This window comes from Rhizobium sp. CC1099, from assembly GCF_029714385.1.
In the GTDB taxonomy this organism is placed as follows: Bacteria; Pseudomonadota; Alphaproteobacteria; order Rhizobiales; family Rhizobiaceae; genus Rhizobium.
The window spans coordinates 1-230,686 of the sequence record NZ_CP121643.1 but is presented as its reverse complement, the minus strand read 5'-3'; the positions used below and the strand labels follow the sequence as shown (position 1 = coordinate 230,686).

The window sequence follows — 230,686 nt, the reverse complement described above, 5'->3', positions numbered from 1 at the left end:
GCTTGCGAAAGCCAAGGCACGGCTCATCGCGTATAATTATAAGTTCTAGAGCTGACAGCTCCTACGGTCTCATCGGCTTTGCTCATCTTCGGATAGTGATGCCCCGATCCGGTGAACCGCGCTGGAAAGTCTTCGTTCCACCGCTATTCCAAGTCGGCGTTTGACTTCCGCTTTCTTCGCGATCCGAACTTTTTAAGCAAGTTGATGCGGACTTGATGATCGATTAGCTTGGGCGCGGTCGGTCGCGTATCGCCACTGCTCCATATCTTCCGTCCAACTGCGCCAAGCAAGTGGATCTCGTCTAGCTGGCTAACAGCAGCCACTGCATCAGGCTTGACTTATGCCTATGTTTGTGCGACGCACGAACATACTATTGAGCAGAAATGGTGGTGGCTGCTGTCGCCTATCGCTTTCAAACACGAGCGTTCCAGACTGACGGAGCTCCATGACCTATCTAATTGGCATTGATGGTGGCGGAACGAGTTGCCGGGCAGCCGTTGCAGACAGGGATGGCCGCATTCTCGGCCGGGCAAAATCTGGCGCTGCGAATATTCTTTCCGATCCTGACACTGCTCTTCAAAATATCATCGATGGGGCTCGTGCAGCGTTCGTCGAAGCCGGTCTCGATCCCGCCGGCATTACCAAGTGCTTTGCGGTTCTGGGCTTGGCCGGCCACAATGTGGGTGACGCGGTGCATTATGTCCGTCGATCGCTGCCGTTTGCCGAAGCTCACATCGAGTCTGACGGGCTCATCGCGCTTCAGGGCGCTTTGGGCGACAAGGATGGCGCTGTCGCGATCCTCGGTACGGGCACGATCTACATCGAACGCCAAGGGCAGAACGTGCGATATATAGGAGGCTGGGGCTTTACGATCGGAGACCTTGGCAGCGGCGCCCGAATTGGTCATGCGCTCCTGCAGGAAACCCTGTTGGTTCATGATGGCATTCACGCCCCCTCCCCCCTCACCAGTTCCGTTCTTGCGGAGTTTCACAACGACCCACGTGAAATCGTCGAATTCGCGCGTCTGGCAAAGCCTGGCGACTTCGGCCGCTTTGCGCCACGCGTGTTTGAACATGCCGAACGGGGCGACGTCATCGCAACGCTTCTCTTGGCGACTGCCGTCTGGTCGATAGATGAGGTGCTCGATCGTCTCGTCGCTCAAGGGACGCAGAAGGTCTGTCTCCTTGGTGGCCTGGCCCCGCTTTATCTACGCTGGATCGCGAAGCGGCACCAATCGCGGCTCACAGAACCCGAAGCCGATGCCCTCACAGGCGCAGTCGCACTCGCGCTTGCGCGCTACGGCGTCGATCGGAGCTCCGCGCATGAGCGCTAGACCGTCGGCAACGGTTCAAGATGCGGACATACATCTGCAGGGCGCCGGTCCGCTCTATCAAAAACTGCGCCGGTCCCTCGAAGAGGCGATCCTGTCGGGTAGACTCGGCAGCGGAGATGCATTGTCTCCTGAGCGCGATCTCGCCAACTCCGCGCGGGTCAGCCGGGTGACCGTTCGCAAAGCGATCGACGAACTCGTGCGCGATGGCCTGCTCGTGCGCCGCCGAGGCTCCGGGACCTTCGTCTCCCGTTCGATGGCCGGGTTGGCTCAACCGGCGTCGCCCGCACCCTCGCCGCCGACCGAGGACATGTTCTGGTTGGCTTCGAACTTGCGAACCGAATGGCTGGAGCGTCAGATCATCAGTCCATCATCGGATGAGATGATGGCGCTCGGCCTCTCCGCCGGCGCAAAGGTCGCTCGCCTGGCCCGGCTGCGCATATCCGGAGATTTGCCGTTTGCGATAGAACGCAGCTGCGTTCCACTTGAGTTCCTGCCGAACCCGCTCAGCGTCTCGGCCTCGATTTACGCCGCGCTGCAAGACAGAGATGCGCGGCCCGTGCGCGCGATTCAACGCCTGTTCGCAAGCGCCATTCGTGAGCCGGATGCCTTGGTGCTCCGCGTAGCTGATGGCGCCGCCGGTCTCCTGGTCAGGCGCGTAGGCTTTCTCCGTTCCGGCCGGCCAGTCGAATTTACCTACTCGCTCTGTCGGGGCGACACCGACGGTTTCGTCAACGAATTCACGATCCCAGAAACCTGAGCCCCTGGTCTCGGGTGGAGCCTTCCAAATGGAGATGACTGTGCAAACAAATATGCGCCGCGAGATAGATGAGATCCCTGAAGCGACTGCCCGGCTGCTTGAGCGATCGGAGAAAGCCTTTGCTGATGTCGGGGAAGCGTTCCGCACCAAGGATCCGGCCTTCGTCGTCACGATTGCCCGCGGCTCGTCGGACCATGCTGCTCTGTTTCTCAAATATGCCATCGAACTGACCGCAGGCGTACCGGTTGCCTCTCTTGGACCGTCGCTCGCGTCGATCTATGGCGCCAAGTTGAAACTTGGCCGCGGTGCAGCGATCGCGGTTTCGCAATCGGGCAAGAGCCCCGACATCGTCGCCATGGCTGAGGCGGCAACCCGGGCCGGCGCCACGTCGATTGCGCTGACAAACACGCTGCCTTCGCCGATCGCCGATGCCTGCAGCCATTCATTGGATATTTTCGCAGGCACCGAACATGCGGTGGCGGCAACAAAATCCTATGTGAACTCCATCGTCGCTGGCCTCGCGGTCCTCGGCCATTGGACGGGAGACGCTTCGCTGAAGCGCGCCGTGGCGGATCTTCCCAGGCACTTTGCCGACGCTGTGAGCCTCGATTGGCAGGAATTTGCCGCGGACGCTGGTGAAGCGAAATCTCTTTATGTGCTCGGCCGTGGGCCGGCTTTGGCGATCGCCAGTGAAGCGGCATTAAAGTTCAAGGAAACGACTGGCGTCCATGCGGAAGCGTTTTCTGCCGCGGAAGTGCTGCATGGACCCGTAGCGCTGGTCGGGGCGGATTTCCCGGTGCTTGCGCTGGCTTCGCACGACGCCGCCGAAGCATCGACGGTCGCTGTTGCCGATAGCCTGAAAGCCAAGGGTGCAATCGTACGTGTCACCTCGACCCGAGCAGAGAAGGCCAAGTCTCTGCCTTCCATTGAGACCGGTCACCCGCTCACAGATGCGCTGACACTCATCCTTCCCTTCTATGGCTTCGTGGAAGCCTTGTCACGCGCGCGAGGCCAAAACCCCGACGCACCCGCGCATCTCAAGAAGGTGACGGAGACCAAATGAGCGGAACAAGGACAATAGCGGGCGCACGGATCTTCGACGGTCTGGAGTGGCATGATGACGCCGCTCTCCTGATCGGAGAAGGCCGGGTCCTTTCCATCCTCGCGGATGCCGCTCTCATCGATGACGCTGAAACAGTGCACGCACCTGGCCAATTGCTGGTGCCGGGCTTTATCGACCTGCAGGTCAATGGCGGCGGCGGCGTCCTGTTCAATGAGCGGCCGACGCTCCAAGGCATTCAAGGTATCTGCTCGGCACATGCGCGGTTCGGCACCACGGCATTGCTGCCGACATTGATTACCGACACATCGAAGGGCATCGTCAACTTAACGGAATGTGGAATTCGATGTGCGATGAAGGTTCATGACAGACCGTGATCCACTCTATCGCCGACATCGCTTTCCCGCTAAAGTTATTGCCCACGCCGTGTGGCTCTATTTCCGTTTCCCTCTGAGCCTGCGAATGGTCGAGGACTTGCTGGCTGCCGGTGGGATCATTGTCTCGCACCAGACCGTCCGGCTGTGGGCGGAGAAATTCGGCCGCACCTTTGCCAACGAGATCCGTCGTCGATCATCCGGTCGGCTTGGGGACAAGTGGCATCTCGATGAAGCCGTTGTTTCAATCCGCGGCAAGAAGCATTGGCTGTGGCGCGCAGTTGATCAGGACGGTTTCGTCTTGGAGGTTCTCGTACAAAGCCGCCGAAATGCAAAGGCCGCCAAGCGCCTGATGCGCAAGCTCTTGAAGGGTCAGGGACGGTCGCCGCGTGCGATGATCACCGACAAGCTGCAGTCCTACGGCGCAGCAAAGCGAGAGATCATGCCGGGTGTAGAGCATCGCTCCCACAAAGGGTTGAATAATCGGGCGGAGAATTCTCACCAACCAGTCCGGCGGCGAGAGCGGATCATGAAGCGCTTCAAGTCACAGCGACATCTACAACGCTTCGTCTCCATCCATGATCCGATCCCAACCTATTTCAAATCCCGCGCCACGACATCTCCTCCGGCCACCATCGCGAACTGCGCAAGGCGGCGATGAGCCTGTGGGCGAAAATTGCCCGAGCATGAGAGATATCTGCGGATGGCGTCTTTCGCTGGCCTTTCATCCGTTAAGTTTACGATGCCGGCATGCCAGCGTTTCAGAAGGCAATCGTCTCTGTCCCCGGCAGGGTGCGTACCGCCAGGACCCCGTATGGTGCCAAACTGGTGATCCATGTCACTGCTGCCGAGACCGGAAGCGGTTGCCGGTCGGCCGGACAGCGCCTCGCCAAGACCAAATTATTATACCCGGTGGCCCGCACATGTAGACCCGAGGCCGTCGGTGGATCACGTCGCTTGGGAATGGCGTTCAGTTTCTTTGCGTCCTTCCACTCCGCCGCGATCACTATCTACAAGGTTGTCGTATTCGCCGAGTTGTTGATGGTGAAGAACAGATTTCACCAGCCCAAGCTGAGCCCCTCCGCATATTGCCGCCTCGACTGAGCGGACACTGATTTTACCCAGCGTTCGCCGTCGGATACCATATTGCAACCGGCCGATGTCCTAAGGCCTTGAAGCCGCTCCTACCGACGCCGAAGCCGATCTTAGAAATCACTCGTCCATCCCCTTTGGACGCGATCAGTTCCTTCTTTAGAGCGGCGTTCCTACGGTCATAACGGTGGGGTCGGCACCGAGAAGCCGTTTTGCGACCGACCGGACGTCCTCAACGGTTACGGCCTGGATCAGCTGCTTTCGGCGCTCGATATGGTCGATGCCGAGATCGTCCATCTGGATTTCGACCAGCGTGTTGGCGATCGCGCTGGAGGAGTTTAGATTTTTGATCGCATAACCGCCGATGACGTTTTTCTTCGCCGCTTCAAGCTCCTCCCGACTTACGCCTTGCTCTGCCATTTGCCGGACTTCGGCACGAATGATTGAAAGCGTCTCTGCAGCCCGATCCGGACGGGTCCCCGTATTGATCACGAGCATAGAGCTGTGGCCGCTGTTCACAAGGCGAGATCTGATCTTGTAAGTAAGCCCTCGCTTATCGCGCACCTCTTTCCAAAGCCTCGACGTGAACGCTCCTCCGCCGAAAATATGATTCATCAGATAGGCGGCGAAGAACTGCGGATCCTTGACGCCGATCCCGGAATAGGCCAGGTGCAGCCCAGTCTTGGGGAGGTCAGACGGAATATGTATTTCCTGCCCCAATTTAGGGGCGGTTTGTGACACGGGCACCAGCGACGGTGTGGCTGGCAACCCGGCGAATATCCGATCCAGATCACCCTTGAGGGCGTTGGCATCGATCGCGCCCGCCACGGCGATGGTTAGCTTGCCCCGTGCGAAAAGCCGCTTGTGCAGCGCCTTTAGATCGGTGGTCGTGACAGTGGCAAGAGTTTGCTCGGTCCCTTCGCCCGGCCGGGAATAAGGATGATCGCCATAGAGCGCCTTCCTCCATGCGCCCTGCGCGGCCGTCTCCGGATCTTTGGCTTCCGCGATGATGCCCGTGACGATCTGCCCGCGGACGCGGTCCAAAGGCGCTTGGTCGAAGCGCGGCTGCTCGACGGCCAGCCGGAGTAGATCGAACGCATCATCCTTCTGATCGGCGAGCACTCGCATGGAGCCGTAGACCGCATCGCGCCGAGCCCCGAACCGCATCTCAGCGCCAGCATCGTCGAGCCGCTCCTGGAAGGCTTCGCTGTCAAGGTCGCCGGCCCCTTCGTACAATAGCCAGGTCATAAGCCTGACCTCGCCTTCCTTACCGGAAGAATCCTGGGTGGTGCCGCCCTCGAACGCGAACCCAATGGTGATGATCGGCAGCGAATAATCTTCCACCAGCCAAGCCTTTATCCCCCCCGTTGTCTCGATTTTCTGTATCGCCGGGGCGGCTCGGCCCGACGCCGCAGCGTCTAGGTTGCGCGCGGCGAGCAGTGGCTTGGAGCTTTCGATCAGCATGCGGTTGAGCGTTGTCATTGGCATTTAGCTCCCGAGATGGCAGTTTCATGTGGCAGAAGGTATCCCGTCACGGAACGGTCAGGATTAAGGTACTTCCGGGCAACCGACTGTACCTCGGCCGGCGTCACCGCGCGGATCCTCAAGGGCCAGGCGTGTAAATCGTCTACGGTGCGGCCGGTCGCAAGCGCCCTCCCGTATATCTCGGCTAATCCTCGCTGGCGGTCGCCTGCGAATATCATCGAGCGCACTAAACGGTTCTTGGCCTTCTCCAGTTCGACATCGGTAACACCGGTGTCGATGATTTTCTGGACTTCAGCGTCGATTGCGTTTTCCACCTCCTCGATCGTCGCATCGCCCCGCGGTGCGCCATAAACACTGAAGCTCGATGGATCGAGCGATGTTCCGTTGAAATAGGCGCCACCCGAGGAGACTATCCCCTGTTTCACGATTAATTCCTGATAGATCCGGCTGCGCGTTCCTTTGCCCAGAATTTCCGACAGAAGATCGAGGGCTTCCGCCTCGCCCGCTTCGGAGCTCCCGTAGGAGGTCGTCACCCATGATTTTTCAAAGTCCGGCACGGTCACACGCGGGTCGGTAAGCACGACCGTTCGTTTGGTGTTCTGCTCCGGCTCCTGCGGCCTGACCCGCGGCGGCAGGTCCCGGCCGCGCGGTACGGCCCCATAGGTCTTCTCCGCCAGCTTGCGCACCGTTGTTGCATCCACGTCGCCCGCCACCACCAGTACGGCGTTGTTCGGAGCATAGTAGCGATCGTAGAACGCTTCGGCGTCCTCACGATTAAGCTGTTCAATCTCGTGCATCCAGCCGATCCTCGGAATGCGGTACGGATGGTTCTGATAGAGGGTCGCTTGCAGCGCCCAATAGCGACGAGCACTTGGGTTGTTCTCATAGCGCATGCGCCGCTCTTCGAGAACGACATCGCGCTCCGGTGCAATTACCGCGTCGGTTAGAACGAGATGCCTCATTCGGTCGGCTTCGAATTCCATCATTGTTCCGAGGGCTTCCGGCGTGACCGTCTGATGGTACGCGGTGCAGTCAAACCCCGTGAAGGCGTTTTGCTGGCCACCGATTTCCGCGACCCTGGCGTCAAACTCGCCGGCCGGGTGATTTCTCGTGCCCTTGAACATCAGATGCTCTAGAAAATGGGCGATGCCGGATTTCCCCGGAGGCGCATCGGCGCCGCCGGCTTTGTACCAGACCATCTGCTTGACGGTTGGCATCCGGTGGTCAGGTATGACGACCACCTCCATACCGTTATCTAGAAGAAAATTTGCGATCTCGGGGCTGCCTCGCCAGTCCTCGGCGGCCGTTGTTGCTTCCGGGGTCCTGAAAGCTTGCAGCGCCAACGCACTGATCTGCGAATCCATTCCTGTACCCATCATCTTCTCCCTAGGACGGGATCGTCAGGCCAAGTATTTCCTTTGGGCCGTCCTAATTTGCGCCGATACCCAGCCTGCCGATCTACAGGCATGCGGTGCAATAAGTGTGCCAGGACGAACCAGGCTCGTTTTGCAAGGGAAACGCCCTTCAGATTCAGCGGCGGGAGAATGCCGCTGCCTGTCCATCGCGTCCTACTTTGTCCTGAACCGGACAGTCGTAAATCGAACATTCCGAACAAGACCTTTGCGCCAGGTCGCGTGCTTCGACGACCTCGACGCCGGCACAGGCCAGCCCGGTTCCCGCCGAGGGTCCGAGTGTAATCTCAGCAACTCGCCGGATCGATCGCCGAGAACTCCTTTGGCTCGCATCTACCCGAAGTAGCGAGGCACTCTGTCAATGGTCAACTTTTCAGTTCAATCGAGTACGCGAGTCTTCAAGAATATGCATTGTTTCCGCCACGTGGGCGCGCTGCTCTTCCCCCCTGAATTCTACAAGGTCGCGGTCGCCAACAGCGGTTGCTACGACAACCGCACAAGATCTGGTGGAACGAGCAACGGATGGGCTGGCTGTCGGCATCGACTATTCGCAGCGCTCCGACACAGACAACGCCAACAGCTGCAGGGCAAGCTGATGCTCATCGTCGGCGAAGTGGACACCGGCGAACATGCGGCTCGGCCGCGAGGATCGTAGTACCGGCGGCTTTCCTGCCGCTGACCGCCGGCATCGACCTGTGGCATATCAAGTACACTGTGCTCGGGCTCGACCGGGTCGCAACGCACTGCCGCGTGAACCATCGGCATTCGACTGTGCACAAGTGCATAGCCGGTCCAGTTTCTCCGCTGCAATGCGAGAGGTTTCCCCGATTCGAGGCGCCCCCTTGCTCTTGCGACAATCTGTGATGGCGGCTCGCGCTCGGGTGCAACGCGGATCGCATTGTCACGCTGCAGATCGTGCGGGACTGGGTCCTGCGCTTCAACGCGCGCGGCCCGACGGACTTGTGAACTGGCAGGTGCCCCGCGGTCGGGCGAGGCTGAAGGACGCGCAGTGCCAGGCGCTGGCGAAGATCGTCGAGAGCGGGCCGATCCCTGCGAGCCCGGTGTCGTGCGCTGGCGGCGCAAAGATCTAGTGCAGTGGATCCTTTCAGGAATTCCGCATCTCGATCGATGAGACAACGGTCGGGTGTGAGTTGAAGGCGCTCGGCTTTGCCGAGCTGGCGGCCGCCCACGACACTACGCGAAGAACGAGCTCGCGGCGGCGTCTTTAGAAGACGTCCCTGCCGCTCTGGCAGAAATCGGAGCCAAGTTCCCGCAGGACGCGACCGAACTGTGGTGGGCCGACGGAGCGCATGGGCCAGAAGAACAGGACGTGGCGTTGGGCGCGTTGTGGAACCAGGCATCCGTGCCCGCCGCGGACCAGCGAACCATGTGGGCCCACAGCTTCGGCGCCATCTGTCCCAAGAGGCGCAAGGGCGCCGCCCTCGTGCTGCCCTGAAGCGATGCAGGAGCACCTCGCCGAAATCAGCCGGGGCGTCGATGTCGGCGCGCATGCAGTACTCATCCTCGATCAGGCAGGATGGCCGTCACGCCGAAACTCAAGGTGCCCGACAACATCCCCCTGATGTTCCTGCCTCCGCGCTCGCCGGACTGAACCCCGTAGAGAACGTCTGGCAGCTCATGCGCGACAACTGGCTCTCGAACCGAGTCTTCAAGGACGACGACGATTACCGTCGCCCATTGCTGCGCCGCATGGACCAAGCTCGTCAGGCGGTCGTGGAAGATCATGTCCATCGAACTCCGCCAATGGGTCATGATCACTCCCCGGGCAAGAGGAAGTAGTCAACCTGCCTCGCGATTAGTTGCTGAACTTGATGTTCCATCTCGACGGCGTGGCGGCTTCTTCGACTTGGGCGAACTCGCAATACGCAACGGTCCGCATCCGGGTTCCGACCGTGTTAGGAGCGTAATACTCCAGGCGAACTTTATGCAGTTGCGGCTTATCTTCGCCGGACTCTGCTAGATTGTTCAGCTTTGTACGCGCCTTTGAAGAGACAACCGTGGCATAGAGGTATTTGTAAAGGTCCTTCGCATCCAGTGCACGCGCACTGTGCTCATATCTGATGCGCTTGTAGTCGCTAGTGGATGGAATCTAACGCTTGGTGCCCGCGCTTGACGGCGGCGATGATTTTGTCGGGGTCGGCGGTCCAGGTGAAGGGCGTGGGCTGCTGGTTGTGTTCGGCGAGGAAGCGGTTGATGGCGGCCTGAAGGTCGACGACGGAGTGGAAGACGCCGCGTTTCAGGCGCCGCTTCGACAGCTTGGCGAAGAATCCCTCCACCGCGTTGAGCCACGAGCACGAGGTCGGCGTGAAGTGGAAGGTGAAGCGCTGATGGCGGTCGAGCCAGGCGCGCACCTTGGGATGCTTGTGGGCGGCATAATTGTCGAGGATGACGTGCACGGCCTTGTCGGCCGGCACCTGGGCGTTGATGGCGTTGAGAAAACGGATGAACTCCTGATGCCTGTGACGCTGCATGTTCCTGCCGATGACGGTGCCGTCGAGCACGTTGAGGGCGGCAAACAACGTGGTCGTGCCGTGCCGCTTGTAGTCATGGGTCATGGTGCCGAGCCGCCCCTTCTTCAGGGGCAGGCCGGGCTGGGTGCGGTCGAGCGCCTGGATCTGGCTCTTCTCGTCGACCGACAGCACGATGGCGTGGGCTGGCGGGTCAATGTAGAGGCCGACAACGTCTTTGAGCTTGGCGACGAACTGCGGGTCGTTGGAGAGCTTGAAGGCCCGCCAACGGTGGGGCTGAAGGCCGTGCGCCTTCCAGATGCGACGTACCGCGCTGGCGCTGATGCCCGCCGCGGCCGCCATCATGTCGGCAGTCCAGTGCGTCGTCTCGCCCGGCGGGTCGGCAAGCGTCAGCGCCACCACCCGCTCGCTGATCTCCGGCCCGAGCGGCGCAATGCGCGACGGCCGCGTCTTGTCGCGCAGCAGCCCGTCGCAGCCTTCCGCGGCAAAGCGCTCCTGCCAGCGCCACACGCAGGTCTTCGACTTGCCAGTCCGGCGCATGATTTCGACTGTGCCGACTCCGTCGGCGGACAAAAGCACGATCTGGGCGCGCCAGACATGCTTCTGCGGGGCGTTGCGATTCCTGATCAGCGCCGTCAGACGGGCGCGATCGCTCGGCGAAATGGTGAAGGAGATTCCTGTGCGCATGCCCCAGACTCGCCTGCGCATGCTAGAAAGGGAATCCCCATCTGGACTCTCATGTCAGGTGGAAACCGGTAGCTCTGGCAAGTCGTCTGGCACCCGATCCCAAGGAGCATGGCTGTGCCGAAAGAATGACCACGTCGGCTTGAACACTGAGGGATCGTCGAGCGTGCCCGCGTAGATGTTTACCAAGTCGGGAATGACCTCGGGCGTGCTAAAGAGAAGACTGCCACAGGTGGGGCAAAAGTGGCGGACTGTCATCTTCCCGCTCCCTCCCGGAGCCGCGTAGCTTCTTGTCTCGCCGCTAATCGTTAGGCATCGTCAACTTAACGCAAGAGGGAATATCCCTGTGGGAGTAGCTGTCGCGTTGCCGAATCCAAAAATAGCAAGACCATCGATCATATGCGGTCGTGCTTAAATGTCTGGTAGCGTTGTTTAGCGGGAAACCAACGCAACGGCCTCCCATACGCCGAACGCATCGTTCTTGAAGACCGCTGCCCTGCCCGAGGCCCACCTCATTCGCCGATATCTACTCGCCGCCCCAGCCACGCGCTGTTCAATCCTCCCGGAACGCATGCCGCATCTGATCGGTGAGCGGCTTCGTAAGGTAGGAGATGACGGTACGGTCGGCGATCTTGATGAAGACCTCGGCGGGCATGCCGGGGTAGAGCGAAAGGCCCTTGAGCTTGGCGAGGCTTTCTGGTTTGGGGTGGATGCGCAGCGGATAATAGGTCGCTCCGGTGCGCTCATCGGTTACGAGGTCGGGAGCGACCGTCACGACCTCCGCTTCGACTTCGGGCGTGGTGTGCTGGTTGAAGGCGCTGAAGCGGATCTCGACCGGCTGGCCGACGTGGATCTGGTCGATGTCACGGGTGGCCACCCGGGCTTCGACGGTCAGATCATCTGCCTCCGGTACGACGAGCATCAGCGTCTCGCCTGCTTTGACGACGCCGTTGATGGTGTGGACTGCAAGCTGGTAGACGCGCCCGGAAAGCGGCGCGGTGATGTCGAGACGGCGCAACTGATCGGTTGCGGCGGTACGGCGCTCCTCATATTCGGCGATCTTCGCCTCGACCTCCGTCAGGTCCTTGGAAATCTCCGTGCGCCGGTCTTCATCGAGCTGCAGGATTTGCAGGTCTATTTCGCTCGACTTGCCGCGGGCCTGGGCCCGCGCGGCGAAATGCTGTCCCCGCTCGCCTTCAAGCTCCGCGCGCTGGCGCTTCAGCGTCGTCAGCTGCTGGATCGGCACGAGCCCCCGGCCATAAAGTAAATCGACGCGGGTCAGCTCTTCCGCGATCAGCTTGAGCGCATCCTCGATCGCCTTCAACTGCACCCTCAGGCCTTCGATCTCATCCGCGAGCTGCGCCTTTCTCGATCCGAGCTGGCTTTTCATACCGGCGAGCCCCGCGTTGCGGCTTGCGAAAAGCTTCTGCTCGCCTTCGATCAACTTCGCCGCCGCGGGGCCGGAGATGAACTGGTCGAGATCCTCGTCGACCGAGAAGGAGGCCGCACCGATGCCCTCGGCTTGGAGCCGGGCCCGCCGGGCATAGAGCTGCGCCATGGTGCTTTCGAGGATGGCTAGGTTAGCGCGCACAGTGGTGCCATCGAGACGGACCAGAACCTGCCCGGCTTCGACACGATCGCCTTCCTTGACGAGGAGTTCGCCGACGATGCCGCCGGTCAGGTGCTGGATCTTCTTGACGTTGTCGTCGACGACGACGACGCCCCCGGCGACGACGGCGTTCGACAGCTCCGTGGTCGCCGCCCAGCCCCCGACGCCTACGACCAGCGCAAGCGCCAGCACGGAAACGCCGATCATGTGGCGTGAAAGCGAACGGCGCGAACTCGATGTCTGCTGCATGCGGCCGTTCATTGCTTCGTCTCCTGGCCTTCAACGATCTTCAGCGGCGCAGGCGTCTGCTGCTGGCGCAGCACCTTGCCAAGGACTTCTTCCTTTGGGCCGAAGGCCTGCATGCGGCCCTCCTGCATCGTCAGCACGAAGTCGACGCTCGCAAGCGCGCTCGGGCGATGAGCGACGACCACGACGATGCCGCCGCGCGTACGCACATTCATGATCGCTTCGCTCAGCGCCTGTTCGCCTTCCGCATCGAGGTTGGAGTTCGGCTCGTCTAGGACGACTAAGAAGGGATCGCCGTAAAGCGCCCGGGCAAGCGCCACGCGCTGGCGCTGGCCGGCGGAAAGTGCCATGCCGCCCTCGCCGATCTCGGTATCGTAGCCGCTCGGCAGACGCAGGATCAGATCATTGACTCGGGCAGCCTTGGCTGCGGCGACGATCGCCTCGGAGGTAGCGTCCGGGACAAAGCGAGCGATGTTCTGGGCAACGGTTCCGGCGAAAAGCTCGACGTCCTGAGGCAGGTAGCCGACATGCTTGCCGAGAGCATCGCTATCCCATTGGTGTAGTGCTGCGCCGTCGAGCCGGACGGAGCCGCGATAGGCGGGCCAGACGCCGATAATGGCGCGCGCCAGCGACGATTTCCCCGATGCGCTCGGGCCTATAACGCCAAGGGCGCTGCCCGCTCGCATGGTGAAGGTCACGTCAGTGACGGCGAGGCGCTGTGCCGCCGGCGGACCGCTTGCCAGGGCCTCGACACTGAGCCGCTCTTGCGGGCTCGGCAGTGCCAGCGGCGTTTCCGTCTCGGGCAGGGCTTCCAGCAGTTCCTTTAGGCGCTGCCAGCTCTGGCGCGCCGAGACGAGACCGCGCCAATTGCCGATCGCGAGTTCGACCGGAGCAAGCGCTCGCGCAGTTAGGATGGAGCCGGCGATGATGATGCCCGGCGACGCCTGTCCCTCCATCACCAGGACCGCACCAGCTGCGAGCACGCCCGATTGCAACGCCATACGGAACACCTTCGACATCGCGCCATATCCGTTGCCGATATCGGAGGTACGGCGGTTTTCGTCACGGTATTCGGCGTTGCGGCGCTCCCAACGCTCGGTCATGCGCCCCGACATGCCCATGGCCTGAACGACCTCTGCGTTGCGCTGCGACGCCTGCGCAAAGGCGTTGCGGTATCCCCCGGCCTCGGCCGCCTTCTTGGCGGGCACCTGGGTGCCACGATTAGTGAGATAGGTAAGAAGCGTCAGGATCATCCCGCCGACGACGGCAACCGTGCCGATGACCGGGTGAAACAGGAAGCAAATGCTGACATAGAAGGGGAGCCAGGGCAGGTCGAAGAGCGCGGACGGTCCGGTGCCTGAAAGGAATGACCGGACCTGATCGAAATCGCGCAGGCCCTGAAGGCCGTCCCCCTGCATCTTGAGCTTCAGCGGGGCCTTGACGAGCGCTCGATAGATGCGTCCGCTGAGGCTCTCGTCGAGCGCGCCGGCGATACGCACGAGCATGCGGCCGCGGATCAGCTCGAACACCCCCTGGAATCCATAGAGCAACAGTGCGAGGAGACAGAGGGCGATGAGCGAAGGAATGCTCCGGCTCGGCAGCACGCGATCATAAACCTCGAGCATGAAGAAGGAGCCGGTGAGATAGAGAATGTTGACGAGTGCGCTCGCAATGCCGACGCCGATGAAGGCCGTTCGGCAGTCGCGCAGGGCGGAGGCGGGATTGGCGCTACTGCTGCTCGATGTTGCTGCAAAGTCAGTCACTAACAATGTCTCCCCTCGGAACAGCCGGCTGCGCACGGCCTTACTGTATCCGCGACGGCTTGCTGCAAAGATAAAGTGGAAAGTACCGCCACGGTGGCAAGTGTAAGACGCATGCTTCATCTCCGGCTTTTAATTCCACGAGTAGGTTCTCGGCAGGGCTTCTCTTGATTCTTTTTGATTGCTTTCAGCACCACGCCCGATTTTCGTCAATCAATGGCCCGCGTGATGCAGCACGACCATCAATCCGTAAAATCGATTATTTGGATAGCACGCATCCACGGCATCAATATCACCGCAGTCCTCGTCAGAATCGCCGAGCCGGCCAGGCCGCGGCGGATCTCAGGAAGCTGAATTCAAGGGCTGCTTTTGAGCGATGAGCTCTTCATGACAAGTCGCGGCAAATGCAAAAATCAACGCTCGAGAACAAGGAGTGCAGCTATCCATCGGCAACGTGGATGCGACCCATCGAAACAATCAATTATGCCCGCCGTCCGAACAGAAATAGATAGGTGCCGCCCGGCGTCTTATAGCGCCGCATCAAAAGGAGTATTTGCGATGGAAAAATTTTTCCGAGGTAGCGAGAACGGCGATAGCCTCTTTGGCAGCATTTGGGAGGATGTGATCGATGGTCGTGGCGGCAACGACTGGATCCACTCTGGATCAGGCAATGACTTTGCCTTCGGCGGCGGACGATGATCATGTCTACGGCGGAGACGGCAACGACAAGCTCTCCGGCGACGACGGCCGTGATAACCTCCCCATTCTGGGTAAGGACAACGACTATCTCTCCGGTGGAAAAGGCGATGATGTTCTCTTCGTCGGTTGGGGGTGGGATCGGCTGTTAGGGGGCGAGGGGCGCGACACGTTCGTCTTCCAGTCCCACAATTCTCAGCTCCAGGAGTTCCCGCCGGGCCTCTCCACCATCCTCGATTTCAACGCGGCGGAGGATACGTTCGCTTTCGACGTCCCGGGACTTTCTAACGACAGCGCGTTAGCGAACTTCATCAATCACGCCAGCGTTCAGTCGGGCTATCCGGTGGACACATTCTACAGCGGCAAGGCCCCGGGTGCAAATGGTGAGCACGTCGTGGTAATCACCGACCGGAGTTTCGTCGATGGCTCTGACGCCGCACGCGCGATTTCAGGCGAAGCTGCCGGCGACATCATTGTCTACCACGACAATAAAACACACACTGCAAATCTGGCCTATGTCACCTCGGAAAACAGCGTGGACCCATTGGTTGAGTTGTCTGGTGTGCAGACTGTGGCTGACCTTGCCAACATGCATCTGACAGGGTCGAACTTCACATTCGTCTGATTGCATGATTTGCCGCGAAACTTTACCCGCTATCAGCTGCACGGTTTCGTGCCTGTCCGGGAGTTCGCTGCTCGCAGGGCATCGTAAACTTAACGGATAAAAGGCCAGCGAAAGACGCCATCCGCAGATATCTCTCATGCTCGGGCAATTTTCGCCCACAGGCTCATCGCCGCCTTGCGCAGTTCGCGATGGTGGCCGGAGGAGATGTCGTGGCGCGGGATTTGAAATAGGTTGGGATCGGATCATGGATGGAGACGAAGCGTTGTAGATGTCGCTGTGACTTGAAGCGCTTCATGATCCGCTCTCGCCGCCGGACTGGTTGGTGAGAATTCTCCGCCCGATTATTCAACCCTTTGTGGGAGCGATGCTCTACACCCGGCATGATCTCTCGCTTTGCTGCGCCGTAGGACTGCAGCTTGTCGGTGATCATCGCACGCGGCGACCGTCCCTGACCCTTCAAGAGCTTGCGCATCAGGCGCTTGGCGGCCTTTGCATTTCGGCGGCTTTGTACGAGAACCTCCAAGACGAAACCGTCCTGATCAACTGCGCGCCACAGCCAATGCTTCTTGCCGCGGATTGAAACAACGGCTTCATCGAGATGCCACTTGTCCCCAAGCCGACCGGATGATCGACGACGGATCTCGTTGGCAAAGGTGCGGCCGAATTTCTCCGCCCACAGCCGGACGGTCTGGTGCGAGACAATGATCCCACCGGCAGCCAGCAAGTCCTCGACCATTCGCAGGCTCAGAGGGAAACGGAAATAGAGCCACACGGCGTGGGCAATAACTTCAGCGGGAAAGCGATGTCGGCGATAGAGTGGATCACGGTCTGTCATGAACCTTCATCGCACATCGAATTCCACATTCCGTTAAGTTGACGATGCCGGCTTTCAACCGCGCAACATAAGCTGTCGGCCGGAAATATCCGAGTGGGGCCTGTGTCTAAAACGCCCTTGTCCCGGAAAAGCATTTCGCGGGAAAGCCTGGCACCGGAATGTTTTGGCTGAAAGGGTGCTACTGACGGGCCGCGATCGCTGCCGCGGCGCCGACCATGAAGCCGGCGGCGGTGCGGTTCAGCAACTTCAGCGCGCGCGGCGATTTCAGGAACCAGCGCGCCTTGGCGGCAAAGGCCAGATAGGGAACCAGCACGACGAACAGGACGACGACCGTCAGCGCGACGAGAATGCCGTAGTCCGCAAGCGTGATCGTCTTGAGGTCGACGATGGTCGGCGTGATGGCGAGGTAGAAGATCATCGTCTTCGGATTGCCGAGCGTGACGGTGAGGCCGGCAATAAAGCTCGAAACCAGTCCGCCCTTGCCCTTCTTGGCCTCGACGGTTTCGGGCGTGATGCCCGCGGTCCAGAAGCGCCAGCCGAGGAAAGCGAGATAGGCGACACCCAGCCATTTGATGGCCAGGAACACCATGCCGAAGGTCTGCGCGACAAAGGCGAGGCCGAGCACCACGGCGGTCAGATAGGTGAGGTCGCCCAGCATCAGGCCGAACGACATGGCCAGCGACGAGCGAAAACCGGAGCCGAGCGCCCGCGCGACAAGCGCGGTGATGCCAGGGCCGGGAATGGCGGCGGCGATGCCGAGAGCGGCACTGTAGGCGAGGAATCCGGTGAGGGTCATGGTTGCGGCCTTGCGCGACGTGCCAAAGACATGCGGATGTGGTTGCGCGTAGCCTCATAGTCGGGATCGCCGGCAAAATCGACCGCTTGATTGGCATGCTCCAACGCCGCATCAGGCTGGTTGGCGTTGAACAGCTCAATTGCGAGATTGTTGTGGGCCGGCGCATGACGGGGATTGATTTCGAGTGCCTTTTGATAATGAGCGATGCTTTGCTCAGGCTTCTCCAACTCGGAATAGGCAAGACCCAAGTTGCTTTGCAGGTCCGCATGTGACGGAACGAATTCAGCGGCCGCTAGGTACGATTCAATTGCGGCAGAAGGATTTCCGATTGAGAGAAGGATATTGCCTTTCTCTAGCAGAGCTCGCCATTCTTCGGGTTTGATTGACAGCGCGCGATCAAGATCGGATAGCGCGCCTTGATTATCACCGAGCCGTTTACGCAGACCTGCTCGGTTCAAATGCGCCTCATAGTAAGGCGGGCAGAGCTCGATCGCACGCGCATATGCATTTGACGAGTCGACTTCACGGCCCGGCACTTTGCCGAGGAGATTGCCAAGGTCGTTCTGGTATTCGCCGTAGTAGGGATCGCAGGCGATGGCCTCGCCAAGCTTTTGCTCCGCCAAAGAAAGGTCGTTTACAAGCTCGTATACCTGGCTGGTATTATAAATCAAAATCGACTGATGGAGTTTGAAGCGATTGTCGCCATATATCTCTAACATTCTCGCTTTGCCTTCCGAGCAAAGTGTGAGAGCTTCATCAAACTTGCCTTGCTTTGCCTTTATATAAGCATAGGCGTTCTCAGCAAAAACTTTGATGTAGTGATACTTGTCATAATCTTTGAAATTGCTCTCAATCGTATCGAGGTTTCGCAACGCGTATTCTTCCGCCAAGGGAAGGTTGACTGGCTGTTGATATCTAGCATAGGTCATTGACTGAGCGTAAAGGACCGTCGGCGTGTAGCGGCTTGATGGGAATTTTGCGTAGAAAAGATCGAGATACGGAACAGAGACGAGGCCGCATCCCAAGCTGTAAAGAACAAAGGCTGCATTGATGAAAACCGCGTTGACGGCATCGTTTCCCGTTCCGTAAACGCGCAGCTCGGGATCCGCAAACATTTCGCCGAAATAGCTGAACCAAGTATCATAGAGCCCAATGCTCTTTAGAATTTCACTTGGCTCCGCAATAAGTTCTAGGCGCTTGAATTTATCCCGAACAGATAAGCCGTGGAATGTCACCAGGGGTGCCTTCCCAGCAAGATATCTTTCAAATGCAGCCTGATGCTTTTTTGCATGCAGAACATCAGCATACTCGTGACTGAATGTCTCATAATTGCGTTGGGCGATCAAATCGGTCGGGCTGCAGTCCGCTTCCACATAAGATCGCAGCATCTCGCTGCGTTCTTCAGGGGTCAGGCTCGCGAGGTGCAAGTCGATAGCAGCATTGGAGCTCAAGTAGCCAACAACTGGAATGCCGCCTTCACTGCAGGTGATCAGAGCGCGAACGAGTAGCGGATTCCCGCGAGCTGCCTCAAAAATTGACCGCCGCTTCTGTCGGGCCATACTAGGGCTAAAGAGATTGACCAGTTCGTCGATCGAATAACAGCCGAAATTGACTTCACGGGCCTCTTCGAGGAACACTGCGTTAGAGTAGTCCACTAGAACAAATCGGAAATGCCGTTCGCTGTCGAATCGCCGCAAAACCTTTATTAGGTTGAGGGTCGTAGGTGACATTTCTGAAGCTCGATCAATGACTAGCACAACGCGGAGACCACTTCGACCAGCATATTCGAGCAGATACTCGGCGAGCCCGACGAGCAGCTTGTTCTGATATTCGTGATGATAAAACCGTGTTCGCTCTTCCTTGCTCGACGTGTTGGTGAGGTCTTTTGGAAAGGTAAAAGCCGCGCTTGAGAGAAGCGGAAACAGACGCTTGAGCGATTGCTGGTGCCTCTCGATCAGGTCCGGGCATTCTTTGGTCGTCCATTCCAAAGCCGCATCAATCACGTTTTGCAATCCCGCGAGATAGCCGCCACGTTGCCAATCTCCATCCACAAACTCGACATCAGACCCACAGTTTGCAAGGGCTGTCGCGATGGTGGCTTGAGGAGCCATGCCTTTGTCGGCCTTGAGCACGGTTATTGTTGAGGCGCCAACCGCCTCCGAAATCAACGCCAACGCATTCGACTGTACAAAATCGACCATATTGCTCCCCGTTTTCGATTGAGGGAGGGTGGCGCATTGCCACCCTCCCAGGTTCATTTAGACCGTGCCGGTGTACGGCGTGGTCGTACGGATAACCGTGTTGGTTTCTGCGATCTTCTTCTTCATGGTGCATTCCTTTCCGTATGAGGGTTTGGCGGATGCCGCTCCAGTCATGTTGCCGTACGCTGGCTTCCTGGTGTCAGCACCCTGCAAGGAGGAACAGCAACTTTCGTGCCGCATTTGTAAGGTGTTCGAAGAAACTCGGAAGTTCTATAGGGTTCCCAGTCGCCTATCGATAAAAGGCTCTCGCGCATGAGCCTCGACCCACAGGGCGCAGAGTTGTCGTGTGTGGGACAATTGTTAGGTTTGTCCTTCCGCTGAACTGTCATCCAGCGACGATTAGAGCCTTGGTCATTTCTACTGCTCCAGCAGGTAATGTCACGTTATCTGGCTCTGATCGCGCTGAGGCCTGTATGGCGGATGTCAGTTGCCCACGGTGACGACTTTCCACTCTGCCATGGCTTGCAGGCGGTGAAGATGGATCTGAATGGCGGAGCGTTTCGGACGGGGTGGGATGAAGAGATTTCGGACGGCGGAAAAGATCGACACGAAGCGCTGCAGACTTCCTGGTGATCGGGGTTCCGTTGCAAAGTTTTGTCTGGTCAGAGAATTTGCCAGAGTGGTGGCAATCATGCGGCAGCGAGGATTTCGAACTGCTCGGGGTCGGAACAAGAGCAGTTCGAAATCCTGCGCTAAGAACGAACGGACGATCCATTTTTATGTGGCATTCAATCGGGGATGATAGACCTGACCAATAGCAGCTTCAGCATTTGGTGGCGCTCCGTTTAGGAGCGGCAGTCGTCATCTATTGAATTTGACCATTTGCCGCCGTGAGCTGGCAAAGTATGGTCGAATCTCCCCATCTCCCGGTCACGGCGGCTCCCTAAGAGGAGTGTTCCATGACTAAATTCTCACTTGCTTCAATTCTCAGGCGACTCTCTGAAGGCCAAGACATATCCGCTGACCAAGCGGAATCGATGATGTGTTCCTTTATAAACGGGGACTTCTCGCCTGTTGAACTGGGCTGCATCATGATGGGGATGCGGCTGAAGGGAGAGACGGCCGAAGAGCTTGCGGGAATGGTGCGTGCTTACCGCGAAGCGTCGATACCCGTTGCAACACCGCCAGGCCTTGACGTTGTGGACGTCTGTGGCACCGGGGGTGATGGACCAAGCGCAGGCGTTTTCAACATATCGACCACCGCTATGTTCGTTGCGGCCGGCGCTGGTATTCCGATGACAAAGCACGGTACCAGCGCAGTTTCCAGTCAATCAGGCAGTTCGGACGTATTGGAGGCGCTTGGAGGGAGGAACCTCAGCGATCCGAGACAGGTCTCGGAATGCCTTGATGCTATAGGGCTTGCGTTTATACATGGTCCCTCCTTTAACCAGGGGATGAAGAACGTCATTCAGAGCCGGAAAGAGGCAGGGATCCGCTCTTTCTTCAATCTGCTTGGCCCCATGTCGAATCCCGCCAAGCCTCGACGTCAGGTTATTGGGATCTATGACCGCCGATACACCAATGTCGTCGCAGATACGTTAGGGCCGTCTCGGAGCGGTGCACGTCATGGCCGTATCCGCCCACAATGGCTTGGACGAGATATCCACGGAAGGTCCCACCCAGATCAGCGAATTCAAAAACGGGAAGGTCACCACAATGCAATTCGATCCGACCCCTTTCGGGTTTGGCAAAATTGATTGGGAAGAATTGCATGGAGAGGATCCGGCATTTAACGCCTCGAAGATGGTTCGAATCCTTAACGGCGAGATTTCAGGGTGCGCACGAGAAATTGTTGTTCTCAATGCCGCGGCGGCCATCATTGTCGGTGGGTTCGCCCCCTCTTTTGAAGAGGGGTTAGCCCTAGCTCGCAATAGCATTGATAGCGGCAAGGCTCTCGAGAAGCTGGATGACTATAGGCGATGGACCAGTCGCGCGGATCATGCCGCGGCGAACATCATGCGGCCCGCAGAAGATGGCCGGGAGTTCGCAGCGGTCTGAAGCCCTCCGGCATCTGTTGTTCGGCGTCCCAGGAATAGATGCCGGTGAGATTGATGTGTTCCCAGCTGAGCGGCGACACATGTTTAAGGATATCATCTGGGATGTTTCGGCCTCGCTGGCGCAAGTGGGCGACGGCGCGGCTGAGATAGACGGTATTCCAATGAACGATGGCGCTGACAACCAGATTGAGGCCGGAAGCTCGAAAGGCCTGGCTGTCATAGGATCTGTCGCGGATTTCGCCGCGCTCGTGGAAGAAGACAGCGCGTTTGAGCTTATGAGCTGCCTCGCCCTTGTTGAGACCGGCCTGGCAACGCCGGCGAAGTGCCGGGCTCGAATACCATTCGATCATGAACAGGGTGCGCTCGATGCGGCCGAGCTCGCGAAGCGCTTTGACGAGGTCGCTGGATTTCGAGGACGTGGAGCACCACTTGAGGATCGTCGATGGCGCAACGGTGCGCGTCATGATCGAGACGCCCAGCCGCAAGAGATCATCCCAGTGCTCCAAGATGAGATCGGTATTGATCGGCGCGCCGATGTGCTTGGCCAACACCGGATAGGTATCGGCCTTTTCGAATGTATGGAATTTCCGGTCCTTGAGATTGCGCAAGCGGGGCGAGAAGCGCCGGTTGACTATGGGGAAAAGCCCGAAGAGTTGATCGCTGGCGCCTCCGGTATCGGTGAAGAGTTCCTCGATATCGAGGATCGTGTCGTGATCAAACAGGCCATCGAGCACATAGACGGCCTCGCTTTCGGTCGGGCTGATCGGCAGGATGCTGAAGTACCCGTACTGATCGGAAAGGGCGCTGTAGAACTTCATGCCCGGCTCGCTGCCATAATGCGGATTGATATCACCGCGCCTGGCGGCGCGGTCGCTGGCGCGGAAAAATTGCCCGTCGGATGAGGCGGTGGTGCCGTCGCCCCAGATTTGTGAATGCGGATGACGCGTATGTGCATCGGTCACACAGGCCTGGGCGAGTCGGTAAGTTTCGGAGCGGGAATGGAAGCTCCGCATCCAGCCGATCTGGTGAGCGCTGATCCCTTTCGATGCGCCGGCCATACGTTTCGGCCCAAGATTGGTGCCGTCAGCCAGAACGCCGGCGAGCATGGCGGGGATATTTTGCGGCGCATCCCCCGTCCGCAGATGGGTGAATTGATCGGCAAACCAGGTCCACTCATGCACCTCCCGCAACAGGTCGGGAACATCAATCAGAGGATACATCTCGCTAATTTCGGCTTTCAGATCCTTTGCCGCCGCGGGAACGTCACTGACATACGGCGTCACGATCAAGGTTCCGGCTTCGAGCCTGACACCTTCGAGCTTTCCATAACGAGCACGCCGCGCCAGCTGCTTGAGATTGAAGTCCATCATCTCCCGAGCTTCGGCGAGCCAGGCCGCTCCGTCGCTCTGAACACCGAGGCCGAGCTTGTCTTCCTGGTTCAGGGCAATAAAGGCAGGCTGCGACACAAGATGTTCGTCGATTGGCCGGAATGAGTGGCTGCCTCAACCCAGACGTCTCGTGACCGGAGCCGGTCACGCAACAGGGCAAGTGTCGCGATCTCGTAGAGTGGCCGATCCGGCTTTCCGCCTTCGAAGATAAGCTCACGCTCCGATTTCGTCAGATGGGCGACCGGAACACGATTGGGAAACACGCGTCGCCCGTCCGCATAGGGCTCTGTTGCAAAAATCCCATTGATGTTTGAAAGAGCGCTGAAGATTTTCAGCGAGATTTTTGATGAGCGATTTCAAGTGGCGCCATTTTCAGGGTGACGTGATTTTGTGGGCAGTGCGGTGGTATTGCCGCTATGGCGTCAGCTACCGCGATCTTGAACAAATGATGGGCGAACGGGGCGTGATCGTCGATCATTCGACAATCTATCGCTGGGTCCAGAAATACGCGCCAGAGATTGAAAAGCGGCTGCGTTGGCACTGGCGACGGCCACAGTCAACAAGCTGGCGGGTCGATGAGACCTATGTGAAGGTTCGTGGACAATGGACGTACCTTTACCGGGCTGTCGACAAATTCGGCAACACGATTGATTTCTATCTGTCTCCGACGCGCAATGCCAAGGCGGCCAAACGCTTTCTCGGCAAAGCTCTGAACGGCTTGAAGGACTGGGAGAAGCCAACCGTCATCAACACCGACAAGGCTCCGACCTATGGCATCGCGATCGCCCAACTCAAGACCGACGGCAAATGTCCGGGAGACCTTGTGCACCGACAGGTCAAATATCTGAACAATGTCGTTGAGGCCGATCACGGCAAGCTGAAGCAGTTGATCAAACCTGTGAGAGGATTCAAGACGTTGAAAACCGCTATGCAACGATCAAAGGTTTCGAGGTTATGCGGGCTCTGCGCAAAGGACAGGCTGCAATTTTCAACCTGACAGGCGACGTGCGTGGAGAAGCACGCATAGTCGAACGCGCATTCAACATCGGACCGAGCGCATTGACGGAAGCGGCAGCATTACTCGCCCAGCATCTCGAAAACCGCCAGACTGCCAGATAATTGGCGCCCCAACCTTCGGCCATCATAACCAGAATGGAAATTTGCAACAGAGCCGTATTGCAGGCGTTGCGTCAAACAGGTTGATGCATCGCCTTCTCGACATCAGCCAACGTGTCTGTCAAGTCCTCTCTGTGCTTACGGTAGAGTGCATTTTTCGGATCTTCGAGCTTCTCGAGCGCGAGACGCAGGCAGTCTCGGGCCTGATCGAGATCGCCGTGGCCAAATAGAAATCGACCGACCGAGCGAAGTACCATGGGATGAACCCGGTCTATCTTATGGGCGCGGCGTAGAAATCGATCCGCGAATCCTGCTCGCCTCGATGACATAAGGATTTCAGCAGCAAGCACGTAACAATCAACACGGGCCGGATCGCGCCGGATAGCCTTCATGGCCGCACGAAGCGCATTGTTGGTGTCCCCAAGCCAAAACCGCGCTTGTGCTTCGTGTTCGAAGTCCTGGCATCGGGTAACACCGCCGGCCTGATTTTCGAGCGCGTCTTCGAGTTGACCTCGCGCTCGGTCGATGAATTCGCGCCCATCGATGGACTCGATTTCATTCAAGACCTTGTAGCCTCGGTCGAGAACACCTGTGACAGGATTGTCGATCGGTGGCAGATCACCCTCGATCAGGAAGGATCCGATAAGGGTTGCGGCATGCCATGTGAAACCGAAAATCGGATCCTCGGAAGGCTCGGGCCATAGTTCGCATCGGTACAGGCTAGTCACAAGCTGTGGCGAATGCCTGAAATAAAAAGCTTCAAAACCCTCGCGCTGCTTCACGTCCTCCATCGCGATCAGCTTTTCTTTCAGCGCAAGCGACGGATGTGCCCTCGGCCACGGCAGGCCGTCATCTTCGATTTCCTGGCCAAGGGTCAGACGCATTTTAATCGGATCGACGACGTGAAGGTAGCTTGCAACACGACTCTGATAAAAGAAGGCGGGCCTGATAAAGCCACCCTCCTGTGCTGCTGCGCGCGAGATGTGCCAATCCATGGGAAGGACCGTATCCCGAATAAGATCCGCATGGGCTCCTCTAATGTTGTGAATGCTTTCGAGGACCTCATCCCATGAAATCAGAGTCGGAAGGGTAGCGACAACGGCACCACGCCCCTGCTCCCGTTCATTCCAGAGATCCCGCTCCATAATACCGTTGGGTTGCTTGACGAAATCCTCGAAGTAAACGCCTTCACCTTGGCCCATGCGGAACCACAGATCCAAAGCTTTAATGCTAGTATGGCTCGGGCGTATATCTGGCGTGCGTCGGAATCGATATATGACACCCATCTCGTCCCGAACATCGTGGTGACGGTAGTGAGGCCATCTTCGCGTTGCGAAAAAGGCTGCAATCCGCGGATTATGGGTGACATCGATGCATTCAGACGTGAGCCCGTATTGTTGTGAGACGAGGTTTCCGAGCGCCACACCAAGTTTGGTGACGATGTAAAAATGCGCTTGCCGTCGCCATTTGAACCGTGGGGTTGCGTGGGCTGGATCGTCATCGAGAGAAAGATCCAGTTGAATTTGTCCCGGACTTGTCTGATCCGGAGCAGTGAGGTGCCGATACCCCGACGGCACGATATAGGTGTAGTCTTTCGTCTGGCCTCGATAGAGAACGCCTTCTCGGTGTTCCCTGCCTAGGAAATCGAGCAATACATTGATATCGGATGCAGGGTCTTTTCGGGAAAACATTCACCTACCTACTGCTTGACGACTAAAATCCTGAAGATGACAGAACCGCCTGATCGTTGATCGGTTTGAGCGACGGCGGTCAGAGCCCCAAATGGTGCACGCATCTGCGAGCACGACCCGCAACAAGACCAATTATGAGCAAACTGACAGCACCAACTCACGCGAGACTACCCAAAAAAGCCGTAAAGCGTCACCCTCATTCTGCAGCATACACTGCGACGTATAGGGACTATCAGCGTCGCTCGATCCGTTGACAAAATCGTTGCTAGACCTTACATGTTCAGCAGATTGGAGAAGCTGATTATGCGTAGTTCTTTGTGGCAAAGCTTCGAAACCGTATCCGAACTGGTCACAAGCGGCGATTTCACGAAAGTTGCCGAAAAGGTTGACTCGGCGATAAACGCCTCAATGGAAACCGTTGCCGACGTTCTGCCGACAGCTGCCGCGCCAATTCTGCGCGCTGGAGCGGCTGCGGCAACAGGCGCGCTGAACAAGCTGCGCAGCACGACATCCGCGAACCGCCTTTCGCCCGATTATGCGGCCGGCCGCCTGGCCGCCGCCGTCGATATTCTGGGTTATGCGGCCTATGCGACCGCCGACGATGAAGCGGTCAAAAAGGCAAGACAACAACCTTACGCTCGCATCTTGGACCTGCTTGCCGGGGAGCCGCTTCGAAACACCGACATCGTCGTCAAACTCCGCAGGGACAAGGCCTACGTCTCAAGGCTTCTAGACGAGCTTCGCGGCATGGAGATGGTGACCAGCCACAGGCATGGGCGCGACCTCTTCAACGCCTTGACGCCTGTTGGTCGTCTAGTTGTCGAGGAAGGCGTAGAAGCCAGGCAGCGCGCCCCTCTAGCCCAAAGCAAGGTTGTTGCACTTCGCGTCTTTGATCTTGGCAATCTACCGACGCCATCTGGAACAAAACAATCGCAACTGCCACGACTGAGTGCTGCAGGGTATCGATGAGCAGGTCGCAGGTTACGACGTTTTATTCCTACAAAGGTGGCAGCGGCCGGAGCATGACGCTTGCCAATGTGGCATGGGCGCTTGCCACCAATGACAACAAGGTTCTTGCAATCGACTGGGATCTTGAGGCGCCGGGCCTTCACCGATATTTTCATCCCTTCCTCAGCGATCCCGACCAGAGCTCAAGCAGCGGTTTGATCGACCGGATTTGGGACTATGTCCAGCAACTACCGACCGAGAGTGACCGTAAAAGCCGGTTCAAGCTCGCCGACTGCAGCGATATCGTCCAAAAGCTCGAAATGCCGTCCATCGGCGAAGGATGCCTGCACTTCATCGGATCCGGCCGGCAGGACGAGCAATATAGCGAGAAGGTCGGAGGCCTCGATTGGAACGGCTTTTACCAGCGGTTTGACGGAGAGGCATTCATCAATGCCCTGATGAAATGGGCGCGCGGCAAATACACCCACATACTGATCGACAGCCGAACCGGTGTCGCCGACACAGCTGGGATCTGCACAACTCAAATCCCAGATTCGCTGGTCCTCTGCCTCGTTTATAATCGTCAAAGCATCGAGGGGAGCGCCGCCGTTGCGCAATCCATCAAGGCCAGTCGCCGGCAATCCCAAAAATCAGCCTTGAAGATGTTTTTCGTGCCTTGCCGGGTCGAAGAGCGTTCTACCGTCGAAGCAGCACGCCGCCACACAGCCAAGAGGCTGCTGAGCGTGATCGACCAAGACCTTTCTCGGATCGCGCATCATCTGCGGCGAGCGGAGGTTCGAAACTATCCTTGGTGCGCTTTTGAGGAGAAACTGGCGGTTTTCGAAGAATTGCCCGACGAGCGAGGATCGCTCCTCGATGCCATGCATGACCTGGCGCACCGTATTACAGGCGAAGCAATAAAAATCAAGCCGATCGATCCCGAAATCCTTGGGTCGTTGTGGCGCCGCGCCGCTTTCGACGATCCACGGATTTTCGACCTGCAGGCTATCACGGAGCAGTCGGTCCCTGACGGATGGAAGCAGGTTCAGTTCTGGTTGGATAGCGCCCGGGAGACGGAGGGGGAGCGATCCGATTGGCTGATGGCACTTGCCGAGGCAGCTGTCGCCTATGCCTGTCGTCGAGACGGACGCCTGTCTCAGAAGACTGCTGCAACGTTTGCCGAAAGCGCCGTCCATTTGGCGCGAGAATCCTACCAAGCCGAACCCGGTTCTTATGGACCTCGACTTGCGCTTGTTCTGGAGGACCTCGCGGGCTTCTGGCAGAGAGCGGGGAAGCTTAAGGCGGCGCTCGATTACGTCCTGGAGGCGGAGCAGCTATGGCGGATGGCGGGTGATCCAATCAGCCGTTGGCGGCTCACGCGCGCGCTCGAACGGCGCGCCGATATTTTCGACAGATTGGGTGAAGCAGAGGCCACCATCCAGACATATCAGGAGATGACCGAGATCTTTCGATCGATTGGGCGGCGCACGCTCCCGATCGGTAACGAACTGGAGCCGGCGCGCGCGCAGCGGCTGCTGGCATCCAAGCTCATGGAGTTCGGCGACTGGCCGAGTGCGCAAGATGCAATTACGGCTGCCATACAGCTTCTCGCGCACACGTCGCCATCCGGTCGGGACCGGGACGTCGCTGAGATCGTCAACATCCTCACCACTCGGCTGAAGATTGCAGCTCAGACCGAGGAAGACACGTTCGACAAAATTGGCCATGCGGTCGTCGTCATGGCGAATCGTTATCTTCAATCTGAAAATGCCCGCGAGACTGTCGTCAGCGAGCTGTTTCTTGCACAAGCTTCGTTTCTGGCTCAACGCGGCGCGTTCGACGAGGCGCTTTCCCGGATTGACAGCCTTCCTGCCGAGATCTGCCAGCGGCCGCGTGTGCTGCTGGAGCGAACGGAGATCCTTAAAAACATGGGGCGGGAGGCGGAAGCTTCTAACTTGCTTCTCGAGTTGATCGATCAGGGTGACGTTCCGCTGACAACAGAAGTCGTCGAGCAATTGCGCCAACTTCTCAATGCGATTGGGCATGGCGAGCAGATCTATGATGTGCTCCTGTCGGCCTTCAGAAAGGCCGATGATCGCACAAGATCTCTCGTCCCGCTCCTGGAGCGATATTTTCAGAAGGCCACCAACGACTTCGAGCATAAGGTCGGTGCCGAGGATCTGTCGGCCTTCGTCGCCCTTTTACCTGCGCTTCAACAGAAGACGGACTGACGATCGTGCGGCCGGGCGCGCTTTTCGCAAAACTCTGGGCGCGTGTGGAACCGCACGAACGGGCCGTGACGCTTCGTCCCTGGAAGGGGTGGCGCTCGAAGGAATTTCAGGCTGTGCTTGCGCGCCTAGAAAGCTGCGACGACAGTGAAGTTCCGCTCGACATTATGGCTTACCTCGACGGAAACCCCCCGGTGTTCGATCACGAGGTAAACGACGTCGACGAGCGCGCCTTCGTCGTCATGTGCGCCGTTGATCGCGCGACGATGCGAATTCATCCGTCCGGTAAAACGCGGCACGGCGGGCGAAGCGCTCCGATATGCGAGATGCTTTCGATCATGCGCAGCGACCGAACCATGAACGGTTCCTACGCAGAGCTTCCGGGCAAGGGATTTGTTCTCCCGAAAGGTCTCCTGATGCTCGGCAAATCGCAAATGAGGGGAGAAGACGAAAGCGGCACCTCGCTTGCACACCAGTTCTCACATCTTAGCTTCGTACCGCATCCAGGCAGGCACTACTCGCTGAAACCGCTTGCGCTTCCACCGAGCCGTCTGTCCGTGGAGAAGGCCGCGCTCGATCGCGTCGGACTTGCGCCAATCGCCGTCGATCGGCACGATCTCGAATTCACCGCATCAGATCGGGGTCGTCGAGCATTCCTCGACACGGCGCCGAAAAGCACCGAACTCGGGCAGCGGATCAAATCTGAAGTCACGGCGCTCCTTGATAAGCATGCTGGTCTGATCGTTCTTCCTGAACTTGTCACAAGCGATGAGGCGGTGGAGGGCCTAAGCGCAAGCTTGCAAAGGGGGGCGCGAAGCCACCAAGCGATGATTCTGGTCGGAAGCGGCCCAACGAAGGAAATCGATGCTGGCATAGGGCGTCCGTTCAATGAGGCTGTGGTCATGAGTGCCACAGGAGACGTCCTGTTTCGCCAACGAAAGCTCAACTCCTTCAACATGCGATGGGAAAGGATGCAGGAATGCGACGTGCCTCGTGCCAAGGGGCACGAGAGTGATCGGCACATGGAGGACTGCGCGACTGGTCAGGAGCTTATCATTTGCGACATTCTCGGGCTCGGGCGGGTGATGGTGTTGATCTGCGAGGACCTGGAACAGCAGACGCCAGGAGGCGACGTCGCCTTGCACGCCCTTCCTGACTGGGTGCTGACACCGGTGCTCGACGTTGGCCTCGCATTTGGGCGCTGGGAACATCAGCGATCGATTGAAATTGGCCGAAAGAGCCAGTCAAGGTTTGTCGTCAGTTGTAGCGCAATCCTCGAAGTCCGACGTCGGGGCAAGGAGAAGCTGATCGATACGGATCCCAGGGCCGTGCGCACAGGGTTTTGCTTGGATGGCTCTGCCGGACTTCGCGTCCATCACGTCGAAACCGGAGGGCCTGGATCTGATGATCACATGGTGGTGGAATGGACACCCGAAACTTGGGAAGCGCACAGGGTCGTCCAGGCCGATCACTAGCAGAACGGCACTCGCTGATTCCTGGGGAACATCGCTCCCACGTTGCACGCAAAAACCGTGATGGTGCTACAGTTTCGCCATGCGCCCGATTCATATCTTCTACGCCTGGCAAAATGACCGCGATGGAAAAGTCTGCAACCATTTTATCAGGATTGCGCTGGAAGCGGCGGTCGAAACACTAAGGCAGGATCATGATGTCGAGATCCGTCTGGACTCAGACACCGCGGACGTTTCGGGTACCCCGCCTGTCAGCGAGACAATTCTTCGAAAGATCCGCGAATGCGAGATCTTTGTTGGGGATGTAACGTTCGTCGGTATGACAGCAAATGGAAAGCAGCTCCCGAATCCGAATGTGATGATCGAATTTGGTTTTGCACGTCATGAACACCGCCTTCGGGCCACCGGAGCAACTGCCATTCGATCTTGCCCATCTCCGTCATCCGACCTCCCATACTTTGGGAGAGACAGCGAACAATAGTGAACGCCGTGAACGTCGTTCCGCCTTTGCGGGTAAACTTGTACCGCATCTGAAAGCTATGGCGGAAAGAGTCCTGGAGGTCAGAAACAGTGAGCACTGCGACGTAGGTATATTCATCAATCGGCGCCACTTGGCGGCATGTGAGCGGCGTCCTCGAAAAATGACGGGACGCCTTCGCGATCGAGCCAGGCACAGCTAGCCGCCCACTCAACGAGCGGCTCAATCTTACGAAACACCGTTCTGACCGACTGGGTGATCATCGGATTGTCGCCGAGCGCAAGAAGTTGGCGGGGATCATCCTTATAGGCCACGCATATCTTGCCCAAAGCCCAAGCCACGCCTAGTTCGAACGCGGCACCTTCGTCGACTGTGCGTCCGTTCAAAACAATCAACAGAATATCGCAGTCCCGCAACGCTGTTACATCACAGTCGAACACATAGCGGGAGGCCACCTCGGGGTCATCCCCGCGCTCAATCGCTTCCGCAAGCAACGCCCCGTCTTCCTGCGGAAGATAGACGTCACAATGGACGGCCAAAGCATCGCGGATCGTTGCATTTAAATCTCGCTCGCCCGCTGTGAAAAGTGGAGCCGCCAGATAGATGCGGGGCCTTCTCAAGCCTTCAGTCCCTCTTTTGCGATCTGCGTCAAACGCGCGTGGAGGTCCACAGGCCGATAGACGCCGAGATGGACAATCTTGGCAACGGATTTAACGACGTAGTGGATTGAGCTGCCTGACGTGTCAACATCCTGTGTCTGTTCATAAATCCGACGGAGATTTTTCTGCAGGTCCTCGATCACGGCCGCTGTGCTCTCTTTATGCCGGCCGATCACGCGTGCCTCAAACTCCGACGCGGCTCCGTCGAGCATGATGACCTGTCCCGGGACCACCTGCCGGTGCGACTTCCCCGGGCTGAACGCACTCATCATCTTTTCCGCCTTTGCGGCAACCTCCCCAGGATTGGAGAACGAAAGGGGGTCCAGCGGCGGTCGATCGACAGCGATCACGCCGGACGTCTTCTCGATGAGCGCCATGTTCTTGTTCACAAACTGCCGTTGGATCCAGTCATCCACTTCCTCACGCTGAGGTCCGGTAAGATCGATCCAAGATTTTCCAAGAAGTTCGTTTCGAGCCTCGGTCCACTCTTCGAACGTTATCAGCGAACCGAGGTAGGAAAGGGTGGTCGTTTTGCCGGCGCCGATCGCTCCCGTCAGATAGTAGACATAGCGGAGCTCGACACCCTCTTCTTCCGCCGCGTGCCGGATATCCGCATCGCCGGCGGTGACGAGGCGGCCGAGGGATGCAATCTCACTGTCGTCAAGAAAAAGCGTGATGAGGTTATAAACATCGAAATTGGCCTCCTGCATGAGCTTTTCGGCCTCGAGGTTGCGTGGCTCGCCGGCTTTGCGCCAGGAGATGTAATAGTGGCATTGGCCGGGATTGATGCGCGCATTTTGACGAAGGAGATGCCGCAGTGTCTCGTCTTGCAGCGACAAGCCTAAGAATACACAGGTCGTCCGTGCGAGATGGTGGAGAAGCGAGGCATGATGGCCGGCCATGCTTTCGATTAGCTGGTCGGCAAAGCTGTCTTCGGAAAAGACCAGGTTTTCGCTGGGATACTCGAGCAGATTGCTTGGAAGATAGCCGTTAGGATGGTAGATGACGGCCGCATCACGTTTCGGCTGGAGAGCCGCATCCCAAACAGTCTCAAAGCCGCGGCCATAGGCGTTGCCGTTCGGGTTCTTGGCGAACTGCAGTAGCCTTTCGATCGTATCGTCGAAATTGTACGTCACCGTCATTGGCGATTCAGCAATAATGCCGATCAACGCTGACAGATATGGGTGTGTGGCATCGAGCTCTTTGGCTTCTCGTGGCGCATCGCGATAGAGCGCTGTCTGAACGATCCGTCGCCATTCGCCGTGGATTTTCCGGAGCGAACGGGCCGACTGCTGATAGCCGAGCTGGTCTAGTCGTTTAGTTCGAAAATGCTGAAGCAGCATCTGTGTCTTTGCCGTATCCGACAGACCGTTTGCGGCCGCCAGAAGGTGGTCGCCCTGGACGTCAGGCGAAGAGGCGATCCGGTCGACAAGCTCTCCCCAGGCAGGAAAGCCAATAGGCTGGCTGACACCGGCGCCGAGGATAAGGCCGAGGCCCTTGGAAGAATGTCTTTCGCGCATGTGAATGACAGCACGTGCGTATTGCCGAAGAAAGGCTCTATCTTCGTTCTTCATTTCGAACTCGAATCTACAGTTTGTGTTTGAGGGGTCGGCCGCGCATCGCTTACCCGATGATTCTCAAAGCCGAAGCGACCCGCCATTTCGCGGTAAAAGTTCCAGTCGGCCGAGGAGACCGGCTGTGAAGCGTCATTGAACACCTGCAGTGCGCCACGCGCCACTGGCGAGACTTCATTGTCGCCACTGCGTTTCAGGATCTCGTCGATACTACCGCCCTCGGCAAGCTCGCCAAGCAATGTCAAACCCTCGCCTTTCTTCGACCCAACGATCAAAGCAAGTTGGGCCATCAGGGCTCGATAACCGCCGCTTTCCAAGCGGACAAGGTTGCCGGCGTCGAGGCTGGCTTTAATGACGCGATAAATATTGAGAAACCGAAGCGTGCGTCGGGGTGTATTGCCGACCCACGGAGCGATGGACGACATGTATCTGCGCTCTGCATCGGAAAGGGTCAACGCTCGTGCGCCGGGAGGCTGTGGAAGCTCCCCTGCCCGGGAGGAAGGCTGACCAAACTCCTCACCGCTCTCCCGTTCCTTCTGCGGATCTCCGGCTTCTGGCAAATCGACGTGGTTTGGCGCATCCAAGGCCGTCCGGTCCGGAACCGTCTTGGGATCAGAGGCCGGCGGGGCCGAACTCTGCACAGCGGTCGAGAGCGGCCGCGGAACCGCCGATAGTGACGAAAGGAGGGCAATGCTTGCCTCCCGCGTCATTGGCCGCACCCAGTAGGGGATCTGGAAGATTTTCTCGAGATAATCGCTGGCGGATGCACTGGCATGCTTCGTCGAATGGTCTGCCAGCAGGCCGGCATAATGAGCCTCGAGAGAACGGCTGACCCAACGGGTATCGACAGCAACGACGACGACAAAGAGAGGAAACGATAGCAGCAAATGCACGGCTTGTAGAACTTGGACCACTTGCTCGGGCGGGCATCGGTCCAGGTCATCAATATAGAGAATAATGCGGTCGAAGCTTTGTGCTGGGTCTGGTTCTGAACGCAACAGAAGCGCCTCAAGACGCGCTTTCTCGTCGCCGGTCAGATAGTTTTCGCCAGCGTCAGCGATGAGCGCCTGGACGCGAAGTTTGTAATCCTCGAACTGTTTGTCGTCGTCTTTTCGCAGTCGTGCATCGACCTCCGCCATGAGGACAGAGAGCTGGGTGAAGTCTTTGCGAATATTGGCGATAAGGCCCAGATGCTTAGAGTAGCCATCTTTACCTGCGCGATCGCGAACAAACCGTAATAAACGGTCCCGCCCGCTATCGCTTTCGTATTCTTTGGCAGCTCGTGCCAACCGGTCACTTGAGGTCGCTAGGGCAGCTTTGGCTTCAGCAACCTCAGACGTCAAGCGCACCAAATCGCTTTCTGCCGCCGCAACTGCATCCGCCGGTGTCTTGAGCTGGGCGTCGATCGCCTCCTCCAACTTGTCACGATAGCTCTCCAGGACTACGAGGCCCGTCCGTACCCGATGCTGAAGAAATTTCACGACTACGGTCGTGGCGCTGAGCAGTCCGACCAGGGAAGCAACCCAGCGATTGACATATTCTGAGATCCCGCTGAAGCATGTCGCCAGCTGGTCATAACCGAAAGCGAACACCGCTGGCCCCGCAACGATAGCGCAGAACAACGCGGCGATGGACCAGCTCGATGAAAGACGATTTAACAAGCCTCGACCCAGCACCCTTGCTCTGGCGGCGTCGGTCTTTACCTCATCGAGCGTGGATTTCAGCGCCTCGGCGTTTTCAGCGAGTTCGGTCAAACCAAGCTGGTCGGCCGCTTTCTTGATTTTCTCGGGTCCGACTTCCTTCGCGAAATTCTCTTTGACAACGTTCCAGAGAGCCCGCGGCGTAATCCCGACCTGTTGCTTTTTCAGCCGCAGTTCGCGTTCGGCAGCAAGAAGCCTGTCTGCCGCCAGCTCTTGTTGCTGGCGTTGGTGAACAAGCCGCTCTGCGGCATCGAGGGACAATTCCCGAGCGGTGACGAGCTCATCGAGGAGAAAGTTGCCGCCATCAGCTGGTTGACGGGCCCGCGACCACCTATCGAGTTCGACGAAAATATTGTCGACGAGACTGGCCCACAGGTTGCTCTCGACGTAGTGCCAGGCATTAAACCGGATCTGCACAACGTTCTCATGAAATGCGCCTCCGTTTTGAGCCTCGGTGGCTTCTCTCCTTGAGATCTTATCGACATATTCCTGCATGAGCCGCATGAAAAACGATTTGCCTGATCCCCACTCTCCAAAGACGCCGAAGGCGAGGGGCGGACTGACCCCACGGGCCGTCGCGACTCTCGCAAAGGCTCGGGCCTCATCCGCGGCGCCAAGAACGTCGTTGAGGGTCGCTTTGTCGGGATTATCATTGCCGACTTCGGCGAAGAGAATGTCCGTTGATTGTGTCAACGGCGGCGGACTTCCGAAGCTGTCGAGATCGGCCGGCGACAGATTGAAAGCTTTGGCCCATCGATTCCATTGCGGGTCGTAGGGTCTCAGCGTTGCCACAAGGGCGGTACGAAGGAGGTCATGCGAAATGTTGCCGGTTAGAAAACGCTCTTCGATCTTCGTTCCGGATTGCAACAGCAGTGCAGTTAACAGCTCGTCGACGCCGAGGGCGCGGCTGTTATACCAGCCAGAGTTCCCGGCGGTCCGCAGGATTTCTAAAACGTTGCTAGTGGCTTTTATCGACTGGGGTGGCGGAGAGGACGTCGTCCGATAAGTTCTCTCGATCGCTCCCAACCCTCGAAAGCGCTCGTCATCAGAAAGTGCCACCAGCGCCGTTAAGAGATCGAATGGCCGTCGCTCAACGGGTCGTCGGCGACCGACCACAAGGCAAGAGAGGAACAGACGTGTACTGCTGACTTCTGCAGGCCCGTCAGGCTGCTGGTTCATTCTTGCCGCTTCAGCCAGGACGACACGAACGGTGTGTGTGACGTCGTTTATCTCGAGCTGTCTGAGTAGGTCATCAACAGCTGGATCAACCGGCCCAATGTCCGCCTCTCGCGTCGATTCTGCGAACAACTTCTTATCACTTTCAGGGAGTGAAAAGGTGGTCAGCCACTTCTCAAGGGTCTCGCCCGTATCTGGCTGGGTGAGCAGGCGGGCGATCAGGTTTCGTTTGAGATCATCCTCGACATTGGCAATATAGAACCCGAACAGCTCCGCTAGCTGCTTCGCCAGCAAACCCGAGCCGACCATTGCTGCAAAGAAATGCCGTGCCTCAAAGTCTGCGCGGCCATTCATGAACAGCGAGACTTCAGCCGCCCGGGAGATAAGAGCCTGGACGTCGCCCGAAAGTTCAACCTGGAAACCTTCTTCATAGCCGGGGAAAATCAAATCAGGGTCGGTCTTCGCCGCATCGATCGCGGTGCGGTAATCGCCTTCTGACAGTTGCCGAACAAACCAATCGTAAAACCATGTGGCGGTGTCGCCCCAACGAATAGAGTCTCGCTCGGTTTCTCCTGCCGCAAGAAGGCCAACAACCAGCGACTTGGCATCGAAGACGATCCGGCGGGCTCGTTCATCGATCGAAACATATCGGATGCCACGTTCAATTGTTCGATTAAGTGCTGGCGATCGGGGGCGCGAGAACCCAAAGAGTTGCGCGACATCGCTTGCTAAGTCACTCCATCTCGGTGCGATTGGCAAAGATCTTCTCCCCGAAGTCACTGCGAAAAAAGTGTGTAGGTCAATTTATCTGCCAGCACGCTTATCAGGAGAGAGTTACGCGATTCAACCACAGATTATCGAAATCGCCTTGATCCCGGGGTTCGTTTTACCCCGCAAAGCGTTCAGATGAGACGGGCAGCGACCGCTTCGCCGGCGTTGCATTGCCGCAGTAGCTACCGGCCCGCTGAAAGAAGCGAAGGAGCAAGGCTGACGTGGCCTCCTGGAGAGGAAAGTCGCGGATACCGTGAAGACATTGCTGAGATGGTTCAAAAATGGTTCGAAAATACACCTGATCTATCTGAAGCTAGGAAGAAGGTCGATGCGCGCCTGTCTAGTGCCTGGAATGAACTAGTTGTACAGCGGTTAATCGTAGCGACTCAGATAGAAGACGAGGCGTAATAATGCGCGTTAACTGCTGAGTGTTCGACAGTTTAGAGAGAGCCGCTTGAACGAAAGCAACTTCGAAGCAGGCGCCGTATCTGCGTTACTTTATTCTCCCACTCCAATGGACGTCCGGTAAGTATTTCGAAGGGGTGGCCATTGACTTGGTATATCACTTCGGCAATCAAATGCGGTAAGCTGATGTGATAGTAATTTTGCGAGTTTTCGCACAGATGCGGCGCCTGGCGATGCGCTTCAACGATCTGGGCAATCAACGCCTCGGTGGGAAGACCACTTGGAACGACACGTTCGGGCGCATGCGCCTGGACAACTGCGCCCGAACAGCGCCGGCAAGCATATTTCGGCCGTCGCGTCACCAGGACGCGCAATTGGGCAGGAACCCTGTCGAGGCGTTCGGAGGTATCTTCGTCGATCCTGGCCATCTGTCCGCAGCCGCAGGGGCACATCGTACTCTCGGGCTCGATGACCTGCTCCACGCGCGGCAGATGCGCTGGCAAATGGCCGCGACTGCGGCGCGGCCCGTTTGGCTCTTGGCGTTTGCCCTTAATGACGGCTTCGGCCCTTTCCTGGGTGGCATCGAGAATGCCTTGCGCGATCTCGATATCTTCAAGAGGTAGATTGAACTGCTCCGGGCTCAGCTTTTCCGATTTCGCGCCGAACTTGTCGCGCCGCAGATCGCTGACGATGGCTTCCAGTCGCCGCCGTGCTTCCTCTGACTGGGCCAACGCCACCTGATGCTCGACAAGAGCAGCCTGCGTCTGCGCTAAAAGCGCCTTCAAGGCAGCGTTTTCTTCGGACAGTGACGCTTGGCTCATGCGCAATTTTAATCATATTTTCGAATGGCTTACCACATCGAACACGGTGCTGATTCAATCCGCCGCACTTATCCGGCAAGCTGCGGACGTCGCTGTCGCTCGGACCGTACGAGCCGCCAATCGAGCCCCTCGAACAGGGCTGCAAACTGAACCGGCGACATCCGCATCACGCCGTCACGGACCTGTGGCCAGACGAATTTGGTCCCCTCCAACCGCTTGTGGATCAGCACCTTGAGAATAGAGGCGCGTTCTCCGGCCGTCTTCTTCGCCCAAAGCTTCTGGGCGACGACGGCTGCCCGGATGGCATCCTCCGTTTCCGCGGCCCCGAGGTCGGGGACCGCGCCGAGCGGCGCGCCGGTTGCCGGATTGCGCACCGTCGTCGCCGGGCGGCCTTCCGCTTCGATCCAGCGGCCGGCGATCGGGCATGCCTGACGGAACAGCGAGGGATCACTGAGTTTCATAGGACGACTTTCAACAGAAGACATGGGCCGCACCGGGATCGAAATCCAGATGTACCGTGTCTCCACGGCCAAGCCCGGTGATCGCCTCGTGACCGAAGGGCAGGCGAACCGCCAGCGCCTCGCCGGTCGCCGTTTTGGTCGAGACATGTATATTGTTGCCGAGAAACGTGATGTCGCTGACGGTTGCGGCGAGCCCCGCTCCCGCCGCCTGGGCGCGCGACAGCCGAATGCGCTCCGGCCGCAGCATCAGGGCTGCCCTCGTCCCGGAGGTTCCTTTTCCATGCACCGGAATATGGTTGAAGACGCTCCCGCCGCCAAGCGAAATGCTGGCCTGCCCGTCGGACGACGACAGCAGGTCGCAGGAAATGAAGTCGCTGTCGCCGATGAATTCGGCAACGAAGCGGGTCCGCGGATTGGCGTAAAGTTCCGGCCCCGTCCCAATCTGATCGATGACGCCCTTGGAAAAGACGGCGATGCGGTCGGAGAGCCGCAGCGCCTCCTCCTGGTCGTGCGTGACATAGAGGATCGTCACTTCGGTCTGCTGATGGATCCGGCGTATCTCATGCTGGATTTCCTCGCGCAGCTTCTTGTCGAGCGCCGACAGCGGCTCGTCCATCAGAAGCACCGGCGGATCATAGGCAAGGGCTCTGGCAAGGGCGACGCGCTGCTGCTGGCCGCCGGACATTTGTGCAGGCTTGCGATCCTCGAAGCCTTCGAGCCTGACGAGGCGCAGCATCTCCTTCACCTTGCTGTCGACCTCGGCTTTGGACTTGCGCCTGACCTTCAGCGGGAATGCGATGTTTTCGCCGACGGTCAGATGCGGAAACAGGGTGTAGCGCTGGAACACCATGCCGATGTTGCGCTTGTGCGACGGCGTGGCGAGCAGGGTCTTGCCCTCCAGCGTGATGTCGCCTTTCGTCGGAGTTTCAAAGCCGGCCAGAATGTAGAGGGTCGTGCTTTTCCCGGATCCGGATGGTCCGAGAAAGGTCAGGAACTCCCCGCGCCGAACGTCTAGATTGACGTCGTGGACGGCAACGACAGGGCCGTATTCCTTGCGTATTCCGCGGATCTGAAGGAATGGTTCTTTCATTGTTTCAGTACCTTACGCACGACGGCAACCAGCGCCATCAAGATGATCGTCAAAAGGATGAGAAGGGTCGACGCCGCAGCGACAACCGGCGTCAGGTCCTGCCGCAGCGTCGCCCATACCTTGACGGGCAGCGTCTGCAGGGTCGGGCTGGACATGAAGATCGCCACCACCACCTCGTCCCAGGATGTCAGGAACGAGAAGACGGCGCCCGAAAACAGCCCATGGCTGATCGCAGGCAGGGTGACCCTGATCTTTGCTTCCAGAGGCGAGGCTCCGCACAGAACCGCCGCATCCTCGATCGACTTGTCGAAGCCCTCCAGCGCACTTGAGATGGAGAGGATCGAGAAGGGCAGCGCGAGAACGAGGTGCGAAATGACGAAGCCCACCAGCGTGCCGCCGAGGCCGATCCTCAGAAAGAAGGCATAGAGGGCAACCGCAAGAACCACGACGGGAAGGATCATCGGCGTCAGAAACAGCGCCTTCAGCGCATCGCGGAACAGGAACGAACCGCGCACCAGCCCGAAGGATGTCACGAGCCCGAGCAGCACCGACAGGACAGTGACGATCACCGCGATCTTGAAGCTCGTCCAGGCCGATTCCAGCCAGCGCGGATCGGCAAAGAGCTCGCTGTACCATTGAACCGTCCAGCCCGGCGGCGGAAAGATCAGCCACTGCGAGGAGCCGAAGGAGAGCGCCGCGATAAAGACGATCGGCAGCAGCAGAAAGGCCGCGGTCAGAAGCGTTATCGTCAGCAGGATGTATTTCCACCAGCCGAGGCGGTCGAAATTGAGCAACATGTCAACGCCCTCCCGGGTTCTGGTTGCCGACGAAGCGCAGCTGGACGGCATAAAGCAACAGGGTCACCACGAGTAGAACCAGCGCCGCAGCACCTCCCATTCCCCAATTGACCAGCGACTGCACGAATTGCGCGATCAGCTCCGCGAGCATCATGTTGGCAGTGCCGCCGAGAAGCGACGGCGTGACGAAATAACCAAGGGACATGACGAAGACCATGAGGGCACCAGCCGCCATACCGGGCATGGCCAAGGGCAGCAGAACACGGGTCAGGCACTGCCACCGGTTGGCGCCGCAAAGGGCTGCCGCCTGCAGGGTCGACGGATCGATCTTCCTGATCACGCCGTAGAGCGGCAGGATGATGAAGGGCAGCATGATATAGGTCATGCCGATGGTGACTCCGGTCAGATTGTTGACCAATGCCAGGGGTTTTTCGATCAGCCCCATTCCGATCAGCATCTTGTTGATCAGCCCCGTCCGCTGCAAAAGCACCATCCAGGCATAGGTGCGCGCAAGCAGGTTGGTCCACATCGAGAGCAGCAGGATCGCAAAGATCACCGAGGTCAGCCGCCCGGGCATGATTGCCAGCGCCCAGGCAACGGGAAATCCGATCAGCAGCGAGATCACTGTGACGAGGCCTGAGACGATGAAGGTGTTGGCGAAAATCTTGAGATAGGTCGCGGACCCGATCAGCTGCGCATAGTTTCCAAAGCCCGGCACGGGTTCCAGCACGCTGCGCAGCAAGAGCACCGCCACCGGCGCGATGAAAAAGATCGTCACGAAGGCGAGAGCCGGAAGGACCCCGCTGAACCCTGTTGCCCTGCGCACCTTCGGCAGGGGCGCAATTGCGCCGGAGGCATCGCTATATGTCGACATGACAGTCCTTCTCACCCGTCAATTTCCGCCGACGCCGAGGTCCAACAAATGCGCACCGACGCTGGCAGAGGCACGGCGAACATTCGCCGTGCCCGTTCATCTCAAGTTTCAGGCTATTTTGCCTGCCAGGCGTACCACTTCTCGCCGATGGCATCGCGATTGTCCGCCCAGTAGTTCATGTCGGCATTCACCTGGCTGGCCGTCTGCTGATCCGGCAGCGTCTTGGCCGTCTCCGGATCCATCAGCTTGGCCGAGTCAAGGTTGATTGGCGCATATCCGGTGGCCTTTGCAAAGGCGGCCTGCGGTTCAGCCGAGGTCGCCATTGCAATGAACTTCATCGCCGCTTCCACGTTCGGCGAACCCTTCGGCACGACGAGCGAATCCGCAGCGGTGATGTTCTGTTCCCAAGAGGTCTCCGTCTTGATGCCACTTGCCGCAAGCGCCGTCATGCGGCCGTTCCAGACACTGCCGAAGGGCGCCTCGGCGGAGGCCAGCAGTTGCTGCGACTGGGCGCCGCCCGACCACCAGATGATATCCGACTTGATCGTATCGAGCTTCTTGAAGGCGCGGTCGAGATCGAGCGGATAAAGCTTGTCGGCAGGCACGCCGTCGGCAAGCAGCGCCGCTTCGATCACGCCGGGAGCCGACCACTTGTAGAATGTGCGCTTGCCGGGAAACTTCGTCGTATCGAACAAGTCCGCCCATGTCTTCGGGCAGGCGCTGACGGCATCGGCGTTGCAGCCGATGACGAAGGAATAATAGAAGCTGCCGACCGAATAATCGGTGACGAAGCGCGGATCGAGCTTGGATTTATCGATGACCGAGAAATCGAGTTTCTCGAGCTGGCCATTCTTGCCGGCCTGGGCGGCATAGTCGCCTTCGACGTCGACAACGTCCCAGGTGACCTGGCCAGCCTCGACCATCGCCTTGAGCTTGCCGTAGTCGGTCGGCCCGTCCTGTACGACCGTGATGCCGGTCTTCTCGGTGAACGGGCTGGCCCATGCCGCCTTCTGCGCGTCCTGGGTCGTTCCTCCCCAGCTCGAGAAGACCATGCTGTCAGCGTGTGCCGGTACGGACACAGCCACGAATGCGGCAACCGCCGCGAAAGCAAATGTTGTTTTCATGTTCCCTTATCCTTGTTCTGGTTTGTCCTACGGGTATGCCTTATGCCGTCAGCGCGCCTCGCTCCTGGGAGAAAAGTTAGCTGGCTTCATAATCTTGTTTTCCGCTACGTCGATGAGATCGCGGATCTTGGGCAGGAAGGCCTGCCACCGGGGATCGGCCAATAGCCTCTGGCGCCGCGCTTCCCGGTCGTCCAGGCTCGTAAAGGCCCAGATGTGGACGATCTCGTTGATCGTGCCGATCTCCGAGAAGAAGTAGCCGACCAGCGTGCCGAGATGACTCTTCTGGATCTCGATGCCCTCTTCCTCGACGACCTTGAGATATTGCGGGATCGTTCCGTTCTTGAGCCGATAGGTGCGGACCTCGTAAAACATCGCTCACCTCATCACGAAAGGATCGGGGATCGGATCGTCGGAGGTCCGGAGCCAGATCGTCTTGGTGCGGGTATAATCGAGCGCCGCGGCCATGCCGCCTTCCCTGCCGTGGCCCGACAGGCCGAAGCCGCCAAAGGGCGCGATCGGCGAGACGGCGCGGTAGGTGTTGACCCAGACGATGCCGGCGCGGATGCCCTTCATCAGCCGGTGCGCCCGGGTGAGGTTCTGGGTGAAGATGCCGGAAGCCAGGCCATAGCGGGTGTCGTTGGCAAGCCGCAGCGCCTCGGCTTCGGTCTCGAAGGACACGACGGAGAGGACCGGCCCGAAGAACTCCTCGATCAGAGACGGCGAAGCGACATCGTCGCAATCGAGGATCGTCGGCGGGAAATAATAGCCTTCGCCATCGATCTTGCGTCCTCCCGTGACGAGGCGGGCGCCGCTTTCGATCGACTTCGCGACGAGGGCGCCGATATTGTCCTGCTGGCGCTTGGTGGCAAGCGGCCCGACTTCGGTCGCCATATCAAGCGGGGCGCCGATCCGGATCGCTTCCGCCTTTTCCCGCAGCAAGGTGACGAATTTATCCTTGACGCTGCGTTCGACGATCAGCCGTGACCCGGCAACGCAGCTCTGCCCTGTCGCGGCGAAGATGCCCGCGACCTGGGCATTGGCCGCGCTCTCGAGATCTGCGTCGGCAAAGACGATGAATGGCGACTTGCCGCCAAGTTCAAGCGAGGTGGAGGCGAGGTTTTCGGCCGAGTTGCGAACGACGTGCCGGGCGGTTTCAGGGCCGCCGGTAAAAGCGACATGCGCGACCTTCGGGTGCCGGCCGAGGGCAGCGCCGCAGGAGGCGCCGAAACCCGTGATGATGTTGACGACGCCGGCGGGAAAGCCTGCCTCGTGCACGAGCCGTGCAAATTCGAGAAGTGGCGCCGGCCCGTCTTCCGAGGCCTTGACCACCATCGTGCAGCCGGCCGCGAGCGCCGGGCCGATCTTCACCGCGGACAGGAAGAGCTGGCTGTTCCACGGCACGACCATCGCAACGACGCCGATCGGCTCGCGGCGAAGCCAGACATCCATGTCGGGCTTGTCGATCGGCAGGTAGGCGCCTTCGATCTTGTCGGCGATGCCGGCATAGTAGCGATAGTATTCAGCGACATAAGCGATCTGCGCCGATGTCTCGCGGATGATCTTGCCGGTGTCGCGTGTCTCCAGTTCAGCGAGGATCTGCGCGTTGGCGGCAACCAGGTCGGCCAGCTTGTAAAGCAGCTTGCCGCGTTGGGTGGCCGTCAGTTTCGACCAGGGGCCTTCGTAAAGCGCCCTGTCGGCCGCGTTGACAGCCCGATCGACATCTCCTTCGCGCGCCTCGGGCATATCAGCCCAGACCGCGCCGGAGGCGGGATCGATGCTCGGATAGCTGGCCTCGCCATCTGAGAATTCGCCGTCGATGTAGTGCTGGAAACGCCGCATGGTCTTACTCCTGAAATGCTGGCATGACCTCGGTGATGAAGCGTTCGAGCGACGCCTTCTTGCGCTCGAAGCTCATGCCGGTGTCGATCCAGAAGGAATATTCGTCATAACCGAGCGCTTCATACGCCTTGAGCCGGGCGATGACGGTCTCAGCGTCGCCAACGACATTGTTGGTGCGCATGACCTCATCCGACAGCATCGCGTTTGCTCTGACCTGTTCGTCCGGGATCCGTTCGATCAGACCCTGGGTAACCGGCTTCTCATTCTTGAACCAGGCGAAGAAATAATTGTAGTAGACGCTGAGTTCATGGGCAGCCTGGGCGACATCGTCCTCTGACGAGCCGACATAGGTGTGACGCAGCAACATGATCTTGGGCCGCTCGATCTCGGGATTCTTCGCGCAGGCATCGTTGAAGCGCTCCATCAACGACTGAACCTCGTCGTCGCCCTGCCAGAGGGGCGTCACCTGAACGTTGCAGCCGTTGGCGACGGCAAATTCGTGCGAGTTCGGATCGCGCGCCGCAACCCATATGGGCGGGTTCGGCTGCTGCAGCGGCTTCGGCGCCGAGGTGGTCGAGGGAAACTTGAAGAACTCCCCGTCATGGGCGTAGTCGCCGGCCCATATGCCCTTGACCGCCGGAATAAGCTCGCGCATGCGCTGGCCGGCGCCCCAGGCATCGAGACCGGGCAGCAGACGTTCGTATTCGAAGGAATAGGCCCCGCGCGCAATACCGATATCGAGCCTTCCGTCGCAGATGATGTCGGCCATGGCGGCCTCGCCGGCTAGCTTGATCGGGTGCCAGAAGGGGGCGATCACCGTCCCCGTCCCAAGCCGGGCTCGCGATGTGTGCGGCGCGCCAGATCGGCAATGGTCACGAACGGGTTGGGCGCAATGGTGAAATCCATGCCATGGTGCTCGCCCGTCCAGATCGCATGCATGCCGCCCTTGTCGGCGATCTCGCAGAGCGCGACGAATTCCTCATAGAGGCTTTTATGGCTCTGGCTGGCGTCGAGCCGTTCCATATGGACGAAGAGGGAGAACTTCATGCTTTTGCGCCCTTGGCTGGAATGGGATGAACGGTGCCGCCGGTCTCGTCGCCGAAATAGACGCCGAAATTGCCGATCAAGCTTTCCATCGCAAAACGGTTGACGATATCGGCGGTCGAACTGGTCTTGAACTTTGCCGCAACCAAGGCGTCAGGTTTTACGAACCTGCCGCCGGCAGGCTCGCCCTCGCCGGCAACGGCGTGATAGACGATGTGCTGCTTGCCGTCGCTTTTGCCCTCATAGACCGAATAGAGAAAGCCGATGCTGACCCTCAGCCCGGTGAGCGACTCCAGGTATGTTTGCAACGCCTCGGTCGGGTTGCCATCATAGGCGTCGACGCTTGGCAGGCAGAGCACATCCTCGCCGAGCAGCAGTACCTCTCCGCGGCGCTCGACGACTGCGGCCAGTTCGATATTGCCTTCGCTTGCCGCGGAAACCGCCTTGCTTGCCAGCGTCGGCGTGAAATAACCGCCGCGCGCATAGCCGAGACCGTTGCGGCCGCTATTGTCGAAAGCTTCGATGCGTCCCATCAAAATGACGTGGTCGCCGGCCTCGATGACCTGTTCCATGGCGCATTCGAACCAGGCCGCCACATTCGAGAATATCGGGCAGCCTGCCGATCCCCTCGCCCACTCGACCGCCGAAAACCGGTCTTCGACCGGGCGCGCAAAAGTGTTCGACACGTCTTTCTGCGTTTCCGAAAGCACGTTGATGGCAAAATGCGGCGCTCCGGTCATGATGGCGAAATTGCGCGACGTCTTGGCAAGGCAGACGAGCAGCAGAGGTGGATTGAGCGAGACCGAGGTGAAGGAGTTCGCCGTGAAGCCGATCGGATTTCCATCCCCGTCGCAGGCGGTGACGACAGTCACGCCGGTGGGAAAAGCCCCGAATGCATCTCGCAGCGCTCTTGGGTCGACAGTCTGGATTGTCATCGTTCATCCTCCCCGAACGACAGCCACTCGGCGAGCAGCAAATTTACGATATCAGGCGCGGTCAGGTTCACCATGTGACGATGGCCTTCGACGATACGGACGTAGCCCCGCGGCGCAAGCTCCGCCATCTGGGTTGCCATCAGGGGTGTCGAATTCGGGTCATCGGACCCCGTCAGGAACAGGGCCGGACCGGCCACATCCTTCCAGCCATCGGCATAGGTCTCGTCTCCGCGTGCAAAGGCAGCGTAAGCGACGGCATAGCCCTGGGGATCAACGAGGTTCAGCCATTTTCGTGTCAATTCACGCGCAACGATGCTGTCCGCATCATCGCCGAACCAGCGGGCCAAAGGCCCTTCCTTGTCGACGCCCGCCACCGGAATGGCCGCAGCCCGCGCCAAGACGGCAGCCTTGGCTTCAGGGTCACGCCTGTAGACGCCATTGAGGTAGGCGACACGGCTGATACGCTTGCCAAAGGTCGCCGCCGCCCCTCCCGATACCAATGCGCCCATCGAGTGCCCGGCAACATTTGCCGTATCGATCGCCATCTCGTCGAGAAAGCGGCCGAACCAGGCAACGAATTCCTCGAGCCGACTGCCTGCCGGCAGCTTTGCGCTCTCACCGTGTCCCGGCATGTCGACGGCGATGACGCGATGGTCCGCAGACAGAAATGCGATCTGCGGAGCCCAGGCCTCGAGCCGCATGCCGACGCCGTGAATGAGAACCAGCGGCTCACCACTGCCGGCCTCGTGATAGGCCGTGCCGCTTGCCGTCTTCTTTCGGGGCAAGGCACCGGCGGCGTTCGTTGCTGCAGCGGTGCCTGTGGTCGATCCGGCTGTCAGCATCTCAAAGCGCTCCTTCAAACGCCCGCAGGATTGGCAACGTCTTGCCCCAGGTCCTTCAGATCCTGGTAGCGGTCGCCGATGCGGTGATGGGGGCGTCCGCCTATCGAAGCACCGAGGGCCACGACGATCTCGTCGGCGGCAGGCGCGTCGGGGATCGACGTCTGGATGGTCAGGTAGTGCGAACGACGGCCCTCATCGTTCTTGTCCATCAGCGGGATCATGATCGGCGCATTGGCAGGACCGCGTGTGTTGCAGAAGGCGAGATAGGACTTGGCGCCGACGGCCTGGCGATAAAAATTGCCGAAACGCAGCGTGTGGATGAGCGCCGATCCGTGTTCGATCTCGCCGTCCAGGCCGACGACTGCGGACTTTCCATATGCTTCGACTGCCTCGCCGGACCCGACCGCATCGATGATCATCTTGGTCAGCAGCTCGCCGAGCACCGGAGCGCCTGCATGGATTTCAGGCTTGAGGTCATCGACGAAGCCACGGCCCGCCCAGGGATTCTTCACGACCGCGAAGGCGGTAAACAGCTTCAGCGGAACCGCCGCGGCCTTGCCGCCCTCGATCAGCGTCGTTTCGATCTGCAGTCCCGTCTTGCGAATTTGAATGGCCATCCGAATACCTCACTTTCTATATTAGATATTATGGTATACCATGATATTGCGCTGTCAAGTTTGTTTCTGCAGAGACGCCGGCGGAGCCAACCAATTCAAAATACATATCTAAAAACAGCACTTTACAGGATCTTCCCGGTTGCCCAACTGCTGTGGATAGGGCGGATTTGAAACTCGGCGACGCGCGAACGATGTCGAGCCTCGAAGGCAATTTGGATCAGCTTGTTGTCAGGCGTTCGAGACGCCGCGTCGGCAGCCCGCAGGCGCTCGACAAATCCGAAAAGGCAGAATGATCCCAGTCCATATGATACCGCCTTAGATATGATAGATTATGGCATACCATCACATTGCGCAAAGTTGGGTGTCAAGTCTCAGTGCGGCTTCTTTCTGGATTCCATGGAGTCGTGATTGCGGCTGTAGAACAGCAGCGGCGGTCTGCAGCTGGTTTATTCGGCTGGCTTCTGGGCGGACAGCACCGCTTCGGCAATCGCACTCGCCGCCGCGACATGATCCATCGCTGCCTGCTGGGCTCCCTCGCCGTCACCGCGGCGGATGGCGTCGACGATCTGCGCCATCTGCGCCGGCCCCTCGATGCCGCGCCGCTCAGTCTTGATCGTCATCGAGCGCAAGTGATTTATGCGCACGGTAAGAAGATTGACGACGCCCCAGGCAACGTGCCGGTCGACCATGGTGAACAGCGTCTGGTAGAACGCCGTAGTGTGCGACAGCACCCCGGGCATATTGTTGTCGCGATAGCAGTCCCGGATCGATTGCAGCGAAGCTTCCAGCGCAGAGACTATATTTGGATTGCCGCGTTCGGCACACAGCCGCGCCGCCATACCTTCGAGTGCGCCGCGAATTTCGTAGATCTGCTTGGCCTCCGCCAGGTCGAGCTCGGCGACGATCGGCCCCTTGTTGGGGAGGTTGGCGACCAGCCCCTCGGATTCGAGATGTCGCAGGACCTCGCGGACAATCGTCCGACTGACGCCGAGCTGGGCGCACAGATCCCTTTCGACTAGTCGATCCCCTGGGCGGAAATAACCGTTCACGATTGCTTCCCGGACCTTGTCGAGTGCCAGCTCCCGCAATGTCTTTGCCGGGCGTTCCACTCTAATTTCCGCGCCCTTTAAAGCACCGCTCATGTTTCAAGCCCCCGGGTTGGACGTATCGGCGCCCGACCGAAGTCCACCTCGGGCACCGACCTCGTCAGAATCGTATTATGGCGTACCAAATACTGCATTGAAGTTCAACTACACTTGGCAAAGGTCGGAGAACGCATCAGCCCATGCGTTCAGAGGCATAGCCGCCGGGGCTTGCCGGGAAAACGATCGTCCGATTGCCATTGATGAAGGTGCGATAATGGATGTGTGCATGGATGGCACGGGCCAAGACCTGACTTTCAACATCGCGGCCGATCGAGACATAGTCTTCTGCCGACTGCGCATGCGTGATGCGCGCCGTGTCCTGCTCGATGATTGGACCTTCGTCGAGATCGGCGGTGACGTAATGCGCCGTCGCCCCGATCAGTTTCACACCGCGTTCGTAGGCCTGTTTGTAGGGGTTTGCGCCCTTGAAACTTGGGAGAAAGGAATGGTGGATATTGATGATTCGGCCGGACATGAGCTTGCAGAGTCCGTCGGACAGCACCTGCATGTAGCGGGCGAGCACGATTAGCTCGGTGCCAGTCTGCTTCACGATTGCGAGAAGCTGCGCTTCGGCTTCAGGTTTATTTTCCTTTGTCACCTTGATGTGATGGAAGGGAATGTCGTGATTGACGACGACCTTCTGGTAATCGAAATGGTTGGAGACGACGCCGACAATGTCGATCGGCAGCGCACCGATTTTCCAGCGATATAGAATATCATTCAGGCAGTGCCCGAAGCGCGAGACCATCAACAGCACCTTCATCTTCTGCTGGCCGTCATGCATTTCATAGGTCATGTCGAACTGCGCCGCGACCGTCTCGAACCCAGCCCCGATCTCTTCTAAGGACAGACCTTCTTCGGAGATGAAACTCACGCGCATGAAGAATTTGTCGGTCTCCAGATCGTCGAACTGCGAGCTGTCGACGATGTTACAACCTTTCCCGGCGAGATAGCCGGAGATGGCCGCAACGATGCCGCGGGTTGATTGACAGGACACGGTAAGAACGATGTTTTTCACGAGATCTTTCCTTGAGATAGACCTCATGAGGTAGCGATCACCTCATGAGAAAAGCGTAACCTGGCTCTCGGCCAGGCTTCAACTCAGATGTCGAGCGTGGTCTGATGCTCCCATTCGGTGAACTGGGAGCAATAGGTGTTCCACTCGCCGCGCTTCAACTTGAGATAGGCGGCGGAGAATTCGAGACCGAGCGCTTGCTGAAGCTCGGCGTCCTTTTCGTATTCGCGAAGGGCGTCGAGCAGGTTCAATGGCAGTTTCGGCGCATCGGTGATCGTGTGGCCTTCGCGATACATGTCGATATCGTGGTGCGGACCGGGATCGGCCTTGCTGCGGATGCCTGACAGGCCGGCGGCGATGATGATGGCCTGTAGAAGGTACGGATTGACGGCTCCATCCGGCAGACGGAGTTCGAAGCGACCTGGACCTGGTACGCGGACCATGTGGGTTCGGTTGTTACCTGTCCAGGTCACACTGTTAGGAGCCCACGTAGCCCCTGATATCGTCCGCGGTGCGTTGATGCGCTTGTAGGAATTCACCGTCGGATTGGTGACGGCGGCCAGTGCCGATGCATGCTTCATGATACCGCCGAGGAAGGTTTTACCCTGAGCGGAGAGCCCGAAGGCCATTTCCTTGTCCGCGAAGGCGTTGACCTTGCCATCGATGTCCCAGACGGAGATGTGGGCATGGCAACCGTTTCCGGTCAGGCCTTTGAAGGGCTTCGGCATGAAGGTGGCGCGAAGGCCGTGCTTTTCGGCGACCGACTTGACCATGAACTTGAAGAAGGAATGCTTGTCTGCCGTCTGAAGAGCGTCGTCATATTCCCAGTTCATCTCGAACTGGCCATTCGCGTCCTCGTGGTCGTTCTGATAGGGCTTCCAGCCAAGCTCGAGCATGTAGTCGCAAATCTCGGCGATGACATCATAGCGACGCATCACGGCCTGCTGATCGTAGCAAGGCTTCTCGGCTGTATCGAACTGGTCTGAAATCACCGAGCCGTCCGAAGAGATAAGAAAGAACTCGGGCTCCACGCCGGTTTTCACCCGGAGCCCTTCTTTCGCAGCTTCAGCGACCAGTCTTTTCAGCACCACACGCGGTGCCTGTTCGACAGGCTGATCGTCCATGACGCAGTCGGCAGCAACCCATGCGACGTCTTTCTTCCAGGGTAGTTGGATGACGGAGGAGGCGTCGGGCACCGCGAACAGGTCGGGATGGGCAGGCGTCAAATCGAGCCAGGTTGCAAAGCCCGCGAAGCCGGCGCCATCTTTCTGCATATCGGCGATGGCTTCTGCGGGGACCAGCTTGGCGCGTTGACCGCCGAACAGGTCAGTATAGCTGATCATGAAATATTTGATGCCTTTGTCTCTGGCAAAAGCAGCAAGGTCCAGTGTCATTCTCGTTCCCCTTTGGATTTCTTGGAGACACCTTGGTTATGGATGCGAGACGGCCGGGATGTTTGCCCGGCCGGTAGAAATCAGTAGCCTCCCTTGCCGGGATACCAGTTTGTGCCGGCGAGCGGGATCTGGGCCATAGCGGCGGCCTCCATCGTCAGGGCGCAAAGATCTTCCGGTTCCAGGTTGTGCAGGTGGTTCTTGCCACAGGCGCGCGCAATGGTCTGGGCTTCCAGCGTCATAACCTTCAGATAGTTGGCGAGACGGCGGCCGGCGGCGATTGGATCAAGCCGCTTCATCAGTTCCGGGTCCTGCGTCGTGATGCCAGCCGGATCTTTGCCTTCATGCCAGTCGTCATAAGCGCCGGCCGTTGTGCCGAGTTTCTGGTATTCGTCTTCCCAATGCGGATCGTTGTCGCCGATCGCCACGAGCGCCGCCGTGCCGATGGCGACGGCATCGGCACCCAGCGCCAAAACCTTGGCTACGTCGGCGCCCGAACGGATGCCGCCGGAGATGATCAGCTGCACCTTCCGATGCATGCCGAGATCCTGCAGCGCCTGAACCGCCGGACGAATGCAAGCGAGTGTCGGCATGCCGACATTCTCGATGAAGACGTCCTGTGTGGCCGCCGTGCCGCCCTGCATGCCGTCGAGCACGACGACGTCGGCGCCGGCCTTCACGGCAAGGGCTGTATCGTAATAGGGACGCGCGCCGCCGACCTTGACGTAGATCGGCTTTTCCCAATTGGTGATCTCGCGCAGCTCCATGATCTTGATTTCCAGATCATCGGGGCCGGTCCAATCCGGATGGCGGCAGGCTGAGCGCTGATCGATGCCCTTCGGCAGGTTGCGCATATTGGCGACGCGGTCGGAGATCTTCTGGCCGAGCAGCATGCCGCCACCGCCGGGCTTGGCGCCCTGCCCGACCACGACTTCGATCGCGTCGGCGCGGCGTAAATCCCTAGGATTCATGCCGTAGCGGGAGGGCAGGTATTGGTAGACCAGCGTCTGCGAATGGCCGCGCTCCTCATCGGTCATGCCGCCGTCGCCGGTCGTGGTCGAGGTGCCTGCGATCGTCGCACCGCGACCGAGCGCTTCCTTGGCGTTGCCGGAAAGCGCGCCAAAACTCATGCCGGCAATGGTGATCGGAGTCTTCAGCGTGATCGGCTTCTTGGCAAAGCGCGAGCCGAGCACCACCGTCGTGTCGCACTTCTCCCGATAGCCTTCGAGCGGATAGCGTGAAATCGAGGCGCCGAGGAACAGCAAATCGTCGAAATGCGGAACCTTGCGCTTGGTGCCGGCGCCGCGGATGTCGTAGATCCCGGTGGCGGCCGCACGACGGATTTCGGCGAGCGTATAGTCATCGAAGGTCGCGGACTTGCGTGGCGGGGTATAGGGGTTGTGATAGCTCATGGGTGTCCCTCGCCTCAATACGCGTCGGCGTTGTCGATGTTGAAATTGTAGAGCTTGCGAGCCGAGCCGTAGCGCTTGAACTCTTCGGGCCTGACGCCCGTGACCCCTGCGCGCTCGAGCAGCTCGGCAAGCTTCTCCAGATGCTCCGGCCGCATCTCTTTCTCGATGCAGTCGGAGCCGAGGCTCTTGACCTCGCCGCGGACGAAGAGCTTGGCTTCGTAGAGCGAATCCCCCAGCGCATCGCCGGCGTCGCCGAGCACGACGAGATGGCCGGACTGGCCCATGAAGGCCGACATGTGGCCAATGCTACCGTGAACGACGATATCGATGCCCTTCATCGAAATGCCGCAGCGCGATGCGGCATTGCCCCTGATGACGAGCAACCCGCCGCGGCCGGTGGCGCCGGCATACTGGCTGGCGTCGCCCTCGATGACGACGGTGCCGGACATCATGTTTTCGGCAACGCCCGGACCGGCCGAACCATGAACGGTGACGGCGCCGCCGTCGTTCATACCGGCGCAGTAATAGCCGACGGATCCCTTCACATCGACGGTGACCAGCGCATCGATACCGACGGCAACCGAATGGCTGCCGCGCGGATTGATCACTTCAAATGCAGTGTCGTTGGAGCCGCTTGGAATGGCGTGAAGTGCACTGTTGAGGGCGCGCAGTTCAGTTGTGGAGAGGTCGAATGTTGGCATTGTCTCAGGCAGCCTTCTCGTGATCCCAGAAATAGACGGTCGCCGGTTCCGGCTCCCAGACCCGGGCAGTCTCGATGCTCGGCAGATTGACCAGCGCGCGATATTCGGAGCCGAAGGCGACATACTGGTCGGTCTCCGCCATGACGGCGGGCTTGCAGGCAATCGGATCGCGCACCACGCCGAAACCGGATTTGGTGCCGACGACAAAGGTGAAAAAGCCGTCGAGATCATCGAGTGCGCCGGTCAGCGCCTCGCCGAGGTTTTTTCCCTTTGCCATTTCCGCCGTCAGGTAGGCGGCCGCGACCTCCGAGTCGTTCTGCGTCTCGAAGGTCATGCCCTCACGGACAAGTTCCCGACGCAGATTGTTGTGGTTGGATAGCGAACCGTTGTGCACCAGGCACTGATCTGCGCCGGTCGAGAAGGGGTGTGCGCCAAGCGTGGTTACGGCCGATTCCGTCGCCATGCGGGTGTGGCCGATGCCATGCGACCCCCCCATCGAGCGAACGTCAAAGCGGGCAACGACATCCTTCGGGAGACCGGTTTCCTTATAGATCTCGACACTGTCGCCGGAACCCATGATGCGGACGTTGGGGCGAATGGCGGCCAGAACCGCGCGAATCTCGGCGAGCTTAGCGGCGTCGACTTCTGCGACAGCGTGGGTGCTCTTGACGCTGACCGTCGCGGCAATGCCGACACGGCCGAGATCCGCGGCAAGACCGCCGAAATCCGTATCCGGCGCAGCCGACTGCAGAGTAACCTTGGCCTTGCCGTCGGCGGCGGCACCATAGATCGCGATACCCGCTGAGTCAGGACCGCGGTCGGTCATGATGATCAGCATATCCGACAGGAGCGCCCCCAACTGGGGCTCCAGGCTCTTGTCCTTCAGGAATAGTCCAACAATGCCACACATCTGTGCGTACCTCCATTCGTGTCTGAATGAAGGGCTATCATATGGAATTCCAGAGATCAACTATGGGGAATAAAATTTTCTTTTAAGGAAAAGTTGGTCGGAGCTGAGATGGCGTTGCGGGTATGAAATGATGGAGAGATAGCGGGCGCAACCAGTTGCTCAGGCCCATGCGGTGCATCGGCATCGAAGAACAGGCTGTCGCCCGGCTGCATCTGGAAAAGCTGGTCGCCATGGCGGTAAACAACCTCGCCCTCGAGCATATAGAGAAACTCCATTCCCTCGTGCTGGAAGGTCGGGAAGATGTCGGAATCGGCTGTCAGCGTAATGAGATAGGGTTCGACGATGACGCCGCTGGTATTGTTGTCGATATGGCCTAGCAGATTATATTGATGGCCGGCGCGCGTGCCGCGCCGCTCGAGCTCGATACCCTGACCCGCTTTGACGAAGACGGCGTTGCGCGGTTCCTCGTAGCGCCGGAAGAAAGCGGTTAGCGGCACGCCGAGCGCCCGCGACAGCGATTGCAGCGTCGTCAACGACGGCGAGATGTTGCCGTTCTCGATCTTCGACAGCATGCCTAGCGAAATGCCGGTGGCGGCCGCCAGGTCGGTGACCGTGATGCCGAGTTTCTTGCGGTAGGCGCGCACCTCGTGGCCGATCGCCATTTCGAGGTTGTTGACCCGCGGCTCGCGCACGGCATGCGGATCCTGCGACAATGCTGCGTCGACTTTCGCCGTCTTCTCTACCATTCTTCCCTGCCCAGCGATTGTATCGTGAGAGGAATAATCGCTTAATTCTGAGGAAACCTCAAACGAAAAGCACTTGGTGGCTTGCCGGTCATCGCCTTGAACGCGTTGGAGAAATGGCTGGCGCTGGAGAACCCTGTCGCGAAGGCGATCTCAGCAATGGAGAGCGGGCTCTGCTCGAGCAGCCGTTGCGCGTACTGTAACCGGATGCCCCGATAGGTCTCAAGAAAGCCTGATTTCATATGTTGGGAAAACAGGCGATCCAGATGACGCGGACTGATACCCGCCAGTTTCGCCAGGCTCGCGCGGTCAAGCGGCTGCTCGATGGACGCCTCCATCTTTTCGAGAACTGCAAGCAACGCTGGATGATACGTTCCGAAGCGTTCGGCGGCCGACGCGCGCTGCGGCGCCATCGGTTCGGCGATGTCGGTGTACAGATACCAGTCGCTGACCCGGCGGGCGAAATGCGAACCCATGCGCTCCGAGATCAACGCGTGCATCATGTCGAGCGGGGCAACACCGCCACCGCAGGTGATACGGTCGCCGTCGATGACATAGCGCGCCTGACGTGGGTTGAGATGCGGGAATGCTTCCCTGAGCGCGGCCGCATGCTCCCAGTGGATGGTGAAACTCCGGTTGTCCATCAACCCCGCGGCAGCAAGCACGAATGCGCCGCTGGAAATACCGCCGATCCGCACGCCCTGGCGCGCCAGCTTTCGCAGGGTCGCGTACAGTCCCGCGTGATCCGCCCAGTCGGTAGGGCTGCCACCCGCGCAGACGAACACCGTATGGCAGCCACTCCCGTCGGCAGCAAGATCCCCGCAATCGACGCTCAGACCGGACGAACTGCGCACTGCCCGCCCATCCGGCGACAATACCGCGACGTCGTAAAGCGTAAGGCCAGCAATAAGATTTGCGGCGCGCAGTGGCTCGGTCGCCGATGCAAAGGACATCAGCGCGAAATTTGGCATCAGCACGAATCCCATGCGTTGCATTCTCTTGAGGTCGTTGGACGTCATGTCCGAATCTTATAGTAGTTTGTCCCTTTGATGCAATCGCGCGATGCGCTCCAGGGATAGTCTCCTGCCCACATCATTCTCAAGAGATACGGCAGGCCATCATGCGCTACTCGGCACTCTCCCTCTTTCTGAACGCCTTTCGCGGCAACAGCGGCTGGACACCCGCTTGGCGGCAGCCGACGCCGAAGAAGAACTATGACATCGTCATCATCGGTGGCGGCGGCCACGGGCTGGCGACGGCCTATTATCTCGCCACGAAATTCGGGATCACCAATGTGGCGGTACTTGAGAAGGGCTATATCGGTTCTGGCAATGTTGGCCGCAACACAACGATTATCCGCTCCAACTATCTCCTGCAGGGTAACAATCCCTTCTACGAGCTGTCGATGAAACTATGGGAAGGGCTGGAGAAGGACTTCAACTTCAATGCCATGGTCTCCCAGCGAGGCGTGCTGAACCTGTATCATTCGGATGCTCAGCGCGACGCCTATACGCGGCGCGGCAATGCCATGCGTCTGCACGGTGTGGATGCCGAGCTGCTGGATCGAGCCGCTGTTCGCAAGATGCTGCCCTTCCTCGACTACGACAATGCCCGCTTCCCGATCCAGGGCGGTCTATTGCAGAAGCGGGGTGGCACCGTACGTCACGATGCGGTCGCCTGGGGCTATGCACGCGGTGCCGACATGCGCGGCATCGATATCATTCAAAATTGCGAGGTCACCGGCATCCGCCGCGAGAACGGCAAGGTCGTTGGGGTCGAGACAAGCCAGGGCTTCATCGGTTGCGGCAAGCTCGCCCTGGCGGCGGCCGGCAACTCCTCGCGCGTAGCCGAGATGGCGGGCATGAAGCTTCCCATTGAAAGCCACGTGCTGCAGGCCTTCGTCTCCGAGGGCTTGAAGCCGTTCATCGATGGCGTTGTTACGTTCGGAGCCGGCCATTTCTACGTGTCGCAGTCCGACAAGGGTGGCCTGGTCTTCGGCGGCGACATCGACGGTTACAATTCCTACGCCCAGCGCGGAAATCTGGCGACCGTCGAGCACGTTGCGGAAGCCGGCAAGGCGATGATTCCTGCCCTGTCTCGGCTGAGGGTCCTGCGCTCCTGGGGCGGCATCATGGACATGAGCATGGACGGTTCGCCGATCATCGACCGCACACATATCGACAACCTCTACCTGAATGCCGGCTGGTGCTACGGCGGCTTCAAGGCGACGCCGGCTTCCGGCTATTGCTTCGCCCATCTTCTTGCACGCGGAACGCCGCAGGAAACGGCGATCGCCTTCCGTCTCGATCGGTTCGAGCGCGGTTACATGATTGACGAAAAGGGCCAGGGCGCCCAGCCCAACCTTCACTGATCTTTGAATAAGGAATAGCCCGACATGGCCAGTCTCGTCCCCTGCCCGCATTGCGGCGCAAGACCCAAGGAAGAATTCACCATCAAGGGCGCCGTCCTTGCCCGCCCAGCGCCCGGCGCTGATGCGCAGAGCTGGGTGGACTATGTCTACCTGCGCGAAAACCCGCGCGGCCTCTACGAAGAGTACTGGCACCATACGTCCGGCTGCCGCCGCTGGCTGGTGATAACCCGCGACACTGGTACCCACGAGATCGAAGCAAGCCGCGACGCTTCTTTGGCCAAGGCAACGGATACTCGCCCATGACATCCTATCGCATTCAATCCGGCGGCCTTATCGACCGCGACAAGCCGCTTTCCTTTTCCTTTGACGGCAAGCGGATGCTCGGCTTTGCAGGTGACAGCCTAGCATCGGCCCTGCTGGCCAATGGCCGCCAGCTCGTCGGTCGCAGCTTCAAGTACCACCGCCCGCGTGGTTTCCTGACAGCAGGCGGAGCGGAGCCGAACGGCTTGATGACAATCGGCCACGGCGGCCGTACCGAGCCGAACACCCGCGCCACGATGCAGGAGCTGTATCAGGGTCTGCAGGCCAGGAGTCAAAGCCGCTGGCCGTCGCTCGAATTCGACATCGGCGCCGTCAACAGCCTGTTGTCGCCGTTCCTTGGCGCGGGCTTCTACTACAAGACCTTTATGTGGCCAGCGCCGCTTTGGGAAAAGCTCTACGAGCCGCTCATCCGCAAGGCCGCCGGCCTTGGCAAGGGCGGCTACGAGGCCGATCCCGACGCCTATGAAAAGTGCTGGGCACATTGTGATCTGCTCGTTATCGGAGCAGGTCCGGCCGGGCTCGCCGCCGCACTGACGGCCGGACGCTCCGGCGCGCGCGTCATTCTCGTGGACGAACATGCCATGGCCGGCGGATCGCTGCTGTCCGAGACCGCCATCATCGACGGCAAGACGGCATCCGTCTTTGCAAGCGGGATCGTCGAAGAGCTGAAATCGCTTGTGAATGTCGAGATCCTCACGCGCACGACCGCCTTCGGCTGGTACGACGGCAACGTCTTCGGCGCCGTCGAGCGGGTTCAAAAGCACTTTCCCACCGTTGAAGCGACAGTGCCCGTCGAGCGGCTGTGGCGCGTCGTCGCCAAGAGGGCAATTCTGGCCAGCGGCGCCGAGGAGCGGCCCCTGATATTTGGCGGCAACGACATTCCGGGTGTGATGATGGCAACCGCAATGCGCACCTATCTGAACCGCTATGGCGTTGCGCCCGGCAGAGATGTCGCGATCTTCACCACCAATGACAGTGGCTACGCACTGGCGCAGGATCTCGAAGCATGCGGCATCGTCCCTGTAGCCATCATCGATAGCCGACCGGATCGCGGTTTTGCCTATCGTGGCACGGCGCGGGTGATCGCAGGCGCGGTCGTCACCGATGCCCATGGCGGCAAGTCGCTTGCCAGGATCGACGTCTCCAGAGGTGGCCGGATGGAGAGCATCTCCGTGGATGCGCTGGCGATGGCCGGCGGCTTCAGCCCGATCATACACCTCGCCTGCCATCGCGGCGCCAAACCGGCCTGGTCCGACGAGCACGCGGCGTTCCGGGCACCCGACGACCTCAGGGGCCTCGACCTTGTCGGAAGTGCCCATTCGACGACAGGCATGGCCGCATGCGCGGCCGACGGCGCCCAGCGCGCAGCCGAACTGCTTGACCGGCTAGGCTTCAAGGCAACCGCCGTCGGCTTCGGGCCTGTAGAAGGAGACATTGGCGCGCCCGCGGCAAAGCCGCTGTGGAACATTCCTGGCGTCAAGGGCAAGGCCTTCGTCGATTATCAGAACGACGTCCATCGCAAGGACCTCGCACTGGCCGTGCACGAAGGATACGGCCATGTTGAACTCGCCAAACGTTACACAACCAACGGCATGGCGACAGACCAGGGAAAGCTGTCCAACGTCAATGCTATAGGCCTGCTGGCCGAAGCACGCGGCATTTCGCCTGCTGATGTCGGCACCACGACATTCCGGCCATTTTATACACCGGTTTCGTTCGGCGCTCTGACCGGCGCCTATCACGGCGCTCATTTTCAGCCCGTACGCAAATCGCCGCTTCACGAATGGGCACGGAAGAACGGCGCTCAGTTCGTCGAGACCGGACTTTGGTATCGCTCGTCTTGGTTCCCGCGCTCCGGCGAAAGCGGCTGGCGCGAGAGCGTGGACCGGGAAGTGCTGAACGTTCGCAAGAATGCCGGCCTTTGCGATGTATCGATGCTCGGCAAGATCGAGATCTGCGGTAAGGACGCGGCCGAATTCATCAACCGCGTCTATTGCAATGCCTTTTTGAAGCTGCCAGTCGGTAGGGCTCGCTATGGTCTGATGCTGCGCGAAGACGGCATGATCTACGATGACGGCACAACCAGCCGCCTGTTGGATGATCACTTCTTCATGACGACCACAACAGCCTATGCGGCAGGCGTGATGAACCACCTCGAATTCTGCTCGCAGGCGCTGTGGCCGGATCTTGACGTACGGCTAGCATCGGCGACTGATCAGTGGGCGCAGATGGCGATCGCAGGTCCCAAGGCGCGGTTGATCCTGCAGCAGATCGTCGATGAGGATATTTCGAACGAGGCGTTTCCATTTCTCGCTGCGATGGAAGTCTCGTTGTTCGGCGGCCAGCTCCACGGCCGGCTATTTCGGATCTCCTTCTCCGGCGAGCTCGCATTCGAGCTTGCGGTACCCGCTGGCTTCGGCGAGAGCGTCGCCGACGCGCTGATGGAAGAAGGTGCCGCGCACGGAATCCAGCCTTATGGTGTCGAGGCACTAAGCGTGTTGCGCATCGAGAAGGGACATGTCACCCACAATGAGATCAACGGCACTGTCGTGCCCGCCGATCTGGGATTCGCGAAGATGGTTTCGACCGCCAAGGCCGATTTCATCGGCAAGGCGATGGTTTGCCGTGAAGGCCTCTCCTCCGCCGAGCGCCTTCAGCTCGTCGGTGTCGTTCCGGTCGATCCGTCGGCCTCCTTCCGCACCGGCTCGCACATACTGGCGAAAGACGTCGCAGCGACGCTCGAAAACGATCAGGGCTATATCAGCTCGAGCGCCTTTTCTCCCCACATCGGCTCTACGATCGGCCTTGCTTTGGTCAAGCGCGGATCGGAGCGCCATGGCGAGGAAGTTATAATCTGGAATGGCCTACGCAACGAGTTCACCCCCGGCAAGCTTTGCTCACCGGTTTTCTTCGACCCAGAAAATGTGAGGCTCCATGTCTAAGTACCGCACCCAACTCCGTTCGGCACTCGCCGGTCAGCGACCGATAACCGGCGCAGGCATCACCGTCACCGCCGGGTCGGAAGGATATATTCTGCATGTGCTGGGCCCACAGGGCGGGCCGGATTTGGCCCGCGATCTTTTACCACTCTCTGGTGGCACGCCGGGCGCAGTCAGACACGTGGCGCCGGCACAATGGTTTGTCGTCGGCGAGGAGCCGCTTTCACATGACGCGCTGGTGGCGATCCAAGCAAATCTCGGAAGCATGGTAAAGATTGTCGACCAGAGCCATGGCCGCGTGCGTATCCGCGTCAGTGGCCCAATGGTCGAGCGCGTTCTGGCAAAGGGCACGGGCGTTGATCTGCACGAGAGTGTTTTCCCTCTCGGTCGCTCCACCACCTGCCTGATTGGTCACATCTCCAGCCACGTCACGCGGATCTCCGACGATGCGTTCGAACTGATTGTTCTGCGCGGTTTCGCAGAAAGCCTTTGGGACGACCTGGCACAGATGAGTGCCGAGTTCGCCTAACCGCTAGCTATTGGGAGGCACGCGTGACGACAGTGATTGATGGCAGGCAGGTCGCGGCTTCGGTAATTGAAACCGTCAAGGTGGCGACCGCGGCTTTGGAAAAACAAAGCGGTGTCAAAACCGGTCTTGCGGTTGTGATCGTAGGCGACGATCCTGCAAGTCACGCCTATGTCAATTCCAAGAGCAATATGGCCGAGGAATGCGGCTTCAAGTCGGTGCAGCATACGCTGCCTGCCGAGACGACGCAGGAAGAACTTGCTGCCATCGTCGCAACGCTCAACGGCGACCCGTCCATTCACGGCATTCTCGTACAACTGCCGCTGCCGAAGCCGCTGAACAGCGAGCCCATCATCCAGTCGATCCGGCCGGAAAAGGACGTCGATGGTCTGCATGTCGTCAACGCCGGCAAGCTTGCGTCCGGCGATCTCGAAACCGGCCTTGTGTCCTGCACGCCTGCAGGCGCGATGGTCTTCGTACGCCGCACGCACGGGGAGGACCTGTCGGGCATGAACGCCGTGGTCATCGGTCGTTCGAACCTCTTCGGCAAGCCGATGGCGCAGTTGCTCTTGAATGCGAACGCGACTGTTACGATCGCACATTCGCGCACCAAGGACCTGTCGGCCGTCTGCCGCAGGGCCGATATTCTTGTTGCCGCCGTCGGCCGCCCGGAGTTGGTCAAGGCGGATTGGGTCAAGCCCGGCGCAACGGTCATCGACGTCGGTATCAATCGCGTTGCAGCCCCGAAGAAGGGCCATGGAAAGACACGTCTCGTCGGTGATGTGGCATTTGCCGAGACCGCGAAGGTCGCTGCGGTCATCACGCCTGTTCCAGGTGGGGTTGGCCCAATGACCATCGCCATGCTGATGGCGAACACGATGATTGCCGCCCACAGAGCGTGCCGCCATGTGCCACCGCGCATTTGAGGACTGTGGCAATCAAAGCCTAATCGTTCTTGGTAGGATCAGCGGATGTACCATCGGTTGTCATCGGGGAGTATATCCGTTTGGCATGGCGGGAGATGAATTTGATATTGGGTAACGCAAGAAAAGCGATCTAGCATTGATCGGGCAACTGGCCACGGAATCTAATTACAGCGCCAGATCCAAGGGAGCTTGACAATGCGAATCCTTCTCGCAATTTTGGTCGCACTTTCTAGCATTCACCCTGCTTTCGCCGACACCAATACGCTCACCGGCACATGGAAGCTGAAACGTTGGGTGATGGAAGACGTGGACACAAAGGAACAAAAACCTTCTCCGTTCGGGGAGCGCCCTGCGGGCTACGTCTTCTTCTCATCATCGGATCGCATATTCGTTCTGATTACCGCTGAAGATCGCAAGCCGGCCGAAGGCGCCGACGGTCAGAGTGCCGCCTTCCGCAGCTTGTATACGTACTCCGGGAAATATCGGCTGGAGAACGATCGTTTCATTACGAAAGTTGACATTGCGGGTGATCAGAAGTTGGTGGGCTCCGAACAACAACGGACCTATCGCGTGAACGGAGACACCCTGATCATCGAAAGCGCTCCAGCCACGCAGGCCGGAAAGACAGTGCGCGGAATCTTGGAGTGGGAGAGAGAGCCTTAAGTCAAGAGCAGGCGGGCATGTTACCTCCGAGCGTTCCTCCCCAATCCCGGCTACACAGCCGGGATCTTTTTTGCCCCTGAACCTTTATGGGCCAAAAGTGCGGCCGCCAGGAATTGGTCACCCGGCGAACGCATCCCTATGCCGCGGATATCGACCTATATCACGCCGAGGCGTGATGACCGTCTGATATGGTCGGGAGCTTCGGCTCGGCCCGCCGGTTAGAGCGGAGACGAGCCTGCTGGTATTCGATAGCAAGCGCTTCCACTTGCTGCACCATATCGGATCGACGAGGACGTTGCCTGTGCCGTCGAGACGACAAGTTCGCCTTGGAAACTTTGTCAGTCCTCACGCCCCACATTCAGTCAACCCTCGTTTCTGTTGCCGCGTTGCTGATGACATTGGCCGAAGACATAAGGCTTTGCATGCTGTGTCTTCAGTCAGAAATCGCGATGGCAGAGCCGACCGGTCCAATCGGGGTCGGCGTGACGGGTTGCTGGTAATAGACAAGGCGTTCGCCCTACTTTGCTTCACGGCCCGGTCTACCCTCGGAATCCAAAGGCCCCTCCTCCGGGGACTCACGGTTCGTGCGATCGAGAAATGCTGCTGGCCGTCCGGTAACTCGAGCCACTTTCCCACTGCTTCCTGGTCAGACCGGTGCGAGACGAAATTTGGCCTGTCGGCCCGATCGATATGATTGGATAATCTGTTACGGATGACCCGGCAAAGGCTAGACCTGATTGTCCGGCACGTCGCCTTCCAGCCGGTTATACAAGATACCTCGCGCATCGACGCTGCTACTCCTGAAGTGTTGGGATGACTTTTGGTGGTCTTTGCAGCTCTGACGCGGCAGCGGTTGCTGCTGCATCAGCGGGACCGCCGGAAACATGAACCGTCGGCGTTGCAAACTGGATGCCTTTCTCCGCGAATGTCTTCTTGAGCATGGCGAGCGCCTTTCGGCGAACGCCGAACTGTTCGCCGGGTTTCGCCATGAATTTCAGCCGAATCTGCACGCCGTAGTCCGCCATCTGCTCAATCCCTTGCATTTTCAAGGGCTCGATGATGTTGGGCCCGAGTTCGGCATCCTCCAGAAGCTCAACGCCGATGCGCTTGATGGTCTTGCGGACCTCCTCAAGGTCGCTGTCATAGTTCAGCGTGAGCGTAATGATGTCGATGACCCAGTCGCGGCTGAGGTTTTGCACCGCGCCGAGTTCGCCGAAGGGAACGATGGTGACCGGACCGCGATGATGGCGCAAGCGGATCGATCGCAGTGAGAAACCTTCGACCGTTCCTTTATATTTTGCCGCCTGGATGTATTCGCCGATGCGAAAGGCATCGTCGAACAAATAAAAGACGCCGGAGATGATGTCCTTGACGAGTGTTTGGGCACCGAAGCCGACAGCTATGCCGACAACACCGGCGCCTGCCAGCAGCGGTCCGATCTGAATGCCAATGGCGTCCAGGATCATCAGGAAGCCGACAGCTCCGATCGCCAGGAACAGCACATTGCGAAGAATGGGAAGGAGGGTATTCAACCGCTGACGCCGGCGCGCGTCGGGTCCTTCCTGATGCCCCGCCTGCACGCTTCGCGACGCCATCGCCATCTGACTGTCGATCAGCGTGCTTGCGAGCTTCCAGATGACGTCGGTCACCAGCAGCACGATAACGATGCGGATTCCGGCGCGGATCAGACGCGTGGTCACTGTTTCGGCTGCGGCGAGGTCACTGAGATTGACATTCCACGCGCGGGCAATGAGGAGAGCGGCGACCACAATGAGGCCGTTCCGCAGCGTTTGCATGATGACAACAGACCATCCGACGATGGCCGGATCTTCGACCGCCTGCCCCTCCCCGGACTGAATAATGCGACCAATGATATCACGAGCCACCGAAACGGTAAGAGGCAGAAGCGTGACGATGATCACCGTCCAGAATGCCCCGTGGAGCCCGGACACCCATAACAGCCACGATAACAGGATGCTCGCGCTGAAGCCGACACAGACCAGCCGGCTCACCGGCGGCCCGTCAGAACGAAAGTGCCGCAGCCAAATCATGGTGATCAGCGCGATTGCAACGACACCTAGCCATGCCGCGATAAAGAGGTCGACCAGGATAGCCGAATCTCCGATCGTCTGGATCACTTCGATGGCGGCCCAGCCGAACGCAAGCATTGCGACGATTCCGAGGAGCCAGTAGTACCAGAACCAGGCAAGCGACGTGACAAGCGTCAGGAGCCGCATATGCGGTAGTCGGGCGCCTGGCGCGAGGAGGATCCGGCCGACAAGCACTGCAAGGCGCACCATGAGCGCGGCCGACAGCAGGATGAGCGCGACATCGCGAAACACGGCAGGCCATGGAAAAAGGATAAATGCGCCGACGCTTCCGATGAGGTAACCAGCCAACGCGAGTAGACCTATTGAAAGCCGGCACGCGTGGAGCTTGATCCGCTGCCGGACTGTGTCGGCAGGCGCGGTCAGCACAAAATGGAGGAGCCCTCGCCCCGACCACCGGGCAAGGCGCTGCGCAGCGAATCCACCTGCAACGAAGAGAGTGACCGCCAGGATCAGGCTGATAGGGTCGATATGATTTTCGCTTTGGAAGTCCCGGATCGTCGTTCGGATCTGCCCCGGAAGTGTTGGAACCGCGTCGACGAGCGAGAGCAGCCTCTGGCGCAAATTCTGTAATGAAGTCGCAATAGTCGGGGCTGCCTCTTGCGAGACCGCTACCGCAGGTGCCGGTTCCTGATTTCCGGGAACGATCCGATTGACCAATGCGCGTCCGGAATCGTCATTCGGCAGTTCGATGATAACTCGGATCGGTGGCGAGGAATTTGTCGATTCCGCTGCTTGTGAGGGGTTTACACTCACAAGCAGAAGCGTCGAAAATAGCACCGTCAGGAATGTGGACACGCTGCGGAGAGGATGATTGTCATTGATGCGCATGTAGCCGTGGCTCCCGAAGGCGTGATCGCTTTATGCTGGTTGGTAGAAACTTCGCACCTTGTGAAGCGTCGTACGATCAAGGTCAATCGACGAACCCGTCTGGCGGCGCGGCCTGACGTCGTTCCCTGCGCAAATCGGCCCTTCGTCGGCGTTTGCGCATTGTCTTCAATGCTGTCCTGATCTCCTGACTGAACAAGTTCCGGCTCGACCCAGGGCTTCTTCGCCGCCCGATGGCAGGATGCACGCGCCTTGGCGAAAACGATATCAAAGATGTCATTATCGCCACTCGCACTGTGGGTTCGATGACTTAGATTGAGGCTCTCTTCAACGCATCCTCAAGGAGCAAATGATGGTCTCTCTAAAGTACTCCGCAACCGCGATGTTGGTCGCCTTCAACATCAGCGCTGCACTCATTCAAGGGGCACCGGCGCATGCCGCCGAGTCTACTTCAACCGCTCAGGCGAACATCGGTTTGTGGGTCGTGCTAGATGCCAAAGCTGGAAAGGAAGAGGACGTCGCGCAATTCCTGCTCAGCGGCCGCGCTATCGTGCAGGACGAGCCGGCAACGATCGCTTGGTACGCGGTTCGTTTGAATAAGACCCAATTTGCAATCTTCGACACGTTCCCCAACGAGGCAGGTCGGTCGGCGCACTTGGCTGGCAAGGTCGCAGCGGCATTGATGGCCAAGGCCCCCGAATTGCTGGATCATGCGCCCACTATTTCTAAGATCGACATCATGGCGACGAAATAGCTCGCATCGGATCAACTGGTCGTTTGTGGCAGGCCAACTCCAACCATAGTTCGGCGTTGGCCTGACACGGACGACATTGAAATCGCTCGATCGGCTTTGGCGCTCGAGGTGAGCGTCAATGCGGCGATCCAACCTCCTAATCAGACGCGGCTCGACATTGACGCCCGTCTGAACACCATGTGCATTTTCGCTGGTATCCTCACTGGGGCTGTGCCTGAAGGACCGGAGTCCGTCGGAATTGACCTACGCTGGTGCGGCAGCCATCGGCGGAGAGCTGGCCGCCCGGGATCGTAGAATTCTCAGCCACGCACGACAAGAAACATTATGACGCCCTGCTTCCCGGTTCACGTCGTGTGCTGCTGTCGATGCACGCGGATGCCTGGGTCACGCAGACACGTGCTAGAGGTGCGCGTGGGTGCCAATGTTTGCCGGAGGCACCGGGCGACGAGGGATGGACGGGCTCGTCGCCCGGGATTCCTCCCCGCGCCGCGTCGGCTTCGGGAAGGGTCGAGATTCCTGGACTTCCGGTCGATCTCAGCGCAGGCGAGCCTTGAGTTCCTCGCTCGCCTGATGCATCGCGGCACGCGAGGCGGGCAAATCGGACAACGGGTTGATCGCTCCGAAATCGTGGATCATGCCGTTGTAGCGGGTAACGACCACGTCGACGCCGGCAGCGTCGAGCTTGCGGGCATAGGCTTCGGCTTCGTCGCGCAGGACGTCCATTTCCGCCGTCTGCATAAGTGTCGGGGGCAAGCCTTTCAACTGCTCAGGCGTCGCCTGGAGCGGCGAGGCGTAGACTTCCTGGCGCTGCTCAGCGTCGGGGGTATAGGCGCTCCAAAACCACTTCATCATGTCCTTGGTAAGGAAGTGACCGGTGGCGAACTCGTCGTAGGAGGCGTCCCCGAAGTTCGCGTTTGTAGCTGGCCAGAACAGCACCTGAGCACGCAGAGCCGGACCGCCCTTATCCTTGGCCATCAGCGCGACAACCGCCGCCATATTGCCGCCGACGCTGTTACCGACAACGGCTAGCCGCTTGCCATCGACGCTGATCTGTTCGCCATTCTCGGCGACCCACTTTGTGGCTGCATAAGCCTCGTTGATCGCCACCGGATAGCGCACCTCCGGCGACAGCGTGTAGTTGACGAATATTGCCGCTGCGCCGGAGTCTGCGACCAGGTCGCGCACGAACCGCTCGTTTGTGGGGAAGTCGCCGAGGATCCAGCCACCGCCGTGGAAGAACATGAAGCCCGGCAGCACGCCATTGGCGCCCGCCGGACGTACGATGGTGAGTTTCAGAGATTTGCCGTCGACGCTTATCGTTTTCTCGCTGATGTCGGCCGGCGCAAGCTTGGCGCCGGCCTGTGCAGCCGCCACAGCCGCCCGTGCATCGGCGGGGGAGAGAGACTCCAGGGGCGGAGCGCCAGCCTTGGCCATCGCTTCCAGGAAGGCCTGCGTATTGCGTTCGACGCCGGGGCTACCGGCGGCCAACGCCACGTTCGCTACAGCGGCGGCAACGGCGCTGGCGATGACGGTTTGGACGATTTTCATGATATGGCCTTTATAAGAATGATGCAAAAAGGATTTAAGCTAGAGCCGGTCGCCCGTTGGGGGATCGCGTTCGCTTTTGATTACCGGCGAACGGGTAGCATCGGAGCCAGGTTGCACGCGCTGGTCACCGACGGCGGCCAACCTAGGATCTTGTAAAACCGCAGGAAATGACCGTTCATGCCAACATCGATATCATTCGCGCCACGGGTGGCACTCTCGACACGGGCTGGGTCGTCGTTCTGGAAATTCTCGTCGAGTCTGCCAGCGGGAGTGATGTCAGCTTTTCATCTCCCACATGTTGAGAGTGCAACACGAGGCCAGTCGCTAGGCCCGTGTGCTCCAGTGCAGCGATTGTCGAGGGTAAGGCAAGTTACTGGATCCTGTCCGACACTTGGAAACACGATGGCCCGCCGCTTGCTTGACCTCGGGCGACAGAGGGGGTGCTGGCCGCAGCAGAGTCCAGCTGGAGGTCGACCAGTGCGTCATACGTTGAGACTCTCATGGCGCGGCGATTTCACGTCGTCGCTGATCGCTGAATCGTTGGTTTCGCGGTACGCGGCCGCTGGAAATTCCTCGGCCAGCTAAAGGCTATCGGTGAGCCCTTAGTGGGCCGGAGCGAAAAGACGCTGTCTTCTGCAGGTCGCCTAGTACGATGGGGAATATACCCTCTGCCGCATGGTGCTTTTATATAGCGCGCGGAAGTTTTTGATTATCAGGTGGATTTCAGTGCGCGGATCTCCGCCTCATCGTCGCCCCCTATCAGTGAGCAACAATGAGCCGAAAAATCCTCTCTTCTCACTGAACAAGTTCTGTCTCAGGGCGCTGGGGCCGGACATGATGGCGTTCGAACGTGAACAGCGGGTGCTTCAGATCGGAATAGGAGCGGCATCGCGCTTATCGGCGCCGCCCCCCAATCGGCTCGGGTTAGCCGAGGCCACTAGACGGTCCCGATCAGTTCAGCACGCTGTTTTGGGGTGAGCACAGGCTCGCTCGCTGCCTTTGTGTTGTCGATCATGGAAGCCGGATTCCCGGTGCCCGGAATTGCGCAGGTGATTGCTGGGTGACCGAGCACGAATTTGAGCGCGAGCTGCGCCCACGAAGTCGCATCGACCTCCGCTGCCCAGTCAGGAAGCGGCTTCGCCTTAAGGCGGCGCAACAGATCACCGCCTCCAAAGGGACGGTTACACAAGACCGCGACGCCCTTGTCCTCAGCCAGTGGGAGTAGTCTGTTCTCCGCTTCGCGTTCTTCTACTGAATAGTTGATCTGAAGGAAGTCGACCGGCGTTGTGTTCAGAACCCGCTCCACCTCGGCATAAGCCGAGCGGGTGTAATGGGTGATGCCGATATAGCGGATACGTTCGGCTTCTTTGAGACTGCGCAGGGTCTGCAGATGCGTTTGCCAGTCTTGAAGATTGTGAACCTGTATGAGGTCGATAACGTCACTGCGAAGCAGCCGGAACGACTGCTCGATCTGCCGGACGCCAGCCTCTCGCCCTGATGTCCACACCTTGGTCGCAAGAAAAGGCTGTGCAGCGCGGGGCTGGCGAGTGAGCAGCGCGCCGACGGCCTCTTCGGCGCGCCCGTACATAGGCGAGCTGTCGAGGAGCGTTCCGCCGGCCGAAAAAAGCGCATCGAGCACATTGGAGAGCCGTTCCTCGCTCAGCGCATTGAGCTTGACGTCGAAGCCACGATAGGTACCGAGCCCTATCACGGGCAGGGCTTCTTTCGTGGCGGGAATGATGCGTGTTAACATCGCTTATCCTCCACTCAGCTCATATACCAGCCACCGTTGACGCTGATCGTCTGACCGGTGATATAGCCATTCCCGGCCAGCAGCACGACCACCGACGACACCTCGTGGGTCTGGCCGAATCGCCCTACCGGGATGAGCGTAGGCTGGATCGCCGAATTGCTCTTGAGCATTTCCGTCTCGATCAGCGCCGGAGCAATGGCATTGGAGGTGATGCCCTCCTTGGCCAGCGCAGCCGCGTAGTAATGAGCAAGCCCGATCAGACCAGCCTTGCTGGCTGCATAATGCGGACCGATGACGCCGCCGAGCTGTGCGGCCACTGACGATATGGTGATGATCCTGCCCCACTTGCGTTCCCGCAGGCCGGGTACAGCGGCCTGAGTGACATGAAAGGCGGAAGTCAGATTGACTCGGATGGTCTCGTCCCAGTCGGCCGCTGTGATCTGGTCGATTGGCCGTGATGGGTTGATACCAGCATTGTTCACGAGGATGCCCAGCGGTCCCAACTGCGCCTCTGTCTCGCGAACGAGATCCACTGCGATCTGCGGGTCGGACACGTCGCCGCCTGCGGCGACTGCCCTGCCACCCTTCTGGCGGATCGTCTCGGCGACAGCCTCCGCGCCCGATCGATCGCTGTGGTAGCCCACCGCGACGCTGGCGCCGGCAGAGGACAGGGCGTACGCTATGTCACGGCCGATACCGCGCGAGGCGCCGGTGACAAGTGCGACTCTTCCGTTAAGACCGCTCATTTCATTCTCCATTCATGTGAGAGGATTGGTGTTCATTCTTCCAGTTCAGGATGAGCATGGTACCCGCCGCAGCTATAAGCGCTAGCGATGGGCCGCAGGCACTGGTCCAGCCGCCGAAGCTCCATGCCAGTACCCCAGCAAAGGAACCGGCTGCTCCCCCGCCGAAGGTGGCGGCCATGTAGAGCGTGTTGACGCGGGCGCGGATCTCATCGCCAAGACCCAAGATGTGCGTCTGGCTCGCGATCTGACCACTTTGCAGACCGAAGTCGAGACATCGGGTGCGCCACAAATCCTCAGGTGATAGAGTGACGATGTCACTCCGCCGATAAGCTGATTTCGACTTCACGACGATTTGCCGGATTAGCAGCATTCGGCAATTCCTGCGCGTCAACACTGTCACCGGTTCTGCCGGTTGGCGATCAGACCGTCGACGACTGCCGGATCGGCAAGCGTCGATGTGTCGCCGAGAGCGCCGAAATCGTCTTCGGCAATCTTGCGCAGGATGCGGCGCATGATCTTGCCGGAGCGGGTCTTCGGCAGGCCGGGGGCAAACTGGATCTTGTCAGGCGCAGCGATCGGGCCGATTTCAGCACGAACATGTTTCACCAGTTCTTGCCGAAGCGTATCCGATCCCTCGTGGCCGGCCATCAGCGTCACGTAGCAATAAATGCCCTGGCCCTTGATCGAATGCGGATAACCGACGACTGCGGCTTCCGAAACCAGGTTGTGAGAGACAAGCGCGGATTCCACTTCGGCCGTGCCGAGACGGTGGCCGGAGACGTTCAGCACATCGTCGACACGACCGGTGATCCAGTAGTAGCCGTCTTCATCGCGGCGGCAGCCGTCGCCGGTGAAATACTTGCCCTTGTAGGTGGAAAAGTATGTCTGGATGAAGCGCTCATGGTCGCCATACACCGTGCGCATCTGCCCGGGCCAGCTGTCGGTAATGCAGAGATTGCCGTCGGCAGTGCCTTCCAGCACCTTGCCTTCATTGTCGACGAGCTGCGGCTTCACACCGAAGAACGGGACGGTCGCTGAACCCGGCTTCAGGTCGATCGCACCAGGCAGCGGCGTGATCAGGATGCCGCCGGTCTCTGTCTGCCACCAGGTATCGACGATTGGGCAACGGCCATCACCGACGACATTGTAATACCACTCCCAAGCTTCCGGGTTAATCGGCTCGCCCACCGTCCCGAGCAGGCGCAAGGACGAGCGGGACGAGCGGGTGACAAAATGGTCGCCGGCACCCATCAACGAACGGATCGCTGTCGGAGCGGTATAAAAGATGTTGACCTTGTGCTTGTCGATGATCTCCCAGAAGCGGCCCTGGTCGGGAAAGTTCGGCACACCTTCGAACATCAGCGTCGTCGCGCAATTGGCAAGCGGACCGTAGACAATATAGGAATGGCCGGTCACCCAGCCGACGTCGGCAGTGCACCAGTAGATATCGCCATGGTGATAGTCGAAGACATATTCATGCGTCATCGACGCGTAGACGAGGTAACCGCCCGTCGTGTGCAGGACGCCCTTCGGCTTGCCGGTCGAGCCTGAGGTATAGAGAATGAACAGCGGGTCTTCCGCCTTCATCTTCACGGGCGGGCACTCGGCTTTGACCGTCGCCGCTTCCTGGTGGTACCAAAGGTCGCGGCCGGGAGCCCAACCGGTCTTGCCGCCGGTCCGGCGCACGACGAGAACCTTGCTGACCGTCACATGCTGGCGGGCCGCAATGTGGATCGCGATATCGGTATTGTCCTTCAGCGGCACCGGCTTGCCGCCGCGCACGCCCTCGTCGCAGGTGATGATGAACGTCGATTCACAGTCTACGATACGTCCGGCAAGCGCTTCCGGCGAGAAGCCACCGAAGACGACAGAATGCACGGCGCCGATACGGGCACAGGCGAGCATGGCATAGGCTGCTTCGGGTATCATCGGCATATAGATGGTGACGCGGTCACCCTTCTTGACGCCATGCTTCTTCAACACGTTCGCCATCCGGCAGACATGCTCGTAGAGCTCGTTATAGGTGACCTTATTATCGATATAGGGGTTGTCGCCTTCCCAGATGATCGCCACCTGGTCGCCATTCGTTTTCAGATGACGGTCGATGCAGTTGTAGGAGACGTTTGTCTGACCGTCCTCAAACCACTTGATCGAAACCTTGCCGGTAAAGGAAGTGTTCTTGACCTTGGTGTAGGGCTTGAACCAGTCGATCCGCTTGCCGTGCTTGCCCCAGAACTTGTCCGGGTTCTCGACGCTTTCCTCGTACCATTTCAGGTACTTTTCCTTATCGATAAGAGCACGCAAAACGGTTGATTTTGCTGGCGGATAGCGGACGATGTCAGACATTTGGCACCATTTTCATTGAGAACAAACCTGATCGGGTCGGCTAAGATGATTTCTAACGAAGACCGGCACCATCGAGCTGGATGGCAGGCATTCGCGATGAGCGGATGTTGCGCCAAATTGGCCCCGGTGTCCGGGTCGGGACGTGAGGTGAGCAGGCAGCGTGGCCGGCACATCAAGACGGCCGCCTGATCAGGCTGCAATCACCTTCGGCATAAGCTCTTCGAGGCTTCTGCGGGCATCGCCATAGAACATTCTGGTGTTTTCCCTGAAGAACAACGGGTTTTCGATCCCGGAATAGCCCGTTCCCTGCCCTCGCTTGGAGACGAAGACCTGCTTGGCCTTCCAGACTTCGAGCACCGGCATCCCTGCTATTGGAGAGTTCGGGTCTTCCTGCGCGGCTGGATTGACGATGTCATTCGAACCAATGACGATAACGACGTCGGTCGAGGCAAAGTCTTCGTTGATCTCATCCATTTCGAGCACAATGTCATAAGGCACCTTGGCTTCGGCGAGCAGGACGTTCATATGGCCCGGCAGGCGTCCGGCGACAGGATGGATGGCGAACCGGACTGTCTTGCCGGCGGCGCGCAGCCTGCGGGTCAGTTCCGACACGGCTTGCTGCGCCTGGGCCACGGCCATTCCATAGCCTGGCACGATAATGACGCTCTGCGCGTCGTTCAGAGCTGCGGCAACACCGGCGGAATCGATGGCGACCTGTTCGCCCGAGATCTCGAGTAGCGGTCCGGCCTTCGTACCAAATCCGCCGAGGATCACAGATATGAACGAGCGGTTCATCGCTTTGCACATGATATAGGAGAGGATCGCCCCCGAGGAACCGACGAGCGCACCAGTCACGATCAGGAGATCATTGCCGAGCGTGAAGCCGATGGCCGCAGCCGCCCAACCGGAATAGCTGTTGAGCATCGAAACGACGACCGGCATGTCGGCGCCGCCGATTCCCATGATCAGGTGGAAGCCGATGAAAAAGGCGAGCGCCGTCATGACGGCAAGGGGCCAGAGACCGCCGCTTTGATAATAGATGATGAGGAGTGCGACGGACAAAAGTGCTGCAGCAGCGTTCAGCCCGTGCCCGCCCGCGAGCTTCCTTGCCTTGCCATCCACCTTCCCGGCAAGCTTGCCGAATGCGACGACCGAGCCCGTGAAGGTCACGGCTCCGATGAAGACGCCAATGAAGATTTCGGCCTTCATGATCAGAAGCTCGACAGCGTCCTTCTGCGCCAGGATCGCGGCATAACCAGCAAGACCAGTACGGCTCGCTTCGTCAAGCGCAGCAACGCGCGCAGCCTCCAGATGTGTGTTAAAGCCGATAAAGACCGCTGCCAGCCCGACAAATGAGTGTAGCGCCGCGACAAGCTGCGGCATCTCCGTCATCTCGACGCGGCGTGCGAGAGCATAACCGATGACGGCGCCGCCCCCGATCATGAGGATAAAATTAAGCCAACTGCCGCCAGCCGTGCCGAAAATGGCGGCGACAAGGGCAAGGCCCATCCCTGCGATACCATACCAGACGGCGCGCTTGGCGCTCTCCTGGCCCGACAGCCCGCCAAGGGAGAGGATGAACAGAATTGCCGCGGCGACATTGGCTGCGGAAATGATACCCATTGTCAAAACGATTCCTCCTCCAGGTTCAGGACTTCTGGAACATTGCCAGCATGCGCCGCGTCACGAAGAAGCCGCCGATGATGTTGATCGTCGATATAAGGACGGCAATCGACGCAAGGATCGTGACCGGGATCGATGCGGAGCCGATCTGCAGCAGCGCGCCCAGGACGACAATGCCGGAGACGGCGTTGGTGACAGCCATGAGCGGAGTGTGAAGAGCGTGCGACACATTCCAGATCACCTGGAACCCGATAAAGCAGGACAGCGCGAAGACGATCAGATGGTTCATGAAGCTTGCCGGGGCGTACGCGCCGGCAACAAGCAGAAGTAAGGTTGCGAACGCGAGCAAGGCGACTTGACTGCGGGTCTGTGCTCGAAAGGCCGCCACTTCCCGCTGGCGTCGCTCTTCAGGGCTTGGCTCCTTTGGCTTCTGCTTGGGCTTTTGCACCGCAATCGCCTGCACCTTAGGCGGCGGCGGCGGGAAGGTCACGGCGCCTTCATATGCAACGGTTGCCCCGCGTATGACGTCGTCTTCCATGTTATGGACGAGACTACCGTCCCTTGCTGGCGTCAGATCCGCCAGCATGTGGCGAATGTTTGTGGCGTAAAGGGTGGAAGATTGTGTCGCCATGCGACTCGGAAAATCCGTATAGCCAATGACCACGACGCCATTGCTCGAGACAATCCGTGTGCCTTCGACCGTGAGCTCGCAATTTCCGCCCCGTTCGGCGGCAAGGTCGACGACCACCGAGCCAGGCTTCATCATCGCCACCATGTCGGCCAGCCAAAGCTTGGGCGCGTCGCGACCTGGGATCAGGGCGGTGGTGATGACGATGTCGATTTTGGGTGCGAGCGAGCGGAATGTATCGAGCTGCTTCTGACGAAACTCTGGCGAGGACGGCGTCGCATAGCCCCCGGTCGCCGCTCCATCCTGTTGCTGATCGCCAAAGTCGAGGAAGACGAACTCGGCGCCCATGCTTTCGATTTGTTCGGCGACTTCGGGGCGCACGTCGAACGCATAGGTGATGGCGCCCAAGGATGTCGCCGTGCCGATGGCGGCCAGGCCGGCGACGCCAGCGCCGATGACCAGCACCTTGGCCGGCGGCACCTTGCCGGCAGCCGTGACCTGGCCGGTGAAGAAGCGGCCGAAATTGCTGCCCGCCTCGATCACGGCGCGGTAGCCAGAGATGTTGGCCATCGAGGACAAAGCATCCATCTTCTGGGCGCGCGAGATGCGCGGCACCAAATCCATCGCTATGACGTTGACGCCCCTGTCGGTCGCCCGCGCAAGCAGCGCGTCATTCTGGCCTGGGTAGAAAAACGAGATCATCGTCTTTCCGGCATCGATACTGTCAATTTCGTTGGGCTCCGGCGGGCGCACCTTTGCGATGACGTCCGCTGACCGGAAGAGCTCCGTCGCGCTTTCGATGATCTCAACACCGGCACCGCGATAGGTGTCGTCAGTAAATCCCGCCAGAAGACCGGCGCCTGACTCGATCAAGCAGGTGTGGCCGAGCTTCTGCAAATGGGCCGCGCTATCGGGCGTCATAGCAACGCGCGCTTCACCGGCACATATTTCACGTGGAGTCCCGATCCTCATTGTCCCTCCTCTCCTCCTCGCCTGCTCACAGGCTCACAGGCGCGCAGTCATGGACGGCGGCGAGAGCCGCCGGCCAAAACTCAATGTTGGCGATGTCATGAGATTTGCCTTTGCGGTCCAAGGGACCAAAGCAAAGGCGTCTGAACGCTAGCCTGCTTCAGGCAATCATTCGGCCGCCGTTCCGTAGGCGACGTTGCGGCCGCCATAGCGCCTCACACGCACATTGGCTTGCTCCGCGTGACCAACGAACCCTTCCAGCATGCAAAGCCGCGAACAATATTGGCCGATCATCGTGGCCGCCTCATCCGTCAGCACCTTCTGGTAGGAATGGGTCTTGATGAATTTCCCCACCCAAAGACCGCCGGTATAGCGGCCGGCCTTCTTCGTCGGCAGCGTGTGGTTCGTGCCGATGACCTTGTCGCCATTGGCGACGTTGGTGCGGGGGCCAAGGAAAAGGGCGCCGTAAGAATGCATCTTGGCAAGAAACCAGTCATCCCGGTCGGTCATGACCTGAACATGCTCCGAGGCGATGTCATTGGCAACATCGAGCATCTCCTCATAGGTGTCACAAACGATGATCTCACCATAGTCCGCCCAGCTCTTTGACGCGGTATCGGCAGTGGGCAGGATTTTCAGGATGCGGTCGATTTCCGTCAGCGTCGCCCGCGCAAGTTTGTGCGAATTGGTGATCAGGACTGCTGGCGAATTATAGCCATGCTCGGCTTGTCCGAGCAAGTCAGTTGCGCAGATCTCGGCATCGACCGTTTCATCGGCAATGACCATCGTTTCCGTCGGGCCCGCAAAAAGGTCGATCCCCACGCGGCCGTACAACTGGCGCTTCGCCTCGGCAACGAAGGCATTGCCGGGGCCGACAAGCATATGGACCGGCTCAATGGTCTCGGTGCCGATTGCAAGTGCTCCGATCGCTTGGATGCCGCCCAGCACGTAGATTTCGTGGGCACCACCAAGATGCATCGCCGCGATGACGGCCGGGTTCGGTTCTCCCCTGAATGCCGGTGTTGCGGCAGCAATCCGCGGCACGCCGGCGACGGAGGCGGTCGCAACCGACATGTGAGCCGAAGCGACCATCGGGAATTTGCCCCCCGGAATGTAGCAGCCGACCGACTGAACGGGGATGTTCTTGTGCCCAAGAATGACGCCCGGCAAGGTCTCGACCTCGATATCGAGCATGGAGTCTCGTTGAGCCTGTGCGAAATTGCGAACCTGGGCCTGGGCGAATTTGATGTCTTCCATGTCACGAGCCGAAACCCGATTCATGAGCGCCTCGATCTCGCTCGCAGAGAGCTTGAAGGACGCCGGCGAATATTTGTCGAATTTTTCCGAAAGTTCGCGGACCGCGGCGTCGCCTCGCGCCTCGATGTCCTTCAGAATATTTTCAACGGTCGAGCGGACTTTCTGATCGTCTTCGGAGCGCTCGTTTTCGGGCTTTCCGCGCTTGATATAGGTAATAGCCATTGTCTTCTCCCTTTCTGAAAAGAGCATAAGCTGCTACATCTGCGTTGCAAGTTTTCATGCACGTAGTGAAAAATTTTCAGGACGACGCAGATGAAACCGACGGCAAAACAAGTTGCTCATGCAGCCGGCGTCTCCATCGCCGCCGTTTCCCGAGCCTTCACACCGGGAGCCCCGATCAATCCGGAAAAGAAAAAGAAGATCTTCGCGGTCGCCGAGGAGATCGGTTACATCAGCCCGGCCCGGCGGACCGCCAAGGCCGTGGCGGCAAGCACGATAACGCTGGTCGCGGGGGACCTTCACAACCCCTTTTACCCGCTCGTGCTCGATACGCTCGCAAGACACCTGCAAGAGAGCGAGCGCCAGTTGCTGGTTTATGCCCTGCCGACTGACTGCAACATCGACGCGGTCACAGACCAGGTGCTGGCGGCACGTCCATCGGGCATCATCGTCACTTCCGCATCTCTGACATCGAACATGGCACGTGCGTGCCGGCAAAATCAGATCAAGGCCGTTCTGCTCAACCGGATACAGCGCGACATGCGCATCAACGCGGTCTCCTGCGACAATTATCAGGGGGGTCGCGATATCGGTCGGCTGCTGCTCGATCGCGGTTACCAAAGGATCGGTTTGATCGGCGGCGTCGCCAATACGTCGACACATGCCGAGCGCGTCCGGGGCTTTCGTGATGTCCTTGCGGAGTCGGGAAGAACAATTCATGCGCAGGCGAGCGGCAACTACCAGTATGAGATCGGCAAGCAGGCAGCTGTCCAACTTCTTTCGGTGGTCCACCCGCCGGACGCGATCTTCTGCTGCAACGACATCATGGCATTGGCGGTCATCGATGCGGCAAAAGAGCGGGGACTGCGCATCCCGCAGGATCTCGCCGTCGCCGGTTTCGACGACATCCCGATGGCGAGCTGGAGTTCCTACCAACTGACGACGATCCGCCAACCGGTCGAGCGGATGGTGCAGGAGGCAGTCAGTCTGATCGACGATCCCAACATCAAGGCCTCCGATAATGGATTCACGCGCATGCTGTCGGGAACACTGGTCGTACGTTCAAGTGCTTGATTGGGCAACCGTTCGCGCGACGGCATCGACGCGTACCGGCGATGCGATGGACCGGTCGGGCGCGTAATCTGAGGCGTGAGTTATAGCGGTGATCAGGCAGGTCGCTATCCCACCGTGTCCCCGAACGTAACGTCTGGCACACATGTGATCTGGTGATCAACGAAAGAGCTGCCGTCGGATTTGGCGGCACCATCAAAGCAAAAACCGATCGGGTCGTTTTCGAGCTGATCGGTCAGTCGGCGATGGTCCCGGTCTCAACCCCGGATCATCCTCTTGCAATTTTACGGCGGCCGTTGCCCTTTGCCGACGTGCGTGCCGAAACCCGTTCGTGGTCTTCGACGCTTCAAGCTCGCGTCCAGATTTTCCTAGTCGTGAGAACATCCAATTTGTCTCCATGGAGAAACTCCCGTTCTCGTCCAATGAAAAGGCGGGCGGCCAGGACAACGTGGAGTAGAAGACTGGTTGCGTTCGAGGACCAAGGCGGGCGGAACGTCGGTTCTCATCCGTCGGCGCTCGCCATTGGCCGCATGCGATCTATTTGGCTATGCCAGATTGTCCACCGTCCTACGAAGGGTTTGCGATGGCAGTTCGCCGAAGCGCCTTCGATATTGGCCGGAGAACCGGCCGCCATGCGTAAAGCCCCATTTCTGCGCAATGCCTCTTACCGATTGATCAGATTCGCCAGATGAAAGCTCCTGGCGAACAGCATCGAGACGGAGATGCTCTAGGTAGGCCATAGGCGTCGTCATACGAAATTTTCGAAATCCACTTTGCAGAGTGCGGATACTGACACCGCACGCCTCGGCGATCTCGTTCAGCGTCACCCCCCGGGAAACGTTGGTATGCATATAGTGGATTGCACGCTTGACGTGCCATGGAATGGGAGATGTGGTCTTGCGGGAAAACTCGCGGGCGTAGTTGTGCCCAACCGCGTCGATGAGAAACTCGAGGCTAGCCTCCAGAAGATGCCCGAGCGCCACCGGTGTTTTATGCAGGGTCTCACCTGCAAGGCCGTGATGCATGGTCATTGCGAGTCGCGCCAAATCCAAACCCGGTCCCTGAGAAAGATCGATCTCATTGGCAAATTGCAGGCGGCCCCGCACTGAAATGTTCAACCGAACTTCGATCCGCCGCACCAGCTCTGCGTGAGGCACCCTGAAGCAAAGATGTGTTCGAGGGCCGGCAATGTGAAGCTCATAATTCTGTAGCCGATCGACAAAAACGCCGAGGTTTTCGATGGACGGTATCTTGCGGTCGGTGACCGCGACTATGGCGTTGCCCGTAAGCGGGATCAGAACCGTGGCCGTGTCGATCGACGCGGGAAAATGGATCGTGAAAGCTCCGTCATAGCTGCTCGCTATGATCGAGATCCCCCGCGTGCCGACCAAGTCGATCCGGTATTTTGTCGTCCCCCTGCTTTCCCTTCTCACCTCTCCATTGTGCAGGTGGGAAAGCGACGCCGAGAGCTCCTGCAGATCCGTTCCGGCGAACGACAGGTGGTCGACGCTGTTCCAGTTCACATCAGGCACTCCCGTCGCCTCTGGACAATGGTGATGTCTGCGTTTGCCATGAGCCGAAGCGTGGTTCCCGATCGTCCGTCATCGACGCGGCACGATCGGCGCTCTCTTGCCGCAGCCCACAGGATGAAGGCAGAAAGAGCAAGCAGGATGACGTTGAGCGGCAGCGCGGCGGCTTCGCCGCGGAAGAGATGCAAGACCATCGCGGCGATCTGCAGCACCGTCGGAAGTTGTCGTTAACGTCTTGCGTGCCTTCCTGAGTCATTTTTTGTCCGCCTTGTCCCGTGTGCCTTCGATATCCGGCCGAACCCGGTTCATACCCGTCCAGAGCTCGTGACAATCATAAACACAATATGCTGAGCCAAGCCGCGCGGCCTCGTGGCGCAACCATGACAACCACTTATGAAGATGGGCGGTCCAACAGGCCGAAGTCATGGCTCACCTCGCGCTGATCGGGAGACAATGCAGTCCGGTCATAGACAACACTCCTTCGTCAGGTTGCGCTCCTGTGGTGCTCCGAAAACTTGCGAACCGGCTGCGATGATTTCGGCGAGCACCGACACCGCCAGCGACTTTGGATCGCGCGACGAGGGGATTACACCGATCGGCCCGCGAACTCGGCTCGACTGTTCAAGGGAGACTCCAATCTCTTCCAGCCGCTGCAGCCTTGAGCGTTGGGTGGCGCGACTGCCCTGGGCACCGATATAGAAGGCAGGGGTCGACAGAAGATGCTTGAGGATTTCCGGCTCGTAATCGTGATCATGATAAAAGAGCACGGCCGCTGTGTGCGCATCGATCTGCAGTGCGAAAAGCTCTGAAAGGTTGGTGAGCTCGCGGCAATGGTTGCCGGACGCCGGCGTTGACGCAAGTGTTATGGCATCATGAGAGACCAGCAACTGTTCGTAACCAAGCCCCTCGACCCAAGCAGCAAACACCGATGCCTCTGGTCCAGCCCCGAACGTTAAGAATTGCAGCGGCGGCTCGAACCCAAGGGAGAAACCATGCGTATCGACCTTTGTTTCACAGACTGGCCCGAGCGTGAGTCGGCCGAATTTCGAAATCTGTAGGCTGACGGGCCGCCGGAGCCTCCTGACCTTGGAAAGTTTCCGCAGCACCTCGACATCCCGCAGCGGAAACAACATGACATCGATGCCACCGCCACAGGGTAGACGGATGTCGATGAAGGTGGATCCCTCGCCATAGCGAAGCACCCGCACATCACCGCCCGTGCGAATATCATTCGCATGCAGGATGAGGTCTGCTTCGACACAGCCCGACGTGATCGCCCCGGCAAAACTCCCGTCGGGAAGAATTGCCATGGCCGCTCCTGGCGAGCGATAGGCTGGACCGCGAGTTTCAGTCAGAACGGCAAGAACCACATCGCCGCTGATGGCATTGCTGGCAAATTCCCATGGATCGGCGAGCGCCGGATGCGCGCCTGACAGCAAAGGCGCGGCTTGCAACTCACATCGCATCGGCAATCCTCCCGAATACCTAGTCGCGAAAGCTCTCTCCAGCCGCCTTGCGTGATGCGCAAGGCACGGGGTGCTGGCCCGAAACCCTTTCGGCTCCACGGCCCGCCTCTCAAAGAACCTTATTTATCACTCGAACACTAAACGCCTTCTCTGTCAAGTATCAACATCCGCACCGAGCAAACTTCGCGTGTCCGAACAGACGGTTATGCTTGGCGATCCTGCATGCCGATGTGATTGCCGGCGGCGCTGCAGCATGCGGGCAGTCGCCCTTCCACGATCAATCCGCCGTCCACCCGCCATCGACGAGGAGAGCGCTTCCCGTGACAAGCGACGATGCATCCGATGCGAGGAAAAGCACCGCTCCGACCACGTCCTCGGGCGTACCGAGGCGGCCAAGCTTGATTTTCGAGACAATCGCGTTTCGGGCGGCGGCATCCTCCAGAAACGGCCTTGTCATTGGTGTTTCGATGAATGTGGGGGCAACCGTGTTGACTCGGATCCCAACAGGGCCAAGCTCGACGGCGAGCGCCTTCGTAAACCCCTCCAACGCCCACTTGGAGGCACAGTAGATGGTCCGATTGGCGGCGCCGACATGCCCCATTTGCGATGACATGTTGATGACCGAACCTTGAATGCCGAGGGCGGCCATACGGGTCGTGACGGCCTGAGCCGCAAAGACAGCGGCCCGCAGGTTCAATCCCATCACCGCGTCGAAGTCCTCCTCCGTAACGTCTGAGAGTGGCTTCGGCCTGTTCGTGCCGGCATTGTTGACGAAGATGTCGTAGGCCGGGATAGCGTCGACGGTCGCGCGAAAGCCGGCGATATCGCTGACATCTGCAACAAGCGCCTTAGCCTTGAAGCCATGATTTCGGATGGACTGGGCGCCCTCTTCCACCTCGCTTTCGGTCCTAGCGCAGAGGGTGACCTCTGCGCCGGCGCTCGCCAGTCCCTCAGCGATCGAGCGACCAAGCCCGCGTCCAGCGCCGGTGACGAGCGCCCGACGCCCGGACAGCGAAAGCCGTTCAAGGATGTTGAAACCGGACATGGTCTCGTTCACTTGATGGCTTGCGGATTAATTGGCGAGCCGGCCCCACCGGGCAAATGCAAGGGCGGCGCCAGGAAGAAGAACTCATAAACCTTGTCCTCGGCGCAATCCTCGGCAAGCTCCTTGAGGTAGAAGATCTCGCCCATCGCAATACCCATCGCCGGGATGACGACCCAGTGCCAGGGCTGGTTGGCTTCCTTGGTTTGATTTGGACGTACTTCGCATCCCCAAGTGTCGGTGCAGATGCCGGCAACATCCTTATCACGAAGCCAGAAGCAGGTATCAAAGCCCATGCCAGGCGCATCGCCCCCGGCGTACCCTTCCCAACTTCCCTTCGCCAGACAGCGCTCCTGATGGCCTGTGCGGACAATCACGAAATCGCCCTTGCGTATCTCCACGCCCTGCGAGGCCGCGCAGCCATCAAGGTCGGCAGGCGTGATCGGGTAACCGTCGTCCAGCGATGCGACACCTTTCCAGCGTGCGATGTCGAGAAGCACGCCACGCCCGACCATCTTGTCGCGATAGTGCTCGATGCCCAGCTTCTTGGCGCCTTTGACGTCGACAAGTTTTGCGTCGTAGCCGTTATACATTTTGTCATCGAGGAAGATGTGGCAGAGCGCATCCCATTGCGTCGAGGCCTGGCAAGGCATGTTGATCGCATCATCGGCGTAGCGCAGATAGGGTGCCGGCTCGTCTTGATTGCCGGCGGCCGCGTCCGTGCCCGTTGCCAGCATCGTGTGGATCGGGTTCCAGCGGCCTCCGAACAGGCCTGACTGGATCTGTTCCTTCAGCGACAGCCCAAGCGAAAAGGTTTTGCCCTTCCTGACCAGCGATGCTGCCGCAACGATGTCGGCAGGGTCGATGTTGTTCAGGGTGCCGATCTGGTCGTCGTCGCCCCAGCGTCCCCAGTTCGAAACCTTCTTGGCGGCGTCGTAAATCGCCTGACGGGTGAATGTCATGATGAATCCTCCTCCTAGGTTATCATTTGATAAATAAAACTCATCCGTCACAGTAGTCAAGAAGTCTTTTTCCGTGCTAGGAAAACCGCATCAGCCCAAACCTCGATTTTCGTAGGACAATGGTTCCAAAGCACGCCACCAAGAGACGCCGCCTTCCGCCCACCGAAAGGCGTGAGGAGATCCTCCAGAAGGCCATCAACCTCTTCTCGGAACATGGGTTCGAGAGCAGTACCCGCGAGATTGCCCGGCAGCTGGGCATCACGCAGCCCCTGCTCTATCGCTACTTTCCAAGCAAGGAAGACCTCATCCGCGAAGCCTATCGTTCTGTCTATCTGGAGCGTTGGGACGTGGAGTGGGATCGGCTGCTCTGCGACCGCGCCAAGCCCCTGGAGTTGCGACTGAAGACTTTCTACGGCAGTTACACACAAGCGATTTTCACCCGCGACTGGATGCGCATCTATCTCTTCTCAGGCCTGAAGGGCGCTGACATCAATCGTTGGTATATCGGCCTTCTGGAGGAGCGGATCCTCCAGCGTATCATCAAGGAATATCGGCATCTGGCGGGTCTTAGCGACGAGGGCCCGCCGGAGGCCGAAGAACTCGAATTGGCCTGGGCATTGCACAGCGGTATCTTCTATCTAGGCGTTCGCGAGCACATCTTCAGTCTACCACCGCCGAAAGACCGTCAAAGGATCATCGCAAACGTCGTGGACGTCTTCCATCACGGAATCCAGGCGTATTTTTCGAAACTTTCGGCGATGAAGCCGGCAAAGCTTGCGGCGCAATCCTAGACGCAAACCTCAGCATCGATCATTAGAAGGGCTCGCATGGCTGTGTTCCGCGGCCGGGCTAAGCCTTCCTGGCTTCGAAAATTCGGCCGAATTCGGAAAACGTTGAGCAGCTGTTGACAAAATAAATAATCGACCGATAATTATCGTGCCGGTACTGGCCATCCTCCCCCGTGCCGCCTCCCGGGCAAAGAAAGCATCCAGCCGGAGCCCGGGAGGTAGCAGGGACGTGGAATATGAGCTCCGACAGACTGAAGCATCCGTCTGCTTTCTTTGGAAATGGACAGAAAGTTCGGCGGAGAGCGCACAACGTCCGACGGTCGGGAGGAGCAAGCCGGCGTCCGGGGACGTGACTTTGGGGGCAAGCGCCGGCGAAAGCCGACGGAGGGAGGAAAGATGTTCACAATGCTGGAGGGTCAGCGGAGGCTGACCCGTAATCAAAAGAGCCTGATCGCGGCCGGGGCCTTCGGGCTCGTTCTGGAATTTCTCGACTATTTCTTGATCGGTTTTATTTTGACCTTCGTCTCGAAACCTTGGGGACTGACCTTTGGTCAATCCTCGGTCATTCTCCTGTCCTCCGGGGTGGGGGCGATGATCGGCGCTGCCTGGTTTGGTCGCATGGCTGACCGTTTTGGGCGCCGGAAGATCTTCATGACAACGATTACGGTCTTCAGTCTGAGCATGTTTGCCCTGATCTTCACGCCGGAAACACCCGCCGTCGGGTGGTTGTATCTCAGCTTTTTCCGCTTTCTCATCGGCTTTGGCGCCGGCGGACTATATTGCGTTGATCTGCCGCTCATCCAGGAGTTCGTGCCCTCGCGGAAACGCGGGCTTGTGACTGGTCTGGTCACCTGCGCGGTTCCGCTCGGTTTCCTCATCGGCTCTGCCATGGTTGCTTTTGTCGCGCCCGCTATCGGCTGGCGTGGACTGATGGCGGTGTGTGTTGGCTTGAGCCTCGGGGTGCTGTTCATGCGGCGGTGGGTGCCCGAATCGCCACGCTGGCTGATGCACAATGGGCGCGTGGCCGAAGCCAGGGCATCGATTGCCTGGGCGCTTGAAGTCCCCCCGGCGTCGTTGCCGATGACGGACGCGCCGCCAGCACAACCTGCTGGAAAGCTGAAGGACCTGCTTCAGCATCCGCGGGCTTTGCTCATGAGCTGGACCTCAAATATAGGCATGCAGACGGGCTATTACGGGCTAACGCTTTGGGCCCCGTCGCTCCTCGTTCTTATCCTTGGCGTGAGCCCGGCGCAGGCCGCTTTCTATATGATCTTCATCACCATGGCGGCGCTTGCCGGGCGCGTTTCATTTTCCTTGCTGTCCGAGGCGATCGGCAGGCGCGCGGCAGGGATACTGTGCACGGGCGGCGCTGCGGCGGTGCTGTTGCTGGCCGCCTTCTTGGCCGGATCACTGCAAGGCGCATTCCTGGGCCTGATCGCGCTGATGATGCTCGCGTTCTTCTTCGGTGAAGGAGGGTTCGCGATCGTTGGACCTTACTCGGCGGAGGTCTGGCCGACACACCTACGCGCCACAGGCATGGGAGCAGCCTACGGGTTCGGCGGTATCGGAAAGATCATTGGGCCAATGGGACTGGCGGTGATCGTCGGGGCATCGACTTCGGCTTCGCCAGCGTCCGGTCAGATCCCTTTTGAAAATGCCTTCATCTACTTCGCTGCGTGGTACGCACTGGCTTGCCTCGCCTATCTCTTGTGGGGCATTGAAACGCGCGGGCGCACCATGGAAGCGATCGACGCGAAAGCTTAACGCGAAGAATTGAGGCAATTTGACTCGACGGGTCGAACTGCCTCATCAAACAATTGCCGAGATGACAGCCTTTCCGCTACCATCAAAGGCGATAGGTTTACCGGCTTCGTATTTGTCCCTGTACCAAGCAGAGACTCTGCAAGACTTTGGAGCGCGCCTATGCTCGCATTCAGCGGCAGCCGGCCGGGGTCGAGGACGACACCTATGATCGACCCGTTCGGCCGGGCCGTCACCTATCTGCGCGTCTCCGTGACCGACCGCTGCGATTTCCGCTGCACCTATTGCATGGCCGAAAACATGACCTTCCTGCCGAAGAAGGATCTATTGACGCTGGAAGAGCTCGACCGGCTCTGTTCCGCCTTCATCGCCAAGGGCGTGCGCAAGATCAGGCTGACCGGCGGCGAGCCGCTGGTGCGCAAGAACATCATGTTCCTCATCCGCGAGCTCGGCCGGCAGCTCGGCACCAGTCTTGAGGAACTGACGCTGACGACCAACGGCTCGCAGCTCGCCCGCCATGCCGAAGAACTCTATGACTATGGCGTGCGCCGCATCAACGTCTCGCTCGACACGCTCGACCCGGACAAGTTTCGCAAGGTGACGCGCTGGGGCGAGCTCTCCAAGGTCATGGAGGGCATCGACGCCGCGCAGAAGGCGGGGTTGAAGATCAAGCTGAATGCGGTGGCGTTGAAAGGCTGCAACGAGGACGAGATCCCCGGCATGCTGCGTTTCGCTCACGGCCGCGGCATGGACCTGACCGTCATCGAAACCATGCCGATGGGCGAGATCGAGGAGGACCGTACCGACCAGTATCTGCCGCTCTCCGAGCTTCGCGCCGATCTCGAGCGTCAGTTCACGCTGACCGATATCGGCTACAAGACTGGCGGCCCGGCGCGCTATGTCGAGGTCGCCGAGACCGGCGGCCGCCTCGGCTTCATCACGCCGATGACCCATAATTTCTGTGAAAGCTGCAACCGCGTCCGCCTCACCTGCACCGGCACGCTCTACATGTGCCTTGGCCAGAACGACGCCGCAGACCTGCGCTCGGCCCTGCGATCTGCCGAAGACGACAGCCTGCTCCATGCTGCGATCGATGAAGCGATCAGCCGCAAGCCCAAGGGTCATGACTTCATTATCGACCGCACTCACAAGCGGCCGGCGGTGGCGCGGCATATGAGTGTCACCGGCGGCTGAAGGTAGGATAGGCTCGAATGTCCGACATCCCTCCGATCGATGGTGCGACTGGCGGGCCCCAGGCAGCAGGCCGAAGCTCTATTCCCCGCGTCGCCATCATCTTGCTTGCGGCCGGTCAGTCGGCCCGGATGGGTCCGACTGGTGCGCACAAATTGCTTGCGGAGTTCGACGGGATCCCGCTGGTGCGCCGCATGGCCACGGTTGCGCTCGGCTCGAATGCGGCGGCCGTCATCCTTGTGACCGGCCACCGGCGAAGAGAGATCGAGACTGCAGTTGAGGGCCTGAACCTGGAGGTGGTCGAAAATCCACATTATCTCACGGGGATGGCGAGCTCCTTGGTTGCAGGGTTTCACACCTCGAAGATCGGCAGATCGATGGCGCTTTGGTTATGCTTGCCGATATGCCAGGCTTGCTCAGTTCGCACCTTAATCAGCTGATCGCCACCTTCCAATCTTCCGGGCGAGATTGCATCGTGCGCGCGGCATGTCAGGGGCGGCCCGGAAATCCGGTTATTCTACCGACCTCACTCTATCCGAAGATCTTGCAGCTGCAAGGTGATGTCGGGGCACGCCAGATCATTGAAAGCGCGTCCTTGCCTGTTATTCAGGTAGAGATCGGCGAAGCTGCGCTCCTTGATCTCGACACGCCAGAGGCGGTGAAGGGTGCCGGCGGCATCATTAAATATTAAATGCTCAGGCACGCGTGCAAGCATCACGGCAGAGAACAAGTTCTGCGGTCCACGCTAGACCCACATCAAGGTGATGGGAGATGATTCAGACGGCCGGATGACGCCAATCGCGCCGAGCCCGCGGCTCGACGCGGGCTGGCGCTACGCCAGTTGACGCCTCTTCCAACTTGACGGCATGATGTGAGCAAAAATGAACAGGGCGGGAACAAGAGCATGAATCTGCGGCAAATCCGATATTTTCTTGAGATCGCCGAGCACGGCAATTTTACGCGTGCCTCTGAAGTTCTCAATATCGCTCAGCCCGCCCTCTCAAGACAGATCCGGCTTCTCGAGGAAGATCTGGGTGAAGCCCTTTTCATTCGATCCGGCCATGGCGTTGCGCTGACCGCTGCGGGCAAGGCTTTGCGTGAAAGAGCAACAGCGCTTGTCTACGAATTTGACAAGCTTCGTGATGTCGTTGCCGATCAATCAGAACCGCGAGGCCATCTCACGGTCGGGTTGCCGCCTGCCATCGCCCAGATGGTGAGCATTGAGCTGATCGACGCTTACTGCCGACAGTATACCGATGTTCACCTTCATATTCGCGAAGGGATCAGTTTGGATCTCATTGCCGGTATCCAGCAGAGCAAAATCGACTGCGCAATCGTCGTGTCCGACGAGAACCAGGGCATGCGCTCCGAATTTCTATTCAGGGAAACCCTTTTCCTCGTCGCCCCCGCATCTCAGAAATACGACCTGAACCAGGAGCTCACGCTGGATAGCGCTGCTGGCAAGCCGCTCATTTTGACCAACAGACTGAACAATTTTCGCGTGGCGATCGAAGATGCTTTTGGGCGTAGCCAGCTGCCGATGCGCGTCTTTGCTGATAGCAATTCCACAAGCATGATCGCAGCCCTCGTCGCCAAAGGCACCGCTTATAGCATCTTGCCCTATTGTGCGATTGACGCCGCCCTCAACCAAGGGCTTGTTTCAGCAAGCCCGATCCAGGGGCTCTATGTCGACTGGGCATTTGTGAGCCCTCCTCAGACGGAACTGACCATTCCTGCGAAGCTCTTTCATCAAATGCTGCTCGATCAGATCCGTCGAAAAATCGAAGGAAATAACTGGCTGGGCGCCGTGATGACAGCTACGCCTGGGCCGGCCAAGGCAGACCCTTAGCACGGCTCTCATCGATGGCGCGGTGCAACCGCCTGCGACGCGCAGGCAATTTTTCGTTGAAGCGGCGCATGGGGCTATCGGCTTTAACCCACGGACGCGATCTTGGCGGTGACTTGGGCTGTCGCAGTGCCACTAACATTGAACTGGCCAAGCAAACGAAACAGTGCGGTGGCTTCGGCCGCAAGATTGTGGGCGGCGGCAGCGGATTCCTCGACCATCGCCGCATTTTGCTGGGTGCCGCGGTCGACGACGTTGATTGCTTGGTTGATCTCGGCAATTCCGAGGGACTGCTCCTTGGCAGCTTCGACGATCGCCTCGACATTGTCGCTCACCTGCTGAACCTGCGATACGATTGCATGAAGCGCAGTGCCCGTTTCACCAACCAAGGCAACGCCAGTCTGGACGTGGACATTCGACACGGCAATCAGCTGATTGATCTGTTGCGCAGCCTTGGCAGAGCGCTGCGCAAGTTCGCGCACCTCCTGGGCAACGACTGCAAAGCCTTTCCCGGCATCACCTGCCCGCGCTGCTTCGACGCCAGCGTTTAGGGCCAGCAGATTGGTCTGAAAGGCGATCTCATCGATAACGCCGATGATGCCGGAAATTTCTGTTGAAGAGGCTTCAATTTTGCTCATTGCCTCAATGGCGCGACCAACAACCGTCCCGGAAATTTCGGCATTCTCCCGTGTCCGACGCACAAGACGCCCTGCCTCTTCAGCGCGTCGGCTTGCCTGCGCCACCGTTGTCGTGATCTCCTCCAATGCCGCAGCCGTCTCCTCGACGGAAGCTGCCTGCTGTTCTGTGCGCTTCGACAGTTCGTCCGATGCGCTGCGGATCTGCTCCGAGCCCGCGGTGATGGCGCTGGCATTGCGTGCGACCGCGTGCATCGCTTGAAGAAGCCTGCTCATGGCGGAGTTGAAATTAGCGCGCAGTACATCGTAGCGGTGTCCGAGATCCGAGCAGCGCACCGTCAGATCACCTTCAGAAAGTGCTGCTAGCGCTTGGCTCAATTGTTTCACGACATGTGCCTGTCCCTCAGCTTCCTCCTGCTGAATGCGGGAGCTCTCGGAACGTTCCTGTTCGATCAGCTTCTGCTGTTCGCCTTCACGCTTTTCCATCGCCAGACGATCGCGAACCTTGTCTTGAAGGATCTTCGTGGCTCTTGCCATCATTCCGATTTCGTTCGTCAGGCTGGTATGGGGAATAGCGATCATGACGTCGTCGTTCGAAACCGCCGACAGAGATGAATGGATGCGGGCGAGCGGTCGCGTAATGCTGCGCATGACCACAAGTGCTCCTATCAAGCTGACGATGAGGACAGCCGCCACGACCGCGAGTGCCTGACCGTAAACCTGGTTGACCTTCGCATCGATGTCATCGAGATAGGCGCCGGTCCCAAGGACCAGCTGCCATGGCTCAAAAGCCTTTGAGTATGAGACCTTCTTGAAGGTCACATCATCTGCGCCACCGGGTTTTGGCCAGAAATATTCGCTGAAACCACCGCCGGATCTGCCGGCAGCGATGATATTCTTGATCAGTGGCGTTCCGTTTTTGTCGGTCAGGCTTATGAAGTTCTTGCCAACCCCGACATTGCCCGGGTTGATGACGCGCACGCCGGAATAGTCATATCCGAAAATAACACCCTTCGGCTCGTAATGGATCTGGGAAATGAGCGCCGTCGCCTGCGCGATTGCATCGTCCCGGCTTATCTTCCCGGCAGTCTCGTCACCATGGAGTTTCGTCACGATTGAATAGGCGATATCGACCTGGGTCTTCAGCGCGTCCTTGCGTTCGCTGTAGATTGTTTTGGTTGCTGAATTGATGAGGAATACGGCAGCTATGGCGAAGAGGATGACAAGGCCCGTCGTCAACATGATCAATTTGGTAGAAATGCGGACATTTGACATAGAAACCTCTCCGGAGGGCAAGGAGCTGATCCAGTTGACACGCGTTTTTTGAAACGGACTTGGAGACGGAGACGGCTTTCAGCCATTAACCTCCCAGGTAGAGTTGGCTGATGAGCTCGCTGTCGCGAAGTTCAGCGGCAGTGTCCGCCGAAAAGGCTACCTCACCATGCACGAGAACATAGCCTCGATCGGCAATGCGCATAGCTTCCTGAAAATTCTGTTCGGCCATGATGACGGTTAGCCCGAACTGCTCTTTCAACTCACCGATCTTCGCGATCGCCTGTGACACCATGATCGGTGCCAGACCCACGGAAGGCTCGTCGACAAGGAGAATCCGCGGCGAGGACATGATCGCCCGGCCAAGCGCCAGCATCTGCTGCTGTCCGCCTGACATAGATCCGGAGAGCTGCCGGCGTCTTTCCTTCAGGATTGGGAAGGCGCCATAACAAAACTCCAGATTGGCGACGATCTTTTTTCTTGCGGCTTTCCGATAGGCGCCGAGGAGCAGATTTTCCTCCACGGTCAGCTGCGGAAATAGCCGCCGCCCCTCTGGAACGATGCTGATACCGTGTTCAACGATTTCATCGGTTTTGAGGTTGGTCAGGTCAATCGCCTGTCCGTCAAGCTCGAGGATGATCGAGCCATGCGTCGGACGGACGTCGCCGATCAGGCACTTCATCAATGTGCTCTTGCCATTCCCGTTGGTGCCGAGGAGGGCAACTGTCTCGCCGTCCCGCGCTTCGATTGACAGACCATGTAGAACTTGCACCGTGCCGTATCCGGCGTGCAAGTCGCGCACCACTATCTTAACTGCCAAGATATGCCCTCCGCACTTCTGGATTAGCCATGACATCCGCGGGCGCGCCGTCGCATATGATCCGGCCGGCGGTCAGGCAAACGATGCGCTGCGAAAACCGCATGACCGCTTGCAGAATATGCTCCACCATAATGATGGTAATGCCGGAAGCGTTGAGCTCCATCAGAATATCGAGGATTTCGTGGACTTCCTTGGTGGCAAGGCCGGCCATGGCCTCGTCGCAAATCAGTAATTTGGGACGAGCGGCGACTGCCCTCGCCAGCTCAAGTTTGCGCAACTCAACCTGCGACAATTGTCCCGCCGGCGCGTTCATGCGATCGGAGAGCCGGACGCGGCGTAGTAGATCGCTCGCTTCGGAACGAACCACACTCTCGTTCTTGGCGTCAACCAGACGGTGAACGATGTATTCGAGCGGCACCATCAGATTCTCGATGACAGTCATCGAGTGGAACGGCTTCGGGATCTGAAACGTCCGCGCCAAGCCGGCCTTAGCCCTGCGATAAGTCGCTAGCTTCGAAATGTCTGCGCCGTCAAATGCAATTGCTCCCCCTTCGATCGGCAAAACGCCGGAAATGCAGTTGATGAGGGTTGTCTTGCCAGAGCCGTTCGGGCCGATCAGACCGAGGCGCTCGCCCTTGGCAATGTCTAGATTGACATCGGTGAGCGCGGTAAAGCCACCGAACCGTTTCGTGACGTTGTCCACCTTCAAAAGGCTAGTCATGCGCTTTTGCTCCTTCGGCGAGGCGGATTGGTTTTGCGCCTGGTTGGACGCTCTTGCGGACAAGCTTTACCAAGCCCACCAGACCTTCAGGTGCCATGATCACAAAGACGACCATGAGCAGTCCAACAACGAGCAGGTGAAGCTCAGGGCTCGCCGAGGCCGCGAATTGCTGGCTGCCGGCGATCAGGATTGCGCCGAGCACGGGCCCCCACCAGCGCGACATCCCACCCACAACGGCCATCGAAAGCGCCATAACCGAATAGTTCAGGCTAAACGTCGAACTCGGTTCGACAAAGCTTGTATAGAGCGGGAACGGAGCACCAGCTGCCGCCATGAGCGCGCCCGATATCGCGCAGGCTATGAGCTTCAGCCGCAAGGTCGGAACTCCCGAGCACTCAGCCGCCGCTTCTGCGTCGCGCACGGCATGAAGGCCTCTGCCGAGCCAGGAACGCTCGATGTATCGAGCGACAATGACTGCAATAACCGTGAGGATCGTCATGACGAACAGCAACAGCCTGGTATAGGTCTCGAATCCAAACGGGACCTCTGGGCGGATGATCTGCATGCCCGTCGCGCCGCCGACGAAACGCCAGTTGAGGATGAAGGTCTCGATGACGATCGCGGCTGCGATCGTTGCGATCGAAAAGAAGATGCCTTTCAGGCGAAGCGTCAGTAAACCGGCCCCGATACCAAGGAGGGAGCCAACGACGGCCGCACCGACGATCTGTAAGAGGAGTGGCGCATCGAAGGCCTTCATCAGCACAAGAGCGGTGTAGGCGCCAAGACCGAAAAAGGCCCCTGTTCCAAAATTGACGTAACCTGCGTAGCCGCCGAGAATGTTCCAGGCCGTTGCGAGCACGACGTATTGAAGAATGACGTACCCGACATACAAGTAGTATTCGTTGAGCCCGAGCCTCGGCAATAGGAATGCCACGACCGGGAGCGCCAGCGCGAGTAACCAGAATGGGATCGAGTTGTTTTTCATCGTCCGAAAAGCCCCTGTGGCCGCAAGCCCAATACGAGCAAGAGAAGTCCGAAGGCCACCGCAGGCGCCCATGAGGCACCAAACGCGGTCAGTACGAGGGATTCCATCACTCCCAGCAAAATGCCGGCGATCAACGTCCCGTTCATACTTCCCAGGCCTGCAAGGACCACGACGCAGAAAGTTCTGCCAATATAGACCCTGTCGAGACTCGGCTCGACGGGGCTAACGATGATCAGGAGCGCACCGCCGACTGCTGTCGCCGCGGTGGCAAGGCCGAACGCCCATTGTTTGGTCAAAACCGGGTTCGCCCCAATCACCTTCAACGCCCACGGATCCTGAGCAACAGCACGTACCGCGCGCCCCCGGAATGTTTTGGACAGATAAAGATTAAGGCCAAGAACCAGGCCGACGGCCACCACAAGCGCGACGATCAAGCGCCAGGGTATTCTCATTTCCCCCAGCCTGAGGCTGCTGCCGATATAGGGTGCACTCACACTTTGCTGGTCGAGGCCGAAGATGAGCGAAAGCACAACCTGGACAATGAAGGCAATGCCGAAGAAAAAGGCGATCCCGCGTACCCCCGCATCGGTGCCGCGCTTCTCGAATGCCTCATAGTAGAACCGGTATACGGCGGCACCGAGGAAGAAAAACGGGATTAATATGAGGGCTCCGGCGACGAGCGGATCGATCCCGTAGGATCCGAGCAGGAACGTCATGTAAGCTGCCAACACAAGGAAGGAAGCGTGGGCGATGTGGGGCACGTCAAGCAGCCCGAATGCGATCGAGAGCCCGATGCTGACGGCTGCGTAAAAGCAGCCGACAAGAACACCGAAGACGAGCCCCTCAAACAAAAGATCGATCGAAACCATGGTCATTTCCTCCCTCGGAGCGCGCGGACGCTCAGTCCTGTGCCTCGCTGAGGGGCGAAATCAGATCGCCGGTCTTATATTTGTCAGGGTAGACGATGATTTGCTTGCCCTCCTGGCGAAACTGTTCGGCATCGCCGTCCTTGACGTCGCGGAATTGGATCATCACGACCCTGGGCTGCGCCCATTCACCGTCAGCGCCCCAACGGATCGGGCCAACAATTGTCTGGACCTCGTTGGCGCGCAGATATTTGGCAAGTTCAGCATTATCCAGGCTTCCGGTGGCCTTTACGGCCTGTTCGAGGATCTGCCCGGACGCATAGGAGAAAGGAGCAACATAGTAGCCCAGGGTCTCGACGTTGGCTGCCTTTGCCCTCACAGCATACCGATCCAGGAATTCCTTGACGCCAGGAAACGCCATGGTTTTTTCGGGAACATAGGTGTGATAATTGACGATCCCGTTGAGTTGGGAACCCAGGGCCTGCATGACAGAGGCATACTGAAGCCCTACCATTCCGCCGCCAAACACCTTTACGGAAGATCCGACGCCGATCTCGTTGACAGCACGGATGATTGCCGTGGAATCTGCGGGGTAAGAGGCGACGAAGACCATATCGGGAGAGGCCGCGCGAATGGCCCGGATCATTGCCGAGAAATCAACAGTCGTGGGTGGATAGGTCTGCTCATAGACCGTCTCAAAACCCGCCTCTCCGGCAAGGGTCTTGGCACCTGCCAGAATATTCTGGGAGAACTCTTGGTCTGCCGCCAGAAACGCCACCTTCTTGACCCCGATCTTTTCGCCGAGTTTGAAGAATCCGCCGACCCAGCTTTCCGCGTCACTCCAGGGAGAATTGTTGAACCACATGTCGTGGTGGACCTTGGAATTGATCTGGTAGCCGATCTGACCGATCAGAAGCCTGCTGCGTTCCTTGATCATCGGCATAACTGCAGCGGCGGGCACGGTGCCATAAGGCGCAATCAGAAGGTCGACCTGGTCGAGGTCGATCAGCTTGGAAAAGATGCCAGGGCTTTGTGCGGGGCTCCCTTGGTCGTCATAGCTGACAAGCTCAACCTTTCTGCCGAGAAGCCCTCCGCGCGAATTGACCTCCTCCACCCACATTTGAAGCGCAAGCTGCGATTGCCGACCGCCGGCGGCGAGCGGCCCGGACAAGGCCATGCTCGTGCCGATCTTGATGGGCTGGTCCTCGGACCAGGCAGGCTGCGCCAAGGTCAGGGCTCCCATCGTAAGCGCCATGACACGAAGCAATTCGCGTTTGGTAAAATCTGACATTTTTTCCTCCCTGAAGTGTCAGTCTCTATCTGCAGAAGCCAGGCGATCGAGCCCCTCTAGGACGCGCTCCGGCGTCATCGGCATATGCCTGAGACGAAGGCCGACCGCGTCGAAGATCGCATTTGCAATGGCTGGCGCCGTCGGTGACGTCGTCGCCTCCGAAAATCCCTTCGCTTTGTATGGACCATCGAATTGCGGGATCTCGACGATGTGGGTCGAAACATACTCGTTCGACGGCGCATCTTTGGCTGTTAGGAAGCGATAGGACGAGAAGTCGCCGTTGGTCACGCCTCCCTCGCTAATCTGCAGCTCCTCCGAGATCGCCTGACCCAATCCCATGGAAATGGCAGCATGCATCTGGCCCTCGCATGACATTGGATTGATAGCCTTCCCGAGATCGTTCGCGATGGCGATCTTCTCCAGCTTGACTTGCCCCGTCTCGATATTGACGGCCACCTCGACGGCCTGAGCGGCCCGGGTGCAGAAGGAGAAAATCTTTCGCATCCCGTCGTTGGCGGCATGCCCCGTCTCCGGATCGATCTTGCTTGAGGGAACCGTGAAGGTCGCCTTTCCCAGCAGCTCGCCGCCGGTTGGCAGGAAGGAGCCGGTAAAGAACACGGTGCGGAAGAGATCACGGACGCGCATGGTGCGCCCGGGATTGTCCTTCACGAACACCACCATATCGGCAAGATCCAGCTCTTCAGGCTTCGCCTGCATCATCTGGGATGCCATTGTCAGGATCTGGTTCTTGACGTCCTCACAAGCCATCAGGACGGCGTTTCCGGCCGCGAAAGTGAGGCGGCTCGACCCGGTCAGCTGGTCATAAGGGGTTACCCAGGTGTCGACTTCGGCCGTCCTTACCCGCTCAGGCCCGACCTTGAAGAACTCCGCGGTGATCTGGATGAGCGTCGTCGAGCTGCCCTGACCGATATTGCCGGCGCTGTGGCGAATTTCGACAGTCTCGTCATTATGGATCTTGACGATGGCAGAGGATGCAGACGGGGCCACGCTGTCCTTGTTTGCAAAGGCGATGCCCCTGCCGCGGCGCCACGGTCCGTCTTCCCGTTGCAAGGGGCCGTGACGCTCCAGGCCGGCCTTGATCTCGTCAAGCAGCTCGGCGCCCGCGACCGAATGCTGGATTTCGCCGGCTGCGTTGATCTCATTTTCCTTGAGAACATTCTTTCGGCGAATCTCGTAAGGATCCATTCCGATCGCATGCGCGAGCTCATCGATGTGAGACTCCAGTCCGAAATGGATTTGGGTGTTGCCAAAACCGCGATAGGCGACGCCTGGAGGATTGTTGGTATAGACAACATAGTTGTCGAGCTTGAAATGTGGGAAGCGATACGAGCCGAGTGGCCCATAGCTCGCCTGGCGGGTGACGAGGAAGCCGTGCTGAGCGTAGGCGCCGCCATTCACGAGCACGAACATCTTGCACGCCGTGATAACGCCATCTTTGCGCACGCCCGACTTGATCCGCATCTCGAAGGGATGCTGCACCCCTGCCCAGCAAAGTGATTCCTCGCGCGTATAGATGATCTTGATGTGCCTGTGGCCGGCGGCGCGTGAAAGCACCGCGCATAGGCCCTCAGCCTTCATCTCGATCTTCCCGCCGAAGCCGCCCCCGACATATTTCGGGATAATGACCCGGACACGCGAATGCGGGATGTCCAGCGCCTCGCTGATCTGGTTCAGCAGCGGATAGGCGGCCTGAGCGGACGACCAGGCCGTTACCTTGCCGTCGGCGTCCCACAGCGAGATCGAATTGTGCCGCTCCATGGTGGCGTGCGCCATCATGGCGTTGGAGTAGGTCTTTTCTAGAACGACGTCGGCCTCGGCGAAGCCTTGCGACACGTCACCGGTGCGGATCCTATAGTAACCGAATGCATTGGGGTGTTTCGGATCGTACTGCGCTGGCCCGATAGGAACGCGACGGTAATTGGCCTGGCCTTCGTGGATGACGACTTTCGGCTCGGCTTCGAAGGCTTCCCACGGGTCGAAGATCGCCGGCAAGTCCTCGTAGTCGATCTCGATCAGATCACAGGCTTGCTCAGCAATGGCTTCACTGTCGGCTGCGACCGCTGCCACAGGCTCGCCGATATAGCGCACTTTCCCACGGGCGAGCAAAGGTTCGTCATAGCAGCCGAAGCCGAACAAGGTCTGGGGGCAGTCCTTGTCGACGATGACGGCGTGAACGCCCGGCAATGCTTGCGCCCGGCTGATATCGACATTGATGATCTTGGCATGAGGGCGCGTACTGCGCTTGATTTTTGCCCAGAGCATCCGTGGAAATTCCAGGTCGATGGCGTATTTGCCGAGGCCGGTGACCTTTCCCGGACCTTCTTCACGGATGACGTTCTTGCCGATGACGTTGAATTCTTGATCTTGACTATTCATGTGCGTGGCTCCGCATTTCGCTTGCAGCTGCCAGAACGGCATCGACAATTTTCACGTAGCCGGTGCAGCGGCAAAGATTGCCCCTGAGTGCATCGCGCACTTCGGCTTCCGTCGGGTCTGGATTACTTTTCAAGAGTGCGTCGGCAGTGACGATCAGGCCTGGCGAACAGAACCCGCACTGGACAGCGCCAAGCTCCAGAAACTTCCGCTGGAGAGGATGAAGCGTTTCGCCATCGGCCATGCCTTCGATCGTCGTGATCGATTTGCCGTCCACCTGGACCGCCAGCGTCAGGCAGGATCTGACGAGTTCGCCATCGACATTGACGGTGCAGGAGCCGCAAACGCCCTCACCGCATCCTTCCTTGGTTCCCGTCAGGCCGACTTCCCATCTCAGCAGGTCGAGCAAGAGCGTGTTCGCCGGGACGTCTAGAGATTGGGTCCGCCCGTTGATCACAAGCGTTATGTTTTTGCGCATGATGGTTCCTCCTCCTAACGCCTACGCCACGCGGCTTGCTGCCGCCCGCAAGGCGTCGCGCACATAAACTCCGACAAGCCTGCGCCGGTACTCGCCGGATGCGTAGACGTCGCTGTCTGGCGAACAGTCCTCGGCCGCGATGGCCGCTGCTTGAAGGATCGCCACATCGTCGAGCTTGCATCCGATGAGCGCCTCCTCCGCTCGCGAAATACGGACAGGCGTTTCATCGGCTCCGGCGAGTGCAATGCTTGCACTGCTGCAGATGCCGTTCCTGGTTGAAACGATTGCTCCTGCCGCAACAAGCGGGGTTTCCATGGCAGCTCTTCCGGCGTGCGCCAGATAGGCCATCCCCGGCTTGTCATTGCGTCTGCGTATACGCACTTCACGAACGAGATCGGCGACGTCGAGAGAAGTCGACATATGGCCGACGAAGAACTCACCGATCGGAACGATGCGTTCGCCTTCAGGGCCGACGACGACAAGTTCAGCATCCAGAGCGAGCAAGGCCGCAGAGGGGTCGCTCGCGGTATGTCCGACGCAAATATTGCCGACGACCGTCGCGGTGTTGCGGACCGCGGTCGTTGCGATCCTGGCAATGGCCTCGGCCAGCAGAGGGAATTCCTTCTGGACGATGTCGCAACGCAAGACGTCGCTTTGGGTGGCGGTGGCGCCGATACGCAACGTATCGGCGTCGCCTTCGATGTAGCGCAGGCCGGGTATGGCCTTTACATCCACCAGAAGCTCTGGCGCCATGATGCGGAATTTCATGACGCGCAGTATCGACTGTCCGCCGGCGAGCAGTTTTGCCCCGTCCGGATTGGATGCCAGTGCCGCGCAAGCCTCTTCGATACTTTTGGGTGCGAAGTAGTCAAAAACCGGTAGCGCCACGTTCGTTTGCCTCCCTAAGCGATCTCTGCGATGCGCTCTTGCGGCGCATCCGCCTTGAGATAGCGATCATACCACTTGATCGATTCCGCGATCACCTTCTCGAACACGTCCGGATTGACGAATTGATAGACGTCGTAATGGTCGGCGTTCGGAATGGTGACGAGTTTCTTCGGCTCTTCGGCCTTCGCGAAGAGTGCGTAGCACTCGTCGATAGGCACGAGGCCGTCGCACTCGGTGTGCATGAAGAGGATAGGACGGGGAGCAATGGCGTGCGCGAAATCCTCCGGTTTCCAGCGCAGGGTCGCTTCGGCATTTTCCAGAGGATAGCCTTGCGTATAGGTTTCTGCCGCCTTTACCTTCTCCTGGATGACCTGCCGTGAGTGGGGGTCGCCAGGCATCAGTTCCGTAACGTCAACGCGGCGAGACTCTCCTGTCAGAACCCGCTGGCGGCGATCCTCGGCCAAGACGTCCTGAAACTTCAGCCACTCCCAGTGCTTGCGAAGGCTTTTCAGCCAGCGCTCACCGTTGCCAACGGGCACAACAGACACAACACAGCGTACGCGGTCGTCGGTTGCGGTCGCGACCACGACATTGCCCCCGCCGAACGACGTGCCGTAGAGTGCGATGCGGTCGGTATCCACTGAGGGCAAAGTGGAGACGAAGGTGATCGCGTTGCGAATATCCTCAACCTGCTCCGGCGGTATCAGACGCGCACGCACACCCTCGCTCTTGCCGAAGCCGCGATGGTCGAATGCGAATGCCACATAACCGTGCACGGCCAAGCGCTCAGGGACGGGGAGAAGATATACGTCCTTCATGCCGGTGTAGCCGTGGCAGCACACGACGGTGGGGCGTTTTTCTCCCGGCTTGAGATCGTCCGGCTCATAGAGCAGACCCTTGAGCTTCAAGCCTTCACTAAAGAACGTTAATTCCGTAACCTTGGGCATAGTTCTACCTTTCAATTCGTCGATTGAATGAGGGGTCGGTGAATCCGGGAATTTCTATTTCGCTTCAGCCGTGACGGCCCCATTTTGCAGATGCTTCACGAGTGTCTCGAAAAAGCGATCGGCAATTTTCTTGCTGGTGCTGGCGATCAAACGCTGTCCCAGCTGAGCGATCTTGCCGTTGACATTGGCTTCGGCCTCGTAGGACAAAAGCGTTCCGCCTTCGCCGTCTGGTGCAAGCTTCAGAGCTGCACCTCCCTTGGCGAACCCAGCGATACCGCCGTCACCTTCGCCGATGATCCGGTAGCCGTTCGGAGGATCCAGATCCTCCAAGCGGACTTTACCTCGAAAGCGCGTCTTCAAGGGACCAAGCTCCAGCCTGACCACAGCCGCAAATATACCGTCTGCACGAGCTTCCAGCTCCTCGCAGCCTGGAATACATTCGCGAAGCACGTCCGCGTCATTGAGCGCGGCGTAAACCTCAGCCTGACTCACTGGCAAAGAATAATTCCCCGATAGCAGAACCGCCATCATCAACCTCCCTGGATACTTCCGACCGACCTTTCCTTTTAGAAAGGCCGTGCCTCACCAAACCCGCCGAAGAAGCTCTGCTCCTCGACCGGAACCACAATAGAATTCGACAAATGCTGGCGCGAAGCGCCAACTCCGATCCATGAAGCGTACGCAGACCACCTAATCTTGCCGGTGTGGAAAACCGCTTGGACGATCGCAGTTCTGACAACGCAGTGATCGCGGCGCACTTGCTTTTAACTAGACGCCTCGCTCACAGGCGAAACCTCGCGGCTCAGCGCGAGACCGCTGCGTTGTCGATCGAAACCGGTACGTCATAGATCGAAAGCGTAGGTGGTGCGCCATACCGTTGCGTCAGCGACTCCCGCCACTGCTCGGTGTATAGCGCTTCCGCATCGGCCCGCGACGACCACACGTAGAAGGCTCCGCCTTGGCCGGCGCCATCAAACAAATAGTGCTTGCTAAGAAGACCGGGCATTCCGGTAAAGCGCGGGGCGGACAGTTCGTACGCTTCTTTTATCTGCTCCATCGTCGTTCCTACGGGAACGGGAAACAGTACCAAAGCTGCGATCAAGATCACCTCCTCCTAAAATCTCCCAAAGGCGGCTCCATTCCGCCTGTCAAGGAAACGTGCCCTTGAACAATTGTAACGGTAGTCCAGCGCCCTTTCCGGGTCCAATATCATTTTGCTACGAGCCGATACCCGACTTCTATCGCCCCAGGTTTTGCCTCGTGCAGACCGGGTCAGCGGCGGAAATTGCGGGCCACGATGAAGCGCAGGCGCGGGACCATGAGGATCAAGTGGCGGAATGGGGGACCGTCCGGCCATACCGCCAAGGCGGTATCGCCAATCGCCACATCGGCGATGGCTCATAAAGCCTTCCGATCATGAAACCCGTGATGGATCGATCTGAGAAGGCTTCTCAAATAGGCAGCGCGGAAGTGTTTATCTTCCGCGCTGTAGGAGAAGATCAAGGCTTCGCGACGCCCCAAACGCCGCCGACGCCGTCGCCGGTGACATCGCCTTGCTTGGCGTCCTTGATCCAATAATAGAGCGGCTTGCCGTCCTTTGCCCACTGCTTGGCGCCGTCTTTGCGCGTCACGATCGAGTAGGCACCCTCGGCCTTGGCATTGCCGGCGGCAATCACCGGTGGCCAGTTTTGGGCGCACTCATCGTAGCAATTCGAGGTGCCCGCTTCATCCTTTTTGAAGGTATAGAGCGTCCGGCCCTTTTCGCCGGAAAGGACCTCCCCTTTCTCTGTCTTGACAGTCTTGAAGGGAGTGGCTGCAAAGACAACACCGGTCATCGAGGCCAGAAGGATCGGTACGAGAATAACTTTCTTCATGATGATCTCCAAACTCTAATGATCGATTAGCGGCCGTAGGCGGCTGTGAAGGACGCCTTGCCCAGCAATTTATCGCCGAGGCCCTTGTTCAGCACGAAGCCATGCAGCGCCGCCGTACCCGTTTTTGGAACGCCGGCCGCTGCATCGATGTCATCGACGGCCAGTGCATAGAGCGAGAATTCGTACCGATGCGGCTTGTCGCCAGCCGGCGGGCACGGGCCGCCATAGTTGCCATTGTCGCCGGTTGCACCGGTGTCATGGTAGTCGTTGACGCCGCCATAGGCGCCTGCCGGCAGATTTGCCGGGGAATTGCCGGCGCCCTGGCCAAGCTGCGTGACGTTGGCCGGGATATTATAGACCGTCCAATGCCAGAAACCGCTGCCGGTAGGTGCATCCGGATCGTAAACTTGCAGGACGAACGACTTGGTGCCTGCCGGCGCGTTTTTCCATTGCAGGGCCGGTGAGATATTCCCGCCCTTGCAGCCAAAGCCGTTGAGGACGAATTTGTCGTCGATCTTGCCGCCAGGCGCAATGTCGGGGCTCGAAAGCTCGAACTTGTCTGACGAACCGGCAACGGCCGGCACCGAGGCAAGGCCGCTCGCGCCGACAAGGAGGGCGGCAAGCAGTGAGAATCCGGTAGATAGTTTCAAGGTCATGTGATTGCTTTCAAAATTTTGGCCGAGGCCAGTGCCTGTCCTCGACGCGATGTGTCAGTTTGCGGTCGTTTCGTTCTTCAGGCCCAACACCTGGATCAGCTCGATGGCGGGTGCCACAGCAAACAGATCCGGTGCCTTAGCCATCAGGGTTTGTGCGATCGGGCCGGACAGGTGGTCCTGCCGTGCCTTCTCGTCGTTAAACGCGTCGAATATGCCGAACGTCGTGTTCGACAGTCGCAGCGCGAACCAGATCGGGGTTGAGCCCTCGTCCTCAGCCATTTCGAGCGCGGATTTCAAAAATGCTTCGACATCAGCCTCTTTGCCGGGCTTGGCTTCGAGGCGGGCAAACAGGGCGTACTGGATCATGGGTTAACTCCTTCACTCGGTGTCGGACACCCGACAGGACGCACATTAAGTCCGGTATTTCCCAAACAGTATTGCCGCAAATGACTTTTTCGATATCATAAGCGCCATGAAGGTCATTGTACTTGCCCACAACAATGTGTTCGACACCGGCTTGGCGGCCGTGCTCGACACGCTTGCCACCGCCAACGAACTGGCCGAGCTGGATTCGTTTCCGGTGCCGCGGTTCGAATGCGTGGTGGCCGGTGTCAGGGACGCCGTACAGACGTCGCAGGGCCTGAGCGTGCCGGTGCAACCTGCGGCCACGGTTAAGAGAGCAGACTGGGTGATCGTTCCGGCGCTCGGCACCAAGATGCCGGAACCATTGCTTAAGGTATTGGATGGGCGCGAATCCCAGGATGCCGCTGACCAGCTGCAAGCCTGGCACGCCGATGGCGCGCGGATCGGTGCGGCGTGTATCGGGACCTTTCTACTGGCTGAGTCGGGTCTTTTGTCCGGTCACGAGGCGACGACGGCCTGGTGGTTGGGGCCGCTCTTTCGTCAACGCTACCCCGAAGTCCGGCTCGACGAACAACGCATGTTGGTTCCATCGGGCGACGTCGTCACCGCCGGCGCTGCGATGGGGCATCTGGAACTCGCCTTGTGGCTGGTGCGCCAAACAAGTCCGGCACTGGCCGATATGGTGGCACGCTACCTCCTCGTCGATACAAGGCCTTCGCAAGCCCCTTACATGATCCCGATGCACTTGGCCAACGCCGATCCGCTGGTCCAGCACTTCGAACGCTGGGCGCGAAACCGTTTGCACGAAGGTTTCTCTTTGGACGTGGCCGCGGATGCTCTGCATGTCAGCAAACGGACACTCCAGCGCCGCATGGAAGCCGTGCTTGGCAAATCGCCGCTGTCTTATTTTCAGGACCTGCGTGTGGAACGTGCCGTGCACCTCTTGCGGACCAGTCGCAAGGACATAGAGGCGATCGCTACGGAAATAGGCTACGCCGACGGGGTAACGCTGCGCACGCTGCTGCGCAGGCGGCTTGGACGCGGGGTGCGTGAGCTGCGAGCCGTTTACAACCCATGAACGAAAAGGATCAACGCTGCGGGTCCGGTGTCCCGACTCCGCTCGCTTTGTGATTGTGGAAGCTACCGTTGCCCATGTGCTGGTCTCCAACACCTGCTGCCATAGAAACTCCTGTCGCAGGACCGCTGAAGATCATGCGGTTGCAGGCACGACGCTCGTAATCACGAGTGCCGCCATACCTTGATCGCGGAGATCACGAGGATCAAGGCAAGACCTGGCAATAGCACGGCGCTCGGGACAATCCCCAGGAGCCGTCCGCCGATGAAGGCGCCAAGGATTGATCCGGCGGCCATGACGAGCAAAAATATCCGGTTATTTCTGATAACGGCAAAGCTCTGGTCACGACTGTAGCGGGTAAAGCCAACGATCATGGTCGGCAGGCTCACCGCCAGAGACAGACTTCCGGCAAGCTTGATGTCGGCCCCGAACAAGAGGATGAGGGTTGGTATCAGGAGTTCGCCACCAGCGACACCAAGCAAGGACGCGACAACGCCAATGACGAGGCCCGCGACCACGCCTGCCATAATCTGCGCAGTCCCAGTGACAAGGGCTGAACCTGTTGTGACGTCGTGACCGAACACCAGCACGGCCGCGATCATGAGCAGCAGAACCGCAATCAGCTTGTAGAGCGTCTCGAACTTCAGTCGGGTTGCCCACTCCGCGCCGAGCCAGGCACCAGCCAGGCTCCCGGCCAAAAGGTTGACGATGATCGCCCAGTGCGCCGCAATCTGGTCAAAGGGAACTGTAGCGGCGCGAAATGGCAGTGCGAAAGCGACGACGACCAGGCTCATGGCCTTGTTGAGGATCACGGCTTCCAACGCTGCGAAGCCGAACGAGCCGATCAGCAAAGGCAGACGGAACTCCGCGCCGCCAAGACCCATCAGCCCCCAAGGGTCCCTATGGCAGCTCCGCCGAAAAATGCTGCTGGCCGATTTCTGGAAAGGTTCTTCAAGGCGGGATCAGCCATGGCGTTATGTTCTCCACGATATTTCGTGCCATGACCTATGACCCGGAGGCTGAGCATCTACAAGGGCAGCATAAAGTGCTTGGGAAGCACCCTTATACGCACTCAGCAGATTGGGAGCACCCAGGCGGGACCAGTACATCGCCTACGAAAACGTAGCGTTCAGCCACAGATTATGGCGATTGCTACGGCCCGACTCACCTGGCCGGAAAGAAATCAGTCCTTCGCCACCTATGCGCAGATCCGGGTCGATTTGGGTTTTGCCGGCTGAGGATCGCTTTATTATAGGATTTGAGATGAGAGAGGGACGAACGAATCAACACCGCCTGTGACATCGACGACTCCCACTTTTGATTGAGGGCAACCGGGAAGCCGAGGAGCCGGCCGTCGATCCTCAAACAATCATACGGCGCGTCTTCAGCCGCCTTTGCTCAGGTTTTGCGCCGCCATAGCGTATCCTCCGGCTCCACCATCTATGAAATGCATGTGATCGCGGCTCATCGGCGAAGAGGCGATGCAGGTCATCAGCGCGGAATCCTGCTGGTGCAGCCCGTAGCGGCAGATGCCGGCCGCTGCCCCCACGGCCAACCGCTCCTCAATGCGACGCAGCCGGTCGAGGTCAATATCAATTGTCATCTTTAGCCCGTCATCGAACTTGCGATAATCGGAATTACTGGCGAGATCTCGCGTGCTTTGCTTGAAGTTGAAAGGCCCGAAATTGATCCCGAGCCGGAAGCATGCGAATAGGATCAGGCTCTGCACGGCGATGAAGGGCCAGATGAGCAAGCGTCGGCCTCTAGACGCGCTCGCGCGCGATTCGATCGTCACGCCCCGCATGGAAAGGCGCGGTTCGGGTCCCTCCTTCGGAACCGGGTGGCCTCCCCGGTCCTCCCCCTCGGCCAACGCCACGATATCGGCGATCAGTGCCTGGAATTCAGGACTGCTGACGCGTTTGCTCGGGACGGCGATGATCGACACAATCGCTCCATGGCGCGAGACGATTGGGCTCCAGCGGCACGACAGCCCGGTGAGATCCGGCCGTATGCCTGAAGGAGCCGCCTCGATCCGGTAGTGTCCCGCCTTCATTTCGGCTTCCGCCCAACTGGCGCCACCCCCAGAAAACATCGCATAGGAAACCACCTCGCTTGCCTTGAAACGAGCGAGGCGAATGTCATGTCCTTTCGCGCGAATATCGGCAACTGGAATGAGCGCGGCACGCAGCTCGAGCCCGAGCTCTTCTGCCACCCACGTCTTGACGGCGGCAAGCGCCTCCCTCGCCTTTGCAGACAATGTCCCCGGCACCGCCGCGAGCGCTCCATCGCCACCGAAGACGAAAGGCAGGTCCCGCTCGTCAAGCCCATTCATGAGCGCTGAGATGACGCTCGCGCCTGCCATGTTCACGCTCTTGTATTTCCCTTCCGCGATCGCGCTCGTCGAGCCGACGATGTCGGCAACGGCCAGCCACCAGCCATCCGGCAAGGGTCTGTAATTCGACTCGTCGGCGACGCCTTCAAACGCCTCGAAAGGAGGAAGGCTCTCATAGAAACGCTTGTTTTCTGTCTGCGCCATGAACGCAATGACCTTTCGCAATGGTCAACTTTTACCTGCGGCGAAAGGATTTGCCTGCCGGTGGTGAGATCACATTAAAGAAATTTAGTTTCAATTGGATTTGCGCCCCCGAACCTACGGATGGGGAAAGTGAAGGCGAAAGCGGATCACGCCGGGCGCCGGGAGATCAACAGTCGCCGATCCATCATGCAGTTTCATAATCGCCTGTACAATCGCTAGTCCAAGCCCGTGAGTTTCTGTCGATGTGCTGCGTGATCGATCGACCTTGTAGAAGCGGTCAAATAGACGACCGAGCTCATCGACAGAGATTTCTGGCCCCACATTTTCAACCTCGACAGACGAGCCTTGCTCGTCCCCATCGCCACGAAGGTAGATGGTTGAATCCTCTCTTCCATGCCGGACTGCATTGACGACCAGGTTGCCGACAGCGCGGCGCCACAGTCCGGGGTCGACCATAGCTTTTCCGCAAGCGTCGACCTGGAAAGCCAATCCTCGTTCCGTAGCCAGTCCTTCAAAATAGTCGGCGACTTTTTGCAGCTCCAGCTGCATATCAATCGTCTTACGCTCAATCGCTTGCGTGGCATGATCCGCTCTGGCAAGGAAGAGGATGTTCTCGCTCAATCGGTGCAACTGTTCGAGCTCTTCCAGATTGGATTCCAGAAGATATTGATATTCCTTCACCGAGCGAGGCTTCGCCAGAGTAACCTGGGTTTGCCCGATCAAAACACCGAGTGGCGTGCGAATTTCATGAGCCAGATCGGCGGAAAATTGCGATAGACGTTGATAACCGTCTGCCAAGCGATCAAGCATGGCGTTAAACGCAGCGGCAAGCGAGCGCAGCTCTATAGGTGCCGACTTCTCGTCGAGTCGAAGTTCGAGCTGCCCAGGATGAATCTCGGCCGCTTTCCTCGCCATGCCGCCAATAGGCCTCAACCCATGCGTTAAAAGACCATAACCGAGGAGAGTCGCGATGGCGACGCTGACAGCAATTGCCCAGACAGTTCGATCGCGATACGCGTCAAGCATCTCGCGTTCCGCCGTTGTGGGATGACCCGCCAGGACGAGCAGCGATTTCCCGTCTTCCAAGGCTCTGGTTGTAATCGATGCCCAGTAGACCACCGTTCCATCGGCTAACGTTGTCTCAGAGTGTCTGACCTGTTGATCTTCTTCCGAGACGTCATTTGGCAACCGCGGAAGTTCTACGTGATCGGGATTTACCTCTATTACCGTTTCCCCGGAGGATCTCCTAAAGACGAGGACATCCCGTTCAGCCCCAAGCATATTTGCGACCAGGAGTGGCCGCGCCTGCAGGTCATTCAGGGAGTACATTTTATTTGCGAGGCGGGCAAAATAGACGACCCGGGCCGCAAGAACGGTGCGCAGCCGGTCTTCCTGCGCCACCCGGACAGAACTGTAAAAGTAAACTCCAAGCGAAATTGTGAGGATCAAAATCACGGATGCATAGGACAGGGTCATCCGCAATATCAAAGAATTTTTGAACCAATTATTGATTATCATGGCCGTCGCAATTCAGGCCGTATCCAACGCTCCTCACAGTATAGATCAGCTTCTTGTCGAATGGCGCGTCGATCTTGGCACGCAAGCGCTTCACCGCCACGTCGACGACGTTCGTATCGCTGTCGAAATTCATGTCCCAGACCTCTGACGCGATCTGTGTGCGAGACAAGACTTCCCCCTGGCGTCTGATGAGCAAGTGCAGCAGCATGAATTCTTTGTTCGTCAGCGTGATTTCAGTGCCTGCACGCATGACTTTTCGGCGCAGAACATCAAGCCGGAGATCGGCCGCTTCGAATACGTCCGTCTCGCGAACCGTCCCTCGGCGCAAGATCGTCCTAATGCGCAGCTCCAGCTCGACAAACGAAAAAGGCTTAACAAGATAATCGTCCGCTCCAAGCCGTAGACCCTGGATGCGACTACTTACGTCGTCACGGGCCGACAGGAAAATAATCGGGAGATCTTGCTCGAGGCGGATGCGCCTGATTATTTCCCATCCATCGAGCCCAGGCAGCATGACGTCCAGAACGATCAAATCATACTGAGATTCCATCGCCATATGGAGACCGTCCAAGCCGGTTCTGGCGAGGTCGACGGAGTAGCCATTTTCTCTCAGTCCCTTCCGAAGGTAGTCTCCGGTCTTTTGATCATCTTCAACGATGAGGATCGCCATTCTCCGCACTCCACATGCATCAGAAAGTACCGGAAGGCTCGAACAATCCGATGACCTGCGCATGACAAAATTGTCATCCGCTGGTCATCCTGCGGAGCCGGGCTCTTCACTAAGCTCCTCCATATGCCCTCAATGAAGCTATGGAGCAACGAATACCATGTTCAGGCCTACGAAACTGACCGCATTATGCGCAGCTTTTACAGTCGCCATTGGCTACGCCACAGTGATCAAGGCCCAGGAGACAGCGCCCAGCCGCGTCCGTGGCACGTTAACTGAAGTGTCGCCCACTCAGCTGAAAATTCGGACTCGAGACGGCAAGGAACAGGACGTCGCGATCAATAAGGATACCAAGGTTGTCGTGGTTACGCTAAGTGATATCGGCGCCATCAAACCAGACAGTTATATTGGAACGGCAGCAGCGCCGCAGCCGGATGGTTCGCTCAAGGCTCTCGAAGTGCATGTGTTTCCCTCCTCTATGCGCGGTGTCGGCGAAGGCTCGACCCCCTGGGATCTAACACCGGGAAGCACGATGACGAATGGCGCGGTCGGGAGCATTGTGGAGACAGACGGACGCGTTCTTACCGTCAAATACGGTGATTCCGAGCGGAAAGTCTCAGTGCCGGCGGATGTTCCTGTCGTCAGCATGGAACCTGCAGACCAAACAGCTCTGTCGGTCGGTTCCAAAGCCCTTCTGCTGGCGGTCAAGGAAGCGGACGGTTCATCATCTGCCCGCTTCGTGATTGTCGGCAAGAACGGCCTCGCCCCTCCCATGTGAGAACACGCGATGCTACCGAACCGCGCGCCAGCCAAGTCTCATAGCCATCCGATTCTCGTTCGAGCAACTCACTGGTTGAACGTGATTGCCATGGTCCTGTTGGCCATGAGTGGGATGGGCATTTACAATGCGCATCCTATTCTTCCCTTCGCTTTCCCCGAGATCGTTACTCTCGGGGGATGGCTCGGCGCCCATACGGCCTGGCATTTTGCAGCGATGTGGTTGCTGATTGGAAATGGGCTTGTCTATATCCTTTATGGTATCGCCAGCGGATCATTGCGCCGTCGCTTGTTACCGATCCGCCCTCAAGACATTGCTCGTGAAATCAAATTGGCTTTAAAGTTTCGCCTCCAGCACGACACGGGATCATACAACGCCACCCAGAAGTTCCTTTACGTCACGGCGCTGCTCCTGGGCGCATTGATGGTTGCTTCCGGCTTGGCGATCTGGAAGCCCGTTCAGTTCTGGTGGCTCACAAAGGCCTTCGGAGGCTTCGATATTGCTCGCGTAGTTCATTTCGTCGGCATGGCTTCGATCATGGCCTTCGTGGCGCTGCACCTCGTCATGGTCCTCCTTGTGCCGAGTACGCTGCTATCGATGACGATTGGACATCGCTCAAGATCCGAAAGGCGCTGCAGCGATGAAGATCGGTCCTGATTCAAATGCTGATGGCAAGACGCCTCACGAGAGCAAAGGATCATCAAACATGATGAAACGCAAAGCCATAGATATAACCGGCCACCGCAGAGAACTCGAGAATTTGCAGCGGCGGCTCTTTATTCGTGGATCGCTGTCGCTCGGTGCGGTTTCGATGCTTTCTGGCTGCAATCTCCAAAGCGGAGATTCCATTGATAAAGTTCTGTGGGCTATGTCGCGGTGGAATGACCGAGTGCAGGCGTGGCTGTTTAGCCAGCAAAAGCTCGCGCCGACATACACTGAAGCTCAGATCACACGGCCCTTTCCTTTCAATGCCTTCTACCCTGACGACAGCGTTCCAGAAATCGACGGCTCCGATTACAGGCTTGAAGTCTCGGGCCTTGTCGACGACAAGCGTTCCTGGAGTCTCAGTGACTTGCGACGGCTTCCCCAGGTTTCGCAGATTACGCGACACATCTGCATCGAAGGCTGGAGCGCGGTGGGTCAATGGGGAGGCGTGCCACTTCGCACTTTCCTCAACATGATAGGCGCAGATATGAGGGCTCGTTACGTCGGCTTTAAGTGCGCGGATCGCTACTACACAAGTCTCGACATGGCGACTGCCCTCCATCCGCAGACCATCCTCGCGCTCGATTTCGGCAAGGACCCGCTTCCGGAAAAATATGGTTATCCTCTGAAGTTGAGAGTCCCGACCAAACTCGGGTTCAAGAATCCGAAGCATATTGGCGCGCTGTTCGTGACGAATGATTACCCAGGCGGATATTGGGAAGATCAGGGCTACAACTGGTTCAGCGGGCTATAGACACTAAACTGATGCGGTGAATGCCTGCTTAGCCGGCATGGGCGATGAATTCCCCGTTCGCGAGCAGGCGTAGAATTTTCTTGTCAATCGGGGCATCCACCCCACCGGTCAGAGCGCTAGCCGGAAGATTTCTCCCTCGACGCGGCGGCTGAGGCCCTGCGCGTCAGCGAACGGTACTCCCACGCCGTGTGGAAGCCCTTGGTCAAACTGCGCGTACGGTTCGCAATGCCTACGCCACGCTCGTGGCTACCGGATCGTGCACAGTGAGCCCGCCGGAGCGCCTTAAAGCCCAAGATGCCACGATCGGCGCTAAGATGGCGGTGACCAAAACTGCTGTCGCAGTCTGCGCTGTGGCCGACTCGACGAAGGGTAGGAAGCGGGGGTCGGCGGCGGCGACCGCCATGGGGACGGCCACAGCGTTGCCGGCAGTTGTACCTGCAGCGAAACCAATGCCGCTTTTCGGACCGCGGCGTAACAAGAACCGATAGCCAAGGTAAGTAAGTCCGCCGGTGAAAACGACAACGCCGACACCAAGGAACAGCCCCTGCAGTCCACCGGTCAGCACAGTACCCAGACTAATGCCAGTGCCTACTGCGAAGGACATGAAGGGGATGGTAATGCTCGGCACGCTATCGAGAACACGGGTCCACTCACGATCGACGGCGCCGACAATCAGGCCCAAGGCGAATGGGACAATCGCTGCGACCAGGGCAAGGAACGGGATCTGCCCGAGGCCGGAGGCTCCCAGAAAGATCATGGCAAGGAAAGGGCCATCATCGAAGGCGCTGGCGACATAGGCCCCTGTGTCCCGTTCGTCTCCGTACTCACCGGCGAAAGCCAACCACAAGGCTCCGTTGCTGTTGCCCATAATCGCGAGCAGGGCCAGGATCGATATCCCCCAGAAACCTTCGAGCCCAAATATAAGGCCCAGAATAACGGCAATCGCCGCAGGGATGAGGGTCTTGCAAAGTAGCACCACACCAGTGGTAGCGGCCGCTGCCTTGCCGCTGTGACTTCCAGTGATTTGCGCACCGGTTGCAAAGATCAGCAGCCCGATCAGAGCTAGAGCACCGTCTTTGAACAATGCTTGAGTAAAGCCGCCAATCCTCAGCGCCTCCGGCGCAAACGAGTTGATGAGAACGCCAAGTATGAGCGGGATTAACATCATACCCGCTGGGACCTTCTGCATCGTCTTGAAGAACGGAATTGACGATGAACCTTGCCTGAATTGAATTTTTTCCATGAGGCACACCCCTGTTGCGCGCCATACCTCCCAGGTATTGACGACGTTTTGTTAAACCTTGAATCTCAACTCAAATCTTGCGTCGAGTAGATGTGCCAGCACCTGAGCTTGTAGCCCCAAGCGGCCGCGCCCCACATCAACGCTCCTTAAAGAGCCGCTGCCCAACTCACCTTACCGCAGCGATCCGGGCTTAAGCCGGGAGCGCCCCGGTTGCGAGAAAGCCGCCATCTACCGGAATGACTGCACCGTTCACATAACTCGCGCCCTCGGACGCCAGAAAAGACACGGTCGCCGCAATCTCACTTGGCTTGCCATAACGTCGCGCCGGAATTGCTGCCGTGTATGTCGCTCTGAACTCCGCCGTATGCAGGACCTCCGTGAGTGGCGTGTCTACTGGACCGGGAGCCACGGCATTGCTGGTGATGCCGTAGGTCGCCAGTTCAGCAGCCATTTGCCTCGTGAGCCCGATGACCGCAGCCTTTGACACACCGTAGGCGGTCCGGCCATGGCCCACGGCGCGCTCGCCCGCGACAGACGCGATGTTGATGATCCTGCCCCAACCAGACTGGCGCATGAGCCGCGCGGCATGTTGACTGCACAGCATTGATCCCGTGACATTGATGTTGATCGTTGCAACCCAGTTGTCGTAGGGAAAGTCGATAAAGGGAAACGTCTTGGCGATCCCAGCATTGTTGACAAGCACATCGCAGCGACCGTGTTCTTTTTCAACCGTACTAAACGCCTCAGCGATAGAGTCGGGGTTTCCGACATCCATAGGCACGTAGGCCGCTTTCAAACCTGCAGCCTTGAGCTCGTCGGCAGCCTTCTCTGCCGCCTCCTTGTTTATATCGGCAACGATAACCGCGTAACCGTCTGAAGCGAGGTGATGCGCAATCGAAAAGCCGATCCCCATCGCAGACCCGGTCACAAGGGCAATTCTGGTTCTGTCTTCATGTGGCATGTTGTTTCCTCCCTAAGGCCAAATTTCCCTGCACATGCGCCGACGCACAGGCCGGCCTCCTCAAATTCACGCGCTCCTAGATCGTGTGACCATCCCTTGCCGCCACGAAGTAATCGACAGCCCCCACCTGCCCGCCCTTCATTGCGATCTCGATCCCGTTTCTGGATGGATCCGCGGAATGAGCGCGGCACAAAGGGCCTCCTGGCGCGAGCTTCGCAACACTGGTCAAGGCGTCGATCTTCAGCCTCAAAGCAGCATGGCTCGACGTATCTCCTCCCGACAGCACCACTCGAGTGAGGCCTGTCTCCGTGATCAGCCTGTCGAGTATGTGCCCCAGGCTGCTTCCGATGAGATCGTTAACGGCCTCGGCCGTCTTCCGGTCATCGTGGAATTTGTCCTTCAATTGCCGGACGGCCGGGTCGTCAGGACCCTTGGCGGTAAACACCACAGGATCTCGGCCTTCGGACAAGGCTGCTCTGGATTTAGTCACAGCCCGGTCAAGTTCGGCATCCCATGCATGCGGGTCAGACAACCGACTAAGGTCGAGCCGAATTGCCTCAAAGCCATGAGATGTTGCGTGGTCGATCTGAGCGGCAGTCATGGGCGAAACCGAACCAGACACCACGGCGATACGGTTCACTCGACGCACCTGTGGTGCAACCGGAGGATCCGCCAATAAACCCTCAGAGCGCCAGTACGCCGCCAAGGCTGCTTGGACGCCTTGGGAGCCGATAACAAATTTCTGCCCCTTCCCCATGGTCCAGATGGCTTGCCCTGCGGCACGCAACGTCTCCTCATCGAGCAGATCGATCGCGTAAATTTGCGACATGTCAGGGGACTGCCGGCGAATGATTTCTTCCGTGTCGTCCCTCTTCAGATGGAGGAAGTTGACATTCGTTATGGGCAAACTAGTCTGCAACGCCAGGTGCCGGGTCAGATCGGCTTCATGCATAGGTGTCGCCGGATGGTTGGCCATTGTGGGGTGCCGGTCCAACCGATAGTAGTCACCATTGGCCTGAGCGAAGAGGTGACCAAAGACCTGCATGCGCCCCATTCCAAGATCCCCTACCAACATGGGTATCGGACCGGGAAAACGCTCTGCGCCGATATCGGCGGCCTTTCCAATGGAGCCGGTCTGCGGCGAGGAATCGAAGGTCGAGCAGACCTTATATTGCACGACAGGCGCGCCCGTTTGGGCCAATCGCTCGAAGATGGCAGGTAAATGAGCGTCCATCCAGGACGGATTTTTGGAGCGCGCGATTCCCGCGATACCGATACACCTGTAATCGGGAAACTCCGCCAGACGTTCAACCGAAGGAACATCCAGAAAGAGGACTGTCTTGATGCCTTGCCAGGCGAAGGCTTCCATCGCGGCAGACGATCCCGTGAAATCATCGCCGTAAAAGGAAACCAATGGACCTGGTGGCAGCGAGGTAAGCGGACTGCTCATGCGCGCATTTCCATGGCGAGCCTCAATTCAGTGCTGCCTGTTGCGGCGGACGCGAGGCTTTCTCCGGCAATAGCGGCTTGATAGGCCTCCCGAAGAGCCTGGACACCTGCCGCAGGTCCTTTCGGATGCGCCATTATAGCGCCGCCGGCTGTGACGATCAGATCATCCGATTGCAAGCCTGCATATGTGCTATGGGCTTGGCGAACACTCTGCCCGCTCGAAAATACTGGCATGGCCAGGCAAGGTTTGTCGTTAGACATTGGCGTCAGGCATTCGCGCGCCGACCGAAGGACCGATTCATTATCCTCTGAAAACTTGTTGTCGATGCCATTGACGTGCATGTGATCCGCGCCGGCAAGCCGCCAAATCTTCTGCCACGCGACATAAGACCAGCCCAGCGATTGGTGGCGCGTCAGATAGCCCCAGCCGTTTCGATGCGCGTGGATCGGAAGCTTGCTGAACGACCTCAGATCCACAAAACCTGCCAAGCCGACCGAGTTCAGGCTAACCATCAGGCATGTCGCACCAGCCGACACAAGCCTGTCATGACGCCGTCGCATCTCATCCATATCGCCGGTCAGGTTGAATGCGTACATCGTCTTCTTGCCGGTACGGTCGGCAGCCTCATTGATAACGCGCATCACGTGATCGACGCGGTCGTCGAAAGGGCATACCGCGGAGTCACTTTGAAGTTCGTCATCCTTGATGAAGTCGATGCCGCCATTGACGAGTTCCTGCACCAGCGAAGCGGTTTGTTCGGCTGTCATACCGACGCTGGGCTTGATGATCGTCCCGATGATCGGTCCGGTTTGAACGCCACTGAGGTCTCGGGTTCCTGCGATCCCGAACGCTGGACCTTTATATTTCTGGAAGAACGGCGGCGGAAGCCGGATGTCGATGATCCGGAGGCCGCTTACGCAGGCCAGTTCGAAAAGATTTCCGGCGACCGTCGCCAGAAGATTGGGAAGGGATGTGCCGACAGTTGCGAGCGGCCAGGACAGCGTCATCTTCACCCGATGCAGCACCATTGTGCCGTCGGTCGGATAACGCCCTTCAAGAGAAGGTACGCCACTGTAGGTCGAGATGGTCTCCAGGCACTCCACCCTTGCGGCTGCCAAGACTTTAAGTTCGGGTGTTTCGCCTGGGACCGCGACAAAGGTACCGCTCGATTGTTCGCCGGCAATTATCTCCGCGGCTTTCTCGGGGGCTAGATATGTCTCTAGGATATAATCAGCCTCAAGGCGCACCGACTTGGTCACAATATTCCTCCTCGATCGAAAGTGTACCGGACCCTCCTCCGTACCCCTTGATCACTCGGGCCAAGATACACATGCAGCCCGTCGAAAACAGGCACAAAACAAGCACCATGATGTGAGTTTGAATGACATCAGGCCATAAACACGAGCCTTACGACGGCCCACCACCCGGAAGCGAAGATTCCACGCATAATCCTGGCAAAACGTCGAGCCTATGCTAACTCTTGAGCTCCATCTCAGCGCGTTAAACTAACATCAGGGCGGCTGACGATGGACCTGCTTATGCAGCACGCGAGGAGGCTGTCACATGTCCTATGCAAATCTTCCCTTACATGCTCTCAGGGCATTCGAAGCAACGATACGGTTGGGGAGCATGACAAAAGCCGCGCAGGAACTCGAAGTGAGCCACGGAGCCATAAGCCGTCATATTCGCGAACTGGAGCGCTTGTACGCGACGAAACTAGTCCGGCGCCTGTCGAAATCATCAGAGCCCACGCCGGCGGGGGCAGAGATGGCGCAGACTTTGAGTGAAGGATTTCGGTCTCTCAGCTTGGCGGTGGCACGTCTGTCTGTTGGCCCCCTGACCCTGTCATGCTCGGCCACGATCATGCAGTACTGGCTGATCCCCAAACTACCTGAATTTCGAACACTATACCCGAACGTACATTTCCGTCTCAACGTAAACTACGGAGAAGTAGATTTTGCCAGAGACGGTATCAGCGTAGCAATTCGAAATACAATGTACAGCCCTCCCGATGATGTCGTGATCCTCGATATGATTGGCGAGGAAATCGGGCCAGTTTGTAGCCCAGAGTATCTGTTGCGCAATCCGTTGGAATCACCTGAGAGTCTTAGATCCGCAAGGATTTTGGGGACCGCGACGCGGAAGGGAGCCTGGGAAGAGTGGCTTTCAGCCGTTCGAAGCGAAAGCTCAGAAATCGAGATCGATGAGGAGTACGAGCATTTTTATCTCATGCTTCAAGCTGCTGCCTTTGGCGCAGGCGTCGCCATTGCTCCGAAATATCTCGTCCAAAGGGAGGTTTCTACAGGACAACTTGTCGCTCCGTTTGGGTTCACCCTCGGGCCGCACAGATTGCAGTTATGGATTGCTCATCACCTAAGGCAAAATCCCGAGCTTAAAACGCTAGCCCGATGGATTGAAGCGAAAATGGTCGGCCCTGAAACGCCAAATGCGCACTAAAAAACCGGGCCGTTGGCAGAGAAGCACAGCAGCTTCCCTTAAGCTCTTGAAGTGATCAGGAGCGTCATGCATTCTGCTTGAACAGATCAGGTTCAGATCACGATACGACTGCTCCCACCCGACCTTCACATATCGCCGCCAACAGCTTCTCGAATTCCGGGCGGACCGGGCCACCTGCGGATCGTCCAAGGTCATCGTCCACGACCTCGACGGTCTCCCAACTTAACTGTCGAGCACGCTCGACTAAGCTGTACTGTCGACTTTGGCTTTCCAGGTTATTGGGAGCCTGGGATGCCGTTGGCCTCCGACGTAGATGAAGGCGCTAAGGCTAAGATGGTCGGCAGTGATATTACTCATAGTTCTCCTCCCTTGTATCATCGACGCACCGCTCCGGGGCAGCTTTGCCGCCGCTTCTGTCACCGGTAGTTGCACGAGTGTTAACTCTTTCCGACGCTGGGTGTCGCTCAGATCCAACGGCCGGACTGCGACGAATAGATCTAATTGTCCGACGGTGACAAAGCGGAGGATGCCTATGCGGCCCTGCTTGCTTGAATTGAACATCCTTGATAGTCGAATTGCGCGTTATGGTTCGCCGACGTGGATGTCGCCATGAAACGCGAAGGCGCCGTTGGCCCGCATCCTGCGAGGCAACGAGACGGGCGGCAAAAAATTCCCACTATCTGATGGATATAAGACCCGAGCTCGCTCGTGGGCGCAGCAAGGAGTGCAAGACAAAGATTAGATCGTTACGACGGTCAACAATCGACACATCCCCGGCCGAACGAATGCTATCGAAAGACATTTAATGCATCGACCCGCTCACCTTCATTTCACCTATCACATTGATGCTCACCTTACTCATTCGCATTAGCTATCACAGCGATCGTTCCTTCGTAATTTCCAGAAGAAAAGAATTCGGGGACACTCCCGCCTGAACCAAAGATGGATAAGGCGCCATGACATATTCTTGCTTCCTCGACCGACTGGCCGGCCTCGACACCAATACAGTCTCAGATGCGTTGGATTTCCTCGATCTCCCGGGTGCAACCGTAGGGCTCCGTCCCCTTTGGGCCTGCCCGAAGATCGTCGGGCGCGCAAGTACGATTCAACTTGGCCCAAAAACGAGCACCGCGCCAACCGTTCACCTCATATCCCCAGTGATCTCACGCATTGAAACGTCTGACCGCGTTCTCGTGATTGCGGGCGGTCAAGACGGCATCTCTTGCTGGGGTGATATTCTTGCGAACGCCGCCAAAACGCGGGGTCTGCGCGGTTCGATCATCGACGGCTTCAGCCGTGACATCGAAGGCAGCGAAGCAATCGATTATCCGGTTTACGGTCGAGGCGTCACAATGGTCAGCGCCCGTAACCGCTTGATCCAACTGCGTTCAGGCGAGCCTGTTAGAATGGCGGGGGTGCTCGTGCACGAGGACGACTACGTGATCGCCGATCGATGCGGCACGGTGTTCGTACCAGCAGCCCGCATCGAGGAGGTGCTCGATCTCGGCGAGCGCATAGCACTCAGACAGGACGGCATGGTAGCCGCCGTGCGCGCAGGCCGTTCCGTCGAACAGGTGATGCACGACAAGGAATTTGAAGCGATCAGACAGGAGCAGGCGAAATGACAGACGAAGATCGTGAACTGGTCAAGCTCTTCGAGGGGCTTGATACCCCTGGCGTCTCCGACGCCCTCGACAAGCTCGGCCTGGGTGGTCACTGCTTTGATGTGATGCCGCTCGCAAATTACAGCCAGGCGATCGTCGGACCGGCCTTTACGGTTAGGTATGTTCCCGCAGCCAATCCGGCTGGAACAGTCGGGGACTTCATCGACGATGTGGCGGAAGGCGACGTGGTTGTCATCGACAATGGCGGCCGCACCGACTGCACAGTCTGGGGCGACATCATGACCCAGTATGCCGGTGCCCGGCGCTTCGCTGCAACAGTCATTGACGGAGTTTGCCGCGACGTTTCGCGGGCGCTCAGCGACAATTACCCTCTCTTCACCCGCGGACGGTTCATGCGCACCGGCAAGGACCGGGTCGAGGTCGGTTCGATCAACGAAGTGGTCTCCATCGGCCAAGCCCGCGTCGTGCCGCGTGATATCGTTGTCGCCGATGCGAACGGTGTCGTTGTCGTGCCTCGCAACCGAGCCCGTGAAGTTGCTGAGATCGCTCGTCGGATCGAAAGCGTCGAGTCGAAAATTCGTGAAGCCATCGCAAACGGGCAAACGCTGAAGCAGTCGCGTGAGGCTTTGGGCTATCATCTCCTCCAGAGGAAGCAGTCATGACCGTCGGTTCTGCAATGACAGAGCTGCCCGCTGATGCGTCATCGCGGGCGCTCGCTTTAGGCACCTCGACACTTTTCGAAGCATCTGGTCTTCCCTGCTCCGTCGATCCAGCAATACGTCCCGTATGGAACGGTGCAGCAGTCGCCGCGCCAATCTATCCTTTGGCCTGCGCACCTGGGGACAATCTCGCCATTCATATCGCTATGGAGCGTGCTCCACGTGGGAGCGTTTTGGTGGTGGCCACGGGGAATTACATTGCGGGCTATTGGGGCGAGGTTCTGACGGTTGCGGCCGAAGCAGTCGGCATTGCGGGGCTTGTTATCGACGGGGGTGTGAGGGATGTGGCCGCACTCGCGGCTCGTCGGTTTCCCGTCTTCTCGCGCGGCATCTCCATGCGTGGCACCATCAAGGCGGGTGTTCCGTCAGTTGGCGCACCACTTCTGTTCGGCGGCGTCGCCGCAGCTGCGGGAGATTTCCTGGTCGCCGACGACGATGGCGTGCTCATACTTCCTAGGAAAGAAGTTGAGCGAACGCTTTCCTATGGCGAAGTTCGTGCAGCAAAAGAGCGCAGCATGATGGAAAAGCTCGCCGCAGGTGAGACGACCCTCGAGTTGATGGGGCTTGGGGCTTGGAGAGACAAAGCATGAGCCATGCTGCCATGCTCAATCGGCACCTTGCCGCGGCCAAACCGTCCGCGACCTATCGGATGATCGACCGGGTTGCAGCACGCCGCGAAACTGGCGCGAAGATTATTTCACTGAGCGCCGGCGAGCCAGACTTCGACACACCGGCTCATATTTGTGATGCCGCTGTATCGGCAATTCGCGCGGGTCATACGCGCTACACGCAAGTGGCGGGGCTCCGCGCTCTGCGCGAGGCGGTGGCGACCAAGTTCCGCAATGAGAACGGGCTAGACGTCTCCTGGCAAGACACGATTGTCTGCAGTGGCGGCAAGCAGGTTATTTTCAATGCGCTGGCAGCGACATTGAACGAAGGTGACGAGGTTATTGTCCCGGCCCCCTATTGGGTGAGCTATCCGGAAATCGTGTCGCTCTGCGGCGCCGTGCCAATTATCATATCCTGCGGCGAAGACACGGGATTCAAGCTCACACCAGCGGCACTAGAAGCAGCAATCACTTCGAAAACCCGTTGGCTCATCCTGAACTCACCATCCAATCCGACAGGCGCGGTCTACAGTCGCGACGAGCTGGCTTTGCTTGCTCACCCGCATGTGCTCATTCTTTCCGATGACATTTACGAGCATCTCATCTTCGACGGCTCAGAGTTTCATACCTTGGCGCAGGTCGAACCGAGGCTCGCGTCCCGAACGCTCACGATGAATGGTGTTTCAAAGGCGTATGCGATGACCGGGTGGCGCATCGGTTTCGGTACAGGCCCGCGCTGGTTGCTCGACGCCATGGAGAAGCTCCAGGGTCAGCAGACCTCCGGGGCTTGTTCGATAGCCCAACATGCAGCAATCGCTGCCCTGACTGGACCACAGTCGTTCATCGAAATGTCGCGCGGTGTTTTCCAGCAACGCCGCGACCTGGCCGTTCGAATGCTGAACGAGACACCCGGCATGCATTGCAATACTCCTGGTGGGGCTTTCTATGCCTTTGCTTCCTGTGCCGGCCTGATAGGACGAACAACACCAGCAGGCAAATTTCTCGAGACAGATGAGGATGTTGCAATCGCACTGCTGGAAGAATGCAACGTCGCGGTCGTGCATGGAAGCGCTTTTGGGCTCGGCCCGTATATCCGGTTCGCCTACGCACTGGATACGGACACACTTCAAGGTGCCTGCGGTGCGATCAGGCGTTTTGTGGACCGTTTGAAGAACTGAGGAGGAGGCGCGTATGCGACTCAAGCGCATGATGATCGTCGATGTGCCGATTATCCTCGACGACGGATCGATCGTCCACTACGAAGGGTATCGCGTACAGAATACCTTGTCGCGAGGGCCTGGAAAGGGTGGCCTCCGCTTTCATCCCTCCGTCACGCTCAACGAGGTCATGGCGCTTGCGTGCTGGATGACGATCAAGAACGCCGCTCTCAATCTGCCCTATGGCGGAGCCAAGGGTGGCATACGCCTCGACCCTCACCAGCACTGCAAGGGCGAGCTCCAGCGCATAACCCGCCGTTACACATCCGAGCTCGGCGGATTCATCGGCCCTGCTCGCGACATACCGGCGCCCGACGTCGGCACGAACGAACAGACGATGGCCTGGATGATGGACACCTATTCCATGAACGTCGGCGGCACTGCCACCGGCGTCGTCACTGGCAAGCCAGTAGCACTCGGCGGATCGCTGGGACGTCACGACGCTACAGGTCGCGGTGTCTTCATCTCAGCGCAGGAGGCTGGCCGTCGGCGCGGCGTCCCTATCAAGGGTGCGCGCGTCGCGGTTCAAGGCTTTGGCAATGTCGGGAGTGTAGCAGCCCGCCTTTTCGAGCAGGCAGGAGCAAGGGTGGTGGCTCTGCAAGACCACTCCGCGACCCTGGTGGACGAAGCCGGAATCAGCATAGCGGCGGCAAGCGAACACGTGGCCAATACTGGACAATTAGCAGGGTTTCTGCCAGGTGCTGAAGCCTCAACTGAGACCTTCTGGCTCGTGCCCAGCGAGTTTCTGGTGCCGGCGGCGCTGGAAGGCCAGCTTCTTCCGGAGCGGGCACGACTTGTCGAAACCAAGATCGTGGTGGAAGGCGCCAACGGACCGACAACACCAGCCGCCGATGATATTCTGAGCGAGCGGGGCATTCTCGTCGTGCCAGATGTTTTGGCCAATGCTGGCGGCGTGACCGTCTCCTATTTCGAATGGGTGCAAGACTTCTCGTCCTTTTTCTGGACTGAAGAAGAAATCAACGCGCGACTTGAGAAGATCATGGTCGGCGCCTTCGATTCTATCTCGTCTGTTGCCGAGGAGCGGAGGATTTCCTTGCGCACGGCCGCCTTCATAGTCGCGTGCGAACGTGTTCTCTCGGCTCGGGAACAGCGCGGCCTCTATCCTTAACACAGTGATTTCGCGCTGCTCAAGCGGCCGCTCATCGACGAATGAGAGAATTGAACGGATGACTCAGCTTTTTCGCAAGACAACGTTTGATCAAAGTCATGCCGGCGCTGATGTGACGGTTTCTGCCCTCCAGCGCGATGGAGACAGAATTCCCTTCTTGTTTCTCCACGGATTTGGATCGACTAAGGAGGACTACGCGGATTTCGTTCGCCAACCGGCCTTTGACGGACATCCCTTCCTCGCCTTCGACGCACCGGGTTGCGGCGAGACGGTCTGTTCCGACCTGTCGAAGATTTCCATGCCTTTCCTCGCAGAGACGGCGCTTCGCGTTGCTGACGCCGCCGGTTTTGATCAGTTCCATCTCGTCGGTCATTCGATGGGAGGCCTGACCGCCCTGGTGCTTGCTCATCAGAACGTAGACCGCATCGTGAGCTTCATTGACATTAAAGGCAATCTCGCCCCGGAGGATTGTTTTCTTTCAAGGCAGATCCTGGATTATCCCAACGCTGACGACGAGCGATTTTTCAACGATTTTGTAGAGCGAACTCACAGCTCGCCGACATTTTCGAGCGCCCTTTATGCTGCCAGCCTTCGCTCTAAGGTGCGCGTGAAGGTCGTGCGCCCGATCTTCGAATCCATGGTCGAATTTTCAGACAATTGGGATCTGCTTCCGAAGTTCCTCAATTTGCCCAGACCGAAGATGTTTATGTTTGGAGAGCAATATGCAACCCTCTCCTATCTGCCGGTTCTGCGGTCAAATGGAGTCCGGCTCGCGGAGATTCCTCACTGCGGTCATTTCCCAATGTATTCAAATCCCCCAGCCATGTGGCGTGAGATCGCCGACTTCATCGCGGCGGTGTAAGAGAACCTCACAATCAACCAACAGGCGCGGTAACGTCACATTTTACATTCATTTCAGGCGCTTTTCGCCCGCTTCTGGCCGCGAGACTTCAACTGTGAAACAACCACGTCGACCATGGGATGAAAGCGGTTCTTGTTCCATGCCAGCGCTGCGGTGACGACCATCACTCTTTCCTTGAGCGGGCGTACCACAACGTTGTCCGGAGCAAGTTTACGCATGGAGGATGGCACGAGCGCCAGCCCCTGGCCGCAACTCACATAGGCAATCTGCGACGCCACCGATCTCACCTCGTGTAGAACGCGAGGCGCGAAGCCGTGCGATCGGCAGACTGAAACCAACATATCGAAATAGACGGGACTCACCTGGCGAGAGGACATGACCAGGTGTTCCGATTCCAGCGATTTTAGGCGGACCCTCGGCAGAGTTGCCAAAGGATGCTCCTTCGGCACCGCAACGGCAAGGCGATCCTCCGTCAGCGGCATGGTGGCAATTCCGCTGCCTAGTTCGCCTTCGAGCCTCACGAAGGCGAGATCAAGCTCTCCGGCTTCCAGCCCAGGGATCGCCTCGACGCTATCGATCTCCCTCACGAAAACCGTGAGGTTCGGGTGGGTTGCTCGAAGCTCGTCGAGCAGAGGTGGGACTGTGTCAAGCATCGCCGACGTGATAGCTCCAACGTGCAGGACCCCACACTGACCGGCGGCAACCTCCCTGACAACGGTCTCAAGTTGCTCAACCTGATGTGCAAACCTTCGGACAGCGGGGAGTATCGCAGCACCAGCTGCGCTTAGCTTGGTGCCACGCCGCGAACGGTCGAACAGTTGCAGCTTAAGTGATTGCTCCAAAACCTTGATTTGCTCGGTGAGCGGTGGCTGGGACATACCGAGACGGCTGGCTGCGCGACCAAAGTGTTCTTCTTCGGCTACCGCGAGAAACATCCATAGTTGGCGAACAAGCCGGAAGTCCACGACGCTCAATTTAAGCCTCCCAAATCAACGACCTATTCCACATCTCATATCACAGGGCTACCAGTATAAAAATATGCAAATCAGGTCTGTTAGTTGATGCTTCCTATGCCAATTGAACCTGCCGTTCAAATCTGCGCACGCCTGGCCCTGTCCCGATAATTACAAAAGCTACTACTGATCCACGTATCGAATGGAGGCGAGCGGCCGGTTGACCGCTCGTCTCGATGCAGGGAGAGGAACTGAACCTTGCCGATTTCGAGGGTCCTGGTTGCCAACCGTTGCGAAATCGCCATGCGCGTATTCCGCGTCGCCAACGAACTTGGCATAAAAACGATCGCCATCTGCGCTGAGCCGCTTCAGGGCATTTCCTTGAGTCATGAATTGATTGCTTTCCTTGTGACTGGCCGGGCAAAGAGAGCCCAGCCATCTTTTTTATCGATGAGCAAAATTGCTTTTCCTGCGCCGCCACAAACGAGGACCGGCCGGTCGCGTTGAACATGTTACTGCAACTGGCAAGCCGTTGCCCCTTGCGACCGGCAACAACAGAGACGCCCCTACTCCCTCGCCACTCGACTTCACTGTCGGATGTCATTCAAACTTCAATGGCGGAGCGATTTCGCGGGCTGCGGGGGCACACTGTGCGAATACTCCTGTATTCCGCTTTTCCTATCACAGAGATAAGTCGGTAGAATTTTACATGTGATTGGCAATGAGCAAATGTGCAGAAAAATAACTACAAGGGAACAAAGAATGAGGCTCAAGAGACGCTTATTTTTCCGCTGCTCGGTGTGCAGGAGACTTGTCTAAGCCAGGTCACGCATGGCCGAGCCGACAGTGAACGCTGCAAGAGCGCGTTTCCATAACGTCAAACCCATCTCCAGTCGAAAACCGACAACTCCTATCCGCAGCGACTGCAAAACGCCGTCGGTGCGAATCCATTGCATTAGCCTGCTCAAACCTCACCCACAAACAGGGAGATACGCATGAAATCGATTATTTGCGCCGCCGGCCTAGCGTTGATGGCCAGCACGGCTTCGGCCGAAACCATCAAAGTCGGCCTCCTTTTAGGCTTGACCGGACCGCTTGAGTCGATCGCTCCTCTGCAGGCAAAATCGGCTGAACTAGCGATCGCAGAAATCAACAACTCCAAGGCCTTCTTCAAAGGCAACGTGCTTCAAGCCGTTCGCGGGGATTCTACCTGCACGGACGCCGCCGCTGCAACGGCTGCGGCGCCACGTCTGGTAACTTCGGAAAAAGTTGTCGCCATCGTTGGGGCCGACTGCTCGGGCGTGACGGACATGGCCTATTCGCGCCGGTGAGCTATGACGAGCCCCTCCGCTATACATTTCTCATCTGGGCCATGGTGATTCTTGGCGGCTCCGGTAACAATTGGGGGGCCGTGCTCGGCGCTCTCATCGTTATGCTGATCTGGGGGCAAACCGAAAATCTTGGCCCTGCGGTTTTTCAGCTACTCACTGCTCCACTCGCGGAAGGGCCGCTCAAAGCTCATCTCATCGACGCGGCCGTGCAAATGCGGCTTCCAATGGTCGGGTTGATGCTATTGCTCGTACTGCGCTTCAGTCCGCGTGGACTGCTTCCAGAGAAATGACGGTTGCGATCTTTTCCTTGTTCCGAGGGCTCCACGGGCATCCTTGCAATTCGAAAGAGGTAATGGTCAACTTTCGTATTGATGACCGCTACGACAATTGCCGACAGCTCTAAAATGCGGGCCAGCCAGTCGTCGTTGCTCGAGATGGGAAGCACAGCTTTGGACTTGCGCCAGCTGAAATATTTCGTGTTTGTTGCAGACCTGCAAAGTATCGCGCGGGCATCGACCCATCTAAATGTGGCTGCGCCGGCAATCAGCCGTTCCATTGGCGCCCTTGAAGAAGAAATGAAAACTCCGCTTTTCGAACGGGATGGGCGAGGCATGCGGCTCACTTCCGCAGGACTGCTGCTTCATCGCAGTGCCTCCCAAATTCTACGGGATGTGGAACTTGCCCGCCAAGGTGTCATGGCCGAGGGGAAACACCTAACGGGAGATGTCATCATCGGTGCCACGCCTTCCGTCGTCGCGCTTTCCGGCGCGCAGCTGATCAATGCATGCATGGAAGAACTTCCGCGGGTGAAGCCGCGTTTTCTGGAAGGTTACAGTGCCTATCTGCAGAATTGGGTGGTCACCGGGGCAGTTGACGTGGCGTTTGTCAACGGCCTTCAGCCAGACACACCCCGCCTGTCATGCGAGCGCATCGCCGTCGAGCGTCTTTTCGCGATCTCGGCGCCGGGAGCCTTTGAACAGCATTCTTCCGGCATAACATTGGAACATCTTCTGCAAAGCCGTTTGCTGCTTCCATCCGCCAATAATCCTATACGCGCGTTGATCGACAAGGCTGCCTCAGGGATTGGAGCGCGTGTAGAGGTCATGCTTGAGATTGACTCCGTGGGTCTGCTAAAGGATCTCGCCCACCAAGGCATCGCACCGGCCGTATTGCCTTATGGCGCGATCAAGCGCGAAGTGGAAAGTGGCTTCCTTTCTGCTTGCCCGATCACCGAACCTGAGGTGCGGAGCGACCTGAACCTTCTATATCTGACCGACCGGCCGCCTACACGTGTTGCCTTCGCGGTCATTGCTCTTTTCGTCGATATCCTCCGGCAGATCGTGGACGGCAATGTTCAGCATGGTTTCGTGGAAATCAGCCCGTCGAGGTTTTTAGGGCAGCGTGTGAAAAATCCCAAAGCTGAATTGCCTAAACGGTAATTTGCGGGGTGCTGAATTGCTCCTACCGTTTCCCTCAATTCAAACAAAAATGGGAACACGGATATGCGTATCGGTGCCGATATCGGCGGAACTTTTACTGATATTGTTTTAGTGGACGACCAGTCGGGGCTTTTCCGGCTGGGGAAAGTCCTGACCACGCCCAGTCAGCCTGACGACGGCGTCATCAACGGCATCCGGCAAGTGATGACACGGGATATCCGGGCGGATCACGTGTCCCACGTTGTTCACGGCACCACGCTATTTACCAATGCTCTGATCGAGCGGAAGGGCGCCCTTACTGCCCTGATAACCACGCGCGGCTTCCGCGATTCAATCGAGATCGCGCGTGAACATCGGTACGACATGTACGATCTGCGTCTCAAACGCCCCGCGCCGATCGCCAGGCGCCGCCACCGCTTCGAAATTGCCGAGCGCGTACTCGCCGACGGGACTGTGCGGCGCGTACCCAATGTGAAGGAGATCGAGGCGATTGCCGCCATTATTCAGGAACTTGGTATCGAGGCGGTCGCGGTCTGCTTGATCAATTCCTATCTGTATCCTGAGCATGAGCGCATGGTGGGGGAAATTCTCAACAAAACCCTACCGCATCTCGCCATTACGCTCTCAAGCGACATTTCCCCTGAAATTCGCGAATACGAGCGGACATCGACGGCTCTTTGCAACGTCTATGTCAAAAGTATCGCAGAGAGATACCTGACCCGGTTGGAAGCCCGTACCCGCGAGGCGCTCAGCAAGGAAGCCGGCCTTTACGTCATGCAGTCGAACGGCGGCCTTCTGACGGCAAATCAAGCCATAGAGGCGCCTATCCGCCTGGTGGAATCCGGCCCGGCAGCTGGGGCATTGGCCGCGGCACACTATGCGAAGTCGCTGGGTCTGAAGGACATTCTCTCTTTTGATATGGGCGGCACCACCGCCAAGGCCTGCCTGATCGTCGATGGCGAACCGCTACTTGCTCCCGAATTTGAAGTCGACCGGCAATATCAGTTCAAGAAGGGTAGCGGGCTGCCGGTGAAGGTTCCGGTCATCGAGATGATCGAGATCGGTACGGGCGGTGGTTCCGTCGCCGAAATCGATGCATTGCAACGTCTGAAGGTCGGACCGGAAAGCGCCAGCTCCGTGCCTGGTCCAGCATGCTACGGCCTCGGTGGCATTCGGCCGACCGTCACGGACGCCGATCTTCTTCTCGGCTACCTCAATCCGGATTTCTTCTTGGGTGGCGATATGCGACTGGATCGAGGCGCTGCGGAACGGGCGATTGATTCCGACGTAGGCAATGTGCTTGGGCTCGACACGGAAAGTGCTGCGTGGGGCATCCACCAGCTTGCCAACGAGGCTATGGCCTCAGCGGCCCGCATCCATGCCATCGAGCGGGGCCGTACCATCTCGCAATTTGCCATGTTCGCCTTTGGCGGAGCCGGACCTGTGCATGCCTATGGCGTGGCGCGCATCCTCAAGCTTTCCAAGATAATTTATCCGTTTGGCGCCGGCGTCATGTCGGCGGCCGGATTTCTCACTGCGCCGCTCGCCTTCGATTTTGTCCGCTCGAGCCCAGTACAACTGGAGAAGATCGACTGGGACAGTGTCAACCTCCTGATTGGACAAATGGAGCAGGAAGGACGCTCGCGGCTTTCCGATACGCTCAAGGCTGGCGACGTCTCCTATCGGCGTTGGGCCGACATGCGCTATCGCAAGCAGGGCTTTGATATCCGCGTGCCTATCCCGGACGGCAAGCTCGGTCCGGAAAGTTTGGCGCAGATCACCGCGGAATTCGAACGCGTGTATGAGGAGCTCTATGGTCATATTGTTCCCAATACGCCTGTCGACATCATTTCCTGGCGGGTGATTGCCGCTGGGCCGAAGCCCCGTTTCGATCTTCCCGAAACACCACGCGGTACGAAAACTGCGCTGAAGGGGTATCGCAAGATCTATGTGCCCGACATCGGCTACACCGAGGTGCCCGTCTATGACCGCTACAATCTGAGCGCCGGACAGAAATTTGATGGCCCGGCGGTAATCGAGGAACGCGAGTCGACTGTCATCGTCAACGGACCTGGCCGCATCGGCATAGACGACAATCGCAACCTCATCGTATCCCTGGAGAATGTCTGATGATTTCCGCTGCTCTTGATCCGATCACACTGGACATCATGTGGGGACGGCTGATCGCAACCGTCAATGAACAGGCGGCCGCACTGATGCGCTCCTCCTTCACATCCATCGTGCGCGACGCTGGCGATCTGTCGGCCTGCGTCTTCGATCGCCGCGGAAGAATGGTGGCACAAGCTGTTACTGGCTCCCCCGGCCACATTAATTCCATGGCTACCGGCATGGCGCATATCGTTAAGGAGTTTCCGGTGGACACTCTGGAACAGGGCGACGTCATCATCACCAACGATCCGTGGATCACGGTTTCGCAGTTGCATGATATCACAATCGCCACGCCAGTGTTCCATAAGGGCAAGGTCGTCGCGTTTTTCGCAAATTGCTGCCATGCACTCGACATCGGTGGCCGCGGCCTGTCGGCGGATGCGCGCTCCATTTTCGAAGAGGGGCTCTTTATCCCGATCATGAAGCTTCACAGGGCGGGCAAGCCAGTGGAGGCGCTATATAAGCTGATAGCTTCGAACGTGCGCACTCCCGATGAGGTGATCGGCGATATCCATGCTCAGATCATCGCCAATGAAGTGGGCGGCCGACAGCTGAAATCCTTTCTGCAGGAATTCGATCTGGACGATATCGAAGAAGTCTCGGATGCTATTATTGCCCGCACGGAAAAAGCCATGCGTGCTGCCATCAAGGCGCTCCCGAACGGCGCCCATTCTTTCGACATCACGCTCGACGGCTTTGGCACGCCGATCCATCTGAAGACCAAGGTGACGATTGCCGACGATGAGGTAATTGTCGATTACGAAGGCTCATCCGGTCAGGTGGACCTGGGCATCAACGTCGGCTTCAACTATACCGTCGCCTACACCACCTATGGGGTGAAATGCGCAATCGCACCGACCGTGCCTAACAATGCCGGCTCTTTCGAAACGATCAAGACGGTCGCGGTCAAAGGCTCCATCCTCAATGCGCAGCATCCGGCGCCGGTGGCGGGCCGCCACACCGTCGGCCATTTCCTGCCTTCGGCGATCATGGGTGCACTCTCAGGCATTATGCCCGACAAGGTTATGGCGCCGGGCGCGGATAGCCTTTGGAATACCCATGTCAGCGGGTTCGACGGACGAGACGACTCCTTCTTCTCCTATACGTGGTTTTCGACTGGCGGCACGGGCGCCTTGCAGGGTCAGGATGGTCTGTCGGCGACGTCCTATCCGAGCGGAGTCGCTGGAGTGCCGGCAGAGATTATAGAAGCGTTGACGCCTCTGGTGGTGCTGCAACGGGCTCTAAGGCCCGATTCCGGCGGGGCCGGGGAAAATCGTGGCGGTCTTGGCCAGACGATGGAAATCGAGGTACGCTCCAAACGCCCTTATCTCTTCTCCGGGCTTTACGAGCGGTGTGAATTTCCGGCGCCCGGACTGTACGGCGGTCGCGCAGGTGCGACAGGCAGCGTTTCTGCCTCTAATGGTGAAACCGTAAAGCCCAAGATCAGCCGAATGCTTCCGCCCGATACGATCGTCACGTTGGCCATTCCCGGCGGCGGAGGTTTCGGCGATCCGGCAAAGCGGCCGGAAGAAGTCATTCGCGAGGATCTTCTCGACGGTTACATCACGGTTGAAGGCGCCCGCCGTGACTACGGTTTCCTGCATGCCTGAGGCGTGATCGGCACGCACTGCGAAAGACCGACGCGCTCCGCGACTAGAAAGGAGCGCTTCGGCAAGTTTCCAATCCGCCAGAGGATAATTCTTATGCCGATCGAAACCCGCTATGTGCTTGTGGCATCCATGGACGTGGACCCGGAGTATGAAGAACTCTTCAACGCTGTCTATGATGAGCATGCCGAATATCTGTCTAGCGTGCCAGGCGTGCGCAGCATCACGCGTATGAAAGGCGAACCATTCAGTCTGATCATAGCCTCCGAAGTCAAGGAGCAGCCTGCTCCATCTCCGATATACACGGCCATCTACGAGATCAACAGCCCAGCCGTCCTCAATAGCGTGGAATGGGCAAAAGCCGTGGAGGAAGGACGTTGGGCTACGGAAGTCCGCCCTCATACGCGAAATCGGCAACATGCGGTCTACGAGGTCCGCAGGACCGTCGACGGTATCTGACCGAAATCACACCCGGCTGGATCGGTCAAGGACCGAGACTTCCGCAGCTCATCTCCGACAAGAAACAGACTAGGGGACATCAGAAAAATCTTCCGCGCATGACGTAAAATCCAACATAGAAAAGAGGGAACAATGACTGTCAGTGCAAAAGAATATGAGACAACTTCGTCTACAACGAATGCAGAGACTTCCCATATTGCAACAATGCGTCGCCTGGCATTGGCGAGCATGGTCGGCACCTCGCTTGAGTGGTATGAATTCGTTCTATACAACTCCATGGCGGCGCTTGTCTTCAACAAGCTTTTCTTCCCATCCTATGATCCATTGGTCGGAACAATTCTTGCCTTTTCCACCTATGCCGTCGGTTATATTTCGCGGCCGCTTGGAGGTGTCGTTTTCGGCCGCCTAGGAGACAAATTAGGACGGCGCGCCATTCTGGTTTACACGCTAAGCCTTATGGGCTTTTCAACGCTGCTGATGGGTCTTCTGCCGAGTTACGAGACGATAGGCGTCTGGGCGCCGCTATTGCTTGTGGCTTTGCGTGCGGTGCAGGGCATTGCTCTTGGCGGCGAATGGGCTGGCGCCGTATTGCTCTCCGTGGAACATGGCTCGCCTAGGAATCGCGGCCTCAACGCCTCCTGGACACAGATGGGGCCGTCCGTGGGCACTCTTCTGGCCGCGGGCGCGATCGCCATCATTACCAGTATTCTGACCGACACTGACTTTCTCTCCTGGGGCTGGCGTATTCCGTTTGTCGCAAGCGTGATCCTCGTCATCTTCGGCTTCTGGCTTCGCTGGTCGGTCGAAGAAACCCCTAAATTCCATGAGTTGCAGTCAGGACATGCAACGCCGAAGGCGCCGGTTTCTGAAGTCCTGAAGAACTACTGGCGCAATCTTTTTATTGCCGGCGGAGTACGGATTGGCTCTGACGTCGTCTACGGCATGCTGGCCGTCTTCACTCTGACCTACGTTACCCAGAAACTGGGCTTGGGCAGGCCACTAGCGCTGACTGCCATCCTTATCGGCTCGGCAGTTCACGCGTTCTGCGTTCCCGTCTTTGCCGCACTCTCGGACAGGATCGGCCGGCGGGTGGTTTACGGCTTCGGCGCTGTCGCATCACTCATCTGGTCTTTTGTCATGTTCGGCATGCTTGACACAAAGGCCACCTTCGCGATCATCGCCGCCGTGGTCATCGGGATGGTTTTCCAAGCGGCGATGTTCGGTCCGCAGGCTGCCTTTGTCACCGAGCAGTTTCCAACGCGGGTCCGCTACACCGGCTCATCCCTCGCCTATACCTTCGCAGGCGTTCTGGGCGGCGGTTTCGCACCCCTTATTTTCGTGACACTCCTCAAGGAATATCCAGGCAGCCATGCTATCCCGATTTACGTGACCATCGCTCTGACAATCACCTTGGTCGCGCTTTGGGTCGCGACGGAAAAAGCAGGTCGAGAAATCGATTAAGGCATTCGGCCGGAAAATTGGAGGGCCGAATGCGGATTCGGCCCTTGTGCTGTAATCACCAGCCAGATCCGAGGGGCTGGATGGCGCTCAGTTTGATCGAAGAGGTATTGGTCGCAATACGGATGTGGCCACGAAGTCTATCCGCAAACTCGCTCATGTTGGCTTCCATTTTCTCAACAAGCCGCTCGATGGATTGCGCGTACCGCAGGAGCTCGTTACCGGCCCGCGTGAGATCAACTCCGCGCTGGCGACGGTGGAGCAAAGGCGCACCGATGGACTGCTCGAGGTCTGATATGCGATTGCTGACGGCCGAAGCCGCAATGTTCTGAGTCTCGGCCGCTCGTGCAATGTTCTTATGCAACGCTGCAAGGAAGAGCTGCAACGAATACAGATCATATTTCATGAAGACATCTTACAATCTATGCCCCTTAGATCACCACGCGATCCTATGAACTCAAACATATTGCGATATCTCAACCAGGTTTGCCGTCCGGATCGCGCGCATATACCAATACGATTGACTCTGTGGCACCAGTCCGGGCGACCGGTCCCTCCTCGATACGTATTTTGAGAGAGGACAGGTGTTCGACCACGGCGTCTATAGGTGGGTCGGTTATGAGACAAAGGTCTGCGAGACAGACTTTGGAAATACCTTTCAGCGGTTTCTGCACAGAATGTGGGAGGACTTTTCGCGCTTATCCGTGCGGGAGTATCGCTTTATAGCGCGTAAAACGGATCGGTAGCCTTACCGGCAAGGACGACTGCGAGGGGTATTGGCTGACGCTGATGGCAGACATCAAAATCTGGTTCGGGTCGCCAACTCAAAGTAGCCGCTGCCACCAACCCACGTCGTGCCAGCGTCCAAACTTGCGGCCGACCTCCCGATAGATCCCGACCGAACGAAAACCCATCGTCTGATGCAGTCTAACGCTTGCCTCGTTGGGAAGTGCGATGCCGGCAAAAGCGGCATGGTAGCCCCGCGCCGCTGCAGCGGGCAGCAATTCGCTGTAGAGAAGCCGCCCGATACCTCGACGGTGCGCCCTGTCCGCCACGTAAACGGTCACGTCGACGGAAAAACGATAAGCTGAGCGGGTGCGGTGCTCGCAGGCATAGGCGTAACCGAGCACCTGTCCGTCTTCTTCGGCAACAAGGTAGGGATAGACTGGCGCGATAGTGGCGATTCGTCGTGCCATCTCCGAGATATCAGGCGGGATTTCCTCGAACGAGATAATGGTGTTGGCTACGACTGGCGCGTAGATGGCCTGGATCATCGCCGCATCGCTAACATCCACCTCTCGAACGATCATGGCTTCGCCGCCCCCGCGGCCATGACGGGATTTTTTCAACCTCAGGCCGTATTCGTCACATCGTGATCTTATCAGACAAGCGGGTGTTCGCCAAGGCGGCGAGTTCTTTCGAAAGCTCCGGTAAACGCCGTTCGATGTCTTCGCCATTCTGGTACCAGGACAGCAGCGTTCGAACGGCGAAGGTGTGGCGGAGATCGTGAATCCTGGGACCGTCACGCTCATCCGGATGCCTCAGTCCCCCTGGCGGGTCCAGAGAATAAAGGAGAAGTGTGGGTTGGCATGGATCAGGGCCTTGCCAAGGTCTCCGGCGAAGACGTATTTGCTGATCCGTCTAACCGGATGATCGTCACGCATTGAAGCATATCGCCGAAGCGCCAGCGTTGTACTCGGATGCAACGGAACGATGCGGGTCTTTCCGAACTTCGTCTCACGGATCGTCAGCATCCGACTTCCAGATCGGCGTCCTCACGAAGCAATCGTGCCGCCTCTGAGAAGCGGAGCCCGGTGGATGCCAGCAACCCGAAGAAGTAATGATATGTCGCCCCTCGGAAGCTTCCAGGATGCAGGTCGAGCATCGACTTCAGGAGATCGGCGATTTGCTCGTCTGAATAAATGAAAGGACGCGGTCTTCGTTGTGGTGCAAAGATGTGCGATGGCGGAATCTGGGTTTGAGGGTGGACCACCTGGAGGTGGCGGGCAAAAGCTCTGACCGTCGAAAGGCGCGACGACCACGTTGCGGGACCACATTGGTGGCTTGCCCATTCCACCGCAATCTTCGCGGTGACCCGCAGTTTGCCACGCGCAGTCGCGTATCTCACAAAGTTGCGCAGACGGCTCGATTGAGTTTGGAGCTTGAACCCGAGTGAGCGCCTTAACGTCAGATATTGTTCAAGGGCATCGGACATGTCCCTCATAGAACCGCTCCTGCCCATGGCCGTGAGAGGGAGCGCAGGCCCTCGATATCGAACTTCTCATATATTCTGGTGTATTAGGGTCGTTGTGGCGGAGGAGCTGGGCAAGCGCCCACGCCAGACCTGATCGCAATCGTGGCGAAGGTGTGCCTGAAAATATGCGCATGGTGAGACCGCGTGCCCGAAATCCTCGCGCGCTTCAGCGCCCTGCGTGCAATCAGGATGACGGGCGTGGCCGTCTCGAAAGGTGTGCGTGGGGTTTGCACCCTGTGAAAGATGGGCGCGTGACCCAGATGTTGGACGTCCATGCTAGTCCGATATTGCCGCTCCGACATCCTTTGGAAGCGGCATGGTTGCAACCCTGCCGCCTTTGCCGTTCACACGCAGAGCCCTGATCGCCAGTCGATGTGATCGCGGTAGCTGACGCCATACCGACAATACCAGCGGACTGCCCAAAGGATAATCTCACCCTGAAAATGCCGCCACTTGAAATCATGGGGACCAGCTCATCCGCGTTGAATCATGGCGGAGCGCTCAGGATCAAGGAATATTGGCCGCAGCAAACCTCTTGGGCGGTAAACGCCATTCTTGCAATCCTGGTCTCAAGTTATTGGAGAAGTTTTGCCAGGATCTGTTTCCGGTTCGACGTTCCCGTCTTTTCGGTTACGCCGATAGGTCGCGCGCTCAGCGAAAAACCGGGCTGTCTCTCCACAGCGTTCCAGCCGTGAACTCCGCATAGCCGAGATTATAGACGGCACGCATATAGTTGGTGTTGAATGGGTCGAGCATGGAATAGGGAACTTGCACGTCGATCGACGCGAGATGAAAATGCGCGCCCGTCAATTTCGAATAGTTGTAGAGTGCCGTCAGCGCGCTCTGTGTCTGCGATTTTACGAAGATGGAGTATGCCCTTGCGATCACGGACAGCGTTTTATCCGGCGTGACGGAAAATTCCGGCATGAGCGCATTGTTGACGATTACATAGAGGTCGACACTTCGGCGTTTGCTCGCCAGACGAGTGCTGCTTGTCAGCAAAAACTGTGGAAACGTCAGGATCTGAGACGCGGAGCCTCCATCTGAATGCATTTCCTCGAAATGGCGTCCTCCCGACTCGGCTTTAATCATGACCGCCGGATAGACGCCTGGTATGCTTGCGGAGGCCACCATGATATCCTGAAATAGTCTCAGTGTATCTGGCCGACCAGTGTTGGCTATGACGCCCATGTTCCATACGACGGCGCGCTGGGTGTCGAGGTTGGTTGTCAGGATAAGGAGGCGACGGCCTTTCCGGTGTTCCGCTGCAACCTGCTGCAAGATCGCCGGGGTAATAACGCGTTCGACCATTCGTCTCAATGGACCGGCTCTCAGCAGGCTCCGTCCAAACAATCCGCCGGCCCGTTTGCTTCGGACAAGGTCTTCGGCGATGCCGCTTGTGTAAAGATGGATCAGGGTCTCGTCATAAGCCGATCCCAGAAATGCCAAAGGCGCAATCAGGGCTCCGGTGCTGACGCCAGTGACGACATCGAATTTCGGGCGGGTATTTTCGGCGCTCCATGCGGAAAGGACACCGACGCTGAAGGCGCCGCCTGCGCCGCCGCCTGAGATCATCAGAGAATTGAATCTGCTCCGCTTGATCGCGGGCGCCCAGTCGACGGTATTTCGGGGAGCTTCGTCGAGGCGGACGTCGAGATAAGACCGTATTTCGCCATAGCCGGCGATCGAAGCTATTTCGGCCTCCTTCGCATCAAGAGCCCTGTCCAGCGTCTGCATGCATCCGGACAGGATGAAGGCGGTCGCAATCAGAGAGGTTAGTGCCCGCATCAGGCCGGCTCTTAAAGGCGCGGCCATTCCGACAGTCCATTACCGGGGCACCTCGCAAGGATTGGCAGGACGCGCAGGCGGCATGGGGCCGCCTGCGGGGGATATACGTCCCGCGGCCTCATTCCGGGGGAGGGAACTTGACCGAAGAGGTTGCTGAGAAAATCGCCAATCACTGCCGGTATCCGGCGCAAAACCATCTGACCAATTGCTCGCCGAGAAGGGATCATCGCTGACCTTGCCCTCGCTTCAAAAGCTCGGGCTTGAAGGCGATCGCTGCGTGATCGTTGGATGCATGCGGTTCTTCGACGGCGGTGTCCGAATTCGGGCCGGTGCGGTGCAGGAGGCGTTTGAGCGCCTCATGTAGGTCGTCGATGAAGGTGAAGATGACAGGGATGACGACGAGGCTGAGCAGCGTCGACAATATCACCCCGCCGATCACCACGATCGCCATCGGCTGCCGGAAACTGGAATCTCCCCCTGTCAGGCTGAGAGCGACCGGAAGCATGCCAGATGCCATGGCGATGGTGGTCATGACGATGGGCCGCGCGCGCTTATGGCAGGCATCCACGAGGGCGTCGAACCGGGACATGCCCTGACGGCGTGACATGATCGCGTATTCGACGAGAAGGATGGAGTTCTTCGTCACCACACCCATGAGCATGAGCAGCCCGATGACCGCCGCCATCGAGAAACTGGTTCCCGTCATCACCAGCGGCACCAGCGCGCCACCGAGCGAGAGCGGCAAAGCCATCAGGATGGTCAATGGCTGCAGGAAGTCATGAAAGAGCAGAACCAGAACCGCGTAGATGCAGAACACGCCGATCGCCATGGCAAGAGCGAAGCTCTGGAACAGTTCTGAGCTGCGCTGAAGTTCGCCCTGCTCGACGAGGGTGACGCCCGACGGCAGATGCTGGAGCGCCGGCAGAGCCTGTGCCTCGCGATTGACGTCGCCGAGGATGCGGCCGTTGAGTTCGACGGAAAGGGTGACATTGCGCATCCGGTCGATGCGGTCGATTTCGGAAGGGCTGCCGCCGATCTTCACATCGGCGATCGATCCGAGATCGACATTGCCGTTCGTGCCCGCCACCCGCATGCTCTTGATGTCGTCCAGATTGGTGCGCGTCTCGGGGCTGAAGCGGACGACGATCGGAATCTGGCGCTGCGGCAGGTTGAGCTTCGGCAGGTCGGCCGAATATTCTCCATTCGTCGCCACGCGCACGGCTTCGGCGATTGAGCTCGACGTCACGCCGAGCGCTGCTGCATGGGCAAAATCGGGCGTGATCTGGATTTCGGGCGCCTGCCTCGCCGCGGTCGACGTCACTGCTCCGATACCCTGCAGCGTGCGGAGCTGTTCCTCGAGCGCCGTGCTGGCGCTGTCGAGGACATTCGCATCGTCGCTCGCCAGCGTGATATCGAGTTTCGTGCCGTTGCCGCCGCTGCCGACCTCCACGCGTACACCGGGGAGGATGGAGAGCGCCTGGCGCATGTCGTTTTCGATTTCCGACTGCTTGCGATCGCGATCGCCGATGGGCGACAAGACGGCGACGATCGTGGCGGAGCCGACATCGCTCGTCGTGTTGCTGTCGGGGCCGCCGCCCGAGGATGCGGAGCCGACGGAGGAAAAGACACGCGTGACATCATTGAGTTTGCCAACGATATCGGCTGCCTTCCTCGCCGCGTCGTCGGTCTGCTCGATCGTGGCGCCTGGCTGCATGGTGAGCGTAATCTGGGTTCGCGCGTCGTCGGAAGCGGGCAGGAAGCCCGATTTCAGCAGGGGAATGGTGGAAAGCGAAAGGGCGACGACGATGGCGGTCACGGCGAACGTCGTTTTCCGGCGGTTCATGGCGGCTTTCACGACTGCCATATAGGCGCGCATGATACGGCCGTCCTTTTCCTCCTTAGGATGGGCCTTCATGAAATAGGCGGCCATCATCGGCGTCAGCAGGCGCGCGACGACCAGCGAGGCGAGGACGGCGACGGCGGTGGTGATCCCGAACTGGCGGAACAGAAGTCCCGGAATGCCGCTCATGAATGCGGTTGGAAGGAAGACTGCGACCAGCGTGAAGGTGGTTGCGATGACGGCAAGCCCGATCTCGTTGGCGGCTTCGAGGGCGGCATCGAGCGGCCGCTTTCCCATCTGCAGATGGCGGGCGATGTTCTCGATTTCGACGATGGCGTCGTCGACGAGGATGCCGACCACGAGCGACAGCGCAAGCAACGTGATGATATTCAGGCTGAAGCCGCAGAGGTACATGACGAGGAAGGTCGGTATGACAGACAAAGGCAGCGCCACGGCCGATAGGATCGTTGCCCGCCAGTCCCGAAGGAAGAGCCAGACGACGATGATCGCCAGGATCGCACCCTCGTACAGCATGTGCATCGAACCATTGTAATTCTCGATGATCGGTCCGATCGTGCTGTAGGCGTCTTCGATCTGCACGTTGGAATGCTTGGAGGCAAACTGCTTGATCGCTGTGTCCACGTCGTCAGCGACACCGCTGTCCGAAAACCCGTTCGAGCGCTTGATCTCGACCGCGACCACCGGTTTGCCGTCGAGATAGGCCATCGAGGATCGTTCGGCGAAACTGTCGGTCACGGATGCTACCTCGTCGAGGCGAACCTGCTGGCCGTTCGCCAGCGGAATCCTGAGCGCCTTCAGCGCCTCGACAGATGGCAGGGCGCCGAGCGTGCGCAAGGTCTGACGGGTGCCGCCGATTTCGCCAAGCCCGCCTGACGTATCCGCCTGCACGGCCTTCAGCTGCGATGACACGGTTGCCGCAGTGACACCAAGGGACACCATCGTCGCGGGGTCGAGATCCACATGAACCTCACGGTCGATCCCACCGATACGGTTGACTTGCCCGACCCCGGGCACCGATAGCAGCGCCTTGGTCAGATCATTGTCGACAAACCAGGAAAGTTCAGTCTCGTTGAGAGTGGTCGAGCGGATGGCATAGGTGACGAGCGCGGAGCTCTGTACCGTGACCTTGGTGACGCTTGGGCTTTCCATCTGCGCCGGCAGATCGCCTTTGACGCTGTCGACGGCGTTGCGGACTTCGTTCAGGGCCGTTTCGCTATCTTTCTCAAGCTCGAAGGAGACCTTGATCGAGACGGTACCATCCGTAATGGTCGTAGTGATGTGGTCGAGATAGCTGAGCGAGGCGAGACTATCCTCGATGGTGCGGGCGACCTCCGTCTCGAGCTGCGTCGGTGCTGCGCCGTCGAGCGTTGCGGTGACGCTGATCGTCGGAAGGTCCATATCGGGGAAGTTCTGGATCGGCAACTGCTTGAAGGCCAGGAGCCCGCCGACGGCAAGCATCACGAACAGCAATATCGCCGGTACGGGGTTGCGGATCGACCATGCTGAGAAGTTCATCAGTTTGTCTCCGCGATCTTTACGAGGTCGTTGTCCGACAGGAACGCGCCGCCGGAGCTCACTACTTTCGAGGAGCGGTCCAGTCCGGAGACGATTTCCACCTCGCCATCGTTGCGGCGACCGGTTTCCACACGGATCCTTTGCACGCGTTGGTCCCCGCCTGATGTGAAGACGTAGCTGATGCCGTCCCGGAACACGATCGCCGTTTCGGGAACGGTCAGCGCCGGGGAGGTCTGCAGTTCGATGTTGCCGGTCACGTAAAGCCCGGTGCGCGGGCGCATGTCGGCTGGAAGGGTGACATAGACGATCGCCCGGCTGGTATCGGTGCTGACCGTCGGTCCGACAAGCCTTACCTTGCCTTCCATGGCCTGGCCGTCCGGCCCGTTGATCTCGACGCTCAAGCCTTCGGAAATGCGCGGGAGGTAGCGGGCGGAAACCTCAGCCTGCCATTCGATCCGCTGCTGGCGCACCATGCGGAACAGCTCGGTGCCCGTAGAAACGACAGCGCCGAGATTGGCGGAACGCGAAGTTATGACGCCATCGTCGACCGCGGTGATGGTCGTCTGCGCAAGCTTGATCTTCTCGCTGTCGAGTGCAGCTTCTTCGGACGAAAGACTGGCCGTCGCCGTCTGCTCGTCGGCCAGATATTCGACGATCTTCTCGTCGGAAAGGGCACCCGAAGGGCGCAGTTGCCGCGCGCGGTCGGCATTGGCCTTGGCCTTGGAAAGATTGGCCTTGGCGGTCTCGATGGCCGCCTCCTGCTTGCGAAGATCGGCGAGCACACTTTCCTGGGAAAGCCGGACGAGCGTCTGTCCCTTCGTGACCACGGAGCCGACATCGACCAGGACATCGGTGATGCGCAGGCCGCTCGTTTCGGAGGCGATGATCGCTTCCTGCCATGGTTTAAGCCAACCGCTCGCGGGAACGGTTTCAGGCCAGTTCCGCTGCGCCGGCACCGTCAGAGAAACGGTGAGCGCTGTCGAAGCAGCCTGTTCCGCCGCTGCATTGCGCAGAGGTAAGACAAGCACTGCCGCAACAAGAGCGGTGGCAAGTACTCTGGATGATTTTCTCAATGATGTACTCCTAGCGGGAAAGGTGTCTGCGTCTTTCCCGATCCGCGCCGGCGCGAGAAGGATTGCGGCTCATGTCGTGGCAATCCGATCCCGGCGTGTGTCGATGTCATGGCCGGATAAGTAACGGTGCGAACGTTAAGTGCGGTCAAGTTAGTGTTAAGTTAGGTAAAACTCAGTCGCGTGGCTGTGTTTGTGCTGTATGGCTGACCGGGATTAATGACGGACAACGTGAATGAACAAGGTTCTCCTCATCGACGACGATGCCGAGCTGACGACGCTTCTGCAGGAATATCTGGTCGAGGAAGGATATGAAGTCGCAACGGATACGGACGGGCGCGCCGCCATTGCTGCGGCTGCCGGCAATACGGTCGATATCATCGTGCTCGACATCATGATGCCGCGGATGAACGGGATCGAGGTGCTGCAGCGGATCAGGAAGCTGAGCCAGGTCCCCGTGCTGATGCTGACCGCAAGAGGCGATGACGTGGACAGGATATCGGGCCTCAATCTCGGCGCCGACGATTACGTGCCGAAACCCTGCTCGCCGGGCGAACTGGCGGCGCGGCTGCGCGCCATCCTGCGCCGCGCGGGCCAGGCGGCGGCGGGTGTGTCGACCGAGACGATCAGGGCGGGGCAACTCGTGATCCATTCCGGTAATAGAAGCGCCGAATGGCGCGGCGAGACCTTGGAGCTGACCGGCACCGAATTCAGCCTGCTCGAAGTCCTCGCCCGCAGCGCCGGCCAGCTGGTGTCGAAGCAGGAGATTTCGAAGCGGGCCTTCGGCAAGCCGCTCACGCCGTTCGATCGCCGCATCGACGTCCACATCAGCAGCGTTCGCCAGAAGCTCGGGCTGCGGGAGGATGGGCAATCCTGGATACAGTCCGTTCGCGGCCAGGGCTATCAACTTCTTGTGGACTGACCATGCCCCGGCTTTTCTGGAAATTCTTCAGGATCATCTGGCTGACTCTGGCCGCAAGCCTTGCTGCCATTATCCTGATCGTCAAACTCCTTCAGGCGGTTCCCTTCGCAAGCGAGCTGGAACATGAGCGGCGGACGCTTGTGCTCAACCTGACTGCAAATATTTTGGCTGAGGACGGCGAAGCGGCAGCTGCGCGTTTCGTGACCACAAGCGAAAAGACGCAACCGCTTGGCCTGACCCTGTCGAATCCTGCCGAGGCCGATGCCTGCGCTGAGAAGAACACGGTCACCACCCGATCCGTGCTGAAGGATGGAGTCTGCTATCGGCTTTCCGTGTCGGCTCCGGCCGGTTCCACCTTCGACAGCCTTGGCCCATTCCTACCGTGGCTCACCATCCTGGTCGCCAGCACGATCGCGGCCGGCGCGCTGGCGCGATACCTCATTCGTCCTGTCGTGCATCTGCGCGACGGCCTGAGCGCGCTCGCCCATGGCCGTTTCGACTTTCGCATCGGCGATAAGATGGCCGGGCGAAAGGATGAAGTGACCGCCCTTGCCTACGATTTCGATGCGAGCGCCACCCGGCTTCAGGAGCTTCAGGATGCGCAGCAGAGGCTGTTCCATGACGTCTCCCATGAGCTGCGCTCGCCTTTGTCCCGGCTGCAGGCAGCCGTGGGCGTCCTTAGGCAGAGCCCGGCCAAACTCGGCTCCATGCTGGATCGTATGGACCGTGAGGTCGAACGGCTCGATACGCTGGTAGGCGAGGTCTTGACACTTGCCAGGCTGACAGCGGGATCCAGCCTGCCGCTGAAGACGCAGACCCTTGATGTCATCGAACTCCTCAACGAAATCTTGGGCGACGCGGCGTTCGAAGCCCAGGCGCGGGAGGTCTCGATCACGACGGGCGTCGACGGCATATTCCGTGCCGAGGTCGAAGGCGAGCTGATCTACAGGGCGCTCGAAAACGTCGTCCGCAATGCCGTCAAACATACGGCGGAGCATTCGCACATATCGGTGTCCTGCGAGGCGACGACCAAACGTCTCACGATCCGCGTGGCGGATCAGGGACCGGGTGTCGGGCGCGACGAACTCGAACGCATCTTCCAGCCCTTTTCCCGCGGGAAGGATGCCGTGCCGAGAGGCGGATACGGCCTGGGCCTCGCCATTACCCGGCAGGCTATCGAGCGCCACGGCGGGCGCGTGCACGCGTCATTGCCCGAGGCCGGCGGCCTGGCCATCACGCTGGAGCTTCCGAGAAGACCGACGTCCTATGGCGCGGGCGGCGATGAAAGCTGATCTCGATGACGGCGGGTTTTACCTAACTTTACAGTTTCTTAACCGCCATTAACGCTGGTGTCGCTAAGCCTGAACCCACGATCCCGGTTCAGAAGGCTCGCCCGTGAGTACGTCGCTTCGCACAAGACTATCATCCCTCCGCTACGCCGCATCCGCACTGACACTTCTTCTGGCAGGCTGCGTCAGCGGCCCGGATCACGTTCCCCCGCAAATGCCGCTTCCGGCCAAATTCGAAGAGGGGGGCAACAAGAGCAACGGCAATGTCGTGACGGCCGAGTGGTGGACGGCCTATCGTGACAAGCGGCTCGACGGTCTGGTGGCCCTTGGCCTCAGAGAGAACCTCGACGTGCTGCAGGCGCTCGAAAACATCAACGCGGCTTCGGCCAATGTCACCGTCGCCGGCGCCAGCGGCCTGCCGAGCCTGAGTGTCGGCGCATCGCATACGGTGTCCGGGGAGAAGGGGCGGCTGCGCACGAGCGTCGGCACCACCAACACATCAGGCGGCGAAGCCAGCCTTTCCTGGCTGCTCGACATTTTCGGCCAGTATCGTCGCTCCAGGGAAAGTGCAATCGCCTCGCTCGGGGCCGCCTATGCAACGGCCGACAATGCCAAGCTCACCTTCCTCAAGGACCTTGTCGAGAGCTATATCGACGCCCGCTACTACCAGGAGCGCATCGCGCTGTCGCAGGCGAGTTTGAAATCCCGCCAGCAGACGTATGAACTCACGCAGCTGCAGTTGAAAGCTGGTGCGGCCTCCCGCCTCGATGTCGTTCAGGCCGAGGGCCTGGTGCAGTCGACGAAGTCGGAAATTCCAGGCCTCCAGCAGAGCTTCACGGAATCGGCCCATCATATCGCCACGCTCATCGGGATGCCGGCGTCTTCGCTGATGGAGGAGCTGCAGAAGAGCGCCGGCCAGCCGGTCTTCCGCGGCGACATCCGCGCTGGCATCCCGGCCGACCTCATCCGCAACCGTCCCGATATCCGCAAGGCCGAACGCGAGCTGGCGGCGGCCGTTGCCGATATCGGCGCGGCCGAAGCCCAGCTCTATCCATCGATCACCTTGTCCGGTTCGATCTCGCCGAGCTGGGTCAAATCGTCGGGTGCCAGCGGCGGAAGTCTGACCAGCTGGTCGTTCGGGCCATCGCTCAACCTGCCGATCTTCGATGGTGGCACGTTGCGGGCAAATGTTGATATCGAAAAATCCGATGCCCGGACTCAATATCTCGCCTGGAAGGCGGCGGTGCTGAACGGCGTGGAAGAGGTGGAAAACGCGCTGACGGCCGTTCGTCGCGATACGCAGACGCTCAAACCATTGCGCAGGCAGGTAGGGACGGCGCAGGAGTCGCTGGCGCTTTCGACGGCGAGTTACAAGGATGGCGCCTCGTCCCTGCTCGACGTCCTGGATGCGCAACGCTCGGTCTCCGACGCCCAGGAAAGCCTCGCCGCCACCGTGCAGCAGGTCGCGAAGGACTATGTCGACCTCTACGTTGCCATCGGTGCGGGTTATCTCAGGCAAGGGTCGGCCGCCTCGTGGAAACCTGCCTCCATTAGCAGCGTCAGATTCTGAACGTGGCTGGCTGATCTCTTCCGTCTCGCGGCCTCCGGCGAACTCGACGATGTCGAGTTGAGCAGAATGAGACTCAGCGTTCGGCGCAACTGGTGCGGGCCGTGGTCGCAGCCCATAGTGTATATCCGGGCCTACATCGTGTCCTGCTAGACGAAGCTCCCATGTATCGGAACCCTAACAGCAAATTCGAAATTGAATATCTCTCCTATTACGGCCGTCGCCACCTACCGGAAACGCCATTCCAACCCGGCCGAACATGTCGCTGCCCGCGTGATGTCGGACGCGATTGACGGGTGATACATAATGCGACGTGGCATGGTCCCATTACAGACCCGGCAATACAACGAGCCCTGGTCCGCTTGATCACCCGTACCTCGGAGATGGGTAGTTATGACTCAGTTCCCGATAGCTACCCCATTGAGCGTTGAGCCAAAAAACTGTTCCCCCAGTCTTCGATACCATTACAGCAAATGGCTACTTTGGGACCCCAGGGCCGAAACGCTCGAAAGGCGGTCGTGAGGGCGCGAAACCGACGATTAGCGATCTAATCTTCTATTTCCGACTGGGCGCACTGCGAAAGTGAGCGATGCGCATTCCAGCGCTCATCAGCAATGCCTATGGGACGTCCTACAAACAATCCTTGTGTTGAAAACACGACTGTAATTGGGTCACTCAACCAAGCTGCCTCAATAAAGTTCTCAAACCCGGTTGTGAGGCATTTCTCGCGGCTGACTTGATGGGAAACCAGCGGCTCTTGCGAATGGCCTTTTCGGGATAGGTGTCGGCAAGCTCGGTGACCTGAAGCAGGTGCACCGTGACACGGTAGGTGTTCAGACTGCCTTCCTTTCTATACTCGAACGAGCCGAACACAGTTCGCTCTACCGAACCGGATACGCCGGCTTCCTCGAATGCCTCCCGAGCTGCGGCCGTATCTGAGGTCTCGCCAGGATCAACGTGACCCTTTGGCACACCCCATCGGCCGTTGCGCTTGCTTCCGACAAGAAGGACCTCGAGCCGCTCCTTCTTGTTGTGCCGCCAACAGATGGCGCCCGCCTGCTGAACGTCGAGAGCCGTGTCGCGCCGGTCAGTGGCTAGCGTGGTCATGCATATCCTTCCATGCGATAAAATATCCTTGTAGTGTAAACATCAACCATCCGAACGTCCGGTGCATTATCAAGCGAACGAGCAGGAGGGAATATTGGCTGAAGAGATCGAACTTAAGCTGGAACTCGCTCCCGGCGCTGTCGAGGACGCTCTTGGGTCCGGGCTGCTTGGCGAACCGACGAGCATCCTTCAGCAAACCTCGACATATTTCGATACGACAGATCGAAAACTATTCGACCGCGGCTTCACACTCCGCATCCGGAAGACCGGAAATAGTCTCGTCCAGACAGTAAAGGCCACCGGGGAAAGCGCGTCGCTGTTTGCCCGGTCGGAATGGGAGACACCGGTGGATCGGGGCCAGCCTGTCCTCGATCATTTCAGCCCGATTGAAAACGAGTTCGGTACGGACATCGTTCTCGTGCCGAAGTTCGACGTTGAGATCGAGCGTCGCATCTGGAATTTCGACGAACAGCATTCGAAGATCGAGGTTGCAGTCGATCAGGGCGAGGTGGTCTCCGGGGAGCGGCGAATGTCCGTCCGAGAGGTCGAACTCGAACTCAAAGACGGCGATCCCGCGCGCCTGTTCATCTTTGCCCGAAAACTTGACGCCACCGCGCCTTTCCGATTCGGCGTGCGGTCGAAGGCGGAACGCGGATTTGCACTGATCGACGCCGAGCGATTGGTTTACAAAGCCGAACGCCTTCACCTCGAAAAGAGTATGCGTGCCAGCACCTCCTTCCAAACGATTGCCGAATCGTGTTTCCGGCATTTCCGCCTCAACGAAGATATTCTGCTGCGACATCGCAACCCGGAGGCCCTCCACCAGGCTCGTGTCGCTATCCGGCGCCTTCGCTCCGCCTTCTCGATTTACAAGCCGATGCTGCCCGGGGACGAGCCACAGCGGCTGAAGGATGAGTTCCGATGGCTGGCGCAGGTGCTTGGTGAAGCCCGAAACGTCGATGTCCTGCTGCCGAAGGCTAACGATGCCGATATGCGCTCCCGCCTAGATGACGCAAGGGAAAAGGCTTACGACGACGCTATTGCAGCTCTCACGTCGAGCCGCGCGCGGGCTCTCATGCTCGACTTCAACGAGTGGCTCCGGTGCGGCGGATACTTATCGCTCGTTCAAACCGCCGAGATCCGAGAACAGCCGGCGGCAGACTTTGCCCGCTCGGCACTGCAGCGAATGCGCAAGAAGTTGAAGAAGCACGGGCAGGCGCTTGCGGAGATCGACGATGAGCATCGTCACGAGGCACGCAAGGATGCAAAGAAGTTTCGCTACGCAGCCGAATTCTTCGCCGCTTTGTTCGACGACAAGCGCGGTGAGCGTCGCCATGAAAAGTTTATCGCCTTGATGGAGAGTCTACAAGATGAGCTCGGTGCGCTGAACGATCTGGTGACCGGCCCCGACGTTCTGGAAAAGCTCGGTCTTTCCGATCATCCGGCTCGGGACAGCATGGTTTCGCACGCGGACAAGTCGAGTCTGATCGATGCCGCCCAGATCGCACTGGACGAGGTCATCGATGCAAAGCGGTTTTGGAAATGAACCCAGCTTCGTGAATCAAAGAAATCCTAGCGTTATTTCGGACAGGGAGGCTTCGGAACCCGTTGCCCACGCTATTATCGAACAGTGCTCGCGTGCAAGAGCTGCACATGATTGTCAGCGTCGTCGGAAATCCTGCGTCTGCACCTTTATCGCGTGAGGCATGGTTCAGACGAGCCGACGACGTGCAATAACTAATCACACTCGCGAGAATTGCGTAAGCATGGGAACCTTCGATCGTTCAAGGGAGGGGCGGCATCATGAGAATTCGCGAGCTACTGGTAGGGGCGCTGGCTGTCCTGCCATCTGCGGCATTGGCATCTCAATCGACCACAATTCCTGAAATCCAGGGTGCGGGCCATTCTTCGCCGCTTGACGGCAGAATGGTTCGCTTTGAGGGAGTCGTCACGCAACTGCGGGATGGTAGTTTCTACATACAGGACCCGGTCGGCGACGGCGACGACATGACCTCTGACGTAGTCGGTGGACTGACAATCGGCTTATTGGAAAACCTGGCGGAGTTCGTGGACGGTCAGTACCTGCATATCGGCAACATGTATTCGGTCGCACCGTTCTATGTCCTCAGCGATTGCGATACCTGCTGGCTGTAAGCCGTCGCCCGCATGGCAAGCCCCCAGCGCGAATAGAGGAAGAAGACAAAGAACAGCCCCATGACGGCAACCGACAGGACAAGGCTCAAAACATAGGCGGTTTCGACTTTCGGACCGGCAATCGAAACAAACTTGCGGAATTTCACATCGCCTGTCACCAACGCCCCGTGCAACTGGAAAACACTCTTTGCCAGATCCACCCCGATCATCGTATCCTTCATCTTGCCGTCTTCTCCGTCCTGTGGCCTACACCACATCATCTTGGCACATTGCGATGCCGTTAGGGGAGGACGGCAACCACCCCATCTTGTTCTGACCCCAGGATAGACCTCCAATAGGCCGGGGCAATGCACTTCTTTCGTGAGCAGTCCGTAACCGCATCGCTCGAATCCGGTCCTGAGATCATTGCTAAGCGTACAGAGAGTTTTTTTGGAACTTTTCGAAGCACCAGCGAACGTCACTTCGCACGGAAAAAGCAATTCGTTCATCGAGTGTGATTACGACGATTTACGAATACTCGCACGCCAACCACCTGCAAGACAAGAACGACCATGCTGGCTAGTTCGGGAGCGCAAAGGCGCGCCCATGGCACAGAACTCGTTGCAGCAAACCAATCGGCGCCTAAAACGAAGGGCCATACTTCAGGAGAGCGCCATTCATCATAGGTAGATACGAACGCTACAATTCCAGAGGCAATTGCAGGCGCAACCCAGGTCCACTTGCCTAACCGTGAGCCCGGCTCTGATGCTTGCCGCCGCGCGAGCGCCGATTGCGCTCGCAAACTGGCTGCGGAACACGCCATCGCCAGCACGAACAGAAATCCACCTGATGCGTCCACGAAACTCTCCCAAAGACCGCAGAACGCGATTGCAGTGTCGCCTACAATGCTTTCCCACGTTAACGGGTCTGAGCCAAAGCCGCCTGGCGACGCTATCGCGGTGGCCAGATGAGTGAGTAGGTAGCCAATCTGGTAGAGGTTGATGCGCGGAAGCGTACTTGCAAGGCAAAGAAAGACCGCTAGCCAGGTCGTCGTGCGCCAAGAGAGAGGCGCGCATTGTGAAAGCGCGGCGGACACGGTCATGCCGACGGTCGTGACGTGGGCCACGACGACGACAGCGGAGACAAGCATGTGATCAAACGCGCCTCCCGCAAGCAGGGGGGTGTATGGATTTAACGGAAGCAGAAATGGCAGTGCGAGCGACAGTGCGAAATAACGGAGTTTCGGCGTGGCTAACCTTGCAGTGTCGTTCAGGAGAGCAACCCGCTCCGAATTGGATACGTGCGTCAAATCGGGCGAAAGGATGGAGTGGCGAATTTCAGCGAGTGAGGAACTTTTGACGTCGGGATCTTGAGCAAGAGAACGCGCAAAACCGGCGAGCCCATTCGTCCAAATGCCTGCGACTGCATCAGCGCGAATTTCTATGAGTGCCGTAATTAGCGCCGCCTGTCGCCGAATGATTAGGTTTGCGAGGGAGGGGATCAGCAGTACGAGCGCGGCGAAGGCGACAACAGATACCTCACGCCAGGGCAGGGAATTCATTTGGGCGCCGCTGGACTCCACTGCAAACACGATTCCTGCCACGACCGCCGTTGTAACCACACCGGCCTTTGTTATGTTCAACACCAGACGCGCAGCCGCCACGATGCTTTCCATGGGTCGCAGACGTCGTCCGTCGCGAAAAGCCAAATGAGCCATCTCGTGTGCTAGAATCCCGATTGCCACGGCATCACGCCGCACTGCGCGCTCCCAAAGCGCGGAACTCACTTGGATTGCCCGAGAAGCACCACTCTCACTCGCGCTGGCCAAGACATTGAAGTTTGAAAACCACATTACGAGCGGTGGGTTTTGGCGCTTCTTGGGTAAGAGACGCCAAAGTTCTGCAACTATTTGGTTCAACGCCTCTCCTTGTCGACCACTCAGCGGGTGCAAACGACGTTCCCTTGAGAAATATTCTGAACTGCGACACATAAAGAACTGCGCGCCGCTAACACTCAGTGAAACGATGCCGCTCGCAACCAAGAGGGTCGACCACTTGCTCTCGGCCCAACTGCCAATCCATTGCAGGTTGGCCGAAAGCTCCCCCATCAAGTTGGCTACAATATACAGGCAGAGGGCAAGCAGCGTTGCTGGGACGAGGACGATGCCCGTCGGCAGAACGACCAGCCACAGCAGGACGGTTTGTGCTGCGATCTCGATTGAAGAGGCTTCGACAAGAGCGTTGGATGCGGCGTCCACCTCTGAACAACGCGCTGCATCAGTCCTTGGTAACTTCATTGGCCATTGCCGGCTGGTTCAGCGCTGCTATCAGTCCCTCCGTTTGTGATTGCGAAAGACCTTGCTTGGCCGCTTCTGCTTCGAGGATCGTCTCATACAATGCTCTGCTGTCGTCACCAGGCGTTGACCAATGTTGCTTTATGAACGCGCTCACCTCTTCTGCGGTCACGTCTGCCAATTTGCCCGCGGCCTTGTCCGTGAGTTTTTTCAAATAGGCTGCCCAGAGTTGTTTACCTGCTTCAATGAGAATTGGGATTACGACAGCACCGATGATTTCGGCGCCGAAATCTCCACCCCTACGATCAAAGCGGCGCATTGCATCTAGCTCGCTTTCAAGATCGCCACTGTGTTGAGCTTGTCGAGCAAGATCATCCAAGGAGAGAGCGTCTATCTCTCGATGGGCGCTTCGGAGCGTCGCCCCTGCGAGCCACATCGCGAATTTGTCGTCGTCTTTCATGCTTGTCCCTCCACTATTGCTACAGGAGTGCCTTCTGCTTCGTAATGCGAGGCCTCGGGTCGACTTCGGGTCCCAGTTGTCTTTCTGAGAATACTAATGTAACTTAATGTTGCGTAGATGGGGAGATACGACCATGAAACTTTTGGTATCAGTTTTCCTATTAGCGGCGGTGGCATCGGGGGTGTCGGCCACAGACTCAAGAGAGTGGGCTACCTCACCCAAGCTTGTCTTTATGATTGCACCTGATCGGATCCCACTGAATATGTCTCAGGTGCAGCGTGCCCAAGGGGATCCCTATTGCCCCGGTGGAACTACGAGTTGTGGCCAGTTTTGCGACACGGTTGCGGGCAGACATGAATGCAGTTCAAATGCTCTTTGTTGCTATCCAGGCAATGGTCAACCCGGAGACTGTGTGTTCGCTGACAAATGCCAATGATAAGCAGCGACACCCGCGCGAAAAAGGAACGCAAGGTTTTTTCTCGGCGCGATGAGACAAAAGCGGTGAATTGGTGAGGTAATGTCCCTCGTCAGTCATAGTACGACGGTTGCTCGCTCTCTTCTACCGAACGTAGCAGCACCTGGAAAAAAGTCTGTAGGGCAAAATTTAAGAACGGGTGAAATTTCAGGTTTGCAACGCTCCGACGGGGGACCCGGATCATGCGGCATGAACTGGACGCGCGCGAATACAAGCTCCTCGTGAACCCTAAACGGTTCCTGGAGGCACCTGCAGACACCGTCGCCGACATCTTCTGGCAAGAGCATCTGAAGCCGCTTATCGACGCGCGGCTCGGGTTGCGCAGTGGTGGGGAACCACGCCACGCGGGTCGGTTCGACATGCGAACCGAACGCATTGTCCGCTTTTGGGATACCCCGGACTGTGCTCTCACCCGGGCCGACCTTGCATTACGAGAGCGCCTGCCCGTTGAAGATGAAGCCCGAGCCGGCGCAAGGCCGAAAATCACGCTCAAGCTGCGGACGCCGGACCTCTTCGTCGTGGCCTCCACCGCCTTGCCGGGGAATGGACGAAAAGTCCAAACCACGTTCGAGGAGGACATAGCTCCCCTCGAGGTCGACGATCCGAAGCCAAACAGGCGATCGGTCGTCGTACCGGAGAAGCGATCGATCCGCAGCCGTTTCGCCCGCTCCACGACCCAGAAGGTGGAATGGACGACCTCCTCCCAGACGCTGGCCGATCTCAGTCTCATGTTTCCAACCGTTCTCGACATTGTCGCAAGCTCGGGTGCACGACCTGCCACGCAAACAGGATTGATCGGCGGTCCGACCGTTCGCGAGCTCGTCCTGGAGGGTCCGAGCGTCAAGCTCAGCGCTGAAATCGTCGGAGAGTTCGCGCTTACATTGTGGTTCTTCGGCTCGGACCATGTCCGCCCCACAGTTGCGGAAATATCCTTTAAGTGCACCACCGTCCGCGGCGACATGCCCGGCAGGGCGGCGCGACGCGCGCTCGACCTTTTCATCGGCATGCAAGGGCTCGGTGGCTGGGTGAACACCGAGCACTCCAGCAAGACTTCGCTGGCGTTGCCTAAGGGATGCGGAAGGCCCGTGGAATAGACAAGGGCTCGTGAGCCACGCCGCCGCCCCGGGGGCACGGCACCTGTCATCAGCTTATGAGTTCGCGTCGATAGAGTACCCGAACAGACTTTTTTGACGGAGGAGAACGGGCATGGATATCTATCAGCAGATCTGGGACGCCGACCAAAGCGGCAATGGCGTGAAAGCCATCCTGGCCGGGGCTGGCGACGCGCCGGAAACAGGTTATGTCAGAGTGGACAATACCGATAGCCTGGAAAGTCCCCCCGGCGATCTCAAGGTCCTTTCCGAAGTGCGGATTCCGGACAACAAGATGAAGACCTATCATCTGGTCCGGGCTCTGTTCGACAACTACGCGCTCGACGAGCGCGATGTCGAGGTCGAAACGCCGGAAGAGCGTGCCGAGGTGCACGAACTCCTAGAGGCCATCGTCGACACGGCGCCGATGCAGGTCGCGCGCGCCTATATCTCCGAGGAAACCGGCACGCCGATCTCGCGCGACCGCTGGTATGCGACGCTGACCGAGCAATGGTTCCGCCGCTTCTCCCAAAGCGGTGACCGCGACCTCTCCGGCTTCGAGCACGTCTTCGTTGGCGAGCAGGAGGGACCGAAGGTTCAGGGCTATCACTTCTGGTACAAGTATCACCTCGATGACGGCCTCGCCTTGCACATCGACCGCAACAGCTTCCCCGGTTTCCGGGACGATCGGATCGTCTACCTGCGTGGAGAATACAAGGATGGACAGGAGCACTTCCCGGAATCCGTGACGATCTCGTATCGTTGGAATGCACCCGACTACGACGCTGGCACGACCCGGCCGCTGACGAAACCGATCGGCGGCTTCTTCGTCGGCTGCAGCGTCGAAGGCTTGATGGCCATAGGAGCGGTGCGGGCCCATCGCGGCGCCCGTGCACCGAAGGAAGCGGTGATCAATGGCGCCCGCTATGACATGAAGCTCTTCCTCGATCAGAGCCAGCGGTTTGTCCGCACGTTCTATCCGGTCTATCTCGGGCCGGCCGGCGAACGGCCTTTCGGCGGCACGGGCGAAGGAATGCCAAGAGAGACGCCGCGGGTCGTCAGCGGCGCCGTCAAGATCGTCGCCGCACTGGTCAATCCGATGGGCCACGACGAGGGCAAGGAAACCGTGACGCTCGTCAATACCGGCATCGACACGATCTCGCTCGACGGCTGGTTCCTCGTCGACAAGATGAGCAACCGCTTCGGCATCAAGGAGGTGACCCTCGCGCCCGGCATGGCGACGACCATCCTGTTGCCGCGCAATTCCGTCCAACTGTCGAATAGGGGCGGCGAAATCCGGCTCGTCGACCGGGCGGGTTCGACGAACCATCTCGTTACCTACAGCAAGACACAGGCCGATCGGCAGGGTGAAACGATCATATTCTGAGCGGCCGCGTGCATTGATCCGGCAACCACAGCGTCTGTTGTACCCAGATATTCGAGGGGGATGCGATGAGTGACAATTGGCAGAACGTCGTACTGCGAAACCAGCATCCCAAATTGCGGATGTTCGCCAATTGTAACGCGGACGTCAGTTCCGCCAAATCTGAGGTACAGCCGGCGCTGCGGGTAGACAGCGTTGAACTCGCGGCCTCCACGCCGCCACTCGCGACGGCCATTGCACCTGACCCCACCCCGCCCAGCGGCACCGTCAAAAAACACGGGATCGACGTGCAGGCGCAACGGGAGGCCGTCGAGGTCAGCGTTTTAGTCCGCTCCACCGATTCACTGCCACCCGTGCCTGGCCAGCAGACACTGCGTGGCATGGCGACCCGCACGATGACGTTTGATGAAATCTACAATCTCGCCCGCGAGCCCAGCACGATCTTTATCGAACCGGCCGATGCCCTCAAGCTGCCCCGGCCGATCAAGGGCAGTGCCGGCAGCGCCGCTCCTGCTCGCCGCGTCCAGGGCGTCCCCCCGGACGAACTAGGGGATGGCAAGGGGATGCTGATCGGGATCATCGATGTCGAGGGCTTCGACTGGGCCCACCCGGATTTCCTCGTCCAAGGGAAATCGCGCTTTGTCAGTATTTGGGATCAGGGCGCCAAGGTTGGCCGCAATCGCAAGGGCCTGAAGCGCGGCCGGGTGATCTCCGCCGCGGACATGCAATCCGCACTGACCGACGCCGCCAAAATAGGCGTCTCGCCGCATGATCTCGAGCCGCAATCGCAGATGGTCGTGGGCTCGCACGGAACCCACGTCGCCTCCATCGCTGCCGGCAACAGCGGTCTCTGCAGCGCCGCCGAAATCGCGGCAGTGCTGATCGCGCTGCCAGAAGACGAGATCGACCGACGCACCTCGTTCTACGATTCGACTTCCCTGCTCGACGCCGTCTACTACCTGCTCGATCTCGCCGGTGAGCGCCCCATCTCAATCAACATCAGTCTCGGAACGAACGGCCACGCCCATGACGGCTCGAGCATCCTCGACCGCTGGATCGACGTCTTGCTGTCGGAGCCCGGCCGTTCGATCTGCATCGCCGCCGGCAATGCCGGGCAGGAACGACCCGAGGCTCCGGACGATCTCGGCTACATGATGGGTCGGATTCACGCGAGCGGCAAAATTGACGCCCAGGGCCTTGATCACATCCTCGAATGGCAGGTCGTCGGCGACAAGATCAAGGACGCATCGGAGAATGAGCTCGAAATCTGGTATGAGCCACAGGATCGCTTAGCCATCAGCATCCGGCCGCCCGATGGAGACTGGATCGGCCCCGTCTTGCCGGGACAGTTCATCGAGAACCACCAGTTGCCAGACAGGACGCTGATCAGCATCTATAACGAACTGCATCACCCGACCAACGGTGCCAACTACATCGCCGCCTACCTGACGCCGTTCTTCGGCAAGGACCTGATCATCGGTATCCCTGCCGGCGTCTGGCAGGTTCGGCTGCACGGTCTGGTTATCCGAGAAGGCACCTTCCATGCCTGGATCGAGCGCGACGATCCCGCCGATCTGGGTGACGGAAACTTTTTTTGGCCCTCGTTCTTCACCGACGCCTCGCATGTCGACAGCTCCTCCGTCAGCGCGCTGGCCTGCGGTCAGCGTATCGTCTCGGTCGCCAATCTCGATGAACTGAAGCGACGCGCCCACATCACCTCGAGCCAAGGCCCGACCCGCGATGGCCGGTTGAAGCCCGACATCACGGCTCCCGGCACTGAGATCGTCGCCGCCAACGGCTTCGGCGATCCAGACAATCCTTGGATCGAAATGACCGGCACGAGCATGGCCAGTCCCTTTGTCGCCGGTGTGATCGGCCTGATGTTCGCCGCCAATCCGACGCTCACAGCCGCCCAGGTCCTCGGCATCATCAAGGCCACTGCACAGCCCCTGCCGGGTGCCACCTATCAGTGGGTGCACGATTTGGGGTTTGGCGTGATTTCTCCGCGGGCCTGTGTCGACGAAGCCTCCCTCGCGCTCATCCGCACCGAGTTGAAGAAGCCCACTGCGCCAACTGCTGCAGCGCCAGTCGCCGCGGTTCCTGCGCCCCGCCATGGCGCTCCCCAAAAAGCCCTCACGACACGACGCCCCCCGAGGACCGCATCATGAAAATCACGCTCCTACCGTCCGAGAAGGGCGATTGCCTGTTGATCGAATCCGGCGCCATCAGCATCCTCGCCGATGGCGGGATGCCGGGATCCTACACCTCGGCGGTGCGCGGCTTCCTCGGCAAATGGGCGGAAGAAACCGGCAAGGACCTCGACCTCGTCTATGTCTCACATGTCGATCAGGATCATATCGCCGGCGTACTGCAGTTGCTCGAAGATACTGTGCAGTGGCGCGTCTTCGACCACAAGCAAACCAACGGCCAACCAGCCACCAAACCGCCCTTCAAAAGGCCTCCGAAGATCAAACGCATCTGGCACAATGCGTTTAAGGCCATGGTCGACGAATCCGAGGCAATCGGCAGCGTTCTCGCTGCCCGCGCCAACACGCTTTCCAGTTCGATCAACCCGTCGCTGCTTCGGCTCGCAGATGCCTTTCGAAGCGTCGCGAACTCCATCCCCGAGGCAATCAAAGTGTCCCGCCGCATCGCCGCCGACCAGCTGAACATTCCGCTCAACGGTGAGTTTGGCAATCTGCTCGCCATGGTCCGCGGCCAGGAGGTAATCAGCCTCAACCCCGCCAGCGACCTTGCCATCCGCGTCATCGGTCCATCCAAGAAGGATCTCGAAATCCTCCGCAAATACTGGAAGAACTGGCTGGCCAACTCCGAAAATGCCGGCAGCGTCGACAAACTCGAGGCCTGGCTCGAGGACAACGAGGGCCCCCTTCCGCCCGGCTTCGGCGTCTCCATTGATGACGAGCTGGGCAAAAGAAAGAGCGTCACAGAGCCCAATCTTGCCTCCCTCATGCTGTTGCTCGAGGAGCCCAAGGCCGGCGGTGGCGTCACGCGCGTCGTCCTGACCGGCGACGGCCATTCCGATGATGTCCTTGCCGGCCTCACCCATCATGGCCGCCTCGTCGATGGGTCCGGATTGCATGTCGATGTGCTGAAGCTCCAGCACCATGGCTCCGAACACAATCTCGACCGCTCCTTCGTTAAGCGCATCACCGCCGATAACTACCTGATCTGCGCCAATGGCGAGCACGAGAACCCTGACCTTCGTGTCCTCGAAGTGCTTCTCGACTCGCGCTTGGGCGCGGCCGAGCAACTCTCGCCAAACCCGCAAGCCGGCCATCCATTCACCATCTGGTTGAACTGCAGCACCGATTATCTGGAGAAACAACAGGCGGCTCACATCGCCAAGAAAGGCGCACCATCGGACAAGCTCGCCAAGTGCATCGCCCACTTTACAGTAGTCGAACAGAAGCTCGCAAAAGCCAAGCAGGCGAGCAACGGCCGGCTGAAGCTGAAATATCTGAGAGCCTCTCCTGTCGGGCTGGAGGTGTGAACGGACAACGCCACGAAGTAAACGCAAGTTAGCTGGCCGGAATCTGCGCCGGATCGCCCAAGCGATTCGATTGCACAACTTCCGTCTACAACCAGCGAGCAAATTTTGACCCGGGATCTGCGGGATAGTTCGGTAATCACTGCTACGGATAGCCTCCTGAAGGGATTCGAACAGGCGCACCGCCTAACTGAAGGCGGCAACTTCATCGAGGAACGTCACCCGTTCGGCAAGATCGATAGAGCGGCCCCTCGTAGACCTCGCCGTCGGAGTCGCGGAACGGATCGTAGGCGCGCATGTCGACTGGATCCATCGCACCAATCTCGCGCGGCTCGTCGATTTCCTTTGCTGCCGCCGCGATGGAGGGACCGATGATACGTTTGATCGTTCGCGGCATGCCCGTCCATTCGGGACTTGCCTGCTTCGGTTGGCTTCCAGCAGGCGGATTGATGGCACTGAAGGCAGCGGGAAAGGAAGCCGCACCCGTTCCGGCGAGCTGATCCATGTCGAGATGCCAGTCAGCATAAAGTTGATCCTTGTGCTGCGAGCGATCGAAGTCTTTCAAAAATGCGGGTGGAAGGACGTCTGCGTCATAAAGCCTCCCAAGGTGGGCTATGTTGATGCGTAATTCCGAACGGCAGAGTAACGCGTCGATGCTCAACCGCAAGTACCTATTTTGGACTGTTTCAATCAATTCCTCGGAGCAAGCCAATGGCTCGCCGGTCGACTGCTGGCGGCGACAAAACTCGGTTAGCCCAAGCGTCTTTACTCGTGAATTTTCCGCTATCCGCTGCCTTACCGAGGGTCACCAGTTCAGTCGGTCCACCGTGCCGGCCAGCCCGCCGAAGCGCGTGGGATCACTGCTTTTGGTTCAGTGCCTTGCCCGCGATATAACAAATTCGAATGTTAACCTTGGACGAAAATCGCCTCCTGGATGCGACCGTAGAAAAGGCCTGTCACAGATGCTGGAACTCGCCAAACACACCTTCACTGATCGACAGCAGGCATGTGACGATGACCAGCAGGCATGCAAGATAAAGGGTCATTAGCAGCAGGTAGGAAACGATGACCGCCTGTAACGTCCACAGTTGAGGCACGACAGCGTCGCATCCGAAGAATCTTATCATCGCGGTACTGCTGTCGTAGCCGCAGCCCAGGGCCTTTCTGAGACTTTCAGCTTCCGCCCAGAGCCCAATCACAGCCCTGTTGCCCGACAATCCTGGACCCGTGTCGATGACGGGTGCGGTCAGGCTCTGGCGCGCGACAACATAGGCGGGTATCAGGATGATCGATGTCGCAAACAGCCACAGTGCCAGGACGAACCAGCTGCGCTGACGCGCCCTTGTCCGGCGCTGGCGTGTCGCGGCAATAATGACGAGCGTCAACGCTAGAATAATGAAGGATGCGAGAGAGCCGTTCGTCAGTTCGCTGCCAGGACCATCGCATGCCAAGCCCGGGAGAGGCGGAGCCACAGCCAGTAGCACCGAGCCGAACAAGGCAAGAATGGATCCAACCAGTTGACCCGCCCTTAGAATTTTATGGGAATCCATTGGTGTCCCGCTCACTGTTGGCATCGATTGGGTGATTTTTGAGCTCGTTTGCCAAGATAGATCAAATCGAGAGGCTGGGCATCGTCATCGAAATGGTTGGGAGGCTGCCACATCGCAACCTCGCTGACGATGGTTCCAACCGGCTCTTCCGCCCAGATGCAATAGATGCCGTACATGGCCGAGAAGTTGACGGGCGAGGAAAGCCCCGCGCGCCGGAACTGTCGCGGATCGGTCTGGTATGGTTTCGAATAGAAGATCGTAATCCCTGACTGTGGACGCGTCATTGGCAGATCGGCCCACAGCCGCACCTCGATCTTCATCTCCATCCGCGTTCCGCCGGCAGGATTCGCGCTGCTCCCGAGCGTCTCGCCGAGGAAGCTTGCCTGGTATCGCCCATCTGCGGCGATGTCGGCGGCCGTTTCCACATCGTTGACGGACGCACTCCCCCCGAGGATACGAGAAACTATTTCGTTGAGCGTCGCGAATTGCTGCGAAAGCCCTTCGAGCGACTGGATCGAAAAGGGCATCTGCCTCGCATCGAGCGCATTCATCCAAGCCTGGGAAATAGGTTTCATCGCCGCGAGGCTCTCGGCCAGCGATGGAGGGCTGATATTTCCACCTAGGTCCTGCGTCCGTTTATCAAACAGGTCGAGGCCGTCCCTGAGCTGATTTTTCAGTTTGCGGTCGAGAAAGACAACCAGCTGATCGCCCCTCTCGATCCGCTCCTTGACATCGGCATTGCCGATATCGGCTGTCGGTACCAACAGGCTTGGTTTTTGCGCAAGTCCCACAAGGTCTTCGCTGCCATTGACCCGGAAGAGAAATTCAATGAGATCCCCATCTAGACGGAAATGCCTTTCAGCGACCGTCTGGCCGATTTCGAACAGAAAGCCCGCGGGCTCCCGTTTCGTGAGCGCGACGCTTGCCAGGCCAAGCTTTGCATCGACAGTCATCACCTGTCCGACATCGGAGTTATCCTTGTTTGCGGCGAGCAGTTCAAAGAGCAAGCCGTCTGGAACGTCCGCACCTTCGACCGTATGGAACGCCCCCGACTCTTGTGCTTTGGGGCCGTCCAAACCAAGTCCGCTTGCGAACAACGCAAACAGCAAGACCCATCCCGGCAGAAGCCAATGTCCGATGTTGCGGCTTATCATTTTTCTCCCATCCCTTCAGGTGACATCTCCACCCAAGCTGCGCCGTCGGCTGGCTGTACCAACGCAATTTCTCGCGCTCGGTCCTCAATCGACTTGCTGAGCCGATAAAATTGGGCGCGCTCTGCCTCCGAAGGATCCCGACTGCCGATTCCCGGCAGAACGAACTCGACATAATCCAAGAGGTCTTTCAGGTTTGCATGTGAAGGGTAGGTCCAAAGGCCCTTCGATATCAGCGCATTATCGACAATGGCCTGGGTCAGATAGGTCTTGCCGACTGCGGTTGCCCGCTTGCTCGGCTCTGAGGACACCAGCACAATCATCTGCTTGTCGTAGATCAGCTGTCCGAGGCGCGCCCCATTGAAAGGTCCGAGTTTTCTCCCTTCGGCGACAACAGCCGAAGCAGACGAACATGTATCGAGAACAAGAACAAGATGGCGAGCGTCGATTGCGGCAAACGACGTGGTCAGCTCCGTATCGGTGATGGCGCAATCGCACGGTTTATCCCGGGCGATGTTATACGCCGGATCGGTATCTTGCGGCATGATCTGAAAGACCTTCCCTTGCTCCACGCCGTGGGCCGCGACGTAGAGAACCACCGCATCGTCTGGGCCAACGGGCTTGAGGCTTTCGGCGATTTCGCGCGGCCACTCGTTGGTGTTCACGGGCCGGCCGGCCAAAAGAGCGAGAACGCCGAGAATGGTTTTCTTGTCAGCAGGAAGAACCGGCGGCCGTTGCTCTCCCGGGACGAGCCGCCCGGGCGAACGTGCCTCAATTGGCACTTTGACGAGTTGGTAGTGCATGCCTTCATGGTCGATCGCATTGCCGAGACCGTTCAGAAATGCTTCGGAACTGGCCACCGCATGGCTAAGGACCAGACCGTTATTGTCGTTCGCGTTGACGCCGACGGCGATGACATACATAGTCCGCGTGGCGATCTGTCCAGCCGGATGTGGAATGCTAAAGGCGAACGGTGCTGACGGCGCCGACCGACGCCCTGTTGCGTTGAACGCATAGGCGGTAAAGACGGTTTGCGAAATCGCCGGGTCTTTCGGCAGCATGACACTGTATGTCATCTCGACCGCGCCGTCCGGATCGACCTTTGCCTTGTCCGATTCGCTTATGTCACCGGCTGTTGCCGCGACGAGTTGGCCATCGCGGAACAGTTTCAGGTCGAAGGCGCCCGATTGCGCCACGGGATCCGCGACAAGCCCTGGTCTCGTTATGACGGTGACGTCTGCGCGTCCCGCGTCCAGTGGCTTTACCCCACTGATGGATACGGTCGGCGGCTCTTCGATCAATCGACCCTCATCGACATGTCCGGGCTTTTCTCCCCCAAACACGTCCCCAATCAGGCCCGGCGAGAAATAGGGTTCCATCAGTGCTTCGAACGAAATCGCGTGACGGACGTCTTCTGGATCGAGACGCCAGCGAAAATCCCCGAGAATGTCGAAATTGTTGGTATCGAAACGGCCGGTCGGATCGACCGCGATCCAGCTGCCGTCCGACGTCTCGAACAGGCTCAGTTTAGGCTCTAAGCTGACCGCATCGAATACATCGACACCGAGGCTCGCAACGAGCAGAAGTCTCTTGTCCGGGGTAAACGCTACGCGCCTCACATCCTCGTAGGATCCCCAGATGCGCCGAGGCGGGCCAAAGCCACTTCCCGCCCGCGGCACAGCGAAGAGCTTTCCGCTCTCCACACCAATGACAATGCTCCCATCCACGGGGGAGATTGCCAGCGTGCGGACATGTTGCGGCACGGGGTCGGCCCCCCATTCGTCGACGGGAATCACGAGCTCCGGCTTGCCGGAGCCTTTGAAATCGAAGCGCCAGACACCACCGCGTGTGGCATACAAAATGGATTTGCCGTCGGTGTCGAACACCGCGTCCTCGACATATTGATCCTCACTGAATTCGGCCATCGATGATGGCTGGCCGACCTGGAAAACCCGCACACCATATTCGTTGCACTGGATGAAAAGATCCGCGGTCGGATGCGGTACAAGACAGGTCGTGTGCCATTGAGAGTCCGGAACATATATGATCTCGGTCTCGAATGTGTCGGCGCGCAATTGATAGAGCGGCCCGTAAATCGTGGCGTAGAGCAGATGGTCGCCGTCCGGAAGGTAGGCGATGCTAGTCGTCGGGTAGAGCGCCTGCGTGACGGCGGAGAGCTTTGTCGGCCCATCCGGTGACCAGCGCGTCAACTGCTCTGCCGGGGGATCGGCGTCGCCTTGGAGCCGCTGAACGGTAACGATTGAACTATCCTTCGGGCTGACGGCAAACACGCGCCCGGCGATATTAACGTCTCGCCCTGAAGTAATGTCGAGCAATCGCGTGTTTGGAGGCGCAGGGTCGACATACATTCTTTTTGGACCACTCGCCGTGTTGGCAAGCGCCAGCGCTCTCCCTTCCCCGAGAAACGACAGTTTGGCGCGCCGCTCAAATTCGATCTTCGGGTTGATCCGCTTCGAAACCGTCGCCGACAGCTGCCCGCCAGGCCCCGGCGCTACGATCTCCCAGACAGCAAAGCTGCCATCCGCGCACGCGGCCAGGAGATGGGTGTCATCGAGAAAGGAGAGCGCCAGAGTGTCCTGCGCACCGAACCGGTCGTAGGCAGCGTGAAACCTCGTCCCTATGGAAGGGTCCGGCAGGTAGACGAGATCGATGTTGCAGCCCATGCCACCGTAGGCAAGCCAGGATCTGGTCTCGGATATCGCCAGGATGTTCCCGCTCAGTCCGTCGATCCCCGACAAAGCAATGTCGGCCTGGACCGCCCCGAGATTGGCATCGAAAATCGAAAGAACAAGCTTTCCCCTGCTTGGACCGGTCAGCTTCACCTGGAGGTTGTTTGCCTCGTCGAAGGTCGCGAGACCAAAGGCACCCATCGTGCTCTTGCCGGTTTCGGTGAGCTTCACCGTTTCCCAGTTGATGACCGCTGTATCCTCCACGTAGCCGAAGAGCTTCTGATCGTTGGAATAGAATCTGAGGTCTCGGGGTCGCCGGTCATAGCGGGGTGAACGCGCGAGAACCCTTCGGCTGCTGGCCTCGACGAGAGTGACCTGGAAACTGCCATTCCCGCTCGACAGGGAGAGCGCGATCAGTTCTCCATTGGAACTGATCGCCGCGTCCTCGATCCACTCGGGCTCGGTCACGAATTTCGACAGGACTGCTCCGGTCGCGCTTTGAAGCAATTCGGCGCGCCTTACTTCCTGTGCCGAGAAAATGAACGCGCCATCGCGGCTAACGGCGACGTGGTTAATCGCGGCCTCATGCTCCGGATAGCGTGCGACAGGCAGGCCCAGCGCCAGATCCCACATCATCACGAAGCCGTCAGCGCCACTTGTCACAAGCCAATGACGGTCGGCGCTGACGACCGCGTTGCGTACAGGACCCGAATGCCCGAACGGGATTACGAGACGTCCGAGGTCGGCGGCGCTCAAGACGTCCGGGACCACCAATACAAGCATGAGAATGAGGTATCTCGCTACTGCAAACATCACCCGCCCCCCCTCTGGAACGTCGGCAGTTCAATTGGTATTGATCTGCTTTGCGTTTGGTCGCCTTCAGCGTAATTCTACGGAATAATTTTTCCAACTTTACTTGTCTGACCGCACCCTCCAAGGTTCACCTGGAAAATAATCAGATCAGATCAAGTATTAGACTGCCATTTATACTACGCCTCACGCCGAAAATGCAACCACACAAGCGGCACGGGGCGATCCCGCGCATCGTGCCTCATGACCTGAACGGGCAGGCTCCGGCGTCAGGGGCACCCAGTGTTCGCGGACCATGTACTTCAATTGCGTTTCCGAACACTTTATCGTTAAAGAACTTCCTCGCTGCACACCAACACGCTTGCTGCCGTTTTGCAGTTAATCGTAAGACTCTTACCTCAATCGTTTCAATAAGATAGCGTGGCATTTAATTTGAGACTAGTCAGTTAATGTGAGATTTTCGTGTGGATTTTGGCACTTAGTTTGAGAATTACCGCGGGGAATAGCTGGCTATTGTCATTGCAGCAATAAGATCGGTTATAGTGGCATTGGCAGCCGCCAATCGCCTCGAGAATATTAAATGCCCCGACCCGCTTGTACCGCCGCATTCTCACGATTAACTGCCAAAGGACACGACCCCAAATTCGGTAACTGGGGCAAATTCGGTGGCCTAGCAACGTCGAGCCGACTGGACCACTCATGATCGGCGCGACGAGGCTGGGAGCAGCGGTTTATCGGTTGTGCGCGGTTCTGGCGAACTGCGAAACCGATAGGAATCACCGACGTAACAAACCTCGTGCTGGACCTGCGTTGTTCCGAGATGATGCCGCCCCTGAATGGGCTGTTTGTCGGGGTGTCCTGCTGGTGAGAAGTTCGTCCTTTCAGTTGCCTGAGAGGAAGGAATGCAATGCCAGCGGAGAGACTAAAGATGCGGCGTGTCCGCGAGATCTTAAGATACCGATTTGAGGAAGTCCTTGACCACAAGTCGATTGCTGTGCGCGTTGGTGCGGCGCCGTCGACGGTGCGTGAGCCGCAGCGCCGTGTCGAGATTTCCGGGCTTTCCTGGCCGTTGGGCGATAATGTCAGCGATGCGGTGCTGCAACGATGTAACCTTGCTCGACGAGATCAATCGCCAACCAGCTAAGGTTTCGCCACGAACCGCTGTAGCCGTGCGACAGGACAACAAGTGGCCGCCCCGTTGACGCACGTTTCGCATCCCGAATAGCCGGGACCCCAAAGAATGCCCGATTCTCACCGACGATGTCTGCCTTGGCCAAGGCTGAGAAACTCGCTGCCAAAGGCAAGCCTTTCGACCTAGAGGAACTGATCCGCATGGAGGCCGACCGCGGCACGACCAATGTGCGCAATCTCGATTTCCCGCACTGGACACGGTGGTTCGGCGTGGAGCATCGATGCCTTGTCCCTGTCACCAGCTTCGCCGAGCCCGATCCGGCGAGTAAACAGGAAGGTGGCAATGTGCCCAATGCCTGGTTTGCCTGCGATGACGCAAAATCGCTGATGTTTTTCGCCGGCATACATGTGCCGCAGTGGAAAAGCGTTCGAAAGGTCAGGGACGGCCTGACGACCGACGACCTCTATGGGTTTTTGACCACCGATCCCAACAGCCTGGTAAAGCCGATCCATGAGAAAGCCATGCCCGTCCTGTTGCTGACGAAGGAAGAAACGGACACGTGGATGCGAGCGCCCTGGGACGAGGCCAAGGATCTCGCCCGTCCGCTGCCAAATGACGCGTTGATCATTTCCTCACGCGAACCATACGGATCCACGATCGTGTCGAAATCCGGAGAGCCGGTGGAACAGGGCAGTCTGCTTTGACGCTCTGAACTCAGAGCTTGATTGTATTGGAAAACGAAAAAGCCTACCGCGGGAGGAGGTGCATCGCTTCGATGACTTCAAGATAATAGAGGCTTTTTTGCTGCGGTGCGTTCGGACCTACGCAGTCCGGCCGGACTTAGCACACCAACCTTCACTCCTGAACGTCGTTTGAGCTGGCTCCTCACAAATGGGTTTTGGCCCATAGGAGCGCGCTTAGTGCGGCGGCTTTCGCGCCATCACGCGTCGGATAGTTCTTCCTTCCAGTCTGATGCCTATCGTTCCGCGACGCGCGACAGAGATCCCAAAACCTTCGGCGCGTTCAAAGACGGTAAGATTGAAGCCTTCTGTATTGACGAAATGATTTCCGAGTAGCGAAACACGCCACTTCTTCCGCGTCCAGGATTTGCGCCGGCGGGCGATCAGACGCATTCCTGTCTCTCGCTGCTTTGGCCTGACGTAGTCGTCTTCCATATGCTCCGCGCATATGCAGCCTACAGCAAGTGTGTCCGGATAGTCCGGGTGCTCCATGTAGTGAACATAGCGAACATCAACGCTTTCGCACATTTCGCGTTCCTGCGACGGTGCCTCAAGATCATCGATACCTACGCAGGTCCACCCCTTATGTGGAATTCCTGTCGAAGACCACTTGCCCCGGCCGGTATGTACGACCTATCTGCCATTCTGGCTTTCACAAAATAAGCACGCCGGGTTTCATTGCTTCCGCAGCTGCCACAAGACCGAAATTTCCTAATTTCGCAAGGGTAGTCAGCTAGAACGTCATCGTTCTTGATATGATCATTATTTATCAGGCGCCGGCCGGTGGCAAGCGGCGCAACCGGATTCGCTCCAAAGGCGATCGATCACCCGCGCGTCTCCATCCCTTATTCCGAACTCGGAAAGCCAGTCAGTGCTGTAACCTCCCCCGAGCATCCCAATGCGCTTCTGCGACGCAGCAAAGATCCGATGAACCGACGTAGTGGGCGCATCAAGCAAGCAGTCGAGCGCCATATCGCTTGCCATGGCGTTCACGAACGAAAGCTCCACTGGGCCATATGGCTGAAAATGCGCGCCGCACGCTGGCTCTTCTCTATTTTGACCGAGACCGTCTGGCCAATTTACCACCTTGAAATCCGGGGTACCGGTGCGGCCAAGATGGCATTGCAGGCATCCGCCGTGTTCGGCTATTGCCACGGCATGACCTGCGCAAGCGTGCGCTTCAGTCCAGCAATAGAGGACTGGTTTTTTCCTTCCTTGCTCAAGATGCCAGTTGTTCAAAGCATGCTCCGCCGCCCAACTGCCCGTCGCCGAGATGATAAGATCAGCCTCGGTGAGCAATTCGGTGTCTATCTGCAAAAGGGCGTTCATGCCATATGACCGGCTTTCGACAAGAAGATGGGGGTAATCCATCTGCAAACGCTCAGCCAGCGCAACCGCCTTGTTCTTGCCGATCGCAGTCGCCCCCAGAGGGTGGCGGCCGACATTCGGCCAGCTCAACTCATCGAGATCGACGAGAATGAGATGGCCGACGCCGGCTTGCGCCAGCGAGCAGGCGACGGGCGCCCCGACCGAACCGCAACCGATGACGATGACGGTGGAGGAAAGAAGTCTCTCGGTTCGGGGGTCCTGCCCTCGTCCGTGTATCCAGGCCGCATCCGCGCGCTGCACTGACGATCTCACCACGGGTATCCTCCCGAAAAAGCGCTGACTGACTAATATCGGCGGTGCCTTGCCAGCGCGAAATCCTTTCGTCACTGGCTCAGCGACCGGTGATGGTCGGCTATGTGCGAACTTCGGATTCAATGCCCGGACGGCAATAAGGCCAGCGCCGCCACGGCCTTCGGCGCCAATGACGGTGACAATTTCTTCAGGTATCTGGCGGGCCGCATCCTCGATCGCGTCAACGGAATCCGGTCCTAATTCTGCCGCCAGCGAATAGAGGTCGGCTGCCGTGTCCGGATATTGTGCAGGAAGCGGTGGGGTTTCCATCCAGAGGAACGCGCCCTGCGTAGTATTGCCCGTTGCGCCTTCTCCATACCGCCGAGCAACCCATGTCAGGAGCGCCTTCTCGTTTTCGCCAACGACAGTGATGCCCTCACCTTTCCAAACGCAGACAGAGCGCGATGGCGCCTCCGGGCGGATCAGGCTGAACAGTCGGCTGCCATCGAAATGGGTCTTATAGGCCCAGTAGGTCAGAAACTCTTCCTTGAAATCCCGTTCAACGATAGCACCCTGCAACAGCTCCTCGATCAGACCGACCGACCGGATCAGGAGATTTTCGGCGACCGCCGTTGGATCGTCGGGATCGACCTCTGACATATTCGGTAGCAGGCAGAGGATTCCATCGCCTTCGACATGCGGCCAGGTCAGTGCTTCGGGATGATCTACCAACGCGGTCCGAACGGGTATCCTGGGAAAGGCTGCCGTCGCAACAACATCCATGCGCCGTGTATTGCCATCGCTAAACGTGATGCTCACTCTCCAGGCGGCGGTCCAATTCCTTTTGGGGTAGCAGGTCGAAATCGTGTGACCGTCCAATCGCTCTGGTGCCTGACCGAAAAGGTCCCGCAGCCGCGCCTCGAGCTGAAGCGCGGCCTGTCGCCATTCAAGCGATGGATTAAAGTCATGCATGGCGTCCGCCACCTGCGCTGCTAACCGCAGCGGCAGCAGTGGCCGCCTGACCGAGAAGAGCCGCTGATCCGATGATCGCGGGCGCATAAGCATTAGCCCTTTTCTCTTCCTCCAGCCGTTCACTGAAGAAGGTCGTCGAAAAGAACTTGTCCCAGCACTTCAAGGCCTTTTCACGAGTGCAGTCATTGTCGAACAGCGGCGCGAGCATATCGATCGCATCGGTCAGCTTGTCGCGGAAAAAGCGCGCGCGCGCGTCATCAGTCCCGTTGGTAATGTAGCTGTCCGGCGTTACCGGGTGGGCGATCTGCAGGTTCCAATCGAGCCTGTTTCGGATCGACACCATCGTGTCGTAGAGCGCCTCGTCTTCACGCGCGGAATATCGGTAGCGCTCGGTCAAAACCACGGTGATGCCGAAACCGCTCAAGATCGATGAACGCCAGCTGAACCGGCTGCGCGCGAATTTCTTCAGGTCGCGATTGATACGGCGCAGCTGACGGCCATCCGAAGAGCTCGAACGCTCATTTTCGTACCAGGCCGAAACGTCGCGTGCGTCGGACCGCTTCCAGCCGCTGCTCGCGGCCAACTCGTAGTGGTATACGTCTCCGAAGATAGTGGACGTCGTGACGCGACGATAGACGGGGGATCGACATGATAGCCCGCTTCGTAGAAGATGCGGACGCAGTTCGAACGAACCTCCGGGGCACGCTTGAATTTGCCATCGTCAACGGCATCACGCACCATCCAACGTGCTTGCAGAGACGTCATCTCAGCGCCCCGATCTCCGACAAGATCCTCCTTGGCGAAATAGACGCCGTCATCGATGTCGTAATCATTGTCCGGGTCACGGACCATCGTCTTCATCGCGTAACTGCCCTGCTTGACGAACTCCAGAGGACCGGGCTTTTCAGCCTTCTGCAGCCCATTGCGAAGCCGCGTCCGGTTGGCGTCACGCCGATTGCGCATCTTCTCCTGCTCGGTCTGCGGCAGGGTCACATCCTGATCGTGGTAGGCCCGGACATCTTTTGAACAGTCGAACATGCCTTATCCTTTCCGGCCATCATTCGTCGGCCATACAAAACCCGATACCGGCATAGCCGGCAGATCATTCATCAAACTCAAGATCATCACCCCTTCCGGGTTGTTGCGATCATCGCAGGCACTTTTCGTCAAATCCGCATCCGTGTGGGCCTGGTGAACAAGCCGATCCATCGCCTCGGGACGGGTATCGTCCAGAGCGAGATAAGGCATCATGCTCGCGGGCACCGCCTTGTTTGGAAACCTGACGCGCCGAATAGAGCGCCCGCAATCGCTCATCGCATTGGCGAGAAGGCGAGCCATATTGTCGAACGCAAACTCCTGAGCGGAAATGCTTAAGGGAGCGACGTCGGCACCAAGGGACCAGTCCAGCATAGACCGATGAGCCGATTCCTCGTCAAGATGGTCGCCCTCGGGACGTGGGCAGGTGCCGAGCGAGTAGATTTCGATCGGCTGATCGGGTCCGGCAATGGTCAGGGCATCGACGAGACCAACCATGATCGGGTTGTTGGCCCAAAGGCCGCCATCGGCGAAGACCTGCTTCGGCCCGCCGGCGCAGTTCGGATCATCGATTGCAGCCAGAGAACGATAGATCGGCGCGGCACTTGTCGCCATGCAGACGTCGACAAGAGGATAAAGGTCGTCGCGCACGCCGCTGCGGGGCGTCTTCTTGAAAACCCATGCCCGATGCGTGCTCATCAGAACCGCCGGAATGGACAGAGAAATATTGCGTACCTGGAAAACATCGAGCATCGTCTTGGCGCCAAGAACACCTGTCAGCGCCTCGCGCAGCGCTTGGTCACCCTGACGCACGTAACTACTTCCGCGTGCCGCACGAAAGAGCGCGCTGCGCTTACCGGTTATGCGATGGGGAAAAATTCTTGGCCCGTGATCGCGATACAGGTTCACGACCTCCTGCATCGGGCGTCCGACCGCAAGAGCGCATCCGACAATCGCGCCAGTGCTGGTACCGGTGATCAGATCGAAGCCTGCGCCGAGATCGAGTGCGGTCGTCCCGCGAACGCGCGCGAACTGATCGATAAGCCGCGCGAGAAACGCGGCGGTGTAGATCCCGCGCATTCCGCCGCCGTCGAGGCTCAGGACACGAAACGGGCGCTTGAGCGACGGAACGTCTTCCTTGTCGGGCGACGCGGTACCTGCAACTTCGTCTGAACTACCAGCCACCATCGGTTCTTTCACTTGCACTTGTCGCGTTCGACATGAGATAACTGTCTAACCATATATGATTTGGTTTACAACTCGTCAAGATTTACATGCCGGAGTAGACATGCCAGAAGAAAAGAACCCGTCGCAAATTTTTCAGGAACGGCTGAAAAGTGCCCGGATTCTAAGGGGTTACAATCAGGATGAACTCGCAAAAAAAGCGGGGATGCCAGCAAGCTCCATCGCTCATTTTGAAACGGGCACACGCAAACCGTCGTTCGACTCACTGCGCCGACTAGCAAACGCTCTCGAGATTACGACCGACTACCTGCTGGGGCGGTCCGAAGAGCCAGAGCTTGCAAAGGATGGCGACCCGCTGTTCCGCGACATGAGCAAGCTGACAGGAAATGACCGTGAAATTGCGAAAGACTTTCTGCAGATGCTCGCGCGGCGCGCGGCTGAGAAAAAGGGTTCGGGTGGATGAGCAAGGTATTCAGCCTCAAAATGGCAAGACAAGCTGCTGAGGCTCTCCTCAAGGAGGAGGAACTCCTGTCTCTTCCGGTCGATCCGTTTGCAATCGCCGCAAGCCGCGACATCATGGTCGAGGGTAAGCCGGAGAAGGTTGATGGCGTATCAGGGATGCTGCTCCGGCACGGAAACGATTTCGGCATTGTCTATGCGACCCATATCCGCAGCGAAGGCTTTCAACGTTTCAGCGTTGCCCACGAGCTTGGCCATTATTTTCTTCCGGGTCACGTGGATCAGGTTATTCAGAACGGCATTCACGTTTCTCGCGGCGGATTCGTCACGAATGATCCCTACGAGCTTGAAGCCGATCACTTCGCGGCCGGTTTGTTGATGCCGGAACAGCCGTTCCGCAGGGAGATTGACCGCCGGGAGCCAGGCCTGGGAGCTATCGAAGCCATCGCCGACCTCTGTATAGCCTCAAGGACGGCGGCGGCAATCCGGTATGCGGAAGTCGGCGATGCTGCCACGGCCGTGATCATGAGCACCGGCGGTGTCATTGATTATTGCTTCATGTCCGAGGCCATGAAATCGCTCCCAAAACTTGACTGGCTTCGCAAGGGTATCAAGTTGCCCCTGGGCACGGTAACTGCCACGCTCGCTGCTGATCCGACGCGCGTTGCCGCCGGCGAACGGGTCAAGGATGAGATCGATGTCCGGGAGTGGCTTGGAGGCCCCACACGCCAGACCGTCAAGGAAGAATCTCTTGGCCTTGGCGCCTACGGAAAAGTGCTGACTGTTCTCACGTCTACCAAGATTGGGCAGGAATTGGAGCCTGACGAAGAGGACGAGCAGCAGGAATTGATCGAAAGCTGGACGCCACGGTTCAAGCGCTGATGGTAGCCTTGGGTCAGAAGTTCGAGTTTAGCCGAGCTTACAAGCTGGGCTAAATCTTGAGCTGCCAATGACTACGTTCTGATGCCATCATCCTGTAGCCGGATCTAACGAAAAGCGCCGCGACCGCTTCCCCGGCATCAAGTAAGAGGCTTGCAGGCGGGTTGTCGACGGGAGTGTAGAGGACGTAGTGCTCATCTACCTGCTGGCGGCGGAGTGGAGTAATCGCATTGAATGTGGCGAGCGCCTCCGTTAACAGCGCCTCATCTGCACAATTGAATTCAACGAATACATCGCGATCGTCATCATAGACATAGAGGCTCGCGTCGTAGATGAACGAGCTGAGCGAGCGAGCGTTAGGGTCCGAGAATTTTGCTGCAAACAGCGTGTCGCTATAACGACCCGGATAGCTACCATGAGTGCTGAAGCCGAATTTCTCGGCCGCAAGATCTACGGCGGGTTCGATCGACAGCAGACTCATATATCCCATTTCTACAGGCTTATCTCGTGTCCCGAGACTCTCGGTTACAAGAGCAAGCGCAATGCCGGACTTGTCGAGCACCACACCACCGCTGAACCCGCCACGGGCTGTCGCGGAGGCGATGAAGTGCAGAACCTTGGAATGATGAACGCGCACGACAGCGTTTATCTGTCCCAGCGTCACGACCTGGCTTGGGAGAATCGTAAAGGGGATCGGAGGATAACCAATGATCAACACGTCAGATAGGATGAGATCATTTTCTTCGAGCGCGTAGTCCGTGTGCTGGCTGACCGTTATGGCCGGCAAAAGGGTTTGCCCGAGATCGACTCGGAAGACTGCGACATCGAGCTCATCCGGTCCATAGTAGGGTCCGTCGGTGATCTTAAACAACCGGGGCGGGGACGCTTTGCCGCCCGTATCGTCGCTTAGGTGTGCTGGCTTCGTCGTAGCAATTTCGTTGATGGTGACCCCGTCGATCACATGCCGAGCTGTAACGAAGATCCCGTCGCCGATATGGAACGCCGAACCAATCCCCTCATCACCATTAGCATCAACGATAGCGATAAAGGCAATCGCTCCCGCCGCCCGTACGTAGGTTTCCTGGTAAACGCTCTTTTCGGACTTCGTCATCAGCTCTACTCCGCAATCAATGTTCGCGCGCAAGATTCAGAGTTGTTATGAGGGGATGAAGGTAAACGGTCCAGCGAACAGGGATGAAATCACTTGCTGAGATGTAACCTATAGGCTACATATATCGCTGCTGGGAGATAAAAATGGCAGTCGAGATTCACTGGCAAGAGATAAACGGCAACTGGCAATCTGGCGTGGCTCTGGATCTTCATACGACCAGCAGCACGCCAGTTGGTTATAACGAAGCTGGTCACATGCAATTTGACACGGTGCGGCCCCCAATTGCAGACCTACTCTATCAATTGAAGTATAAGAACAACCAAGGTGCTGCGCAGGGTATTATCGAAGCCGCCGCAGCATTCGTCCAACCTCATCGCGCAAAATTTGACATTCTTATTCCTGCTCCTCCGTCGACTCCCCGTGCTATCCAGCCGGTGTACGTTCTGGCGGATGGGATTGGTGCAGCCGTCCAGATTCCCGTCATTAAGTGCGTTGTCACCACTCGACCGACGGCTCAGCTAAAAAATGAGAATGACCCGGCCAAGCGCAAGGAACTTGCATCTGGTCTTTATAGTGTTGATCCCCAGCATACAGCCGGGAAAAACATCCTTCTATTCGACGACGTTTTCTGATCTGGGACGACCTTAAACGAGATCACCAAGGTCCTGCTCGAACAAGGGCAGGCATCGAGCGTGCGCGTCCTGACAATAACCAAGACACGGAGCAACCAATGAACACCGTTTTCATCGGTGGCTCGCGACACATTTCGCGGCTGCCTGCTCAAGCGAAAGAGCGTCTAAACAACATTATCGAGAATGGGCATCACGTTGTTGTCGGTGACGCCAATGGTGCGGACAAAGCGGTCCAGAAGCACTTTTCAGACGCCGCGTATGAAAAGGTGACCGTATTCTGCTCCGGTGACAAAGCTCGCAATAATCTCGGTGATTGGCGAACGCAAAATATCACGCCGCCGAAGCACGTGAAGGGCTTCCAATTTTACGCGGCGAAAGACCGTGAGATGGCCCGAGAGGCCGATTTCGGATTCATGATCTGGGACGGCAAGAGCCCAGGCACGGTCTTGAATGTCCTGCGTCTAATCAAGGCGGGGAAAAAAGCCGTCCTTTTAAACGTACCTGAAAAATCACCGGTAACATTCAAAACCGGGGAACAATGGAGCGCATTTCTAGCTAAATGCAGTTCTGACCTGCGCGAGAATTTACGCGAACGCGCTACTTCTGACGAATGGGAAGTAGAGGAGTCAAGCGCGCAAGCCGATCTACTCGAAACGGCTCGAGACGTTGAGCCGGTCCAGAGCTCTACCACAGGCCTTCCACCGTCCGAGGATCTGGCTGCCAATATAAATGCTGCCTTGGCCTCTGGCGACCCTTCCTCATTTATCGACGCGTTGGGCCATCTTGCCCGTGCAAAAAAGGGAGGAATGACGCAGATCGCGAAAGAAACGGGGTTAGCGAGAGAGAGCCTCTACAGGGCGCTTGGAAAAGACGGTAATCCGGAACTCGTGACAATACTTAAGGTCATTTCCGCGCTCGGCCTCACGCTTGAAGCAAAGATGCAGACCAACCTGTAACCCCGAAGGATGCGTTGCGCATCGGAGCGGTCGTTTAAATATGCAACGTATTTGGGGTGACTTGAGCGTGGCGTTGTTGCGTGGATCACCCATATCCAGCGGCCTGAGGGTCCGTGGGTGCTCGTGCATTGCTGGAGCCATTTGCGTCGGCGCTTCGTCAAGCAGATGCGCAATACGAAATCGCCAATTGCCGAAACCGCCGTCCGCCAGATTGCAGCACTCTACGCTGTCGAAGCGACCGTCCGGGGCGCTCCGCCGGAGATCAGGCTTGCCACGCGCCGGCAACAGTCAGCGCCGATCATCGAAGCGCTCAAGCCCTGGTTCGAAAAGCAATTATCGATGATCTCTTCAGGCTCCCAGCTTGCCGTCGACATCCGCTATGCACTCAGCCACTGGGATGGCCTAACCAGCTTCCTTGACGACGGCCGTCTCGAGCTGGACACCAACCCAGTCGAAAACGCGATCAGACCTGTGGCTCTGACGAGAAAAAATGCGCTATTTGCGGGTCACGAAGTCGGCGCGGAAAACTGGGCTCTTCTGGCTTCCATCGTCGCCACCTGCAAGCTCAACGACGTTGACCCCGTCGCCTATATCGACGAAACCCTGACAGCCATCATCAACGGCCATCCCAAGAGCCGCATTGAAGAACTCATGCCCTGGCAATTCCGCAAGATATCAAGCCAAATTCTATAGGGTCGCGGCGAAGCGCTTACATCATGTCTAACGGCGAGTGAACCACACAAATTGAGGAGGACCCAATTTAAGCGCTAAGGGACAGCACCACTCAGACATTGCCTCAGTCGGCTCCTCGCGGTTGAGGTGTTGGATGTTCTCGGACGCTTCAGGCGTCCAAACTTGGCTGCCCGAGGTGCGGGTGTTTTTCCGGACTTTCCGAGCCCACGCGGTCAGATATAGTTGTAGGTGTGGCCATCTCCTCCAGACTGTGATCCTCTCTTACCATCATCACGCGTGAGGGCTCCGGAAGGCTGCCTGTCTGGCTTTCGAAAATGCATTTCAGTATGCGATCGGAATAATACCGGACCTTTCGCAGTTGCAGTGGTGGCTGACCCTTAATGAGGACGATCTGGCAATCGTTATCAAGAAGGCGCACCTGTTCGGGCCGCAGAAGGCGTGCTCCTTGAGCTGATACCTGAATATTCCGATCGAAAGCCCGCCCGCCGCCATAAGAAATGGAACGTGACTGAAAAGTATATTCACCGATAGCATCCGAAATATAAGTCGGGGTCTCGTCATCGGCCGTAGCCATGAAGACCTGCAGGCCGGTATTGCTAAGAAAGTTCTCCTTGCCGGCCTCCTCGTATGTTCCCGTTAGTGCCGAGAGACTCTGAATAATGAACATAAAGCGACCCTTGTATCCGGCAATGGTCGTAATCGCCGTCTCAATCGTCTCCAGCTTGCCCAAGTGCTTGAATTCATCGAGCAGGAATAGCACCTCATGCTTCTCTTCCTTGCAAGGCAGCGAGCGCTGTAGAACTGAGACGATCTGCTGAAAAAGCAGGCGCATCAGAGGCGCGAGCACGTCAAGATCGTTTGGGCTGACGCAGAGATAAACGCAAGTTCTGCGACGGCGCAGATCGTAGATTGAAAAATCTGATCGGCTTGTCGCTGCCTTGATTTGCGGATCCGCCCATAAGTTGAGCCCGCCGTCTCCTAGCACTGAAGTGTATGACGTTATGATTTTTGTGTCGTTGCTCGCCATGTCATCGAAGATCCGCTGAGCCTCTTTGTTCTGAGTCTCCTCGGCTAGCCGCGCGAAAAGCTTATATTTCTCACCCGGTTGAGCAAAGAGGTCGTAAACGGCACCGATTGTTGGCGTGCCGCGCTCGACGCAGGCAAGTAAGCCGGCAACAAAAAGATCTCGCGCGCCGCTGATGAAACCTTCAGCGCCCTTGCCCTTTGCCGTAATGAGATTGGCGGCCAGACGACGTGCCTCGGTGAACTGCCGATCCGGGGGGAGCGCTATGATATCTAAAACAGGATTATAGCAATGCGTCCGTCGCTCTGGGTCTAGCGGCGCAAATTTAAATACACCATCGCCCGAGCTTTTGCGTGCTCTCGAGGTAAGTTCGAAAAGCTCACCCTTGACGTCGAGAGCTATCACTGAGCCTTTGAACGTAAGTAGCGTTGGAATGACGATGCCCACGCCTTTGCCAGCGCGGGTTGGCGCAACAACGAGGCTGTGAGGCTGATCGCCGTTTGTCAAGTAATAGCCAGACCAAGAAGGGCCACACGTCTTACCAAATACCGGGCCTTTAATGCGACTGTACCGCTGCAGATAACCTGCGCGCCGCATCTCGTGGAAGCGAGCCCAGCGTGCCGTGCCGTGATGTTCGCGATCGTGTCGGGACACCGCCTGCTGAATTAGCAGGACAAGCCCGGACGTTGAGACAATGACAGCTAAGCCACGATAGAAGACAGGGCTTGTGTAACCAAGATAGAAGGGGGTCTCGTACCAAAAAGCGAGAATGTTGACTGTCATCATCGCTTCAGCGCTAAAACCATTATCGAATGTTGTGTACAAACTTGCCGCACAGAAACCTGCTGCCAGTGAGCACACGATGCTGATGGTTATTCTTGAGAGTGTCGTTTTGCCTGAAGTCATTGTTCCACCGTACCGGCCGAGCGGTTCCAAGGCATCGAGCCTTCTTCACGCAATGTCGCCATTCAGCCAGCCTCACCCACTCGTGCTGAAGCGAGAGACGCGGGTTGTGCCCGGCATGCGGGAAGCAAGGGCAAACGCTACGGGGCGGAGGAATTACGATCAACGGAAAAAAATAAATTATTGTTGCATGTCCAACCAACATGAAACACGTTTGTAACGTAGGGGGATAACGAGCTCATGATTCCGCTTCATCATGGCCGGGCAGAATTGCAGTCCATCGCCCGCACTGCAACTGCCTAGGGATGGCGGGGCTCGCTGCACAATGCTCTTCGAGTCGATGCGTTCCGATGCCCTCGCCAGTTGCCCGTTGGTTTCAGACGTGCACTCGGCGGCTTTCTCCGCGAAAGGCAAAAGCGACCTAGGCAAGTCTCCGACGTAACCGGCGGCAAGCCAGACCGTCCTTAAAACCCTCTTGTAGTCAACCTCGAAGCTACGGTTGCCTACATGTTGCCCCTTCACAGGATCTCACCGCGGCAGGGATAGGGAAAGGGGATATCAAGGAGGCGAGGCTTCGGTAAGCTCGTATGCTTGGATCTGAACCTCGGTAGAACTACATTTGTAACGCGATATCGGTTTGGTAGGCCACTGTTGGATGTTAGGTTGGAGCGGTAGAAACAACATCGGAGTGTAACCCATGAATCGCGATAGACAGCGGGCACGTACGGCTGGCAATTCATACAGAGATGGCGGCGGTGCCGAACGAAACACTCACTTTCCAAATGACCTCCCAAATGACCTCGTGGCCGAGGTGGCAAGCCGTCTACCCACCCACGACACTGCTGAAACGGCGAATAATCTCGCGAGCTTTGAACTCACGAGCCACTCCATGCGAGAGGCGGTTCAGACAAGCCCCGTTGGAACGTTTCACGAGCGGATCAACCGGCTCGGCAGCTCAGCAAGAGCGCTGCACGACAGGGCGCTAACCGATATCGCGCCGGACCAAGGCCTACCAGACCGGGTGTTCTCACGGGCCGTAGCTCCTGTAATCGCGCCAACGTTTAAGTTTCAAACTCCTGAGAGAAAAACAGCCGCCGTCAATCGCATTCTGAACATCGACGAGCAAAGAACTCAAGCCCTTACACTCGCCAAGATAGGAGATTACCTAGGTGATCTAGACAGCGCAAACAGAAATCGTCTTATTAATCGCGCGGTTGAGTTAGTCACACATCCGGAAGACCGTGTCACTCAGTACAATGCTGCCCGTGCCCTGTTGAAGGGATACCACCACTTGAACGCGGAGCAACAGGCGCAATTGCCGGTCACCGACCTGCAGAGTGTCAGTACGTATGCTGGTGACGAGCCGCTTGCGCCGTCTGCATCTCGACATGCGGCAGAGGCGTCGCTTCCAAATTTGGACAGGAGGATCGGGGAGGTTCAGGCTCAAGCTCATGGGCACGCAGGAGAGCAGGGACCCATTTCTTATAGCCAACTGAGAGAAATGCGTCCGACCGCGGAGAACCTCCACAGGGCGGACAATGACGCACGAGCTGAACTAGCATCTTCCTCCAGAAGCAGAGAGCGAAACTGGGGGCGTTGAGTTTCACTAGCGAGTCACTCTGCCAGTGTTACCGCTGTTTGTGAGTAAAGCTCGTTATTGCATGACAGCATTTCTGGCTGGAACAGAGCGAGAGCTACCCCCAAGTATTACCACAACAGCGGTGCAATTTCCCAGCACTGGGCGTCGAACATCCGCCCAGTGTCCAAGGCAATAAGGTGCTACCCGTGGGCTGTTGGCAACTCATCCGAGGTCCCAAGAAGTCGAAGAATTTCCGACAGTCCCACCCGAACATGTGGCCTTCGATCCAAAAACGCTGTGGCGGATCGTTGCGGTCATGCCGGAGGCCTAAGTGGCTTTCCTAACCAAGCAATGGGGGCTCACCCGCCAGATCGAAACCGAGCTGATGTTTGAGTCACGGCGTTCGGAGAGGCAGACAAACGCGGATGGTTGTCCGCGTTCTGGCCGCGAGAAACGGCTTAGTGCCAACCTTATCCTAGTCTTGGTGATTATGACTTGGTTGTTTGCAGTGCTGGGGACAACGCATGGGCAGGATGACCAGACCAATCAGGCGATCCTGAGTGAACTGGGGGCAATTCAGATCAATTCTGCACTACTGCACCGTGACCTCTTCCGCGCCCGTGCCGGCACGCGGTGGAATTACCAAGCTCTGCTCACAACGATACGCGCTCTGCGGCAGAGCCTGATCAACCTAGTGGTCAAAATCTGACGCTTGGTACCGGAGCCGTAGGCCCGCTCAGGGTGGGAAGCGGACATCAGAGGCGATTCGCATTGAGCTCCCCTAGTCCGCCACCGTCACGCCCGGCTTGCGGCGGCCAGCGCCGCCTTGATCTGCGGTCCGATCTTGTCCCCTACCCCATTACCGAGGGCCATGACGCCCTTGGCCGGCCGCGCGATCAGGTCGATGTCCAAGATCTCCCCATCGGCGTTGAAGCGGATGAGATGCGCGCCCTTCATCTGGATGTCGCCGACATGCGCGGCGAATTCGAGCATGGCGCTGTCGCCGCCCGCCATCTGGCGTTCATACCTGAAGTCCTCGAATACCCCCGCCGCGGTTCGGACCAGAAGGCACACCAGGTCATGTCCCGGATAGGGGTGCCACTCCACCGGCGAATGGTAGATCGCCTCGGCGGCAATGATCGTGTCCAGCTCGCCAAAGTCACCGCTTGCGACCATGGCGAGCCACCTCGCCAGAGTTGCCCGCGCCGCCGAACCGAGCGGTGTCGTCGTTTCAGTGGGCATGGCAGTTCATCCTTCCGCTGAGGACAAGATAGGGATTCCTCTTTCGCGCCCATAGGACGAACGGCACCGACGCATTCCGACACCGAGGACGAATTATTCCTCGGCGGACGCGCGGGGCTTCCGCGCACTGCCACGGCCGCTATCGCCGTGGCGCAGGCGGCCGCTGAACGTGGCGGCCGTGAGCAGTGTCCTTCTCAAGACGCGACCGCAACGCTCGAATGGCAGCTCAGGGTCGGAACAGGTAATCCGCATCGGGTACCAAGCGTCAGATTTTTACCACTAGAGACACTGTTCGAAAAGGCGCCTCTTGAGAACCCCAGTGACCTCTCGCACCTGCTAAGGGAGGTAGAGGCTTCGGTCGAAAGGACTAGCGCGGCCGTTGTGGCTATGGGCGCACAAAACCTGATCGTGCCGCGTTCTCTTACCAGCCTCGCCGAGTCGCTGAGTCTGCTTGCGAAATTGCCTCCGAAAACCGAAAATACTGGTACTGTGCGGCCCGTCGAGTTAGGCAACTCAATTCTACGGTTTTCGCCGAGGCCGAGTTCGACCCTGGCATCAGGGATCGATCGAGATCTCGACCGGTTTCAGGCGACTAAGGGCCAAGATGATGCCATCGAACATTCGGTTGCGCGCAATGGCCAGGTTATCCTGTCCTTGCTGCCGCAGATGAATGACGCTGCAAACAGGACCGCCTCATCCGACACCATCGACAAAGCTGCAAAACTCGAGCGCGAATATCTGAAAGGCTACAGCTTGGTCAATGTGAGCGAGCGGCGGATACGTGTTTTCCTCGGTTCAGTTTCTATATGCCTTTGCTGCTGGATAATCGTGTTAGCCTGTAGACTGCGCGGACAGACGGACAGATTGGCAAGGTGCTTGGAATTTCAAGCAGCGACCCGCGAGATTGGGGCTTGCTTTGAAGCTGTTTCAGCAACAAAGCCTTCGCTATCCGCCTCCACCCAAGCAGCACTGAGAGTTGTCCAGCGGTTTTTCAATGCTGATCAGTGCGCGCTGGCACTGGTCGACATGAGTTCGGGGCGTCTCGCCGAGTGTTTCGCTGCCAACACTCCTGCCCCCATCTGGAATGATGCTTGGCTTCTTGAAATCGCTTCTCTTGCCCAGGCGCAGGAGCGCAGATTGTTTCGCATCATACCCGCGCAAAAAGTTGGCTGCGTTGCTAAAGGGACTCCCGAGGTTTGTCAGTTGCTTGTCTTCAAGGTCTCGGATCAGCTCATCGCGGTTTGTTGCCTTTTCCTTCAGCGGGACTGTTTACGGATCTCTTCTAGTGAGATCCAACTTCTTGAGTGCGCGACTGGCCGTGTCTGCAGTTACCTCGATCTTCGACGTCGGCAGACGGAATGCAACCTCCTAGAGAGGAGATTGGAGCATGCGGAACGGCTGAAATCCGTCGGCACGCTCGCCGGTGGTATCGCGCATGAATTCAACAACATCTTAGGGGCGATACTCGGCTACGCCGAGATGGCCCAAAGTCTTCTGCGTCGCCCTTCAAGAACTCGGGGTTATATCGACCAAATCATCGCGGCAGGCGACAGAGCGGGGCTGATTATCGATCAGATCTTGGCGTTGAGCCGAAAACGAGAACGTATGATCAAGCCCTTCAATGTCTCCGAGGTCGTGATGGATCTAGCTCCGTTGCTGCGCGTAGCGCTCCGTGCAGATGTAGAGTTGAACTTCAAGATTGACGAAAAGGAAACGGTGATCGAAGGGAACCCACTCGAGATTCAGCAGATCCTGATGAATCTCTGCAAGAACGCCTCAGAGGCCTTCTCGAATGAAGGCCGCATTGATGTCAGCGTTTCTCGCACTGTTGTCTCTCAATCGAAGATACTTGCTTATGGCGACCTGCCACCCGGGGACTATGTCCTCCTTTCCGTTGGAGACACCGGCGAAGGCATTGCTGAAGCGATACTACCATATATTTTTGAGGCTTACTTTACCACGCGCGCTCGCATCGGCGGAACGGGGCTCGGTCTCGCCGCAGTGCACGGCCATGTGAGCGCGCTTGCAGGATACATTGATGTTAGCTCAACTATTGGGCGCGGTACCCGCTTCGACATCTATCTGCCACCTTCCCCCGAAGGAGCCAGTCAGTCCAGGTAGCTTTTTTTCGTCCCTGTAATATACACCACTCGGCCACGGAGAGATCATCGCCGTAGTGGAGACCAATACGGCGATGCTAGGGATGTATGAGGACAAAATTGCCGTCCTGGGTTATGAGCCCGTCGGCCTCAAGTCATTCAACGGTCTTTTCGACTGGATTAGGAGGGGGAAAACGCCCGATCTCATCGTGGCGGGCCTGCTTATCTGTTCCCGTGTCACAATATGCCGACGCCGTGCAGGCGTTTCTAAAGAGAATGCCCGTCATCCTCATCGGAGAAGCTAATCTTAACGAGTCAACTGCGCCGGTTGCCCAAGTCCCTATCGATTTGCTGCAAAGGCCAGTGTCATCCAGGACATCGCCGAGCGACAGCGCTCTGGATCGACGCTCGCCGCTTGCTGACGGTGCGGCACTGTGGGATGTAGATCACCTCGGCCGCCAAGCCAGCACCAGTGTGATTTTCGCACCGTGTTGCTCGTCATGAGCCTGCCCGCGCCTTACCGATTGCGGCAAATTATTGTCCCTAGGATGATCCGAAATGGCCGCCCGGAGCCCTCTGCTGATCTGCCCGTCGCCCGCATCCCGTCGTGCTTGCCACCCTCACCTTGTGCAGAATCATGCCAATGTCCGTCCTGAACCTCGCCGCCTCGGCGGATGGCACCTTATCATCTGCGATCCGAGTGAAGGAGCGAATGAGCGCAACACCTTCATCGCTGAACGCGAACTGCATGATGTCTGGATGGACCTTAGCTTTGCTAGTGCTGTCCCGCGTCGACGATTGGGGCGCAAGGATGTGGGGTCGAAAAGTGTGAGACCGGCACGTTCGACGCGTCCGCTATCTATTGGAGCCGACGCAGTTAATGCCCTCTCCGATCGCCTGTGCCTATCTGTGTGACCTGCAGCATGCGCGCTGCATGCGAATTCGATGCCCGACGTGAACCTTGGTTCGCCCTTCCGTGGTTCTCGCAGGACAAGGACTCTACATGCAATTCTTCGTGTAGTTTCCCCGACATTCGCCCCTCCCCTGCTTTTCCGGCGCTATCTGGCGCTTTGCACCAGTGAACTGCGCGACAACCTTGCACTCAGGGGGCGGCGCCGCTTGTCCGCGGACAGTCCATTAATCTCGCACTTGACGTGGAAAAGCGCTTCGATACGGCCTTGAGCTCGGCAGAAACGTCCTTTGCTTCAAATGAAACAAAAAGACGGATCCTGAAAATCCTAGAGTAACAGTCCCTTCCGATAATCGCGCGAGATGACGCCGATTCTTTCAGGCTGATTGAGTGCGATAGTGAGGTGATAGGGAATGTTGAACACAGCGTGGCCCGTTTCGATTGTCTTCTCGATCTCCATGTGTCTCTCAACCAAGGCGGCGCCACTCTCCCTGCGTGAGTTCAACAATCTCGCTCGCGAATGCGCGCCGTGGGTTGCTTCCTCGACGCTTGCAGCAATTGCCACCGTTGAAAGCAGTTTTGAACCGCTTGCGGCACATGACAATACCACCGGTGAAACCCTTCACTGGAAAGATGCAACTGAAGCAACGCAGAGCGTCGAGAAGCGCCTCAAAGCGCGACATTCGATCGACGTCGGGCTTATGCAGATCAATTCCGAGAATTTTCCTCCGCTGGGTCTCACGCCCGAAAAGGCGTTCCAGCCCTGTTTCTCACTTTCGGCTGCAGCGCACTTGCTTGAAAGCCGCTACGCCGGCGGCAAGACCGCCGCAGCAGAGCAACGGGCGCTTCGTCAGGCAATCTCCGCCTACAATACTGGAGATCTCACGCGCGGCTTTGCGAATGGGTACGTGCGGAAGGTTGAGCTCGCCGCCCGAAAGATGGTGCCGCCGCTGGTTCAGTTGCCGGAGACAGGCGGTGAAAAGGCAGTCCAGCAAGAAACATGGGACGTTTGGGGCTCGCATGAACGGCACCGTTCGGCAGGCGAATCATCAAGCCCTCCAATGCAGCAGAGGCCGAAGGACGGCGAATCCACGAACGACAATCAACTCATATTCGATTGAACGACAGAGGTGTTGTGATGATATTCCTTGAAAGATTCCGCGGGCAGTTGAAGCGCTTTTCGCTGCTGGACACGATGTTGCGCATGGCTGTTGCGTATGCGCCCGCCGTTGCCGGGGCAGCCGGGGGGAGCGTTTTCTCCTCCGGGCCGGCTGCGGCACAAGTGGCGGGAGGCGGCGACCCTGCGACAATGATCAACAACATATGCACGTTTATCTTGGGTCCGTTCGGACAGTCGCTCGCTGTTCTCGGCATCGTCGCTATCGGCATTTCATGGATGTTCGGTCGTGCTTCACTCGGTCTCGTCGCCGGCGTCGTTGGGGGTATCGTTATCATGTTCGGGGCCAGCTTCCTTGGCAAAACGCTCATTGGGGGCGGCTGATGAGTGTCCGTCTGGAAGAAAGCACCCTTTATTTGGCGGCGACACGACCGGCATTGTTTTTCGGTGTCCCGCTGACCCTGGCTGGATTGTTCATGATGTTAGGCGGCTTTCTGATCGTCATCGTCCAGAATCCTCTCTACGAAGTTATTCTTGTGCCACTCTGGTTCGGAGCGCGGATCGTCGTGGAGCGTGACTATAACGCCGCGAGCGTAGTCTTACTTTTTCTGCAGACTGCCGGCAGAAGCGTCGACGGCCAAGTCTGGGGCGGCGCGAGCGTCAGCCCAAATCCGATCAAAGTGCCCGATCGAGGAAGAGGGATGGTGTAATGCTCGGCACAAGTGGCAAGACCGAGAGGTCTGGGGAGATCTATTTACCCTATATTGGGCACCTCAGCGACGAGGTTGTACTTCTAGAGGACGGGTCGATCATGACCATGGCACATGTCAGAGGTTTGCCCTTTGAACTGGAAGACGTCGAAATCCGCAATGCACGGTGCCGCACGTTTAATACGCTGTTACGCAACATTGCCGATGACAATGTATCAATGTACGCCCATCTCGTGCGCCATAACGATGTGCCGTCGCCACCAGGGCGGCAGTTCCGCAGCGCTTTCGCCACCCAATTGAGCGAAGCTTTTGAGCAGCGTGTGCTCTCCGGAAATCTCTATCGCAACGATCACTTCCTAACATTGATCGTCTTCCCCCGCTCAACGCTTGGCAAAATAGGTAGCCGGTTCACCAGGTTCTACAAAAGAAAAGAAATCGACCTGGCAAGCCAGGTGCGAAGTCTGGAAGATCTTTGGCACGTGCTTGCTGGCGCTCTCGACGCATATGGTCTCCGCCGGCTCGGTATTCGGGAGAAGGACAACGTAGTTTTCTCGGAGATCGGGGAAGCACTCCGCATGATCATGACTTGCCGTTTCACACCGGTTCCTGTCGTCAGCGGCTCGCTCGGCGCTTCGATCTATACCGACCGGGTCATCTGTGGCAAGCGGGCACTAGAGATTCGGACGCCACAAGATAGTTACGTGGGTTCAATCTTTTCGTTTCGCGAGTATCCGGCAAAGACGCGGCCGGGCATGCTCAACACGCTGTTGTCCACAGACTTTCCGCTTGTCTTAAGCCAAAGTTTCTCCTTCCTAACCCGCGCACAGGCTCATGCCAATCTCAGCCTTAAGTCCAGTCAAATGATAAGTTCCGGTGACAAGGCTATCACCCAGATCGACAAACTCGCCGAGGCAGAGGACGCACTCGCAAGCAACGAGTTCGTGATGGGCTCGCATCACTTAAGCCTTTGCGTCTATGCAGATAATCTCGATAGCCTTGCCGACCGCGCTGCGCGTGCCCGCGCGCGATTGACGGATGCAGGGGCCGTCGCGGTCCAAGAGAGTATTGGCATGGAAGCCGGTTACTGGTCGCAACTCCCGGGCAACAACAAGTGGCGCACGCGTCCCGGGGCGGTCACATCGCGAAATTTTGCCGGTCTAGTCTCGTTTGAGAACTATCCGGGCGGCACTTTGTCCGGGCATTGGGGAAATGCAATTGCGCGCTTTCGCACCAACGGTGGGACGCCCTTCGATTATGTCCCTCATGAGAACGACGTTGGGATGACTGCAATATTCGGACCTATCGGGACAGGCAAGACGACGCTCATGACCTTCATCCTAGCGATGCTCGAGCAGAGCATGGCTTATCGCGATGGCGCGATCGTCTTTTTTGATAAGGACCGTGGCGGTGAGCTGTTGGTACGTGCAACGGGAGGGACATACCTCGCTCTACGCAGAGGAATGCCGAGCGGCTTGGCACCTCTGCGGGGCCTGGCCAATACGTCGGCGTCCCGGGATTTTCTGCGCGAATGGATCGTCGCGCTGATTGAGAGCGACGGACGCGGAGGCGTCTCGCCGGAGGAGAACCGCCGGTTGGAGCGCGGTATCGCTCGGCAGCTTTCGTATGAGCCGGGTATGCGTTCACTCGCAGGCCTGCGAGAGTTCTTGTTGCATGGCCCATCCGAGGGCGCAGGAGCGCGACTACAGCGCTGGTGCAGAGGAAATGCGCTCGGATGGGCGTTTGACGGCGAAGTGGACGAAGTAACGCTCGATAGATCGATTACCGGCTTCGATATGACGCAACTCCTGGAGTATGAGGAGGTCTGTGCCCCGGCCGCTGCGTATCTTCTGCACCGAGTGGGTGCTGTCGTGGATGGTCGGCGCTTTGTCATGAGCTGCGATGAGTTTCGATTCTATCTACTGAACCCGCAATTCTCCGCAGTCGTCGACAAGTTCTTGCTCACGGTTCGCAAGAACAACGGGATGCTCATTCTTGCAACACAGCAACCCGAGCACGTCCTGGAATCGCGACTTGGAGCCAGCCTCGTTGCACAATGCATGACGAAGATCATTTACCCCTCACCTACAGCGGACCGCACGGCTTATATCGACGGGCTGAAGTGTACCGAACGAGAATTTCATGCGATCCGCGAGGATATGGCCGTTGGCAGCCGCAAGTTTTTGCTTAAGCGCGAGAGCGGGAGCGTTATCTGCGAGTTCGATCTTCGGGAGATGCGCGAATTTGTCGCGGTACTCTCAGGGCGGGCCAATACCGTGCGATTCGCCGATCAGCTACGTGAGACGTATGGGGAGGATCCTGCTGCCTGGCTCGACAAATTCATAGCTCGTTACCATGAAGTACAAGACTGACGGAGGGAGTTCCCATGAAACTTGCACAACTCACCGCAACGGCGCTTGCCATTTGCCTTACTTTGCCGGGGCCAGCCCGGGCGCAGTTTGTCGTCAGCGATCCCGCAACGGTTGCAACGGCTGCAAGCACTGCAGAGAACGTTATCCAGACAATCGCAATGCTCGAACAGACAATCCAAATGGTGCAGATGTTCACGACGTCCTTCGGCGTCACCGGCCTGTTAAGCTCGCTCAACCAACCAAACCGCTATCCGACCACCAATCAGCTAGAAAAGCAGATGTTTGCCGCGGAGGCGCCGGCGTCCGCCACGGCACGCGCGATAGCATCGGATGCCCAAAACAAAGTGGTGTGGGGTAACGACGCGGAAGGAGCTCTCTTACGCGAGCAGATCGCAGGTTCGTCGAATGCTGCGGCGGCTGCAGCCGATAATCTAGACGCTATGGCTCAGCGCCTGAAGCAAAATGCCAACACGTTAGGTCAGCTTTCGCGTTCAAGGAACATTATGCAGGCAACCGTTACTAACGGCCTACTCCTCAAACAGATCCACGATGCAATTATCCAAAACACCCAGGCGACCAGCCTGTTGACGATGACCACCGCTCAGGCACGCCTTCAAGAAGCAGAGGAGGCAACGACACAGCGGCGGGAACGCCAGGCAACCGCGGCTATCTTCGGCGCAAAGCCATAACGATCCGTGAGTTCTGTCGCTCGGTGACCTCAATTAGTCTACCTTCGGTGGAGAGAAGCAAGTGCGTGGAGCGATGAATTTCGGGATCCCTGCGCCGTTTACGGCTATTCATACGATCTTTGATCAGGCCTTTGAGATCGGAATGAACACAGTGCTGGAAAGGATCCAGACTGCGGTCAGTGCGCCTCTTACTGCGTGTGTTACGCTTTGGATCATAGTTCAAGGCATTCTGGTGATGCGTGGTGAAATCGACACTCGTGGCGGCATTACGAGGGTCATCACGGTGTCACTTGTTGTCTCCCTTGTGATCGGGCAGGCGAACTATCATAACTATGTCGTGTCACTCTTTGAGGAAACGATCCCAGGCTTCGTTCACCAGGTCAGTGGCAGTCACATTCCCTTCATTGATATTCCCAAGCAGCTCGACATCATGTTCGCGCTAACCCAATTTTACTTTCAAAAAGTTGCATCCGAAATTGGACCAATGAATGGCCAGGACATTCTCGCCTTTCAAGGCGCACAGTGGGTTTTTTACGGTGCGCTTTGGGCTGTGTTCGCGATCTATGATGCCGCTGGAATTCTCACGAAGGTGCTCTTGGCGATCGGCCCACTGATTCTTGTAGGCTATCTCTTTGATCGCACACGAGAGATGGCTGTGAAATGGCTCACTCAACTCCTCACCTACGGGATACTTCTCCTCCTGCTGAACATCGTGACGTCTCTAGTCATCGCAACGGAAGTGAGCGTCCTCGCAATAATGCTCAGGGTGATTTCTGGCGCGGGTACGACCGCAGCCAAGATTATTGGGCTATACGAACTCGATATGTTTTTTCTCGCCGGTGACGCTCTGATCGTCGCGCTTCCGGTGATCGCCGGCAATATTGGAGGCGCCTATGTGGCAGGAGCATACCAACCCGGCAGCAGCCTGAATCGGCATCTCGCCAAGTTAACCCGTGGGTAGGATCTCACTTGGATCGTTCAATTTGGAAGGTTTGCATGAAGTATTGTCTGTTGTTCCTAATTCTTACTCTAGCGGCCTGCCAGACGACTGACAAGCCGGCGACCTGCAGCGGGCCGATTTTCCCGCTAAACGTTGGATACTGGCAATCGACTCCAACTGATCTTCAGGCTCCGGGGGAACTTAATGAAAGGCCCTGAATACGCTCTCCTGGTCGAGAAGAAGGCATTGGCTACCCATTATAAGAAAGTGGAAGCCTTTCAAACTGCACGTGCGAAATCTGCGCGGCGTCTCTCCAAGGTTCTAGTAGCGGTTGCGGCAGTCGCTGTTCTTGGAAATGTGGCACAGGCTTTCACTATCGCGACCATGGTTCCGTTGATCAAGCTTGTGCCTGTGTATCTTTGGGTACGCCCCGACGGTACCGTTGACAGCGAAGTGTCCGTCTCTCGGCTGCCCGCCACGCAAGAGCAAGCGGTTGTTAATGCCTCCCTCTGGCAATATGTCCGCCTGCGCGAGAGCTACACGGCGGACACAGCTCAATATGCCTATGATCTCGTATCGAGTTTCAGCGCCCCGGCCGTGCGGCAAGATTACCAAGACTTCTTCAACTACCCCAACCCTGAATCACCGCAAGTCGCAATCGGTAAGCGCGGTAGGCTAGAGGTCGAGCACATCGCCTCGAACGACATCACTCCGGGCGTGCAACAGATTCGCTACAAGCGCACGCTCGTTCTGGAGGGGCAAACGCCGGTGGCGAGTACTTGGACTGCAACGGTTCGCTACGAAAAGGTGACAAATCTACCCGGGCGATCGAGGCTGACTAATCCGGGCGGATTGCTTGTTACCTCCTATCAAACCTCAGAAGACACTATTTCGAACGTGGGGCGCACCCAGCCATGATGAAAAGAGCGTTTATCTCACTGGCCTGTTTGCTTTGCCTCACGGTGAACGCGCGTGCGGAGGACACTCCTACGGCCGGCAAATTAGATCCGCGCATGCGCTATCTGGCATACAACCCCGATCAGGTGGTGCGCCTGTCTACGGCTGTCGGAGCAACAATGGTTGTGACATTCGGGGCAGGCGAGACCGTCACAGCGGTCGCCGTTTCCAACAGCAACGACCTATCTGCCCTTCCGCGCGACAACTACCTCTTCTTCAAGGCAAGCAACGTCCTTCCGCCACAGCCAGTCATCGTGCTTACCGCAAGCGACGCAGGTATACGACGATATGTTTTCAGTATCTCCACCAGGGCCATGTCTCGGCTCGACAAAGAGCAGCCTGACCTCTACTACAGCGTGCAATTCGGCTACCCTGTCGATGAGGCTGCTGCGCGCCGTAAGCAAGCGGAACAGAGGTCCCTCGCCTACCGCCTTCGAGCGAAAGCGCAGTATCAACAGAGGGCTAAGCAATTATTCGATGAGCCGGCCGCAACCGCCAGCCCCAGCCCGAACAACTGGCATTATGTCGCCCAAGGGGACCGTTCTTTGATGCCTTTGGAGGTTTTCGACAACGGCATCACCACCGTATTCCGATTCCCGGGTAATGTACGCGTACCATCGATCTATAGGATCAATCCAGATGGCGAAGAAGCCACTGCTAATTATTCCGTCAAAGGAGACTACGTCGAGGCTTCCTCGGTTGCTCGTGGTTGGCGACTGAGGGACGGCGACACAGTGTTATGCATCTGGAATAGCGCCTTCGATCCCATTGGACGAAACCCGGGCACTGGCACGAGCAGACCCGATGTTTGGCGCGTTCTGAAGGAGCCAAAGCGATGAGCGACGTCAACCCCCAATCTGCTCACGATGTGGATGCGTCCGGATCCGTGGTCTCTGGCCCACATCGTCAGCATCTTTCGGGGTCGCAGAAGTTAATGGTTGCTGGCTTGATTCTGTCGTTATCACTGGGCCTTATCTGGCTCGGTGGACGTTCAAAGGCTAGCGACGGGGCTTCTCCGCCGCCGACAACAATTCTCACCGACACCGCGCCCTTTCGTCCCGCGCCCGTTGATGTAGCTCCTGAGCCTGAGGAAACACCGGAGCATGGGCAGGCGACAGCTCCCGCGCCAGCCATGAGCCAGCCGGAACGCGATGACCTGCGGCCTGAGAAAACACCGATCTTTGCCTATAGCAGCGGCGACCAAGGCATCAGCAAGCCCGAGCAACGGGCGAACTTTCGCCGCGAAAACGAAGACGAAGAGCAAGACACGTCCTCGCATTCGGGCGGAGGTTCGGTCGACAATGATCTTCAAACGAGGATGAAGCCGTCTGTACTGGAGGCAAGCCGGGCTACACTTTTGCCGAACCCCGACTTCATGATTACGCAAGGAACGACGATCCACTGCATTTTGCAAACAGCGATCGATACCAATCTGGCGGGTTATGTGAAATGCGTACTACCCGAGGACGTCCGGGGGGCAACGGGCAACGTTGTGCTCTTGGACCGAGGCACGACAGTGATTGGCGAAATCCAGCGTGGCCTACAACAAGGCGATGCGCGGGTCTTCGTGATCTGGAATCGCGCCGAGACGCCGAATCATGCCTTGGTGTCGCTCGCGTCACCAGGTGCCGACGAACTCGGCCGCTCAGGACTGCCTGGCACGGTCGATAATCACTTCTGGCAACGCTTCGGAGGGGCAATGCTCTTAAGCGTCGTCCAGGGTGCGTTCCAGGCAGCGAGTAGTTATGCTGGCAGCTCAGGTGAGGGCACTGGCATTAACAGCTTTCAGGGCAATAGCGCACAAATCGCCAACACCGCGCTAAGCGCAACGATCAACATTCCACCCACTCTGAAGAAAAATCAGGGGGATGCGGTATCCATATTTGTCGCACGGGATCTCGATTTTTCAGATGTATACGAGCTTCGGACGGCCATTGGGACAACGACAGGGCGAAATCGGCAATTCTCGCCGAAGTAGCTCAACGACAACGAAAAATTGGAGACCTGAATGCGAACGGAGGCAGATCCTCAATTGCGTTTCCTCCTCAAACCAGTTTTGAGTTGGCTTGAGGATCCAAGGACCGAAGAGGTCGCGATCAATAGACCCGAGGAAGCTTTCGTCCGCCAGGACGGTGCCTTCACGAAATATCCTTTACCTCTTACCTATGATGATCTCGAAGATATCGCGATCCTGGCGGGAGCGTCACGAAGGCAAGATGTTGGACCACGAAACCCACTCTGCGCCACCGAACTGCCAAATGGGGAGCGGCTGCAAATCTGTTTACCGCCCGCGGTGCCGTCGGGCACCGTCAGCCTGACAATTCGACGCCCAGGCGCCCGTGTTTCGGAGCTCGAAGAAGTCGCATCCCGGTATGATGCTTCGCGATGGAATCAGTGGCGCTCGCGCAAGCAGCGCCAAACTCAGCATGACGAAGAGATCCTTCACCATTACGACCGCGGTGATCTGGAAGGATTTCTGCGCGCATGCGTGACTACTCGACTCACGATGCTGCTCTGTGGGGCCACGGGTAGCGGAAAGACGACGATGAGTAAGACATTAATCAGCGCCATCCCGCCGCAGGAAAGGCTGATCACTATCGAAGACACGCTCGAGCTCGTAATTCCGCATGAGAACCATGTCCGGCTACTCTATTCAAAGGACGGCGCAGGTTTAGGCGGGGTGACCGCAGAACAGCTTTTACAAGCCAGCCTCCGCATGCGCCCGGATCGAATACTGCTCGGCGAAATGCGCGACGACGCCGCCTGGGCTTATCTCAGCGAAGTCGTTTCCGGCCATCCAGGATCGATCTCTACTGTACATGGGGCGGATCCGGTTCAAGGTTTCAAAAAGCTATTTTCGCTGGTCAAGAGCAGCTCGCAAGGAGCTGCTCTTGAAGACCGCACGCTGATCGATATGCTGGCGGCCGCGATCGATGTCATTGTGCCGTTCCGTACCTATGGTGACATCTATGAGGTGGGCGAGATTTGGCTCGCAGCCGACGCGCGCAGGCGCGGAGAGACAGTGGCTGATCTTCTCAAGCAGCATTAGGGCCATCATTCTTGGCGCTGTCTTCAGTGCCAAGGGCTGACACCAAAAGTCCTTTCATATCGCTTTTTGTGCCACCCATCCATTCGGTGAAGCTGTCCCATTCACCGAATGGATTGGTGTGCCGCAGCTTGTGCATGTACACGACTGACCAGCTGCTTCACCAGGCAGCTTGATCCCAATCTGAAAGGTGAGCCGTTGAAACATGTTCTTGTCATCGATGATGATGCCGCGATGCGGCGCCTCATTGTTGAGTACCTTACGATACATGCATTTAAGGTAACCGCAGTAACCGATAGTTGGCAGTTCAATCGCGTCCTCACGTGTGAGCCGGTCGACCTCGTCGTTGTCGATCTTAACCTAGGGCGCGAAGATGGACTCGAGATCGTCCGCAATCTGACAATAAAGTCTGATGTTCCGATAATTGCCATCAGCGGCGTTCGTCTCGAGGAGGCCGAAAAGGTTCTTGTACTGGAGCTTGGAGCAAATGACTTTATTGCAAAGCCCTTTGGAATGCGAGAATTCTTAGCGCGCATTCGGGTCGCGTTGCGCGACCGGCCGCCCAGCCAACGGACAAAAGATCGACGTTCATTTCATTTCGCCGGTTGGACGCTCGGTCTAAAGCAGCGCCGATTGATCTCTGAACAGAGCGGCGAGGTCAAGCTGACGTCCAGTGAGTTCAATCTTCTGCTGGCCTTGCTGGAAAACCCAAATGACATCTTATCCAGAGAACAGCTTCTGTTAGCGAGCCGAGTGCGTGGAGATGAGGTATATGATCGAAGTGTTGACGTGCTCATTTTGCGCTTGCGCCGCAAGCTGGAAGCAGATCCGGCTAATCCTTGTCTGATTAAAACATCCCGGGGTGCGGGTTATTTCTTCGACGCTGACGTGGAAATTAGCCATGGGGGTACATGGGCCGCCCGCTCAGTGGCTGTCTCTAGCAGTCGGCGAGGCGCTGCCAGCGCCGCCGATGCCGTTGCCGTTGCCGTTGCCGTTGCCGTTGGAGGGATCGCGCATCTCCCGAGGCAGCGCAAGAATGGATCGTCCCCCGAGACTAGCTGAGCGCGTACGGACGGTGAGCTGAGACCGCTCCGAGCGGTGCAGGGCGTCCGGTGACCCGATCGTTTCGGATCCCAGTTTGAGCATGAAGCATGGTGATTGTTGAGACGACGCTGCCGGGTGCATGGTTGTCTTCGCGGTCGACATGAGTCGCCGCATGATGGAGTAGACTGCGCCCCCTGTGGGGGACAGGGTCGCCTTGGTCAGCGCCACCGCGAGGCGGACCCCGATCGAAGGCCGCCCGCTTCTCGCCCGTGGCGGCCTTGACCAGCAAGAACTCGGGCTCGCCGTGACTGCTCCGGCGGTAGGCGAAGGTGTACTCGCTCGGCCGAAAAGTCACTTCGGGGAGATTGACCGAGAGCCGGCGATAGCGGTCGTTGGTCGTGAGCGCCCGCCCGAAGTCGGTCACCGCCAGCGGCGGCTCCGCAGGCGCCGGGGCGTTCGGCAGCGCCTGCGCGCCCGCCGCTCCCGCCTCAACGAACAGCGCGAGCGTTAAAGCTCCGATCTTCAACATGGCCATTTGCCTCCATTCAGTTTTGTCAATTGCCGCGTCCTGGATCTACGCTCCTCAAAAGCCGGTGTGCAGCAGGGTTCAAGCCTTGAGGAGCCTGCGGCTGCCTTGTTGCGCAACCGCCGCGCCCGGACCTGATGCCTTGACGAGTTTCCGGACATTTCAGGAACTGGCCAAATTGGACCGATTGCAAAGTTGGTATGGACTTTCCGCCCTCACCTTTACTCGTATGAACGGTAGCAAATTCCAGGCGCAGCAGTCTGGCCCCGCATTGTCATCGACGTGAACGCGCATCTGGATCGGCATGGGGATGATCAGTGGAGAACATTGGTATCACTTGACTCGGCGTAGATATCGGGTTCACGAGGTTTGTGGATTACCCGAAGCATTAATCGTGCCAAAGAAGAAACTCTTGTAAACACAACGCGGTCGGTCGAAACCGCTATGTCGCATGTCTAACATCGTCGGACATCGGATAAGGTGAACATTGAGACGCGGCTACCCGCGTCTCCAAAAACGGCCTCGGGGAGCGCCTGCGTATCGCTATCGCGAGAGCGCTCTATGGCGAGCCTGCCATTCTCGTTCTGAACGAGGCGAGCTCGGCACTCGAAGAGGTTCTTCCTCACTTTCTGTGATTCAGCGGCAGCATTCTCGACCTCATCAGTTTCTGGCCCAGCTCTGCCATACATGGCTCACTTCAGCGTCTTGAGACGGTTGATCTGCCCCTCTGCCTGTCCGTTGTTACAGGGTAGTTCGACTGAATTTTTGACCGCATCGATATCCCGGCGCAAAATGCGGGCGAAACGATGATTGCGGTGAGATCAGCGCCGAAGGCGGCGCTTTCGGCGATGACGGTGAAGACCGACTGCAAGGATGCACGGGCGATCGCGCAACTGCTCCGCATGGGGTGGTATCGCCGGTTCACGCCAAATCGTCGCCGGCCCAGGATACTCGGGCTCTCCTGGTTGGCCGCAAGCTTCTGCAATCCAAGCTGCTCGACGTCGAGCTCAGCCTGCGCGCCTATGGATTAAAGGTCGGCGAAGTCAGCCGAGGGCGTTTCGAGGCGCGCATCCGCGAACTGATTGCAGGGCATGCGATATTGTCGATGGTGATTGACGCGATGCTGACGCGGGCGACGCGCTTTTCCAGTCTAAAGCGCTGGGCGCTCGATGTGGCTAGGCGTCGCGGGATGAAGCGCGCAAAGGTTGCCCTTGCACGCAAACTGGGTTTCGTTCTTCACCGCATGTGAATGGATGCGACGGGCATTCGCTGGAGCGCAAACCCTATGGCGGCATGAAGAGAGCTACGTGGTTGACGTAGGCAAGTATAAGGCTTGCGTCTGATGAGGTCCCGTCGCGGGACGCAGGCTTGACAAGGTCGTGTGTAGTGCACTCAATGATCTCAGAGGCTTAGCATTGCGTGTAATTTGGTGAGTGTAACACGGAGAACGCAGAAGAAAACTGTCGCCCCGCGCATTCCCGATCTTGGTTATTTCAGACCGAGCCTCTTGCGCAGTTCGGCATTTTCCGCTCGCAACTTTTCCGCCAATAGCTTGCGGAGCCTCTGGTTTTCCTCTTCGAGCTGCACAAGATCTGCCAACTCATCGCCGACCGGTACGGGCTTGGTGCCCCTAGTGTCCTTTCGCACTCCTCTTGTTCCGCCCCCTCTCAGTCGCAGCTCTTGCGAAAGTCACGCGCGCGGGAAAAATTTTAATGCGAACCGATGCCGAGGCTGAATCGGCCTATTTCAAATCTTACTCAAGCCTAGCCGCGCCCGAACGTCAAATCCGCTTCGCGGTGCTGTACCGAGGTCAACCGCCGGCGGATACAATCGATGCTCTAGCACCCGACAGTTCCTCTCGGGATGGTCGAAATTTATTCGGTTGCGGGCAAACACCTAAAACGAGAGGGATCATGGTTTGCTCTCGCGAGTGAATGGCATTCAACCAAGATCTGGGCATGGACCATCCTCTCGCTTATCGCTGGTCTGCTCACATTAGCGGCTTTGACCACGGGCCTGTGGATGATGCTTTCTAGCCAGCCCGTTTTTTCCGATCTCATCTCGGGACCGACTGCACTCTTCGAAGCGCTTATCTTGGCGTTAGGGACAAATGCTCTCATACAGGACCTGCGAGCTTACGCCCAAGCCTATCATTTGATTGCGTCAAAACCGCCTTCCACGTGAGTGGGGCAGCGCTCAGGGTCCGATCTTGCTGCGGATATAATTCAAGAGCGCCTCCCCGGCCGCTTGAAGAGATGGCCAGGCTGTTGTCAGAAAGGCAAGGATGAGGGCACCCAGTATTGCCAGCTGGACAGCACGCCAGATGAAGGTCAGGTTGTCGATGACCGGCTTTTGTTCAGCGAGCTTCTGGTTCATGTTGGCCTCAAGCTCGCGCATCTTCACGGCGAGCGCCTGAAGAGAGAAAATTTCCTGGCTCATGCCGCGAACGAGGTCGTTGCTAATGTCGGTGTTGCCTTTGCCCTCGAAAACGTAGGGTATCTCAGAAGCGCGATCGAGCTCCGCGAACCAGATTTTAAAAAGATTGTCGCCTTCGCATATCTGGATGGGAGAAGGGCTCGCGTTATAAACCGAATAGACCAGCTTACCCTTGTAACCGGGATCGACATGAAATCCCGAAACGTTGATCAACCCTTCAAACTTAATCCTGGTCCGCATCGAAATGAACGCCATAGCGTTGGGCGGCACGCTGATCGAATCCTTGGAGACGAGGAAGGCGAATTGACCTGGTGGGATGGTAAATGCCTCCCCCTCTTTAAGCTTGAGCTTCTTGGCTTCCTTGACGACGGAGCCGTCCGCCGTGCGGAAGTAGGAATCGCCCATCCGAAGATTGTAGGCATTCACATCAATCTGCTTCTCGTCGAAATCAACGACAACCGAAGGGTTTGCTTTCAGTTTTTCCCCACTCCAGAAGCTCATCAATCAATCCGCAATGTAAAACTGCCGGATCGCCAGCTCTTTGCGGCGATGATTTATACCTTCCTCCAGATTGAAGTGCCGTTCGTTTGCCGAGGTGACTACCCAGGAAAGAACATCTTCGTTGGCGGTGCGGGCGATTGTCAGGAATTCCTCAAGGTGATCGATTTTCTCGCAGGCGTCAGCAAAGCGTCCGGCCGCGTCAGCAAAATTGCGCAACGGGTCGACCTGATCGTTAAAAGCTTTTATCTCCTTCGGCTGCAGGTGCTGGTGCAACACATTGGCAGCGCTGAGGCACACAAGCGCGGCATCGACCATGGTTCGCTCGAAAGTCTTTGTTTCGTCCGCACCGCGAGCGACACGGCCGACATATTTTGCAAAATGCAGGCCATAATGTTTCAACCGATCGGTTTTCGGCAAGCACCAAATGTCGGAGTGGTTCCGCTGGTCGTGGCGGAATTGCTCTTGCTGCAAGCGAAGCAGGTCCTCTGCGGATAGCGTTGTCACGAGCGTCTCAGTCCTTCGCTGTTGGTGGAAGATCTATAACCTTGCCTCGGGGGCCAGACAACAATAGTGCTTTCATCATTTGGGTCAGTATGCGATCTTCCACTGGAAATGTGTATTTGTTGCCGCAATGCAAGCCAAAAATGCCGCCCTCCCTCGTTCAGGCTGAGGACGCTGTTGCGAGCCGCCCGAAAAAATGGTGTCACATCGATGCTCACCTCTCCGTCAGGCGATTCGAGATGGATACCACGATAAAAAACACCAACGATTTCATCGAGAAATTGAGCAACCTGCGTTTTGAGGCCGTTTTCAATCCGTATCGGGACCGTTGCGGAGAATTCGACAATGCCGATGCGCCTGCCATCCGGCGCGCGAATTTGCGGCTTGTTATTGAAGCGGCCCAGACGAAAGGCGTTGCCTCGCTCTGGATAGCGCGCGACCTTGGGTATCGCGGAGGCCGCAGGACCGGCTTGGCGCTCACCGACGAATTGCATCTTGAAGCGCATAGCGAGCTCTATGGCTCGTTGCCTCTTGCCCGAGCCACCCACGGGCCGGCCCTGGCGGAACGGACCGCAACCGTCATCTGGGACGTTTTGAGCGTCGTCGGTCAGCCGATCTTTCTTTGGAACGTGTTTCCGCTCCATCCGCATGAGCAGGGCGACGCGATGTCGAACCGTTGTCATACCCGCGCCGAGCGGCATGCATGCCGCCCATTCCTTGCATGGTTGTTGCAGACGCTGCGGCCGCGCAGCGTGATTGCGATCGGGCGTGACGCGCAGTCCGCGCTCTCGGAACTCGACATTATCTCGCAACAGGTCCGGCATCCGAGTTACGGTGGCCAAACTGAATTCGTGTCTGGGATGTATCATCATTATGGTCTCTCGAGCCCGGTTCCAAGACAAGCAAGTCTTCCATTCTAGTCTGCTACCGGTTGCTGATCCGGTTCCAGAAGCGCAGCACACGCCTGATGGCATCGTAAACTTAACGGATGAAAGGCCAGCGAAAGACGCCATCCGCAGATATCTCTCATGCTCGGGCAATTTTCGCCCACAGGCTCATCGCCGCCTTGCGCAGTTCGCGATGGTGGCCGGAGGAGATGTCGTGGCGCGGGATTTGAAATAGGTTGGGATCGGATCATGGATGGAGACGAAGCGTTGTAGATGTCGCTGTGACTTGAAGCGCTTCATGATCCGCTCTCGCCGCCGGACTGGTTGGTGAGAATTCTCCGCCCGATTATTCAACCCTTTGTGGGAGCGATGCTCTACACCCGGCATGATCTCTCGCTTTGCTGCGCCGTAGGACTGCAGCTTGTCGGTGATCATCGCACGCGGCGACCGTCCCTGACCCTTCAAGAGCTTGCGCATCAGGCGCTTGGCGGCCTTTGCATTTCGGCGGCTTTGTACGAGAACCTCCAAGACGAAACCGTCCTGATCAACTGCGCGCCACAGCCAATGCTTCTTGCCGCGGATTGAAACAACGGCTTCATCGAGATGCCACTTGTCCCCAAGCCGACCGGATGATCGACGACGGATCTCGTTGGCAAAGGTGCGGCCGAATTTCTCCGCCCACAGCCGGACGGTCTGGTGCGAGACAATGATCCCACCGGCAGCCAGCAAGTCCTCGACCATTCGCAGGCTCAGAGGGAAACGGAAATAGAGCCACACGGCGTGGGCAATAACTTTAGCGGGAAAGCGATGTCGGCGATAGAGTGGATCACGGTCTGTCATGAACCTTCATCGCACATCGAATTCCACATTCCGTTAAGTTGACGATGCCTTTCCGAAAGTCCCCGTGCTTTTGTTCGCGCTTTCCTGCCACCGAAGCCACCCTAGGTCGAAAAGCTTGATTAGCGAAAGCGCGGACGGCGTTTATCGCTGAAGAACTCTAGAATCAGGCCAGCCGGGATGATCCATGCTGTGTGCCTCTTCGGATTCAGGTCTGGAGGACTTCTCCATCAACCGATCAGCTCTTGCAGCTGACACCGAACCTTCTTTGGCGCGCGCTTTGAACCTACCGTTCTTATTGCCGTCGAGTACACTGTCGAACTCGAACAACCAATACTGGTAGCCCAAAGAAACGTCAAGTACATAAGAGCGCGGTGGCTTCTGTTACCTCACGTTGCTTGAAATGAGTAGAACTTTAGACCGGTTGTTTCGCACCCTCGGAGCCATTAGTTCATCGAATACCTCGGGCGACGCGGGGAATGTCACTGCCACAGCCGCTCGTTCAAACCTCAAATTCCGTATCAGTCAAAACATATCGTTTTGTTGCGAAGTGACCCCCGCCCGAACGCCTACATCTATGACAGCAGTTCGATCTGGGCGATTTGCTTTGATCATCCAACTGTGAGAGCAGACACGTTATCGTCGGCCGACGCGCATGTGTAGAAGCTTTGTTCAGGATCAAATTACGACGTCATTGATATCGCTGATCCAACGGGTTTGCCGGGTCGATTCTAGCGTCCCCTGCGCATCGAAAGGCCGGACTGCGGAAAAATCGAGCCCAGTCTCGGCTTCAATGGCAGCAATCGTCGTCTGGATCCGACGCTTGCGCATCTGATCGACGGTGTAGGGCTTCAGTCCTGAAAACACCTTCGCCTCATACAGCGCCTGCACATACTGCGTCTGCCCAACAATGAACGCTGCGGCCGCGACCTTGGCCGGGGACTTCTGAAGCACGGCGATCTTCCAAAACGACAACGGGACTTTCCAAGGACCACCCTTTCGGTCTTTGCCGTAAAGGGGATCATTTTCCCGAAAGATCGGGCCTGTGAAAATGGTCAGCCGCTTGTCTGTGCTTTGGGCTTTGTCGAGCAGGTAATCTTCGAGATTGCCCCAGTCGATGTCATTGTAGGTTTGAACCTGTGGAGCCGCATTCGTGTAGTGGAACGTACCCTCTGCGCCCATCTGTGACTCGACCAGTGCCTGGTCCTTGTCGGCTGCGCTGCTCCAGCAGGGGTCGAGCAGCCGAACCTGGTGCCCGCGACTGAATTGCACAGGGTCTTTTCCCTTGTTCCTTTCGTAGAATTCTCCATCCGGCTGGTATTCTGCGGCGATCCGCGCATCGCGCCGCCACGTATCCTTGCGTGGGCCGGGATGAACCAGCTTGTTGCCGTCGATATTGACGGCGGTCAGCAGTGGAAACTTCCTGTCCGCTCGGATCACGGATGTGAAATGATGATACGCCAGCTCGTGCCCGGACCCATCCAGCAGTGGCGCAATCTGGTTTTGGGCCAGCCATGGTGCGTAGATGTCGGGGAGATCGATCCGCGCGCTGAGGAAGAGCGGATCATATCCGGTGACGCCGGCCCAACGCTTGAGCGCCAGCGGCCTCCGGTCCGCTTCAAGCAGAGTGTCTCCCTGGATGCCGCCTTGAGACAGCGACGGCAGCCCAAGCGAGTTATCGAGCCGGTCCAGCACAAGGCCTGCCTGTGGCTGTTCGAAGCGCTGTTGTTCGAGCAGGCCGAAGATCGCACTGATGCGGACGCCTTCATTGGCGATCCAGACTGGCTTTCCTTCGGGCCTCCCTGGTTTTTTCGGTTCGGGTACTGCCTTGTGATGCAGGGCCAGCACCTGCCATTGATCGTTGAGTACCGGAGCGCCGGAGGAGCCCGGCTCCGTATCTGTGGAGTAGTGGATGAAATGATCAAGATTGACGTCGGGCGCCGCATGCGGATCGAGGATAATGATCTGGCTTGCTCGAATGGCAATCTGCTTCGGCTCGCTGTTCGGATGTTGGATGATGGTCACCCACTCGCCATCGATCGCCTTACCGGAAAGCGGGATCAGCGGTAGCCGGCCATAACGGTCGATCGGTACGCCCTCATCCGACAAAGGCGTGACCGCGACGAAGGTGATGTCGAGTTCCGCGTTGGTGTAAAAAATCTCGTGCGGACGCAGATTAAACCTGACGCCCTCGCGCAACACGCCATCGATATCGTGCTCATAACCGAATTCGGCTTCGCACTGGCTGGCTTCGTCAGCGTTACCGAGGACATGGTGGTTGGTCAGCAATAGGCGTGGCCCGACGAGAAACCCCGTTCCATACCAGGCGCCGCCATCGCTCGGCACCTTGATCCGGCACACTGCCGCGGCCGCCCGCCGCCCGCGATCAAGGAAATTGATCGACATAAGGTCGCTTTGGCCGATGATCCGCTCGAAACCGTTCGGATCGCTACGCCGGGGTTCAAGAAAATTCTGGCGAGCGGAAAAACGACTATCGGCTTCAGCGCGGGTCCGCCTCAAGTCGCGCTCTTCAGCCGGGACATAATTGGATTCGGCGAGCGCAACCTTTTCCACCTCTATGGAAAGCGCCGCGGACTGAGTGGCAACGATGTCCTTCTCGCCATCTGACGCTTCCCGATCCTTTTCCATGCCATGGTCTTCAATCTTGAAAGCAGCAGTTTAGCTTTGGCGGTCATCTTCTGGGGGCGAAGAGATGGCGACACGCGGCCCCTTGTCGTGCAAATGATTGAAGCATATTTCACGCTGAACGCGAAAGCGCTTTTTTACTGTCGTGTCGTCCTGTAGGACGGCAATCTTCTTCGCTTGATTTGACAGCTTTATAAATTGTCGCACAAAACAAGTATTTCAGATGGTTTTAGCTTGTGAGTCCGCGAATAAAATGAAACAGATACTGCACGCCTGACGCGAAGATCGCTATCGGCCTCGAGGGGGACCAGCGGACCATGCGGCAGCAGGAGGTTTGCGGCGACCTCGTCGAGCCGGAGGGGCAGGTATGACACAATCGCTTGTAACAAGTGCGATCCCGTTCGGTGTCGAAAGGGCCGACCATGTCGATGCAAAACTCAAGAAATTCCGCCCTCAGCTGTTCGGCAAAGAAGGGCTCATCCGCAGCGCCCTTCGCGACCAGGGTGTGCATTTCATGTCGATCACCGTTGTTCGTGGCGATGTTGGAGAGCCGACGCATCTGGTTTTCGAAATGTCGGTCGACGGAGAGCCGCAACACGCCTTCGACACCGTCGGCACCAAGCTGGCAGCATTCGTCAGCGACATCCTATCGGTGGCCGCAATTCAATCGACAGGCTCGCTCAGCCAGCTTCTCGCATCGCACCATGTCCGCACCGGCCAGGACCTGTTCGATGTCCCAGGGCTCGACTTCTGCGGCACGCCCGGGATGACAGTGGCGCGGATCAAGCGCGAATATCAGCTCGCCCGCGAACTCCGCTCCCATTTCGACACTCACCCGGCCGCCGGCGCCCCGCTAGCCACCGTTGCGCGCGTACGGGATTTAGTCAAAGCCAATGCCGACCTGGCGCCGCTGCTGAGCCCCGAACCATTTCCCCGCCTTGCCGCCGAAGGGCCGTCCCGCCTTGATTTCGGCTTCGTACTGTCTCTTGTCTTCGGGGGACTGCTCAAGTTTTTCTGGCCGGTTCTTTGTTTGCTCGGGCTTTCGGTTATTGCCGCGACGATCGCGGCTGGGCTTTCACAAGGCTTCGCGGTCGGAGTGATCGCCTTCTTCCTCTCGACCATCATCGCCACGGTGGCCATACTGGCGGTCGTTGTGAGTGTTTACCTTGGCCTGCGCCGGCGCGAGGCCGCCAATACGCCGGTCGACACCTTGGTCAATCCGGATGTGATGGCTTCGCTGACCGAGGCCGAAAATCTCAAGGACACGCAGCAGAACCATCTTGCCGGCATTTCGATCATGCAGGCCGGGCTGTTGCGCGGCCTGACGCTCAGGATAGCCTTCTGGGTGATCGGGCAGATGGCAACGAGGCGCTTTCGGCCCGGATTTCTCGGCGATATCAGCACGATCCACTATGCCCGCTGGCTGCGACTGCCGAAGACCAACAAGCTCCTGTTTTTCTCGAACTACGGTGGTAGCTGGGAAAGCTATCTGGAGGATTTCATCACCAAGGCGTCAGGTGGCCTCACCGCCGCCTGGAGTAATACCATCGGTTTCCCACGCACCGAAAACCTGTTCTTCAAGGGAGCGACAGATGGCGACCGTTTCAAGCGCTGGGCGCGCCGCCAGCAGCAACCGACATGGTTCTGGTACAGCGCCTATCCGCACCTGACGACCGCGCGCATTCGCACCAACGCCGCAATCCGCCAGGGACTTGGCACGGTATCGACTGAAGATGAAGCCGCGGCGTGGCTCGGACTGTTCGGCTCAAAGGTAAGACCGGCCACGTTGATCGAGACCTTCGAGGTCCAGACGCTTCTTTACGGCGGCTTGAGCAAACACCCCTATGCGACATGCCTCGCGATTAGGTTATCCGACGACTCCAAGCAAGCATGTGCCTGGCTGAAATCGATCGAGGATCAGATCACCTTTGGAGATCAGCCACCCGCCGACAAGGTTTTGATCTGCGCGCTGACGGCAGGCGGCCTGGGACGGTTGGGCTTGCCCTCGGATGTCCAGGATGCCTTCCCGACCGCATTTCGTTTGGGCATGGGTTCGCCCGGTCGGGCCAATCTTCTTGCCGATACCGGCGACGACCAGGCTGCGCAATGGCTATGGGGCGGTCCGGAGAACGCGGTCGATGCCGCGCTGCTCATTTATGCAGACTCTGAACCTACTCTTGCCTCATACGTCGGGGAATTGATCTCAGGAATCGATGCCGCCGGCGCACGGGTCACGCATCGGGTCACACCGACGCCGCTGCCACAGCCAGGGCCGGGTGAAACGGCATCACAGACGGTCCGAGAGCCGTTTGGCTTCGCCGACGGAATTTCCCAACCGATCATCAAGGGAACCCGGCGGTGGATGCGCCAGTCGGACACCATCCATGCGGTCGAGCCGGGGGAGTTCTTGCTCGGCTATCCCGACACGCGTGGCTTCTTTCCACCGTCGCCGCAGGTGCCGGCTGCGATGGACCCCGGCAATCTTTTGCCGCTCGCCGAGCCTACGCACTCGCGTGGCGCACTCCAGCCTGATTTTGGCAGCAGCAGCACTGCCGCTGCGCGCGACCTCGGACGGAACGGCACGTTCCTGGTCATCCGTCAACTTGCGCAATATGTCGATGTCTTCAATGATTATGTGAGCGACGCGGCGAAACGCTACGCCGACCATCCGGCAGTGCCCGATCAACTCGACCCGGAGCTTTTGCCGGAATGGATCGGCGCCAAGATGATTGGTCGTTGGAAGGATGGCTCCTCGCTGGTGCGCTATCCGCATGGTCCGGGGACCAGAAAGCAGAATGGGGGGCAATTTCGGCCCGACAACGATTTCCTCCCTGGCGCCGAGGATCCGCTCGGCGAGCGCTGTCCCCTCGGCGCGCATATTCGCCGCTCCAATCCTCGCGATAGTCTGGCCCCGGCCTCAAAGGATGAACTGTCAATCGTCAATCGTCATCGCATCCTGCGTGTGGGGCGAGGCTTTGACGCAGTTGGCGCCAATGATCCTGAGGAACAAAAACCCGGCCTTCTCTTCATGTGCCTCAATGCCGACATCGAACGCCAATTCGAATTCGTTCAGCAGACCTGGGCCACGGCTTGGCAGTTTCACGGATTGGAAAACGAGGTCGACCCCATCACTGGCCGTGGGGGCGGCATGGGACGGCTGACGATACCGTCACCGCGCGGCCCGCTGAACCTAACCGGAATAAAGGATTTCGTGCGGATGCGCGGGGGAGCTTACCTGTTCATGCCGAGCAGGAGCGCGGTCCGGTTTCTCGCTCGACTTGGCAGCAATTAGCGTCCGCTCAAACGCTCGAAAGCAGGTGGAGCTTGCCGCGGCAGAAAGGTGGACAGCAGGCGTCATGGATGACATGCGCTTCGCTGATAGAAATAGGCGCGCACCGCGGGACTATACATGAACCCGGAGGGGAAAATGCTGACACGTTCGATATGCATGATGCTGATCTCGATGGTCTTAGCGATGCCGGCAGTAGCGGCGGAATTGACGCTCGGCAATTGGAACATTCAAACACTGGTCTACCCAGGCGACCCCATGACCGTCTTTCCCGATGACCATATCCGCTCCAGCCAAGACTATGCCGACCTTAAACACTGGCGTGATGCGGTATCCGCAAACGTGATGTTTCTTCAAGAGGTAACCAGCCCGGCTGCGCTGGACGCAGTCTTTCCGGTGGCCGAGGGCTGGGAGCATTGCATCAGCGGCCAGTTCGCGGAGGCCGAGGGACAAACCATCGCTCCAGTTTGTACCAAGAGCGGCACGACCGCCGTCAAACCGAAGACCGCGACGCGCGTACAATATCCGGCAGTGGCCTTGCGGCCGAACTCAGAGCTGAAGATTATCTCCGCAGCAGACTACAAGCCACTCGATGTCACCTTTGACGACAACGGAACGATCCGCCGGATCCGATGGGGCCTGGACGTCACGATCCAGTCGCCGGGCGGGTCGGCACTGCGGGTCCTCGATGTTCATCTCAAGAGCGGCTGCTTCGACGACTTCATAAGTTTCAGGCTGTGGAACACCGATCCGGCAACCGGACAGCCAGCCAGCCGGGCATGTGATACTATCGGACAGCAGATGTATCCGCTTCGCAAATGGATCGAGGCGCGCGAAGCCGCGGGCGAAGCGTGGATGATTGTCGGGGACTTCAACCGTCGCCTCGACGCGCAGCCCGGCGCGATCCCTGACGAAGTCTGGATTGCACTGAGCGGCTACAGCGCCGACAAGACCGGTCATGACCGGGACCCGCGTTCCGACATTCAACTCTACCGGCAGCCTTATGAAAACATGTCGACATGCTGGCGCGAGTTTCGGCAGCCGAACCCGTCCGGTATCGCTAACCCCGACGCCTATAACATTCTCCCCATCGAGTTCTTTATCTATGGCACCCGGGCCGCAAGCATGATCGTACCGGAATCGGAAAAGCAATTTCCCTGGCCCAACCCGACGCCGGCCGACAAGATGCGTCTTTCCGACCATTGCCCGAGCAGTTTAACCATCAAGATGAACTAGGAGGACGGGCCATGAACAGCCGATGGATCTGCGCACTGGCCCTGATGCTGGTGATGGCTGGAGGCCGACAGGCGAACGCGGCGTCACCGACGATCCGCGACGAGTTCGATGCCACGAGCGTTTCCGATAATTGGTTTTCATGCAGCCGGGACGAAAACAGTTTCTCCTTTGGCAAATTGGCAGGTGACGCCAGAACTGCCGCAACGCAGGTCGTAAGAGCCCTGCCGCAGAACAACGTGCTGGCCTTTGCCTGGCGCCCAAAAGGATGCGCCCGAGAGGATGGTTCCTATGACCGCGATGGTAGCGAACGCTCCGAACTATGGGAAGCCCAGAAAATCCTGGCGCAGATCGGGACCGATATTTGGTACCGGTTTGATATGTTCATCGACGACAGCATAACGCCGACCACCGGGCGATTCGTCATCGGCCAGTGGAAGCAAACTAATTCTCCGAAGGACGCTCCTGTCCTCGCGCAGCGTTTCAACGGCCGCGCCTTTACCGTCTCCCTCGAGCAGGATAATGCTGATCCGAACCGCGACCCGAAGAATGTCCTATGCCGCGTCTTCATCGCCTCGCAAGACACTGCCCCGGTCGAACCAGGATTCGGCACCCCACATACGCTCGTCAAGCCGGCGCAGGTCTTCTCCTTGATGAAGACCCAGACGCTGTCGGTCGGACACGACACCGACGATCTCGCCCATGGACCAGCACCGTTGTCGCTCCCGGGGTTGACCGGCTGTGCGCAAGGGTTGTCGGTTACCCGCTACAATTCGCTGCCCGATCCGTTCGGGAAATGGACCACGATGGTCTACCACCTGCGACTGGTTTCGGATCAAACAGGTCTGATCGAAATCTGGGCCGACGGGAAAAAAATCTCCAAGACCGAGGGCACCATTGGATTTAAGCCGTTTCTGGCAAAGGAGAGCCAGTATTTCAAATTCGGGTCGTATCGCAACCACGCTGAGTTCGAAACCGTGACGCGCCTCGATCACTTCATCCGCAGCGAGCGGAAGGAGGATGTCGATCCCGATGGCACGTTAGCGCCGCCCTGACCGACGACGCGCTGGCGCAGGATCGCCAGGCCGTATCAACGAAATAGAGCGGATCCACAAGCCCAATCGACGGAGAGTTAGCATGGATGAGCGAAGGTTGACGGCAATGGCCATACTGAACAAACCTGGATGGCCCGGTCATCCGAACTCTGGCGAATTTTTCTCGTCACTTCCGTGCTGCTGGCCCTACCGTCATCTGCAAAGGCCGGAAATGCCCTCGAGAATGCGATCGAGAAAGCCCAGCCTTGCCAGGCGCTAAAGGTGAAGACGGGGTTGTTCACCATCGGCGTCGACCACTTCGAGAAAGTTGAAATCGAAGAACTCGCCATCGACGTGAAGAGGGATGTTGCGACAGCAAGAGCCATAGGTTCTCTGACTTGCCGGACATCGGACGCCGTGGCACTGAAAGGCAACGTTTCGGCCCGATTTAGTTTCGACGCGGAAATTGACCTCGCCACCTGCGCGATGAACCGCCGGGAGATCAAGCTTCTTTCTGCCGGCGGGACATTCGGCGACATCGTGAAGGCGCTCGGCGAGCAGATTTCTCAATCACTTGGCGACGGTCTGTCCAACGAGGCGAAAAAATTGTGCCAGTAGCACGCGCAACAACAAGAGGGAGTGCTGTCAATGGGAGAAACATCCGCGGGAGATGCCGGAACGTTTCTGAAGGATCCGGTCGTCCGACTTGCCCTCATTACTCTGGCGGGCCTTATTCTGGCTCTATGGATCGCACGCGCGCCGACGAGCTACACCGGCGAGCTCCCCTTGATCGGCGACTATGTTCCTCTCAAGTTGAATGCCGTGTACTTCATCATTCTTGGTCCCATGCTTGCATCGTTGGTCGCGGGAGCGATGTGGTTCCAAGCGGCCCGCGCCGGGCAAGTGCAATCTGACAACGTGCCATCTGGAAACGTCGGTCACGATGGAATCGCGCTCTCGATCGTCTTTGCCCTTATCGTTCTCGCATCTGCTGCCCTCTCGCTGCAGTATTTCCTTACCTTGGCGCCGGCGGAGCTGTGCCCAACACGACCGCATTACGACTTCCTCTGGACGAACGTCTCTGGACCGACGCGCATCACACATTGCATGAGTCGCACCGAGGAAATAAACAAGGAAGCGCCTTATTATTTCGAACCGCAGATCCTCCAATCATGGGGACATGTCCTATGGCCTGTCCTGACTACGTGTCTGCTCATCGGAACATGGCGTTCATGGCGCAGAACTACGGCCATGTAAGCGCAAGTGCTCGCCTTGAAAGGGTTCGAACCATCGACCCGCGCGTTGCTTCGCTAAGCGATTGAAAACCCGATCGCTTGATTTAGCGTAGCGTTGGCGGCAGCGTAACCCTCCAATATGGGCTACCGGCCCATTTCGCGCCTAGTGCGATACTTGGGGAGCCTATCCTAGTGCCGCCTAGGTTGGCCGTGAGTTCAAGCGACACTTCTGCCGTTTAACGGCGGCGAAAGCAGGCAAATGGGCGTGACAACACATCTGGTGGCGCCACAGACGCTAAACCGGATCTCAGCGTGCGCGATCGCCGTGACGAGCCAATGAGTATGCTCAACTCTAAGCTGCAGAATTTAACGATTCGCGATTAGATCATGACGGCTACCATGTATCGAGCAGGCTACAAGCTGGCGACGTTAAATCGACCAAGCGAAACAGGTGGTAGCTGCCATTTTGCTGCACGTCTCTCCGCGCATAGGCCTTGGGAACCCGAGCTTTGACCTGAACCCTTCGATCAGCGCAAGCAAAAAGGGCCGCAGCGATAGCCTGAACTTTGGGACCACCCGCAAACACGCTTATGACAGCCCTCTCGCCAACTTTCATCGCATATTCCTCGAAGGCTTTGAGGTATGCCTCGATTGAGAAGGACCCAAGTCTGCGGACTTCCTCGTCGCCCAGTCTGTACATTTCAGTAATTTTTGCAACCTGCTGGTTGAGAAGCGTATCGAGATGTGCGTGACGGCTGCTCTGGGGTACAAGAACCGCTACCCTTTCGGGGCTGAATTCGTCCACCAGACCGTAAAACATGTCGGCGTCGCCGCCGATGCCTACGATGAGAAATTTTTCCTCCCCCATGCCCCCGCTACCATTGAGCAATGGAACTGTTTCGTATCGGTCAACGACGCTGGAAAACTCCGCCGATCCGGACGGAGGTGCGTAGGAGCCCTCTGCATATCCGAAATCCACTGCGGGAAATGCGCCCATGCTGCCAAATCCGAATGCCACCAACCACTGAATATAGACGCGCGGCATTGTAGAACAATCGATAAATACCCGTCTCAGACTTCCATGGTAGGTTCCGATCTGCCTAGCGAGTTCGGTGAGGGTGTGGCCGAGCGTGTTGATATTTTTAAGGAATTCCGTAGACGGAGCCAGCTTTATCTCGGTAAGCGCAACGTCCCATTTCTTAGCGAGGTCGAGAAGCTTTTTACGGTTGGCTTCAATGGCCGGGTCACCCGTATCCGCGAGTTCAAAATCCAGAACCAAGATGCGCTTGATATTCAGCGCCACGTGGGATTCCAGCGCCAAAAACCGCGATTCCCATCCCAGCGCAAATATCGCGATGTCGGCCGTGACCTTTTCGAGGTCTTCGCCACCAGTCAGCAGTTTATGACCGACAGCTATGTTGCCGCAGACGCTATACCCACCGGTCATCATTGGTCTCTTACCTCAAACAGCGAGCCTTGGCGCAAACCCAAGTCATCTGCAGGCGGGAAGAGCTCGTCGAGTACGCTGTCGGCCCATTCTTCCGCAGTCTGGCTCCGATTGAGCAATAGCTCGACAACCCTCCCAGCAGGCAAAACATTCACTACATAAGGACCGCGATAGGAAAACTGAAAGTGTGGTGCGAACCGACGGTGAAGGCGTACAGTGATTTCGTTTGCTTCTGGGTTGTGCTCAGCCGCCTCGAGTTTCCCTTTTTCGGAGACCTCTCGAATGAAGCCGTCTTTCTCCGCACGCCTCAGAATTTCATCGATCTTCGTTCCGATCGGGTCGAGACCCATGGCCAAGGCCCGCATCTCCGCTCGGTTGATACGGAAGAGGCCGCGCTCTGTCGTTGTCGCCGCCTGTCGCTCTATGACATCGGTTTGAAGGCGAGACGTCAATCGTCCTAGAGCGCGAACCATCCTCACGCTTTCTTCTTCAAAGGGCTGGGAAAGCGACTGGAGACCCTGTAGCTTCTTCTCGGAAGCCGCGGTTACCGCACTTCGTTGTTTCTCCAGGCTCACCGAATGGTCCGAATTGATGAATTCCAGGAGACGCTTGGGTGACGTGCCGGAGACTTCCTCCGAATAAATTGCGCCCATTATGTCCAGAAAGTCGCGGATGCAGAGATCGCTCAGCTGGATAATCATCTGGTGGCCGACATACGGATATTCGTGGAGGCGAAGGATCCTGCAAGCCTCCAAGAACGCCCATCCCTGCTTTCGTGCAATTACGCGTTTCAGCAAAACCGTATCAACGCGACGTTCTGGTTTTGGCCGGACGTCTTCCGACAGCTGAGCGAGCGCCAGTCCTTCAACGTACAGTCCGGCCTTCGAGTTGAGTGGGAATTGCTCCCTCTCGGCTTTGGTGACATGCAATTCAAAGAAATGCCGCGCCTCCTCGGCAATCCTGACCAGCCGTTGCCTGCCTTCTGACGATCCGGATTCGATCACCCGCTCGATGATCTGATTCACCGACATTTTGCCAAGGCGGTTCCTTAGTGAAAAAGCGGTCAGGGGATCATTACGACGGAGTTGGTCCTTCATGGCCTCCGGAAGCGCGTAAAAGAGCCTAAGCGACGCGACATTCTGACAAAGAGTGGCGAACTCGCTGTCCGTGGCGGAGTCCAGGTTTTCGACATCCCGATCAGCGCTCGATAGCGACTGCCCCGGAATTATCGTCCTGATCGTGTCATATATCCCGCCGATGAAGGCGAGGACCCATTTGACCTCACCTCGCGTCTTACGGACGATCGTGTTGAGGAACTGCTGCTGTAACGGCGTCAATGCCTCGCAATCGTCGATCATGATCTTGAACTGGAGCGGCTGGTCGCTTGCGAAAGCCGGCCCGGATATTAACGGGGAAATCGTCTTCACGACCTTGTTAATCAACGATCCCGGGTCAGTGGCGAAGAACATCTCGCGTGCTTTCTCGCTCCCGATGAAGAAAGCGTTGAAGCAATTGTCTATATAACGAGAGACCAACCTCCTAAGCTCGCCAAGCCCAAAAAAATCTTGACGCCCGCTAATCTCGAGAAAGTGCAGCGCTTCGCGATGTATTTCCAACGCGGCGTCGCGATCCTCCGTTCCGGTGTAGGCAAGGTTTCCCTCTTCTCTGAGTGCGGACACCGTTTCCAGGAAGCGTTCGATGATTTTAAGCTCGAGATAGTGCGAGAAGATAACGAACTGCCGATTTTTGACCGCCTCGGGATCAAGCCTAATCGGACCGGGGATCAGCGCCAGCGCAGCGTTGTCGATTAGAGGGGAAAAGGTCTCGTTAAGCTGGAAGAATACCCCATACCACGGCAGGATGCCGACCTGTTTGGCGAGGTTGGCATCTTCGAGGATGTGGATGGTGGACAACGACCTAAGAATACTTGTCTTGCCGCTTCCCCGCGTGCCGGAGACAAATACAGGCTTTTTCGCCGTAGATATTTCGCGCGATTTTTGACTGAACCACAGGACCGGCCGGCTCTCGTATTCGATACGATTAGGGCCAAATGGATTTTGCATTTATTTGCCCTTCAGCTGGATACGCCAACTCTTGTTCGGCTTGTTTAGGTCATCGATTTCAATTAGATGCGACGCGTGCAGCATGATGAGAGCGTCTTCCAGTGCCTCGCCCTCGAAATCTGAGCCAGCCAAATGCTGGACTTCGTTCCAGAACAGCAGGTCTCCGCTCCGCTCTTCCTTATGCTGTCTCAGCCGGCGAAAGAGATCGAAAGTCCTGCTGTCGATGCTCGCGCGCGAGGGCGATAGCGTCGAGATGAAACAATGCGCGGCCTCCACCAGAGTGCCATCCTCAGACTTGGCACGATGGGGTATCAGACGGATACCAACAAGGTCGTCTTGTTCGCTCAAATAGAATACGATCTCATTGAACCCATCCTTGATCTCCGGAGCCGAAATGAGGATGAGTTTACTGTCCGGAATTCGAGGATCGCTCACGACCTCCACCGGGTCCTGATGGATATGGCCGTGAAGATATACGATCGGTCGATTGAGGCTGAGCATCTGACTTCTAACAAAACCCGCGTTTAGCATTTCCCCGTAAGGCGAAATACGTGGTATTTTTTGGGGAAGGAGATTGTGGTGTCCGACAAGCACACCAAATGTGGCGTTTCCCTCATCCAGCGTCCTTTGCACGGCATCCAACATTTGCGGCATCACATATGGCGTGTCGAGTTGACCGTAGTACTGTTCCACGAGCTTGGCAGGGGGTACGGTGGGAGCGGCCGAAGGGTCGATGTCCGTTCCTGAAAAACTGCCAAGGTCGAGTGCTGCCGTGTGCGTGTTGGCAGCCTGGAGTTTGTCCCGTAGAAACTCCGGCAGATTATGCAATTCCCAACTTCCGACGGCGGTGTTTAGAAGGGTCAAATCAAGGGAGCAGTCCTTGCCAGTTAGCTTGACCTGGACCGGTTGTTCGGAGGGGACCTTTTCCCAGCGATACTTTGCGGCCAGCTGGGCCATGGCGCGAAATTTCTCCAAGCGGCCCAGGTCTCGGGCGTCCGCTCGATTGACGTCATGATTTCCCGGAACAAACAGGAGTGGTGTCTCGATTTCCTTTCCATTGCGCCGACACAGCAACGTAAAATGTCGAAAAACCCCTTCGAGATACTCTGATCGCCCAGCCGTCGTGAAATCGCCGACGAAGACGACACCATGACAGCTTGGCCCTGTTGACAATTGGCCGATCTTTCGAAGGATCGCCGGGAACGATGAACGGCGAAGACCGTCCGTGATTCCGGGTGCGAACTGGCGATCCTTTGCGTCGAGATTGCTTTGGTGCAGCCGCCAACCCGGATAGTGGATGTCGCCAATTTGAAGAATTCGAACCCGCCGCATCAAGCACCTCTCATGACTCAACGATTACAACGACCCTTTGAGGTGTGCGAGACGTCACCGACGATTTCAACGAGATAAGTTGTACGTTGGCATGCTACTTGATGCGGGAGGTACCGTCGGGAACCAGTTTTGGCCGTCGTCCGTGACGCCACGAAGGCAGAAGAATCCTCTCGACGGAGGATCGCACGCTGAACGCTGGGTCGCTGTCAGCGGTACTGACCCAGAGCCTTGGCGCAGTCTCCGAGTGACTGATGAAAGCCTAAATGGGCTTGAACATGCTCTCAGCGGCGTCCGACCGGAGGCGAGCCCAAAATTCCACCGCATATCTGTCGGTCATGCCCGCAACGAAATCGCATATGTGGCGAGCCTTCAGCGCTTTGTCGTCTCCTGCGTCCTGTACCTGCCTTCGTACGTCGTCGGGCATAAGGAGATGTCCGTTCTCCTTCTGGAGCGCGTCGAAAATATCTTCGACCAGTTCTGTTCCACGATACTCACCAAGCTTCACGCGGTTTGAATAGATCGTCGATAGGAATGTGTACTGTTTGAGTATTTCGACCTTGATCCGCGTTTCCTTTACGAGGCTGACCTTCGACAACGCCGGGCACTCTTCATTGACCTTGAGTTCAACGTCGTTGATGAATTCTTTCACCAGTTCCGAGCTTAGTTCCATCCTCTTGCCGGCGTCCATGTTCAGATCGCGAGACGCTCTCATTGCACTGATGAAGTTTGCCATATCGTCCTGCTTGCGAGCTTCGCCATCGTCCGAGGTCTTCGGTTCTCCGGTCGCGAAAATATCGCTGAAAATCGCCACAAACGTCGCCTGCACCTTAGAAACCGTCACGGTCTCCCCGATATCGTCCTTGAGCTGCTCGGTTACCACTTCCGCAACGCGCTTCAGCAGGTCGTCATCCGTTGCCAGGATCGACGCGGGCGTCAGGAAGCCCGCCTTCAGACTGTCTTCCAAGTCATAGACCGAGTACGCAATGTCGTCAGCGATATCCATAATTGCGCATTCGACGGTCTTCAGCTTTGCGCCTTCCGGAAGCGACTTCCCACCTAAGACCTTACGCTTGATCTCGGCGACGATCTTGGCCTCGGACGCATAATAGCCCTTCTGAGGCTTCTTGGCGTTGGGACGCTCGACAGGAATTTCAGTGTCGTACTTCAAAACAGCGGCGAGCGTCCTGAAGCACAGATTCAAACCAGCACGGATGTCGCCATCGACAGGCTCGTCGTACTTTGCCTTTTTTTCGAGCCTGCTCAAAATCCGCAGCGTCTGCGCGTTCCCTTCGAAGCCGCCGTAAAGCTTCATTTTTCCGTCGAGCGCCCGCTCACCGTTGTGGCCGAAGGGCGGGTGCCCGATGTCGTGCACGAGGCCAGCCGCTGCGCAAAGGCGGCTGTCGATTTTGTTTTTGCCGAGCGCCTCTTCGAAAACATCGTTCAGGCGGTCAGCAATACCTTCCGCAATCTGCGCCACTTCAAGCGAATGAGTCAGACGATTGCGGAAGAAATCCGATTCATGTCCAGGGAAGACCTGCGTCTTTCCCTGCAACCTTCTAAAGCTCGCACTGTGAATGATCCGGCCGAAGTCCCTCACAAACGGAGGCCGCCAGCTCTCCGACTTGTCAACTTCGCCGTTCTGACGCTGCCGATCTTCGCCGGTGTACATCTCGGTTGCCACTATTAGCGAGCCTGAGCTTGCAGACGCGCCGCTTCCTGCGCGGCCTTCTTTTGTTCCTGCTCACGCTTCAACTCGAAGCCAAGACGAACAGCCTCGCGAACTCTTTCCTGATTAACTTCTGCCGCCTTACGGGCTTCTACTACTGCTGCATATGCCATGATCTTCCTCCTAGTGAAACGCTATGCACGATTACAACGAGCATGCGCCTTATTGGTTTACGACGGGTTTCAAGTTCCCGCCTTTAAAAGCCTACCGGGCCCCTACGCGCGCCGGAACCCCGGCTTTGCGCAAAACGTCTGCCAGATGGCTGGTTAAGCCGATTCTACGGTCAAGCGTAATACCCGTGTCTGGCGTAAGGCTGGCGGTCAGAGACCTCAATTCCTCCAGCCCTCTCGAAACGTCGAACTCGATCCAGACCGTAGCATCGCCGGGCACGATGGTATCACCGTCGGAGACGCTCGCTCCGCTGTGCAACTGGACAATCCAGACTTCGTCGCCATCGAAAACCCATTCGAACCTTGTCGCGCCCAGGACAAGGTGGAGCCTTTCGTGCAGCTCCGTTACCTTGGCAACGACGCTTTCGGGTACGCGTTCCGGATCTGCCAAACCGACCATCATCCGGTCGCCCGTCCCTTTCACGCCTTCCACTACAAGGCCCCCGCTCGCAGTCTCGATAGCGGCACCCGACCACTGAGCGGCAACACCCTTTTGCGACAGCACCGAGGATATAGCCGTGCCGTCGGGGTCTTCGACTTGCAACAGGGCAAACGGGTCTTGCCAACCACGGGCAGTGGTAAACTTGCCCGGAACCTGCTCTCTCGGGCTGGTCCGAATCCACACCTCTTCGAGGCCGGTGGGCCGGCCAAACGAGAACGGCGCGAGCCGGCGACCAATCACCGTTGTCCGCGGCACGCAAAAGCCGTTGATATCGGCAATCAACAGACCATATGCCTTGTCGCCGACCATCCGGCTGAAATCGTTGGGCCACTCGGCCTTTATTGGGACCGGAGGGAAAAAGTCTTGGGAATGCTCCCAGAAAATCACGTTTTCCTTCTTCCAGCCACGCGGACGCGGATGAAGACTGAATTCGAGCCGCCCTCGCCGGCTCTTCGCGAAATCAACGCTTACACCGTAAACCGTCTGAAATAGCCGCAACGCCCATTCCGTCGGAAGTCGCGCAAACCCTGGCTTCTCGACGCCTCGCGGGGTCATGTCGGGCCGAAATTCGACGAGCTCACCCATGGCGACACCGGACACTCCCCCATCGGAGACATCAATGGTCTCATTGACGATGGTGTAAGCTCCCTCGCCGGCCATTCGCTGCACAGCGTCGACGACAGCGTCAACCGTATCGACCCCGTATATGAATTCGCGACTTTGGGTTTGGTGTGCGCTGAAGCTGCGAACGTTCACCGTTCCTTCAGAACTTTCTCCGAAGAGAGCCGTGACAGCGTCTCGTAACGTCTCGAAGCGATGGTTCGCCTTGTAGCCTGCTATCCTGGAGAACTGCTGCGCCGGTCCGTGCTGTTCGGGAGCGAAGCTTACAAACTGCGCGACATTGAACGTTTCCGCTAGTCGATCCAACGTTTCGTCTTTTCTGAAAAACGCCCCGTCAGGTTGATGAAGTTTGCTTTGCGGACCGACCAACGAACCTTCCTTCACTCTACACGCCTCAGCGCAATTCACTGCGCTCGTGCCGAGCATCCTATCTGCTAGTTTTGCGATGGCCAAATGACGTTCGCTCATAGCAGCACGATCTCCCCAGTTTTGCGCCTAACCTCCCGTTCCGATCAACGACCGAGATTTGCCTCGGTCAACCGGCCCTTGAAGCTTTCGGTTGCTGAATGAGAACAAATAGAGAACATACCCCCGACTGTCAAGAATATTGCTGGTGGAGATCGCGTGCTGATGGAGCGATCGCGCCGCTAGGGCCACCCAAAATCCAACGGTTATTGTCAGCCGTGGTAGGCGGCGACCTTTACCCGATAGTCTTCCTCCACCTTCGCTACGCTGTCCGTGACCTCGGCCATGTCAGTTGACATTAGCCTTGCAAGTTCGATCTCGCTGTTTACGGTCACCAGCCGGGTTCCGGTGAAGTCTGCGTTATATTCGACGGGATAGACGTTGCCTGCTGCCCGATTGAAAGTCATTTCCATCTCCATGCAGGCAGCAAGCAAACTCACGACGATGGTGTAGGTACCCCGCAGATAATCCGAGGGCTTGTCCTGTATCGCCCAAAGGATCGGGTAGAGCCGTTCGCGAACCGTGAAAATGTCTTTTCTCAAGCGTGCGATGATCAATTTCGCCAGAGCCAGCTGGCTAAGCTCACTCAACTCTTCCACGCTTGCCAGGGTGACGTTGGTGTTAGTAATAGAGCGCACTGCGCCAGCCTGAAAACCGCTCTCCGACATCAGGAAAGCCCTGTCCGCACCCACATCCTGAGCGATCTGATACAAGGTGAGCACGTTCTCCTTTTCGACAGGTCGGTTCCAGAGCTTGCATTCGACGATCCAACAGACCAAAACGCCACACATCTCGATCCTAGCGACTACATCGACGACATGGCTTCCACGGGCTCCGTCGATCTTTTCTTCGACGGCGACTGAGAAACCGAGCTGCTTGAAGTGGTCCGCAACATCTCTTTGGTATTGTCGCCATGGGGCAACGGAACTCATGAACGGGCCGCTCCGTCAAGTTCGCGCATTGTATCGCTATGCTTTTCGCATCCTCGGCAACGCCCGCAGGGGTATTCGGCGACGTGGCAAGAGAAAGTCGCACCCAGCAACGACTTCGGAACACCAGAGTCTCTGATGAGGTCGACCGGGTCGGTGTCGATCGCCGGCGCAGTGACCCGCACACCGCCTTCCTGTAGCGCGACCAGCGCGCTGATGGCGTCGACGAACGGCTTTTTGCCGTCAGCATGAACGTCAGTCGCGACGGCACCGAACATGATTTCCTTGAGTCCCTGCCCCACGAACTTCATCGCGGCCAGAGTGATAAGCATCTGGTTCCTGTACGGCCACCACTCGGGCGCTGATCCGATGTTGGCGCTTTCAGAGCCCGCCAGCGATCCAGACCCAAGGTGAGCCAGGTTAACTGTCAGGACCTCGTGGCGAAGGCCCATCAACCCCGAAAGGCCGGAAGAAGCCCGGATTTCTCCCTGCGCCGGCCTTTGCCCGTAATCGATTGTGAGACATAGGTCGGGACGCTGCGACCATGCCAGCGCCGTTGAGTCCAGACCACCTGAGTAGAGTAGCAGCCTCATGCTGCCCATGCCTCCATGGCGGCTTTATAGACGGCCGTGGTGTAATCGCTTTCCATCACGCAGGCTGTCCCCTCGAACATCGTGAGGTGAAGCGCGTCGAGTTGTTCGGAATATCCGACCACGGCAATACCGGCCCTCCGGGCGTAACCGACCTCGAAAACCGTACCCGGGTCGGCCCCGTCGAGCAGCGCTAGCACCACCGCACTCTGATTCAGACCTGCGAGATCTCCCGACGCAAGGTCGCGGGCTGACTTGGCGGTACCGACATCATGAAGCGGAGAGAATACAGGTACCCCCATCGACGTCAGGATGTCGCGCGTTTCCTCGATGAGCCAGCGCTGAGCCATCGCGAAGAACGGTCCAGCGAGATAGAGCTGCCTCGGCGATCCCCGGGTCGAATAGGCGTCGCCATGGCGAAGCGCATCGATCGCCGGAAGTGGCAACTGGTGTCCGTCCACAAAATGCGCGACCGAGCGAGAAGCTGCATCGGCCGCCTCGTCGGGTTGCAGCCCCGCCTCGGCCCAGAAATAGGCAAACGCCGCGCTGAAGACATCACCAGACCCGATCTTGAAAACGCTGTCGGATCGATAGGGAGGCACGAGCACGGAGCTGCGCCCCTTAGAGTGAACAATTGCTCCCCGCGGTCCGAGTTTGATCACGACTGCGTCGGCATTCTCGCGAGCGAGTATGAGAGCGCCGGCCTCCTCCGGAGGAAGGCCTGTCGTCTGGCTTGCTTCCCAGCCATTCAATACGATCGCCAAGTGCTCAGCGACGGAGCCGTTGGAGTGGAAGGACTCGGGGTTAGCTCCTGTCTGCGGGTCGAAGACGGCATACTCGGCTCTTACAATCGCACTTCCCGCCACCATGCCGAAACGCAGTACGGCATCGCCGTCTACGCGCAAGGGCTCTAGATCGTCGTCGCCGTCGTATTCGAGCTCCGCCGTGGATAGCTGATGAAAGTATCGAAAAGTCGCCGGCATCCGGCATTCGGTGATCAGCGCCTTCACTCCGAACGCGGCTGCAGACATTGCGACGTCTTCCGCCCATTCCGGCGGCGCGTATGTCGCGAGTGTCACATCCTCGGAGAGTTCGCTGATCGCCGCGGCTGCTCGAAGACCCGACCCGAAGAAGCGGTCCCAATGCGGGTTGTCGCAAACCTCCCGGTATGTGCCACCCGCCACTATCACGGCGCTAGCTCCACGTGGACAGTGACGATCGTACCGTTGAGGACCGTGACCTGTGCGATGTAACGTCGCCCGCTGCGCAGGCAGCCGACCAAAGTCGCCAAGCCCGGGAAAGCCGCCAACGAGCCGACGACTTGGCCGGCGGCGGTCTGGCAAACCACGACATCGAAACCATTGCTGACAGTGAGAACGACCTGAAGCGTTGTCCCCACCGAAATGCCGGCCGCTACCGCAACATTGACGCCGCTCAGGTTGACGTCGAACGCAATTGCACAAGGATCGGAAGACCCGAATCCGCCGCCTGCGCCTGTCGAAGCTCCCTTTGTGCCCGACTGAGGCGCTGCCTGTTGAGGTTGAGAGGAACCCCGTGATTTCCGTCTGCCACTGCCTGACATTCTTTCACCTTCGAATCGTAAACGCGAAAATAAGAACTCTAGCAGTTGTCGAAGTCAAACGTCGGCGCGGCCGAGTTTGCGCATTTCCCCCCAAATAATCGCGTCGAGCAACGAAGCCTTGATTTCCATGATTTTACAGAGATCGAGGAAACGACGTTCCATGTCGAAATAATCTCGCGGCAGTTTGGTTTCGCCGTGGAAGAGCCCCATTAGTTTTCCGGCTCTAATAACGTGGATGTCTAGTATTGCCACCTCGTCTGTCCCGAGCAAATTCCGCGCAATCCATGATGCGGTCTTGGGGCCGATCCCCGGTATCGAAAGAAGCGCATTCCGAAATGCCACCGGATCGTCCACCGGAGGCGGGTCGCTTTCGATCCTTCGCAGTGCCACTTCGATCCTAGCGGCCTTCTGTTTCGGAAACCTGTATCGCCTCGGTCTGCCGTCCACGATGGCGTTCGACCGCAGCAGACCTTCGATCACCGACGCGGGCACCCTCGCGCCCGGCACGAAAACGCCGGCGTCGCAAAGAACCTCGAAGAACGCGTGGTTCATTTCGGCGGTCACGCCATAGCCGCCCAACAGACAGAAGCCGACTTCCTCGTGGAGCGTGGCCGACGGACTTACGAAACCGTGCGACGCCTCCGTCACCTGGTTCGCAATGGCGGCCCAGTAGGCGGGGCTTGGGACCCATTCGGGTTTGCCCCACTTCACCCCTGGGAGAATCTCCGAGTGCGGCTGGTACATTAGTGGCCTCCGGTATTAAAGCGTCGAAGCGCCTATTGACGTTTCCATAGAATATTCGTTTATATTCGTTCTATGCAAGCGAAATCAAACGACGGGATGACGAGCGACTGGGGTGGGATGCTTAAAGGCATCGCCGCCAGGGATCGCATCACCCAGGCCGAGCTAGCTCTGGCGCTGCATACCAGTCAATCCACAATATCGAAAATCATGCATGGAATCAGTCGGCCGCGGCCAAACCTCAGGTATCGGATCGAAGCGCTCGCCGCATCAAAAGAGGTCTCCAGTCAGTGGCTTGAAAAGGTAGGTGACGCGGCGCGCAGTTCCCCGAAGTTCTTCAAGATCGTAGACGCCGCACTCTCCCTAGTGAATGCTAACGGATAATTCAATTCGTTTTGTCACGAACACCATCATAGCTGTTGCCGAATGCTAACAAGTCGGCCTGTACGGCACAGGGAAGTTGCCGTTCGAAGTCAGCGACAGCGTCGCGCCGATGCAGCTATCTTATACCAATGCACTGCGGCAATTGAATGCTGTGCTCTAGGTGGCTCTCGTTGCCCGCGAAGGGCACGCCGATCGCGTTACGACTAGATAACTCCCCACGCTCGAAACCTCCCCCTCCCGGTCATCTCCCGCAAGCCGAGCTCCAAAACGATCCGCCGCGCCGCCTGCGGCGTGACCTCAAGCATCTTCGCCAACATCCCGGCCGACACCAGCGGTTTTGCCATGACGAGCTCGACCAGCTCCGGCAATTTTGACGACGTCCGGCGCCCCTCCAGTTTTCGGTCCATCATGGTTTTCGCCAGCGTCAGCCTGTCGTGTTCTTTCATGCCGATCTCGGCGGCCGCCAAAAACCCCTGGGCGATGGCCAGCAGCCGGATCTCGCGATCGCGATGCCGGCGCCGATCGACGGGGATGGTTTTCAGTCCGACGTTGATGGCGGCGAGATGGGCACCGGTGGTGACGCCGGCCTGGCGCAGGATGGAGGCGGCAAATAGCCGGCCGAGCCAGGGCGCATGCTGCAGGACGGAAAGCTCGTTCCAGGCATCGAGGGCGACGATCGCCTGCAGCACCGCCGGCAAGTTTTCGGCCTGGCGCAGCACGCCGCGCCATTCCTCCAGCCGCGCATCCTCGTCCCAGTCGAGATCATAGACCAGTGCGTTTCTGTCTGCCGCGCTGGCGCGGCCGGGCCGGGTTGCGTTTTCGATCGCGGCCTCCGATCGGGCCAGTACCGCATCGATGGCGGCATAGTCGACGCCGGGCAGATCTTTCGCGTCGTCACCCTCCTCGCCCTCCCCTTCCGGATTTATCGGCGCCGCGGGGCGAATGGCGACGGCAGTCTTCCCCTCGCCCGCGCCGGCCGAATTGATTTCCGATGTTTGTCGCAAGGTTCGGATACCCTCTGCGGACAAGACCCAATCCGGCGACTGCGCCGCGATGCGCCGGCGGGTTCGCGACACGTCGCGAGCGATGGTCAGCTCGTGGGTCGGGGTGCGGATGTCGCGGGTGGCGTCGTGCAGGACGAGGTCTTCGAGATGCACGAGTTCGCCGTCGATCCACAGCGAGGCGCAGGCATCGGCGAAATGCGAGCGCTCGATCCACCCCTGTCCGACCGGCGAGCGGGCGATGCGCTCGTCGAGGCGGGCGAGCGCGATGCCGGCGTGAAAACAGGCCGCAGCAGGGTCCGGATAGGCAATGTCCGGATATCTTAACACACTGAATTCATAGTAAATGCGCTATTAACCAGAAGTGATATTGGCCTTAGCTTCCGTCATGGCGGCGAATATCCAACGACGTCCTAACCATCGATAACCAGCGTTTATCGATGGTTATTGATTTTGACCCGCAAATCACCCTTGTTAGTCGCCCTTGATCGGCGGGTTCACCCGGAAATCCATCTTTTGCGCCACTTTTCACCCAGGTTCGGCGGACTCCTTTGCTTAATCGAGTGGAACGTCGTTCGCTCGATCCGCTGAATTGAAGCACCTCCCCTTCCCTCCTCCTGGCGTCAGCGCCTGCTAGAAGCGACAACCGGTGCTGCGCCCTCTCAAAAGAGCCAGTTTTGCCGCATTTCGACGGTGGAAGGCCACTGACGGGCATCTCGCACCCGGGATGGCTCGTTGCCCGTCTTCGACAAGAAAACGCGCTGTGTGGCCTTCTATTTTGGTCATAAAACACGCTTGCAAAGGAACGTTTGCTGATACATTCTTTATTTGTACAAAACGCCTCCAAAAGACCGCGAGATTCCATGGCGAGAGCTGCAACCTCCAATCCCCTCCCCCCGCCGCAGAGGCTGATTGGATACGCGCGCGTCTCGACGGACGACCAGCTCAACGATGCCCAGATCGACGAGTTGCGAGCGGCCGGTTGTCATCGCATCCATCAGGAGCACGGATCCGGCGCATCACGGGCCAGGCCGATCCTGACGAAGCTTCTCCGGGAACTTGTCGCGGGCGACGCCCTCGTCGTCGTCCGCCTGGACCGGCTGGCGCGTTCCGTTAGCCACTTGCTTAACGTAATCGAAGACCTCGAGAAACGAGGCGTTCACTTCCGGTCCCTTCGCGATCCAATCGACACCTCGACGCCGCAAGGCATGTTTTCTCTCCAAGTGCTAGGTGCCGTAGCCCAGCTCGAGCGTGCGCTGATCGCGGAGCGAACCAAAGCCGGCATGGCGGCAGCTAAGGCACGCGGCCGGCTCGCTGGTAACCCTGGACTTCGCGAGCGCCGACCGGAAGCGGTCCGCGCTATCTCAGCCGCCCGCAATCGGGCTTATCTGGACGAAGTGATCTCATCGGCGCAGACATGGCTGCCAACCGTACGCCAGCTGCGACCGCAACACAGTTGGGATAATGTCGTGCGGATACTCAATCGCAAAGGTCACGACTGGACGGTCGAACGCTTGCGCCGGGCAATCCACCGGATGGTGCGCGAGAAACTCGCCGAGCCAGAATTGCTCGGCCGCTCTCCTCGCCGGCCGCCGGAGGACAATCTGATGAAGCTGGTCGCTGCGATCGCGATCGCCGATCCTGATCTATCGCTGCGCGAAATTGCTGCGCAATTGGACCAGATGCATGAGCGGCCGCCGCGTGGTGGCCGGAAATGGCAACCGTCTTCTGTCAGGGCACTGTTGGATGAAGCGCGCCGCTTCGGTCTCTTTCGCCCATAAGAGCCAGTACAGAAGGCTACCGAGTCGGGCGGGTGCCTCCGCTTGGTAAAAATCTTAATCCACGCCGGGCTTGCCGCGAATTGCTTATTTCCGGCATTTCCGTAACTTTTCAAGTGCGCTGGAACTATGTCGAAAACGCCTATATCGCCGGGGATCGCTAGAAGATAGAGCTGCTGTCAACGTCCCTTCACAATCGATCCCTAGTGACAAGAAGCGCAAGGTAGGAGCTCATGGACAAACCCTGGACCGTCAGCCACGGACCCATCATTGCAACAGAGTTCGATGTTCAAAAGGCAGAGGCGATCAGCGTACTGCTGATCCGTCCGATAGACATTCTTCCCAGTAAACCAGGCGATCAGATCCGTCCCTTCGCGCTTGGCCTCTTCAACGATCTCCGCGCGCTGGTAAAGCCTGATGTCAAAGCGACGGCATTGCGCCGAGCCGTTGGCTCCTTTGTCCACTCAAAACGGTACTATTTCGCGAGCGCCCAACCTGGTTCGATGCGCCATGACATCGATGGCAAGCCCGTGGAACCACTTTCGACCGAAGACCGACTTGTTGCGCAGCGACGCTTTCTCAGCCTGAAACGAAGCAATGACGAGAATAGCGCCCCTCACGTCGAGCCACCCACCGCTGCTCCCCCGAGCAAGACTGAGCAGATCCGCGCCGCCCTTCTCAGACGGGATCGGCAGACCTAACGGCGCCATTCATCTCGGCTTGGTGGGCAGATTTCCCCGTTCTGCACGTGGAGAATCTTGTCGATGAAGAGCCGGAAGGCGGAGCGGTGAGGGCCGGTAGTGTGCGTTGGCGAATCCACGCAAGGAAGACGTTGATTGGCTTTTCTCCCGGGGATGGGCGTGGCTCGGTTTCGGCATCGAAATCTGCTTTGCCGGCACCTAAATTAGCTCAGGAGGCCCCAGCGCTTCCGTCTTTAGGTTGCCAAGAATGGGGCATGGCTTGGAGGATACCAAAACCCTGACAGCTGTCAGGGTTTTCACTCGATCCTCAACCGGTTTTCTGGCCAGAGCCTCCGTTCGCTCTTAGCTGCGCCATGAGAACCGGACCGAGGGAAAATTCGTCACGCTTCGTTTTCGAAGTTAGATCTCGCAGATATCCACCAGCCGAGTTGATGTGCCCTGCCCGCTCAAGAATGCAGGCGATCGTAGCGGCTGCATTTTCCGGTCCCATGGCATCACAAGCTTCCTGATAGGCGGACGGGCTAACGCCCAGCATCGATCGCACGGTGACGGCCGCCGCCATCAGATCTCGCCAGCTCTTTACCGCTCCGCCAGGCCCGTATGCCGCGATTACGGGGCACGCCCTCAACACACTACCCAGCGGAAACGCCTTCAGCTGCACCTTCATCCGTTCGTGGGCGTCGCCGGGAATTTCCACGCGCTACCCTTGGCTCATCCGTCTCAGGTGCTCTACTTTTTTCCTCGTTGCTTCAGACGAATGCTGACGGGACGCCCCTCGGCCTGCTGAACGTCGAACTGGTTCGTCTTACGGATAAGGTCGCTGAGTTTTCGGAAACCGAAGGTGCGAGGATCGAAATCCGGCGCAAGGTTCAGAAGCTGCTTGCCGACGGTGCCGAGATTGACCCAGCCGTCCTCGGTGTCCTCCTGCGACAGCACCTTCTTGATCAACGGCACGGCGGTGCTCGCCGGCTGCAGTGGCTTGTCGGGGGACGCGGTATTCTGCTCACCCTTGACCGTCCCGGGAACGAGGTTTTCGGTATAGACGAACCGCCGGCAGGCTTGGCGAAAACTCTCCGGCGTCTTCTGCTCGCCGAAACCGAAAACGTCGACCCCTTGCTCGCGTATACGAGCGGCCAGCCGTGTGAAATCGCTGTCGGAGGAGACCAAGCAGAACCCATCGAAGCGGCCACTGTGCAGCAAATCCATGGCATCGATCACCAGAGTGATATCGGAGGCATTTTTCCCAGTTGTGTAAGCGAACTGCTGCTGCGGTATGATCGCATGCTTTGCCAGAACGTCCGCCCACCCTTTGGAGCGCGTGCCGGAGAAATCGCCATAAATGCGACGCACGCTCGCCTCACCGATCTTGGCGACCTCTTCAAACAGCCCGTCGGCGATCTTGGCCGAAGTGTTGTCGGCATCAATCAGGACTGCCAGGCGCGGCGACCGAGTTTCAGACGGCATTGCGTTTCCTCATATTCCAAACGGGCTGAAATCTACCAGCAGGACACGATTCCAACTAGGCAAACACCTTCGTCAGGCCCCGGCCCGGACGCAAAGGCTGATCGGACATATCGGTGCTTTCGCACGGACGACCAAACTCAATAATGCGCAAGCGACGAATTGCGAGCGGGCGACGTAATATAACCGCATCGACGTCACTCAGTTTGAAAATAGTCTGGCTTGCCATTAGCGGTGACATTCAGGCGGGGCGGTTTTGTGGTGACCGGTAGTGTGCTTGGCGAACCCACGCAAGGAAAAGGCGTTGATTGGTTTTTCTCCCGGCGGAGGGCTCGGCTCGGTTTTCGGTAATCGAAATCTGCTTTGCCGGCACCTAGCTCAGGTGGCCCCAGCGCTTCCGTCTTTTGGTTACCAAGAATGGGGCATGGCTTGGAGAATTCCGAAACCCTGACAACTGTCAGGGTTTTCACTCGATCCTCAACCGGTTTTCTGGCCAGAGCCTCCGTTCGCTCTTAGCAGCGCCATGAGAACCGGACCGAGGGAAAATTCGTCACGCTTCGTTTTCGAAGTTAGATCTCGCAGATATCCACCAGCCGAGTTGATGTGCCCTGCCCGCTCAAGAATGCAGGCGATCGTGGCGGCTGCATTTTCCGGTCCCATGGCATCACAAGCTTCCTGATAGGCGGACGGGCTAACGCCCAGCATCGATCGCACGGTGACGGCCGCGGCCATCAGATCTCGCCAGCTCCCTACCGCTCCGCCAGGACCGTATGCCGCGATTTCAGGGCACGCCCGCAACACCATACCCAGCGGAAATGCCTTCAGCTGCACGTTCGTCCGTTCGTGGCTTCGGCTCGGCATCGCGCCCTGCTCATTTCTTGAGCTAGGTTCAAGTTCATTAATGGATTCGGTATCTGAATTCTGTATGTGGTGCTCATAGTGGGCATCATTGGTGCTATTATTTTCTGCTTTTCGCTGCAGATCCAATGTGTTGAGGATTTCTTCCTGCAGCATATTCATTTCGTCGAGCAGGTCGCCCAAATCGGACGGGGTTGGGGAACGAGGTATGCGGCCGACCAACTCAACATACATAGACTCAATTTTCTCCCAATCCCCATCCGCACCCTCTTCGATCGCGGCAGTGATGAGCTTGCGGACATCCCGCCGGCATATAGTGAGGTTTTCCTTCGACCTTTTGAACGCTTTCCGATCCGCAGCAACCTGCTGCGCCATCTGAGCAAGTTCCCCGGAGCGCATGAGGAGCGGCGACAGATCGAATCCAAATGCGCTCTCGATAGCGCCGGCCCTGTCTTTGCGCGCGTAGCGCTTGCCGTTGGCGCTGTCCTTCCGAAGAATCAACCCAGCCTCGACGAGGAATGCTAGATGTCGGCGAAGCGTGGCACCCGCTATGCCGTGCGCACGAAGTGTGAGCTGAGCGTTCGACGGGAACACGACAAGCCCGGCGTCCTGACGCAGCTCATTTTCGGGATAGAAGCTCAAAAGAGCGTCTAGAATCGCCAAGCTGCGATCATGGAGGCCGAGCAGTCCGCGCGCTGTGGAAACGTCGCGGAAGATCTTCCATTTATCTGCCGACTTGCCCGACTCGATCTTTGTGGCGATCTGCCGTTTCACCAGGGCAAGGGTTATCGGCCGCCGCCCAAAGGGCGTCGTCACCTGCTCACTTTGCATTTTCCTTCACCTTCTAAGAGGCAAAAGAAAGCCGCTCACCAAAAACGGTGCCAAAGACTCTTGACTAGGATTCGGGGAAATGCGATTCTCTAGTTGTCACACAGAGAGAGAGGCTTCCACGACGGCAACGTTTGGGGGCCTTTTTCTTTTGCTACACTTCCTTTCCTCACTAAGCTCCAAAACCCTGACAGCTGTCAGGAATTCTCGTTTTCTCGCAGGCGGGCAAAACGCTCAGTAAGCGCTGGGAGCTCCGCCTCAACAAACTTCAAAAACTCGATCCCGAGTGATCCCTCGGCCGAAATTCGAACTTCTTTCGAGGACATCGATAAGGCGCCGAGCTTTGTGCCGCTCTTGTCCGTAATCGGGCTCGGCTCCCGACGCCCACTCGCTGCTGGCTTGATGGCGTTCAACGCACGCTGAAACCTCTGATCGGAGGTCTCAGCTGCATCGCCCTCCTTAACCAACGTCGCCCGCAGGGCATCAAGTGTTCCCGAGTCGCCCGCAACCGTCTTGGCAAGCTCGAGCCAGCGTGGCCGCCCAACCTTTGGCGCCCGCCCAATGGCCTCAATGATATCCGCGGGAATGATCCTGTAGACATTCCGCATCCGTGCCAGTTCGGCGTCTTCGATCGAAAGCGCGGCGTAGATGTGGCGCGGCTTGATCCCCGCAACATCCATTCTCGATGCAAATAGCGCGCGCTCGATCCAGGTCAGGTCTTGGCGACTCGCATTTTCGATACCTTGTGCGAGAACGAGGTCGAGGTCGGAAATCTCCACCTCGATGGTTCGAACGGGCTTGCCGAGCTGCTTGGCCGCAAGCCAGCGCCGGTGACCGTAGACGATCTGATACCGACCGGCTGACGACGGGTGTTTCCGGACCTGGATGGGAACTTTTTGTCCCTCAGTCTCAATCGACCGCTTGAACGCCTCAAAACTCGCTCCGTCATCATCGGGCAGCCTGTCTGGGTAAGGGGAGGGGTCAATGAGAGAAGGATCCAGCTCTCGAACAGTACCGCCGCCCGCCTCGACAAGAGCCTTCAACCGATCTCGCTCTGATCTGATGTCGTCGATTGCCCGGTGGGCCGCGCCAATGACACCAGCCCCGACACGATTGCCGGAAGGCAGAGCCGGAGGCTCAGGCTGTTGGTCAGTTGTCTGGCTATTCTCCAGCTCTGCGGAAAGCAGCCCGAAGCTGGCGACAATGGACTTGCGGGGTGATTTGCTCATGTCCGCCCCCAGCTATCGTTGATGAGGCGAACTATCGCCTCGTTTACGGCGTCTACCGCCTCACGAGCGCGTTTTTGAGTATCACGACCGATTTGTCCCATCTCGAGCTCGTAGATCGAACGTTTCGCTAGGCCGGCGGCCTCGACCGCAGTGCTCTCGATGGCGGTCGGCAAAAAGACATCAGCGCCGAACAAGTGCCTAAGCATCGCGACGACCTGTGACTGCGGAGCGTCATTTGGGTTGTGCCGTGTTACCAAGTAACGGATGAAATCCTGATCCAGCTGGGCGCCGCTCTCGTTGAGGACACTAATCAGATCGCCCATCATGAGAAGAAACTGGCTCATCGATGCGACGTCCAGCATGGCCGGATGGACCGTTATGATCATGCTCGTCGCCGCGTATATCGCGCTCAGGGTTAGAAAGCCGAGCGACGGCGGAGTATCGAGGATCACGACATCGTAGTCCGTCTCGACTTCCGAAAGGGCTAGCTTCAATCGCTCGAAGAAGATTGCGCCCGCGCTCGACTTATTCGCCAAAACCCGTGGCGTTTCGTGCTCATACTCCATGACTTCCAGATTTCCCGGAATGAGGTCAATGCCATCGAAGTATGTCTTGCGGATGATATCGCGGATTGGACGACGTTCGGTCTCATCGTAGCGCAGGGCGGCGTAAATCGTTTCATTTGACCCAACGTCGATCTCTGGCTGAGCACCAAACATAGCGGACAGGGATGCTTGAGGATCCAAATCCAGTGCAAGGACGCGGTAACCGTGAAGCGCGAGATAATGGGAGAGATGAACGCAGGTCGTGGTTTTTGCGCTGCCGCCCTTAAAGTTGGCTATTGCAACGACCTGGAGATGCTCGCCGGCGCGACGGCGAGGAAGGAATCGCAAGGCGTCCGCAGGTTTCTGCATTGCGAACAACTCACGCAGCTCATTGATCTGGGCCAGCGTGTAGACGCGATGGTTATTCTCCAGCCTGCTGGGAACCGGTCCACGTCCTTCGGTAGACATGAGCTTCAGGGTGGAATCGGGTATAGACGTGAGCTTCGATACTTCATTGGTCAGAAACGGACGCAGGATCTTTTCCGACTTTGGAGGATACATGCGAGTTCTGAGCTGCTGCAATTGCCCGGACAGAAGCCCTGCGTGACGCATGATTTTGCCGCCAGCATCTTCCTTGGAGCCGACAACTGATTCTACTCGGTTTGCTATCGCCATCTGTTCCTCTTGGCGGCCTTCAACCGGTTTACCGGCCATTGCCCGCCAGAGATAGAACAT

General features: G+C 58.2%; 187 protein-coding genes and 22 pseudogenes (1 of these 209 cut by a window edge). 86 read left to right on the top strand and 123 right to left on the bottom strand.

Going from position 1 to position 230,686, the window contains the following annotated elements:
• From QA644_RS34475 to QA644_RS34445, 7 genes and pseudogenes are all read left to right on the top strand, one after another.
• Positions 1–49 carry the end of a hypothetical protein gene (locus QA644_RS34475; protein WP_040114153.1) on the top strand. 263 nt of this gene lie to the left of the window's left edge, so only the last 49 of its 312 coding nucleotides appear in the window; its start codon lies off the left edge, out of view; it ends in the stop codon at positions 47–49.
• A gap of 396 nt (positions 50–445) precedes the next feature.
• Positions 446–1,333: an N-acetylglucosamine kinase gene (locus QA644_RS34470; RefSeq protein ID WP_283074128.1), complete on the top strand. Its 888-nt coding sequence runs from the start codon at positions 446–448 to the stop codon at positions 1,331–1,333.
• Complete coding sequence (locus tag QA644_RS34465; protein WP_283074127.1) at positions 1,323–2,090, top strand: GntR family transcriptional regulator; 768 nt, start codon at positions 1,323–1,325, stop codon at positions 2,088–2,090. Before QA644_RS34470 ends, QA644_RS34465 begins: the two co-directional genes overlap by 11 nt.
• Positions 2,091–2,124: 34 nt before the next feature.
• Positions 2,125–3,153, top strand: coding sequence for an SIS domain-containing protein (locus tag QA644_RS34460; RefSeq protein ID WP_283074368.1), 1,029 nt, complete (start codon positions 2,125–2,127; stop codon positions 3,151–3,153).
• Positions 3,150–3,458, top strand: a pseudogene (locus QA644_RS34455) (N-acetylglucosamine-6-phosphate deacetylase); the annotation flags it as partial. The gene QA644_RS34460 and the pseudogene QA644_RS34455, both read left to right, overlap by 4 nt.
• 55 nt (positions 3,459–3,513) lie before the next feature.
• Positions 3,514–4,214, top strand: a pseudogene (locus QA644_RS34450) (IS6 family transposase).
• A gap of 60 nt (positions 4,215–4,274) precedes the next feature.
• Positions 4,275–4,628: a hypothetical protein gene (locus QA644_RS34445; RefSeq protein ID WP_283074126.1), complete on the top strand. Its 354-nt coding sequence runs from the start codon at positions 4,275–4,277 to the stop codon at positions 4,626–4,628.
• A 147-nt stretch (positions 4,629–4,775) separates the two neighbouring features.
• Here the strand turns inward: QA644_RS34445 and QA644_RS34440 are convergent, their stop codons facing one another.
• Positions 4,776–6,098 carry a pitrilysin family protein gene (locus QA644_RS34440; protein WP_283074125.1) on the bottom strand — a complete coding sequence of 441 codons (1,323 nt, stop codon included), beginning with the start codon at positions 6,096–6,098 and terminating at the stop codon, positions 4,776–4,778.
• Positions 6,095–7,477 (bottom strand): pitrilysin family protein, encoded by a 1,383-nt coding sequence (locus QA644_RS34435; RefSeq protein WP_283074124.1) that lies wholly within the window; start codon positions 7,475–7,477, stop codon positions 6,095–6,097. Before QA644_RS34435 ends, QA644_RS34440 begins: the two co-directional genes overlap by 4 nt.
• A gap of 460 nt (positions 7,478–7,937) precedes the next feature.
• Here QA644_RS34435 and QA644_RS34430 point away from each other — a divergent pair.
• Positions 7,938–8,132, top strand: a pseudogene (locus QA644_RS34430) (prolyl oligopeptidase family serine peptidase); the annotation flags it as partial.
• Positions 8,133–9,031: 899 nt separating this feature from the next.
• On the opposite strand, the gene QA644_RS34425 reads toward QA644_RS34430, so the two are convergent.
• The 5 genes from QA644_RS34425 to QA644_RS34405 form a co-directional block, all read right to left on the bottom strand.
• Complete coding sequence (locus QA644_RS34425; protein WP_283074123.1) at positions 9,032–9,286, bottom strand: hypothetical protein; 255 nt, start codon at positions 9,284–9,286, stop codon at positions 9,032–9,034.
• A gap of 323 nt (positions 9,287–9,609) precedes the next feature.
• The gene (locus QA644_RS34420; protein WP_283074122.1) at positions 9,610–10,689 is read right to left on the bottom strand and encodes an IS630 family transposase; all 1,080 of its coding nucleotides are present in this window, start codon (positions 10,687–10,689) and stop codon (positions 9,610–9,612) included.
• A gap of 54 nt (positions 10,690–10,743) precedes the next feature.
• Positions 10,744–10,944 carry a GFA family protein gene (locus QA644_RS34415; RefSeq protein WP_283074121.1) on the bottom strand — a complete coding sequence of 67 codons (201 nt, stop codon included), beginning with the start codon at positions 10,942–10,944 and terminating at the stop codon, positions 10,744–10,746.
• A 295-nt stretch (positions 10,945–11,239) separates the two neighbouring features.
• Complete coding sequence (locus QA644_RS34410) at positions 11,240–12,556, bottom strand: HlyD family type I secretion periplasmic adaptor subunit (RefSeq protein WP_283074120.1); 1,317 nt, start codon at positions 12,554–12,556, stop codon at positions 11,240–11,242.
• The gene (locus QA644_RS34405) at positions 12,553–14,304 is read right to left on the bottom strand and encodes a type I secretion system permease/ATPase (protein WP_283074119.1); all 1,752 of its coding nucleotides are present in this window, start codon (positions 14,302–14,304) and stop codon (positions 12,553–12,555) included. The genes QA644_RS34410 and QA644_RS34405 overlap by 4 nt, the downstream gene beginning before the upstream one ends.
• A 555-nt stretch (positions 14,305–14,859) precedes the next feature.
• Between QA644_RS34405 and QA644_RS34400 the strand changes: the two genes are divergently transcribed.
• Both QA644_RS34400 and QA644_RS34395 read left to right on the top strand, forming a co-directional pair.
• On the top strand, positions 14,860–15,000 hold the full coding sequence (locus tag QA644_RS34400) for a hypothetical protein (protein ID WP_283074118.1): 141 nt from the start codon (positions 14,860–14,862) through the stop codon (positions 14,998–15,000).
• Entirely contained in the window at positions 14,972–15,622 is a 651-nt protein-coding gene (locus tag QA644_RS34395; protein ID WP_283074117.1) for a calcium-binding protein, read from the top strand. The genes QA644_RS34400 and QA644_RS34395 overlap by 29 nt, the downstream gene beginning before the upstream one ends.
• A gap of 134 nt (positions 15,623–15,756) precedes the next feature.
• Here QA644_RS34395 and QA644_RS34390 read toward each other — a convergent pair.
• The 4 genes and pseudogenes from QA644_RS34390 to QA644_RS34375 form a co-directional block, all read right to left on the bottom strand.
• Positions 15,757–16,457, bottom strand: a pseudogene (locus QA644_RS34390) (IS6 family transposase).
• A 178-nt stretch (positions 16,458–16,635) separates the two neighbouring features.
• Complete coding sequence (locus QA644_RS34385; protein ID WP_283074116.1) at positions 16,636–17,253, bottom strand: LysE family translocator; 618 nt, start codon at positions 17,251–17,253, stop codon at positions 16,636–16,638.
• Positions 17,250–19,454, bottom strand: coding sequence for a tetratricopeptide repeat protein (locus tag QA644_RS34380; protein WP_283074115.1), 2,205 nt, complete (start codon positions 19,452–19,454; stop codon positions 17,250–17,252). The genes QA644_RS34385 and QA644_RS34380 overlap by 4 nt, the downstream gene beginning before the upstream one ends.
• A 483-nt stretch (positions 19,455–19,937) precedes the next feature.
• Positions 19,938–20,090: pseudogene (locus QA644_RS34375) on the bottom strand (IS6 family transposase); the annotation flags it as partial.
• Between the two features lie 990 nt (positions 20,091–21,080).
• Between QA644_RS34375 and QA644_RS34370 the strand changes: the two are divergent.
• The gene (locus tag QA644_RS34370; RefSeq protein ID WP_283074114.1) at positions 21,081–21,512 is read left to right on the top strand and encodes a hypothetical protein; all 432 of its coding nucleotides are present in this window, start codon (positions 21,081–21,083) and stop codon (positions 21,510–21,512) included.
• Here QA644_RS34370 and QA644_RS34365 read toward each other — a convergent pair.
• Positions 21,469–23,180, bottom strand: a pseudogene (locus QA644_RS34365) (Tn3 family transposase); the annotation flags it as partial. The gene QA644_RS34370 and the pseudogene QA644_RS34365 overlap by 44 nt on opposite strands.
• 65 nt (positions 23,181–23,245) lie before the next feature.
• Between QA644_RS34365 and QA644_RS34360 the strand changes: the two are divergent.
• A pseudogene (locus QA644_RS34360) lies at positions 23,246–24,018 on the top strand (IS6 family transposase).
• Between the two features lie 71 nt (positions 24,019–24,089).
• On the opposite strand, the gene QA644_RS34355 reads toward QA644_RS34360, so the two are convergent.
• Entirely contained in the window at positions 24,090–25,706 is a 1,617-nt protein-coding gene (locus tag QA644_RS34355; RefSeq protein ID WP_283074113.1) for an FRG domain-containing protein, read from the bottom strand.
• A 303-nt stretch (positions 25,707–26,009) separates the two neighbouring features.
• On the opposite strand from QA644_RS34355, the gene QA644_RS34350 reads away from it, so the two are divergent.
• The 4 genes from QA644_RS34350 to QA644_RS34335 all read left to right on the top strand — a co-directional run bounded on the left by QA644_RS34350 (position 26,010) and on the right by QA644_RS34335 (position 30,835).
• A complete protein-coding gene (locus tag QA644_RS34350; protein ID WP_283074112.1) occupies positions 26,010–26,675 on the top strand; it encodes a helix-turn-helix domain-containing protein in 666 nt (221 codons plus the stop codon).
• On the top strand, positions 26,672–28,885 hold the full coding sequence (locus QA644_RS34345; RefSeq protein ID WP_283074111.1) for a hypothetical protein: 2,214 nt from the start codon (positions 26,672–26,674) through the stop codon (positions 28,883–28,885). The genes QA644_RS34350 and QA644_RS34345 overlap by 4 nt, the downstream gene beginning before the upstream one ends.
• A gap of 5 nt (positions 28,886–28,890) precedes the next feature.
• The gene (locus tag QA644_RS34340; RefSeq protein ID WP_283074110.1) at positions 28,891–30,357 is read left to right on the top strand and encodes a hypothetical protein; all 1,467 of its coding nucleotides are present in this window, start codon (positions 28,891–28,893) and stop codon (positions 30,355–30,357) included.
• A 79-nt stretch (positions 30,358–30,436) separates the two neighbouring features.
• Complete coding sequence (locus QA644_RS34335) at positions 30,437–30,835, top strand: hypothetical protein (protein WP_283074109.1); 399 nt, start codon at positions 30,437–30,439, stop codon at positions 30,833–30,835.
• 116 nt (positions 30,836–30,951) lie between these two features.
• Here the strand turns inward: QA644_RS34335 and QA644_RS34330 are convergent, their stop codons facing one another.
• The 24 genes and pseudogenes from QA644_RS34330 to QA644_RS34215 form a co-directional block, all read right to left on the bottom strand.
• Positions 30,952–31,452, bottom strand: a complete 501-nt coding sequence (locus QA644_RS34330; protein ID WP_283074108.1) for a nucleoside 2-deoxyribosyltransferase — start codon at positions 31,450–31,452, stop codon at positions 30,952–30,954.
• A complete protein-coding gene (locus QA644_RS34325) occupies positions 31,449–33,065 on the bottom strand; it encodes an SIR2 family protein (protein ID WP_283074107.1) in 1,617 nt (538 codons plus the stop codon). Before QA644_RS34325 ends, QA644_RS34330 begins: the two co-directional genes overlap by 4 nt.
• Complete coding sequence (locus QA644_RS34320) at positions 33,062–36,700, bottom strand: P-loop NTPase fold protein (protein ID WP_283074106.1); 3,639 nt, start codon at positions 36,698–36,700, stop codon at positions 33,062–33,064. The genes QA644_RS34325 and QA644_RS34320 overlap by 4 nt, the downstream gene beginning before the upstream one ends.
• Before the next feature lie 452 nt (positions 36,701–37,152).
• Positions 37,153–37,938, bottom strand: a complete 786-nt coding sequence (locus tag QA644_RS34315) for an IS66 family transposase zinc-finger binding domain-containing protein (protein WP_283074105.1) — start codon at positions 37,936–37,938, stop codon at positions 37,153–37,155.
• A gap of 68 nt (positions 37,939–38,006) precedes the next feature.
• Positions 38,007–38,168 (bottom strand): IS66 family insertion sequence element accessory protein TnpB, encoded by a 162-nt coding sequence (gene tnpB, locus QA644_RS34310; RefSeq protein WP_283074367.1) that lies wholly within the window; start codon positions 38,166–38,168, stop codon positions 38,007–38,009.
• Positions 38,169–38,399: pseudogene (locus QA644_RS34305) on the bottom strand (aldehyde dehydrogenase family protein); the annotation flags it as partial.
• 10 nt (positions 38,400–38,409) lie between these two features.
• On the bottom strand, positions 38,410–39,489 hold the full coding sequence (locus QA644_RS34300) for an ABC transporter ATP-binding protein (protein WP_283074104.1): 1,080 nt from the start codon (positions 39,487–39,489) through the stop codon (positions 38,410–38,412).
• Positions 39,486–40,286, bottom strand: a complete 801-nt coding sequence (locus QA644_RS34295; RefSeq protein WP_283074103.1) for an ABC transporter permease — start codon at positions 40,284–40,286, stop codon at positions 39,486–39,488. The genes QA644_RS34300 and QA644_RS34295 overlap by 4 nt, the downstream gene beginning before the upstream one ends.
• Position 40,287: 1 nt before the next feature.
• Complete coding sequence (locus tag QA644_RS34290; protein WP_283074102.1) at positions 40,288–41,160, bottom strand: ABC transporter permease; 873 nt, start codon at positions 41,158–41,160, stop codon at positions 40,288–40,290.
• A gap of 113 nt (positions 41,161–41,273) precedes the next feature.
• Complete coding sequence (locus QA644_RS34285) at positions 41,274–42,284, bottom strand: polyamine ABC transporter substrate-binding protein (RefSeq protein WP_283074101.1); 1,011 nt, start codon at positions 42,282–42,284, stop codon at positions 41,274–41,276.
• Positions 42,285–42,332: 48 nt separating this feature from the next.
• On the bottom strand, positions 42,333–42,656 hold the full coding sequence (locus QA644_RS34280; RefSeq protein ID WP_064819526.1) for an NIPSNAP family protein: 324 nt from the start codon (positions 42,654–42,656) through the stop codon (positions 42,333–42,335).
• 3 nt (positions 42,657–42,659) lie between these two features.
• Positions 42,660–44,123: an aldehyde dehydrogenase gene (locus tag QA644_RS34275; RefSeq protein ID WP_283074100.1), complete on the bottom strand. Its 1,464-nt coding sequence runs from the start codon at positions 44,121–44,123 to the stop codon at positions 42,660–42,662.
• A 4-nt stretch (positions 44,124–44,127) separates the two neighbouring features.
• Positions 44,128–45,170 (bottom strand): annotated as a pseudogene (locus QA644_RS34270) (LLM class flavin-dependent oxidoreductase).
• A complete protein-coding gene (locus QA644_RS34265; RefSeq protein WP_283074099.1) occupies positions 45,167–46,102 on the bottom strand; it encodes a flavin reductase family protein in 936 nt (311 codons plus the stop codon). The pseudogene QA644_RS34270 and the gene QA644_RS34265 overlap by 4 nt, the downstream one beginning before the upstream one ends.
• On the bottom strand, positions 46,099–46,944 hold the full coding sequence (locus tag QA644_RS34260) for an alpha/beta fold hydrolase (RefSeq protein ID WP_283074098.1): 846 nt from the start codon (positions 46,942–46,944) through the stop codon (positions 46,099–46,101). The genes QA644_RS34265 and QA644_RS34260 overlap by 4 nt, the downstream gene beginning before the upstream one ends.
• Before the next feature lie 14 nt (positions 46,945–46,958).
• Complete coding sequence (locus QA644_RS34255; RefSeq protein ID WP_028759123.1) at positions 46,959–47,561, bottom strand: amino acid synthesis family protein; 603 nt, start codon at positions 47,559–47,561, stop codon at positions 46,959–46,961.
• A 446-nt stretch (positions 47,562–48,007) separates the two neighbouring features.
• Positions 48,008–48,703 (bottom strand): GntR family transcriptional regulator, encoded by a 696-nt coding sequence (locus QA644_RS34250; protein WP_283074097.1) that lies wholly within the window; start codon positions 48,701–48,703, stop codon positions 48,008–48,010.
• A gap of 136 nt (positions 48,704–48,839) precedes the next feature.
• Positions 48,840–49,724 carry a formyltetrahydrofolate deformylase gene (purU, locus tag QA644_RS34245; protein WP_283074096.1) on the bottom strand — a complete coding sequence of 295 codons (885 nt, stop codon included), beginning with the start codon at positions 49,722–49,724 and terminating at the stop codon, positions 48,840–48,842.
• 83 nt (positions 49,725–49,807) lie between these two features.
• Positions 49,808–51,115 (bottom strand): type III glutamate--ammonia ligase, encoded by a 1,308-nt coding sequence (gene glnT, locus QA644_RS34240; protein ID WP_283074095.1) that lies wholly within the window; start codon positions 51,113–51,115, stop codon positions 49,808–49,810.
• An 80-nt stretch (positions 51,116–51,195) separates the two neighbouring features.
• Positions 51,196–52,524, bottom strand: a complete 1,329-nt coding sequence (locus QA644_RS34235; RefSeq protein ID WP_283074094.1) for an FMN-binding glutamate synthase family protein — start codon at positions 52,522–52,524, stop codon at positions 51,196–51,198.
• 14 nt (positions 52,525–52,538) lie between these two features.
• Complete coding sequence (locus tag QA644_RS34230) at positions 52,539–53,225, bottom strand: GXGXG domain-containing protein (RefSeq protein WP_283074351.1); 687 nt, start codon at positions 53,223–53,225, stop codon at positions 52,539–52,541.
• 4 nt (positions 53,226–53,229) lie between these two features.
• On the bottom strand, positions 53,230–54,135 hold the full coding sequence (locus QA644_RS34225; RefSeq protein WP_283074350.1) for a glutamine amidotransferase family protein: 906 nt from the start codon (positions 54,133–54,135) through the stop codon (positions 53,230–53,232).
• A gap of 60 nt (positions 54,136–54,195) precedes the next feature.
• A pseudogene (locus QA644_RS34220) lies at positions 54,196–54,881 on the bottom strand (helix-turn-helix domain-containing protein).
• A gap of 41 nt (positions 54,882–54,922) precedes the next feature.
• The gene (locus tag QA644_RS34215) at positions 54,923–55,897 is read right to left on the bottom strand and encodes a GlxA family transcriptional regulator (RefSeq protein ID WP_283074349.1); all 975 of its coding nucleotides are present in this window, start codon (positions 55,895–55,897) and stop codon (positions 54,923–54,925) included.
• Positions 55,898–55,998: 101 nt separating this feature from the next.
• Here QA644_RS34215 and QA644_RS34210 point away from each other — a divergent pair, with 101 nt between their 5' ends.
• From QA644_RS34210 to QA644_RS34185, 6 genes are all read left to right on the top strand, one after another.
• Positions 55,999–57,249, top strand: coding sequence for a sarcosine oxidase subunit beta family protein (locus tag QA644_RS34210; protein WP_283074348.1), 1,251 nt, complete (start codon positions 55,999–56,001; stop codon positions 57,247–57,249).
• A 24-nt stretch (positions 57,250–57,273) separates the two neighbouring features.
• The gene (locus QA644_RS34205) at positions 57,274–57,552 is read left to right on the top strand and encodes a sarcosine oxidase subunit delta (protein ID WP_283074347.1); all 279 of its coding nucleotides are present in this window, start codon (positions 57,274–57,276) and stop codon (positions 57,550–57,552) included.
• Complete coding sequence (locus QA644_RS34200) at positions 57,549–60,512, top strand: sarcosine oxidase subunit alpha family protein (RefSeq protein WP_283074346.1); 2,964 nt, start codon at positions 57,549–57,551, stop codon at positions 60,510–60,512. The genes QA644_RS34205 and QA644_RS34200 overlap by 4 nt, the downstream gene beginning before the upstream one ends.
• On the top strand, positions 60,505–61,038 hold the full coding sequence (locus QA644_RS34195; RefSeq protein ID WP_283074345.1) for a sarcosine oxidase subunit gamma family protein: 534 nt from the start codon (positions 60,505–60,507) through the stop codon (positions 61,036–61,038). The genes QA644_RS34200 and QA644_RS34195 overlap by 8 nt, the downstream gene beginning before the upstream one ends.
• Positions 61,039–61,061: 23 nt before the next feature.
• Positions 61,062–61,961, top strand: a complete 900-nt coding sequence (gene folD / locus QA644_RS34190; protein WP_283074344.1) for a bifunctional methylenetetrahydrofolate dehydrogenase/methenyltetrahydrofolate cyclohydrolase FolD — start codon at positions 61,062–61,064, stop codon at positions 61,959–61,961.
• Positions 61,962–62,156: 195 nt separating this feature from the next.
• Positions 62,157–62,624: a lipocalin-like domain-containing protein gene (locus QA644_RS34185; RefSeq protein ID WP_283074343.1), complete on the top strand. Its 468-nt coding sequence runs from the start codon at positions 62,157–62,159 to the stop codon at positions 62,622–62,624.
• Between the two features lie 794 nt (positions 62,625–63,418).
• Here the strand turns inward: QA644_RS34185 and QA644_RS34180 are convergent.
• Positions 63,419–65,563, bottom strand: coding sequence for a mechanosensitive ion channel family protein (locus QA644_RS34180; RefSeq protein WP_283074342.1), 2,145 nt, complete (start codon positions 65,561–65,563; stop codon positions 63,419–63,421).
• Between the two features lie 466 nt (positions 65,564–66,029).
• Between QA644_RS34180 and QA644_RS34175 the strand changes: the two genes are divergently transcribed.
• A complete protein-coding gene (locus tag QA644_RS34175) occupies positions 66,030–66,314 on the top strand; it encodes a hypothetical protein (protein WP_283074366.1) in 285 nt (94 codons plus the stop codon).
• A 534-nt stretch (positions 66,315–66,848) separates the two neighbouring features.
• Here the strand turns inward: QA644_RS34175 and QA644_RS34170 are convergent.
• The 8 genes from QA644_RS34170 to hisD form a co-directional block, all read right to left on the bottom strand.
• A complete protein-coding gene (locus QA644_RS34170; protein ID WP_283074341.1) occupies positions 66,849–67,862 on the bottom strand; it encodes an alpha/beta hydrolase in 1,014 nt (337 codons plus the stop codon).
• A gap of 937 nt (positions 67,863–68,799) precedes the next feature.
• Complete coding sequence (locus tag QA644_RS34165) at positions 68,800–69,615, bottom strand: aldo/keto reductase (RefSeq protein WP_283074340.1); 816 nt, start codon at positions 69,613–69,615, stop codon at positions 68,800–68,802.
• A gap of 14 nt (positions 69,616–69,629) precedes the next feature.
• Complete coding sequence (locus tag QA644_RS34160; protein WP_283074339.1) at positions 69,630–70,361, bottom strand: 3-oxoacyl-ACP reductase family protein; 732 nt, start codon at positions 70,359–70,361, stop codon at positions 69,630–69,632.
• Between the two features lies 1 nt (position 70,362).
• Positions 70,363–70,731 carry a hypothetical protein gene (locus QA644_RS34155; protein ID WP_283074338.1) on the bottom strand — a complete coding sequence of 123 codons (369 nt, stop codon included), beginning with the start codon at positions 70,729–70,731 and terminating at the stop codon, positions 70,363–70,365.
• 26 nt (positions 70,732–70,757) lie between these two features.
• Positions 70,758–72,707 (bottom strand): acetate--CoA ligase, encoded by a 1,950-nt coding sequence (gene acs / locus QA644_RS34150; RefSeq protein ID WP_283074337.1) that lies wholly within the window; start codon positions 72,705–72,707, stop codon positions 70,758–70,760.
• A gap of 189 nt (positions 72,708–72,896) precedes the next feature.
• Positions 72,897–74,336, bottom strand: a complete 1,440-nt coding sequence (locus QA644_RS34145; RefSeq protein ID WP_283074336.1) for an NAD(P)(+) transhydrogenase (Re/Si-specific) subunit beta — start codon at positions 74,334–74,336, stop codon at positions 72,897–72,899.
• Between the two features lie 19 nt (positions 74,337–74,355).
• Positions 74,356–75,930 carry a Re/Si-specific NAD(P)(+) transhydrogenase subunit alpha gene (locus QA644_RS34140; protein ID WP_283074335.1) on the bottom strand — a complete coding sequence of 525 codons (1,575 nt, stop codon included), beginning with the start codon at positions 75,928–75,930 and terminating at the stop codon, positions 74,356–74,358.
• A 165-nt stretch (positions 75,931–76,095) separates the two neighbouring features.
• A complete protein-coding gene (gene hisD, locus QA644_RS34135; protein ID WP_283074334.1) occupies positions 76,096–77,406 on the bottom strand; it encodes a histidinol dehydrogenase in 1,311 nt (436 codons plus the stop codon).
• Between the two features lie 90 nt (positions 77,407–77,496).
• On the opposite strand from hisD, the gene QA644_RS34130 reads away from it, so the two are divergent.
• A complete protein-coding gene (locus tag QA644_RS34130; RefSeq protein WP_283074333.1) occupies positions 77,497–78,477 on the top strand; it encodes a substrate-binding domain-containing protein in 981 nt (326 codons plus the stop codon).
• A 542-nt stretch (positions 78,478–79,019) separates the two neighbouring features.
• On the opposite strand, the gene QA644_RS34125 is transcribed toward QA644_RS34130, so the two are convergent.
• From QA644_RS34125 to QA644_RS34105, 5 genes are all read right to left on the bottom strand, one after another.
• Entirely contained in the window at positions 79,020–79,997 is a 978-nt protein-coding gene (locus tag QA644_RS34125; protein WP_283074332.1) for an AraC family transcriptional regulator, read from the bottom strand.
• Entirely contained in the window at positions 79,994–80,197 is a 204-nt protein-coding gene (locus QA644_RS34120) for a hypothetical protein (protein WP_283074331.1), read from the bottom strand. The genes QA644_RS34125 and QA644_RS34120 overlap by 4 nt, the downstream gene beginning before the upstream one ends.
• Positions 80,198–80,467: 270 nt before the next feature.
• Entirely contained in the window at positions 80,468–81,469 is a 1,002-nt protein-coding gene (locus QA644_RS34115; protein ID WP_283074330.1) for an XdhC family protein, read from the bottom strand.
• A gap of 277 nt (positions 81,470–81,746) precedes the next feature.
• The gene (locus QA644_RS34110) at positions 81,747–82,514 is read right to left on the bottom strand and encodes an SDR family NAD(P)-dependent oxidoreductase (protein WP_283074329.1); all 768 of its coding nucleotides are present in this window, start codon (positions 82,512–82,514) and stop codon (positions 81,747–81,749) included.
• Between the two features lie 8 nt (positions 82,515–82,522).
• Positions 82,523–83,473: a cyclase family protein gene (locus QA644_RS34105; protein WP_283074328.1), complete on the bottom strand. Its 951-nt coding sequence runs from the start codon at positions 83,471–83,473 to the stop codon at positions 82,523–82,525.
• Between the two features lie 119 nt (positions 83,474–83,592).
• On the opposite strand from QA644_RS34105, the gene QA644_RS34100 reads away from it, so the two are divergent.
• From QA644_RS34100 to QA644_RS34080, 5 genes and pseudogenes are all read left to right on the top strand, one after another.
• Positions 83,593–84,264, top strand: a complete 672-nt coding sequence (locus QA644_RS34100) for a TetR/AcrR family transcriptional regulator (protein WP_283074327.1) — start codon at positions 83,593–83,595, stop codon at positions 84,262–84,264.
• 393 nt (positions 84,265–84,657) lie between these two features.
• The gene (locus QA644_RS34095; protein ID WP_283074326.1) at positions 84,658–86,025 is read left to right on the top strand and encodes an MFS transporter; all 1,368 of its coding nucleotides are present in this window, start codon (positions 84,658–84,660) and stop codon (positions 86,023–86,025) included.
• A 159-nt stretch (positions 86,026–86,184) separates the two neighbouring features.
• Entirely contained in the window at positions 86,185–87,216 is a 1,032-nt protein-coding gene (gene moaA, locus QA644_RS34090) for a GTP 3',8-cyclase MoaA (RefSeq protein WP_283074325.1), read from the top strand.
• A gap of 128 nt (positions 87,217–87,344) precedes the next feature.
• Positions 87,345–87,904, top strand: a pseudogene (locus QA644_RS34085) (nucleotidyltransferase family protein).
• A 213-nt stretch (positions 87,905–88,117) separates the two neighbouring features.
• Complete coding sequence (locus QA644_RS34080) at positions 88,118–89,062, top strand: LysR family transcriptional regulator (RefSeq protein ID WP_283074324.1); 945 nt, start codon at positions 88,118–88,120, stop codon at positions 89,060–89,062.
• An 83-nt stretch (positions 89,063–89,145) separates the two neighbouring features.
• Here QA644_RS34080 and QA644_RS34075 read toward each other — a convergent pair whose 3' ends face one another.
• The 15 genes from QA644_RS34075 to QA644_RS34005 form a co-directional block, all read right to left on the bottom strand.
• Entirely contained in the window at positions 89,146–90,969 is a 1,824-nt protein-coding gene (locus QA644_RS34075) for a methyl-accepting chemotaxis protein (protein ID WP_283074323.1), read from the bottom strand.
• Between the two features lie 85 nt (positions 90,970–91,054).
• A complete protein-coding gene (locus QA644_RS34070; protein ID WP_283074322.1) occupies positions 91,055–91,786 on the bottom strand; it encodes an ABC transporter ATP-binding protein in 732 nt (243 codons plus the stop codon).
• Positions 91,776–92,507: an ABC transporter ATP-binding protein gene (locus QA644_RS34065; protein ID WP_283074321.1), complete on the bottom strand. Its 732-nt coding sequence runs from the start codon at positions 92,505–92,507 to the stop codon at positions 91,776–91,778. Before QA644_RS34065 ends, QA644_RS34070 begins: the two co-directional genes overlap by 11 nt.
• Complete coding sequence (locus QA644_RS34060) at positions 92,500–93,492, bottom strand: branched-chain amino acid ABC transporter permease (protein ID WP_283074320.1); 993 nt, start codon at positions 93,490–93,492, stop codon at positions 92,500–92,502. The genes QA644_RS34065 and QA644_RS34060 overlap by 8 nt, the downstream gene beginning before the upstream one ends.
• Positions 93,489–94,361: a branched-chain amino acid ABC transporter permease gene (locus QA644_RS34055; protein ID WP_283074319.1), complete on the bottom strand. Its 873-nt coding sequence runs from the start codon at positions 94,359–94,361 to the stop codon at positions 93,489–93,491. The genes QA644_RS34060 and QA644_RS34055 overlap by 4 nt, the downstream gene beginning before the upstream one ends.
• A gap of 31 nt (positions 94,362–94,392) precedes the next feature.
• Complete coding sequence (locus QA644_RS34050; RefSeq protein ID WP_283074318.1) at positions 94,393–95,649, bottom strand: amino acid ABC transporter substrate-binding protein; 1,257 nt, start codon at positions 95,647–95,649, stop codon at positions 94,393–94,395.
• 18 nt (positions 95,650–95,667) lie between these two features.
• Positions 95,668–98,046 carry a xanthine dehydrogenase family protein molybdopterin-binding subunit gene (locus QA644_RS34045; RefSeq protein WP_283074317.1) on the bottom strand — a complete coding sequence of 793 codons (2,379 nt, stop codon included), beginning with the start codon at positions 98,044–98,046 and terminating at the stop codon, positions 95,668–95,670.
• Positions 98,039–98,521, bottom strand: coding sequence for a (2Fe-2S)-binding protein (locus tag QA644_RS34040; RefSeq protein ID WP_283074316.1), 483 nt, complete (start codon positions 98,519–98,521; stop codon positions 98,039–98,041). Before QA644_RS34040 ends, QA644_RS34045 begins: the two co-directional genes overlap by 8 nt.
• Positions 98,522–98,542: 21 nt before the next feature.
• The gene (locus tag QA644_RS34035) at positions 98,543–99,409 is read right to left on the bottom strand and encodes an FAD binding domain-containing protein (RefSeq protein WP_283074315.1); all 867 of its coding nucleotides are present in this window, start codon (positions 99,407–99,409) and stop codon (positions 98,543–98,545) included.
• A gap of 14 nt (positions 99,410–99,423) precedes the next feature.
• Entirely contained in the window at positions 99,424–100,356 is a 933-nt protein-coding gene (locus tag QA644_RS34030; protein ID WP_283074314.1) for an alpha/beta hydrolase, read from the bottom strand.
• 54 nt (positions 100,357–100,410) lie between these two features.
• The gene (locus QA644_RS34025) at positions 100,411–100,884 is read right to left on the bottom strand and encodes a carbon monoxide dehydrogenase subunit G (protein ID WP_283074365.1); all 474 of its coding nucleotides are present in this window, start codon (positions 100,882–100,884) and stop codon (positions 100,411–100,413) included.
• 274 nt (positions 100,885–101,158) lie between these two features.
• Entirely contained in the window at positions 101,159–101,464 is a 306-nt protein-coding gene (locus QA644_RS34020; RefSeq protein WP_283074313.1) for a hypothetical protein, read from the bottom strand.
• A gap of 391 nt (positions 101,465–101,855) precedes the next feature.
• Positions 101,856–102,230 carry a hypothetical protein gene (locus QA644_RS34015; protein WP_283074312.1) on the bottom strand — a complete coding sequence of 125 codons (375 nt, stop codon included), beginning with the start codon at positions 102,228–102,230 and terminating at the stop codon, positions 101,856–101,858.
• A 26-nt stretch (positions 102,231–102,256) separates the two neighbouring features.
• Positions 102,257–102,886: a YbhB/YbcL family Raf kinase inhibitor-like protein gene (locus tag QA644_RS34010; protein ID WP_283074311.1), complete on the bottom strand. Its 630-nt coding sequence runs from the start codon at positions 102,884–102,886 to the stop codon at positions 102,257–102,259.
• Between the two features lie 54 nt (positions 102,887–102,940).
• Positions 102,941–103,252 (bottom strand): antibiotic biosynthesis monooxygenase, encoded by a 312-nt coding sequence (locus QA644_RS34005; protein ID WP_283074310.1) that lies wholly within the window; start codon positions 103,250–103,252, stop codon positions 102,941–102,943.
• A gap of 106 nt (positions 103,253–103,358) precedes the next feature.
• On the opposite strand from QA644_RS34005, the gene QA644_RS34000 reads away from it, so the two are divergent.
• On the top strand, positions 103,359–104,327 hold the full coding sequence (locus tag QA644_RS34000) for a helix-turn-helix domain-containing protein (protein WP_283074309.1): 969 nt from the start codon (positions 103,359–103,361) through the stop codon (positions 104,325–104,327).
• 161 nt (positions 104,328–104,488) lie between these two features.
• On the opposite strand, the pseudogene QA644_RS33995 reads toward QA644_RS34000, so the two are convergent.
• The 4 genes and pseudogenes from QA644_RS33995 to QA644_RS33980 all read right to left on the bottom strand — a co-directional run bounded on the left by QA644_RS33995 (position 104,489) and on the right by QA644_RS33980 (position 109,048).
• Positions 104,489–105,294, bottom strand: a pseudogene (locus tag QA644_RS33995) (sulfite exporter TauE/SafE family protein).
• A gap of 414 nt (positions 105,295–105,708) precedes the next feature.
• Complete coding sequence (locus QA644_RS33990) at positions 105,709–106,860, bottom strand: DUF3095 domain-containing protein (protein WP_283074308.1); 1,152 nt, start codon at positions 106,858–106,860, stop codon at positions 105,709–105,711.
• Between the two features lie 114 nt (positions 106,861–106,974).
• Positions 106,975–108,378, bottom strand: coding sequence for a heavy metal sensor histidine kinase (locus QA644_RS33985; RefSeq protein ID WP_283074307.1), 1,404 nt, complete (start codon positions 108,376–108,378; stop codon positions 106,975–106,977).
• Complete coding sequence (locus tag QA644_RS33980) at positions 108,365–109,048, bottom strand: heavy metal response regulator transcription factor (RefSeq protein ID WP_283074306.1); 684 nt, start codon at positions 109,046–109,048, stop codon at positions 108,365–108,367. The genes QA644_RS33985 and QA644_RS33980 overlap by 14 nt, the downstream gene beginning before the upstream one ends.
• 157 nt (positions 109,049–109,205) lie before the next feature.
• Here QA644_RS33980 and QA644_RS33975 point away from each other — a divergent pair, with 157 nt between their 5' ends.
• The 3 genes from QA644_RS33975 to QA644_RS33965 are packed head-to-tail and all read left to right on the top strand — an operon-like array spanning position 109,206 to position 111,282.
• Entirely contained in the window at positions 109,206–109,823 is a 618-nt protein-coding gene (locus QA644_RS33975) for a hypothetical protein (RefSeq protein ID WP_283074305.1), read from the top strand.
• A gap of 9 nt (positions 109,824–109,832) precedes the next feature.
• On the top strand, positions 109,833–110,480 hold the full coding sequence (locus QA644_RS33970) for a cytochrome b/b6 domain-containing protein (RefSeq protein WP_283074304.1): 648 nt from the start codon (positions 109,833–109,835) through the stop codon (positions 110,478–110,480).
• A 49-nt stretch (positions 110,481–110,529) separates the two neighbouring features.
• On the top strand, positions 110,530–111,282 hold the full coding sequence (locus QA644_RS33965) for a molybdopterin-dependent oxidoreductase (RefSeq protein ID WP_283074364.1): 753 nt from the start codon (positions 110,530–110,532) through the stop codon (positions 111,280–111,282).
• A 229-nt stretch (positions 111,283–111,511) separates the two neighbouring features.
• Here QA644_RS33965 and QA644_RS33960 read toward each other — a convergent pair whose 3' ends face one another.
• The 4 genes from QA644_RS33960 to QA644_RS33945 form a co-directional block, all read right to left on the bottom strand.
• Positions 111,512–112,525, bottom strand: coding sequence for a 2-keto-3-deoxygluconate permease (locus tag QA644_RS33960; RefSeq protein ID WP_283074303.1), 1,014 nt, complete (start codon positions 112,523–112,525; stop codon positions 111,512–111,514).
• Positions 112,526–112,715: 190 nt separating this feature from the next.
• Positions 112,716–113,486, bottom strand: a complete 771-nt coding sequence (locus QA644_RS33955) for a 3-oxoacyl-ACP reductase family protein (RefSeq protein ID WP_283074302.1) — start codon at positions 113,484–113,486, stop codon at positions 112,716–112,718.
• Positions 113,487–113,562: 76 nt separating this feature from the next.
• A complete protein-coding gene (locus tag QA644_RS33950) occupies positions 113,563–114,936 on the bottom strand; it encodes a four-carbon acid sugar kinase family protein (RefSeq protein WP_283074301.1) in 1,374 nt (457 codons plus the stop codon).
• Entirely contained in the window at positions 114,933–116,195 is a 1,263-nt protein-coding gene (locus QA644_RS33945) for a ribulose-bisphosphate carboxylase large subunit family protein (protein WP_283074300.1), read from the bottom strand. Before QA644_RS33945 ends, QA644_RS33950 begins: the two co-directional genes overlap by 4 nt.
• A gap of 304 nt (positions 116,196–116,499) precedes the next feature.
• Between QA644_RS33945 and QA644_RS33940 the strand changes: the two genes are divergently transcribed.
• The 7 genes from QA644_RS33940 to QA644_RS33910 all read left to right on the top strand — a co-directional run bounded on the left by QA644_RS33940 (position 116,500) and on the right by QA644_RS33910 (position 123,553).
• Positions 116,500–117,393, top strand: coding sequence for a LysR substrate-binding domain-containing protein (locus tag QA644_RS33940; RefSeq protein ID WP_283074299.1), 894 nt, complete (start codon positions 116,500–116,502; stop codon positions 117,391–117,393).
• Positions 117,394–118,349: 956 nt separating this feature from the next.
• Positions 118,350–119,018: an RraA family protein gene (locus tag QA644_RS33935; protein ID WP_283074298.1), complete on the top strand. Its 669-nt coding sequence runs from the start codon at positions 118,350–118,352 to the stop codon at positions 119,016–119,018.
• Complete coding sequence (locus tag QA644_RS33930; protein WP_283074297.1) at positions 119,015–119,680, top strand: RraA family protein; 666 nt, start codon at positions 119,015–119,017, stop codon at positions 119,678–119,680. The genes QA644_RS33935 and QA644_RS33930 overlap by 4 nt, the downstream gene beginning before the upstream one ends.
• The gene (locus tag QA644_RS33925; protein WP_283074296.1) at positions 119,677–120,327 is read left to right on the top strand and encodes a dimethylmenaquinone methyltransferase; all 651 of its coding nucleotides are present in this window, start codon (positions 119,677–119,679) and stop codon (positions 120,325–120,327) included. The genes QA644_RS33930 and QA644_RS33925 overlap by 4 nt, the downstream gene beginning before the upstream one ends.
• Entirely contained in the window at positions 120,324–121,523 is a 1,200-nt protein-coding gene (locus QA644_RS33920) for a pyridoxal phosphate-dependent aminotransferase (RefSeq protein WP_283074295.1), read from the top strand. Before QA644_RS33925 ends, QA644_RS33920 begins: the two co-directional genes overlap by 4 nt.
• A gap of 13 nt (positions 121,524–121,536) precedes the next feature.
• Entirely contained in the window at positions 121,537–122,691 is a 1,155-nt protein-coding gene (locus QA644_RS33915; RefSeq protein WP_283074294.1) for a Glu/Leu/Phe/Val dehydrogenase, read from the top strand.
• 58 nt (positions 122,692–122,749) lie between these two features.
• Positions 122,750–123,553: an alpha/beta hydrolase gene (locus tag QA644_RS33910; RefSeq protein ID WP_283074293.1), complete on the top strand. Its 804-nt coding sequence runs from the start codon at positions 122,750–122,752 to the stop codon at positions 123,551–123,553.
• Positions 123,554–123,606: 53 nt separating this feature from the next.
• Here the strand turns inward: QA644_RS33910 and QA644_RS33905 are convergent, their stop codons facing one another.
• Positions 123,607–124,527, bottom strand: a complete 921-nt coding sequence (locus QA644_RS33905) for a LysR substrate-binding domain-containing protein (RefSeq protein WP_283074292.1) — start codon at positions 124,525–124,527, stop codon at positions 123,607–123,609.
• 974 nt (positions 124,528–125,501) lie between these two features.
• Here QA644_RS33905 and QA644_RS33900 point away from each other — a divergent pair.
• The 6 genes from QA644_RS33900 (at position 125,502) to QA644_RS33870 (ending at position 132,972) form a co-directional block, all read left to right on the top strand.
• A complete protein-coding gene (locus QA644_RS33900) occupies positions 125,502–125,837 on the top strand; it encodes an ABC transporter substrate-binding protein (protein ID WP_283074291.1) in 336 nt (111 codons plus the stop codon).
• 371 nt (positions 125,838–126,208) lie between these two features.
• A complete protein-coding gene (locus QA644_RS33890; RefSeq protein WP_283074290.1) occupies positions 126,209–127,276 on the top strand; it encodes a LysR family transcriptional regulator in 1,068 nt (355 codons plus the stop codon).
• 63 nt (positions 127,277–127,339) lie between these two features.
• A complete protein-coding gene (locus QA644_RS33885) occupies positions 127,340–129,406 on the top strand; it encodes a hydantoinase/oxoprolinase family protein (RefSeq protein ID WP_283074289.1) in 2,067 nt (688 codons plus the stop codon).
• Positions 129,406–131,055 carry a hydantoinase B/oxoprolinase family protein gene (locus QA644_RS33880; RefSeq protein ID WP_283074288.1) on the top strand — a complete coding sequence of 550 codons (1,650 nt, stop codon included), beginning with the start codon at positions 129,406–129,408 and terminating at the stop codon, positions 131,053–131,055. Before QA644_RS33885 ends, QA644_RS33880 begins: the two co-directional genes overlap by 1 nt.
• Positions 131,056–131,148: 93 nt before the next feature.
• A complete protein-coding gene (locus QA644_RS33875; RefSeq protein WP_283074287.1) occupies positions 131,149–131,511 on the top strand; it encodes a hypothetical protein in 363 nt (120 codons plus the stop codon).
• Positions 131,512–131,715: 204 nt separating this feature from the next.
• A complete protein-coding gene (locus QA644_RS33870; protein ID WP_283074362.1) occupies positions 131,716–132,972 on the top strand; it encodes an MFS transporter in 1,257 nt (418 codons plus the stop codon).
• Between the two features lie 55 nt (positions 132,973–133,027).
• Here QA644_RS33870 and QA644_RS33865 read toward each other — a convergent pair whose 3' ends face one another.
• The 9 genes and pseudogenes from QA644_RS33865 to QA644_RS33825 form a co-directional block, all read right to left on the bottom strand.
• Positions 133,028–133,375, bottom strand: a complete 348-nt coding sequence (locus QA644_RS33865) for a LysR family transcriptional regulator (protein WP_283074286.1) — start codon at positions 133,373–133,375, stop codon at positions 133,028–133,030.
• A gap of 51 nt (positions 133,376–133,426) precedes the next feature.
• Positions 133,427–133,604 (bottom strand): annotated as a pseudogene (locus tag QA644_RS33860) (VOC family protein); the annotation flags it as partial.
• A 189-nt stretch (positions 133,605–133,793) separates the two neighbouring features.
• The gene (locus QA644_RS33855) at positions 133,794–134,279 is read right to left on the bottom strand and encodes an arsinothricin resistance N-acetyltransferase ArsN1 family B (RefSeq protein ID WP_283074285.1); all 486 of its coding nucleotides are present in this window, start codon (positions 134,277–134,279) and stop codon (positions 133,794–133,796) included.
• Positions 134,280–134,510: 231 nt separating this feature from the next.
• Positions 134,511–134,723 carry a hypothetical protein gene (locus tag QA644_RS33850; RefSeq protein ID WP_283074284.1) on the bottom strand — a complete coding sequence of 71 codons (213 nt, stop codon included), beginning with the start codon at positions 134,721–134,723 and terminating at the stop codon, positions 134,511–134,513.
• Positions 134,717–135,193 (bottom strand): hypothetical protein, encoded by a 477-nt coding sequence (locus QA644_RS33845; protein WP_283074283.1) that lies wholly within the window; start codon positions 135,191–135,193, stop codon positions 134,717–134,719. Before QA644_RS33845 ends, QA644_RS33850 begins: the two co-directional genes overlap by 7 nt.
• Before the next feature lie 407 nt (positions 135,194–135,600).
• Positions 135,601–135,681, bottom strand: a pseudogene (locus QA644_RS33840) (IS6 family transposase); the annotation flags it as partial.
• 193 nt (positions 135,682–135,874) lie between these two features.
• A complete protein-coding gene (locus tag QA644_RS33835; protein ID WP_283074282.1) occupies positions 135,875–137,011 on the bottom strand; it encodes a patatin-like phospholipase family protein in 1,137 nt (378 codons plus the stop codon).
• Positions 137,012–137,234: 223 nt separating this feature from the next.
• The gene (locus tag QA644_RS33830) at positions 137,235–140,387 is read right to left on the bottom strand and encodes an efflux RND transporter permease subunit (RefSeq protein ID WP_283074281.1); all 3,153 of its coding nucleotides are present in this window, start codon (positions 140,385–140,387) and stop codon (positions 137,235–137,237) included.
• Positions 140,387–141,460, bottom strand: coding sequence for an efflux RND transporter periplasmic adaptor subunit (locus QA644_RS33825; RefSeq protein ID WP_283074280.1), 1,074 nt, complete (start codon positions 141,458–141,460; stop codon positions 140,387–140,389). Before QA644_RS33825 ends, QA644_RS33830 begins: the two co-directional genes overlap by 1 nt.
• A gap of 232 nt (positions 141,461–141,692) precedes the next feature.
• On the opposite strand from QA644_RS33825, the gene QA644_RS33820 reads away from it, so the two are divergent.
• The 3 genes from QA644_RS33820 to QA644_RS33810 all read left to right on the top strand — a co-directional run bounded on the left by QA644_RS33820 (position 141,693) and on the right by QA644_RS33810 (position 145,238).
• Positions 141,693–142,379: a response regulator gene (locus tag QA644_RS33820; protein ID WP_283074279.1), complete on the top strand. Its 687-nt coding sequence runs from the start codon at positions 141,693–141,695 to the stop codon at positions 142,377–142,379.
• 2 nt (positions 142,380–142,381) lie between these two features.
• Positions 142,382–143,671, top strand: a complete 1,290-nt coding sequence (locus QA644_RS33815) for an ATP-binding protein (RefSeq protein ID WP_283074278.1) — start codon at positions 142,382–142,384, stop codon at positions 143,669–143,671.
• A 103-nt stretch (positions 143,672–143,774) separates the two neighbouring features.
• Complete coding sequence (locus QA644_RS33810; protein WP_283074277.1) at positions 143,775–145,238, top strand: efflux transporter outer membrane subunit; 1,464 nt, start codon at positions 143,775–143,777, stop codon at positions 145,236–145,238.
• A 672-nt stretch (positions 145,239–145,910) separates the two neighbouring features.
• On the opposite strand, the gene QA644_RS33805 is transcribed toward QA644_RS33810, so the two are convergent.
• Positions 145,911–146,342 (bottom strand): NUDIX hydrolase, encoded by a 432-nt coding sequence (locus QA644_RS33805; RefSeq protein WP_283074276.1) that lies wholly within the window; start codon positions 146,340–146,342, stop codon positions 145,911–145,913.
• A gap of 94 nt (positions 146,343–146,436) precedes the next feature.
• Between QA644_RS33805 and QA644_RS33800 the strand changes: the two genes are divergently transcribed.
• Together QA644_RS33800 and QA644_RS33795 are read left to right on the top strand one after the other, a co-directional pair.
• Entirely contained in the window at positions 146,437–147,888 is a 1,452-nt protein-coding gene (locus tag QA644_RS33800; RefSeq protein WP_283074275.1) for a CHAD domain-containing protein, read from the top strand.
• Positions 147,889–148,145: 257 nt separating this feature from the next.
• Positions 148,146–148,496, top strand: coding sequence for a hypothetical protein (locus QA644_RS33795; protein ID WP_283074371.1), 351 nt, complete (start codon positions 148,146–148,148; stop codon positions 148,494–148,496).
• Here QA644_RS33795 and QA644_RS35305 read toward each other — a convergent pair.
• The 3 genes from QA644_RS35305 to QA644_RS33780 form a co-directional block, all read right to left on the bottom strand.
• A complete protein-coding gene (locus QA644_RS35305; RefSeq protein WP_349254151.1) occupies positions 148,460–148,717 on the bottom strand; it encodes a hypothetical protein in 258 nt (85 codons plus the stop codon). The genes QA644_RS33795 and QA644_RS35305 overlap by 37 nt on opposite strands.
• Positions 148,718–148,980: 263 nt before the next feature.
• On the bottom strand, positions 148,981–150,771 hold the full coding sequence (locus QA644_RS33785) for a hypothetical protein (RefSeq protein WP_283074274.1): 1,791 nt from the start codon (positions 150,769–150,771) through the stop codon (positions 148,981–148,983).
• Complete coding sequence (locus QA644_RS33780; RefSeq protein ID WP_283074273.1) at positions 150,752–151,228, bottom strand: hypothetical protein; 477 nt, start codon at positions 151,226–151,228, stop codon at positions 150,752–150,754. Before QA644_RS33780 ends, QA644_RS33785 begins: the two co-directional genes overlap by 20 nt.
• Positions 151,229–151,885: 657 nt before the next feature.
• Between QA644_RS33780 and QA644_RS33775 the strand changes: the two genes are divergently transcribed.
• From QA644_RS33775 to QA644_RS33760, 4 genes are all read left to right on the top strand, one after another.
• Entirely contained in the window at positions 151,886–152,797 is a 912-nt protein-coding gene (locus QA644_RS33775) for a hypothetical protein (protein WP_283074272.1), read from the top strand.
• Between the two features lie 112 nt (positions 152,798–152,909).
• Positions 152,910–154,181, top strand: coding sequence for a hypothetical protein (locus QA644_RS33770; protein WP_283074271.1), 1,272 nt, complete (start codon positions 152,910–152,912; stop codon positions 154,179–154,181).
• A 65-nt stretch (positions 154,182–154,246) separates the two neighbouring features.
• Positions 154,247–156,346, top strand: a complete 2,100-nt coding sequence (locus tag QA644_RS33765; protein ID WP_283074270.1) for a S8 family serine peptidase — start codon at positions 154,247–154,249, stop codon at positions 156,344–156,346.
• Positions 156,343–157,692 (top strand): MBL fold metallo-hydrolase, encoded by a 1,350-nt coding sequence (locus QA644_RS33760; RefSeq protein WP_283074269.1) that lies wholly within the window; start codon positions 156,343–156,345, stop codon positions 157,690–157,692. Before QA644_RS33765 ends, QA644_RS33760 begins: the two co-directional genes overlap by 4 nt.
• A gap of 202 nt (positions 157,693–157,894) precedes the next feature.
• On the opposite strand, the gene QA644_RS33755 is transcribed toward QA644_RS33760, so the two are convergent.
• From QA644_RS33755 to QA644_RS33740, 4 genes are all read right to left on the bottom strand, one after another.
• Positions 157,895–158,350, bottom strand: a complete 456-nt coding sequence (locus QA644_RS33755) for a hypothetical protein (RefSeq protein WP_283074268.1) — start codon at positions 158,348–158,350, stop codon at positions 157,895–157,897.
• Between the two features lie 295 nt (positions 158,351–158,645).
• Positions 158,646–159,161, bottom strand: coding sequence for a hypothetical protein (locus tag QA644_RS33750; protein WP_283074267.1), 516 nt, complete (start codon positions 159,159–159,161; stop codon positions 158,646–158,648).
• Between the two features lie 89 nt (positions 159,162–159,250).
• A complete protein-coding gene (locus tag QA644_RS33745; RefSeq protein WP_283074266.1) occupies positions 159,251–160,393 on the bottom strand; it encodes a hypothetical protein in 1,143 nt (380 codons plus the stop codon).
• Complete coding sequence (locus tag QA644_RS33740) at positions 160,390–163,893, bottom strand: WD40 repeat domain-containing protein (protein ID WP_283074265.1); 3,504 nt, start codon at positions 163,891–163,893, stop codon at positions 160,390–160,392. The genes QA644_RS33745 and QA644_RS33740 overlap by 4 nt, the downstream gene beginning before the upstream one ends.
• Before the next feature lie 925 nt (positions 163,894–164,818).
• Between QA644_RS33740 and QA644_RS33735 the strand changes: the two are divergent.
• Together QA644_RS33735 and QA644_RS33725 are read left to right on the top strand one after the other, a co-directional pair.
• A pseudogene (locus QA644_RS33735) lies at positions 164,819–164,992 on the top strand (IS21 family transposase); the annotation flags it as partial.
• Between the two features lie 173 nt (positions 164,993–165,165).
• Positions 165,166–165,726: pseudogene (locus QA644_RS33725) on the top strand (SOS response-associated peptidase); the annotation flags it as partial.
• A gap of 213 nt (positions 165,727–165,939) precedes the next feature.
• On the opposite strand, the gene QA644_RS33720 reads toward QA644_RS33725, so the two are convergent.
• The 5 genes from QA644_RS33720 to QA644_RS33700 all read right to left on the bottom strand — a co-directional run bounded on the left by QA644_RS33720 (position 165,940) and on the right by QA644_RS33700 (position 170,574).
• On the bottom strand, positions 165,940–166,290 hold the full coding sequence (locus tag QA644_RS33720; RefSeq protein ID WP_283074264.1) for a hypothetical protein: 351 nt from the start codon (positions 166,288–166,290) through the stop codon (positions 165,940–165,942).
• Between the two features lie 234 nt (positions 166,291–166,524).
• Positions 166,525–168,201, bottom strand: a complete 1,677-nt coding sequence (locus QA644_RS33715) for a ThiF family adenylyltransferase (protein ID WP_283074263.1) — start codon at positions 168,199–168,201, stop codon at positions 166,525–166,527.
• A 145-nt stretch (positions 168,202–168,346) separates the two neighbouring features.
• Complete coding sequence (locus QA644_RS33710; RefSeq protein ID WP_283074262.1) at positions 168,347–168,778, bottom strand: hypothetical protein; 432 nt, start codon at positions 168,776–168,778, stop codon at positions 168,347–168,349.
• Positions 168,779–168,819: 41 nt separating this feature from the next.
• Positions 168,820–169,392 carry a cyclic GMP-AMP synthase DncV-like nucleotidyltransferase gene (locus QA644_RS33705; RefSeq protein WP_283074261.1) on the bottom strand — a complete coding sequence of 191 codons (573 nt, stop codon included), beginning with the start codon at positions 169,390–169,392 and terminating at the stop codon, positions 168,820–168,822.
• Positions 169,393–169,395: 3 nt separating this feature from the next.
• A complete protein-coding gene (locus QA644_RS33700; protein ID WP_283074260.1) occupies positions 169,396–170,574 on the bottom strand; it encodes a patatin-like phospholipase family protein in 1,179 nt (392 codons plus the stop codon).
• A gap of 103 nt (positions 170,575–170,677) precedes the next feature.
• Here QA644_RS33700 and QA644_RS33695 point away from each other — a divergent pair, with 103 nt between their 5' ends.
• A complete protein-coding gene (locus tag QA644_RS33695) occupies positions 170,678–171,037 on the top strand; it encodes a helix-turn-helix transcriptional regulator (RefSeq protein ID WP_081159734.1) in 360 nt (119 codons plus the stop codon).
• Complete coding sequence (locus tag QA644_RS33690) at positions 171,034–171,915, top strand: ImmA/IrrE family metallo-endopeptidase (protein ID WP_283074259.1); 882 nt, start codon at positions 171,034–171,036, stop codon at positions 171,913–171,915. Before QA644_RS33695 ends, QA644_RS33690 begins: the two co-directional genes overlap by 4 nt.
• A 49-nt stretch (positions 171,916–171,964) precedes the next feature.
• Here the strand turns inward: QA644_RS33690 and QA644_RS33685 are convergent, their stop codons facing one another.
• Positions 171,965–173,023 (bottom strand): serine protease, encoded by a 1,059-nt coding sequence (locus QA644_RS33685; protein WP_283074258.1) that lies wholly within the window; start codon positions 173,021–173,023, stop codon positions 171,965–171,967.
• Positions 173,024–173,166: 143 nt separating this feature from the next.
• Here QA644_RS33685 and QA644_RS33680 point away from each other — a divergent pair, with 143 nt between their 5' ends.
• The 3 genes from QA644_RS33680 (at position 173,167) to QA644_RS33670 (ending at position 175,304) form a co-directional block, all read left to right on the top strand.
• Positions 173,167–173,655: a ComF family protein gene (locus tag QA644_RS33680; RefSeq protein ID WP_283074257.1), complete on the top strand. Its 489-nt coding sequence runs from the start codon at positions 173,167–173,169 to the stop codon at positions 173,653–173,655.
• Positions 173,656–173,753: 98 nt separating this feature from the next.
• Positions 173,754–174,611 (top strand): addiction module antidote protein, encoded by an 858-nt coding sequence (locus QA644_RS33675; protein ID WP_283074256.1) that lies wholly within the window; start codon positions 173,754–173,756, stop codon positions 174,609–174,611.
• A gap of 165 nt (positions 174,612–174,776) precedes the next feature.
• On the top strand, positions 174,777–175,304 hold the full coding sequence (locus tag QA644_RS33670; RefSeq protein ID WP_283074255.1) for a transposase: 528 nt from the start codon (positions 174,777–174,779) through the stop codon (positions 175,302–175,304).
• A gap of 148 nt (positions 175,305–175,452) precedes the next feature.
• On the opposite strand, the gene virD4 is transcribed toward QA644_RS33670, so the two are convergent.
• Positions 175,453–177,234 (bottom strand): type IV secretion system ATPase VirD4, encoded by a 1,782-nt coding sequence (gene virD4 / locus QA644_RS33665; RefSeq protein ID WP_283074254.1) that lies wholly within the window; start codon positions 177,232–177,234, stop codon positions 175,453–175,455.
• A gap of 1,907 nt (positions 177,235–179,141) precedes the next feature.
• Between virD4 and QA644_RS33660 the strand changes: the two genes are divergently transcribed.
• Positions 179,142–179,519 (top strand): hypothetical protein, encoded by a 378-nt coding sequence (locus QA644_RS33660; RefSeq protein ID WP_283074253.1) that lies wholly within the window; start codon positions 179,142–179,144, stop codon positions 179,517–179,519.
• 86 nt (positions 179,520–179,605) lie between these two features.
• Here the strand turns inward: QA644_RS33660 and QA644_RS33655 are convergent, their stop codons facing one another.
• The gene (locus QA644_RS33655) at positions 179,606–180,052 is read right to left on the bottom strand and encodes a nuclear transport factor 2 family protein (protein WP_283072282.1); all 447 of its coding nucleotides are present in this window, start codon (positions 180,050–180,052) and stop codon (positions 179,606–179,608) included.
• A 147-nt stretch (positions 180,053–180,199) separates the two neighbouring features.
• On the opposite strand from QA644_RS33655, the gene QA644_RS33650 reads away from it, so the two are divergent.
• The 13 genes and pseudogenes from QA644_RS33650 to QA644_RS33590 all read left to right on the top strand — a co-directional run.
• Positions 180,200–182,173, top strand: coding sequence for a two-component system VirA-like sensor kinase (locus QA644_RS33650; protein WP_283074252.1), 1,974 nt, complete (start codon positions 180,200–180,202; stop codon positions 182,171–182,173).
• 1,301 nt (positions 182,174–183,474) lie between these two features.
• Positions 183,475–184,182 (top strand): type IV secretion system lytic transglycosylase VirB1, encoded by a 708-nt coding sequence (locus QA644_RS33645; protein ID WP_283074251.1) that lies wholly within the window; start codon positions 183,475–183,477, stop codon positions 184,180–184,182.
• A gap of 17 nt (positions 184,183–184,199) precedes the next feature.
• A complete protein-coding gene (gene virB2, locus QA644_RS33640) occupies positions 184,200–184,562 on the top strand; it encodes a pilin major subunit VirB2 (protein WP_283074250.1) in 363 nt (120 codons plus the stop codon).
• Positions 184,562–184,888: a type IV secretion system protein VirB3 gene (locus tag QA644_RS33635; RefSeq protein ID WP_085026249.1), complete on the top strand. Its 327-nt coding sequence runs from the start codon at positions 184,562–184,564 to the stop codon at positions 184,886–184,888. Before virB2 ends, QA644_RS33635 begins: the two co-directional genes overlap by 1 nt.
• The gene (locus QA644_RS33630; protein ID WP_283074249.1) at positions 184,888–187,257 is read left to right on the top strand and encodes a VirB4 family type IV secretion/conjugal transfer ATPase; all 2,370 of its coding nucleotides are present in this window, start codon (positions 184,888–184,890) and stop codon (positions 187,255–187,257) included. The genes QA644_RS33635 and QA644_RS33630 overlap by 1 nt, the downstream gene beginning before the upstream one ends.
• Positions 187,258–187,271: 14 nt before the next feature.
• Entirely contained in the window at positions 187,272–187,946 is a 675-nt protein-coding gene (locus QA644_RS33625; RefSeq protein ID WP_283074248.1) for a type IV secretion system protein VirB5, read from the top strand.
• Positions 187,947–188,019: 73 nt separating this feature from the next.
• A complete protein-coding gene (locus tag QA644_RS33620) occupies positions 188,020–188,907 on the top strand; it encodes a type IV secretion system protein (protein WP_283074361.1) in 888 nt (295 codons plus the stop codon).
• A gap of 35 nt (positions 188,908–188,942) precedes the next feature.
• Positions 188,943–189,104 carry a type IV secretion system lipoprotein VirB7 gene (locus tag QA644_RS33615; RefSeq protein ID WP_283074247.1) on the top strand — a complete coding sequence of 54 codons (162 nt, stop codon included), beginning with the start codon at positions 188,943–188,945 and terminating at the stop codon, positions 189,102–189,104.
• Positions 189,091–189,804: a type IV secretion system protein VirB8 gene (locus QA644_RS33610; RefSeq protein ID WP_283074246.1), complete on the top strand. Its 714-nt coding sequence runs from the start codon at positions 189,091–189,093 to the stop codon at positions 189,802–189,804. The genes QA644_RS33615 and QA644_RS33610 overlap by 14 nt, the downstream gene beginning before the upstream one ends.
• Positions 189,801–190,682, top strand: a complete 882-nt coding sequence (gene virB9, locus QA644_RS33605) for a P-type conjugative transfer protein VirB9 (RefSeq protein ID WP_283074245.1) — start codon at positions 189,801–189,803, stop codon at positions 190,680–190,682. Before QA644_RS33610 ends, virB9 begins: the two co-directional genes overlap by 4 nt.
• A complete protein-coding gene (virB10, locus tag QA644_RS33600; protein ID WP_283074244.1) occupies positions 190,679–191,821 on the top strand; it encodes a type IV secretion system protein VirB10 in 1,143 nt (380 codons plus the stop codon). The genes virB9 and virB10 overlap by 4 nt, the downstream gene beginning before the upstream one ends.
• Before the next feature lie 30 nt (positions 191,822–191,851).
• On the top strand, positions 191,852–192,892 hold the full coding sequence (virB11, locus tag QA644_RS33595) for a P-type DNA transfer ATPase VirB11 (protein ID WP_283074243.1): 1,041 nt from the start codon (positions 191,852–191,854) through the stop codon (positions 192,890–192,892).
• A gap of 195 nt (positions 192,893–193,087) precedes the next feature.
• Positions 193,088–193,810: pseudogene (locus QA644_RS33590) on the top strand (response regulator); the annotation flags it as partial.
• Positions 193,811–193,943: 133 nt separating this feature from the next.
• On the opposite strand, the gene QA644_RS33585 reads toward QA644_RS33590, so the two are convergent.
• Together QA644_RS33585 and QA644_RS33580 are read right to left on the bottom strand one after the other, a co-directional pair.
• Entirely contained in the window at positions 193,944–194,462 is a 519-nt protein-coding gene (locus QA644_RS33585) for a hypothetical protein (RefSeq protein ID WP_283074242.1), read from the bottom strand.
• Between the two features lie 619 nt (positions 194,463–195,081).
• A pseudogene (locus QA644_RS33580) lies at positions 195,082–195,265 on the bottom strand (ISL3 family transposase); the annotation flags it as partial.
• A 24-nt stretch (positions 195,266–195,289) separates the two neighbouring features.
• On the opposite strand from QA644_RS33580, the pseudogene QA644_RS33575 reads away from it, so the two are divergent.
• Positions 195,290–195,708 (top strand): annotated as a pseudogene (locus QA644_RS33575) (hypothetical protein); the annotation flags it as partial.
• A 239-nt stretch (positions 195,709–195,947) separates the two neighbouring features.
• Here the strand turns inward: QA644_RS33575 and QA644_RS33570 are convergent.
• Positions 195,948–196,103: pseudogene (locus tag QA644_RS33570) on the bottom strand (transcriptional regulator); the annotation flags it as partial.
• A gap of 552 nt (positions 196,104–196,655) precedes the next feature.
• Complete coding sequence (locus tag QA644_RS33565) at positions 196,656–197,300, bottom strand: hypothetical protein (protein WP_283074360.1); 645 nt, start codon at positions 197,298–197,300, stop codon at positions 196,656–196,658.
• Between QA644_RS33565 and QA644_RS33560 the strand changes: the two genes are divergently transcribed.
• Positions 197,199–197,891, top strand: coding sequence for a hypothetical protein (locus QA644_RS33560; RefSeq protein ID WP_283074370.1), 693 nt, complete (start codon positions 197,199–197,201; stop codon positions 197,889–197,891). The genes QA644_RS33565 and QA644_RS33560 overlap by 102 nt on opposite strands.
• Positions 197,892–197,941: 50 nt before the next feature.
• The gene (locus tag QA644_RS33555) at positions 197,942–198,817 is read left to right on the top strand and encodes a uracil-DNA glycosylase (RefSeq protein WP_283074241.1); all 876 of its coding nucleotides are present in this window, start codon (positions 197,942–197,944) and stop codon (positions 198,815–198,817) included.
• Positions 198,818–198,923: 106 nt separating this feature from the next.
• Here the strand turns inward: QA644_RS33555 and QA644_RS33550 are convergent.
• Both QA644_RS33550 and QA644_RS33545 read right to left on the bottom strand, forming a co-directional pair.
• Positions 198,924–199,624, bottom strand: a pseudogene (locus QA644_RS33550) (IS6 family transposase).
• A gap of 675 nt (positions 199,625–200,299) precedes the next feature.
• Positions 200,300–202,270, bottom strand: a complete 1,971-nt coding sequence (locus QA644_RS33545) for a DNA/RNA non-specific endonuclease (RefSeq protein WP_283074240.1) — start codon at positions 202,268–202,270, stop codon at positions 200,300–200,302.
• 364 nt (positions 202,271–202,634) lie between these two features.
• On the opposite strand from QA644_RS33545, the gene QA644_RS33540 reads away from it, so the two are divergent.
• The 5 genes from QA644_RS33540 to QA644_RS33520 all read left to right on the top strand — a co-directional run bounded on the left by QA644_RS33540 (position 202,635) and on the right by QA644_RS33520 (position 209,080).
• Positions 202,635–205,559, top strand: a complete 2,925-nt coding sequence (locus QA644_RS33540; protein WP_283074239.1) for a hypothetical protein — start codon at positions 202,635–202,637, stop codon at positions 205,557–205,559.
• Between the two features lie 159 nt (positions 205,560–205,718).
• A complete protein-coding gene (locus QA644_RS33535; protein WP_283074238.1) occupies positions 205,719–206,792 on the top strand; it encodes a hypothetical protein in 1,074 nt (357 codons plus the stop codon).
• A gap of 11 nt (positions 206,793–206,803) precedes the next feature.
• Positions 206,804–207,844 carry a heparin lyase I family protein gene (locus QA644_RS33530; RefSeq protein ID WP_283074237.1) on the top strand — a complete coding sequence of 347 codons (1,041 nt, stop codon included), beginning with the start codon at positions 206,804–206,806 and terminating at the stop codon, positions 207,842–207,844.
• A 273-nt stretch (positions 207,845–208,117) separates the two neighbouring features.
• The gene (locus QA644_RS33525) at positions 208,118–208,441 is read left to right on the top strand and encodes a hypothetical protein (protein ID WP_283074236.1); all 324 of its coding nucleotides are present in this window, start codon (positions 208,118–208,120) and stop codon (positions 208,439–208,441) included.
• Between the two features lie 30 nt (positions 208,442–208,471).
• Positions 208,472–209,080, top strand: coding sequence for a hypothetical protein (locus QA644_RS33520; RefSeq protein ID WP_283074235.1), 609 nt, complete (start codon positions 208,472–208,474; stop codon positions 209,078–209,080).
• Between the two features lie 372 nt (positions 209,081–209,452).
• Here QA644_RS33520 and QA644_RS33515 read toward each other — a convergent pair whose 3' ends face one another.
• The 12 genes from QA644_RS33515 to QA644_RS33460 all read right to left on the bottom strand — a co-directional run bounded on the left by QA644_RS33515 (position 209,453) and on the right by QA644_RS33460 (position 222,881).
• Positions 209,453–210,505 carry a hypothetical protein gene (locus tag QA644_RS33515; protein ID WP_283074234.1) on the bottom strand — a complete coding sequence of 351 codons (1,053 nt, stop codon included), beginning with the start codon at positions 210,503–210,505 and terminating at the stop codon, positions 209,453–209,455.
• On the bottom strand, positions 210,505–212,568 hold the full coding sequence (locus QA644_RS33510; RefSeq protein WP_283074233.1) for a hypothetical protein: 2,064 nt from the start codon (positions 212,566–212,568) through the stop codon (positions 210,505–210,507). Before QA644_RS33510 ends, QA644_RS33515 begins: the two co-directional genes overlap by 1 nt.
• On the bottom strand, positions 212,569–213,900 hold the full coding sequence (locus QA644_RS33505; protein WP_283074359.1) for a metallophosphoesterase: 1,332 nt from the start codon (positions 213,898–213,900) through the stop codon (positions 212,569–212,571).
• Positions 213,901–214,159: 259 nt separating this feature from the next.
• Positions 214,160–215,581 carry an anti-phage deoxyguanosine triphosphatase gene (locus QA644_RS33500; RefSeq protein ID WP_283074232.1) on the bottom strand — a complete coding sequence of 474 codons (1,422 nt, stop codon included), beginning with the start codon at positions 215,579–215,581 and terminating at the stop codon, positions 214,160–214,162.
• 2 nt (positions 215,582–215,583) lie between these two features.
• Positions 215,584–215,739 carry a hypothetical protein gene (locus QA644_RS33495; RefSeq protein ID WP_283074231.1) on the bottom strand — a complete coding sequence of 52 codons (156 nt, stop codon included), beginning with the start codon at positions 215,737–215,739 and terminating at the stop codon, positions 215,584–215,586.
• A 91-nt stretch (positions 215,740–215,830) separates the two neighbouring features.
• Positions 215,831–217,327, bottom strand: coding sequence for a hypothetical protein (locus tag QA644_RS33490; RefSeq protein WP_283074230.1), 1,497 nt, complete (start codon positions 217,325–217,327; stop codon positions 215,831–215,833).
• Between the two features lie 209 nt (positions 217,328–217,536).
• Positions 217,537–218,256, bottom strand: coding sequence for a restriction endonuclease (locus QA644_RS33485; protein WP_283074229.1), 720 nt, complete (start codon positions 218,254–218,256; stop codon positions 217,537–217,539).
• Positions 218,253–218,846, bottom strand: coding sequence for a 7-cyano-7-deazaguanine synthase (locus QA644_RS33480; RefSeq protein WP_283074228.1), 594 nt, complete (start codon positions 218,844–218,846; stop codon positions 218,253–218,255). The genes QA644_RS33485 and QA644_RS33480 overlap by 4 nt, the downstream gene beginning before the upstream one ends.
• A complete protein-coding gene (locus QA644_RS33475; RefSeq protein WP_283074227.1) occupies positions 218,843–220,033 on the bottom strand; it encodes a PfkB family carbohydrate kinase in 1,191 nt (396 codons plus the stop codon). The genes QA644_RS33480 and QA644_RS33475 overlap by 4 nt, the downstream gene beginning before the upstream one ends.
• Positions 220,030–220,425 (bottom strand): hypothetical protein, encoded by a 396-nt coding sequence (locus QA644_RS33470; protein WP_283074226.1) that lies wholly within the window; start codon positions 220,423–220,425, stop codon positions 220,030–220,032. Before QA644_RS33470 ends, QA644_RS33475 begins: the two co-directional genes overlap by 4 nt.
• A gap of 54 nt (positions 220,426–220,479) precedes the next feature.
• Positions 220,480–221,169, bottom strand: a complete 690-nt coding sequence (locus QA644_RS33465) for a hypothetical protein (protein ID WP_283074225.1) — start codon at positions 221,167–221,169, stop codon at positions 220,480–220,482.
• Between the two features lie 584 nt (positions 221,170–221,753).
• Entirely contained in the window at positions 221,754–222,881 is a 1,128-nt protein-coding gene (locus QA644_RS33460) for an RHE_PE00001 family protein (RefSeq protein WP_283074224.1), read from the bottom strand.
• Positions 222,882–223,414: 533 nt separating this feature from the next.
• Between QA644_RS33460 and QA644_RS33455 the strand changes: the two genes are divergently transcribed.
• The gene (locus QA644_RS33455) at positions 223,415–224,332 is read left to right on the top strand and encodes a recombinase family protein (protein WP_283074223.1); all 918 of its coding nucleotides are present in this window, start codon (positions 223,415–223,417) and stop codon (positions 224,330–224,332) included.
• 230 nt (positions 224,333–224,562) lie between these two features.
• Positions 224,563–225,030, top strand: a complete 468-nt coding sequence (locus QA644_RS33450) for a ProQ/FINO family protein (RefSeq protein ID WP_283074222.1) — start codon at positions 224,563–224,565, stop codon at positions 225,028–225,030.
• Between the two features lie 307 nt (positions 225,031–225,337).
• Here the strand turns inward: QA644_RS33450 and repC (QA644_RS33445) are convergent.
• From repC (QA644_RS33445) to repA, 5 genes and pseudogenes are all read right to left on the bottom strand, one after another.
• Positions 225,338–225,682, bottom strand: a pseudogene (gene repC, locus QA644_RS33445) (plasmid replication protein RepC); the annotation flags it as partial.
• Positions 225,683–225,759: 77 nt separating this feature from the next.
• Positions 225,760–226,494, bottom strand: a complete 735-nt coding sequence (locus QA644_RS33440; protein WP_283074221.1) for an NYN domain-containing protein — start codon at positions 226,492–226,494, stop codon at positions 225,760–225,762.
• Positions 226,495–226,968: 474 nt separating this feature from the next.
• Positions 226,969–228,180, bottom strand: coding sequence for a plasmid replication protein RepC (gene repC, locus QA644_RS33435; protein WP_283074220.1), 1,212 nt, complete (start codon positions 228,178–228,180; stop codon positions 226,969–226,971).
• Between the two features lie 194 nt (positions 228,181–228,374).
• Positions 228,375–229,406, bottom strand: a complete 1,032-nt coding sequence (repB, locus tag QA644_RS33430; protein WP_283074219.1) for a plasmid partitioning protein RepB — start codon at positions 229,404–229,406, stop codon at positions 228,375–228,377.
• A complete protein-coding gene (repA, locus tag QA644_RS33425; RefSeq protein WP_283074218.1) occupies positions 229,403–230,686 on the bottom strand; it encodes a plasmid partitioning protein RepA in 1,284 nt (427 codons plus the stop codon). Before repA ends, repB begins: the two co-directional genes overlap by 4 nt.

Excerpts from the sequence above, each read along its gene's own strand:
- QA644_RS34470 (WP_283074128.1), top strand. The coding sequence starts at position 446 with ATGACCTATCTAATTGGCATTGATGGTGGCGGAACGAGTTGCCGGGCA.
- QA644_RS34465 (WP_283074127.1), top strand. The coding sequence starts at position 1,323 with ATGAGCGCTAGACCGTCGGCAACGGTTCAAGATGCGGACATACATCTG.
- QA644_RS34460 (WP_283074368.1), top strand. The coding sequence starts at position 2,125 with ATGACTGTGCAAACAAATATGCGCCGCGAGATAGATGAGATCCCTGAA.
- QA644_RS34445 (WP_283074126.1), top strand. The coding sequence starts at position 4,275 with ATGCCAGCGTTTCAGAAGGCAATCGTCTCTGTCCCCGGCAGGGTGCGT.
- QA644_RS34440 (WP_283074125.1), bottom strand. The coding sequence starts at position 6,098 with ATGACAACGCTCAACCGCATGCTGATCGAAAGCTCCAAGCCACTGCTC.
- QA644_RS34435 (WP_283074124.1), bottom strand. The coding sequence starts at position 7,477 with ATGGGTACAGGAATGGATTCGCAGATCAGTGCGTTGGCGCTGCAAGCT.
- QA644_RS34425 (WP_283074123.1), bottom strand. The coding sequence starts at position 9,286 with ATGACCCATTGGCGGAGTTCGATGGACATGATCTTCCACGACCGCCTG.
- QA644_RS34420 (WP_283074122.1), bottom strand. The coding sequence starts at position 10,689 with ATGCGCACAGGAATCTCCTTCACCATTTCGCCGAGCGATCGCGCCCGT.
- QA644_RS34415 (WP_283074121.1), bottom strand. The coding sequence starts at position 10,944 with ATGACAGTCCGCCACTTTTGCCCCACCTGTGGCAGTCTTCTCTTTAGC.
- QA644_RS34410 (WP_283074120.1), bottom strand. The coding sequence starts at position 12,556 with ATGAACGGCCGCATGCAGCAGACATCGAGTTCGCGCCGTTCGCTTTCA.
- QA644_RS34400 (WP_283074118.1), top strand. The coding sequence starts at position 14,860 with ATGGAAAAATTTTTCCGAGGTAGCGAGAACGGCGATAGCCTCTTTGGC.
- QA644_RS34395 (WP_283074117.1), top strand. The coding sequence starts at position 14,972 with ATGACTTTGCCTTCGGCGGCGGACGATGATCATGTCTACGGCGGAGAC.
- QA644_RS34385 (WP_283074116.1), bottom strand. The coding sequence starts at position 17,253 with ATGACCCTCACCGGATTCCTCGCCTACAGTGCCGCTCTCGGCATCGCC.
- QA644_RS34380 (WP_283074115.1), bottom strand. The coding sequence starts at position 19,454 with ATGGTCGATTTTGTACAGTCGAATGCGTTGGCGTTGATTTCGGAGGCG.
- QA644_RS34370 (WP_283074114.1), top strand. The coding sequence starts at position 21,081 with ATGGCCGTATCCGCCCACAATGGCTTGGACGAGATATCCACGGAAGGT.
- QA644_RS34355 (WP_283074113.1), bottom strand. The coding sequence starts at position 25,706 with ATGTTTTCCCGAAAAGACCCTGCATCCGATATCAATGTATTGCTCGAT.
- QA644_RS34350 (WP_283074112.1), top strand. The coding sequence starts at position 26,010 with ATGCGTAGTTCTTTGTGGCAAAGCTTCGAAACCGTATCCGAACTGGTC.
- QA644_RS34345 (WP_283074111.1), top strand. The coding sequence starts at position 26,672 with ATGAGCAGGTCGCAGGTTACGACGTTTTATTCCTACAAAGGTGGCAGC.
- QA644_RS34335 (WP_283074109.1), top strand. The coding sequence starts at position 30,437 with ATGCGCCCGATTCATATCTTCTACGCCTGGCAAAATGACCGCGATGGA.
- QA644_RS34325 (WP_283074107.1), bottom strand. The coding sequence starts at position 33,065 with ATGAAGAACGAAGATAGAGCCTTTCTTCGGCAATACGCACGTGCTGTC.
- QA644_RS34315 (WP_283074105.1), bottom strand. The coding sequence starts at position 37,938 with ATGAGCCAAGCGTCACTGTCCGAAGAAAACGCTGCCTTGAAGGCGCTT.
- QA644_RS34300 (WP_283074104.1), bottom strand. The coding sequence starts at position 39,489 with ATGAAAGAACCATTCCTTCAGATCCGCGGAATACGCAAGGAATACGGC.
- QA644_RS34295 (WP_283074103.1), bottom strand. The coding sequence starts at position 40,286 with ATGTTGCTCAATTTCGACCGCCTCGGCTGGTGGAAATACATCCTGCTG.
- QA644_RS34290 (WP_283074102.1), bottom strand. The coding sequence starts at position 41,160 with ATGTCGACATATAGCGATGCCTCCGGCGCAATTGCGCCCCTGCCGAAG.
- QA644_RS34285 (WP_283074101.1), bottom strand. The coding sequence starts at position 42,284 with ATGAAAACAACATTTGCTTTCGCGGCGGTTGCCGCATTCGTGGCTGTG.
- QA644_RS34280 (WP_064819526.1), bottom strand. The coding sequence starts at position 42,656 with ATGTTTTACGAGGTCCGCACCTATCGGCTCAAGAACGGAACGATCCCG.
- QA644_RS34275 (WP_283074100.1), bottom strand. The coding sequence starts at position 44,123 with ATGCGGCGTTTCCAGCACTACATCGACGGCGAATTCTCAGATGGCGAG.
- QA644_RS34265 (WP_283074099.1), bottom strand. The coding sequence starts at position 46,102 with ATGACAATCCAGACTGTCGACCCAAGAGCGCTGCGAGATGCATTCGGG.
- QA644_RS34260 (WP_283074098.1), bottom strand. The coding sequence starts at position 46,944 with ATGCTGACAGCCGGATCGACCACAGGCACCGCTGCAGCAACGAACGCC.
- QA644_RS34255 (WP_028759123.1), bottom strand. The coding sequence starts at position 47,561 with ATGGCCATTCAAATTCGCAAGACGGGACTGCAGATCGAAACGACGCTG.
- QA644_RS34250 (WP_283074097.1), bottom strand. The coding sequence starts at position 48,703 with ATGAGCGGTGCTTTAAAGGGCGCGGAAATTAGAGTGGAACGCCCGGCA.
- glnT (WP_283074095.1), bottom strand. The coding sequence starts at position 51,115 with ATGACACTGGACCTTGCTGCTTTTGCCAGAGACAAAGGCATCAAATAT.
- QA644_RS34235 (WP_283074094.1), bottom strand. The coding sequence starts at position 52,524 with ATGAGCTATCACAACCCCTATACCCCGCCACGCAAGTCCGCGACCTTC.
- QA644_RS34230 (WP_283074351.1), bottom strand. The coding sequence starts at position 53,225 with ATGCCAACATTCGACCTCTCCACAACTGAACTGCGCGCCCTCAACAGT.
- QA644_RS34225 (WP_283074350.1), bottom strand. The coding sequence starts at position 54,135 with ATGTGTGGCATTGTTGGACTATTCCTGAAGGACAAGAGCCTGGAGCCC.
- QA644_RS34215 (WP_283074349.1), bottom strand. The coding sequence starts at position 55,897 with ATGACGTCCAACGACCTCAAGAGAATGCAACGCATGGGATTCGTGCTG.
- QA644_RS34210 (WP_283074348.1), top strand. The coding sequence starts at position 55,999 with ATGCGCTACTCGGCACTCTCCCTCTTTCTGAACGCCTTTCGCGGCAAC.
- QA644_RS34205 (WP_283074347.1), top strand. The coding sequence starts at position 57,274 with ATGGCCAGTCTCGTCCCCTGCCCGCATTGCGGCGCAAGACCCAAGGAA.
- QA644_RS34200 (WP_283074346.1), top strand. The coding sequence starts at position 57,549 with ATGACATCCTATCGCATTCAATCCGGCGGCCTTATCGACCGCGACAAG.
- QA644_RS34195 (WP_283074345.1), top strand. The coding sequence starts at position 60,505 with ATGTCTAAGTACCGCACCCAACTCCGTTCGGCACTCGCCGGTCAGCGA.
- QA644_RS34185 (WP_283074343.1), top strand. The coding sequence starts at position 62,157 with ATGCGAATCCTTCTCGCAATTTTGGTCGCACTTTCTAGCATTCACCCT.
- QA644_RS34180 (WP_283074342.1), bottom strand. The coding sequence starts at position 65,563 with ATGCGCATCAATGACAATCATCCTCTCCGCAGCGTGTCCACATTCCTG.
- QA644_RS34170 (WP_283074341.1), bottom strand. The coding sequence starts at position 67,862 with ATGAAAATCGTCCAAACCGTCATCGCCAGCGCCGTTGCCGCCGCTGTA.
- QA644_RS34165 (WP_283074340.1), bottom strand. The coding sequence starts at position 69,615 with ATGTTAACACGCATCATTCCCGCCACGAAAGAAGCCCTGCCCGTGATA.
- QA644_RS34160 (WP_283074339.1), bottom strand. The coding sequence starts at position 70,361 with ATGAGCGGTCTTAACGGAAGAGTCGCACTTGTCACCGGCGCCTCGCGC.
- QA644_RS34155 (WP_283074338.1), bottom strand. The coding sequence starts at position 70,731 with ATGCTGCTAATCCGGCAAATCGTCGTGAAGTCGAAATCAGCTTATCGG.
- acs (WP_283074337.1), bottom strand. The coding sequence starts at position 72,707 with ATGTCTGACATCGTCCGCTATCCGCCAGCAAAATCAACCGTTTTGCGT.
- QA644_RS34140 (WP_283074335.1), bottom strand. The coding sequence starts at position 75,930 with ATGAGGATCGGGACTCCACGTGAAATATGTGCCGGTGAAGCGCGCGTT.
- hisD (WP_283074334.1), bottom strand. The coding sequence starts at position 77,406 with ATGGCTATTACCTATATCAAGCGCGGAAAGCCCGAAAACGAGCGCTCC.
- QA644_RS34130 (WP_283074333.1), top strand. The coding sequence starts at position 77,497 with ATGAAACCGACGGCAAAACAAGTTGCTCATGCAGCCGGCGTCTCCATC.
- QA644_RS34120 (WP_283074331.1), bottom strand. The coding sequence starts at position 80,197 with ATGGTCTTGCATCTCTTCCGCGGCGAAGCCGCCGCGCTGCCGCTCAAC.
- QA644_RS34115 (WP_283074330.1), bottom strand. The coding sequence starts at position 81,469 with ATGCGATGTGAGTTGCAAGCCGCGCCTTTGCTGTCAGGCGCGCATCCG.
- QA644_RS34110 (WP_283074329.1), bottom strand. The coding sequence starts at position 82,514 with ATGTCCGGTTTCAACATCCTTGAACGGCTTTCGCTGTCCGGGCGTCGG.
- QA644_RS34105 (WP_283074328.1), bottom strand. The coding sequence starts at position 83,473 with ATGACATTCACCCGTCAGGCGATTTACGACGCCGCCAAGAAGGTTTCG.
- QA644_RS34100 (WP_283074327.1), top strand. The coding sequence starts at position 83,593 with ATGGTTCCAAAGCACGCCACCAAGAGACGCCGCCTTCCGCCCACCGAA.
- QA644_RS34095 (WP_283074326.1), top strand. The coding sequence starts at position 84,658 with ATGTTCACAATGCTGGAGGGTCAGCGGAGGCTGACCCGTAATCAAAAG.
- moaA (WP_283074325.1), top strand. The coding sequence starts at position 86,185 with ATGCTCGCATTCAGCGGCAGCCGGCCGGGGTCGAGGACGACACCTATG.
- QA644_RS34080 (WP_283074324.1), top strand. The coding sequence starts at position 88,118 with ATGAATCTGCGGCAAATCCGATATTTTCTTGAGATCGCCGAGCACGGC.
- QA644_RS34075 (WP_283074323.1), bottom strand. The coding sequence starts at position 90,969 with ATGTCAAATGTCCGCATTTCTACCAAATTGATCATGTTGACGACGGGC.
- QA644_RS34065 (WP_283074321.1), bottom strand. The coding sequence starts at position 92,507 with ATGACTAGCCTTTTGAAGGTGGACAACGTCACGAAACGGTTCGGTGGC.
- QA644_RS34060 (WP_283074320.1), bottom strand. The coding sequence starts at position 93,492 with ATGAAAAACAACTCGATCCCATTCTGGTTACTCGCGCTGGCGCTCCCG.
- QA644_RS34055 (WP_283074319.1), bottom strand. The coding sequence starts at position 94,361 with ATGGTTTCGATCGATCTTTTGTTTGAGGGGCTCGTCTTCGGTGTTCTT.
- QA644_RS34050 (WP_283074318.1), bottom strand. The coding sequence starts at position 95,649 with ATGTCAGATTTTACCAAACGCGAATTGCTTCGTGTCATGGCGCTTACG.
- QA644_RS34045 (WP_283074317.1), bottom strand. The coding sequence starts at position 98,046 with ATGAATAGTCAAGATCAAGAATTCAACGTCATCGGCAAGAACGTCATC.
- QA644_RS34040 (WP_283074316.1), bottom strand. The coding sequence starts at position 98,521 with ATGCGCAAAAACATAACGCTTGTGATCAACGGGCGGACCCAATCTCTA.
- QA644_RS34030 (WP_283074314.1), bottom strand. The coding sequence starts at position 100,356 with ATGCCCAAGGTTACGGAATTAACGTTCTTTAGTGAAGGCTTGAAGCTC.
- QA644_RS34025 (WP_283074365.1), bottom strand. The coding sequence starts at position 100,884 with ATGGCGGTTCTGCTATCGGGGAATTATTCTTTGCCAGTGAGTCAGGCT.
- QA644_RS34015 (WP_283074312.1), bottom strand. The coding sequence starts at position 102,230 with ATGAAGAAAGTTATTCTCGTACCGATCCTTCTGGCCTCGATGACCGGT.
- QA644_RS34010 (WP_283074311.1), bottom strand. The coding sequence starts at position 102,886 with ATGACCTTGAAACTATCTACCGGATTCTCACTGCTTGCCGCCCTCCTT.
- QA644_RS34005 (WP_283074310.1), bottom strand. The coding sequence starts at position 103,252 with ATGATCCAGTACGCCCTGTTTGCCCGCCTCGAAGCCAAGCCCGGCAAA.
- QA644_RS34000 (WP_283074309.1), top strand. The coding sequence starts at position 103,359 with ATGAAGGTCATTGTACTTGCCCACAACAATGTGTTCGACACCGGCTTG.
- QA644_RS33990 (WP_283074308.1), bottom strand. The coding sequence starts at position 106,860 with ATGGCGCAGACAGAAAACAAGCGTTTCTATGAGAGCCTTCCTCCTTTC.
- QA644_RS33985 (WP_283074307.1), bottom strand. The coding sequence starts at position 108,378 with ATGATAATCAATAATTGGTTCAAAAATTCTTTGATATTGCGGATGACC.
- QA644_RS33980 (WP_283074306.1), bottom strand. The coding sequence starts at position 109,048 with ATGGCGATCCTCATCGTTGAAGATGATCAAAAGACCGGAGACTACCTT.
- QA644_RS33975 (WP_283074305.1), top strand. The coding sequence starts at position 109,206 with ATGTTCAGGCCTACGAAACTGACCGCATTATGCGCAGCTTTTACAGTC.
- QA644_RS33970 (WP_283074304.1), top strand. The coding sequence starts at position 109,833 with ATGCTACCGAACCGCGCGCCAGCCAAGTCTCATAGCCATCCGATTCTC.
- QA644_RS33965 (WP_283074364.1), top strand. The coding sequence starts at position 110,530 with ATGATGAAACGCAAAGCCATAGATATAACCGGCCACCGCAGAGAACTC.
- QA644_RS33960 (WP_283074303.1), bottom strand. The coding sequence starts at position 112,525 with ATGGAAAAAATTCAATTCAGGCAAGGTTCATCGTCAATTCCGTTCTTC.
- QA644_RS33955 (WP_283074302.1), bottom strand. The coding sequence starts at position 113,486 with ATGCCACATGAAGACAGAACCAGAATTGCCCTTGTGACCGGGTCTGCG.
- QA644_RS33950 (WP_283074301.1), bottom strand. The coding sequence starts at position 114,936 with ATGAGCAGTCCGCTTACCTCGCTGCCACCAGGTCCATTGGTTTCCTTT.
- QA644_RS33940 (WP_283074299.1), top strand. The coding sequence starts at position 116,500 with ATGTCCTATGCAAATCTTCCCTTACATGCTCTCAGGGCATTCGAAGCA.
- QA644_RS33935 (WP_283074298.1), top strand. The coding sequence starts at position 118,350 with ATGACATATTCTTGCTTCCTCGACCGACTGGCCGGCCTCGACACCAAT.
- QA644_RS33930 (WP_283074297.1), top strand. The coding sequence starts at position 119,015 with ATGACAGACGAAGATCGTGAACTGGTCAAGCTCTTCGAGGGGCTTGAT.
- QA644_RS33925 (WP_283074296.1), top strand. The coding sequence starts at position 119,677 with ATGACCGTCGGTTCTGCAATGACAGAGCTGCCCGCTGATGCGTCATCG.
- QA644_RS33920 (WP_283074295.1), top strand. The coding sequence starts at position 120,324 with ATGAGCCATGCTGCCATGCTCAATCGGCACCTTGCCGCGGCCAAACCG.
- QA644_RS33915 (WP_283074294.1), top strand. The coding sequence starts at position 121,537 with ATGCGACTCAAGCGCATGATGATCGTCGATGTGCCGATTATCCTCGAC.
- QA644_RS33910 (WP_283074293.1), top strand. The coding sequence starts at position 122,750 with ATGACTCAGCTTTTTCGCAAGACAACGTTTGATCAAAGTCATGCCGGC.
- QA644_RS33900 (WP_283074291.1), top strand. The coding sequence starts at position 125,502 with ATGAAATCGATTATTTGCGCCGCCGGCCTAGCGTTGATGGCCAGCACG.
- QA644_RS33890 (WP_283074290.1), top strand. The coding sequence starts at position 126,209 with ATGACCGCTACGACAATTGCCGACAGCTCTAAAATGCGGGCCAGCCAG.
- QA644_RS33885 (WP_283074289.1), top strand. The coding sequence starts at position 127,340 with ATGCGTATCGGTGCCGATATCGGCGGAACTTTTACTGATATTGTTTTA.
- QA644_RS33880 (WP_283074288.1), top strand. The coding sequence starts at position 129,406 with ATGATTTCCGCTGCTCTTGATCCGATCACACTGGACATCATGTGGGGA.
- QA644_RS33875 (WP_283074287.1), top strand. The coding sequence starts at position 131,149 with ATGCCGATCGAAACCCGCTATGTGCTTGTGGCATCCATGGACGTGGAC.
- QA644_RS33870 (WP_283074362.1), top strand. The coding sequence starts at position 131,716 with ATGCGTCGCCTGGCATTGGCGAGCATGGTCGGCACCTCGCTTGAGTGG.
- QA644_RS33865 (WP_283074286.1), bottom strand. The coding sequence starts at position 133,375 with ATGAAATATGATCTGTATTCGTTGCAGCTCTTCCTTGCAGCGTTGCAT.
- QA644_RS33855 (WP_283074285.1), bottom strand. The coding sequence starts at position 134,279 with ATGATCGTTCGAGAGGTGGATGTTAGCGATGCGGCGATGATCCAGGCC.
- QA644_RS33850 (WP_283074284.1), bottom strand. The coding sequence starts at position 134,723 with ATGCTGACGATCCGTGAGACGAAGTTCGGAAAGACCCGCATCGTTCCG.
- QA644_RS33845 (WP_283074283.1), bottom strand. The coding sequence starts at position 135,193 with ATGAGGGACATGTCCGATGCCCTTGAACAATATCTGACGTTAAGGCGC.
- QA644_RS33835 (WP_283074282.1), bottom strand. The coding sequence starts at position 137,011 with ATGCGGGCACTAACCTCTCTGATTGCGACCGCCTTCATCCTGTCCGGA.
- QA644_RS33830 (WP_283074281.1), bottom strand. The coding sequence starts at position 140,387 with ATGAACTTCTCAGCATGGTCGATCCGCAACCCCGTACCGGCGATATTG.
- QA644_RS33820 (WP_283074279.1), top strand. The coding sequence starts at position 141,693 with ATGAACAAGGTTCTCCTCATCGACGACGATGCCGAGCTGACGACGCTT.
- QA644_RS33815 (WP_283074278.1), top strand. The coding sequence starts at position 142,382 with ATGCCCCGGCTTTTCTGGAAATTCTTCAGGATCATCTGGCTGACTCTG.
- QA644_RS33805 (WP_283074276.1), bottom strand. The coding sequence starts at position 146,342 with ATGACCACGCTAGCCACTGACCGGCGCGACACGGCTCTCGACGTTCAG.
- QA644_RS33795 (WP_283074371.1), top strand. The coding sequence starts at position 148,146 with ATGAGAATTCGCGAGCTACTGGTAGGGGCGCTGGCTGTCCTGCCATCT.
- QA644_RS35305 (WP_349254151.1), bottom strand. The coding sequence starts at position 148,717 with ATGAAGGATACGATGATCGGGGTGGATCTGGCAAAGAGTGTTTTCCAG.
- QA644_RS33785 (WP_283074274.1), bottom strand. The coding sequence starts at position 150,771 with ATGAAGTTACCAAGGACTGATGCAGCGCGTTGTTCAGAGGTGGACGCC.
- QA644_RS33780 (WP_283074273.1), bottom strand. The coding sequence starts at position 151,228 with ATGAAAGACGACGACAAATTCGCGATGTGGCTCGCAGGGGCGACGCTC.
- QA644_RS33775 (WP_283074272.1), top strand. The coding sequence starts at position 151,886 with ATGCGGCATGAACTGGACGCGCGCGAATACAAGCTCCTCGTGAACCCT.
- QA644_RS33770 (WP_283074271.1), top strand. The coding sequence starts at position 152,910 with ATGGATATCTATCAGCAGATCTGGGACGCCGACCAAAGCGGCAATGGC.
- QA644_RS33765 (WP_283074270.1), top strand. The coding sequence starts at position 154,247 with ATGAGTGACAATTGGCAGAACGTCGTACTGCGAAACCAGCATCCCAAA.
- QA644_RS33760 (WP_283074269.1), top strand. The coding sequence starts at position 156,343 with ATGAAAATCACGCTCCTACCGTCCGAGAAGGGCGATTGCCTGTTGATC.
- QA644_RS33745 (WP_283074266.1), bottom strand. The coding sequence starts at position 160,393 with ATGATAAGCCGCAACATCGGACATTGGCTTCTGCCGGGATGGGTCTTG.
- QA644_RS33740 (WP_283074265.1), bottom strand. The coding sequence starts at position 163,893 with ATGTTTGCAGTAGCGAGATACCTCATTCTCATGCTTGTATTGGTGGTC.
- QA644_RS33720 (WP_283074264.1), bottom strand. The coding sequence starts at position 166,290 with ATGTGCGAAAGCGTTGATGTTCGCTATGTTCACTACATGGAGCACCCG.
- QA644_RS33705 (WP_283074261.1), bottom strand. The coding sequence starts at position 169,392 with ATGTTCGACTGTTCAAAAGATGTCCGGGCCTACCACGATCAGGATGTG.
- QA644_RS33695 (WP_081159734.1), top strand. The coding sequence starts at position 170,678 with ATGCCAGAAGAAAAGAACCCGTCGCAAATTTTTCAGGAACGGCTGAAA.
- QA644_RS33690 (WP_283074259.1), top strand. The coding sequence starts at position 171,034 with ATGAGCAAGGTATTCAGCCTCAAAATGGCAAGACAAGCTGCTGAGGCT.
- QA644_RS33685 (WP_283074258.1), bottom strand. The coding sequence starts at position 173,023 with ATGACGAAGTCCGAAAAGAGCGTTTACCAGGAAACCTACGTACGGGCG.
- QA644_RS33680 (WP_283074257.1), top strand. The coding sequence starts at position 173,167 with ATGGCAGTCGAGATTCACTGGCAAGAGATAAACGGCAACTGGCAATCT.
- QA644_RS33675 (WP_283074256.1), top strand. The coding sequence starts at position 173,754 with ATGAACACCGTTTTCATCGGTGGCTCGCGACACATTTCGCGGCTGCCT.
- QA644_RS33670 (WP_283074255.1), top strand. The coding sequence starts at position 174,777 with ATGCGCAATACGAAATCGCCAATTGCCGAAACCGCCGTCCGCCAGATT.
- virD4 (WP_283074254.1), bottom strand. The coding sequence starts at position 177,234 with ATGACTTCAGGCAAAACGACACTCTCAAGAATAACCATCAGCATCGTG.
- QA644_RS33655 (WP_283072282.1), bottom strand. The coding sequence starts at position 180,052 with ATGCCCACTGAAACGACGACACCGCTCGGTTCGGCGGCGCGGGCAACT.
- QA644_RS33645 (WP_283074251.1), top strand. The coding sequence starts at position 183,475 with ATGTTGAACACAGCGTGGCCCGTTTCGATTGTCTTCTCGATCTCCATG.
- virB2 (WP_283074250.1), top strand. The coding sequence starts at position 184,200 with ATGATATTCCTTGAAAGATTCCGCGGGCAGTTGAAGCGCTTTTCGCTG.
- QA644_RS33635 (WP_085026249.1), top strand. The coding sequence starts at position 184,562 with ATGAGTGTCCGTCTGGAAGAAAGCACCCTTTATTTGGCGGCGACACGA.
- QA644_RS33630 (WP_283074249.1), top strand. The coding sequence starts at position 184,888 with ATGCTCGGCACAAGTGGCAAGACCGAGAGGTCTGGGGAGATCTATTTA.
- QA644_RS33625 (WP_283074248.1), top strand. The coding sequence starts at position 187,272 with ATGAAACTTGCACAACTCACCGCAACGGCGCTTGCCATTTGCCTTACT.
- QA644_RS33620 (WP_283074361.1), top strand. The coding sequence starts at position 188,020 with ATGAATTTCGGGATCCCTGCGCCGTTTACGGCTATTCATACGATCTTT.
- QA644_RS33615 (WP_283074247.1), top strand. The coding sequence starts at position 188,943 with ATGAAGTATTGTCTGTTGTTCCTAATTCTTACTCTAGCGGCCTGCCAG.
- QA644_RS33610 (WP_283074246.1), top strand. The coding sequence starts at position 189,091 with ATGAAAGGCCCTGAATACGCTCTCCTGGTCGAGAAGAAGGCATTGGCT.
- virB9 (WP_283074245.1), top strand. The coding sequence starts at position 189,801 with ATGATGAAAAGAGCGTTTATCTCACTGGCCTGTTTGCTTTGCCTCACG.
- virB10 (WP_283074244.1), top strand. The coding sequence starts at position 190,679 with ATGAGCGACGTCAACCCCCAATCTGCTCACGATGTGGATGCGTCCGGA.
- virB11 (WP_283074243.1), top strand. The coding sequence starts at position 191,852 with ATGCGAACGGAGGCAGATCCTCAATTGCGTTTCCTCCTCAAACCAGTT.
- QA644_RS33585 (WP_283074242.1), bottom strand. The coding sequence starts at position 194,462 with ATGTTGAAGATCGGAGCTTTAACGCTCGCGCTGTTCGTTGAGGCGGGA.
- QA644_RS33565 (WP_283074360.1), bottom strand. The coding sequence starts at position 197,300 with ATGGGCGATTCCTACTTCCGCACGGCGGACGGCTCCGTCGTCAAGGAA.
- QA644_RS33545 (WP_283074240.1), bottom strand. The coding sequence starts at position 202,270 with ATGGAAAAGGATCGGGAAGCGTCAGATGGCGAGAAGGACATCGTTGCC.
- QA644_RS33540 (WP_283074239.1), top strand. The coding sequence starts at position 202,635 with ATGACACAATCGCTTGTAACAAGTGCGATCCCGTTCGGTGTCGAAAGG.
- QA644_RS33535 (WP_283074238.1), top strand. The coding sequence starts at position 205,719 with ATGCTGATCTCGATGGTCTTAGCGATGCCGGCAGTAGCGGCGGAATTG.
- QA644_RS33530 (WP_283074237.1), top strand. The coding sequence starts at position 206,804 with ATGAACAGCCGATGGATCTGCGCACTGGCCCTGATGCTGGTGATGGCT.
- QA644_RS33520 (WP_283074235.1), top strand. The coding sequence starts at position 208,472 with ATGGGAGAAACATCCGCGGGAGATGCCGGAACGTTTCTGAAGGATCCG.
- QA644_RS33515 (WP_283074234.1), bottom strand. The coding sequence starts at position 210,505 with ATGACCGGTGGGTATAGCGTCTGCGGCAACATAGCTGTCGGTCATAAA.
- QA644_RS33510 (WP_283074233.1), bottom strand. The coding sequence starts at position 212,568 with ATGCAAAATCCATTTGGCCCTAATCGTATCGAATACGAGAGCCGGCCG.
- QA644_RS33505 (WP_283074359.1), bottom strand. The coding sequence starts at position 213,900 with ATGCGGCGGGTTCGAATTCTTCAAATTGGCGACATCCACTATCCGGGT.
- QA644_RS33495 (WP_283074231.1), bottom strand. The coding sequence starts at position 215,739 with ATGGCATATGCAGCAGTAGTAGAAGCCCGTAAGGCGGCAGAAGTTAAT.
- QA644_RS33490 (WP_283074230.1), bottom strand. The coding sequence starts at position 217,327 with ATGAGCGAACGTCATTTGGCCATCGCAAAACTAGCAGATAGGATGCTC.
- QA644_RS33485 (WP_283074229.1), bottom strand. The coding sequence starts at position 218,256 with ATGAGTTCCGTTGCCCCATGGCGACAATACCAAAGAGATGTTGCGGAC.
- QA644_RS33480 (WP_283074228.1), bottom strand. The coding sequence starts at position 218,846 with ATGAGGCTGCTACTCTACTCAGGTGGTCTGGACTCAACGGCGCTGGCA.
- QA644_RS33470 (WP_283074226.1), bottom strand. The coding sequence starts at position 220,425 with ATGTCAGGCAGTGGCAGACGGAAATCACGGGGTTCCTCTCAACCTCAA.
- QA644_RS33465 (WP_283074225.1), bottom strand. The coding sequence starts at position 221,169 with ATGTACCAGCCGCACTCGGAGATTCTCCCAGGGGTGAAGTGGGGCAAA.
- QA644_RS33455 (WP_283074223.1), top strand. The coding sequence starts at position 223,415 with ATGGCGAGAGCTGCAACCTCCAATCCCCTCCCCCCGCCGCAGAGGCTG.
- QA644_RS33450 (WP_283074222.1), top strand. The coding sequence starts at position 224,563 with ATGGACAAACCCTGGACCGTCAGCCACGGACCCATCATTGCAACAGAG.
- QA644_RS33440 (WP_283074221.1), bottom strand. The coding sequence starts at position 226,494 with ATGCCGTCTGAAACTCGGTCGCCGCGCCTGGCAGTCCTGATTGATGCC.
- repC (WP_283074220.1), bottom strand. The coding sequence starts at position 228,180 with ATGCAAAGTGAGCAGGTGACGACGCCCTTTGGGCGGCGGCCGATAACC.
- repB (WP_283074219.1), bottom strand. The coding sequence starts at position 229,406 with ATGAGCAAATCACCCCGCAAGTCCATTGTCGCCAGCTTCGGGCTGCTT.
- repA (WP_283074218.1), bottom strand. The coding sequence starts at position 230,686 with ATGTTCTATCTCTGGCGGGCAATGGCCGGTAAACCGGTTGAAGGCCGC.